The following is a 225939-nucleotide window of genomic DNA, read 5'->3' on the forward strand; positions in this document are numbered from 1 at the left end:
GTGGCCGCACGTTCGTCGTCACGGGCGCCAACAGCGGTCTGGGGGAGGTGGCGGCGCGGGCACTCGGGCAGGCGGGGGCGCACGTCGTCCTGGCCTGTCGCAATACCCACAAGGGAGAGGTGGTCGCGCGGTCGATCGGTGACAACGCCGAGGTGCGCCGTCTCGATCTCTCCGATCTCGCCTCCGTGCGGGAGTTCGCGGCGGGCATCGATGCCGTCGACGTGCTGGTGAACAACGCCGGCGTGATGGCCGTGCCGCAGCGCACGACCGCCGACGGCTTCGAAATGCAGATCGGCACGAACCATCTCGGGCACTTCGCGTTGACCGGGCTGCTGCTCGGCAAGATCACCGATCGGGTCGCCACGATGTCGAGTGCGGTGCATCAGGCGGGAACGATCCACCTCGACGACCTCAACTGGGAACACCGCAAATACAACCGCTGGAGCGCATACGGGCAGTCGAAGCTCGCGAATCTGCTGTTCACGTACGAATTGCAGCGCAGGCTCGCCGCAGCGAAATCACCCGTCAAGGCGGTCGCCGCGCATCCGGGGTACGCCTCGACCAATCTGCAGGCGCACACCGAGTCCGTGCAGGACAAACTGTTGGCGGTCGGTAACCGGATCTTCGCGCAGTCCGCGGAGATGGGGGCGCTGCCGATGCTGTACGCCGCGACCGCTCCCGACGTGATCGGCGGAAGTTACATCGGGCCGGACGGACTGTTCGAGCAGCGCGGCCATCCGAAAGTGGTGGGCTCCAACAAGAAGTCGCGGGACGAGCAGACCGCCGGTGCGCTGTGGTCCCTGTCGGAGAACCTGACGGGCGTCGAGTACAAGTTCGGGTGACCCGACGCCCGCGCAGGTGTCAGTCTTCGGTGACCTCGAGGGTGACGTCGATGTTGCCGCGGGTGGCGTTGGAATACGGGCACACCTGGTGCGCCTTCTCGGTCAGCTCGAGCGCTTCCGCGCGGGGCAGGTGGGGCAGGGAGACCTCGAGGGTGACGGCGAGCCCGAATCCGCCGCCGTCCGTGGAGCCGATGCCGACGCGGGCACCGACGGCCGAGTCGGCGACGTTCGCCTTCGCCTGACGGCCGACCAACTGGAGTGCGGAGTGGAAGCAGGCGGCGTATCCGGCGGCGAACAGCTGCTCGGGGTTGGTGCCGTCGCCGGACCCACCCATCTCGGTGGGGATGGCCAGGTTCACGTCGAGCCGGCCGTCCGACGTGCGCGCGTGGCCGTTGCGGCCTTCTCCGGTGGCGAGGGCTTCGGCGGTGTACACGATCTTCATGGTTACTTCTCTCCTGTACGGGTGGGGAAACTGTGGAGCGATTCGGTGAGCCTCGACAGGGTGTCGCGGAGGGCGACGAGTTCGTCGACGTCCATTCCCGTCGAGTGGGCGAGCTGCGCGGGAATGTCCTCCGCTGCGGCGCGGAGACCGGCACCCTTCTCGGTGAGGTGGATCCCGACACGGCGCTCGTCGGCCGACGAGCGGCGGCGTTCGACCAGGCCCAGGGCGTCGAGGCGCTTGAGCAGTGGCGACAGCGTGCCGGTGTCGAGGTCCAGGGCATCGCAGATCTCACGCACTCCGCGGCCGTCCTGTTCCCAGAGCACCAGCAGCACGAGGTACTGCGGGTAGGTCACTCCCAGCGAGTCGAGCATCGACCGGTATCTCGCCGTCATGGCCCGCGATGCCGAGTACAAGGCAAAGCACACCTGGCGGTCGAGGGCGAGGTTGTCGGTCACCACCAAATAGTTGCACACAACTAGGTTGTGCACAACCATAATGGCCGGAGTGGTGACTGGGCATACACTGTTCGCCAGTGACACGGGGTGCTGCCCGGCGAGAGCCGGGCGGCTGAGAACACACCCGTCGAACCTGAACTGGGTAATGCCGGCGAAGGGATGTCGCGGAGACGGCCGTACGCGCCGCTCCGAATATCTCGTCGCCGACCGAACGGAAGGTGACAGCATGCAGCTCGACAAGCAGATCGTCCTGGTGACCGGTGGTGGACGGGGCCTCGGCGCCGCCCTCGTGCGGTCGTTCGCGGAGCAGAACGCGCGGGTGATCGTGAACTACCGCAACAGCCGGGAGGCGGCCGAGGAGCTCGCCGCTTCCCTTGGCGCGGACCGTACGGTCGCGCTCCGGGCCGACGTCACGGATGCCGGACAGGTCGCCGCGCTGTTCGCCGCGGCCGAGGCGCACTTCGGCTCACCGGTGACCACGGTGATCAACAACGCGCTCGCCGACTTCTCCTTCAACGGCGACGCACGCGACAGGGCGGACGTCATCACGTGGGATGCGTTCGACGCGCAGTTGCGCGGCAGCGTGAAGGCGACCCTGCACACCACGCAGGCCGCACTGCCGGGCATGCGTTCGCTCGGGTTCGGCCGGATCGTGAACATCGGGACCAACCTGTTCCAGAACCCCGTCGTCCCGTACCACGACTACACGGCCGCCAAGGCCGCGGCGCTGTCGCTGACCCGTACCCTCGCCGCCGACCTCGGTCCCGACGGCATCACCGTCAACATGGTCTCGGGCGGGCTGCTCCGCACCACCGACGCGAGTGCCGCCACTCCCGACGAGGTGTTCGACCTCATCGCTTCGAGCACGCCGCTGCAGCGGGTCACCACCCCGGAAGAGTTCGCCGACGCGGTGCTGTTCTTCGCGTCCCCGTGGTCGCGCGCGGTGACCGGCCAGAACCTCGTCGTCGACGGCGGACTGGTCAAGGACTGACATGAGCGACACGAGGCAACTGCACTTCAACGCCTTCCTCTACAGCTGCGGCCACCACGGCGCCGCGTGGCGGCATCCCGCCTCGCAGGTGGAGCGTCTCTGCGACATCACCTACTACGAGGAACTGGCGCAGACCGCGGAGCGGGGCTGCCTCGACGCGGTGTTCTTCGCCGACGGACATTCGGTGCGCGACCCCGCGACCGGGGGCATGTGGTTCCTCGAACCGCTCACCGCGCTGTCCGCGATGGCGCGGGCCACCGAGCGGGTCGGGCTGGTGACGACGGTGTCCACGACGTTCTACACCCCGTTCCACGCCGCCAGGATGCTGGCGTCGCTCGACCACATCAGCGGCGGCCGCGCCGGCTGGAACGTGGTGACGTCGATGTTCGACGCCGAGGCGCGCAATCACGGACTCGAGGAGATGCCGCCACACGACGAGCGCTATTCGCGTGCCGCGGAATTCGTCGATGTGGCACTCGCGCTGTGGGATTCGTGGGAGCCCGACGCGCTGGTGCTCGACCGGGAGGGCGCCTTCGCGGATCCGGCGAAGGTGCGTCCGGTCGAACATCGGGGCAAGCATTTCCTGGTGGACGGCCCGCTGACCGTGCCGCACTCTCCGCAGGGACGTCCGGTGCTGTTCCAGGCGGGCGCATCCGATCAGGGTCGCGACCTGGCCGCCCGGTGCGCCGAGGGCATCTACGCCGTCGCCTACGACCTCCCGGCCGCTCAGAACTACTACGCCGACGTGAAACGCCGCATCCGCGTGGCGGGCCGTGACGCGGATGCGGTGACGGTGATGCCCGGCCTCGTGACCTACGTGGGCTCGACCACCGAGGAAGCGCACCGCAAGAAGGCGGAACTCGACGCGCTCCTCCCGGTCGAGCAGTCGCTGGCGCAGCTGTCGATGTTCGTCCAGCAGGACTGCAGCGCCTGGGAATTGGACGCACCCGTTCCCGCGCTGGCGCCGCTGTCGGAGTTCACCGGACCGCAGGGTCGATACGACACGATCCTGCGAATCATCGAGAAGGACCGTCCCACCGTCCAGTCGCTGCTCGGCACGTTGGCGGCAGGCGGCGGGCACTGCACCATGATCGGCACCCCGGAGTCGATCGCCGACGAGATCGAGATGTGGTTCCGCCACGACGGGGCCGACGGGTTCAATCTGATGCCGCCGCTCTACCCCAGCAGCCTCGACGAGTTCGTCGACGAGGTGATCCCGGTCCTGCAGAAGCGGGGGCTGTTCCGCGCGCAGTATGAGACAGCGACCCTGCGTGACCATCTCCGGGGTCAGCGATAGTTGCCACCACAAAGAACACAACCTTCTCTACGTACGCAACAGTGACTGTGAGCGCCCTTCTCCCCGACACTTGCTGTAATCGCGATCACATCGCGACTCGAGTTCGGACGAGGAGTGGCAATGCTGGTAGCACTCGGCTTTCTGATGGTGGCCGTGTTCATGTTCTTGATCATGTCCAAACGGGCCACTCCCGTGGTCGGGTTGATCGCCGTCCCGGTCGCATTCGGTATCGCGGCCGGGGCGGGTCTCGGCATCGGCGACATGATCACCGACGGGATCAAGTCGCTGGCGCCGACCGCCGCGCTGCTGTTCTTCGCGATCATCTTCTTCGGGATCATGATCGACGTCGGCCTGTTCGATCCGCTGGTGAAACTGATCCTCCGGCTCGTCCGCAACGACCCGATGCGACTCGTCGTCGGCACCGCGGTGCTCGCGATGGTGGTGTCGCTGGACGGTGACGGGTCGACGACGTTCATCATCGTGACGTCTGCGCTGCTGCCGCTGTACATGAAGCTGAAGGTCAGCCCCGTGGTGCTCACGGTGGTCGCCGGCCTGGCGAACGGCGCGATGAACATCGTTCCCTGGGGCGGACCGACGGTCCGGGCCGCCTCGGCGCTGGGCATCTCGCCGTCCGACGTGTTCGTCCCGATGATCCCCTCACTGGTGGTCGGACTGGTCGTCGTGCTGCTGTTCGCCATCCAGCTCGGTTACAGCGAACGCCGTCGCATCGGCACGCTCGAACTCACCGACGAGCGCCTCCTCGTCTCCGCCGGCTCCAGCCTCCGCCGGGCCGCGACCGGCTCCGGCGGCAACGGCGACGCACCCCGCACCGGTAGCGGTTCCGGCGACGCCGGCTCGGACGGCGGCGAAGGATTCGTCGACGGTCTCGACCCCGAGCGGCCCACGCTGCGACCGAAGCTGTTGTGGTTCAACGCGCTCGTGACGGTGTCGCTGCTCGTCGTGCTCGTGATGGACGTCCTGCCGATTCCGGTGCTGTTCATGGTGGCCGCCGCCATCGCGCTGACGGTGAACTTCCCGCGGGTCAAGGAACAGCAGGAAGCGATCACCCGGCACTCGTCGAGCATCGTCTCGGTGGTCGCGATGGTGTTCGCCGCAGCCGTTCTCACCGGCGTGTTCCAGGGCACCGGAATGGTCGAGGCCATGGCGCAATGGCTGCTGGAGATCATTCCGTCCGCACTCGGACCGCACCTGGCCGTCATCACCGGCATCCTGAGCCTGCCGTTCACGTTCTTCATGAGCAACGACGCCTTCTACTTCGGCGTGATGCCCGTGCTCGCCGAGACGGCGTCCACGTACGGCATCGAGCCGGTCGAGATGGCCCGCGCCTCCATCACCGGCCAGACGTTTCACATGCAGAGCCCCCTCGTTCCGGCCATCCTCCTGCTCGTGACCCTCGCGGGTGTTCCGCTGGCGGACCATCACAAGAAGGTGCTGTGGCGCGCGGCGGTGGTGTCGCTGTCGATGCTGGTGATCGGTGTGGTCCTGGGGCAGATCCCCTGGTGACCTAGTCGTCTGTGTTCGTGTCGGTGTCGGTGGCGGGTCCCTCCGGGGTCGCGCCACCTTCGTCGCTCCAGTCGGCGCCCGAACCCTTGTCGTCCTCGGCGGGATCGGACATCACGTCCTTGTCGGCGCCCGAGGCCCCGCTGTCGGTGCTCGTGGTCTTCGGTCCGGAAGCGTCCTTCGGTGTCATCTCCCGCGAGTACCCGGAATGTGGGGCGTTCCAATCCGAAACCCGGTCAGGGATTGGCAGGTGAACGATACTTCGACGTAGTGTTCCCCGGGTTATCGACGATGAAGGAGTGGAACTGTGGCGCGCAAAGTTGTTGTCGAACGCATCGACGACATCGACGGGACTCCGATCAAGAACGGTAAGGGGGAGACCATTCCGTTCTCGGTCGACGGCGTCGACTACGAGATCGATCTGAAGCTCAAGAACGCCAAGGAATTCCACAAGACTCTCGACTACTACATCGAGCACGCAACGCGAGTCGGGGGACGGAAGCGCCGATCGACTCCCGCGGTGGTTCCGTCGCAGGGACGTCAGAAGGCGAAGGAAATCCGGGAATGGGCCACTGCGGAGGGCTACGAGTTGTCGGCGCGGGGTCGTATCCCTGCCCAGATCGAGGAGGCGTACAACGCGGCGCACTGAGTCGCCGGGTTGGGTAACTGCGTCGCCGGTAGCCGAGTTCGCGGTGAGTCGACTCCGGTCAATATCGTCGTGCTGCGTGAAACGACATCGAATTCATGGGTACGCGCGCGACCGGCCTGCCCGGGGCGGGCGCGTGGATTACGGTGTCGTCGCCCGCGTAGATTCCTGCGTGGCCGCCCCCGTAGAACAGGACGACGTCCCCGGGTTGCAGGTTGCGCACGTCCACGGCCGTTCCGTGTTCGAGTTGCTCGTAGGTGGTACGCGGAACGGATACTCCCGCCTGCCGGTACGCCCACTGGACGAGGCCGGAGCTGTCGAAGGCGTAGTGGTCGCCGGCCCCGAGTGTGCAGGGGATCCCGATTCTGGTGACGGCGGCGTGGAGCGCATCGCGTCCCGGCCGCACCGGGTCGGCGCGGAACGTCTGGACCAGCTGATATCCGTGGCTTCCGGTGTGGGGGTTCATGCCGTCGGTACTCCAGTGCGCTCGGTGGGGGTCGCGTCGTCGGCGCGGTCTGGATACAGCGTGGTCCGTGCGCGGCCCGGGCACACCGGCCGAATGACCCGGATACGTGCCTGTCTTCCGTTCTTCCGACACCGGATTCGACGACTGACCAGGGAATCATTCGATCTGGTCGGTTTGGTACTCGCGAGTACCGCGCGCTCCTCGTAACGTCGCACGGGTAATGATTCTGCAAAGGGGAGTGGTCCGCTACGTCCTGTGGGCTGGGGTGAAGGAAGGCGGACGATGAGAATCCGACAAACGGTCAACTGCGCATTCGGAGTCGCACGTCTGGCGTTCGATGCGGGAGCAGCCCTCCTGTCCGTTGCCGTGGCGGTGCCGATCGCCTTCGCCGCGGGCGAGGCGCGATCGATGGCACACACGGCGCGTGGCGACATCGCCCCCGCCCCCGGACCGTCGGACGCGGAGCATGTGCACGACCTGGGGACCGTCGTCGAACTGACGTAGTCGCTACGGCCGCGGTGACGTCGATCGTTCACGGCGATGTGTTATCCAGTTCGAATGAGTGCGTCACCGAGCGACCCGCCCGTGGGAGCGACCCTGTCCGCGATCCGTGCCCTTTCGCAGTCACTCGCACCGAGTGAACGCCGCGTCGCCGAGGTGTGCGTCGCGCGTCCCGGCGACGTCGCGTGGTGGTCGGCCGCCGACGTGGCCGAGCACGCCGGGACGTCGACAGCCACCGTGATCCGGGCCTGCCAGAATCTCGGATTCAAGGGATTCCAGCACCTGCGGATGCTGCTGCTGAGGGATCTCGGCGCCGCCGACACCGCGTCGGTGGGGACACCGGCCGCCGAAGACAATGGCGCCGGACTGGTCCGGGCGGTCTTCTCCGAACTGGCGACGGATCTCGCCGGCGCCCTGGCTCCCCTCGACGAAGACTCGTTCGAGCGGGCGGTGACGGCGCTGGCGGAGGCGGAACGGGTGCTGGTGGTCGGTAACGGAGCATCGGGTCCGTCGGCGGCCGCCCTTGCGGTGCGGTTCATTCTCAACGGCCGGCACGCCGAGGCACCGACCGATGCCGTCATTCAGCAGTTGACAGCGGGCCGCCTGACCTCCCGTGACGTGTGCCTCGCCGTGAGCGACAGTGGGTTGAACTCGATCACGCTGCGGCCGGTCGAGGCCGCGCGGGCGGCGGGAGCCACGGTTATCGGCGTCACCAGTTACGCCCGGTCGACTCTCGTGGAGAAATCCGATATCGGACTGGTCATCGGTGGGGGTACCGGTCCGTGGGGCGGCCTGGGCGCCTCGGCGACGGTGGTGCAGATCGCGTTCCTCATCGGCCTGCAGATCGCCGTCAGCCGAGCGCGGGGTGGCGCGGCCGAGGCTGCGGCGGAGACGTTCAAACAGATTGTGCCCCTGATTCATCCATGACGCCGATCCATCCGTGAGCACGTCGGGCAACAGCAGTTGCGCGAAGCATCACCGATGATTGGATCTCCATTCGCTCACCATTAACCTGAGCCTGGCTAACTACCGATGTAACGAAATTTCCCATCTCGTCGAGACTGGGTAACGTCATTTCATCGGGAGAGGCCAATGGGCAGGATTCGGATCGAGAATCTGAGTCGAAAGTTCGCAGATTTCACCGCAGTCGACAACATCGACCTCGATATCCAGGACGGCGACTTCCTGGTCCTCCTCGGGCCCAGCGGCTGCGGAAAGACCACGCTGCTGAGGATGCTCGCGGGACTCCTCGAGCCGACCAGCGGACGAATCCTGCTCGACGACGCCGACATCACCACCGCGCCCGCGCGGCGCCGGGACGTCGCGATGGTCTTCCAGAGTTACGCGCTGTACCCGCACCTCAGCGTCGCGAAGAACCTCGGATTTCCGTTGCGCGTGAAGAAGATGCGCAAATCGGAGGCAGCCGAGCGTGTCCAGGCCGTCGCGCAGCAACTCGACATCGCGCACCTCCTCGGCCGGAAGCCGAAGGAACTGTCCGGTGGCCAGCGGCAACGCGTCGCGGTCGGGCGCGCGATCGTGCGCAATCCGAAGGCCTTCCTGATGGACGAGCCGCTCTCCAACCTCGACGCCAAGCTCCGGACCGCGACGCGCCGTGAACTCACCGAACTCCATCGCCGACTTGGCGCCACGTTCGTGTACGTCACCCACGACCAGGTCGAGGCGATGACGATGGCGACCCGGATCGCGCTGCTGAACAACGGCGCCGTCGAACAGGTCGGCACACCCGAGGACGTCTACGACCGGCCCGCGTCGGTGTTCGTCGCCGGTTTCCTCGGCAGTCCCGCCATGAATCTGCTCGACGCGCGGGTCCGCACCGTGAAGGGCACGGTCGTCGCGACAGCGGAGGGCGTGACCGCGCCGCTGTGGCCGGGACAGACCGACGGCCGCGACATCGTCCTGGGCATCCGGCCGGAACACCTGAAGGTCGCCGACCCGGACGAGCAGGCGGGAGTCCGGCTGTCGGTGGACGTGACGTCCGTCGAGAACCTCGGCAGCGAGCAGGTCGCCTACTGCGATGTCGGCGGCGCCACGCTGTGCGTCCGAGCGCCCCGTCCGATCGCGTTGCACGCCCACCGATCCGCCGTGCTCACCGCGGATCCCGCCCATCTGCATCTCTTCGACCGCGCGACCGGGCGCCGCCTGGAATGGGTGGACGTTCCCGCACTCGCCGACCTCGACCCCTCGATTCATTCCGAAACACTTTCCGCAACAGGAGCAGCGTGATGCGTAGAACCACCACAATCCGTGCCGTGCTGACCGCGGTCGTCGCCGCCGCGACGCTAGCAGGCTGCGCCACGGGCGGCGCCGCCCCCGGGGCCGCGGGCAGCGGCCAACCGGTGCCCGAACTCGACCCGAACCAGCAGGTCGACATCGTCTTCGAGTCGTACAACCTCCAGCAGGCGGGACTGTGGTCGGATACGGTCAACGGGCTCGTCGCCGATTTCGAGGCCGAGCACCCGAACATCCACGTGAAGGCGCAACCCCCGCAGGGGAGCACGACGACCGGCTCCGGAACCGCGAGCAGCGTGCAGACGCAGATGCTCGCCGGATCGCCCCCCGATGTGGCCCAATTAACTTTCGACACACTCGATTTCGCCGTCAACGAGCTCGGCGCCCAGTCGCTCGACAAGCTCGTCGGCGCCGAGGCCGTGGACGCGACGTTCGGCGGCGAGCATCCGTTCCATCCGCGGGCCGCGACGCTCGGCGACTGGAACGGTGAAACGTACGGCATTCCGTACGTGTTCTCCACCCCCACCCTGTTCTACAACGCGACCGCACTCGCGAAGGCCGGGCTCCCGGCCGACGCGGACCTGTCGTCCTGGCCGAAGGTGGCGGCCGCCGCCAAGGCGGTGACCGCGGCGACGGGCAAACCGGCGCTGTCGGTGTCGTGCTCGGTGAAGGGCGGAAACTGGTGCATGCAGGCGCTGTTCCGGTCGGCAGGCGGCGACGTGCTGTCGCAGGACCGCAAGACCATCGAGTTCGGTGAGCCCGAAGCGGTGTCGGCCGTGACCACGTTGCGGCAGATGTACGACGACGGCGTGCTCGCCAATCTCGACTCGACCACCCAGTACGAGAGTTTCGCGAAGGGTGACGTGGCGATCCAGTTGCAGACCTCGGCCCTGCAGGGAATGTTCATGAAGTCGGCCGCGACCGGCGGCTGGGACCTGCGTGCCGCACCGATGCCCGCCTTCGAGGGTCACGACGCCGTGCCCACCAACTCCGGTTCGGCGCTGTTCACGTTCTCGCAGGATCCGGCGAAGCAACGCGCGTCGTGGGAGTTCATCAAGTTCATGACGAGCGATCACGCGTATACCGAGATCTCCAGCAAGATCGGCTACCTGCCGCTGCGTCCGTCGCTCACCCAGGACCCGGCGGCGCTGAAGGACTGGGCCGACAACAACCCGCTCCTGGCGCCCAACCTCGGTCAGCTCGACAAGCTCGAACCCTGGAAGTCGTACCCCGGCAACAGCTACGTGCAGGCCGACGACATCCTCGAGCAGGCCGTGGAGGACTCGGTCTACTACGGCAAGGAACCTGCGGCAACCATGCAGGCGGCGCAGCAGCGCGTGCAGGAACTCATCCAGTAACCGTTATTCGAACAGAACGAGACACCGACACATGACCAGCACTCTGCCGGCGCCGACACATCATCGACGCCTGAATCTCGCCGGTACCTACAATTTCCGCGATCTCGGTGGATTCTCCACGGACGCGGGGACCACCAAGTGGAACAAGCTGTTCAGGTCGGACGCCCTGCACCGGCTCGACCAGCCGGCCCGGGACCTCCTGCGCGAGCGGAAACTCGCCCTCGTCATCGACCTCCGTGAACAGCAGGAACTCGACGACAACCCGACCGCCCTCGACGGCGTCGGCCATCGGGTGGAGCACCTGCCGGTGTACGAGGGGGAGATCGACCTCGACGGTGCGAACTTCGACCTCGCGGTCGTCTACCGCGAGATGGTTCAGAGCTACGGGCATCGCCTGACCCGCGCGGTCCGTGCCATCGCCCGCTCGGGCGACGACCCTACCGTGGTGCACTGCACCGCAGGCAAGGATCGCACCGGCCTGGTCGTCGCGCTGACGCTCGCGGCCGTCGGTGTCGATCAGCGCGACATCGTCGCCGACTACGCGATGTCCGAGGTTCTGCTCGCCGGGGACTGGGCGCGCGCCATGGCCGAGAAGATGCGCGCCCGTGGCCTTCCCGACGGCGTCGACGTCGACCATCTGGTCGGCGCCAGCCCGGCCGTCCTGATGCGCGCGACCCTCGACTCGATCACCACCGCACACCACAGCGTGCGCGGGTACCTGCACGCTCACGGCATGACCGACGGCGAATTCGACGACCTGCGTAGCGCACTCGTCGCGTGACATCCACTTACACAGGAGAAACCGACATGTCCCCATACGGCGAACCGGATCACTACATTCTGCACGTCAGCGACACCCACTTCGTCACCGACGGCGACCTGCTGTACGACGCCGTCGACAGTGACGCCAACCTCACGCGGCTGTTCGACCGGCTCGCGAAGGCGGGCCGGCGGCCCGAGGCCATCGTGTTCACCGGAGACCTCGCCGACAAGGGCGAGCCCGAGGCCTACGTCCGTCTGCGCCGGATCGTCGAACCGGCCGCCGAGCGCCTCGGCGCGAAGGTGATCTGGGTGATGGGCAACCACGACGCCCGGCCGGCCTTCCGGAGCGGTCTGCTCGACGGCGAGCCCACCCAGGACTCGGTCGACGCGGTCGTCGACGTCAACGGTTTGCGGATCATCGTGCTGGACAGCACGGTTCCGGGATTCCATCACGGTCTGATCAGCGACGAGCAACTCGACTGGCTGACCGGCGTCCTGGCCGAACCCGCACCGCACGGCACCCTGCTCGCCCTGCACCACCCGCCGGTGCCGGGTCTGCTCGACGCCATGGATTCGGTGGAACTGAAGGAGCAGCATCGGCTCGAGGAGGTGCTGGCGGGCACCGATGTTCGCGGAATCCTCGCGGGCCATCTGCACTTCTCCACGACGTGCACGTTCGCGGGCATCCCGGTGTCGGTCGCGTCGGCCACCTGCTACACGCAGGATCTGCTCGTCGACGCGGGCAGCATCCGTGGCCAGGACGGCGCCCAGGGTTTCAACATGGTGCACGTCTACCGCGACCGCGTGCTGCACACGGTGGTCCCGCTCGACGTGTCCCCGGTGGTGTACGAGATGACGGCGGACGAGCTCCGGCAGTCGATCGAACAGCTCACGGCGCCCGGCGTCTGATGTTCGTCGAAGTTCCGCCCACGACGTCCACCGGAAGTGCCGACACGGCGAAGCGTCCGGCACGGGTCGTGCAGATCAAACGCGCACGGGTCGTGCAGATGAAGCGCAGCATCGCGCCGTACCTCTATCTCCTGCCTGCGGTCGTCCTGCTCGTCGTGTGGATCTACAAACCGCTGGGGGAGACCGTCGGGCTGTCGTTCTACCGGTGGAACATGGTGCCCACCAGCCCGAAAGTGCCGGTGGGAATGGACAACTACGTCCGGGTGCTGGCGCTGCCCGAACTCCACCAGGCGCTGCGGAACACGATCCTGTACGTCCTCGCGTTCATGGTGTTCTCGCTGCTGCTGCCGATGGTCGTCGCGTTGCTGTCGAATCGGGTCGCCGGTCGCTGGAAGACCCTCTACCAGGCGTTGATCTTCGTTCCGTTTCTCATCACCCCGGTGGCGGGCAGTGCGATCTGGCGCTGGTTGTTCAATCCCGAGGGCGGCACGATTCCCCGGGCGGCCGCGACCCTCGGGTTCGAACTGGGCAACGTGTTCCGGGAACCCGGCCTGGCGATGCTCGGGGTCGTGCTGATCGTCGGATGGCAGATGCTCGGGTTCGGCGTGCTCGTCGTCTCCGCCGGACTGGCCGGGATCAACCCCGATTACGCGTCGGCTGCGGCACTCGACGGCGCTTCGCAGTCGACCATCACCCGCAGGATCACGCTGCCGCTGCTGTCACCGACACTGGTGTTCCTCGGGCTCATGACGATCCTGCTGGGCGCGCAATGGGCGTACCCGATCATCGACATCGTCACCCAGGGCGGCCCGAGCGGCGCCTCCACCAACATCTACTACCTGCTGTACGAGTTCGGATTCCAGAACTTCGATGCCGGACTGTCGGCTGCGGCCGGGACCCTGTTCTTCCTGGGCTTCGGGCTGATCGCCGTCGTGTTCGTCCGCGTGTCGGACCGACTGAGCTTCTACGACAACTAGGACACCCCATGGCATTTGCACTCGTCGAGGCGCCGGCCCGCGCGGCCGCCGCAGTCCCGGACCGCGATCCCGGCGACGCCCCGGTCGCCACCCGGTCCGCCGGCCGGGTGGCGACCGGACACGTGGTACTCGCCGCGGTCACCGTGTTCAGCATCTTCCCGGTGTATTGGATGTTCGCGACCGCGTTCCGCCGTCCCGAGGATTCGCTGTCCGTCAGCCCGGTTCCGTCCCCGTTCAGCCTCGACAACTTCCGCTACGTGTGGGAGACCATCCCGATGGCGTCGATGCTGGTGAACACGTTCGTCATGGCGGCGGCGATGTCGGTCAGCCAGCTTCTCGTCGCGATCCTCGCCGCCTACGCGTTCGCGCGGTGGACCTTCTTCGGGAAGCAGGTGCTGTTCCTGCTGTTCGTCGGATCGTGGCTGGTGCCGTTCCAGGTCACGATGATTCCGAACTACCTCCTCATCTCACAGTTGGGACTGCTCAATACCGTTGCCGGGATCGTGATCCCGAACCTGTGTTCGGCGTTCGGCGTCCTGCTCATGCGCCAGCACATGGAGGCGTTTCCGCGAGAGTTGTTGGACGCGTCGCAGATCGACGGCCAGAACTCGTGGTCGACGTTGTGGAAGGTGGTGCTGCCCAACATGCGGCCTGCCCTCGCGGCACTGGGAATCATGCTGTTCATCTCGGCGTGGAACGAGTACCTGTGGCCGTCGCTGATCATGCGGCAGTCGAACGCGGTCGTCCAGATCGGAATCCGCGGATTCCTCGGTGCGGAGGGCAACAACTGGGGCGCCGTGATGGCGGCGTCCGGCCTCGCCTGCCTGCCCATCTTCCTGATCTACCTGTTCCTCCAGCGCTACGTGCGCGATGCATTCGTCCGGTCGGGTCTCAAATAGATTCCGCCCATGCCACATTCGAAGGAGTTCCGATGAAGATCGTGCAAATCAGCGACACACACCTCTCCGCACGCGGGGGGCGCACCCAGGACAATTTCGCGCACATCGTCGACTACGTGAACGGTCACGTCCGTCCCGATCTGATCGTGCATTCCGGCGACATCGTCATCATCCATCCCGACGACGCCGACGACCGTGCACACGCCCGCGAACTGATGCGGCGATTCGACGCCCCCGTGCTCGTCGTGCCCGGCAACCACGATGTCGGGGAACCGGGGGCGGCGCCGTGGAAGGGAATCGGCGTCAGCGAGGAGCGGGTCGCGGCATTCGAAGCGGTGTGGGGACCCGATCACTGGCGGCGCGACGTCGACGGGTGGACCGTGCTCGGCCTGAACAGCGAACTGTTCGGGTCGGGACTCGACCGGGAGGCCGCGCAGTGGCGGTGGATCGAACGGTCCGTGGCCGACTCGAGCGGCCGTCCGGTGATCGTGTTCCTCCACAAGCCGATCTGGAGCGCGCTGGACGAGCCGGTCGGTCACGCCGTCGACATCGGCGAGTCCCGGACGCGACTACTCGCTCTGCTCGATCAGGTGTCCCTCGCGGCCGTGGGCAGCGGGCACCTGCACTGCTACCGCCAGACGCTGCGGGGTGAGGCCGTCGAGGTCTGGGCGCCGGCCACCGGGTTCGTCGGGGACGTCGACGACACCGTGCCGGGGACGCTGCCGCAACTCGGGATCGTCGAGTACCACTGCGAGGACAACCGGGTCCGGGCGTTCTACCGGTCCGTGCCGGGGCTCGACGACGTCACCGCCACGTCCGTGACCGAGGTGACCGAGGCGATCGCCGCCCTCGACGCCGGCGCGGTGAGCTGAGGGCGCACCGCCTCGCGAGAACGGCGGGGAGCGAACGGCGGGTAATGGAACACTGAGCCGGGTGAGTACGTCGTTGGCGAATCCCGGTGTCGGGCTGGCTGTGCTGTGCACGGTCATGGTCGTGTGCGCAGCGGTGATCTACGGGGTCACCCATCTCGGCAGCCCGCTCGTGGTGCCGAGTGCCGCGATTCGGGGTGCCGTCCAACTCGCGGCGGTGTCGCTGATCCTGGCCGCCGCGCTCGCACACCCGTGGTCGTCGATCCTCGTGCTGGTCGTCATGTTCGCGGCGGCAGTGGCGACGTCGGCCCTGCGTGCGCGGGCCGGGTGGTCCGCCGGGTGGCTGGCCCTGTCGCTCGCGGCGGGAGTGGGGATCGTGCTGCCGATGATGCTGCTCAGCGGAGTGGTTCCGCTCGAAGGGGTGGCCCTCGTTCCGATCGGCGGCATCGTGCTCGGAGGCGCGATGACCGCGACATCGCTCGCCGCGAAACGCGGACTCGATGCGGTCGAACAGCGGTGGGGTGAGGTGGAGGCGGGGTTGAGCCTCGGACTCTCCGTGCGCGACGCCCGCATGGAGGTGGTGCGGTCCGCTTCCTCGGATGCGTTGCTGCCCGGGCTCGATCAGACCCGGACCGTCGGGCTGGTCACCTTGCCGGGTGCGTTCGTCGGGGTGCTGCTCGCGAGCGGGTCCGCGGTCCAGGCCGGCGCCGTCCAGATCCTCGTCCTCGTCGGGCTGCTGCTGGCGCAGACGTGCGCGGTGGCGGTGACCGTCGAACTGGTGGCACGGGAAGCCGTCCACCGTCCGCGGCACCACGCCGCGCGCACATGACGGACCGGGTCACCCGATCCGCCGGGCGCCCGGTCTGGTCCGAACGCCGGTCGGTCCCGTGGTCGATCGCGCATACTGGGCGGTGATCGGTCCCCTGACGAGGCGGTGTCGAGTGGTGCATCCCGAGGTATTAGTGGTCGGAGCGGGTCCCGTCGGTCTGACGGCGGCGATCGAACTACGCAGACGGGGTGTCGCGTGCCGCATCATCGATCCACTGCTCGAGCCACCGCAGTACGCGAAGGCGGTGGGGATCCAGCCCCGCACCCTCGAGGTGTTCGAGAGCATGGGTGTGCTGCGGAACATCCTGGACGCGTCGATCGAGATGCTCGGTCAGATCGTCTACATCAACGGCGACGAGGTGGCCCGACTGGAATTGTCGCTACCGGCGGACGTCCCGTTCGAGTTCCTCGGGCTGCCCCAGTACGAGACCGAACGCATCCTCACGGAGTATCTGGCCACGTTCGGCACCACGATCGAACGCGGAACGAGGCTGACGGCGTTCGACCAGGACGACGACGGCGTCGTCGCCACGGTCACCGGTGCCGACGGCGACGAAACCGTCCGAACCCAGTATCTTTTCGGCTGCGACGGCGCGCACAGCGTGGTCCGGAAGGGCCTCGGCCTGACGTTCGAGGGTGGTGCGTTCACCGAGCAGTACATGCTCGGCGACGTCGAGGTCGACTGGTCGGTGCCCCGCGGCTGGGGAATCCGGTCGATGCATCAGACGGACGGCGAGACCGACGATCTGCTCGTGTGCATTCCGCTGCCCGGGCACCGCCGGTACCGGATGTCGATGCTGGTGCCCGACGACCTCGCCGGGACCGGCACCCCGGCGGGCGACAAGATCGCGCACGGGTTCGAGGCGGGGCCGAAGCCCGAGCTCAGCCACATCCAGGCCGTGATCGACCGACTGTCGCCCCAGCCCACGCGGGCGTCGAGTCTCCGCTGGTCGTCCGTCTTCCGGATCAGCCACCGCATCGTCGATTCGTACGGGCGCGGTCGGGTGTTCGTCGCGGGCGACGCCGCGCACATCCATCCGCCGACCGGCGCGCAGGGAATGAACACCGGAATCCAGGACGCCCACAACCTGGCGTGGAAGGTCGCGCTCGCAGTGTCCGGTGCCGCGGCCCCCGATCTGCTGGACAGCTACGACGCCGAACGGCGGCCCGTCGGGGAGGAGGTGGTGGGACGCACCGTGCGGAGCGCCCGGGACGGGATCGGGGCGGGATCGTCGGACCCCGATCACGTGATCCGACGCGAGGCGCAACTCCTCATCAGCTACGCGGACAGTCCGATCGTCGCCGAACCGGAGTCGACTGCGGCACTCGCGCCCGGCAGCCGGGCACCGGACGCCCGCGGGCTGACCCGGGCGGCGGTCGCGTTCCCGGTCCGGCTGTTCACGCTCCTCGCGGGACGGAACCACACGCTGCTGCTGTACGCCGACGACTCCGTCGATGCGCTGGGGCTGGAACTGCTCGAGGCCGCGGCGACGTCGGTGGACGAGGCTACCGGTGGACGCGTCGACACGTACCTCGTCGCCTCGCGCGCCGCCGAGGTCGGGGAAACGGTGCTTCCCCTCGTCCGGGACCGCGACGGCGAGTTCGCAGACGCGTACGGCGCCGAAGGCACCGGTGCGTTCGTCGTCCGCCCCGACGGTTACCTGGGGTTCCGTCAGAACCCGGTCGCCGTCGACGGGCTCAGGGAGTACCTGAAGTCGACGTTCCGCTGATCTCGGCGGCCGGTGGGAGCCCGCGCCGGATGTCACCCGGTGCGGGCTTGCCGATCGGTGCCCCGGCACGGGTGGCCGAATCCAGCAGCCAGGGCACGCTCGTGACCATCACGCCGGAGGTGAACAGCAACCGTCCTTTGAGGCGCAGCGCATTCTGGTTGTGCAGCAGGTGTTCCCACCAGCGACCCACCACGTACTCGGGAATGAAGATGGTGACGACGCCGTCCGGGCTCCGCTTCCGGACCGACTTCACGTACCCGAGGATGGGCCGGGTGACTTCGCGGTACGGTGATTCGAGGACCTTCAGCGGCACCGGAACCTCATACTTCTCCCACTCCCGCTGCAGCTGTGCGGTATCGGCGCCCAGCACGGTGACGGCCTCGAGTGTGGTCGGATTGGTGGCGCGGGCATAGGCCAGGGCCCGGGCGGTGGGCTTGTTGAGCACCGACACCAGCACGACGGTGTGCACCTGGGAGGGGAGGGTGAAGCTGTCCTCGTCGACGACGAGGAGCGCCGCGATCCGGTCGTAGTGCCGCCGCACCCCGCGCATCAGGAAGAACAGGATCGGCATCGCGATGACCACCAGGTAGGCGCCCTCGGTGAACTTCGTGATCGTGACGATGATCAGGACGGTTCCGGTGAGGACGGCGCCGGTGCCGTTCAGCGCCCGCCGTGCCCGGATCCTGCGGCGTTCCCCGCCGTCGGATTCGGTTGCCAGCACCCGGTTCCAGTGCCGGACCATCCCCGCCTGGCTGAGGGTGAACGACGTGAACACTCCGAGGATGTACAGCTGGATCAGATGGGTGACGGACGCGTGGAACAGCACGATCAACCCGCCGGCTGTCACGGCGAGGAGCACGATGCCGTTGCTGAACGCCAGCCGGTCGCCGCGCGTGTTGAGCTGCACGGGGAGGTAACGGTCGCGGCCGAGCACCGAGGCGAGCAGCGGAAAACCGTTGTAGGCGGTGTTCGCGGCGAGCACGAGGATCAGCACGGTCGCGGCCTGGACGTAGAAGAAGCCGATGTTGGTGGTGCCGCCGAATACGGCCGCCGCGATCTGGGCGATCACGGTGCGCTGCGGGTCGGTCCGGCAGTCCCCGGCGAATCCGATCAGATCGCACGTCTGTACCGCGACGTGCACCTTGGTGAGGATCGCGAGGGCCGTGATGCCCGCGAACATCACGATCGCCGTCACCGCCATCGCCATGAGCGTCCGCGCGGCATTGGCGCTCTTGGGTTTACGGAACGCCGGCACCCCGTTGGAGATCGCCTCGACCCCCGTCAGCGCCGTACATCCGGACGAGAACGCACGCAGTGCGAAGAACACGAGAGCCAGCCCGGTCAGCCCGGACAGTTCCGGTTCGATGGTGTACCCGGCACTTTCGGCGACGGGGGTCGATCCGGCCGCGACGCGCACGAACCCCGTCACTATCAGGATCATCACACCGGCGATGAACCCGTACGTCGGGAACGCGAACGCCGTCCCCGATTCACGGATCCCGCGCAGGTTCATCACCGTCAGCAGCACCACGAACGCCACGGCCAGCGCTACCCGGTGCGTGTTCAGTGCGGGCACCGCGGAGATGAGATTGTCGACGCCGGCCGACACCGACACGGCCACCGTCATCACGTAATCGATGAGCAGCGCCGACGCCACCGTCAGGCCGGCGGACGGACCGAGATTCTTGGACGCCACCTCGTACGAGCCGCCCCCGCTGGGGTAGGCGTACACCACTTGCCGGTACGAGAGGGCGACCACGGCGAGAAGCACGACCACCCCGACCGCCAGATACGGCGTGAGGTAGAGATACGCGAAACCGCCCAGGGACAGGATCAGCAGGATCTCCTGCGTCGCATACGCCACGGACGACAGCGGGTCGGACGCGAAGATCGGCAGCGCCAGGCGCTTGGTCAGCAACTGCTCTCCGAGGTCGTCACTGCGCAGCGGGCGCCCCAGAGCCAGCCGCCGGACCGCCCGCACGAGAGCCACCACACATTCAGCGTAGAACCGCGGCGGGGCGGCGGCGGGGCTTTCGGTGCCCGGCCGCATTTCGTTATCCGCCCCGAATCGGTGATGTCAGGGTTGTGGGTGGTCTCAGTCCTCGGGCTTCCGTGCGACCCATGCCGCGATCTGGGCCCGAGACGAGAATCCGAGTTTCGCGAGAACGTGCTCGACGTGGCCCTGCGCGGTGCGCTGGGAGATCACGAGTCGGGCGGCGATCGCCTTGTTGGTGAGACCCTGCGCGACGAGGCCGGCGACCTGGCGTTCCCGCTTGGTCAGCGCCGTCGAGGGATCGGTACGCGAGGGCCCCGCGGGTGGATGTTCGCCGAGTGCAAACGCGGCGGCGGCGCCGAAACCCAGTGCCTCGCCTTCGCGGGAGGCCGCGGCGAATGCCCGGGGACCGAGTGAGCGGCGCGTGACGCGCTCGCAGTCCTTGTGAGAGTCGGTCAGGTCCGGGATCTGCACGACGGAGGTACCCACTTTTCGCCGGAGCACCTCGGCGGCTGCCATCAGGACGGCGGCGCGGTGAAAATGGTTCTCGCGGGCCGAGATCCAGGCGAGGATTTCGAGGCACCAGGTCGCTCCGAACGGGTCGTCGACCGCACGGGCCAGCTCGAGACCCTTTCGCAGCAGTTGCACTGCGCGGTCACGGTCACCCTCTCGCCACATCACCAGCCCGAGGGTCAGGGACGAGCGCCCCAGATACACGGATTCACCACGTGATTCGGTCGTCCGGATCGCCTCTTCGAGACAGGCGGTGGCGTCCTCGGTGTGCCCGAGTATCTCGTGCGCCAATCCGAGCGCATGCAAGGCCGTGACGTAGGCAAGGAGGTTGCCCGAGCCGCGCAATACCTCGAGGGCCTCGGTAAACAGGCCTACGGCGCGCTGCGGGTTGCCGCTGTGCAGGGCGTGCGCTGCGTCCGCGTGACGCATGAGTGCGCGATCGAGTGCATTTCCCCGGTTCTCGGCGAGCACTCGCCCTTCATCGTTCAGTGCAGCAGCCCGGTCCAGGTCTTCGTTTCGGCTGGCGAGGAGACTGGCCGAATACAGTCCCTTGACCCGGAGTGCGGTGTCCTGTCGGTCGTCGGACTCCAGCGCCCGGTCGAGCCGGCGGCGTCCCTCGCGGAGCAGCCCGCGGGAGAGCCAGAACGGAAACAGAGCGGTGGCGGTCTCCAGACCCGCCTCGGCCGAGTCGGCGGCCGCAGACAGGCCGAAATCCATCGCTTCGCGCAGATTGGGTTGCTCACGCTCGAGTCGGGTGAGCCAGGTGACCTGCCGGTAACCGATCCATTCGGACTCGGCCGCGAGGGCCAGTTGCCGGTACCAGTTGTGATGTCGCCGCCGGAGGTCCAAGGCGGTACCGGCCTGTTCGAGCTTGTCCCGGCCGTAGTCGCGCAGCGTTTCGAGCATTCGGAAACGCACCATCGCCCCCGATTCCTCGCGAATGAGGATCGACTTGTCCACCAGCGACGAGATGAGGTCGAGGCGACCGGCTGGTTCGGCGTCGTACAGGCACACGTTCTCGGCTGCGTCGAGTTCGAAGCTGCCGGCGAAGACGGACAGCCGGGCCCACAGTTGCTGCTCGGCCGGAAGGCACAGCTCGTAACTCCAGTCGATGCTCCACCGCAACGTCTGCTGACGGGTCGGCGCACGGCGGTTCCCACGGGTCAGCAGCTCGTACCGATCGGTCAACCGCTGCAGGATCTGTTCCGGCGACATCGCGCGCAGTCTCGCCGCCGCCAATTCGATGGCCAGGGGCAGACCGTCCAACCGGATGCAGATCCGGGCCACGGTGGCGGCGTTGCCCTCGGTGACCTCGAAGCCGGGCACCGTCGTGGCGGCCCGTTCGGTGAACAACGTCACCGCGTCGTAACTGGGGAGGCCTTTCAGCGTCGGTTCCTCGTCGGATTCCGGAACTGTCAGGGGGCGCACTCGGAGGGCGGCTTCCCCTGCGACGTCCAGGGTTTCGCGACTCGTTGCCAGAATCCGCAGGCCGGGACAGGCACGCAGGAGTGCCTCCGTCAGGTCTGCCGCCGCATCCACCACCTGTTCACAGTTGTCGAGCACCAACAGCATGTCCCGCGTCTGCAGAAACTCCACCAGGGTCTGCAGAGATCTCGGTGAGCGCTGCCGCAGCCCCAGCCCGGCCGCCACGACTTCGCCCAGCAAGGATCCGTCGCGCAGCTCACCCAGTTCGACCAGCCGAACTCCGTCGGCGAAGACACGACGGATGCTGATCGCCACCCGGAGCGCCAACCGGGTCTTGCCGACACCGCCGATTCCGGTCAAGGTGACCAGCCGTGACGCCGAGAGCATCTTCTTGGTCTCGGCGAGCTCTTTCCGCCTGCCGACGAAGCTCGTCAGGTCCAGGGGGAGGGCCCCGTCGGTACGGGACCCCGGGGGCGACGAGGGCCCGGACTCATCGGTGGGTGATCGCTCTGTCGGGTGCCGTGGTTCGCGCTCCGCGTCGGAGTCCGAGCGCAGCGCCATCTCGTCGACCGGGACACCGCGGCGAAGCTGGATCTCCCGCAGGGCCTCGCCCAGCATTGCCGCGGACGGGCGTCCCCGCGAGTCTCGCGACATCGCCTGCTCCACCACGGCTGCGATGTCGGCTTCGATTCCGGATTCACGCAGGTCCGGGACCGGTTGCGTGGTGATCCGCACGAATTGGGCCACCACCTGTTCACCGCTGTGGCGTTCGAATGCCGCATGTCCGGTCAGCGCGGCGAACAGCGTCGCCCCGAGTCCGTACACGTCCGAGGCCGGACTGGGCGGGTCTCCACCGAGGACCTCCGGGGCGATGAACGCGGGCGATCCGGTGAACGTTCCGGCGGCGGTCTGGAAACCGCCCGTGATGTGTGCGATGCCGAAGTCCGTCAGCGCCGGTTCGCCGTAGTCGGTGAGCAGGATGTTGCCGGGTGTGACATCGCGGTGCACGATCCCGAACCGGTGCGCCGTCTCGAGTGCGCCGGCCATCTTCACCCCCAGCCGCAGCGCCTCCGTCGCCGTGAGCGGACCGTGCCGTCGAATCCGCGCATCCAGGGAATCCCGAGGGTGATACGGCATGACCAGGAAGGGACGCTCGCTCTCGGTGAGGCCGACCGCGAGCACACTCACGACGTTCGGGTGCCCGGTCAGCCGGCCCATCGCCCGCTGCTCCCGAAGGAATCGGGCCCGGTTCTCCTCGTCGAGGTCGCCGAGGAGAACCTTCACGGCCACCGTACGGTCCAGAGCGGACTGGGTGCAGCGGTACACCACCCCGAAGCCTCCGCGCCCGATCTCCCGGGCGTCATCGAACCCGGCCGCGCGCAGTTCGTCCGTCGTCGCGGTGTCGGTACCTCGTTGTGTGCGGTTCGGATCGCCGTCGGTCGCCAACGCGCTATCCGTCCCTGTGCCGCCCGGGAACCCCTGGTGTCATCCGCCTACCTCTCGACGACGCCTTCCCAGACTATCGCCGGTCCGGAGGTGTGCGCAGGCCCGCGCATCGACCGGCATTGCACGTCATCCGCGACCTCACTCCACTCTGATCCTGTTGTCACTCTCGCTTCGTCTGCGCCACAATGCCATCCGGTCGAGTGTTCGGTCGCGCAGGGCCAGGGTGTGGAAGACGACCGCGCACATGTGGGCGGTGAAGGCGGCGAACAGCAGGTAGGCGAGAGCGGTGTGGGACTGTCGGAGCAGGGCGTACAGGACGGGATCGTGGGGGGCGATCCCGGGGAGGTGTAGCCACCCGTAGGGGGCGATCGGATATCCGCCTGCCGACAGCATGGCCCATCCGGTGAGCGGCTGGATCAGCAGCAGTGCGTAGAGCAGGTATTCCGACGCCGTCGCCACGCGACGTTCGAGCGGTCGCATGGTGACGGGGAACGGCGGCGGCGTGTGGCGGAGCCGGTTCCCGATCCGGATGACGACGAGGACGAGGACCGCGAAGCCGAGCGGCATGTGCACGGTCCGCAACAGATGGTAGGCGTCGAGTGAGGCCACCATGGCGACGCCGAGGAACAGTTGGGCGATGACCATCACCGCCATGCCCCAGTGCAGCAACCGTGAGGTGAGCGCGAACCGCGCAGGGGTGGTCGGGTCAGCGTTCATCGGGCACCTCCGCCGCGTCGACGGCACTGGGCTGTTTTGCTTCGCCGGATCGGCGGGTGAAGGATTCGGTGTATACCGCCGACCGCGCGCTGAGCAGTGGGTCATCGCATGGCGCAATGCCTTCGGGGAGGACGAGTGGGTCGAACGTGATGTCTCGGGCGGTGCCCGGGCCTTCCGTCTGGAGTGCGTCGAGGGTCAGGGTGCCGACGTCGAGAGTGTCCCGGCTCTCCGGCCACGGGGTGGTGGCGTCGTCGGTGGGGTCTTCCGGCTGCCCGATCGTGAGCAGCATCCGCCAGTGCAGCGGGCCCGACGCGATCGTGTCGGCGAGCGCGTCGAAGAGATAGTTCGGAGCCGCCGCGGGTTCGGAGCGCCGGATGGTCTGCAGGGGCAGTAGTTTCCATCGCACCGCGACCACCGCTCCGGCGGCGTCGGTGCAGTGGAAAGCGTTGAGGCCGTGAAACGTACTGTCCTCGAACCCCGCGGTGTGGGGGTGCCGGCGAATGACCTCCATCGCCGCGGCGGTCTCCGGGTGGCGGGCGAGGAACGCGCTCATCCTGTCCGGGTCGGGTTTGCCGGTGGCGGGGTCCTTGTTCGAGGCGAGCAGTCGTTCGTAGAAGCCGTCGGGTGTCCGGTCGGGGAACACCGGGATGTCGACCATGGCGGTGCGCCACTGTTCGCCCTTCGGCAGGTCGAACAGCAATCCCAGGCCGCGGACGGTGTCGCTCGCGTCGGCGCCGTGTGGCAGTCCGCCGGACAGGGAGAACCGGCCGGTGACGGGAACCCGGCCGGGCCGGAAGACACTCGCCGTGGAGATCGCCGACCCTGCCCCGTTCGCCGTGAAGTATCCGGTGGCGGCAATTCCCTTCGCGTGGTTGCGCCGGAACCCGTCGTGACGGCCGTACACGTCCTCGAAACCGTCCGTGAAGCGGGAGGGTGTCAGGGTGTCGGAGGTCAGCGCGCCGCCGGCGCCGAGGAACCCGGCGACGTCCACCGCGGCGATCGCGCCGACCGCGGCGAGACCGAGCAGGACGCTGCGGCGACCGAGTGCCGACCGCTGTGCGTCGTCACCCATGGGCGGTGTCGACCTTCACCACGTGCCAGGTGCCCTTGACGCCGTCGCCGCTGGTCTGACCGGGCGCGGTGTCCTTCGCGAACCGGTACAGGGGGTGACCGGCATAGGTCGCCTGCTCGGCGCCGTCCGGCCGCGTCGTGGTGCCCACACTGCCGGGGAGCGGGACGCCTGCGGAGGGCGTCCCCAGCGCCGGAGGCCAGATGTCGGCGCACGGCCCGGTGCATCCGATGGTGGTGGGGGTGTCTTCGTCGAAGAGATACAGGGTGAAACCGTCTCCGTCGGTGAGCACCGTGCCGATCGGGGTCTCGCGGACGGCCAGCTCGTAGTCGGCCGCGGATGCCTCCCCGGTGGGCTGGGGTGCTTCCGTCGGTGCTCCCGAATGGGTTCCGCACCCCGTCATCAGCATGATCGCGGTACCGGCGCCCGCCACCGCAAGGATCGCTTTCGTCGTCATCTTCGGAGATCTCCGTCCGTTGTTCGTTTGTGCGTGCCGGCCGTGACCGGTCGGCACAGGGAAGTACGAGGCGTCGGTGCTTCGCGTTCACCCGCGGCAGCGGTTCCCGCATCGGGGCCGGTGACAGAATCGGCGGTGAACGCGGCGGCGCTCCCGTCCGTATTCCCCGGTAGCGTCGGGCGGTCGACGCTGTGACCGGCGTGTGAGGAGGTGAGGTCGTGCGGCTACGCATGGCGCGCAGAGGTGCGGAGAAGTCCGCGGGCGACTTGGACGACGACTCGGTGCTGCGGGCCGCGTACGACGACCACGGCGGGGAACTGTTCGCCCTCGCCTACCGCTCACTCGGTGACCGGGGCCGCGCCGAAGAAGCGGTGCAGGAGACGTTTCTCCGTGCCTGGCGAGGCGCCGACCGGTACGACCCGGAGCGATCCACACTGCGCACCTGGTTGTACGCGATCTGCCGCAATGTGGTGATCGACGCGTCCCGGGCCCGGGCGTCCCGGCCGCAGGTGGTCGGCTCCGAGCTACCGGACCTCCCCGTCGACGAACGGCCCCTCGAACAACTCCTGGTGGGGTTGCAGGTGGAGGAGGCGCTCCAGCGGCTGTCCGAGCAGCACCGCGTGGTACTCGTCGAGGTTCACCTTCGCGACCGGTCCACCGCCGAGGTGGCGGCGCAACTCGGGGTCCCGGTGGGCACGGTGCGCAGCCGCGTGTACTACGGGCTCAAGGCACTCGGTCTCGTACTGGAAGAAATGGGGTGGCACCATGACCAGTGATCGCTGCCAGCGGATGCGCACCTTGCTGGGGATGTATGTGCTCGGGCGGCTCGGCGACACGGAGACCGCGGCGCTGCTCGCCCACCTGGACGGGTGCCGCGCCTGCCGCGCCGAGCTGAGGGAGCTGACCCCGGTGGCCGCGGCGCTGGGCCAGGCCGACCCGGATCGTCTCGGCGAACCGGCGCCCACACCGCCGCCGACGTTGCCCGACACGATCTTCGCGGGCATCGACCGCGAGCGCGGCCGGCGGCGCTACCGCCGGGTCGCAGCCCTGGCCGGGGCCGCAGTGGTCGCCCTCGGGCTACTCACCGGAGGGTTCTTCCTCCGGGGCCTCGTCCCGGCCGGCAATCCCGGGCAGCAGGTGTCGTTCACCGTCAATTCCGCCGGGGTGGTGGCCTCCGCCGAGGTCGAGAACCGCGCGTGGGGAACGGGAATCAGCCTCGACGTCACCGGGCTCCCGCAGGGGGAGCGGTACAACGTCTGGTTGCAGCGACCCGACGGCAGTCGCATGAACGCGGGAAGTTTCATCGCAGGTGGAGACCGGAAGATGTCGATGCAACTCGCGGTGGGGCTCCCGATGTCGGACGCGACGATGCTCGGTGTCAGCGCTCCCGGCGACGACCGCCCGCTCCTCGCGGCGAACCTGCCGACGTGAGGGTCCGGGACTCGAGTCCCGGACCCTCACGGTCGAGTAGAAGCAGGATCGGCCTACGCGTACGCCCGCCGGCGGGTGGCGCCGGGCGCTCGTGTGCGCTGCTGTTCGAGGACGGCGGCTCGCGCCTCGTCGTCGGTGGCGAGGTCGACGATCGCCGCGGCCAGGGCGTAAGCCCCGTCGACGAGGGCGTCGTCGGCGGCCGGCGAGGCGGCGTCCGCCGCGAATGCCGCCGTGTGCGGCGCGGCCGTGGACCCCATCACCCCGATCATCGGGTGGATCGACGGGACCGCCTGGGACACGTTGCCCATGTCGGTCGATCCGCCGCCGAGTGCGGTGCCGCCCCGGGGTGGCATCACCCGGCCCCGATGCTCGAGCGCGGCGTCGAAGCGGTCGGCGAGGAACGGGTGCTGGACGAGGGGTTCGTAGATCGGGTCCACCGGGGTGACCGCGTACGTGCAGCCGGTGGCCGTGGCGGCGCCGTCGACGCAGGCGAGCACCTTCTTCTTCAGGTCGGCGGTCTCCGCGAGGTCGAACGATCGCACCTCCGCCTCCACGACCGCCGACGCCGGGATGATGTTCGAGACGTCGCCGCCGGACAGGGTGACGGCGCTGACGCGCACGGTGTCGGGCAGATGCTGCCGCAGCAGTCCCACCGACACTTGCATCACCGTCGCCGCGTCGCCCGCATTGATTCCGACGGTCGGTGCGGCCGCCGCGTGCGATGCCCGTCCGGTGAACTCGACCCGGAACCGGTCGCGGGACTGCGACGTGCTGCCCGCGGTGGGCACGACCACGCCGGGGCCGGGGTGGACCATCAACGACACCGTCGCGTCCTCCCAGGCGCCCGCCTCGAGCATGTGGGCCTTGCCCGCGCCCTTCTCCTCGGCGGGGGTTCCGAGCAGCTTGACCCGGATGCCGAGTTCGTCCGCCACTCGGGACAGCGCGATCGCCGCCCCGGCGCCGGCGGTCGCGATGATGTTGTGACCGCACGCGTGTCCGATGCCGGGGAGTGCGTCGTACTCGGCGCACACCACGACCGTCAGCTCACCGCTGCCGTACACCGCCTCGAGGGCGGTGTCCTGGCCCCAGACGCCCACCGTCACCGCGAACCCGGCGTCGCGGAGCAGGTCGGCGACGAGCGCCGCCGAGCGGTGTTCCTCGAACGCGAGTTCCGGGTGGGCGTGCAGATCGTGGCTCGTGGCGACGAGCCGGTCACGCCACTCGAGGACGGTGTCCTCGACGCGTCGCTTCAGCTCCTCCGCTGCCCAGAGCGGGCCGCCGGGGACGTCGATGTCGCCGGTCGATGCAATGTCGGTCATGAACTTTCCTTTTCTCCAGGGGTTGTGAACTAGGCTTCGGCGGCCACAGCCGGGACGGTGGGTGTCTCACGGTCGGCGGCCGGGCCGCGGGTCACCACCGCGAGGCCGGCGACGGCGAGCGAGAGGATCCCGCAGATCACCCACACCGCTTGGTATCCCGCCTCACTCGTGATCACCGACCCGCCGTCGAGCGTCGCCGTGAATCCGGACATCACGGCGGAGAAGCTGGCCCCGGCGATGGCGCCGGCCACCGTGCGGGCACTGTTGTAGAGGCCCGACGCGATGCCGACCGAGTCCCGCGGCGCCCGCGCCACCACCACGTTGGGCAGGGCGGCGATGATGATGCCGTTGCCGAGGCCCGACACCACGAGCCACGCGAGCACGCTGACGGTGTCCGAGTGCAGCACGGTCAGCAGGGCGTAACCCAGTGCCGCGGTGAGGGCGCCGACGATGACGGCCGTGACGTCGCCGACCCGCGCGCCGAGCCGCGGTCCGACGAACGTGCCTGCGAAGGCCGCGATCGACGCGAACACGAGGACCAGCCCGATCATCGAAGACGTCAGGCCGAGCCCGAATCCGGCCGCCGCCGGGTCGGTGCCGACGAAGAGGGCGATCGGGGTCTGGCTGCCGAACAGCTGGGCGCCGAACAGGGCCGCGAGCAGGATCGGCAGGCCGACACCCGCGCGGCCGGAGAGCATCGCGAAATCGACCAGCGGCGAGGCCACCCGCCGCTCGACCACCACCCAGAGGGCGAGCAGCGCAGCGCCGAGCAGGAGCCCGCCCAGCACCGGCCCCGACGACCACCCGAACCGGTTGCCCGTGCTGATCGCGAACAACGCGAACGCCAAACCCGCACCGAGGAGGATCGCGCCGGCCCAGTCGAGGCGTCCGGTGGTCCGGGCCGTCGTCTCCGGCACGAAGAAGATCACCACTACCAGCGCGAGCGCCATGAGCGCCGCCGGAACGAGAAGTAGCACAGTCAGAGTCAGGAACGACGCGAGGATCCCGGACAGGACGACGCCAACGCTCGCGCCGAGGGTGAGCCCGCCGACGAGCAATCCGATCGCCTTCCCCGACTGCTCCCCGGCGCGTTCACGCACGATCGCGAATTCGAGCGGGAGAAACGCCGCGAGTGCGCCGGTGATCGCCCGGCCCAGGATGAAGACGCCGAACGTGGGGGCCAGCGCCGACACGACGCTGCCGACCGTGACCATCGCCGTCGCGACGACGAGCATCCTCTTGTGCCCGTACCGGTCGCCCATCTTGGCGAGCACCGGCACCAGGACCGCGGTCGCGAGCAGGTAACTCGTCTGCACCCAGTTCAGGTCGGCGGGGCCGACGGAGTACTTCTCGCCGATCGCGGAGAGTACCGGGTTGAACCAGGCCTGAAGGAAACCGCTGGACAGTTCCATGGCGAAGAGGAATCCGACGAAACCGGCCGCGGCGCCGAGGCGCCGGTCGGGACCGGACCCGGTGGGAATGGGGGATCGGAGTGCTCCCATGTATGACCTCCAAGGTGGCGGGTCGCCGGAAGGGGCGACATGACAATATGAGCGAAACGACCGAATCGATGCGTCCGAGTGTTGGGTGAGTGAGTTTCTGCGCTGTAAATGCGCAGATTCTGTACCTGAGGAGCCACTGTTATGCAGGAAAAGACGCCCACAGAGGACGAACTTCGGCTTATTCACGCTCTGCAGGTGTGGCCGCGGGCCCCGTGGTCGCAACTCGGCCCGATCCTCGACGCCGACCCGGTCACCCTCGCGCGGCGATGGTCCGGACTGACCGAGCGAGGGATGGCCTGGGTGACGGCGCAGCCGCCGATGTTCGAGACGGCTCGCGGCGCGATCGTCGAGGTCGAGTGCGTCGCGGGGTCGATCGACGCCGTGATCGCCGAGATGTCCCAGGACAGTGAGTGCATGTCCATCGACGTCGCCTCGGGCGGGCGCGACCTGATCCTCACCGTCGGCTGTCAGAACCCGACCGCGTTCAACCGGTATGTCGTGTCCCGGATTCCGGGCATCCCCGACGTCCGCACCGTCCGCACGCACCCGATCGTCACCGCGATCTCCGGGGCCTCCCAGTGGCGTCTGCGTGCCCTCGACGCCGAGGAGGCGAACGCGATCGACGCGGCCCGGCACCGCGACGCCGCCCGGCTCTCCGCGATGTTCGCTCGTCCGCCCGTCGCCGAGCGCGACATCGTCTCCATCCTGTCCCACGACGGTCGCTCGACCACGCGGACGGTCGCGGAGGCGCTGGGTACGTCCACCCGGCGTGCGCGCGAACGTCTCGGCGCGACACTCGCTTCCGGAGCGCTGGAACTCCGCACGGACATGCCGCGCTGGGCCTCGGGATATCCGGTCTGCGCGTGGTACTTCCTGCGCGTGCCCGCCGCCCAGATGGTCCGGGTCGGCGCCAACCTCAGCGGGCTGCCCGCAGTCCGGACGGTGTTGTCGGTGGCCGGGCCCGCCAACCTGCTCGTCTCCGTATGGCTCCGCGAGCTGTCCGACGTCGAGGGCCTCGAGGCCGTCGTCGAGCAGAAGCTGCCCGCGGTCAGCATCCTCGACCGGTGCCTCGTCCTCGGCGTCCGCAAACGCATGGGCCGCGTGTTCGACGAGGACGAACTGCCGATGCAGATCGTGCCGTGGTAGGCGCTCCGCCCGAAACGGTGCCCTTGAATTCTACTTAGCGATCGCTATACTCCGACTATCGAGACGGCCGGGAGGTCGTGACCCGCAGGAGTGCGCATGAAAGTAGTTCTACCGCTGTCTTCGCCGACGGGTGCGCTCGCCGACGTCGCGGACATGGCACGAGAGGCCGAGGCGAGCGGATTCGACGGCGTCTCGTTCAGTGAGGTCGTCTCGGATCCCATCCTGCATCTGACGATTGCGGCAGGGGTGACTACGCGCGTCGACCTGCTGACCAACATCGTCGTGGCCTTCGCCCGGACGCCGATGACCCTCGCGGTGCAGGGCCGCGCCCTGCAGGACTACAGCGGCGGCCGGCTGTCGCTCGGCCTCGGCAGCCAGATCAAGCCGCACATCGAGAAGCGGTTCTCGATGCCGTGGAGCGCACCCGCCCCGCGGATGGCCGAGTTCGTCTCCGCGATGCGAGCCATCTGGGAGTCGTGGGCCACCGGTGAGAAGCTGGACTTCCGTGGCGACTTCTACACGCACACTCTGATGACCCCCATGTTCACGCCGCCGACCGAACAGCCGGCGCCGGAAGTGCTTCTCGCCGCCGTCGGCGAGAAGATGACCGAGACCGCGGGCCGCGTCGCCGACGGAATCCTGTTGCATCCCTTCACCACCGACCGCTATGTGCGCGAGGTGACGCTCCCCGCCCTGGCGCGCGGGCGTCGTGCACCGGGGGCGCCGGAGGGCGACCCCGAGATCATCGCGTCCGGATTCCTCGTCACCGGGCACACGGACGAGGAACTGGCTACTTCGAAGACAGCGGTACGACGGCAGATCGCGTTCTACGGTTCGACACCCGCTTACCGGCCGGTCCTCGATCTGCACGGCCTGGGCGATCTCGGCGACGAACTCAACCGGCTGTCGAAGACGTCGGACGACAACAAGTGGGCCACCATGGGCACTCTCATCGACGACGAGATTCTCGGGCTCTTCGCGGTCGAGGGCGCCCCCGCCGAGGCGGCGAAGGCGCTCTACGACCGCTCCGGTGACGTCGCGACCCGCTACACCATCAACAACGTCGGCGTCCGCACCCCGGAACTGCAACGCGAGGTCGCGAAGTTTCTGCAGGCCAATCGTCCCCACATCGAAGGAGCGTCCTCGTGAACGTGTACGACGCGGTGCGGTCACGGCGCTCTGTTCGCCAGTTCACCCATCGACCAGTGGACCGCGCCGTCCTCGAACGCGTCCTCGACGCCGCGACCCGTGCACCTTCCGGCGGCAACGTGCAGCCGTGGCACACCTACGTCGTCTCGGGCGCCTCGCGGGATCGGCTCGTCGAGAAGGTGGCTGCGCGCCTCGCCGCCGGCGATGCCGGCGACGTCCCGCAGTACCCGATCTATCCCGAGGGCCTGAAGTCGCCGTATCGCGAACGGCGCTTCGCGGCCGGTGAGCAACTCTATGCGGCACTCGGGATTGCGCGCGAAGACCGCGGGGCGCGCCGAAACCGGTTCTCCCGCAATTGGGAGTTCTTCGGAGCACCCGTGGGGCTGTTCTGCTACGTCGACCGCGACATGGGCTCGGCGCAGTGGGCCGACCTCGGGATGTACCTGCAGACGATCATGCTGCTGCTGCGTGCCGAGGGGTTGGCATCCTGCGCTCAGGAGGCATGGTCGGTGTACCACGAGACCGTCGACGAGACCGTTCAGCCGTCCGATGGGTTGATGTTGTTCTGCGGCATGGCCATCGGCTACGCCGATACTGATGCGGCCGACTCGGGTCTGATCATCGACCGCGCACCGCTGGCTGAGACAGTGCGCTTCCTCGACTGAATCCCAGCGTGGAACAAGCGCGTATCGGAGCGCTGTTACGGCAGCTGGAACTCTCGGCGACGAACTCACCACCGCAGACCGCGAGTTGGTGATCGAGGCGCTCGCCGATCCGGTGGTGCGCCGCTTGATGACCGTCCCCGGAGTCGATGCGGTGGTCGGCCTGTCGGTGGTTGCCGCTGTCGGTGATTTCGTGCGGTTCGCCTCGGCCGAGAAATTGGTGGCCTACCTCGGTCTGCATCCGAAGATCCGGCAGTCCGGAAATCAGCCCGCCAGTCACGGTCACATCACCAAGTCCGGTCGTGCGCAGACCCGCGGCATGCTGGTCGACGCGGCGTGGGTTGCCTCCCGCGCCCCGGGACCGTTGCGGGCGTTCTCCAAGCGCATCAAAGCACGGCGAGGACGGTCAGCCCTGACCGCGGCTCCGGGCCGCCACGCCGCTGCTCCGAACTGACTGCGGATAAGGCGTAATGAACTGTCCTGCTGAATGAGGTGGAGACTTGACGATTACATCGGTCGAACAGATGACCCATCGGATCTCGGGTAGAGGCTCGGTGGATCTGGGCCGGGCCCGCCCATCGTTCCGGATCACCCAGAGCCCCTGCATAATTACCGATACGTGCCGGTCCCCATCCGGGCACCGACATCAGCGTCGCGAATGGGCTGGCCGGGATCAGTTCCGCGATTCGTGCTGTCGCTCCGGTAATCTGTGTTTCCAAGTCGGTCAACAGGATCCGATCCCTGGCGATCACCTGTCGCGCCAGCGCTGCATGGGGAGTCGGTAAGGCATCGGCGGCGGCTGCGACCAGACGCTCCGCGCGTGGGTGTTCGAGCCGCAATCCGTGGTCGGCGGCGAAAGCGATCAACCCTTTGGTCCCGAGTTTTGTCAGATGCGTCGGATCGGTGAATTCGGCGATGACCAGAGGGCCGATCCCGGTGCCGAACAGGTCCGAGATGACGGTGCCGACTCCGGGGAATGCGCGGTCGAGTTGGGTGGTCAGCTGGATCATCGTGGCGGTGTGCGTCAGGACGCGGCGGGACCGGTGGGCGGACCAGGCACTGAGCTCGGCGCACACGGCGCTGCGACTGATCACCGGGATGCCCTGTCCTGCCAGCAGCAGTTCGGTGAGGGCGTCGAGGTCGATCGCGTCGGTCTTCACCCGGCGCCGACACAGTAAGCCGACAGCAGAACCAGCCGGCTTGCGCCGGCGTCGCGCATGGCGGTGCTGATCAGCGGCAGTAGGCCACGGCGTGGTGACCGCGGTCGATCGCCTGGTCGATGATATGGAGTCCGGTGCCACCGGTGGCACCGATCAGTACCAGTTTCATCAGGAGTGTTCCTCTCGGTTGCGTCGCTGGGCTTCGCGCAGCAAGAACGGGTCGTGGGAGTTGACGAGCACCAGGTCCGGTTCGGCCGCGGTCCACAGTTCGGTGAGTCGTTGATGGTTGGCTTGCACGGTGGCCCAGTCGTGGGCGATGACGCGTTCCATCGCGAGCAGCGCCCTGGGTGCTGTGGTGGTGCCGTCGATCTGCCCGTGGTGGTAGAAGGAGTCGCCGACGTGGAGGATCCACCTGTCGCCCGTGTCGACGGCGACCGCTGCGTGGCCGCGGCTGTGTCCGGGCAGGTTGATCAGGACGATGCCGGGGGCGATCTCGGCGAGTTCCCTGGCGCCGGGGAAACCGCGCCACGTTTCCGACTCGGACGGGGTGTGCTCGACGAGTAGGGGGTTGTGGTCTCGCTCGCCGGGTAGGTACCGCTGCTGCTCCGTCAGGCCGCGGGGGTGCAGCGCGGCGAACGCTTCGGCGGCGGTCAAATGAATACGTGCCCAGGGGAAGTCGGCCAGGCCACCGACGTGATCGGCGTCGAAGTGGGTGAGCACCACATGCCGCACGTCCTCGGGTTCGAATCCGAGGCGCAGGATCTGGCGGATGGCGGTCTCGTCGGGATCGTAGGCGGGCCGGACGTAGAACCGTGCGGGGCCGAACCGCTTCGCCCGGTCGTGAAGATCGCGCAGACCGAGGCCGGAGTCGACCAGCACGAGCCCGGCGTCGGTTTCCAGAAGCAGCACATGACACACCAGGCCGTCCGGCGTTGCGGGCGGTCTCATGGTGCCGCAGTTGAGGTGGTGAATCCGCATCAGCGGGCCGCGAGCATTGCGGGGTCGATGACCTGCACCGGGTGGGTGCCGTCCCAGTTCCTCGCGGCGAGCTCGACGTAGTCGAAGAGCTGCGCCTTGGCGCCGCCGAGGTCCGAGATCTCGATGCAGGTGCCGGGGTGGTGCTCGGTCTTCAGGTAGGCGAACCGCCCGGTGGGGCCGCCGAGTTGTCCTTCCTGGCCGACTGTGAATCCGGCGGCGAGCGCCCGGTCGTACAGGTCCTGGTAGTCGGTGGACCAGTAGGCGAAATGCTGCAGGCCTTCGTGGCCGGCGTCGAGGAAGTCCCGGTACATCGACGGTTCGTCGTTGACGGGGGTGATGATCTCGATCTGCATGGTGCCGCTGTTGGCGACCGCGACGTCCATCGCCATCCCGGAGGGCTTGCCGTTGTACGTGAAGTTCTCGGGTTGCACGTTGCGCAGCAGGAACCAGGGCCCGATGCCGCACTTGACGAAACCGTCGATGGAGGCGTCGATGTCGCGGACGACGTATCCGAGCTGGGTGATGCTGCCGAAGAAGTTGGCGATCGGTGCCCGGTGGGCGGGCTCGTCGGCGGGTCCGTCTGCGAAGGAGAGCAGGATCTTGCCGAGCGCCTCGTTGGAGCGCAGTCGGTCGGCGGCGTCGATCGCCCGGTCGAACGGGAAGATCTTGTCGATGCGGGGGCGGATCTTGCCGTCGGCGAGTGCGGGGAGGACGGCCGCGTGCAGTGCTCCGCAGACGTCGCCGAGTTCGTCGGGGGTGCGCACGCTGAACGTGGTGCCGATCAGCCGCTGTCGCCGGAACGCCAATTGGTCGAGGTCGAGGCTGGTTCCGGGTCCGGCGAGGCGGCCGATGTTGACGATGGCACCGCCGACCCGGGTAGCGGCGGGTAGGTGGGAGAAGAGGTCACCGCCGATGTGGTCGAGGGTGACGTCGGCACCGCGGCCGTCTGTCGCCGCGAGTACGGCGGTGGCCAGGTCCTCGGTGGAGGTGTCGACCGTGACGTCGGCGCCGGCCTCGATCATGGCCGGCCGCTTGTCCGCGCTGGTGGTGGTCGCGACGACGGTAGCCGCGCCGAGTGCTTTGGCCAGCGCGATCGCGACCAGTCCGATGGACGTCGTGCCACCGACGATCAGGACGCTGTCGCCGGAGGTGAATCCGGCTTGGGCGAGCGCATCGTTCTCGGTGGCCAACGCCACGGGCAGGGTGGCGGCTTCCTCGAAGGACAGGCCGTCGGGCATCGGCAGGACCATGCGTGGGTCGCACAGCGCGTAGTCGGCGAACGCGCCCATGGTCACGCCCATGACCCGGGTGCCGACCGGGAAGTGCGGCGCCAGTGGGCTCGAGGTCTCGACGACACCGGCGAACTCCATGCCGGCCGGGTAGACGTCGCCGGTCTTCAGGTTCGGGCTGTAGGTGCCCTCGAGCATGTAGAGGTCGGCACGGTTGAGGGCCGCGGCCATGACCCGTACGCGCAGGGCGCCGAGTTTCATGGCAGGTATTTCGGTGTCGTCCTTGGCAACCCAGTCCGGTCCGAGGCCGCCGATGAGTGCGCGCATGATGAATCTCCTTGTCGGACGAGGGTCAGTGGGACAGGTCGGGGGCGGTGGTGTCGAGCAGGCGTGGGTCGGGTTCGTCGCCCGCCATGGCCAGCAACCCGACGACGGCGCGGCCGAGCGTGAGCAGGTCGCGCGGATTCTTCTTGTCGAGGCTGCCGAGCAATTGCGAGAGGATCGTGAGTTGGTCGAAGTAGATTCGTTCGGTGACGAGGTTCTCGTTCTCGTCGAAGACGAAGTAGGCGGTCATCCGGGTGCGATGCCGGCCGCCGGTCGGCGGGATCTTGCCGAGCGGGCCGAGATGAGTTCCCATGAGCCAGAATTCGACGATCACCGCATCCGCGCTGTGGCGCAGGGCGATGATCTCGTGGTCCTGGTCGGGGAATGCGACCCGGGTGTCGCTGTAGTACCCGCGTACGGGGCCGTCGCCGTCGTGGACGGTCATGCTCGCGATGAGTTCGTAATGCGGGTGCGGGAAGGTGTCGAGTACGTCGTCCCAGTCCTGGCGGACTTCGTCGTGAAAGTGGTCGAGCACGAGCTTCTCCCGTGCACGAAGGACGTCTTCGGTGGGGATGGTGTGGCGCGACATCGCGGCCTCCTCGGGGTGTGGCGCTCAGGACTGATGGGTGATGGCGTGGTGGCTGAAGGTGGGCTTGGTGCCGGGGTTGGTCCACATCGGGGTCAGCTCGCTGGACGGGAAGAACTGCAGGAAGCGGGAATCGGTCTGGCTGCGGTCGACGATCGACTTCTCCAGGACGATGGAGTTGTACTGGTCGGCCGTGGTCTCGATCGTGTTGGCGTTCAGCACGACTTCCTGCTGCCACGAGGACGACCACCGGGCCAGACCCGGCAGCGCGGAGTGCTCGGGCGTGAGGCACTCGGCCGCAATGACGTTTTCACTGCTCACCCAGATCCCGGTCGAGGTGTTGAGCGCCAGGCTCTGGTTCCCGAAGACGTGCCCGGGTGTCTTGATCATCGCGACCCCGGGGCCCAGCACCACCGAGCCGTCGATCGGCAGGAACGCCTCCGGGGGCACGTCGCGGTAGGTCTCGGCCTGGTACCAGGGAGTCTGCAGGGGGTGCAGGTCCGACATTGCGGACAGCTCGTCCCGCTGCACGATCACCTTCGCGTTCGGGAAGGTCGGGGCCGGCTGCTCGCCGAGATCGGGCTGGTACGTCGTCGTCCCCACCCAGCGTCGCAGATCCTGGGTGTGCAGATGATCGAAGACGATGTAGTCGACCTCGTCCGGCGTGATCCGCAGTCGTGCGAGGTGGTCGAGCACCGTGCCGTGCTCGATCACCATTCGCTTGGCGATGGGCGCCGGCGTGCGCCGGGTGAGTTCGGCGAAGTACGGCGTATTGCGGCCGAGTCCCACGTCGCTCGGTTCGAAGAGCAGCACCCGCGGGCGGCCGTCGCTTTCGTTCCACCGGATCACCAGCATCCGGTTGGTGATGGAAAGGAACGGTGCGATCGCCCGCGATGCCCGGAACAGTCCGAATCGCGTCGGGTAGGGCAGGGTGACCAGGTCGCAGGTGTCGACGCGCCGCGGCACTCCCGTGCCGGCGAACTCGCGGCGGAAGTCCGCGCCGCGCGTCCGTAGGTCGCGTAGCCGGGCTCCGGGTCCGCCCTCGATCGTGCGATCGAGCACCTCGACAGCATCTCCGACACCGGTCAGGTCGACGAGGTCGTCGGTACTCCATTGCAACACCATGATGGTTCCTCTCGCTCCAAAAACCCATGCTGTGGGTTTCATCCATTTACCCACGACGTGGATTTAAAAGTCAAGGGATGCGAGGATGGAGTTCATGAGCCCAGCGATACGACCGGAGACTCGCCGCGGCCGGCCGCCGGCCGGTCAATCGACCCTGTCTCGGCAGGCGATCCTCGAGGCCGCGATGGCGGTCGTCGACGACCAGGGCGTCGAGGCGGTCAGCATGCGCACGGTGGCGCGGGTGCTCGGGGTCGATCCCAAGAGTCTCTACAACCACGTCGAGAACAAGGATGCGCTGCTCGACGGCCTGGCCGAGTTGGTTCTGTCCCGCATGGTGATTCCGGATGCGAGCGGAGATCTGCGCAAAGACGTCACCGCCATGGCCCGTGCGTTCCGCAGCGCTGCTCTCGCCGAGCACCCGCGCGCGGCGAGGCTCGTGCTGACGCGTCCGGTGGAATCACTCATCACGCTCAACCCGTTGGAGGTGGCGCTCGCCGCGTTTCTGCGGGCAGGGGCATCGCCCGAGGTTGCCGTGCACTGCCTTCGTACCGTGCTCGCGTTCATCACGGGCACGCTGCTGCGCGAGGCGGAAGCGGCGTTCACTCTCGCGCTGGGCGATCCGGGTAGGGCTACGGAGCGACAGCAAGCACTCGAGGAGGTCGAACTGCCGAGCGTGCGTGCCGCGGCGTCGCACCTCGCCGTCTGCGACCACGAGCAGGAGTTCGACTTCGGTCTCGGACTCCTCATCGATGCCTTCGACAGTCGACTCGCGCCTCCTGTGACCGCACTCACATCTGAGGGCGACGGGAATTGATCGGAGGGTTGGCACGTTAGTTGAGTCAATAACGCTCAACTAGTAGGAGGCTGAGGAATGCCAGCATTCTTCGGGCCGGAGGGCCCAGGTCGCATCGACATCAGTCGGCTCATGAGTCGCTCCACCCAGGAGCTCATGGCGGCTGCTGCACGTTTCGCCGCGGGTCGCGGCGATTCGGACCTCGATGCACTCCACGTCCTGCGTGTCATGGCAGAACACGACCCCGTCAAAACCCTGATGCAACGCGCAGGCGCCGACCCGTCGGCCGTCTCCGACGCCGTCGAATTGCGTCTCCCGCAGAGCCGGGACACGTCCGGGTTCGCGGCACCCGCGCTGAGCGGTGCGCTCAAGACCGCGCTGCTCGAGGCACACCAACTGGCACGCGCCCTCGGTTCCACCTACATCGACCCGGAGCATCTGTTCCTGGCGCTGGCCGCCGATCAGGATCATGCCGGCGGACGCCTGCTCGCCTCGGAGGGCATCACCCCCGAGCGTCTGCAGACCGCCGTGCAGGGCGGAACGGTCGAGGAGTCCGCGGACTCCGACACCCCCACGCTCGACAAATACGGCTTCGACCTCACCGAACGCGCACGCGGCGGCGGAGTCGATCCGGTGATCGGGCGTGCCGGCGAGATCGAGCAGACCATCGAGATACTGTCGCGCCGCACCAAGAACAACCCCGTCCTCGTCGGTGAGGCCGGCGTCGGCAAGACGGCGATCGTCGAGGGCCTCGCCCAGCGCATCGTCGACGGCGACGTTCCCGACCGCCTGATGGGCAAGCGGATCGTCCAGCTCGACCTGCCGAGCATGGTGTCGGGCACCCGGTACCGCGGCGACTTCGAGGAACGCCTGAACAACGCGATCGACGAGATCTCCGCGCACAAGGACGAGCTGATCGTCTTCATCGACGAGGTGCACTCCATCGCCGGTGCCGGAGCGGGAGCGGACGGCGCCATGGACGCGGGCAACATCCTCAAGCCGAAACTCGCCCGCGGTGAGCTGCACATCGTGGGCGCCACCACGCTCGACGAATACCGCAAGCACATCGAGAAGGATCCGGCGCTCGAACGCCGCTTCCAGCCGGTGACCGTCGCGGAGCCGAGTGTCCCGGATGCGGTGGCGATCCTGTCCGGTCTGCGTGACCGGTACGAGGAGCACCACGGTGTCCGCTACACCGACGAGGCGATCTCCGCTGCCGTCGAACTGTCGGCCCGCTACATCGGCGACCGCTTCCTGCCGGACAAGGCGATCGACCTGATCGATCAGGCCGGCGCCCGGTTGCGGCTGCGGATGCCGAGCGTCGACGTCGAGGCACTGCGGGCGACACTCGCGGAACTCGAGGAGTCCAAGGAGCGGGCCGTCGCGGACGAGGAATACGAGAAGGCGTCGTCGCTGCGCGACCAGATCGTGGGCGTCCAGACCCGGATCGACGGCAAGGCGGACGCGTCCGATTCCGCACCCGAGGTGACCGCCGAGCACATCGCCGAGGTCGTGTCGCGGGCCACCGGCATCCCGGCCAGCCGGATGACCGAGGAGGAGAAGGAACGACTCCGCCGACTCGAGGACGAACTGCACCGTCGCGTCGTCGGTCAGGACGACGCCGTGCGGGCCATCGCCCGGGCGGTGCGCCGCAGCCGCACCGGCATGAACGATCCGGACCGTCCCGTGGGCAGCTTCCTGTTCCTCGGACCGACCGGCGTCGGGAAGACCGAGCTGGCGAAGGCGCTGGCCGCCACGCTGTTCGGTGACGAGAACAAGATGCTGCGGCTCGACATGAGCGAGTTCGGGGAACGGCACACCGTCAGCCGGCTCGTCGGTGCCCCTCCCGGCTACGTCGGATACGGGGAGGCGGGACAGCTCACCGAGCAGGTCCGCCGTAACCCGTATTCGGTGATCCTCCTCGACGAGATCGAGAAGGCGCACCCCGACGTGTTCAACACGCTGCTGCAGGTGCTCGACGACGGCCGGCTCACCGACGGCCAGGGCCGGACGGTGGACTTCAAGAACACGGTCCTGATCATGACCAGCAACCTGGGATCCGACATCATCTCCAGCAAGTCGGGTGCGCTCGGCTTCAGCACCGGTGACGCGGAGGCTTCGGAGAAGCCGCTGCGGGACCGGGTGATGGGCCGGCTGCGCGAGTCGATGCGTCCGGAGTTCCTGAACCGCATCGACGAGATCGTGATCTTCCGCAAGCTCGACACCGATCAGCTGCACCGGATCACCGACCTGCTGCTGGACGACAGCCGGAAGCGACTGCAGTCCAAGGGCATCGAGATCTCGTTCAGCGACGCCGCGGTCGACTGGATCGCCGAGCACGGGCACCAGCCCGAGTTCGGGGCGCGCCCGCTGCGCCGGTCGATCCAGCGGGCCGTCGACGATCGGATCGCCGATCTGCTGCTCGACGACGTCCTCGTCGAGGGTGGCAGTGTCGCGGTCGGAGTGTCCGACGACGAGTTGGATCTCGTCGTCGGCTGACACCCCAGGTGAGTGGCAAAGTGTGCTCCTGCACGCTTTGCCACTCACCTGTCTGGGTAGGCCCCTTACCCGCCCTCGCCGTTCCGGATCAGCACCCGGTGATGAGCTGTGCGCCGTGCACCGTCACCTGTGCGGTGTGCGGGGCTGCACTGTGAACCGGGTGTGTGCCCGGGGTGCGCTGCCCTCCGCGCAGGAGAAGTGGCCGGATTACCGCCGACCGCGGTGCGTGCTCGCCTCCGGAACGGGTACCGACTACCCAGCGGACGTCAGTCGAGCAATTCGACGTCCCAATTCTCCTTCTGCACTTGTAAATCGATCTCCCGGATCTGCCGGGCGAGCTCGTCGGCCCGCCGTCGCAGATCCCGGACGGGCAACGCCGCGACGAAGACGAGTTCGGAGCGGAGCTGGCGGCCGTAGCGGTCCTGCTCGCGGCCCGACGCGGCATCCGCGGCGGCGGAGACGACCCGGTGCCGGACCCGCAGCATGTCCCGGCGGGCCAGCGCGTCGGTGATGCTCGCATCGCCCAGGGGTGCAGCGGTATTCGTCCGATTGATCCTCCGGATGAGGACCTCCATGCGGTCCAGGACCTCCTCGAGTTCGAGGAGTAGCGACGCCGCGTCCTCCGCCGGCGACTCGCCTTCCTGATGCCGCGCATTCGTGAGGATGCGCGACTTCAGGTGCTCCACCCGGCGCGTCAGATCGCCGCGCTCGGCCAGGGCCTCAGCCAATTTCATGGGAATCTCCTTTCTCGAAGTCGTTGTCGGGCATCGTAAATGGCGGAGATGGATTGCGGCACCGCGGAGGTGCGGTGTGAAGCGCGTCGAACGCGCGGGTGAATTCCCCGAACCGTCGTGTCGGAGAGAGATCTCGGTGGGCGCTCATGCGCCTTTCGTCGAGTCGAATTCGAGCATCTTCAATAACTACCACATCCCGGCTCCTGTGGCGACGGTAATTTCACCCCAGGTGAGTGCCGATGTGTGTTCCACCGCCCGTTGGCACTCACGTGCTGGTGGGGGCGACTATCGTCGGGGGTATGCGAGCGGACGACGGCGAATTGACTTCCAAGCACCAACCGTTGCTGGTGCTGAGCAAGATCACGGAGATCCTCGACGCCTTCAGCCTGGCGCGGCCGTCGATGACCCTCGGTGAGATCCACCAGGCCACGGGTCTGCCGACGTCGACGGTCCAGCGGCTGGTCAGCAACCTGGTGGCGCAGGAGTTCCTCGACCGCTCCGGCGACCAGATCCGGATCGGCGTGAAGATGGCGTTCTGGGCTGCGACGGCGACGAAGGGACTCGACGTGCTGGCGGTCGTCAGCCCGGTGCTGAAGGAGATCAGGGACGCCACCGGCGAGACCGCCAGCTTCTTCCGGGTCGAGCAGGGCTACCGCGTGTGCGTGGCGATCGCGGAGACCGAGCACGCCCTGCGGCGGAACATGTACGTCGGGAAGATCGTCCCCCTGCCCGCCGGCTCGGCGGGCCGGGTGCTGCTCGCCTGGAACCCCGACCTCACCGAACAGGTGCTCGCCGGCCCGATCGAGCCGATGACGGAAGGCACCGTCACCGACACCGACGTGCTGCGTGAGCTGATCCACCAGGCCAAGGCCGACGGGTACGCCATCACCGCGGGGGAGCGCGAGGACAGCGCGTCGGGATTGGCGGCGCCGGTGTTCGATTCGTCCGCCGATGTGCTCGGCGCGTTGGCGATCAGCGGCCCGACCCTCCGCATGCCGCGCGAGCAGTGCGAGAAGTGGGTGGATCTGCTCGTCGGCAGCGCCGAACAGGTCACCCGGACGCTCGGCGGCCGCTACCCGTCATGACCTCCACGCCTCCGGGTTGACCGGATGCGGTGGGATCCGGTTCTGCGCCATGGCCACAGCGTTCTCGGCGCACAGTCGCGACATCTCGGACCGCACGGCGACGGTGGCGCTGCCGACGTGGGGGAGCAGGACGGTGTTGGGCAGTTCCGCGAGCCCGGGCGCGAGCGCGGGCTCGTCCTCGTAGACGTCCAGTCCGGCGCCGGCGATCTCCCCGGATTTCAGGGCGTCGACGAGGGCGGCTTCGTCGACGACGGGACCGCGTGCCGTGTTGACGAGGATCGCGGTCGGCTTCATCGCCCGCATCACGTCCGCGTCCACCAGGTGCCGGGTCTGCTCGTTCAGCGGAACGTGCAGGGACAGATAGTCACTGGTGGTGACGAGAGTGTCCCAGTCGGTGTGGGTGACGCGTCCGGCGAACTCGCCGAGTTCGTCGTCCGGCACCGGCCGGTCGCCGGGAGGGCGGGGGCAGAACTGCACCTGCATTCCGAACGCGAGCGCCCGTCTCGCGGTGGCACGCGCGATCCGCCCGAAACCGGCGAGCCCGAGGGTACGTCCCGAGATGTCCTGGCCGAGGAGCAGGTTCGGCTCCCAGCCGGTGAACTGTCCGGACCGGACGAACGCGTCGGCCTCCACCGCCCGGCGGCCGGTGGCGAGGACCAGCAGCATCGCGACGTCGGCGGTGGCGTCGGTGAGCACGCCGGGGGTGTTGCCGACCAGGATCGACTGGGCGGTGGCCGCGTCGACGTCGACGTTGTTGAATCCGACCGCGTAGTTGGAGATGCCGCGGATCTTCGCGGCGGCCAGGAGGTCGGCGTCGAAGGTGTCGCGCAGCTGGGAGACGACCACGTCATAGTCCCCGGACACGCACGCGTCCCGGAGCTGCGCGGCGTCGGGCAACTCGTCGGGGACGTGGACGCTGCCCGCCGCCCGCAGCAGTGTGAGACCGGGTTCGGGGATCGGGGTGGTGACGTAGAACCGGGCGTCGCTCATCGGCCACCGCCGATGACCCACTCGAACGCGGCGGCGTTCGAGCGTGCGCCCTGGGCGGCCTTGGACCGGTTGGCCTCGCCGAGTTCGGCGAGCGTCTTCTCGGACAGTTCGACGAGCGACCCGAACACGGTGGGGGTCAGCCAGTCGGGGCGGGTGGCGAACAAGAGGTCCTCGCTGGCGGTGTTGCCGCTGGCACCGGGCGCGAACGGGCACCCGCCGAGTCCGCCGAGGGCGCCGTCGACGGTCATCGCGCCTGCCGCGACCGCGGCAAGGCTGTTCGCGACTCCCAGTCCCCAGGTGTCGTGCCCGTGGTAGACGATGCCGCGCTGCGGGGTTTCCAGCCGGACCCGGGAGACGAGCGAGTACACCTCGGCGGGGACGGCCTGGCCGAGGGTGTCGCAGACGACGACGTCGACGGCGCCGTGAGCGCGCGGATCGTTGGCGATGTCGATGACCCGCTGTTCCGGGACCCGGCCCTCGAACGGGCAGGTGAACGACGTCGCGATGCACAGCTGGATGCTGCCGCCGACGTCCCGCGCGAGTTCGATCGCCGCGGGCATCGCGGCGAGACTGTCCTCGGTGGAACGGCCGATGTTCGCCTGGTTGTGCGAATCGGACGCGGAGAAGCAGTACTGGAAATGCCGGGCGCCGGCGGCGGCGGCCTTCTCCACGTGCCGGGGCGTCGCCACCCACACCCAGCAGCGATCGAGTTCCTCCGGTGTCAGCTCCGAGATCACCTCGACGGTGTTCGCCATCGGCGGGACCAGGTCCGGGCGGGCCATCGACCCGACCTCGAGAGCGGGCACACCGAGTTCGAGGAGCCTGCGGGCGATCTCGAGCTTCCGGGCGGTGGGCAGCATCTTGCCCGTCAGCTGCAGTCCGTCGCGCAACGTGACGTCGCGGAGCAGGGTGCGTGATTCGAAGGTCTGCGTCATGAGGTGCCACCTACTGTGTTGTCGACGATAAAATCGATCTGTTCCGGGGTCTTGCCGAGCACTGTCTCGAGGACCTCCCGGGTGTGCTCACCGAGGTCCGGTCCGACGTTGCGGATGGGCAGCGACTGACCGCCGATCACCGGGACGATGCCGGGGAAGCCGACCTGCTTCGGTTCGGCCTCACCGGTGTCGACGGTGAACTGCTGAATCATGTTGCGGGCCGCGTACTGCTCGTCGCTGCAGATGTCGGCGGCCGTGTTGATCGGACCGGACGGCACCCCGGCGGTGTCGAGGATCTTCAGCGCCTCGTCGCGCGAATACTGAATCGTCCACTCGCCGATCGCCTGATCGAGTTCGTCGCGGCGCGCCCACCGTCCCGCATTGGTGGACAGGTCCGGGTCGGCGCCGAGGTCGGGACGGCCGATGGTCTCCATGTAGCGCTGGAAGATGGCGTCACCGTTGCCGGCGATGATGATGCTGTTGCCGTCGCTGCAGATGTACGCGTTCGACGGGGCGATGCCCTCCATCCGGCCGCCGACGCGTTCGCGTTTGACGCCGTACGCGAGGTAGTCGGGGATCAGCGACTCCATCATCGACAGGATCGATTCGTTGAGCGCGACGTCGATGATCCGATGCGGCAGCGACGGACCCTGCGTTCCGGCGACCTTCGAGGCCTCCCGCTGGAACAGGGCCATCACCGCCCCGAACGCCGCGTACAGGCCGGCGATCGAATCGCCGATCGACACCCCCACCCGCACCGGGGGCCGGTCCGGGTCGCCGACAAGTTCACGGAAACCGCCGGCGGCCTCGGCGACCGCGGCGAACCCCGGTCGCTGCGACATCGGCCCGGTCTGCCCGAACGCGGAAATGCGGGTGATCACCAGGTCCGGATTGGCCGCGTTGAGCGCGTCCGGTCCGATGCCCCACTTCTCCAGGGTGCCGGGCCGGAAGTTCTCCAGCAGGATGTCGCATTCGGCGGCGAGGTCCAGGACCAGTTGCCGGCCCTCCTCCGTCCGCAGGTCCAGCACGATCGACTTCTTGTTCCGGTTGATCGTCCGGTACAGCATCGACGTGTCGCCGGAGTAGAGCCGCCAGTTGCGCAGTTCGTCGCCGGTCTTCGGGCGTTCCACCTTGATGACCTCGGCGCCGAAGTCGGCGAGCATCCGGCCCGCCGTCGGGGCGGCGATGTAGTTGCCGAGTTCGAGAACCCGCACTCCGTCGAGTGGCCGAATGGTGTTGTCGGAGAACATGGTGATCCTTAACTGATAGTGACGCTCAGAGAACGAGGCTCATGGGCAGGACGAGCAGTATGGCGACGACCGATGCCACTGATACTCCCACCGAACACGTCTTCAGCGTGCCGCGTGTGGTCTGACCCATCAAGGATTGCAGCAGCCAGAACGTGTTGCTGGTGACGTGCACCGCGAACAGGGAACCGGCGCCGGCCGCGAGGGCGATGAGGACGGGGTCGAGGCCGAGGGTCGGCGCGATGGGTGCGAGGACGCCTGCCGCGGTTATGGCGGAGATGGTCACGGAACCGACGGCGACGTGCAGGACGGCGGCGATCACCCAGACCATCAGCAGCGGAGCCGCGTGATTGGCGGTGAAGTACTGACCGAGGATGTCGCCGAGTCCGGCGGCGGCGATGGTCGCGGCGAGCGACCCGCCCACCCCGGTCAGGATGAGGATCTGGCCGCTCTCGCTGAACCCGCTGGCGATCGCCTTCTGAACGCGATGCTGCCCGACGGTGATCCGCCCGACGAAACTGGTGCCGATCAGACCGATCAACAGCGCGATCAGCGGCTCCGACACGAACGAGACGACCGGGTTGCTGATGTCGGCGATGTCCAGGATCGCGCCGGTGGCGATCAGCAGGAGCGAGACGAGCAGGGGAGCGAGGAGCAGGATCAGGGGGCGGTCGTGCTGCGTCCGCTCGGCGGTGACGGCCTCGGTGCGCTGCGCCTGGGCGACGCCCCCGCCGGCGTCGGGTCGCGGGGCCGTGCCGCCGCTACCGCCGTCGGTCCAGGTCTCTTCCTCGTCGTCGACGACCGTCTGGTGGAAGTGCTCCTCGTCCTTCTCCGGGTTCCACCAACCGCGGGTGAACAGGAACGACATGATCGCCACCGAGATCGCGACGGTCGGGATCACCAGGATCAATCCGCAGATCAGCATCTTGCCGAGGGGCACACCGAGGAGTCCGGCGAGGGCGAGCGCGCCGACGCCGGGAACCATGAGCACGATGCCGCACTCCAGACCGATGGCCAGCGCGGTGGCCATGCGGGCGGTGCCGACCCGGCCGACCTTCGGTGCGAGGTTGCGGGCGAGCGGCGCAGAGATCACCAGCAGGACGTCGAGGAAGATCGATTGCAGCAGCGTCGCGATCGTCAGCGACAGCGCATAGGGCATCCGTTTCGGCCCGAACACGTGCAGCAACGTCCCGACCAGGCGCTGGATCGCGCCCATTTCCTTCAGCATGGCGCCCATCAGGACGCCGAAGGCGATCAGCAGTCCCACTTCGGCCATGATGTCGCCGAAACCGGTGCTGATGACCTTCACCGTCTCGGCCGTGCCGAGACCTGTCGTAAGTCCGAGATACGCGGAGCCGACGACCAGCGACACCACCGGGTTGAACTTGAAACGCACGATCAACAGCACCACCGCCGCTACGGCGATCGCAGTGTTGATCAGGATTCCTACATCTGACATGTGCGCGTCCTTACGAGGAGGCGGGGCAGTGACTGGTGTCACAGGTACACCCATATTATGAGCACACACTCACGATATAAGCAATGGGGCCTTCGGCCCTGTGCGCCTTTTTGGTAGCTGGAACAACCAAAAAGGCGCACGGGCGCGAAGCGCCTACAGCCAGCCGTTGGACTCCGCGAGGCGGACGGCCTCGGCGCGGGTGCTGGCACCGGTCTTGCCGATCGCCGAGGAGAGGTGATTGCGCACCGTGCCCGCGGACAGGAACAGCGCCGCGGCGATCGACGCGACGGGAGCGCCGTCGCGTGCCGCGCGCAGGACGTCGGTTTCGCGGTCGGTGAGCGGGGACTCCCCGCTGACGAGGCTGTCGGCGGCCAGGGTGGGATCGACGACGCGCAGTCCGGCATGGACGCGGCGGACGGCGTCGGCCAACTGCCGGGCCGGGGTGTCCTTCACGACGAACCCCGACGCCCCCGCCTGCAGGGCCTTGCGGAGGTAGCCGGGACGACCGAACGTCGTCACGATCAGGACCCGGGTCTGCGGCAGCTCGGCGCGCAGGGCCGCGGCCGCGGCGATCCCGTCCAGCCCGGGCATCTCGACGTCGAGGAGCGCGACGTCGGGGGAGTGCTCGCGGGCCGCCGCGACCACCTCGTCGCCGCGCCCGACCTCGGCGACGACGGTGAGGTCCGCCTCCAGGTCGAGCAGGGCGGCGAGGGCGCCGCGGACGAGGGCCTGGTCGTCGGCGAGGAGCAGCCGGATCGTCACGAAACCTCTTCTCTCACTACCTGCAACGAGAATCCGCCCGGCTGTGGATGTGTGATGACGACCCGTGCTCCGGCTGCGGCCGCACGCTCGCGCAGACCGACCAATCCGTTGCCGTGCGCGGATTCGTCACAGCCCGAGCCGTCGTCGACGATGGCGACCTCGTGCGCGGCGACCGTCACCGTGCAGTGGGTCGCCCCGCTGTGCCGGACCACGTTGGTGACGCCTTCGCGCACCGTCCACGCGAACAACTCGCGGAGGCCGGTTGGCACCGACTCGGTGCTGTTGGGCAGGTCGGCCTCGATCCCCGCGGACCGCAATGCCTCCGCGGCCCTGGCGATCTCCATCGGGAGGGACAGCCCCCGGATTCCCTGGACCGCCTGCCGGACGTCGGCGAGTGCGTCGCGGGAAAGCCGTTCCAGGTCGGCCACTTCCGTGCGGGCGCGGTCGAGGTCGAGGTCGAGGAGGCGGCCCACGAGTTCGGCCTTGACGGTGATGACGGTGAGGGAGTGCCCGAGGATGTCGTGGAGGTCCCGGGCCATCCGGGTGCGTTCCTCCTGCACCGCGAGCCGTTCGCTCTCCTCCCGCTCCCGGACCAGTTCGATGTTGCGGTTGATCAGCTTGGTCACCCCGAACATCGCGAATGCCGCCGCGCACACCCCCAGCGACAGTCCGGTCCCCGACCCCCAGTCCATGGCCGACGAGATCACCTCGACCAGGGCCGCGACACTCAGCGCGGTGAGTCCGCCGAGCCACGCGGGCAGCAGGATGATGGCTGACACCGCGAGGAACACGGCGGCCGACAAACCCGAGGGCCCGACGGACACCACCATGACGGCCGCGAGTGCGAACAGGGCCACCATGATCGGGATCGCCTGGTTCAGTGGTGGCCGAAACTCGTTGTGCGCCCGACGGGTATGCGACCACCGGAACATCCCGAGGTACGTGATCGCGAACGCGAGGGTGGCGATCATCGCGATCCAGCCCCGGAGGTGATCGCGGTCGGCCCAGCCGTCGAGGAACGGCTGGACGAGAAACACCGTCCACGCGGCGGCGAACAGGAAACCGAAACGGCCCCATCGCCTGGTGACGACGGGACCGTCGGGGGTGCTCACGGAGGTCACGATACCGCCGTCACACCCGCTCGGTGTCGCGCTGGAACCGCCACGCCGCGCCGCCGACGAAGATCACCAGCCACACCGCGACGTTGACCGGCCACGTCCACTGCATCGCATCGCCGGTGAGCGGTGCATGCACCAACTGGCTGAGCCCGTAGGTCGGCATGAACTGCGCGATCGACGCCCACACCGAACCGTCCTGCAGCGGCATGAACAGGCCGCCCGCGAAGCCGAGCACAGCGAGTCCCGGGCCGAGGATCTGCATGACGTTCTCGCTCGGCAGCAGATAACCCATGAAGAGGCCGAAGGCGGCGAACACCGCGGAGCCCAGCCACGTGATCAGGGCCGTCGCGAACCACAGCGAAGTGTCCATGTGGACGGACGTGAACGCGCCCACGGTGTAGACGACGCCGACCGCGAGGAGCCCGAGCATCATCGCGACGAGCACCTTGACGAGGATGTAGACCCCGGGAGCCAGCGGGGTGAGTCGCAGTTGCCGGCTCCACCCCGACGCCCGCTCCACCGACACCATCGCGCCGCCGCTCGTCGTGGCGATCATCGCGCCGTACAGCGCCATGCTGATCATCACGTACGCCGACACGTTCCCGTTGCCCGCGCTCTCGCCCGCGTAGTCGGGGTTGAGACCGAAGATGAGGAAGAAGGCGACGGGCATCACCAAAGTGATGATCATCGTGCGCCGATTACGCAGCAGGCGGCGGACTTCCAGTCCGAGGAGGGTCGGATTCAGGCCCCCGAGTGGCGGGACGCGGCGGCTCGCGGCGAGGGTGGTCATCGGTTCTGTCCTTCCGGATCGGTGTCGTCGGACGTGAGCGCGATGAAGGCGTCCTCGAGGCCCCGGGAGACGATCTCGAGGTCGCAGGCGGGGGTCTGTGTGAGTAGGTGACGCGCGACGGCATCCGTGTCCCGGGAGTGGACGAGCACGCTGTCGCCGCGCACTTCGATGCTGTCGGCGCCGGGGATCGCGAACAGCTGTTCCTTGTCGGCGCCGGGGAAGTGGGCGCGGACCGTGCGCCCGGCGGCGAGCGCCTTCACCTCGGCGGCGGTGCCGTCGGCCACCACTCTTCCCTTGCGTACCAGCACGATCCGGTCGGCGTACGCGTCGGCCTCCTCGAGGTAGTGCGTCGCGAACACCACCGTCCGCCCGCTGGCGTCGGCGCGGATCGCGGACCAGAAGTCGCGCCTGCCCTCGACGTCCATGCCCGTCGTCGGCTCGTCGAGGATCAGCAGTTCGGGGTCGGACAGCAGCGCCATCGCGAACCGCAGACGTTGTTGCTGCCCGCCGGAACACTTGCCCACCAATCGTTTTCCGAGATCCGCGATGCCGGCCCGGGTGAGGACCTCGTCGACCGGCCGCGTGTCGGCGAACAGGCTCGCGGTGAGCCGGACGGTCTCCTCGACCGTCAACTCCTTCAGCAGACCGCCGGTCTGCATGACGGCGGAGACGAGGCCCTTCGCGATCGCGGTGCGCGGGTCGGTGCCGAACACCGCCACCTCGCCGGACGTGGGCCGGGACAATCCGAGGACCATGTCGATCGTGCTGGTCTTCCCGGCGCCGTTGGGGCCGAGGAAGGCGACGATCTCACCGGGCCGGATCTCGAGGTCCAGCCCCCGGACGGCGTGGACGTCACCGAAGCGCTTGTGGACGCCCCGCAGGCTCACGGCCGGAGCCGACGACGCGGCGGCCTTCGCGGAGGTGCGGAGTTCTGTCGATGTCATGCATTCAGCGTGCGATCCGGACGGCCGCCGGCCCCCACACGTCCGTCACGACCTCACCGTGACAAATGTCAGGGGCGGGGGGTAGGTGTGGCGCCGATCGGGGGCAGCCGTTATGGTGGGCGCCATGCAGCGCGCATATTTCTGGTTTAGCAGGCCGGCCCCGGGTGGGCCGGTCGGCGTAACCTTGCGCTGACTTCTTCCACCCCAGAGCCGGATTACAGACCGGCTCGCGGGAATCGTCACAGTCTTCGAGGGCCGGCCTGAGAACAGGAACCCGAACCCATGACTGCAACTCTCGACACCACCAGCACTGATCGGCTGGACGACCAGCGCACCGTGAGCATCAGCCCACTGGTCGCCCCGTCCACGGTCCGTGCCGAGCATGCCCCCGACGACGTCGCGTCCGCGACCGTGCGTTCGGGCCGCGCCGACACGGTGAACGTGCTGAACGGCGACGACGACCGCCTGCTCGTCGTCGTCGGCCCCTGCTCGGTGCACGATCCGGCCGCCGCCATGGACTACGCCCGCCGCCTGGCCGCGAAGGCCGAGGAACTGCGCGACGACCTGCACATCGTCATGCGCGTCTACTTCGAGAAGCCGCGCACCACGCTCGGCTGGAAGGGCCTGCTCAACGACCCCCACCTGGACGGCACGTTCGACATCGACACCGGGATCCGCATGGGCCGCAAGCTGCTGCTGGACGTGTCGTCGCTCGGACTTCCGGTCGGGTGCGAATTCCTCGACCCGATCATGCCGCAGTACATCGCGGACCTGGTCACCTACGGCGCGATCGGTGCGCGCACCGCCGCCAGCCAGGTGCACCGGCAGCTGTGCAGCGCCCTGTCGATGCCCGTCGGAATCAAGAACTCGACCGAGGGCGACGTGCAGGTCGCGGTCGACGGCACCCGCGCCGCGGCGGCGAGCCACGTCTTCCCCGGCACCGATCTCGACGGTCAGGCGGCCCTGATCCGCACCCTCGGCAACCCCGACTGCCACGTCATCCTGCGCGGCGGCAGCGACGGACCCAATTACGACGCCGAGACGGTGGCCGACACCATTGCCCGGCTGCGCAAGGCCGGCCTGCCGGAGCGGGTCGTCATCGACGCCAGCCACGGCAACAGCAGCAAGAACCACGAGAAGCAGGTCGACGTTCTCGAGGACATCGCGACCCGGCTGGAGGTCGGCGAGAAGGGGATCGTCGGGGTGATGGTGGAGAGCTTCATCGAGGCCGGCCGCCAGGACCTCACGCTGGGGAAGGCCGAGGACCTCACGTACGGTCAGTCCATCACCGACGCGTGCATCGACTGGAACACGACGGCGGCGCAGCTGGACCGCCTGTCCCAGGCGGTGGCGACCCGGCGCGGGTGATCACCGCACGCCTCTCGTCCGGAACTGGACGCTGATCCGCGGTCCGAGCGGGCGGGTGCTCTTCGGTACGCAATGCTCCCAGGTGCGCTGGCAGGAACCCCCCATCACCAGCAGGTCGCCGTGGCCGAGCGAGTACCGGATCGAGTGCCCGCCGCCGCGCGGACGCAGCAGCAGCGGTCGCGCAGTGCCGAGCGAGAGGATGGCGACCATCGTGTCTTCGGTGCGGCTCCGGCCCGTGTCGTCGCCGTGCCAGGCGACGCTGTCGGAGCCGTCGCGGTAGAAGCACAATCCCGACGTCGCGAAGTCTTCGCCCAACTCCGACCGGTAATGCCTGCTCAGGGCGGCGCGGGCGGAGGCGAGGAGCGGGTCCGGGAGCGGTTCGCCCTCGGGGTAGAACCGGACGAGCCGCGGCACGTCCACCACTCGGTCGTACATCTGGCGCCGCTCCGCCTGCCACGGCACTGTCTCCGCGAGAGTCGTGAACAGCTCGTCCGACCCGGTCAGCCATCCCGAACGCACATCCACCCACGCTCCCGCCGTCAGCGTCCGACGCTGCACCGTCCGTCCGAGCTCGCCCAACTCGACACCGCCCGACGCGTCGTCGAACAGCGAGGCCTGGAGCGCGTACCGCGCATCCGCGGAAGTCATGCCGCCATGCTACCCGATGATCGAACGTATGTTCCCACTGTCGCTGCGTCTGCCGGGAATGCCGCGGCAGCTATCGCCGCACGGCGGGTTCGCGCTCGTCGCCGGTGTCGATGGTGGTCTTCTGCCGGCTGGGCCACCAGAAGGCGCGACCTTCGAGAGCCGACAGGCTCGGCACCAGCATGGGTGCCATCGCGAAGGCGGCGATCGCGACGCCGACCGCGACTCCGAAGCCGAGTTCGGCGAGGTTCGCAAGACCGGTGAGGGTCAGGGATGCGAACGTCAGGGCCAGGATCAGCCCGGCGGCCGCGACGGTGGGGGCGTCGTTGGAGACGGCGATCCGTGCCGCGTCGCGCGAGGAGTAACCGTTGCGGAATTCTTCCCGCAACCGGGAGGCGAGCAGGATGTTGTAGTCGGTGCCGATCGCGACGACGAAGAGGTACAGCACGATGGGGATCGAGAAGTCGATTCCCGGGTATCCGAGGCCGTGCAGGAACAGCAGCACCACCGCCCCGAGCGTGGCGACGAACGTCAGCGCGACGCAGATCAGCAGATTGACCGGAGCCAGCACCGCGAGCAGCAGCAGTGCGAGGATCAGCGCGATCGCGACCGCCGCGACGGGGAACACGAGACGCGTATCCTTCGCGAGTTGCGCGCGGACGTCGACGAAGGTGGACGTCTGCCCTCCCACAACAACTTCCGCGCCCGGGACCGCGCCGTGGGCGGCGTCGCGGACCGGGCCCTCCACCAGGTCGAGAGCCGAGTTGTCGTAGGGGTCGTCGGCGAGGATCACGCTGACGAGCGCGGCCGTGCCGTTCTGGCTGGGTCGCGGCGGGGCCACCGAGGACACCCCCGGCACCTGTGACAGGGCGGTGACGAGCGGGGCGAGCGTTGCGGGATCGAGCGGTCCGGGGGCCACGACGTACACCTGGGTCGGGCTGAGCGCACCCGCGGGGAAGGACTGTCCGAGGGTGTCGAACGCCTGCTGCGACGGGGTGTCGGAGGGCAGTTCACCGAGGGTGTTGTAGGTCGATTTGTACCCGGACGCGAACGAGGCCAACGCGAGCAGGACGACGCCGATCGCGAGGGCGAAGACCGCGGGGCGGCGGCCGATCGCGGTGCCGATCGATGCGAACGGGGTGTGCGGGCTGTCGTGTCCCGGACCGAGCGGCCAGAACAGATGCCGGCCGAGGACGGTGAACACGGCGGGGATCAGCGTCAACGCCGTCACGAGCATGACGGCGACGGCGACGATGAGACCGGGGGCGAGGGTGGTGAGCGAACCGAGTTTCGCCAGGAGCAGTGCGGCGAACGCGACGATGACCGTGAGCGCCGACGACGCGACGACCCGTCCGACGACGTCGGTGGAGAAGACGAGTGCTTCCCGATGGGTGTCGGCGGTGGAACCCGCCGCGGCCTGCTGCCGGAGACGCTCGCGGTAGCGGAACAGCAGGAAGACGATGTAGTCGGTGCCGACACCGAAGAGGACGACGACGAGGATCGACTGCAGCGACGTGCTGACCTCGAAATCGAACAGATCGGCGAGCACGGCGGTCAGCCCGGTGACCACCGACAGCACCACGCCGATGACGACCACCGGTAGGACCGCGATGACGGGACTGCGGAAGATCAGGCCGAGGAGGGTCAGGATGACGATGACCGTGGCGATCGTGATGACCTTGTCCGCGTTGTCGTATGCGGCGGTTGTGTCGACCTGAATGGCGGCGTTCCCCGTCAGTCCGCTGACGAGGCCGGTGCCGTTCAGTTGTTGCCTGGCCTGGTCGCGGACGACCGGGACGGCGTCGTTGACCTGGTCGTCGCCGGGTTGTCCGGCGAACACGACCTGCAGTGCGGCGGCCTTCCCGTCGGTGGACAGCGACGTCGGCGAGCCCTGCACACTCACCACTCCGGGAATCGCCGAATTCTGCAGTGAGGTAGCGAGATTCAACGCCGTCTGCTGATCGGTGGGCGACAGCGCGGCGCCGTCGGCGCGAACCACCACCAGGCTTCCGGTGGCGCCGGACAGACTGGGGAAGTACTGGTTGCCGACTGCCTGCGCCTCGGAGGACTCGAATGAACTGGGCAGGAACCTCTGCTGGTTTCCGGTGGTGTAGTCGTCGAGGCTGGGGGAGAACAGAATGACGGCGACGGCGGCAACCACCCAGGCCGCGATGATCTGCCAGGGGTGCGCGACGACCGTGCGGGCGATGTAGGCAAACATCATTCCCCGTTCCGGGAGATGAGGGGTTCGGCCGGCGCCCGTGGCCGGGCGGTCGAACCGTGCCCAGTCATCGTCGCATGCAGCGTGCCGCGAAGGCTACGGGTTTCGTGGCATCGGCAGACCGCGGCCCCGTTCCCGAATCAAGGAGCGGGGCCGCGGTATGTCGTGGTGCTCGCTACCGCACCGGGGTGAAATCGCGGCTCCCGAGGTAGCCGGGACGCGGCGCGGGCGCCGAGAACGGTTCGTCCAGTGTGTTCTCGATGCTGTTGAACACGATGAAGAGATTGGACCGCGCGAACGGAGTGATGTTGCCGTTCGAACCGTGCATGCAGTTGGAATCGAAGACGGTGGCGGAACCGGCCGGTCCCGTCATCGTGTCGATGCCGTACTCGTTGGCCATCCGGGTGAGCGTCGACTGATCGGGCGAACCCGTCGGTGGCACGTAGCTGACCAGTGACTCCTTGTGGTAGTCGGCCGGCGTCTCGCCTGCGCACGAGACGTACGCGCGGTGGGATCCGGGCATGATCATCAGCCCGCCGTTGTGCCCGTAGTTCTCGGTGAGCGCGATCGAGATGCTCGCGGCCCGGGGCGCGGGCATGCCGTCCTCGGCGTGCCACGTCTCGAAGTCGGAGTGCCAGTAGAACGGTCCGCCGGTGAAACCGGGCTTGAAGTTGAGCCGCGACTGGTGGACGTAGACGTCCGACCCGAGGATCTGCCGGGCGATGCCCACCACCTCGGGACGGCGGATGATCTCGTCGACGATGCCGCTGAGTCGGTGGACGTCGAACACCGAACGGACGGCGCCGTCGCCGTTCTCCCGCACCACGCGGTCGTCGCCGCGCAACGTGTCGGTCTCGGCGAGGCGGGTCATCTCGTCGACCAGGTTGAACACGTCGCGTGGTGGGATGATCGCGTCGGCGGAGTGGTACCCGCGTGCGTCGTAGTCGGCAATCTGATTCGCGGTGAGCGGACCGGACCGGGTATCACCCCGTTTCGGGTCGAACCAGGTGACCGGATCCTGGCGGACGGTCATCGTGCACTCGTTGCGGTCCCGCGTGGGGTAGTTGTCGGCTACTGCCAAACGCATAACTCGTGTTTCACCCTTTCGGATTGGACAACGCTTTACTCTTCCGACGTTCCCACTGGTCGTCGACGAATGCAACCCGGACGCAGGTCCACCGAGGCCGGACTGGACCGTGACGGCGAGTCGCCGTGGTGGGATCGTCACGGACATGATCGATTCGACGGCGGTACTCGGGGTGGCGGCGATCGCGCTCGGAATGGTTCTCACTCCGGGACCCAATATGGTGTATCTGGTCTCGCGCAGCATCACTCAGGGCCGGACTGCCGGTCTGGTCTCGCTCGGCGGGGTCGCCGCCGGGTTCCTGTGCTATCTCGCGGCTGCGGCACTGGGTATTTCGGCGGTGTTCACCGCCGTCCCGCAGGCGTACACCGCGCTGAAGGTGGCCGGCGCGTGCTATCTGGGCTGGCTGGCGTGGCAGGCGCTGCGCCCCGGTGGGAGCGCGCCGTTCGCGCCTACCCGCACCCTGCCCCGGGATTCGTCGGCCCGGCTGTTCCTGATGGGCTTCACGACGAACCTGCTCAACCCGAAGATCGCGGTGATGTACCTGGCCCTGATACCGCAATTCGTTCACCCCGGCGCCGGTCCCGTCTGGTCGCAGAGCCTGCTGCTCGGCGGCATCCAGATCGCCGTCGCGCTCACGGTGAACGCGCTGATCGTCTGTGTTGCAGGAACTGTCGCGTCTGTCCTGTCGGGCCGTCCGGTGTGGATCCGCGCCCAGAAGGTCGTGATGGGAAGTGTCCTCGGCGGGCTCGCCGTCCACCTGGCACTCGACCGGACACGCCCGGCGGTGGTCTGAATCATGCACACCTGGGCGCGGTTCGCGGGTACGGTCGGAGGCAACGACGACGAAGGGGCGGGCAATGGCCGGGACCATGCGGGCGGAACGATTTCATGCGGTCACCAAAACCATTGCTGTCGAGGATGTTCCGATTCCGGAGCCGGGTCCGGGTGAAGTGCTCGTCAAGGTGGAGTTCTGCGGCATCTGCCATTCCGATCTGAGTCTGATCGACGGCACGTTTCCCGCGCTGCTGCCCGAGGTGACCCAGGGGCACGAGGCCTCGGGGACCATCGCGAAACTCGGTGCCGGAGTGACCGGTTGGTCCGAGGGCGACCGGGTGGTGCCGTCGGCGGGCAGGCCCTGTCTCGCGTGCCGCAACTGCCGCCGCGGCGACCTCACCAACTGCCTGCACATCCAGCTCATGGCATTCGCCTACGACGGCGCGTGGGCCGAGTACACGGTGGCGCAGGCCGGGGGACTGACCCGCATCCCCGACAACGTGCCGTTCGAGCAGGCGGCCATCCTCGCCGACGCGGTGTCGACGCCGTTCGGTGCGGTCGTGCGCACCGGCAAGGTCGTGGTCGGGGAGACCGTCGGAGTGTGGGGCGTGGGCGGAGTCGGCACCCACATCGTGCAGCTGGCGCGTCTGGTGGGGGCCGTTCCGGTGATCGCGTTCGACGTCAATCCCGCTGTGCGCGAACGCGCCCTCGAACTCGGCGCCGACTACTCCTTCGACTCCCGGGAGGAGAACCTGAAGGAGAAGGTCGCGGAGGCGACCGGCGGCCGGATGCTGGACGTCGCGTTCGACGCCGCCGGACTGAAGGTGACGTTCGAGCAGGCGCTCGACTTCCTGACCGTGGGTGGCCGTCTCGTCGCGGTCGGGTTGAGCGCGCAGGAGGCGTCGGTGGGCACGACAGCGCAGTTCGGGCTGTCGCAGAAGCAGGTGCTCGGCCATCTGGGGTACAAGAATGTCGACATCGAGACCCTCGCCGAACTGGTGTCCCGCGGCCGCCTCGACCTGTCCCGTTCGATCAGCGAGATCGTGCCGCTCGAGGAGGTGGCGACGGGCATCGAGAAGCTCGCGAATCACGAGGGGAGTCCCATCCGGATCCTGGTCAGGCCCTGAAGCGGTCGGCAGGGCTCACGGATTCGACCGCTCCGGACCTGTCGGTATCCCGCTGTACCGTCGGCGCATGGGATATGAATTTCACGTCACCGTGGACTCGGAGAACCCGCATACCCTGGCCCGATGGTGGGCGCAGACACTCGGCTGGGAGGTGGAACCCAGCGACGAGGAGTTCATCCGGGGCCTCGTCCGGGCCGGCCACGCGCAGGAATCGGACACCATGGAGTTCGAGGGTGTCCTGGTCTGGCGGGAGGGTGCGGCCATCCGCGATCCGGAACACTCGGAGCGTCCCCGCGTGCTGTTTCAGCGGGTTCCCGAATCGAAGACGGTGAAGAATCGACTTCATCTGGACCTCCGGGTGGGAGACGGGCGCGACGAGGTCGCCGAGAAGCTGGAGCAATCCGGCGCCACCGTGCTCCACCGGGGTCGCCAGGGTCCGAGTGAGTGGATCACGATGGCCGATCCGGAGGGCAACGAGTTCTGCGTCAGCTGACGCAGCACACCCCGGACACGGAACACTCACCGATACGCGCTGGGTGTGCTTCCGGTCCAGCGTTTGAAGGCGCGACGGAAGGCGCTGGGCTCGGAGAACCCGAGCCGCGCCGACAGATCCTCCACGGATTCTCCGCGCCGGAGACCGGCGACGGCGGCGTCGCGGAGCACTTCCTCCCGCAACTGGTTGAGCGACGTCCCGTCCTGCCGGAGCAGGCGGCGAAGGTGGGGGACGCTGATCGACAGCATCTCCGCGATGTCCTCGGCGGTCGAGGTGCGGCCCTTCTTGCCGTGTTCGAGAACCCGGCGTACCTGCGCCGACGCCGTGCTGTCGTAGTCGCGTTCCGACATCAGCAGCGTCGGGGACTCCCGCAGGTAGTCCTCGAGGGTCTCCTCGGTCTGGATGATGGGGGCCCGCATCACCGCGTTGTCGAATTCGATTGCGGGGATGTCGGAATCGAATGTCACGGGAACACCGAAGATGTGATCGTAATTTTCGGCGAGCTGCGGCAGCGGAGCCGGATACGGCAGTTCCACCGCCAGCAACCGGACCCTCTTGCCCACGAGCCAGGCCGCGAACCGGTGAAGCAGTATCAGCAGGAAGTCGGTGATGACGCGCACCGACTCGACCGACGCCGGCCCGTCCTCGGTCGCCGGCGCCGCCGAGCCCGGGCGGATGTCGATGGTCATCCGGGTTCCGCCGTTGACGCCGGGACCGATGTGCAGTGGCGGCAGGGACGGCAGTGCGCGGAGGATGTCGGCCATCCGCTCGAGGGCCGCGGACAGATCCGCGGTGTGGATCAGGGCGAGGCACACGAGCCGAAAAGTGCCGCGCGGGACGGGGGCCGGACCGAGTCCGAACAATTCGTCGCCCGTGATCTGCCAGACCGCCTGGGTGAATGCGGTGACCTGCGTCGGCGTCAGCCGGGCCAGCGGGTCTTCGAGCGATGCCGTCGTGATTCCTGCCGCGGACAGCGCGGGGGAGAGGTCGGCCCCGCTGTGCGCCGACAGTTCGAGCGACCGCCGCACGAAGTCGGCGGGGATGGTGCGGGCAGTCACGATCCGGGTTTTCCCAGTGTCCGGAGCCGCCGTGCGGCCTCCTCGAGCACGGCATCCTGTTTGCAGAACGCGAAGCGCACCATCGGATTCCAGGGTTCCGGATGGTCGGTGAACACGCTGACCGGCACCGCGGCGACACCGATGCGCGCCGGGAGATTGCGGCAGAACTCGATGCCGTCCCGCTCGCCGATCGTGGTGATGTCAGCGCACAGGTAGTACGTGCCGCCGCCCGAATGGACGTCCAGGCCGGCCGCGACGAGCGCGTCGTACAGCACGTCCCGCTTCGTCTGCAGACTGTCCCGCAACTGCGTCACCCACCGCTGCTCGTGGGTCAGCGCGTGTGCGATCGCCGGCTGGAACGGGCCGCCGCCGACGAAGGACATGTACTGCTTCGCGGTTCGCACCGCGTCGATCAGTTCGGCCGGACCGCACGCCCAGCCGATCTTCCACCCGGTGACGTTGAACGTCTTGGCGGCGCTCGACACCGAGACGGTCCGCTCGTACATTCCCGGCAGGGTGGCCAGGGCGGTGTGCGTCCGGCCGTCGAAGACCAGGTGCTCGTACACCTCGTCGCTGAGCACCAGCAGGTCGTGCTCGCAGGCCAGTTCCGCGACGGCGGCGATCTCGTCGGGGGTGAACACGGTGCCCGTCGGGTTGTGCGGGGTGTTGATCACCAGCATCCGGGTCTTCGGTGTGATCGCGGCCCGCAGCGCGTCGAGGTCGACGACGAACGCCGCACCGGACCGGGCGAGCGGCACGCTGCGCCGCACCGCGCCCGCCAGCGCGACCGACGCCGCGTACGAGTCGTAGTACGGCTCGATCAGCACCACTTCCTCGCCCGGTTCGACGAGACCCAGAATCGCCGCGCTGATGGCCTCGGTGGCGCCGACGGTGACCAGCACCTCCGAATCGGGGTCGTGGTCGAGCCCGTACCGGGCCAGCCGGTCGGCCGCGACCGCGTGGCGGAGCACGGGCATGCCGGGGCCGGGAGGGTACTGGTTGAGCCCGTCCGCGATGGCCTGCCGCGCGGTGTCGAGCATCGACGCCGGACCGTCGGTGTCGGGGAACCCCTGGCCGAGGTTGATGGCGTCGTTGCTCACGGCGAGTGCGGTCATCTCGGCGAAGATGGTGGACGCGAACGGCTGCAAGCGCTCGACGGTGCGGTTGCGCGGCGTTGCGGGCATTACTGCAGCGTAGTCGGTGTGACACCGACGGTTGCACAGGGCCGTGTCACGTTCGGCGGGGCTGTCTCGTCTTCTCGGTAGACGGCGCGCACAGGGCGCCCGGTGACGATGGAGGACGCAATGCCCCGCATTCCCGCAGTGGCCCCGGCCGACGCGAGCCCGCTGGTCAAGGTCGCGTACAAGTTCGCTGCCCACAAGTTCGACGAGGTGCCCGAGCCGTTCGCCGTGCTCGCCCATCACCGCAAGCTGTTCGTCGCGTCCGCCCGCCACGAGCTGGCGGTGCAGAAGGCGTCGACCGTACTTCCCGCCAACGTCCGGGAGATCGCCGTCTACCGCGTGGCGTGGACGGTCGGCTGCTCGTGGTGCGTGGACTTCGGAACGATGCTCCAACGCCTCGACGGTCTGGACGTGGAGCGGCTCCGGCACATCGCCGACTACGCCGAGTTCCCGGCGTACAGCGACGACGAGCGCGCGGCCATCGCGTACGCGGACGCGATGACGACGACGCCCACCACCGTCACCGACGAACAGGTGGCGGATCTGGAGCGCCGCTTCGGCCGCGCCGGGGTGGTCGAACTGTCCTATCAGATCGGCATCGAGAACATGCGGGCACGGATGTACTCGGCGCTGGGCATCACGGAGCAGGGATTCGGCACCGATTCGTGCCGGGTGCCGTGGGCCGACGACACCGCGGTCACGGAGGACCGTCCGGGAGCCTGATCCCGGTGAACTTCTCCGGATTGGCGATGTCGTACGCCGCGTAGACGAGACCGTCCCGGACGGTGAACCCACCCACTCGCGGCGGCGAACTGCGGTGGGCTTCGTCGCCGGTGTACCCCGCGGTGAAGACGCCGAGCTGGCCGTTGACGAGAACCGGCTGGATGGTGGTGAAGATGTCCGGTCCGTATCGCTGCAGGAGGCCGAGGAAGAATCGCGCGAACTTGTCTGCACCCCGGACGACGTTGACGGCGGTGCTGGTGGTGCCGTTCGCGTCGCCGATGACCACGGCCTCCGGATGCAGTGCCGCGACCACCGCGTCGAGATCGCCCGCGGCCAGTGCCTCGAGCAGTCGCTGCACGGCGAGGGCATGCTCCTCGTCGGGCACGGCGGGTGTGGTTGCGGCGGCGGCCTTGCGGGCTCTCGACGCGAGTTGACGCGCTGCCGGCGTGGTGATCCCGAGAATGTCCGCGACCTCGTCGAACGGCACCTCGAATCCGTCGTGCAGCACGAACGCGACCCGCTGCTGCGGGGTGAGCGTGTCGAGCACGATCAGCGCCGCGAGGCGGTTGTCCTCCTCCCGGACAACCGCTTCCAGTGGATCCGGTTCGGCCGACGGCGACAGACTGGTGACGATCGGTTCCGGAAGCCATTGGCCGACATACTGTTCCCGTCGCACCGCGGCCGAACGCAACCGGTCGAGGCAGATCCGCCCGACCACCGTCGTGAGCCACGGGCCGAGGTCGCGAATGTCGGTGGCACCGGCGTCGTCGAGTCGCAGCCACGACTCCTGGACGGCGTCCTCCGCGTCGCTGACGCTTCCCGTCAGGCGATAGGCCACGGAGAGCAGATGCCGCCGGTGGGACTCGAATTCGTCTACCAACGTCGCAGTGGGCATGCCGATATCCTACGTGCGGTCCAGACATAAAATCCGCGGTGCGCGTAACCGTTGACCCTGGTGGCGGGTCGGGACGTATGGTGTGGCGACCACACCACCTCCAGGGAGTCTGCCATGTTCCAGTGTTCCAGCTGTCGTAGCTGACCTGGCTTTTTCGCACCCCTTTTTCCGCACGTTCCGTCCACCTCGCCCGGCGATCGCCGCACGCGGGCGGAAGTGCGCGTCGCACGACCCGCCGCACCGTCGTCCGCGGGCATCACACACTAGGAAGACCTTCGATGATTCGTCCACGTCTCGCGCGGACTCTGGCAGCCGCCGTCGCCCTGCTCACCTTCACCAGTCTCGCCGCCGCCTGCTCCGGTTCCGAGGCCACCACGACCGCCGACGGCAAGACGGTACTCCGCTACGAGGGCAGCACCGGTCAGGTCTCCTTCCCGGAACTCGCGGCCGATCTCGGCTACTACCAGAAGGTCGAGTTGAACTGGATCGGCGACACCACCAGTGGGCCGCAGAGCATTCAGAACGCCGCCACCGGTCAGACGGACTTCGGTGGAGCGTTCAACGGCGCGGTGCTGAAGCTGGCCGCGGCCGACTCGCCGATCACCTCGGTCATCGGGTACTACGGCTCCGACAAGGAGACGTTCAACGGGTACTACGTCCTCGACGGAAGCCCGATCACGTCCGCCCGCGACCTGATCGGCAAGAAGGTCGGGATGAACACGCTGGGTGCGCACCACGAATTCCTCGTGCGTGAGTGGCTGGCGCGGGAGGGCCTGACCCCGGACGAGATCAAGCAGGTGGAGCTGGTCGTCGTGCCGCCGGTGAACACCGAGCAGGCGCTGCGGCAGGGACAGATCGACGTCGGAACCCTCGGAAGTGTGTTCCGGGACAAGGCCGTCGAACGGGGCGGCATTCGCCCGCTGTTCACCGACGAATCCATCTTCGGGTCCTTCACCTACGGTTCGCTGCTGTTCCGCGACGACTTCATCGCGAAGAACAAGGACGCCGTCGCCGACTTCGTGCAGGGCACCGCGCGGGCCATCCGGTGGACCCAGACGACCCCGCGGGACGAGGTGATCGCGAAGTTCAAGGACATCATCACCCGTCGCGGCCGCAACGAGACCACGGATCTCGTCGACTACTGGAAGTCGCCGGGCGTCGCCGGCCCCGGTGGCGTAATCACCGACAAGGAGATCCAGACGTGGATCGACTGGCTCGTCCGCAACGGCGAACTCGAGGACGGCAAGCTCACGCCCGCCGACGTCTACACCAACGAATACAACCCGTACGCCAACGGCACGTACCCCGCCGACAGCGGTCCCGACGGCCAGGCACTGGCCGCCAAGTGAACTCCGCTCCGTACCCCGGCGAGAAGAAAGTGATGTCGATGTCCCACTCCCGGTTCCGGCGCGGCGCCCTGCGCGCACTCGCCGCCACCGCAGCACTGTTCACCGTGGCCTCGGGAGTGGCGGGCTGCGGCGGCTCGTCGGATACCGCCACCACCGAGGACGGAAAGACGGTCCTGCGCTACCAGGGGTGGGCCGGCGACGTCGGATTCCACGAACTCGCCGAGGACCTGGGGTACTACGACAAGATCAAGCTCGAATGGGTCGGCGACACCACCAGCGGCCCGCAGGACATCCAGTCCGCGGCCACCGGTGACATCGAGTTCGGCTCGGCCTTCAACGGGGCCGTCGTCAAGCTCAACGCCGCGGGGGCACCGATCACGTCGGTGCTGAGTTCCTACGGCGCGGACGCCGGCGAGTACACGGGGTATTTCGTGCTCGATGGCAGTCCCATTCGCTCGGCGCGGGACCTGATCGGCAAGAAGGTCGGGATGAACACGCTCGGCGCGCACCACGAGTTCCTGGTCCGGGAGTGGCTGGCCCAGCAGGGGCTGACCCAGGACGAGATCAAGCAGGTGGAGCTGACCGTCGTGCCTCCGGTGAACAACGAGACCGCCCTGCGGGAAGGGCAGATCGACGTGGCCGCCATCAACGGCATCTTCCGCGAGACCGCGCAGGAGCGCGGGGGCATCCGGCCCCTGTTCACGGACCGGGACCTGTTCGGTGCGTTCAGCTACGGCACCTACGTCGTGCGGGACGACTTCCTCGCGAAGAACAAGGGCGCCGTCGCGGACTTCGTGCAGGGCACCGCGCGGGCCATCCGGTGGACCCAGGTGACGCCGCGCGAGGAGGTGGTCGCACGGCTGAAGAGCATCATCGGCAAGCGCGGCCGCAACGAGAGCGACGACGCCATCGACTACTGGCGCAGCTCCGGAATTCCCGTCGCCGGAGCCGTGATCCAGGAGAAGGAGCTGCAGACGTGGATCGACTGGCTTGTCCGGAACGGTGAGCTCGACGAGGGCAAGTTGACCGCAACCGACCTCTACACCAACGAATTCAACCCGTACGCCAACGGCACGTTCCAGCCCGAGAGCGGGCCCGACGGAGAAGTACTGGAAGGACAGAAATGAGCACCATCGCTCCGAACCCCGACCGGGTTCAGACGCCCAAGCTCCGCCTCGAACACGTCACCAAACAGTTCGACGTGCGCGGGTCGAAGGACAAGTTCACCGCGATCGAAGACATCGACATCGATCTCGCGGACGGTGAGTTCCTCGTCCTCGTCGGGCCGAGTGGGTGCGGAAAGTCCACGCTGCTCGACCTCCTCGGTGGGCTCAGCACGCCCACGTCGGGCCGGATCCTGCTCGACGGAAAGCCGGTCACCGGGCCGGGTCTGGACCGCGGAATCGTCTTCCAGCAGTACGCCCTCCTGCCGTGGCGCACGGCCCGGCACAACATCGAGTTCGGGCTCGAGGCCAAGGGGCTGCCCAAGAAGGAACGGCGCGAACTCGCCGAGCACTACCTCGAACTCGTCGGCCTGAAGGGGTTCGGCGACCGGTACCCGCACGAGCTGTCGGGCGGCATGAAGCAGCGCGTCGCGATCGCCCGCAGCCTGGCGTTCGACCCCGAAGTGCTGCTGATGGACGAGCCGTTCGCCGCGCTCGACGCCCAGACCCGGGAGTCGCTGCAGGACGAACTGCTGCGCATCTGGAAGGCCACCGGCAAGACCATTCTGTTCATCACCCACGGCATCGACGAGGCCATCTACCTCGGGCAACGGGTCGCGGTCCTGACGTCGCGGCCGGGCCGGGTGAAGACGTTCGTGGACATCGACATCGACCGCTCGGGTGAGGACGTCCGGTCCAACGAGCAGTTCCGGCACTACCGACACCGCATCTGGACGCTGCTGCACGGCGAAGTGGAGCGTGCGCAGGTGATCGAGAAGGAGGAAGCACATGTCTAGCGCACTCGCGGCACCGGAAGCTCCCGTCGCAACCGATCCGGCAGCGCCCCGGACGCCCGCTCCGGTCCCACCGGATCCGGGTGTCGGCCGGCGGGTCGGTGCGACCCTGGGGCCCATCGCCTGGCGCATCCTCAAGCCGTCCATCGCGATCGTCGTCTTCCTCGCGCTGTGGGAGATCGCACCCCGCGTCGGTCTCGTCGACGAGGTGTTTCTGCCCCCGTTCAGCACCGTCGTCGAAGCGTTCGCCGATCTGGTCGGCAGCGGTGAACTGTGGCAGCACGTGTCGGCGAGCCTCTCCCGCGCCCTGATCGGATTCTTCGTGGCGGTCGTGATCGCGATTCCGCTGGGCATCGCGATCGCGTGGTACCGGCCCGTCTCGGACTTCCTGAACCCGATCCTCGAACTGTTCCGCAACACAGCGGCGCTGGCGTTGCTTCCCGTCTTCATCCTCATTCTCGGCATCGGCGAGGAATCCAAGATCGCCCTCGTCATCTACGCGTGCACGTTCCCGATCCTGCTGAACACGATCTCCGGTGTCCGCACCGTCGACCCGCTGCTGATCAAGTCGGCCTCCTCACTCGGACTGTCGCCGGTGCGGCTGTTCCAGAAGGTCGTGCTGCCCGCGGCGGTCCCCACCATCTTCACCGGCATCCGGATGGCCGCGGCGTCGTCCATCCTCGTGCTGATCGCCGCCGAAATGGTCGGGGCGAAGGCCGGGCTCGGCTACCTGATCACCGCGTCCCAGTTCAACTTCCAGATCCCCAACATGTACGCGGGCATCGTCGCGATCTCGGTTCTCGGGCTGTCGCTGAACGCCGTCCTCGTCCTGATCGAACGCAGGCTGTCCCGCTGGCGGGTCTAGTCACTTACCGGGAAAGAAAACTCCACATGTCACAGAATTCCCAGTTCCACCTCAACGCCTTCCTCATGGGGGTGGGACATCACGAGGCGGCGTGGCGGCACCCCCGCACCGAAGCCCACCGCGTACTGGACGTCGCGCACTTCCAGGAACTCGGCCGGATCGCGGAGCGGGGCAAGCTCGATTCGGTGTTCTTCGCCGACGGCCTCGCCGTCGGACCGCGGATCGCGCACAACACCCAGTCGATCTTCGAACCCGTCACGCTGCTGTCGGCGATCGCCGTCGCCACCGAACGGGTGGGGCTGATCGCCACGGCGTCGACGAGCTACTCCGACCCGTACACCCTGGCGCGCAAGTTCACCTCGCTCGACCACATCAGTGGCGGCCGCGCGGGGTGGAACATCGTGACGTCGGCCGGCGCGGACGAGGCGGCCAACTTCGGCGTCGACGGCATCCCCGCGCACAGCGGACGGTACGAGCGCGCAGAGGAATTCGTGGACGTCACCCTCGCGTTGTGGGACAGCTGGGAAGACGGGGCGGTGGTGCTCGATGCGGAGACCGGCACCTTCGCCGACCCCGCGAAGGTCCACACGATCGACCACGACGGACCGCGGTTCCGGGTCAGGGGACCGCTCAACTCGCCGCGGTCCGCCCAGGGGCGGCCGCTGCTGGTGCAGGCCGGATCGTCCGAGAGCGGCAAGGAGTTCGCCGCACGCTACGCCGAGGCGGTCTTCACCGCGCAGCGCACCCTGCAGCAGGGGCAGGACTTCTACCGCGACCTCAAGGCGCGCGTCGTCAAGAACGGCCGCAACGCGAGTGAACTGAAGGTCCTGCCCGGCATCGTGCCGTTCATCGCGGACACGAAGGAGGAGGCGGAGGCACTCGAGCAGTCGTTCACCGACCTGATCTCGCCCGAGTACTCGCTGCGCCAGCTGTCCACGATGCTCGGCGTCGACCTCACGAAGCACTCCCTCGACGCGCCCCTGCCCCCGCTCCCGCCACTCGACGAGATCCAGGGCAACAAGAGCCGCTACCAACTGGTGAAGGATCTCGCGGCGGACGGCTCACTCACCGTGCGGCAACTGATCGGACTGCTCGGCGGCGGGCGCGGACACCGCACGTTCGCCGGAACTCCGGAACAGGTGGCGGACGAACTGCAGACGTGGTTCGAGCAGGGCGCGGCGGACGGATTCAACATCATGCCGCCGTACCTGCCGGGTGGCCTGGACGATTTCGTCGACCGTGTCGTCCCGATCCTGCAGCAGCGTGGACTGTTCCGCACCGACTACACCGCGACGACGCTTCGCGGCCACTACGGCCTCGAAGACGTCGGCAACCGGTTCGTGGACGCGGCCGACGAAGCGAGCGCATGAGCGGCGAGACCGGCCTGAAACCGCTCGTCACCACCGTCTTCGTTCCTGCCGCGATCTTCGGCATCGGCCAGGGCGCCGCCGCCCCGGTCATGGCGCTGACGGCCCGCGAACTCGGCGCGTCCGTGGCCGTGTCCGGGTTGATCGTCGCGGTCGTCGGGCTGGGCGCCGTCCTCGGTGACCTGCCCGCGGGCCGGATCGTCGCCAGGTTCGGGGAGCGGCGGTCCATCATCGGGGGCAGTACGGTCGGCGCGGTCGGGGTGCTGGTCTGCCTGCTCGCGCAGACACCGTGGATGCTGGGTGTGGGCGCACTGCTGACGGGGCTCGCCAACGCCGTGTGGGGGCTGGCCCGCCAGAGCTACCTGGCCGACGCCGTGCCGATCGGCTTGCGGGCCCGGGCGATGTCGTCGTTCGCGGCGATGTGGCGGCTCGGCTTCTTCGTGGGACCACTGCTCGGCGCCGCCGTGATCCTCGTGGTCGGTGCCCGCGGCGGGTTCCTGGTGCAGCTCGTCGGCGTCGTGCTGTCCGGATGGCTGATGTCGAGGGTCCCCGACCCGCCGCGCCGGAGCGCCACCGCGAGCCCGCACGCCACATTGCCGTCGATCCTGCGCCGGCACCGGAAGCTGCTGGCCACACTCGGCGGCGGTTCGCTGCTCATGGGTGCGGCCCGCGCGTCCCGGGAGGCGGTGCTGCCGCTGTGGGCGGCCCACCTCGGACTGGATGCCGCGCAGGTCAGCCTCGTCTTCGGCGCCGGCGCGGCCGTCGACCTGCTGTGCTCGTACCCCGCCGGACATTTCATGGACCGATACGGCCGCCGGTTCATCGCGGTGCCGTCGCTGCTGGTGATCGGCGTGTCGTATCTGGCGCTGCCCTTCTCCCACGACCTGCTGTCGATCGGTGTGGTCGCGGTGGTGATGGGCATCGGCAACGGGCTCGGCAACGGCGTCATCATGACGCTCGGCGCCGACATCGCCCCACCCGCGACCCGCGCCGAATTCCTCGCCGCGTGGCGGCTCACCCACGACACCGGTATGTTCGCGGGACCGTTCGGGGTCGGCGCGCTCGCCGCGGTCGTCCCGCTGGGGGCGGCCGTCGCCGCCGTCGGGGGAGCGGCGCTGCTCGGCGCCGCGATCCTGTTCCGGTTCATCCCGGTCTATTCGCCGTGGCCACCGGCCGCCACGCCGTCGCCGGATTCCCCACCGCTCGAAAAACAGGAAGCATAGGTACATTCGTTTCATGCGCTTCGGATTGTTCGTTCCTCAAGGTTGGCGTCTGGATCTCGTCGGAATCGATCCCGCGGATCAATGGTCGGTGATGCGCGACTTCGCGTTGCGCGCCGACCAGGGTTCCGCGTGGGATTCGCTGTGGGTCTACGACCACTTCCACACCGTTCCCGCACCGACGGAGGAGGCCACGCACGAGGCGTGGACCCTCATGTCCGCGTTCGCGGCCGTCACCTCGCGGGTGCGTCTCGGCCAGATGTGTACGGCGATGAGCTACCGCAACCCCGCCTATCTTGCAAAGGTCGCCGCCACCACCGACCTCATCTCCGGAGGCCGCGTCGACATGGGTATCGGCGGCGGCTGGTACGAGCACGAGTGGCGGGCGTACGGATACGGATTCCCCTCCGCCGGTACGCGTCTCGGGCGTCTCGACGAGGGTGTGCAGATCATGCGCCAGGCCTGGACCGACGGCACCGCCACCCTCGAAGGCAAGCACTACCAGGTCGACGGCGCCATCGTCCGGCCACTTCCGGTGCAGGACGGCGGAATTCCGCTGTGGATCGCCGGCGGCGGCGAGAAGGTGACACTGAAGATCGCGGCAAAGTACGCGCAGTACACCAACTTCGACGGTACCCCCGAGGGATTCGCGCTGAAATCCGAGATTCTGCGGAAACACTGCGACACCGTCGGCACCGACTTCGACGGCATCGTCCGCTCGGCCAACTACAACGTCGCGATCGGCACCACCGAGGCGGAGGTCGAGAAGCGGCTGCTCACCCTGAAGGAGCGGCTCACCCCGCACGTCGGCGCCGACGCCGCCGAGGGTGCACTCGGCGCATTCCGCGGAATGCCCGGAGTCGGAACGCCGGAACAGATCGTCGAGAAACTGTCGGCGCTGAAGGACCAGGGGATGTCCTACGGCATCTTCTACTTCCCCGAGGCCGCCTACGACACATCGGGCATCGAACTCTTCGAGAAGGAAGTCCTGCCCGCGCTGCAGTAATGGCCGGATGGCTCCGGGCATAGAGTGGCGGGCATGTTCGTCGTCACCCTCGCCGCCGACACCCTGTGGCTCAGTCCGCCGGTGGTCACCGACGTCGATGCGATCTGCGCGGCGTGCAGCGACCCGTCGATCGCCGAGTGGACGACGATGCCCGCCCCCTATGCCCGCTCGGACGCCGAGCAGTTCGTCCGGCACACGGTGCCGTCCGGTTGGGCCGACCGCAGTCCCACCTGGGCGCTGCGCGAACGCGAGAACGGACCCGTGCTCGGGATGATCGGCCTGATGTCACGCGACATGACGGCAGCCGAGATCGGGTACTGGCTCGCACCCGCCGCCCGCTCGCGGGGATTCATGACAACGGCGGTGAACCTGGTGTGCGATTTCGCATTCCGGCCGGACGGCATGGGACTCGAACGCATCGAATGGCGCGCCTTCGTCGGCAACGACGACTCCGCGGCAGTCGCCCGCAGGGTCGGTTTCCGCTTCGAAGGAGTCCAGCGCTCCGGGCTCGTGCAACGCGGCGTCCGGCGCGATTCGTGGACGGCCGCCCTTCTCGCCGGCGACCCACGGCAACCGGCCGACGGGTGGCCCGGCTAGCGGCCGGTCAGCGCAGGCTCTCCGGAAGGTCGTGCTCGGACACGGCAACCCGCTGGTCGGGGCTGGTGCGGATGTGCTCGGAGTCGGCGATCCGGTTCTCCAGGAAATCCCACTCGACCTGGTCGATGGCGGCCTCCGCGCGGGCGCGGACGTTCGCGTCGCGGGTGCCCCACGCGATCGGCATCGGACTGACCATCTCCCACGTGGCAGCGAGGCTGTGGGTGCTGCGGTCGTTGAGCAGGGCGACGGACGGCACCCGGTCGCCGACGTTCTGTTTCTGACCGGTGCGGATCGGGATGTTGCGGGTGACGAGCGCATACGACGCCCGGCCCGTGCCGGGCTTCGCGACGTCGATCAGCGACAGCAGCGTGATCGCGCGGGGGTGCACCTCCGAGACGACCGCCGGCACCAGGGGGCTCTTCGCGTACAGGTCCTCGATGCTGCCGACCTTCTTCGGCACCCAGAACGCCACCCACACCGACGTGAGCGCGGCGATCGCCACGACGACGCCGAGGATGATCGACCAGGGGTGGCCGAGCAGGATCAGACCGACCGCGGCCGCCGCGAACAGCAGCGCCACCACGATCGCCGACACCTGCAGGCGTCGCATGTCGGCGAACGTCTGGTTGACGGACTTCGCGTAGGGCCGGTCGACGGTGAACTCGAAATGTCGCACGGGCCCAGCTTAGAGCGTCGGTCCGGGTGCCCGGGCGGTCACCCGATGGGCGGGCCCAGCAGGTCGTCGGCGTCGGTGATCCGGTAGGCGTACCCCTGCTCGGCGAGGAAGCGCTGCCGGTGCGCGGCGTACTCGGCGTCGAGGGTGTCGCGCGCCACCACCGAGTAGAAGTGGGCCTGGCCGCCGTCGTGCTTGGGCCGCAGCAGGCGGCCCAGTCGTTGAGCCTCCTCCTGGCGGGAACCGAACGTGCCCGAAACCTGAACGGCGACAGATGCTTCCGGAAGGTCGATCGAAAAGTTCGCGACCTTGCTGACCACCAGGGTCTGGATTTCGCCCGCCCGGAAACGGTCGAACAGATCCTCCCGCTCCTTGTTCTTGGTCGACCCCTTGATGACCGGGGCGTTCAACGCCTCACCGAGTTCGTCGAGCTGATCGAGGTACGCGCCGATGATCAGCGTCGGTGCATCGGTGTGCCGCTCCAGGATCGACTTCACCACCGCGATCTTGGTGTGGGCGGTAGAACACAGCTTGTAGCGTTCGTCGGGTTCGGCGACGGCGTAGGCCATGCGTTCGGCGTCGGTCAGCGTCACCCGCACCTCGACGCAGTCGGCGGGGGCGATCCACCCCTGCGCCTCGATGTCCTTCCACGGAGCGTCGTACCGCTTGGGCCCGATCAGGGAGAACACGTCGCCCTCGCGGCCGTCCTCGCGCACCAGGGTGGCGGTGAGGCCGAGGCGCCGCCGGGACTGCAGGTCGGCGGTCATCCGGAACACCGGCGCGGGCAGCAGGTGCACCTCGTCGTAGATCACCAGACCCCAGTCGCGGGAATCGAACAGCTCGAGATGCTTGTACTCACCCTTGGTCCGCCGGGTGATCACCTGATACGTGGCGATCGTGACGGGACGGATCTCCTTGCGTTCGCCGGAGTACTCGCCGATCTCCTCCTCGGTGAGCGACGTGCGCGCGATCAGCTCACGCTTCCACTGCCTGCCGGCCACCGTGTTCGTCACCAGGATCAGCGTGGTGGCCTTCGCCTTGGCCATCGCCGCCGCGCCGACCATCGTCTTGCCGGCGCCGCAGGGCAGGACGACCACCCCCGACCCACCGGCCCAGAACGAGTCGGCCGCCATCTCCTGGTAGTCGCGCAGGTGCCAGTGGCCGTCCGCGGACCCCGGGGAGGTGCCGTCGAAATCCAGATCGATGGGGTGGGCCTCGCCGTCGACGTACCCGGCGAGATCCTCCGCCGGCCAGCCGACCTTCAGCAGCAGCTGCTTGAGTCTGCCTCGCTCACTCGGGTGGACGACCACCGTGTCGTCGTCGACGCGGGCCCCGAGCATCGGCGCGATCTTCTTGTGCCGGGTCACCTCGGTCAGCACCGCGCGGTCGAGGCTGACGAGTGTCAGACCGTGGGCGGGATTCTTCACCAGCTGCAGTCGCCCGTACCGGGCCATCGTGTCGACGATGTCGACCAGCAACGGCTGCGGCACTGCGTACCGGGAGAAGTTGACCAGCGCATCGACCACCTGCTCGGCGTCGTGTCCGGCGGCGCGCGCATTCCACAGGGCCAGTGGGGTGATCCGATACGTGTGGACGTGTTCGGGCGCGCGCTCCAGTTCCGCGAACGGCGCGATCGCCTGGCGGGCATCGTTCGCCCGCTCGTGATCGACCTCCAACAGCAGGGTCTTGTCGGATTGGACGATCAACGGTCCGTCGGTCACGGAAGCCTCCTCGAAAATGCGGTGCCGGATGTAGCCAGCCTGTCCATTGTCCTGATCCCAGCGGTGCCGCGCCACGTCGCCGTCCCCGAGCGGGTCCGATACCGGCACATCCGGGGCGGTCGAGGGCCTAAATTGAGGATCAGCCCGGATGGATCGATGCAGAGACGAGGCTCGCGATGACCCAGCCCCCCGAGGACCCCCGCCGTCCCGATCCGAACGTCCCCGGCGAGCCGCCGAACAACCCCCAGCAGCCGTATCCGCAGGGTCAGTATCCGCAACAGCCGTACTCGCAGGGGCAGTACGCTCAGCAACCCGGACAGTACCCGCCGGGCCAATACGGGCAGCAGGGTCAGTACGGGCAGCAGGGTCAGTACGGGCAGCCGGGCCAGCAGGGCCAGCAGGGCCAGTACGGGCAGTACCCGCCCGGCCAGAATCCGCCGCCGCCGAAGAAATCGCGCAAGGGCCTGTTCATCGCCCTGGGTGTCGCAGTCCTGGTGATCATCGCCGCCGTCGCCGCGTTCGGGGTGTTCGCCCTGAAAAGCGCGGACAAGAACACTCTCGACGTCGGCGACTGCCTGTTCTTCGAGTCCGCATCCACGACCGCCGCCGACACCTCCCACGAGAAGCGCGACTGCTCCGACGCCGAAGCCACGTACGAGGTGGCGCAGAAGAACGACGGCGACGTCCAGTGCGCGGAGGACTACTTCTCCTACACGCTCGTCGGCGACAACCAGGACGTCCAGACCACGCTCTGCCTCATCCCGAACATGATCGAGAACTCCTGCTACCTGCTCGAGGACGACGGCCGGATCCTGCCCTCGGACTGCACCGAGGCCCAGACCGTCAAGGTTCTCGAGCGCGCGGACGGGAAGAACGACGAATCCCTCTGCAACGAATTCGACACCGCATTCCCCATCGCCTTCTCCGAACCCGAACGCACCTATTGCATCGAGGTCAACCTGGGTGGCTAGCACCCGTGAGTACTTATTAACCGCGGGACGTTAAGAAGTACTCACAGGGGGATGTTCCGCCACACAGAAGAGATTGCCCTCCGGGTCGGCCAGCGTCGTCCACTGCACGTGGGGGTGCTCGTCCAGAACGTCCCATCGATGCGTGGCACCGAGAGTGAGGAGCCGCTCGACCTCGCGTTGCCGTGAACCCCACGGAACGGTGAGGTCCAGGTGCATGGCTTGACGGTCGGGGCGGGCGCCGGTGAGCGGCTGGAAGAACATCGCGAACCCGGTCGGGTCGGCCGGTGGCAGGTAGACGCTGTCGCCGCCCGGCAGCGGCGTGGCACCGGTGACACCGGCCCAGAACGCCGCGAGCGCGGCAGGGTCCTCGGCCTCGAGGTTGACGGCTCCCAGGGTGATCCGGTGACTGTTCATCTCGGCGATGTTAGTGCCACCCCCGACCCCCGGGGGCAGCGCGACCGGTCGAACATCCCGCTCAGGCGCCGATCGACGCCTTCATCATCGGGAGCATCGCCCACAGCTGGTCCTGCCAGTAGCCCCAGCTGTGGGTTCCCGTCGCCGGAAAGTCGTAGTGCGCGGGGATTCCGAGGGTGTCGAGCCGCACCTGGAAGGCGCGGTTCTGGGCCAGCGCGATGGCCTCGAGCCCCATGCCGGTGCCGGTGTTGAACACGTCGATGGCGTTCTGCGGCTGATCGTGCGGGCCGGGGAGGCCACTGCCCGCGGAGACCCACATCGGCAGCCCACGCATGAGCGGCGCCGCGACGAACGGGTCGTTGCGCAGCCAGGCCGGATCCCACGGCGGTCCCCACATGCAGTCGGCGTTGTAGCCGCCGGCGTCGAGCATCGCCAACCGGATCGCCTCGCGCATGCCCGGAGCCGACAGGTTCAGGTACCCGGACATCGACCCGGCGAACGTGAACTGGTCGCGGTGGTAGGCGGCGAGGATCAGGGCCGCGTTGCCGCCCATCGAGAGTCCGGCGATGGCGTTGCTGGTGCGGCTGATGCCGTAATTGTTCGCGAGGAAGTCCGGCAGGTTCTGGGTGAGGAACGACTCCCACTTGTAGGTGTACGGCTGACCATTGGTGTTACTGGGCGCGTACCAGTCGGTGTAGAAGCTGGACTGCCCGCCGACCGGCTCGACGACGGTGATCCCGTGATCGGACAGCCACGCGGCGTTGGTCTCGTGTTCCCACCCGCTGACGTCGTCGGTCGCGCGGAGGCCGTCGAGCAGATAGAGCGCCTTGTTGCTCCCGTTGTTCGCAAGCCACATGCGCACCTTGATCTGCCCGACCCCGCCGGGTGCATCGACCCAGTGCTCGCGCAGGCGGCTGTACGGGTCCGCGGACGCCGTTCCGCCGCCGACGAGGACGAACGCCAGCGGCAGAAGCACCACGGCGACCATCAGCCGGACGACGCCTCGCAACCAGCCATGTGACCGCTTCGATGCTGTGACACCCATGGTTCTGCCTCCTGGTAAGTCGTCCCCGGCCAGGTACATACCAGCATCACGGTATTGGTCGCCCCGAAATTCCTGGGCGTTTGCGCGGAATCGTTATCTGAGCCGTGAGTACTTGTTAACCGCCCGCGGTTGACAAGTACTCACGGGCTCAGTTGACGCGGGCGACGGACGTGATGCGGTGGAGGGTGAACCGCCGGACCGCGCCGCTCGCCGGGTCGAACGCGTCGAGCTGGCCGCCGCCGACGCTGACGGGATCGACGATGCGGTGCGACGCCACACCCTGCGCGTCGACATAACCGATGGTCACGCTCGTGCGTTCCCGCGCCGCGGCGTTGAGCAGGGCGATGGTCGCGGCGCTGCTGGCCCGCGACCCGTCGGACCGGATGCCGCCCGAACCGCGGGCCGACGCCGCCAGATCGCCGGCCCGGAGGGTCCGGACGACGGCGTCGAGTTGGGCGTCCGTGGCGACGGCGGGGATGCGGGCAGGGGCTTTGCGCCGGCTCACGACCCGTGCGCCACGGGGACGCAGGTCGACGAGGGCACCGGACGAATCCTCACCCGCGGGCGCGAAACCGGCGGTCCGCAATTCGTTCAATACTTCCCGCAGCGGCGCCTGCGACACCGCGACCGTCGGCGCCAGGGCGCGCAGAGCCAGCGAGGCGGCCACCGGCGACGCCAGGACCTCCGCCAGCAGCGTCGGATCCTCGCACCGGACGAACGACGCGGCGACCCCGGCGCGGAGCCGCCCGTGCCGCCTCGCGACGTCGTCGATCAGATACGACAGCGACTGCGGAACGGGTGTGCGCGACCGGGTGGCGAACAGGCTGTGCAGTTCCGCTGCCGTCATGCCGACGTCGAGGGCGCGCCGGATGCTGTCCTCGCTGATCCGGTACATCGATGCCGCCCCGGCGGATTCGATGTCCGCGACGAGCACGATCTGTTCGAGCAGTTCGGGGGTGAGGGGTCCGGGTGCGACGACGGTGAGGTCGGCCTGCACGAGGACGTGGTCGACGGGTTCGGGCAGCGACGCGTGCATCTCGGCCTCGGCGTCACCGCCGTGGAGTAGCGCCCGGCCGGGGGAGCTGAGGGCGCCGCGGGCGACGAGTCCGAGCGTCGCCGCCTCGTCGAGGGTCCGCTCGACCGCATGGACCCGAAGCCGGGCGCCCCAGCGGGGGCGTCGCCAGGCCAGCAGGCGGCTGACCTCCGCGGGGTCGGCAGAGTGTCCTGCGCCCAGTTCCGCCAGGAGTCCGAGGATCGCCTGCCGGTCACGCGGCGCCGATGGCGCGCGGACCTCCTCGGACAGTGCGGCCACCGGTTTGTCGTTGGCATCGCGCATGCCGATGAACCACGCCATCCGCGGGAGTTCCAGCCACGCCGCGGCCAGCACGTGCCACCGCCGGGCGACGGAGGCGGTCAGCCAGTTGTCGACCGCGGTGGTCGGCGCCCAGTAGTTCTCGCCGCTGTCCGCAGTCGGCACGGGGTCCGGGGTGCCGCTCGCGATCAGTCCCGCGGCCGACAGCAGTTCGACGAGCAGGCTCAGCCGGTTCTCGTCGACGCCGGACATCTTGGCGATCCGCCGCAGTTCCCGGACGCCGAGTCCGCCCGCCCGCAGCGCGGGAGCCGGGACCTCGCCGAGGGCCTTGACGACGTCCTCGCAGTGGCGCACCAGTTCGAGCGCCTCGCCCGCCGCTGCGGCGTTGATGTCGGCGGGTTTGTGTTTGCGTGCCGTCACGGCCGGTGGGGACAGCGACGTGGGGTCGAAGACGGCCTCCCCGCGCAGGGCCTGCCGCACCTGGTACGGCAATTCGACGGTCTCGTCGTCGATCCAGCGCAGCAGGCCGGCGGCGAGGAGTCGCTGGACGGGACGGTCGGGTGACGTTCCCGGCGCGGCGTCCCGGGTCCGGCCGATGGAACTGGACTTCGACAGCGTCTCGAGGATGTCCCGCTCGACGGTCGGCAGACCATCCAGTGCGGCGACGATCGCGGACTCGTCGAGGGTCTCGACGGGTTCGGCGCCACGCCCGACTCGCCACGGAATGGTGGCGGTCACGGCAGGGACGATACGCAGCGATGTCTTGCCACCCCAGACCAGGGCCACGGACCGCAGGCCGTCGAGAGTGGCGTCGACCGCCTTCTTCGTCGCCCGCGACCCCACCGCGTCCTGGAGGGCGGCCCGGGGAACCGCGACCTCGTCGGCGCGTTCGAGGGCCAGGAGTTCGAGGATGCCGAAGTCCAGGGACGTGAGGTTGTCGGCTGCGCGGGCCACCGACGCCCGCTGTTCGGCGCGGCCGGCGAGTACGACGATCGTGGCCGGCGGCGGGACCGCCAGATCGGGGCGCCTGCGCAGCAGATCCGTCAGTTCGGCGTCGCTGCGCGCGGCCAGCCAGTCCGCGAGGGTCGCGGCGCCACGGGGGGAGGCTGCGGTGCCGTTGGTGCTCGCGGTGGTGTCGTCGGTGTCGGTCATCGACTATCAGATTAGAGACCTGGGCTGTACGTCGCCGAACGCTCCTGTCAAAATGGCACCGTGGCTAACAATTCGAAGAAGCAGTACGTGGATCCAGGGTGGCCCGAAACCGCCGACGGAGATCACGCCGTGACCGAACTGTCGTCGACCCGCGCGGGCGGTCTCTCCCCGTTCGGCGAGGACACCGAGTTCCCGCTGCCCGCGGAGTCGTTGCCGTACGCGCATCCGCACACGGTGATCAACCGCTGACCCAGCGACAGAAGAGGGGCCCTGCACCGGATCGGTGCAGGGCCCCTCTTCTGTGAGGTGTGGGGGATCAGTGCGGGAGCAGTCCCTTGTTGGCGTCGATGAGCTGCAGGATCTGGGGATCGATCGCGATGCCCTGAGCCTTGGCGGCCTCGATCGCGCTGTCGACGACACCGGCGTACTGCGAGGTGCCGTTGGTGCTGGGGACGCCGCCCGTGAGGTCGGGGAGTGCCGGCGCCGCGGGGGTCTCGGGCACGACGGCGGGCGCGGTGCGCTGGGTGGGGGCGCTGCTCAGGCCGAGGCTCGAGGAGCAGGAGGGCCATGCGCCCCAGCCCTGGGAGTCGAGGACCTTCTCGGCGACGACGATCTGCTGTTCACGCGTGGCCTGGTTGGCGGTGGCCGCGTACTGGGTTCCACCGTGTGCGTTCCAGGTGCTCGGGGAGAACTGGAGTCCACCCTGGAAGCCGTTTCCGGTGTTGATGCCCCAGTTTCCGCCGGACTCGCACTGCGCGAGGCGGTCCCAGTCGGAGTCGGGTGCCGCGTTCGCGGTGCCCGAGAAGGCTACGCCGGCGACGCCCATGATGGCGCCGGTGACGGCGACCTTGGCGACGGTGCGGCCGGTGGTGGTGGGCTTGCGATGGCGTCCGCTCATAGTTGTCGAGATCCTCTCCACACGCGCCTGCGAGGTCAGCTGTCGGGTTCGGGCTGAGAGGTCGCCCGGCCTCGCCTCTCCTGGCTGGAGAGGGTCTGGCTTCACCCCAAGGTCCGAGTGCGCGAGGCGCGTTCGGACCGGTGTCCTTCCGGGAACTTGCGTTCCCTGGAGGACTTTTGGGTCCCCCGTCCTCGTCCCTGGAATGCTTCGTCGGGACTCCGGTACCCGCGGGACGAGGCTTGGCGCGGCGGGCCGGATGTGGCCGATGTTTCCTCGACCGGTGACGACGGTAACGGTCGGAGGCCGCAGTGTCACCATTTGATAACGCGGTGTGTCTTCGCCCGTTGCGGGGCCTCATTGAACGCGCAGAGACTCTTCCCAGCTAGCGGGGACGAGACACGCGTATCGCCGAGCTGTTGCCCTTCCGTTACCCGACCGTTATGTGAGGAAGCTCACAGCGTTACGGAGCGTCGACGATGTCCTTGCCGAGGGGCATGAGCGAGATGGGAATCATCTTGAGATTCGCGACCGCGAGCGGGATCCCGATGATCGTGATCGCCATGGCGATCGCGGTGACGACGTGCCCGATCGCGAGCCACAGACCTGCGATGATGAACCAGATCACGTTGCCGATCAGCGAGGCGACACCGGCCGTCGGCTTGTCGACCACCGTCTTCCCGAACGGCCACAGCGCGTAGACGCCCACCCGGAACGACGCGATGCCGAACGGGATCGTGATGATCAGGATGCAGCAGAGGATTCCGGCGACGAAGTACCCCAGCGCCAGCCACAGACCGCCGAAGATCAGCCAGATGATGTTGAGCAGGATTCTCATAATCGTCCCCTCGGTGGTCGGGAATGCATCGGTGGTCGGGTGGGTCAGCGGGAGCGTCTGCCCTGCCGCAGCGCCGCGCCGATTCCGAGGAGGAATCCGATCGGGCACGCCAGGGCGATGAGATAGAGAACGAGGCCGGGTCGGGAATCGGAGAGCACCGGGGTCAGGAAGATCGCCACGATCGCGACGAAACCGATCGCGAAGAGGGCGAGTGCGACGCGGAGGAGTCCGTCTCGCCCCCGGGGGGTGTGAGGAGTGCTCGAAGGAGTCGATTCGTGGGCCACACCAGCAACGATAGTGCCTGGAAACCCGGATGCTGGAGGGGGTCGCTCCAAGGTAGACTGTGGGCACTGCGCGTCCCGCACCAGAGGTGGGGCGCGCTGTTTTGCATACCAAGTGCAACCAACTGCACTCCAAGTGATGAGCGGGTGAACGCGGTGCCGACCGGCAAGGTGAAATGGTACGACGTCGAAAAGGGCTTCGGCTTTCTGTCGCAGGAGGAGGGGGAGGACGTCTATGTGCGTTCGTCCGCTCTTCCCGAGGGCGTCGAGGGCCTCAAGGCCGGTCAGCGCGTCGAGTTCGGCATGGCCGCCGGTCGGCGCGGACCGCAGGCTCTGAGCCTGAAGGTGCTCGACCCGGCGCCGTCGCTGCGCCAGAACGGTGCCCGCAAGGAGCCGTCGGCAAAGAAGCACACGCCGGACGAACTCCACGGCATGGTCGAGGACATGATCACGCTGCTCGAGGCGAAGGTCCAGCCCGACCTGCGCAAGGGTAAGTACCCGGACCGTAAGACGGCTCAGCGCATCTCCGAGGTGGTCCGCGCGGTCGCGCGCGAACTCGACAGCTGATTCGACAGCCGACGACGAGGGCCCCCGCGCACTGAACTGCTGCGGGGGCCCTTTCGTGTGGGCTGCTGCCGGCTCAGGCGGTCTTGATCGACCAGGCGGCCCGCGCCTGCGTGAGCCCCTGCTCGTCGACGACCGCGGACGGCAGCTGGATCTCGATGCCGGCCAGCTGGAGGTCCTCCGACGACGGCACCGTCACGGCGCGGGTCTCACCGGCGCGGTGAGCCTGCTGCTGCACGACGACCTGGCCCGACGCGTCCTGGTACACGACGAGCATGCGCCACGGTGCGTCGACGATCTCCTGCGGCAACGACAGCTGCAGGGGGGAGCCGGGGGGCACGTCGAGTTCCGCGATCTCGCCGGTTGAGCAGTCCTCGAGGTACAGGTTGCAGTACGCCAGCGGGGGGACCTGCTGGGTCCGGTCGTGCGCGAACGCGGTGATCTCGGGCAGGCGGGGCGAGGAGTTGCGGACGAGCGTGTACAGGACGCCGACGAAGGCCACCAGGACCACCATCAGGCCCACCACGATCAGTGCCAGGATCTTCTTGGTTCGCGCCTGCATTCTCACTTACGTCACATTTCCTGTCGATCGGTCGACCCGGTGGGTCGAGTGGTGCTCGGTCACTTCTTGTTCGGCGAGGTCGGGGCGTTTGCCGCCGAGTCCGGGCAGGAGGGTGCTGCCGCGGTACGTGAGCACGGTCTGGGCGAGCCCGATGGTCATGACGGCGGAGACCACGGAGAACCCGATCCAGTATTCGGTGGGCAGCAGTACGCCCAGCGCGCCGCCCACGACCCAGCTCAGCTGCAGAACCGTCTCGGATCTGCCGAATCCGGACGCGATGGACTCCTCGGGGAGGTCGTGCTGCAGCGACGCGTCCAGCGACACCTTGGCCAGGGCGCTGGCGGCGGACGCGACGAGGGTGGCCAGGGCGGCGGTGAGGAGATTGTCGGTGATCGCGGCGAGGACGGCGATGATCCACACGGCACCCGTGCAGCGCAGCACGATGAGGGCGGGGCGGCCGAGTTTGATCCGGGCTCCGGCGGCGTTGCCCGCGAAGTTGCCGATGCCGGCGGCGGCGCCGACCAGCCCGAGCATCGCGGCCTGCACCAGCGGCTCGTGGTCGGTCCTCGATTTCGCGACGAACGCGATGTACAGCGTGAGGAATCCGGTGAGCACGCGGATGGTGCTGTTGCCCCACAATCCGGTGATGACCGCGCGGCCCAGCGGCTGCCGTCGTTTACCGGTCTTCGCGGTGGCAGGCGCTTCGGGCTGCATCACCCGGGTACGGCCGATGACCTCGGTGGGGTGCTCGTCGCCGTGATAGGTGAGCGTTGCGGGGACCTCGCCCTCGGTGACTTCGACCCACGACGGGATCCGCATGCTGAGGTAGGCGCCGAGGGCGGTGATGACGGCCGCCAGCCACAGCGCTCCGACGGATCCGGTGGCCATGGCGAGACCACCCGCGAGGGCGCCGGCACCGATGGTTCCGCCGAGGAGTCCGAACACGGTGAGGCGGGAGTTGACGCGCACGAGGTCGATCTCCGGTGGCAGCACCCGTGGCGTGACCGCACTCTTGAGCACCGAGAACGACTTGCTGAGCACCATCATCCCGAGCGCCGCCGGATACAGCACCCAGCTGTCGAAGTTGAAGACGAGGACGATCGCCAGGATGGTCCGGAGTCCGAACGACGTGGCCAGCGCGACCCGGCGGCCGTGCTGGAGGCGATCGAGCATCGGACCGATCAGCGGTGCGATGACGGCGAACGGGGCGATGGTGATCAGCAGGTACAGCGCGACCTTCGTCTTGTCCTCGCCCGTCGCCGCCGAGAAGAACAGGGTGTTCGCCAGCGCGACGGCGATGGCCGCGTCGGTCGCGTTGTTGGCCATCACGGCGTAGGTGAGCGCGGTCAGCCCCGACTTGTCGGCACCGTCCGCCTTGGCCGCGCGGTGGAACGTCGCGATGCCCTTGTTGGTGAGTTCCCGGCTGCGCATCGCCGCCACCCGGGTGACGGTGAGCTTGCGGGGCATCGGCGGTGCCTTGGGGGCGTCCGCCCGCTCCTCGTCGGAGCGGGGACGCTGCCCGCCGCCGACGGGGTGGAGGGGAGGGAGCGGCGTGCGCCGACCTCCCGAGCGGGCTGCCGGCGGATATTTGTCGTAGCCCGGATGGACGGGGGGCCCGGAATTCTCGTCGGGAGCCCGACCGCCGTCAGGCTCGTGGGGTTCGCGCGGTCCGGTCACTCCCTAATTCTGTCCTAGTCGGGAGACATGCGACCACAGCAACCCCGGCCAATGCTGGTCACATCGGCCTGTCAGGAAACGAACCGCACCTCGAACATGCGCGGCCAGTACTTTCCGGTGACGAGGAAGCGGTCGGTCCCCGGGATCTGAGCGATCCCGTTGAGGACGTCGACCGCCCGCGGGCCGGGCGGGAGCGCATCGCGAAGCGCCGAGGCGTCGATCTGCGCGGTGACCCGGCCGTCCGCGGGATCGATGCGGACGAGGGAATCGGTGGTCCAGACGTTCGCGTAGATCGCGCCGTCGTCCGCGCACTCGAGTTCGTTGAGGCGGGTCACCGGATTTCCGTCCCGGACCGCCTGCACGGTGCGGCGGGATTCGAACGTGACCGGGTCGCGGAACGTGAGCGTGGGGGAGCCGTCGCTCGTGACTAGGGCACCGGGCAACGCGCAGATTCCCCAGCCCTCGCCGTCGAACGGAACTCGCCGCTGTTCGGTGAGGGTCGCGCGATCCCGGGCGACGGCCACGCCGTCACGCCACGTGAGCTGCCAGACGGTGTCGCCGCTCACCGTGATGCCCTCCCCGAACAGGGGTGGCGGTAGCTCGGCCCGGGCGCGGACGACGCCGCCGGTGAGGTCGGTGGCCTGCACCCAGGATTCGCCGGACCGGCCGGTGCTCTCGAGCAACTCGGCGCCGTCGATTTCGAGCCCCTGGGTGAACGCATTCGGGTCGTGGTCGAGGGTCCGGAGTATCTCCACGTGAAGGTCCGCGCCCGACGCGCCCGCCGCCGCCGGACTCTGCGGGGAGCAACCGGCGACCGCCCAGGCCACCGCGAGCAGGGCTGGGAGAAGGTGTCTCCGGCCGGTCATCGGACCAGCATGACAGCCCAGGTGGGCAAGCACTTGCGGTGGTGCGGCAAACTGGTGGTGTGAGTGTTGCTTCTTCCGACGAGCGCGCAGTGGCGCGTCCCGTACTGACCGACGCCGTCGAGCTCGCCCGAACTGCACTGGTCGAACTGCAGGAAGGGGGAGTCGGCGACTATCTGGGCGTCACGTCCGAGGACGCGTGCGCCGCGACTCACCGTTTCGTTGCGGACCTTCCGGGCTACCGCGGCTGGCAGTGGGCGGTGGTGGTGGCCGCCGATCCCGAATCGGACCGTGCCACCGTCAGCGAACTCGCCCTCCTGCCGGGACCCGACGCGCTGGTCGCCCCCGACTGGATTCCGTGGGATCAGCGCATTCGCCCCGGCGACCTGTCCGCGGGCGATCTGCTGGCCCCGCCTGCCGGTGATCCCCGCCTCGTTCCTGGTTACGTGGCGACCGGCGACCCCGAGATCGACGAGGTCGCCCTCGAACTCGGGCTGGGGCGCAAGCAGGCGATGAGTCTCGAAGGTCGCGTGGATGCGGCCCAGCGCTGGCACGACGGCGATTACGGTCCCGACTCCGAGATGGCCAAGGCTGCGCCGTCGACGTGCGGGTTGTGCGGCTTCTACCTACCGCTCGCCGGCTCACTGCACGCGTCGTTCGGTGTGTGCGGCAACGAGATGGCCGCCGACGGGCACGTGGTCGATGCCACCTACGGGTGCGGGGCCCACTCCGACACGCTGTTGCCGTCGGGAGCCGGTTCGCCGCAATTCGACGCGTACGACGACGGTGCCGTCGAGATGGTCGAGATGGCCGAGAAGGCTCGGGTCGAGAGTGACACCCCGGCAGAGCCTCAGGCCGATGCTGCTGTCGAGGCCACTGCGGCCGAGGAATCCGCATCGACCAGCTAGCCGATCCGTTCGGCACCGCCGCGCTGAGGGAATCGACTCTCCTCGCGTGGCGCACGTCCCCGACGCGTCTGCGCGAGGATGCCGCGGCCGAATCGGACCTGGCCCGCGCCGGCTACCGCGACCGGCTCCTCACCGAACTGGCGCAGAACGCCGCCGACGCCGCCGCCCGCGCCGAGGTGCCCGGCGAGCTGTCCGTGCATCTCGACGGACGTGTTCTGCGCGTGGCCAACACGGGTACGCCGCTGGACGAGCCGGGGGTCCAGGCGCTGGTCGCGTTGCGGGCGTCGAACAAGTCCGGCACGACCGTCGGCCGCTACGGCGTCGGATTCACGGCGGTGCTGTCGGTGGCCGACGAGATCGAACTGCGGTCGACGTCCGGTTCGGTGTTGTTCTCCGCCGAGCGCACCAGGACCGCGCTGCAGGACCTCGACGGCGCCGACCCCGGCGGGGGTGTGCCGGTCCTCCGGTTGGCGTGGCCCACCGAGAACCGTCCCGTCGCGGGCGCCGCTTCTGAAGTCGTGCTGACGCTGCGCGAGGACATCGACGCCGAATCGCTGCTGGCCTACATGGCCCGCGAGGCTCCCGACCTGTTGCTCGAACTGCCGGCGCTCGTCTCGATCACCGTGGGCGACAAGCAGTTCCGCCGCCGCGAACGACCGCTCGATTCCGGGGCGACCGAGGTCGCGATCGGCGAGGACCGCTGGTGGCAGTACGAGTCCGGCCGGGCCCGCTGGCTCGTTCCGGTCCGCGACGGCGTCGTCGCCCCGGTCAGCGAGGACGTGCTGCGGGCCCCGACACGGTCGGACGAGGAGCTGTCGATCCCCGCGATCCTGGTCGCGGACGTCGCCATGCAGCCCGACCGCAGACGCATCCTGCCCGGCGCGTCGATCGCCGAGCCGGCGACCGGTTACGCCGGCTTCGTGGCCACACTGCCGCCCGACCAGCGGCTGTCGCTGGTCCCCGTCCCCGCCTTCGCCCGCAGCGAGGTGGACTCCGCGTTGCGCGACCATCTCGTCGCCGAACTCCGGGAGCAGCCCTGGCTGCCGACCGTCGACGGCAAGGACAGGGCGCCCAACCGGGCGTCGGTGGTCCCCGGCCTCACCGACGAACTCGCCGAACTCCTCGCGGACATCGTCGACGGCCTCGTCGTCCCGGATCTGTCCGGTCCGCGCTGGGCGCCGGCGCTGGCGGCAGTCGACGCCCACCGCCTCGGTCTGGCCCGCCTCACCGAACTTCTCACCGGCACCGACCGCGACCCGTCCTGGTGGCGGCGCCTGTACGCGGCGCTCGAGCCCCTGGCCGTGGACGCCCTCGCAGCCGAGGAGCTGGCGTCGATCCCGGTTCCGCTGTCCGACGGGCGCACGGTCACCGGTCCGCGAACGGTGTTGCTGGGCCACGACATCGACGGTGTGCTCGGGGTCGACTGGACGCGGCTCGTCCACCCGGACGCGACGCATCCCCTGTTGTCGAGGCTCGGCGCGAAGACCGCCACGGCGGTCGACCTCCTGTCCGACCCGGCGCTGCGCGCCGAGATCGAGGACCTCGACCCCGACGACGCCGCGGCCGCCGAGGAACTGTCGACCGCGGTGCTCGCCCTCGCCGGGCGCGCCGACCCCGGCACCCTGCCGTCCTGGCTCGGGCAGCTGCCGCTCCCGGACGTCGACGGGGAGTTGCGCGGCGCGGACGAATTGCTGTTGCCCGGTGCGCCTCTCGCCGGCGTCCTGGTGGACGACTCGCCGTTCGCGAGCGTCGACGCGTCGTTCGCCGAGCGGGTGGGGGAGGACGCCCTCCGGGCCGTGGGCGTCGGCTGGGGCTTCACCGTGCTGCGCGCCGAACTTCCCACCGGCCCCGATCACGACCTCGACGACGAAGACCTCTGGTGGGACACGCTCGACGACGATCCCGAGGAGATCGGGGCAGTGCGCGACCTGGACCTCGTCGACGAGGAACGCTGGGCCGAGGCGCTGACCATGCTCGCGCGGGACCCGGCCACGCGTCCGCTGCTTGCCGACCGCGCCGGGTACACCGCCTGGTGGCTGCGCCACAACGCCGAGCTCGACGGTCAGGTGCTGGGTCTGCTCCGCGACCCCGAGGACGAGACGTTCGCCGGACTGCTCGACCCGGTCGACCACCCGGATTCCTCCGCGTTCGCCGCCGCACTGGCGCCGGCGACGGTCGACTCGCCCGAACTCGCCCAGCTGCTGCTGGACCGACTGGCCGACCCCGAGCGCCACCCGACGTCTGCGGTGATCGCGCGGGCCCACAGCCTGCTCGCCGCCGCCGCGCACCTCCTCGACCTCGAGGAAATCCACCTGCCCGACTACGTGCGCGGTCTCACCGGCGCCCTCGTCGACCCCGGCGACGCCCTGGTGCTGGACGCCCCGTGGCTCGCCGCCGCCGCGCCCCGCGACCGTCTGGTGGTCGGGGACCTGCGCACCGCCGCCGCGCTCGCCGATCTGCTGGACGTCGCCGTCGCCTCCACCGCCATCCGCGGTGCCGTGACCAGCACCGGCCGCGATTCCTCGTGGGATCGTGAACCCGCCGCCGTTCTCGCTTTCGCGACCCTCGGCCGGGAGCTGCCCCACGGACCCGTCGTCGTCCATCACCGGCTCACGGTGAAACTGACCGGGGGCGTGGACAGCGAGATCGCCGTCCCGTGGTGGGTGGACGACACCGGGGCCACCCACTGCTCCGAGTCGTGGGCCGACGGCACGTGGGGCGCCGGTGTCGATTGACCAGAGCATCCTCGACAGTGCGGTCGACGACCGCACACCGTGGCTGATCGACGTCGTCACGGTCATCACGAACAGCGGGGGAACGGTCGCGGCCTGGATCGTGTCGATCGTCCTGACGATCACCCTGCTGCTGCAGGGCAGCCGCCGCGAGGCCGTGCTGGTGGCCGGTGCGATGCTGTCGGGACTGGCCGTGATGACGACGCTCAAGCACCTGTTCGAGAGGCAGCGGCCCCCGCTCCCGGATCGGCTCGTCGAGATCTCGTCGTTCTCGTTCCCGTCGGGGCACGCGATGATGACGGCGATCCTCGCGACCGTGCTCGTCGCCGTGACCCTGCGGATCGTGCTGGTACGGCGCCCGCGGATCGCGATGCTCGTCCTGCTGATCCTGTACACACTGGCGGTCGGGCTCTCCCGCGTCTACCTCGCCGCGCACTGGATGACCGACGTCCTCGCCGGGTGGGCATTCGGCTTCCTGTGGGCGGCCTTCTGGATCCTGCTGACCCGCACCCTGCCCCGCCGCGCCAGGACCTCGAGCTAGAGCAGTCCCTGCTGCGTCATTAGAGCAGTCCCTGCTGTGCCACTAGAGCAGTCCCTGCTGTGCCCCGCGACTGCCGCGCCGCGCCGCCCGGCGCTGCGCCGCGAACAATGCGTAGCCGAGGAATCCGACGACGACCCCCGCTATACACGTCGGCAGCGCATCCGACCACCGGTCGCCCGTGACGATCACCACGACCATCGCGACCGCCCACGCGAGGGTTCCCAGTATCAGCGCAGGTCGCGGGTCGGCCAGGCGCTGGGTGAGCGGGGGACGGTCTGCGGCGGGGTTCACCAAACGAACGCTACCCTCGCCGCGGTGCCCTAATCTCCAAGGGCGACGCGCGAACGATGGCGATGGGGATTGAGAACTATGGGTGCTCCGAAACTGCTCGACAACTATTTCAAGATCACCGAGCGTGGTTCGACGGTAGGCACGGAGATCCGCGGCGGCGTCGTGACCTTCGTCGCGATGGCGTACATCGTGGTCCTCAACCCGCTGATCCTCGGCAGTTTCTCCGCCGAAGACGCCGTCGCGAAGACCGACGTCCTCGGCAACATCCTCCCCGTCAACGAGGTGGCCGCCGTCACCGCCCTGGTGGCCGGGCTGATGAGCATCGTGTTCGGCATCGTCGCCAACTACCCGTTCGCGATCGCGGCGGGCCTCGGAATCAACAGCCTCCTCGCCGTCACGATCGCCCCGCAGGTCACCTGGCCCGAGGCGATGGGCCTCGTCGTGATCGACGGCATCATCATCGTCGTGTTGGCGCTCACCGGTTTCCGGACGGCCGTCTTCAATGCCATTCCGGCCGAGCTCAAATCCGCCATCGCCGCCGGTATCGGCATGTTCATCGCGTTCATCGGCCTCGTCGACGCCGGTTTCGTGCGGCGCATCCCGGACGCCGCGGGCACCACGGTCCCCGTGGGTCTGGGCATCAACGGATCGATCTCCTCGTGGCCGACCGTGACGTTCGTGTTCGGCGTGCTGCTGATGGGTGTCCTGGTGGTGCGCAAGGTGCGCGGCGGACTGCTGATCGGCATCGTCGTCACCACCGTGCTGGCCGCGATCATCGAGGCCGTCGCCGGGGTGGGGCCGTCGCTGGGGGTGAACCCGCACGGATGGAACCTCAGCGTCCCCACAGCTCCCGATGTGCTGGTGGAACTTCCGGACCTCAGCCTCGTCGGCGACGTCAGCATCTTCGGGGCCTTCACCCGCATCGGCGTACTCGCGGCCAGCCTGCTGGTGTTCACGCTCGTGCTCGCCAACTTCTTCGACGCCATGGGCACGATGACCGGACTCGGCAAGGAGGCCGGACTCACCGACGAGGACGGCAACCTGCCCAACGTCGGACGCGCACTCGTCGTCGAGGGCACCGGTGCCATCGTCGGTGGCGGGGCGTCGGCGTCGTCCAACACCGTCTTCGTGGAATCCGCCTCGGGTATCGCCGAAGGGGCCCGCACCGGACTCGCGAATGTGGTGACGGGACTGCTGTTCCTGGCCGCGATGTTCCTGACCCCGCTGTACTCGGTGGTGCCGATCGAAGCGGCCGCACCGGCCCTCGTCGTGGTGGGCGCGATGATGATCGGCCAGGTCCGCGACATCGACTTCACCCGGTTCTCGATCGCACTGCCTGCGTTCCTCACGATCGCCGTCATGCCGTTCACGTACTCCATCGCCAACGGCATCGGCGTCGGATTCGTGTCGTGGGTCGTGCTCAATGCTGCGAGCGGTGGTATCAAGAAGATTCACCCGTTGATGTGGGTGGTCGCGATCCTGTTCGTGGCCTACTTCGCGGTCGAACCGATCACCGACGCGGTAACGTAAACGGCGGCCGATCGGTCCCGTATTGTCATTCTCGTGACCACGGATACGCGAGCACTCGCCAGCGACCTCTCCCTGGCTGTCGTGCGCCTCACGCGTCACCTGCGTGGGCGCCGCGTCGACGCCCAGGTATCGCTGACCCAGCTGTCGGCACTGGCCACCCTCGCCCGCGACGGCGCCATGACGCCGGGCAATCTCGCGGCTCGTGAGAAGGTCCAGCCGCCGTCGATGACCCGGGTCATCGCCTCGCTGGTCGAACTCGGGCTGGTCGAGCGGGCGCCGCATCCCACCGACGGCAGGCAGATCATCGTCACACTCTCCGACGCCGGTCACGCGCTGATCGCCGACGAGACCCACGCCCGCGAGGCGTGGATGAACGAGCGGCTGTCCGGGCTCGACGAGTCCGAGCTGAAGACGCTCCGCGACGCGGTCGGGATCATCACCGCCATCGTCGCCGACTCGGAGTAGTCCCGGCGCAGCCCGAGGGCAGCTCCCCAGTAGTGCAACGGCATTCGGCTGCCCGGCCATCGGTGCCCGCGCCGTAGCGGAGGAAACTCCCTGTCGGAGAACGTGATCGGCTTCCCAACCGATCGTGCCGTAGGCGCACGCGCAGGGCCGGTCGGTGCCGGACCGGGACCGGGAGCAAGATGGAAGGGTGCCGCCCGAATCCGAGACCCCCGCCTCAGCTCAGCCGAAGACCGGCATGTTCGTCGCTCTCCGCACCCGGAACTACCGGTTGTGGGCGTCGGGGCAGATCGTCTCCCTCGTCGGAACGTGGATGCAGCGGGTGGCGCAGGACTGGCTCGTCCTGACGTTGTCGAACGGCAACGCTCTCGCGGTCGGGATCGTGATGGCCCTGCAGTTCGGCCCGACCCTGTTCCTGTCCGTGTGGGGCGGCGTCCTCGCCGACCGGTACGACAAGCGGCGCATCCTCATCGCGACGCAGGTGTCGATGGCGTTGTGTGCGCTGGTCCTCGGCCTGCTCGACGTCGGCGGACTGGTCGCCCTGTGGCACGTCTACCTCATCGCGTTCGTGATGGGCTGCGCGTCCGCGATCGACGCGCCGGCGCGGCAGTCGTTCACCATCGAGATGGTCGGCAAGGACTCGCTGCCCAATGCGATCGCCTTGAACTCCATGACGTTCAACACGGCACGGATCATCGGCCCGGCGATCTCCGGTGTGCTCATCACCCTCATCGGCACGGGTTGGGTGTTCCTGCTCAACGTGGGGACGTTCACCGGGGTGCTGATCGCCCTGCTGATGATGAACGCCCGCGAATTGTTCACCGCACCCCAGGCGGAACGCGGGAAGGGGCAGGTCCGGGAGGGTTTCCGGTACGTGTGGGGCCGGGCCGATCTCCGGGTGCTGATGGTGGCGATCTTCATGGTGTCGACGTTCGGACTGAACTTCCCGATCAGTCTCGCCGTTCTCGCCCGCAACACGTTCGAGCGCGGCGCGGACGCCTACGGACTGCTGTCGACGACCCTCGCCGTCGGCACTCTCGCCGGCGCCACGATCGCCGCGAAACGCAGGACGCCACCGCGTCTGCGCACGTTCCTCGGGGCGGCGGCCGGGTTCGGCGCCTTCGAGGTCCTGGTCGGCCTGATGCCGACCTACGTTCTCGTGGCGATCATGCTCGTCCCCACCGGTGCACTCACCCTGACATTCACCACTGCGGCGATGAACATCCTGCAGATGTCGGTGCCGTCCGAGATGCGCGGCCGGGTGATGGGCATCTACATGCTCTGCTTCCTCGGCGGCACCCCGCTGGGCAGTCCCGTTCTGGGATGGCTGGCCGACGTCCTCGACCCCCGCGCGCCGCTCGTGATCGGCGGCGCGATCTCCCTGATCAGCGGCATCGGCGCAGCCCTGTACCTGATGCGGCACCAGCGGGTGCGGCTGAAGGTGCGCAGACCGGACGCCGGCCGCTACCTCCCGGTGTTCGAACTGCACAACGTCGACCCGCGCCCGGTGGTGGTGTGCGACGCCACCGAGCAGGCGGTGGAGGCGAGCCGCGACCCGCGGTCCTGACGGGTGCCGACAGCTCAGGCGCCGACGGCCTCCGCGACGGCCCGCCGGGTCAGCACTCTCGCGAGGTGGCTGCGGTATTCGGCGTCGGCGTGTCCGTCGGTGACCGGGTCGGTGCCCTCGGCGGCGTGTTCGGCCGCCGCCCGGATCAGCTCCGGGTCCGCGGCGTTGCCGACGAGCGCATCCTCGACACCGCGGGCGCGCACGGGCACCGACCCCATGTTGGTCAGCGCAACCCGGGCCTGCCGGATCGTGCCGCCGTCGACCTGGATCGTCGCGGCGACGCCCACGATCGACCACGCCTCCGCGACGGTATTGAACTTCTCGTACCTGGCCTCCCAGCCGGTGTGCTTCGGGATGCGCACGTCCACGAGGATCTCGTCCGGTTGCAGCGCGGTGGTGTAGTAGCCCTCGAAGAAGTCGGCGACCGGAATGCTCCGTCTGCCCGCGGTGCCCACCGCGGTCAGGGTGGCGTCGAGTGCCAGCGCCGGGGCGCACAGGTCACCCGCCGGATCGGCATGCGCCAGCGCACCCCCCAGCGTGCCGCGGTGCCGGATCTGCGGATCGGCGACGGTGCGGGTGGCCTCGACGAGCAGCAGCGCGTGCTCGTGGACGAGCGGGTTGCGGATCACGTCGTAATACGTGGTCATCGCGCCGATCACGATGCTGTCCCCGTCTTCGCGCACGCCGCGCAACTCGCCGATCCGGCCCAGGTCGACGAGGGCGCTCGGCGACGACAGCCGGAGCCGCAGGACCGGTAGCAGACTCTGCCCGCCCGCGAGGATCTTGGCGTCCTCGCCGGCCTCGGCGAGCGCGGCCACTGCCTGGTCGACGGAGGTCGGGGCGACGTAATCGAAGGTCGGTGGAATCATCGGGCGCCTCCCTGGGCGGTGTGGACGGCACGCCAGACCCGCATCGGCGTCAGGGGCATCTCGATGTCCCGCACCCCGAATTGGCGGACGGCGTCGAGGACGGCGTTGACCACGGCCGGGGTGGACGCGATCGTTCCCGCCTCGCCGACGCCCTTGACGCCGAGCGGATTACCGGTGGCGGGGGTCTCGGTGCGGCCGGTGGTGAACGACGGCAGATCCGCCGCCGACGGCACCTGGTATTCGGCGAAGGAACCCGACAGCAGGGTGCCGGACTCGTCGTACACCGCCTCCTCGAACAGGGCCTGCGCGATGCCCTGGGCGAGTCCGCCGTGCACCTGTCCCTCCACGATCAGCGGGTTGACCACGTGCCCGATGTCGTCGACGCACACGTACGAGCGGATGCGGACCTTGCCGGTCTCGGTGTCGACCTCCGCGGCGCAGAGATGGGTGCCGTGCGGGAACGAGAAGTTCTCCGGGTCGTACGTGGCCTCGGAGTCCAGGTTGGGCTCCACACCGTCGGGCAGGTCGTGCGCGGCGAACACGGCGAGCGCGACGTCGGCGATGCCGACCGCCTTCTCGGTGCCCTTCACCCGGAACCGGCCCGCGGTGAACTCGAGGTCGTCCTCGGCGCACTCCATCAGGTGCGCCGCGATCGGCCGGGCCTTCGCGATCACCTTCTCGGCGGCCTTCACCACCGCGATCGCCCCGACCGCCAGCGACCGCGAACCGTAGGTGTCCATGCCGCGCGGCGAGGCCTGGGTGTCGCCGTGCAGCACCTCGACGTCCTCGAACGGAACCCCCAGCTGATCGGCGACCACCTGACTCCACGCGGTCTCGTGACCCTGACCGTGCGCGGAGGAACCGGTGACCACCTCGACCTTGCCGGTGGGCAGCATCCGGATCGCCGCGTGTTCCCACCCGCCGGCCCCGTAGGCCAGGGCGCCGAGGGTCCGCGACGGGGCGAGGCCGCACATCTCGGTGAACGTGGACACCCCGATGCCCAGTTGCACCGGGTCGTTCCGCTCGCGGCGCTCGGACTGTTCGCGTCGGAGGCCGTCGTAGTCGAACAGTTCCCGCGCCCGCGCGGTGGCGGCCTCGTAGTTGCCGGAGTCGTACGTCAGGCCCGCCACGGTGTCGAAGGGGAACTCCTCGTGGGTGATCCAGTTCCTCGCCCGCAGTTCCAGCGGATCCAGGGACAGCTCGGTCGCGAGTTCGTCCATCATCCGTTCGATGGCGAACGTGGCCTCCGGTCTGCCCGCGCCGCGGTAGGCGTCGGTCGGCACCTTGGTGGTGAACACGTTGGTGCACGAGAAGTGATACGCCGGGAACTTGTAGATCCCGTTGAACATGAACGCGCCCAAGATCGGGACTCCGGGGGTGACCAGCCGCAGGTACGCGCCCATGTCGGCGAGCAGTTCCACCTTCATCCCGGTCACGGTGCCGTCCCGGCGGGCGGCCAGGGTCAGTTTCTGGATCTGGTCGCGCCCGTGGTGGGCCGCCAGCATCGTCTCGCTGCGGGACTCGGTGTATTTCACGGGCTTGCCGAGGCGCCGCGCCACGAGCAGCGCGATCACTTCCTCCGGCGTCACCTGCAGTTTGCCGCCGAAACCGCCGCCGACGTCCGGCGCGATGACGCGCAGTTTGTGCTCGGGGATGCCGAGCGTCATCGCCAGCATCAGCCGCAGGATGTGGGGAATCTGGGTGGCCGACCACACGGTGATCTGCGCGCCGGTCGGGTCGACGACCACCGAGCGCGGTTCCATGAACGCCGGGATGAGCCGCTGCTGCCGGAACGTGCGCTCGACGAGCACCTCGGCGTCGCGGATGGCCTGCTCGACGTCGCCACCCGACCCGGCCTCCGCGGAATCGAACGTCCAGGTGGCGCTGACGTTCGTCCCGAGATCCGGGTGCACGAGGTCGGCGCCGTCGGCGGCCGCGGCGGCGAGGTCCAGGACCACCGGCAGTTCGTCGTAGTCGACGTCGATCGCCTCGAGCGCGTCGTGCGCCTCGTACGCGCTGCGCGCCACGACGACCGCGACGGCCTCGCCGGCGAAATTCACCCCGTCGACCGCAAGGGATGGTGCCGGCGGCGACTTCATGTCGGGTGTGATCGGCCACGCACACGGCAGGCTGCCCTGCTCGTCGGCGAGATCCGCACCGGTGAGGACGGCGACGACGCCCGGCATCTCGCGCGCCGCTGCGGTGTCGACTCCGGTGATGCGGGCGTGCGCGAACGGGCTGCGCAGGATCGCCAGGTGCTGCATTCCGGGCAGCACCAGGTTGTCGGTCCAGCGGGTGCGACCCGTGACCAGGTGCTCATCTTCCTTGCGGGTGCGGGCCTTGCCGATCTCCGGTTCGGCGGTGGCGGTCATCGCGCACCTCCCGGCGCGGTGTCGGACTTCGCTGCCTCCGCCGTCGTGGATTCCGTGGCCCCGCCGCCGCGCAACCGCTGCGCCGCATCCTGGACCGCGCTGACGATGTTCTGGTACCCGGTGCAGCGGCACAGGTTGCCTTCCAAACCCAGCCGCACCGCCCGCTCGTCCGGGTCGGGCTCCTCTGCCAGCAGATCCAGCGTCTGCATGATCATGCCGGGAGTGCAGTAGCCGCACTGCAGCGCGTGGTTGTCGCGGAAGGCCTGCTGCACGGGGTGCAGCGTCCCGTTCCGGGACAGGCCCTCGACGGTGAGGACGTCGCCGCCGTCGGCCTGCACGGCGAGCACCGAGCAGGATTTCACGCTGTGACCGTTCAGATGGACGGTGCAGGCCCCGCAGTTTCCGGTGTCGCAGCCGATGACGGTGCCGACCTTGCCGAGCCGGTCCCGAAGATAGTGGACGAGGAGCAGTCGCGGCTCCACGTCGTCCGTGTATGCCGTTCCGTCGACGGTGACAGTGATGCGCATCGCGCCTCCCAAACAGGGCCTCGGGTGATACGTCCTACTCTGCGCCGACGGAGGGCGGACAGCACCCGAAATGGGGGAACCGTTTCCTTTTCGATCACGCCCGGCGCACGAGTTCGAGCAGTTCCTCCAGCGTCGCGAGACTGTGACCGGCGAGCAGGCGATCGGTGTGCGGCAGGGCGGCCGCGATACCGGATTGGACCGGCTCGTAGCCGTCCGCCCCGGCGTGCGGGTTCACCCACAGCACGGTGCGGGCGAGCCGCCGCAGCTGAGCCATCTGCTCCGCGAGCAGGGTCGGGTCGCCGCGCTCCCAGCCGTCGGAGAAGATCACCACGACGGCCCCCCGGGCCACCCCGCGCCGCCCCCAGCGGTCCAGGAACGCGCGCAGCGTCTCGCCGAGTCGGGTGCCGCCCGCCCAGTCGGGCACGGCCCGGCTCGCGGCGGCCAGTGCCACTTCCGGGTCGCGGACCCGCAGTGCCCGCGAGACCCGGGTCATCCGGGTGCCCAGCGTGAACACCTCCGTCCCCGCGGGATTGCCGCGGGCGACGACGTGCGCGAACCGCAGCAACGCGTCGGCGTAGGGGCTCATCGAACCGGACACGTCGATCAGCAGCACCACCCGGCGGGGCCGGGTGGCCTTGCGGTGCCGGCTCGGCCGCACCGTCTCGCCGCCCGCGGCGAGCATGTGCCGCACCGTGCGCCGCGGGTCGACGACGCCCCGCCGGGCCGGGCGCATCCGGATCGCCGGCCGGGACGGGGGCCGGGGACGCAGGGCCGCGATCAGTTCGGCGAGGTGCGCGCGCTCGGCCGCGGTCAGTTCCGCGATGTCGCGGTGGCGCAGCACCTCGGTGTCGTCCGCCGCGACCCTCAACTGCGGCCCACCGCCCTCGGCGTCGCCGCCGTCGGACGTGGTCAGCGCGGCGATCCGGGCGCGGCGCGGGAGTTCACCCGACCGTGGGGTGCGCGCCGGGACGTCGCCGCCGAACCAGCCCGCGAACGCCGAGTCGTACCGCGGGATGTCGTCGGGACCGCGGCAGAGCGTCGCCCGACCCGCCCAGTACACCTGCCCGGGATCGCCCACGTCGACCTGCCGCAGCGCCCGGGCGTACGCCGCGACGGCGTCCGATGCGACGGGCAGTCCGGCCGCGGCGAGGGCGTGTGCGAACCCGGCGACCCCCACCAGCGGGTCGCCGGGATCCGGCGGTGTGGACACGGGCGTCACCCCGCCAGGAGCCGGTCCAGTCCGGCGCGGGCCACCCGTTCGAGGTCCTCCCGGTACTTGAGCACCGCGCCGAGTGTCGCCGCGGCGGTCTCCGCGTCGAGCACGTCCCGGTCGAGTTCGCGCAGTGCCCGCGCCCAGTCCAGCGCCTCGGCGACACCTGGCGGCTTGAGCAGTTCCATCTCGCGCAGGGAGTGGACGGCGCGGGCGACCTGACCGGCGAGGTCGGGTCCGATGCCGGGGATGCGGCGGCGGAGGATCGCGACCTCCCGCGTCAGGTCGGGGTGCTCGAGCCAGTGGTAGAGGCAGCGGCGTTTGAGGGCGTCGTGCACCTCGCGGGTGCGGTTGGAGGTGAGCACCACCAGCGGTGGCGTCGCGGCCCGCACCTCGCCCAGTTCGGGAATGGTGACGGCGTTCTCGTCGAGCACCTGCAGCAGGAAGGCCTCGAACTCGTCGTCGGCCCGGTCGATCTCGTCGACGAGCAGTACACACGGCGCTTCGGTCAGCGCGCGCAGCAGGGGCCGTGCCAGCAGGAACCGCTCGGTGTACAGCGAGCGTTCGACGGTGTCGACCTCCAGCCCGCCGTCGCTCGCGGCCTCCAGTGTCCGCAGGTGCAGCAGTTGCCTCGGGAAGTCCCAGTCGTAGAGAGCCTGCGCGGCGTCGATTCCCTCATGACATTGCAGGCGGATCAGCGGCAGCCCGAACGCCTCCGCCAACGCTGTCGCCAGCGACGTCTTACCGGTGCCGGGTTCGCCCTCACAGAACAGCGGACGTCCCATCCGCACGGCCAGGAACGCGGCCATCGCGACGCCGTCGTCGGCGAGGTAGCCGGTGGCGTCGAGTGCCTGCGCCAGTTCCGCGGGCGAACCGACCGTCGGCGTGGAATCACTCACGCCGCGAGCCTAGGTGAGTGTCGCCGCCCGGGTACGCGACTCGGGTCAACGGCCCGGCTCCACCCTGCCGCGGTCCTCGATCAACCGCCGGAACATCGCGGTGGCGCCGAACCGCAGCGCCAGCCGTTCGACAAGTCCCGGCGCAATCTGCGCCAGCGCGAGCACCGGGCGGATCGGCGCTCCGCTCTCGACGATCTCGGGCCGATCACGCCGGATCGACCGGATCACGGCGGCGGCGACCTTCTCCGGGCTGGTCTCGCCGGTGATCCGGCCGGACCTGACACCCCGCTCCGTCATCCGCTGATACATGCCGTCGCCGGCGACGAATCCGGGGCACACGACGGAGAAGCCGACCGGCGAGCCTGCGTATTCGGCGCGCAGCGACTCGGTGAGACCGATCAGGCCGGCCTTCGTCGCGGCGTACGGCGCGCAGTACGCCGGTCCGATCTTTCCTGCCAGCGACGAGATGAACACCACGTGACCGCGGCCGCGGTCGAGCATCCCGGGCAGCACTCGCCGGGTGAGAAGCATTGGGGCGGTGAGGTTCACGTCGACCATGGCGGTGAGCTCGCCGGGGTCGAGCCGGGTGAACGCCGAGACGTTCTCCACCCCGGCATTGTTCACGAGCAGGTCGAGGGGGCCGACCGCCGCCTCCGCGCGCGCGATCAGCGACTCGGCCTGACCGGGGTCGGTCAGATCACCGGGCACGGCCTCCGCGCGCACCCCGAGCGCGCGCAGTTCCCCCACGACGTCCGCGAGCCGGTCGGCACGCCGACCGGACGCCGCGACGCCGACGCCTTCGTGGGCGAGAGCGAGGGCGAGGACACGCCCGAGTCCGCCCGAGGCACCCGTCACCAGGGCCGTGCGCCCCCGCAGCTGCTTCACGACTTCGAGCTTTCGCGCTCCGTCCGGGGGAGTCAACAGCGACCAGACCTGCCACCTTCTGCCGCTGTGACGTCGCGCATACGGCACGATGGACCAGTGGTTCACGTCATCGACATAACAGATCCGGCCGACAGCAGGCTGGACGACTTCCGCGATCTCAACTCCTCGGATCGGCGTCCCGACCTTCCCGAGGGCAAGGGGCTGGTGATCGCGGAGGGTGTGCTGGTGGCGCAGCGACTGCTGGCGTCGCGGTTCGACCCGATCGCGCTGCTCGGCGTAGACCGGCGGCTGGAGGAACTCGCCGACGATCTCGCGGGCGTGGACGTGCCGTTCTACCGGACCACGGCCGACGTCATGGCCGAGGTCGTCGGGTTCCACCTCAACCGGGGCGTGCTCGCGGCGGCGCGGCGGCCCGAGCCCCTCGAACTGTCCGACGTGCTGGATCGGGCCCGGACGGTCGCGGTGCTCGAGGGCGTCAACGATCACGAGAACCTGGGCTCGATGTTCCGCAACGCCGCGGGGCTCGGCGTCGACGCCGTGGTGTTCGGCAAGGGGTGCGCCGACCCGCTGTACCGCCGGGCGGTCCGGGTGTCGATGGGCCACGTCCTCCGGGTGCCGTTCGCGCACGTGACGAAGTGGCCGCACGATCTGGATGCGTTGCGGGAGCGCGGTTTCCAGCTCATCTCGTTGACACCGAATCCCGAGGCGACGACCCTGGCCGAGGCGATGACGGGGGAGAAGGTGGCCCTGCTGCTCGGTGCCGAGGGTCCCGGCCTCACCGAACATGCCATGCGGGCCACGGACGTTCGTGCGCGCATCCCGATGGCACCCGGAACGGATTCGCTCAACGTCGCGACGGCGGCGGCGATGGCGTTCTACGAGCGCGTCCGAACGGGCCGGTGAGAATGCTGCACCCTCATTCCCCGTATCCGCCGCCGACGGCGACGCCGTGGTTCACCGGACTTCTCGTCGCGGGTTTCGCCGCAGTGCTGGTGGCCGTCGCGGTGATGGCCTTCGGTTCGCAGCTCGGCCGGATCAACGCGGTGCTCGCGGTGTTCCTCGAACTCGTGGTGGTGGCCGGGGTGGCCCCGTCGGCGTGGCGACTGCGCCGGACGCCGGTGTGGCGGTGGCTGGTGTACGGCGCCGCGGCGGGGGTGCTCACCGGGTGGATCGCGCTGCTCGCCGGCGCCGCGTAACCCCGGACGGACCGGTCAGAATCCGAAATAGCGACGGAGCGATCCGCCTTTCCGTGCGGCGGCCGGTGGCGGTGCGGGAGTGGGACCGGGCTCGGGGGCGGGCCGTTCCGATTCGGGCGGTTCCTCGACCTCCCGGACCTCACCGGGCGGGTGGACGGTGAATCCGACGACGGTGAGCGTCTTCGGATCGAGCTCGGCGCTCGCCGGCGCACCGGTATAGCGGAATCCGAGCCACTCGCGGTTGGCGCCCTCCGCGAACTGCTGCGGGTGGAACGGCAGCGACTGCGGATCGGGCAGGATCCCCGGCGGGTACTGCAGCGGAAAGTCGCCCGCCCAATACGGCCGCTCCCACACCAGGGGGATGCCGAGATCCTCGTGGATGTGGACCGGCGTCGCGCTGAACGACCGCGTCAGGTGCCCGTCCTCCCACATCGCGAACGCACCCCACGCGAGGTCGGGTTTGGACGCCACGTAGTACGTCTTCGCGAATTCGGTGGGCCGGACCCGTGTTTCGGGCAGGCTCGACGGCCGGGGAACGGCCAGGTCGGGGCCGCACACGACGGTGACACCGGGGTAGGACCCGATGTGGACGGTCCCGGCCGCGTCGACCGCGACGGCCTCGGCCAGCGGAATCGGGCCCGTCGGGGTGGCCACCAGATCGGGATGGAGACGGGAGGCGAGTGCCTGCGCGGCGGCGAGGTCAGGCTCGGGAACGACGCGCAGAACTGCTGCGGGGTCGGGGACATCGACGTACCAGATCGTTGATACCTTGGCCCCCACGGTCATCCCTCTCTCCCGGCGTCTTCCTGAAAGAGTACGACCCGTCCGGGTTTTCGGCCTGCCGACCGCGCAGACGATCAGCGTCCGCTGCTGCGGACCCCGAGCAGGACGTCGTCCCAGGAGGGGAGTGCGGGTTTGCCGCGCTTGTCCTTGTTGTTCGTCTGGTGCGGTGCGACCTTGGGGGCGGCGGGCTCCTCGGGTGGCGCGGGCTCGTTCCCGGGCTCCTCGATGACGTCGGCCTCGACGACGACCTCCGGCTCGATCGACGGCACTTCCACCTCGGCGGGGAACTCGGCGAGCTCGAGCTGCTCCGGCTCGTCCGGCGCCACCGGCGCCAATCCGCGAAGCGGGCGGCCGAAGTCGGGGTCGATCAGGTCGAAGGCGGTGTCGTCGAGCGCAACGATGGTGCCGCCGTGCGCGTCCGGCTGGTACCGCCAGTGCGCCGCGTTGGTGGTCCGTCCGGCCTGCCACTGCAGCTGGGCGACCCAGTGATTGTCTTCGTCGCGCCACGCGTCCCACGTGGCGTCGTCGATGTTGTGTCCCCGGGCGCGGAACGCCTGCGTCACGATCTCGGCGAGAGTGGGGACGGCGGGGCCGTTGTCGCGAACGGGGTGTCCGCCCTGCGCCATCTCGGCCGCACGGGAACGCTCGAGCAGAACCGGATAGGCGAATCGCTCCACCTTCGCCAGGGGGATGCCTGCCTCGTCGGCGACCTGTTCGACGGAGGCACCGGCACGGATGCGGGCCTGGATTTCGCGGGGCCTGAGCTGACTGTCCATTTCGATCTCAATCTGGCCGAGTCGAGCGATGTCCCCGCGGGATGCGGCGCGGAGTTTGTCATCGGCGGGAAGCCGGAATTTTTCGCCGGTACTGGCATCAGCGCACACGACGTGCGATCCATCGGGCTCGAGACCGATCACTCGAAGCTCTCGCACGTTTGACCTCCTTATCGCGCCGGCTCGCGACTTTGCACCTGGGCAACTGTAATTCATTCGTGACGGCCCGCGCAGCAGGACACGCGCGGGCAAATCCCGTCCCGGCGTCGCGCCCGCGTTACGCTTCGACGTTTCGCGACCGGCCTCGCGGACCCCGCCGCGGCGCGCATACTGATCGACACAGCCCGGGAACGGGGCGCCGGAACAGAAGTGGACAAAGTCGATGAGCCAGAGCGATATCGACGACGTGGACCTCGCCCACCTGCGGCGAGCCATCGAACTCGCCGACGAGACGGGCGACGCGGGCAACAGGCCGTTCGGTGCGGTGGCCGTCGGCGCCGACGGCCACGTGATCAGCGAGGGCGCCAACTCCGTCGCGACGTCCGCCGACGTCACGGAGCACGCGGAACTCGACGCGATCACCACCGCCTGCGGTGAAGGCAGAACGGACGATCTCGTCGGTGCCACCATGTACGCCAGCGGCGAGCCGTGCCCGATGTGCAGCGCGGCCATGGTGTGGGCCGGGATCACCCGGGTGGTCTACGCGGCGTCGTCCGCGGACTTCTCCCGGATACTCGCCGACGGGCCACGGTTCACGCTCGGTTGCAGCGACGTGCTCGACTCGGCGAGCGTCGACGTCGAGGTGAGCGGACCGCATCTCGGCGACGAGGCGCTCGCACCGTTCCACCGATTCCTCGACACGGACTGACCCGAAACGCCGTCAGCCCCAGGCACCGCGGTGCCTGGGGCTGACGCATGTGTAGTGCCGCGTCTCAGCCGAGCTGCGAGACGACCCAGTCGATGCTCTTCGTGAGCTGGGAGACGTCCTCGGGGTCGATGGCCGGGAACATGCCGACGCGCAGCTGGTTGCGGCCCAGCTTGCGGTACGGCTCCGTGTCGACGACGCCGTTGGTACGCAGGATCTTCGCCACCTGGGCGGCGTCGATCTTGTCGTCGAAATCGATGGTGCCGACCACCTGCGAACGGTGGGCGGGGTCGGTGACGAACGGCGTGGCGTACTCGCTCGCCTCGGCCCACTGGTACAGGCGCGACGACGAATCGGCGGTGCGTGACGTGGCCCAGTCCAGGCCGCCCTTGCCGTTCAGCCACTCGATCTGGTTGGCGAGCAGCAGCAGCGTCGCGACTGCGGGGGTGTTGTACGTCTGGTCCTTGGAGCTGTTGTCGACGGCGATGGGCAGCGACAGGAAGTCGGGGGTCCAGCGCCCCGAGTCCTTGATCTCCGCGACGCGCTCGAGGGCCTTGGGGCTCATCAGCGCGATCCACAGGCCACCGTCGGCGGCGAAGCACTTCTGCGGGGCGAAGTAGTACACGTCCGCGTCGGCGACGTTCACCGGCAGGCCGCCGGCGCCGGAGGTGGCGTCGATGGCGATGAGCGCGTTCTCCGAGCCCGCGGGACGCGAGACGGGGATCGCCACACCCGTGGACGTCTCGTTGTGCGCCCAGCCGATGAGGTCGACGGACGGATCCGAGACCGGCTCGGGAGCACTGCCCGGGTCGGCGGAGACGACGATCGGGTCGCCGATGAACGGGTTGTTCTTGGCGACCGACGCGAACTTCGAGCTGAACTCACCGTTCGTGAGGTGCAGCGACTTCTCCCGGATCAGGCCGAAGGCTGCAGCGTCCCAGAACGCGGTGGTGCCACCGTTGCCGAGCACCACCTCGTAGCCCTCGGGCAGGGAGAACAGATCGGCGAGGCCGGACCGCACGCTGGCGACGACGTCCTTGACGGGCTTCTGGCGGTGGCTGGTGCCGAACACCGAGGCGCCCACCTCGACCAGCGACTGAAGCTGCTCGGGACGCACCTTGGAGGGTCCGCAGCCGAACCGTCCGTCGGCGGGCAGGAGGTCTGCGGGGATGATCGGTGTGGAGGTCATCGCTACTTTCTGTTCCTTACTGATTCTGGCGGGGGGAGACGGTCAGCTGGTGTGGGCGATCTGGTCCCAGCCCTCGACGGACTCGGGGGTGCGGGGTGCGGGTCCGGTGTAGATGGCGGCGGGGCGGACGAGTTTGCCGAGGCGTTTTTGTTCGAGGATGTGGGCGCACCAGCCTGCGGTGCGGCCGCAGGTGAACATGGCGGGCATCATGTGGGCGGGGACCTCGGCGAAGTCGAGGATGACCGCGGCCCAGAATTCGACGTTGGTTTCGATGGCCCGGTCGGGGCGGCGTTCGCGCAGTTCGGCGAGGGCGGCCTGTTCGAGGGCGGCGGCCGCCTCGTAGCGGGGGGCGTTCAGGCGTTTGGCGGTGGCGCGGAGCACCCGGGCGCGGGGGTCTTCGGCGCGGTAGACGCGGTGCCCGAAGCCCATCAGCTTTTCCTTGCGGTCGAGGATGCCCTTGACCAGGGTGCGGGCGTCGCCGGATTTTTCGGTGTCCTCGATCATCGGCAGGACGCGGGCGGGGGCGCCGCCGTGCAGGGGGCCGGACATCGCGCCGATGGCGCCGGAGAGGGAGGCGGCGACGTCGGCGCCGGTGGAGGCGATGACGCGGGCGGTGAAGGTGGAGGCGTTCATGCCGTGTTCGGCGGCGGAGACCCAGTAGGCGTCGATGGCGGCGACGTGGGCGGGGTCGGGGTCGCCTTTCCAGCGGACCATGAATCGTTCGGTGACGGTTTTGGCTTCGTCGATGCGTGTTTGGGGGACGGCGGGCTGGTAGATGCCGCGGGCGGATTGGGCGACGTAGGACAGGGCCATGACGGAGGCGCGGGCGAGTTGTTCGCGGGCGGTGTCGTCGTCGATGTCGAGGAGGGGTTGGTATCCCCAGATGGGGGCGAGCATGGCGAGGCCGGCTTGGACGTCGACGCGGACGTCGCCGGTGTGTACGGGGAGGGGGAACGGTTCGGCCGGGGGGAGTCCGGGGCCGAAGCGGCCGTCGACGAGCAGGGCCCAGACGTTGCCGAAGGTGACGTGCTGGGAGACGAGTTCTTCGATGTCGACGCCGCGGTAGCGCAGGGCGCCGCCGTCCTTGTCGGGTTCGGCGATGTCGCTGGTGAACGCGACCACGCCTTCCAGTCCGCTGACGAAATCGTCCGGTATTGCAGCGCTAGCTGACATAGCTCGTGGACTCTCCTCGTTCGAGTGCCCCCGGTCAGAGCGGCACTGCCTCGGCGTTCGACAATTGCGCTGAGCGTGCGTGCGGGATGGGCAGGCACCGTCGTCCGCGCAATCGACTTCCCGTCCCCGGGCATCGCACGAACACGGCTGCAATGCGAGGGAACGGGCTCGGTCCCCAAAACTTTAGCCGGTGTCACCGGAGAGTTGATCAGTGCATACCCGGGAGTAGCGTTCTCGCCTGTGTCTCCAGATGCAGAACGGCCGAAACCGGTGAACAAGGACCTCGCGGCGATGCGTGTCGGTTACGGACAACAGGGCGCCGACGGACGCTACGACGATGCGGATCTGGACGCCGACCAGCTGAGCGACGGCTGGCTTCCCCTGATGCGCCGCTGGCTCGAGGAGGCCGTCGAGGCCGGGGTTCCCGAACCGAACGCGATGACGCTCGGAACCGTCGACGAGCACGGCCATCCGTGCACCCGAACCGTCCTGTGCAAGGGGCTGAGCGGCGACGGAGTGCTGTTCTTCACCAACTACGACTCGGACAAGGGCCGCCAACTCGACGCGGTGCCCTACGCGTCGGTGACGTTCACCTGGGTGCCCGTCGCCCGGCAGATCACCGTCCGCGGTCCGGTCGAACGGGTGAGCGCCGACGTCACGGACGAGTACTGGCACAGCAGGCCCCGCGGATCCCGGCTGGGGGCGTGGGCGTCCGAACAGTCGCGGCCGATCGCGTCGCGGTCCGAACTGGACGCCGCACTGCTGCACACGGCGGAGCGTTTCCCCGTCGACGTCGACATCCCGGTCCGGCCGGACTGGGGCGGAATCCTGATCCGGCCCGAGTCCGTGGAGTTCTGGCAGGGCCGCGCCAACCGCATGCACAACCGCATCCGGACGTCGCGGTCCGGCGACAGCTGGACCGTCGCGCGACTGCAGCCGTGACGGCCCGGGAATAGTAAGTATGGGAAACGAGCTAAGGGAAGAATGACCGACACCGTCACCGAGAGTAAGAGGAAGCGGAGGCTGCTCGCCGACACCACGCCGCTGCAGAACCGGGACTACCGCCGCCTGTGGGCGGCCGGGATCGTGACGGTGATCGGCGGTCAGCTCAGTATCGTCGCCGTACCCCAGCAGGTGTACGAGATCACCCGAAGCTCGGCGTACGTGGGGCTGACCGGTGTCTTCGCGCTGGTGCCGCTGATCGTGTTCGGGCTGTGGGGCGGCGCCCTCGCCGATGTCATGGACCGGCGGAGGCTGCTGACGATCACGACCGTCGGGCTCGGAGTGACGTCGGTGCTGTTCTGGGTGCAGGCGGCGCTCGGCCTGGACAACGTGTGGCTGGTCCTCGGACTGCTGGCGTTGCAGCAGGCGTTCTTCGCGGTCAACCAGCCCACCCGCAGTGCGATCATCCCGCGGCTCATCCCGGCGGAACAGCTGGCCGCCGCGAACTCGCTGAACATGACGGTGATGCAGTTCGGCGCCATCGCCGGACCGCTGCTCGCCGGGGTCATGATTCCGACGGTCGGGTTGTCGACGCTGTATCTCGTCGACTCGATCGCCCTGCTGGCCACACTGTGGGCGGTGCTCCGGCTGCCCGCCATTCCGCCGACGGGGGAGTCGCGACGGGCCGGGCTGCGCGAGGTGTTCGACGGGTTCGCCTACCTCGCGACGCAGAAGGTGCTGCTGGCGTCGTTCGTCGTCGACATCATCGCCATGGTGTTCGGCATGCCGCGGGCGTTGTTCCCGCAGATCGCCCACGACACGTTCGGCGACCCGGCGACGGGTGGTGTCGCGCTGGGACTGCTGTTCGCGGCGATGTCCTTCGGTGCCGTCGCCGGCGGAGTGTTCTCCGGCTGGCTGCCGAGGGTCCGGCGCCAGGGCCTCGCCGTGATCGTGTGCATCGCGCTGTGGGGTCTCGCGATGGTGGGCTTCGGAGTGGCCGTCGGGATGGCGTCACCCGGCGACAGTCCGGTCCTGTTGTGGATCGCTCTCGCGTTCCTCGCGTTCGGTGGGGCCGTCGACATGGTGTCCGCCGCGTTCCGCAGCACCATGCTCCAGCAGGTCGCCACGGACGAGATGCGCGGCCGGCTCCAGGGTGTGTTCATCGTCGTCGTGGCCGGGGGTCCGCGGATCGGCGACGTCGTGCACGGCGCGGCCGCGGCAGCGGTCGGGACGAGCGTTGCCGCGGCGGGCGGCGGCGTCCTCGTCGTCGTCGGTGTGGTGATCGCCGCCCTCGTGTTCCCGGCCCTGGTGCGGTACAAGGTCGCACGCTAGGTTCCTGTGCGCCATCACGTATTTCGCGCAGATCTCGGGCACACTGAAATGCATGGGTGAATCGCAGTCGTCGAAGACGGACAGGCCTGCAACGGCTGGATTCGAAATCCGGGGCGGCGGCTACCGTGCCGGTATCGCCGCCACCGGTGCCGGCCTGCGGCTGCTCGAACGGGACGGTCCGGACGGGCCGATCGCGCTCACCGAGACGTGGGACATCGGCACCCGGCCACCGCTGTCGGCCGGGTTGATCCTCGCGCCGTGGCCCAACCGGATCCGCGACGGCCAGTTCGTCTTCGACGGCATCGACCATCAACTCGAGATCACGGAACCGTCGTTCGGCAATGCGAGCCACGGATTCGTCCGCCGCCGGGACTGGCGTGTCGTAAATCACGCCGACGACCGCATCGAGTTGACGATCGACGTCGGCCTCCACAAGGGCTGGCCGTACCCGCTGCGGCTCACCGTCGACTACGTCCTCGGCGACGACGGCCTGACCGTGACACATACCGCCACCAACACCGGAGCCATTCCGGCGCCGTTCGGCATGGGGTTCCATTCGTACGTCCGCGCCGGTGACGTTCCCCTCGACGAATGCACGCTGCGGCTGTCCGCGGGCACTCGACTGCCCCTCGACGAGCGCATGCTGCCGCGCGGGGGTTCGCAGCCCGTGGCGGGCACCGAGTACGACTTCACCAGCCCGCGCGTGCTGGCCGGCGTGGCTCTCGACACCCCGTTCAGTGCGCTGGACGTCGACGTGGACGGCAGGTCGCGGCACGAATTGCGTGCGCCGGACGGCACCGGGACGGTCCTGTGGGCGGCCCGTGAGTTCGGCTGGTTGCAGGCGTTCGTCGCGGATCCCGACGCCGGCAAGTCGTACCCGGGCCGCGGGCGGGCTCTGGCGCTCGAACCGATGACGTGCCCACCGGACGCGTTCAACTCCGGAATCGATCAGTTGGTGCTCGCTCCGGGACAGCAGTGGACCGGGGTGTGGGGCATGTCCGCGTTGGGGTCGTAGCGGTTCAATTTTCGAGCATCGGGTGCCCACAGGGTGAGACGGTGTAACACCGGGCGCGGTCCGATCGATACGTCCGGCGGGGGTTCTTCTGTCGCGCCGAACGCGTTCTGTGCCACCCTCTGTACTTCGCTCGTCGCTTCGGACTTCGAGCGGCGCGGACTCCGCCCTCTCCGGCATCGGTGCAGGTAACGCGGCCAGTCCAGTCTCGGGCAACTGGCCCTCACCGTTTGCCCTCCCGCGCTGTGCGGGCAAATCGGACACTCCCGGACGCCTCTCGGCGAGCCTTCCGCATGGTCGCCGCGGATCCGTCGGAGGAGCCGGATCATGGGCTCTCAGCGGACCCGCCTTCGGCATGCGGGCCAGAGTGGGACTAGTTTCTACCCTGAATGAAGTTGTTACTCATTGGTTTGAGCTTGAGAGGGATGCTTCGTGCCTGACAATGACACAAAGCCCACGCTTACCTACCCTGGTGGTGAGCACACGATGTCCATTGCCAGGGCAACCGAGGGCAATGACGGTATCGAACTGGGCAAGCTGCTCGCCAGCACCGGGTACACCACCCTGGACCCGGGTTTCGTCAATACCGCCTCCACCAGCTCCGCGATCACCTATATCGACGGTGAGAAGGGGATTCTCCGCTACCGCGGATACCCGATCGAGCAGCTGGCCGAGCAGTCGACCTTCATCGAGGTCAGCTACCTGCTGATCTACGGTGAGCTGCCCACCGCGGCGCAGCTGGAGTCGTTCACCGACCGGATCCGGCGCCACACCCTGCTGCACGAAGACCTCAAGCGGTTCTTCGACGGCTTCCCGCGCAACGCGCACCCGATGCCGGTCCTGTCCAGCGCCGTCAACGCGCTGTCCGCGTACTACCAGGACTCCCTGGACCCGGCCGACCCGGAACAGGTCGAACTGTCGACGATCCGCCTTCTCGCGAAGCTGCCGACCATCGCGGCCTACGCGTACAAGAAGTCCGTCGGACAGCCGTTCCTGTACCCGGACAACTCCCTGAACCTCGTCGAGAACTTCCTCCGGATGACGTTCGGCTTCCCCGCGGAGCCGTACGAGATCGATCCCGAGATCGCCAAGGCGCTCGACATGCTGCTGATCCTGCACGCCGATCACGAGCAGAACTGCTCGACGTCGACGGTCCGGCTGGTCGGCTCCTCCGACGCCAACCTGTTCACCTCGATTTCCGGTGGCATCAACGCACTCTGGGGTCCGCTGCACGGCGGCGCCAACCAGGCGGTGCTGGAGATGCTCGACGAGATCAAGGCCAGCGGCAGCAACGCAGGCGATTTCGTCCGCAAGGTCAAGAACAAGGAAGACGGCGTGAAGCTCATGGGCTTCGGGCACCGCGTCTACCGCAACTACGACCCGCGCGCGGCGATCGTCAAGCAGACGGCGCACACCATCCTCGACAAGCTCGGCGGCGACGACGAACTGCTCGACATCGCGATGGCCCTCGAAGAGGCGGCGCTGACCGACGACTACTTCGTCGAGCGGAAGCTGTACCCGAACGTCGACTTCTACACGGGTCTGATCTACCGCGCGATGGGCTTCCCCACGCGCATGTTCACCGTTCTGTTCGCCATGGGCCGCTTGCCCGGGTGGATTGCACACTGGCGTGAGATGCACGAAGATCCCGCTACGAAGATCGGCCGTCCGCGCCAGATCTACACCGGTTACACCGAGCGTGACTACAAGGACGTCACAGGCCGCTGATTGCGGATGCCTGTGCCGAACCAGAGAAGCCCTCACCGAGGAGGACACATGACCAAGCCCGAGATCGAGTTCCAAGACGGACCCGCCCCGACCGACCTGGTCATCAAGGACGTGGTGGTCGGAGACGGCGCCGAGGCCGTTCCCGGGGGCACCGTCGAGGTGCACTACGTCGGCGTCGAGTTCGAGTCCGGCGAGGAGTTCGACTCCTCCTGGAACCGCGGCGAGTCCATCCAGTTCCCGCTGCGCGGCCTCATCAAGGGCTGGCAGGACGGCATCCCCGGCATGAAGGTCGGCGGACGTCGTCAGCTCACCATCCCGCCGGAGCTGGCCTACGGCCCGGCCGGCGCCGGACATCAGCTGTCCGGCAAGACGCTGGTCTTCATGATCGACCTGCTCGACGTGAAGGAATAGCCTCCGCGGCACGAACAGCCCCGCCTCACCTCACCGTGACGCGGGGCTTTCTGCTGCCTGCGGCCGGTGGGTGGTGTCGGTGTGCAGTTCGACGACGAGCCGTGCGCCACCGAGCGGGCTGACGTCGAAGTGTGCGCTGCCGTTGTGCAGCGCGGCCTGCTGGGCGACCAGTGCGAGCCCCAGACCCGATCCGCTCTTGGTCGCGTTGGAGCCACGGTGGAACCGCTCGAACACGGCGGACCGTTCGGCTTCGGGTACGCCGGAGCCGTTGTCGTCGACGATGACGGTGGTGATGCCGTCGGCGGCTCGGAGCGTGATCGTCACCGCGGTGGCGCCGCCGTGCCGGACCGCGTTCTTGATGGCGTTGTCCAGGGTCAGGCGCAGTCCACCGGGCATGCCGCGCACCGTCACCGGGGTTGCGTCGACGGTCACCTGCAGGCCGGGATTGTGACGCATCGCCTCCTCCGCGGCGAGGTCACTGATGTCGACGAGATCGCAGTCCACGAAATCCTTGTCCGTGGACAGCTCACCGCGGGCAAGGCGCTCGAGGTCGGACAACGTCGATTCCACGCGGCCCTGCGCGCGGACGACGTCGCGCAGGATCTCGTCCCGCTGCGGCGGCGTCAATTCGTGTGTGGTGAGGACCTCGAGGTCGGTGCGCATCGCGGTGAGCGGCGTGCGGAGTTCGTGCGCCGACACGGCGGCGAAGTCGCGTGCGGTGGCGAGTGCGGCGGTCGTCGCGTCCTGCGCCTCGGCGACGTCGCGCAGCATCGACTCCGCGGCGGAGGCTAGTTCGTCCGCCTCCCGGACACCGGACGAGGTGGGTGTCAGCTTCGGTTCGCGGCGCACGATGCGGCCCGTGAGGTCGACGAGGGGACGGACGGCCCGGCCGCCGAACAGCCAGCCGAGCCCGCTGGCCGCGGCGACGGCGAGGACACCCACGAGCGCCACCTGCCGTTGCTGCTCCGACGTCACGTCCTGCGCTTCGGCGTACGGCACGGCCAGGGAGATCCGGGTGCCGAGAAGGGGGACCGTCGCGGTGTACGCCCGGTACCGCGTGTCTCCGACCTCGACGGTTTCCGTGCCCGGGTCCAGTTCCGGAAGCTGGGTGGGCGTGCTGACGAGGACGGTGTCGCCGTCGGCGGACCGGATGGTGATGGCGAATGCGCCCTTGTCGCCGAGGGCCCCGAGGAACAGTCCGGCGGTGGCCGCGTTGGGCACGAGCACATCCGACGCCGTCTCCAGTCGCCGGTCGAGTTGCGACAGGTTGTTGCGGGTGATCGCCAGCGACACGAGGATGCCGAGGGCCACGACGATGATCGTCGCCCCCAGCGCGGTCGCGGCCGCCACGCGGGTCCGGAGTGAGAAAGATCGCTTCACGACGATTCCCGGAGCACGAAGCCGACTCCGCGGACCGTGTGCAGGATGCGGGGCCTGCCCTCGACCTCGAACTTGCGTCGCAGGTAGCCGACGAAGACGTCCACCACGTTGGTGTCGGCGACGAAGTCGTACCCCCACACCAGTTCGAGGAGGCGCTCGCGGCTGAGGACGATCCCGACGTTGCGGGCGAGGACTTCGAGGAGTTCGAATTCCCGTTTGGTCAGCGTGACCTCGTCTCCCGCCATGAACACCCGGCGTGCCGCCACGCGGATCTCGAGGTCCCCGATGCGGATCGGTGGGGTCGCGGGGGAATCCGCCTGTGTCGCGGTGGTCGTGCCGTGCCGCCGCAGCATGGCCCGGATCCGCGCGATCAACTCGGCGAGGACGAACGGCTTGACCAGGTAGTCGTCGGCGCCCGACTCCAGGCCGGAGATGCGGTCGTCGACGGTGTCGCGGGCGCTGAGTACGCAGATCGGGATGTCGTTGCTCATCGCGCGGAGCGCGGTCACGACTCCGGTGCCGTCGATGACCGGCATGTTCATGTCGAGCACCATCGCGTCCGGCCGCTGCTCACTGACCACCCGGAGTGCGTCGGCGCCGTCGACGGCCGTGAGGACGATGAAGCCGGACAGGCGCAGGCCGCGTTCGAGAGAGGTCCGCACGTCCTCGTCGTCGTCGACCACGAGGACACTGGCTGAGTCGGAGACGGTCACCTCTGCATTGTGCCGTGGGCACGACCCTCGGGCGTGCGGATGGCAGTTGTCGGAGCGTGTCTCGTCCGTACACTCGGGGTCGATGTTTTCTTCACTGCAGGCATTCGAATTGACCGAAACCAACCGTGACTGGCTGATTCACCGGCCGGTGGAGATCGCGATCTACGTCGTCCTGGCCCTCGTGCTGCGCTTCGCGCTGCACCGGATGATCGACCGGACGACGCGGCCGCGGGAGCCGTCGGACAAACCGGCGATGCTCCGTCCGCTGCGGGAACGTGCTCCCCGCGGCGTCAAGGACGCGATGGTGGGTGAGCGCCGCGCGCAACGCGCCCGGACGATCGGGTCGGTGCTCAAATCGACGGTGTCGATCGTGGTGCTCATCTGGGTGGTGCTCCAGGTTCTCGCCGTCCTCGGCGTCAACGTCGCCCCGTTCATCGCGTCCGCCGGTGTGATCGGTGTCGCACTCGGGTTCGGTGCGCAGAACCTCGTCCGGGACTTCCTGTCAGGCATCTTCATGCTCCTCGAGGATCAGTACGGGGTGGGCGACGTCGTCGACCTCGGCGAGGCCGTGGGAACGGTCGAGACGGTGGGTCTGCGGGTCACGACGATCCGCGACGTCAACGGCACCCTCTGGTACTGCCGCAACGGGGAGATCGTCCGGGTCGGCAACATGAGCCAGGGTTACGCGGTCGCGGTGGTCGACCTGCCGATCGCGCACGCCGCCAACGTGCAGCGGGCGTGCGAGGTGGCGCTCGAGGCCGTCACCGAGGCGGCCGAGGGCGACGGGATCGCCGCGGACGTGCTCGAACCCCCGGAACTCCTCGGCGTCAATTCGGTGACCGCGGAATCGGTGACATTGCGGATCACCGCACGCACCAAGCCCGGCCGGCAGTGGGCGGTGCAGCGGACGTTCGCCCGCGCGGCGCTGTCGGCGTTCGAGCACTACGACATCGACGCGCCGTACCTGTCGGTGCTGTCGTCTGCTCGCTCCAGCAACTGATCGGCCCGCGCTTCGATACCGTGGCAGGCATGGACACTGCACTCGTCTGGTTTCGGCGCGACCTCCGGCTCGGCGACCTGCCGACACTTCACACCGTCGCCGAGTCGGGGGCGCGTGCACTGGGACTGTTCGTCCTCGACGACCGGTTGCTGAAGACCTCGGGCGGCGCCCGCCGGGACTTCCTGTTCCGCAGCCTCGCCGCACTCGAAGACCAACTCGACGGCCGGTTGCTGGTGGTGAAGGGCGATCCCGTCGACGTGGTCCCGAGGGTCGCGAACAAGGTGTCGGCCGGCGAGGTGCACGTGAGTGCCGACTACGGACCGTACGGTCGCGAGCGGGACGACGCTGTCGCCGAACACGTCGAACTCGTGACCACCGGGTCGCCCTATGCCGTGGCGCCCGGCCGGGTGACCAAGACGGACGGGGAGCCGTACCGCGTGTTCACCCCGTATTTCCGGCAGTGGCTCGAACACGGGTGGCGTGCACCGATCGACACCGGCCCGGACACCGTGGAGTGGGTGGATCCGGACGACGTGAAGACGCGGCGGGTGAAGATCCCGGAACCCGAATCCGACGGGAACGCCGCGGGCGAGGCGGCGGCGCTCGAGCGGTGGGCGGAGTTCTGCGAGGACGACCTCGCCGGGTACGAGGATGCGCGGGACCGTCCCGGTCTCGACGCGACCAGCCGGATGTCGGTGTACCTCAAGTACGGCAACATTCATCCGCGGACGATGCTCCGCGACCTCGCGCGCCGCCGCAGCAAGAGCGCCGATCAGTACCGGCGTCAGCTCGCGTGGCGGGACTTCTACGCCGACATCCTCTTCCAGCGGCCCGACAGTGCCCGCGGCAACTACGATCGGCGTTTCGACCACATTCGCTACGACAGTGGAGCGGACGCCGAGGAGGCGTTCACCGCGTGGTGCGAGGGCCGGACGGGGTTCCCGATCGTCGACGCCGGGATGCGACAGCTGAAAGCCGAAGCCTGGATGCACAATCGGGTGCGGATGATCGTCGCGTCGTTCTTCGTCAAGGATCTGCACCTGCCGTGGTGGCGGGGCGCCCGATATTTCATGAATCAGCTGGTGGACGGCGATCTGGCGAACAACCAGCATGGGTGGCAGTGGACCGCGGGATCGGGAACGGACGCGTCGCCGTACTTCCGGGTGTTCAACCCCACGACGCAGGGGGAGAAGTTCGACCCCGACGGCGAATACGTCCGCCGGTGGGTCCCCGAATTGCGTGGCATCTCGGGGAAGGCCGTCCACGCTCTGAAAGACGGCCGCCCCGAAGACTATCCACCGCCGATCGTCGATCACGCCCACGAACGGCAGGAGGCCCTCGCTCGGTACGGCGAGATCAAGGCCCCGTGAGTACTTGTTAACCGTGGGCGGTTAAGAAGTACTCACGGGTGCACGGCGCACGAGGGCGGCCGCGGCGAGGACGATGACGAGTCCGGCGTAGATCCGGGTGGTGTCGACGAGTCCGACCTTCCCGACGAGGTATCCGGCGACCAGTGCGGGGACGCTGTTGGCGAGGTAGGCGATCACGTAGATGCTCGACAGGAGTCCCGCGCGTTGGTGCGGTTCGGCGAGCGGCATGACGGTGCGGATGGTGCCCTGGAAGCCGGCGCCGAATCCGATGCCTGCCACCGCGGTTCCGGTGAGAATCCACACGGCCGAGGATGTTTCGGCGCCGATCAGTGTGATGGCGACCCCGGCGACGAGGGCGGCCGCTCCGACGAACAGAGTGCGCCGCGCCGCGACGTTGCGCAGCAGGAACACGGCGACTGCGCCCGTCCCGGTGAGCGTCGCGACCATGATGGCGCCGATCAGCGACGTGTGCACGTCGAGCGCGTTGCGTGCGAGCGAAGGTCCGAGCGACAGGTAGAATCCGCCCAGTGCCCACACGGCGATCAGGCACGGTCCCGTGACGACGAGCATTCTGCGCGCGGTCGACGGGACCGCGAGCGCCGGCCGCATCGACGCCAGTGCGCCCTTCTGCCGGACCGCCGTCTCGGGTGCGGCCCAGATGCCGAGGATCTCGATGACGAACAGCGCGAGGAGAACCAGGAACACGGTGCTGGTGGGCCGGGGCAGGTGTTCGCTGATCAGGCTCGATCCGATGGCGCCCAGTGCGAGACCGGCGGTGGGCGCGATGCTGTTGACGGTGGCGCCGCGTCCCGGTGTGCGTTCGAGGTCGAGGAGGGTGGATCCGAGCGCACTGATGGCGGCGCCGGTCGCGAAACCCTGCACCACCCGGGCGAGCAGCAGTAATCCGATGCCGTCGGCCGTCGCGAACATGATCATCGAGACCGCTTCGAACACGAGCGCCGTGATCAGCACGGGACGTCGGCCGACGTAGTCGGACAGCGACCCGACGGTCAGCAGTGCCAGCAGCAGGCTCAGGGCGTAGATGCCGAAGACCAGCGTCGACTGCAGCGACGAGAAGCCCCAGTTCGACTGGTACACCTCGTACAGCGGCGTGGGGGCGGCGGACGCGCCGAGCAGGGTGGCGATCACGACCGCGACGAGTGCGAAGGCGGCGCCGCGGCGCAGAGCGGGTCGGGACGTCGGTGGTGCTTCGGGTGCAAGGATCGGCATGGGCGTACTCCCGGAGAACGTTAAAGCAAAAGGTTTGCGTTAACGCACGCTACGCCGCGGTCCTTATTAATGCAACATCTTTGCGTTAGCATGGGGTCATGAGTCCGGCTCCAGGTCCACGCCCCGGGGGGCGCAGCGCCCGCATTCAGCAGGCGGTGCACGCGTCCACGCGCAAACTTCTCGAGGAGCGCGACCGAGCGGAGATCACCGTCCCGATGATCGCGGCCGATGCCGGGGTCACCCCGTCGACCATCTACCGGCGCTGGGGCGACATCACCGAGGTGTTCGCGGACGTGGCGATCGAGCGACTGCGCCCCGATGCACCACCGCGCGAAACCGGCAGTGTGCGAGGCGACCTCGTCGCCTGGGCGCAGGAGTACCTCGAGGAGATGTCCTCGCCGGTGGGGCGGGCGTCACTGCGCGACGTCGTGATGAGCGGAGACGCCAATCCGCTCAAGTGCGCGACGTTCTGCCGCACCCAGATCGAGACGATCGTCGGACGCGGGGAATCGGTCGGCTCGGATGTTCCGGGCGCGGTCGAGCACGTGATCGACCACGTGGTGGCGCCGATCATCTACCGCATCCTGTTCGACCTCGATCCACTCGAAGCGGACCGCGTCGAGGTGCTGGTGGATCAGGCACTCGACGCGGCAGTCCGGGTCTGAGCGGTCAGCCGCCCAGCTGCTTCTTCAGTGCATCGAGGACGGCGACGTCCTCGATGGTGGAGGGCACGGTGTACTGCTCGTGGTCGGCGATCTGCCGCATCGTCTTGCGCAGGATCTTGCCGGAGCGGGTCTTCGGCAGCGCCTGCACGACCGTCACGTCGCGGAACGTGGCGACGGCGCCGATCTGCTCGCGCACCATCGCGACGAGTTCGGTGCGGAGCGTGTCGGGGTCGATGTCGACCCCGGCCTTGAGCACCACGTACCCGCTGGGCCGCTGGCCCTTGAGTTCGTCCTTGATCCCGACCACCGCGCATTCGGCCACCGCGGGGTGCCCGGCGACCACGGCCTCCATGCTGCCCGTCGAAAGCCGATGTCCGGCAACGTTGATGACGTCGTCGCTGCGACCGAGGACGTACACGTACCCGTCCTCGTCGATGTAGCCGGAGTCGCCGGTCAGGTAGTAGCCGTCGAACGTGGCGAGGTACGACCGCACGTACCGCTCCGGGTCGCGCCACAGCCCGGCCAGGGTTCCCGGGGGCAGCGGCAGCCCGATCACGATGTTGCCCTCGGCTCCGGCGGGAACCGGGTGCCCAGCACCGTCCACGACCTCGACCCGGTACCCGGGTACCGGGACGGTGGGGGAGCCGGCCTTCAGCGGCATGGGGTCGAGCCCGCGCAGGTTGGAACAGATCGCCCAGCCGGTCTCGGTCTGCCACCAGTGATCGACGACGGGACGGCCGAGGACGCGGGTGGCCCACGCATACGTGTCGGGGTCGAGGCGCTCCCCGGCGGCGAACAGTGTCTTCAGTGAGGAGATGTCGTACTTGGCGATCTCCTTCGCGTCGGGGTCGGCCTTGCGGACGGCCCGGATCGCGGTCGGCGCGGTGAACAGCGCCGACACCCCGTGGTCGGAGATGACGCGCCAGAAAGCCCCCGCGTCCGGCGTCCCCACCGGTTTGCCCTCGTAGAGCACGGACGTGGCACCGGCCAGCAGCGGCCCGTACACGATGTACGAGTGCCCGACCACCCAGCCCACGTCGGACGCGGTCCACCACACGTCGCCCGGGCCGATGTCGTAGATGTTGCGCATCGACCACGTGAGCGCGACGGCGTGCCCGCCGTTGTCGCGGATCACGCCCTTCGGCTTCCCCGTGGTTCCGGACGTGTAGAGGATGTACAGCGGATCCGTCGCGGCCACCGGAACCGGCACCGCGGGTGCCGCATCCGCCATCAGCGCGTCCCAGTCGAACCACGCGGTCGCGCCGCCCTGGTAGTCGGCGGCTGCACCCGGCACCTGCTCGCGGTCCTTCGCGATCACCGTGTGCGGAGGATTGCTCGACAGTTCCAGCGCCTTCGCGACCATCGGCAGGTAGTCGACGGTGCGCCCCGGCTCGAGGCCGCCCGACGCCGTCACCAGCACCACAGGTCCGGCGTCGTCGATGCGGGTGGCGAGTTCTTTCGCGGCGAACCCGCCGAACACCACCGAGTGCACGGCGCCGATGCGGGCGCACGCGAGCATCGCGATGGCGGCTTCGGGAATCATCGGCATGTAGACGATCACCCGGTCGCCGGCCACCACGCCCTGATCCTTCAGGACGCCGGCGAACCGGGCGACCTCGTCGAGCAGTTCGGCGTACGTGTAGGTGCGGGACGCGTCCGGAGCCATCGCGGAGTCGTAGATCAGGGCCGCCCGGTTCCCGTTGCCGTCCCGCACGTGACGGTCCAGAGCGTTGAAACACGTGTTCAGCGATGCATCCGGAAACCAGCGGTACATCGGGGCGGCGGAATCGTCGAGCGCCCGCGTCGGCGGCTTCTCCCAGTCCACGGCCTCGGCCGCGGCGAGCCAGAACTCCTCGGGACGCTCGGCGCTCTCGCGGTAGACCTCCGCGTAACTGTGACCGGCGTGCTCTGTCGCGGAGCTCATCGATGTCCGTCCTCTCGTCGTCCTGTGACCCGAAACACCCTATGTGACGGCGGTGTCCGGCGACACCGTCCGGACGGCCGGGGCGCAGGCCTGCGCCGGACGGCGGGTTTTCGTCGCCCGGCGGAGGTGCGGTGAGCCTGTCAGACGCCGAGGGAGCCGGCGATCATGGGCCAGGAGTTGTGCAGGTCGTCCTGCCAGTAACCCCAGGAATGGGTGCCGGTGGGCCGGAAGTCGTAGGTGGCGGGGATGCCCAGGGCGTTCAGCCTGTCGGCGAGTGCATGTGTGCACTGATTGGTGCCCGCCTCGATGATGCCGCCGATGATCACCTGGTTGGCCAGGGTCCCCACGTCCCCGTTGATGTCCGGGCCGTTGAGGTTCTCGTGGACGCCGGGCAGCCCGGTGGCATTGCTGATGTACAGGTCGATGCCGCGCAGCTTCTCGGCATTGACGACGGGGTCGTTGGCCACCCAGTCCGGATCGTCGGGCGGTCCCCACATGTTCTCGACATCTCCGCCGCGGAAGCTGACGACGAACGTGACGTAGTCCCGGCCCGGTTGGGTGCTCGTCTGAGCGCATCCACTGAACGCGCCGACCGCGCGATACAGCGAGGGGGCGGACTCGGCGAGGCTCAGCACGGACGTGCCCGACATCGACAGGCCCGCGATGGCGTTCGCGCCGTTCGTTCCGAGTGTGGCGTCGACGATCGGGGGAAGTTCCTCGGTGAGGAACGTGGTCCACTCGTTCACGCCGAGGACGGGATCGGGCTTCTGCCAGTCGGTGTAGTAGCTGTACGCGCCGCCGACGGGAGTGACGACGTTGACGTTCTTGTCGGCGAAGAAGGAGACCACGTCCGTCCGGGCCTGCCAGGTTGCCGAGTCCTCGCCACCACCGGCACCGTTGAGGAGGTACAGCGTCGGCCGCGGCGCGCTCGGATCTGCCGGGGTGATCACCTCGAGGAGAATCACCTTGTCCATCGCGGCGGAGTAGACGTACATGTTCAGCCGGCGGTCGTCGATCTTCTCGATGTGGTCGAGAGCGGATCCGTCCGCCGACGCAGGATTGTCGGCCGGAAGGGTTCGCCACGGGTGTGCCGATGCTGCGGCCACCGGACCGAACACGGCGGACGCCGCAACAACGGCGACCGCCAGCAATGCCCGACAGAATCCGATTGCCGGGTGCCCCCGACGGTGTCCGATTGCCGGGTGCCCCCGACGGCGTCCGATCGCGCTCATAGCCGCTCCTCGTGCTTGACTGCGGTGCCCGACAACCGTCCGTGATACTCGAAACATTCCCCGTTCACGGTAACCGGCAAACATTCCCCGGTGCGGCTGAACGGACACCGGACTTCGCCGCGGCGCCGGACCTATCGTGGAATCATGACGCTGCTCGCCGAAGACCTGCTGTTGCTGCTGCTCGACGACGCCTCGGGGAAACCGGTCGTCGACGGAGCCCGGATGTCGCGCGTTCTCGCCGGCGCGGTCCTGCTGGAACTGGCGCTCGGTGACGTCGTCACCCCCGCCGAACCCGGCGAGGACGTGAAGAAGGGGCGTCTCGTCGTCCGGGACGGAGCGAGGCCGCAGGATTCGCTCCTCACGCGGGCCGTCGACCTCATCGGAACGGCCAAGCCGATGAAGCCGGAGACAGCAATCGAGAAACTCGCCAAGAACCTGCGCGACGACGTCTCGAAGCGCATCGTCGACGCGGGCTGGGTCCGTGAGGAGCGGGGCAAGGTGCTCGGAATCTTCCCCACGACGCGGTGGCCCGAGGTCGACGGCAGCCACGAACGCGCGCTGCGGTCGGAGCTGAGCGCCGCACTCCTCGACGGGGTCGGTCCCACTCCGCGCACCGCCGCACTCGTCTCGCTCCTGTCCGCTGTCGATGCGGCCCCGAAACTGTTCCCGGACGCCGATCGCCGTGCCGTGAAGAAGCGGGCGAAGGAGATCGCCGAAGGCGACTGGGCCGGCAAGGCCGTGCGCAAATCCGTCGAGGCGGTCAACGCCGCCATCATCGTCGCCGCCACCGTGCCCGTCATCGTGGCGGGGAGTGGGTAGGCGGCACTCGAACTTCGCGGTGTCGCGTGGTCTTGTGGAACACAAGGGATTTCGCTACTGTAGAACACATGTTCGATACGGGGGTATTCGATCGGGGGATTCGCGAGACGCTCTGTTGTCTCGTCGACGCGGAATCCGACGTGGGTCTGGTCGAGTTGATGACCGACCTGCATCGCAATGAATCGGTGGTGGCCGAACGGAAGCTGGCGGTGATCGCGGAGCTGTTCGTGCGGCGCACCGCCGAGATCGAGTCCGACGGGGCATGGACATCGACCGCGCACGAAGTGGTCGAGGCCGAGATCGGTGCCGCACTCACCATGGGGCGAGCGGCGGCAGGCCGGCTGATCGGCCTGGGCATGTCGCTGAGCACCCGGTTGCCTGCGACCCGCGAGGCCATGGCGCGCGGCGACCTCGACATGTTCCGAGTTCGCCTGATCGAAGACGCGACGGCAAACGTAACCGACGACTGCATCGGCGAGGTGGAGTATCAACTCCTCGAACAGGTTCTGGCGTCACAACGCTCCGGTGGAACCGGATTGACCGGCCGCAAGCTGACGAACGCCGCCAACCGCATCATCGCGAGGCTCGATCCGGCAGGGGTGCGGGCCAAGCGGGAGCGAGCTCAGGCCGACCGGTTCGTCGGGGTCGGTGCGGCCGAGGACGGCATGAGCCGCATCCTCGGATCCGTCCCCGCCGCGCAGGGCCGGGCATTCGACGCACGGTTGCGCGAACTGGCGAACACCGTGTGCCCGAAAGATCTTCGAACCTACGAGCAGCGACGGGCCGACGGACTGTCCGCACTCGTCGACGGTGCCGGGTACGTGAAATGCGAATGCGGGCACGTCGATTGCGCTCAGGACTCGCGCATCGTGTCCACGGCGCGCAAGCCGCTCGTGCACCTGATCATGCTCGACTCCACGCTCGCGGGCAACGATGAGCCGGGCTACCTCGACGGCTACGGAATCGTCGACGCCGCGCACGCGCGCGAGATCGCAGCCGACGCAGACATCGAACCGGTACGGCCACCGAGCGTCACCGCGGCGACCACGTACCGCCCCGGGGCCGTTCTCGACACCTGGCTGCGGGTGCCGGCCGGCGGATGCGAGTGGTTGCACTGCGATGTCGGGGCCTGGAACACGGACGTCGATCATCATCGGCCGTTCGACCATTCCGATCCCGCCGCCGGAGGTCCGACGGTGGCGGGGAACCTGACCGCCTACTGCCGAAACCATCACAGGCTCATACATTCCGGGCACTGGCAGGTGGACACCGAGGGCGGAATCGGATTGGTAGCGCCCACCGGGCACCGATACCGCCCGCGGTCGTCGGGCCTTCTGGGTGGCGGACGAGACGGTGTTGCTGGAGGTGACCACCTCGCCGACCGGGGAGGATGCCGCCGCACCCGCGAGCAGAACACGGCTGCGCGAATCCGGGCCGAGCGGCGCCGACGGCAGGCGCACCTGGATGTAGTGCGGCACGGGACGCGCGGTGCCCGCCCACCCGGTGCCCGCCCACGCCAGGCACACGCACCCGAGACCGGCGCTACCGAGACCTGCGCACCCGACGAACCCGCGCCGTTCTGACCGGCGGTGTCCGGGCCCACCGCCTGTGCGTCGGAAAGGGTTACCGTGGAAGGTAGGTGGTTAGCAAGAGTAAAGAATTGTCAATGTGATCGCTACGGTTCGGACTCGAGCCCGCCGCCTCGCAACTGACCATGCGCCGAAGTAGCAGCGCCAGCGACAGCCGGAGGAACAGAATGTGCGGAATCGCCGGATGGATCTCGTTCGAACGCGACCTACGCGTCGAACAGTCCACCGTGGATGCCATGGCCGAGACGATGAACTGCCGGGGGCCGGATGATCGCGGCACGTGGGTCGTCGAACACGCCGCGCTCGGGCATCGACGGCTCGCGATCATCGACCTGCCGGGCGGGCATCAACCGATGAGCGTGGAGACACCGGGCGGGACCGTGTCGATGGTCTACTCCGGTGAGGTGTACAACTTCGGTGAACTGCGCGAGGAGTTGTACGGGCGCGGTCACCGGTTCGTCACGGACTCCGATACCGAGGTGGTGCTCCACGGATATCTGGAGTGGGGAGAGGCCGTCGCCGAGCGGCTCAACGGCATGTACGCGTTCGCGATCTGGGATGCGCGCGCCGACACACTCGTGATGATCCGCGACCGGATGGGGATCAAGCCGTTCTACTACTACGAGACACGGGACGGTGTGCTGTTCGGGTCGGAACCCAAAGCGATCCTTGCCAATCCGATCGCGGAGCCGACGGTCACGATGGACGGGATCCGGGAATTGTTCGCGTTCGTGAAGACACCGGGACACGCGGTGTGGGACGGCATGCGCGAGGTGGAACCGGGCACGGTGGTCACCGTCTCGCGCACCGGACTGCGGACGCACCGGTACTGGACGCTGCAGACCCGACCGCACACCGACGACCGGGACACGTCCGTCGCGCACGTCCGCGAACTCCTCGACGACATCGTGCGCAGGCAACTGGTCGCCGACGTGCCGCGCTGTACCCTGCTGTCCGGTGGGCTCGACTCCTCCGCGATGACCGGTATCGCCGCCGAGCAGCTCGCCGAGGCAGGCGAGACGGTCCGCACCTTCGCAGTCGACTTCGTCGGCCAGACCGAACATTTCGTCGCCGACGAACTGCGCGGCACCCCCGACACGCCGTACGTGCACGACGTGGCCCGAAGGTCGGGGACCTCGCATCAGGACATCGTCCTCGACTCCGACGCGCTGGCCGATCCCGCCGTGCGGGCGAAGGTCATCCGGGCGCGCGACATCCCCATGGGCCTCGGCGACATGGATGCGTCGCTGTACCTCCTGTTCAAGGCGATCCGGCAGCACTCGACGGTGGCGCTGTCCGGGGAGTCGGCTGACGAGGTGTTCGGCGGGTACAAGCAGTTCTTCGACCCGAAGGCGCAGCAGGCGAACACCTTCCCGTGGCTCGTACAGTTCGCCGAACACTTCGGCGACGAGAGCAACATCTTCACGCCCGAGGTCACGGCCGGCCTGAACATGGATGCGTACGTGCAGGACTCGTACGACACGGCGGTGTCCGGGATCGAGCGGTTGGACGGTGAATCCGACTTCGAATGGCGGATGCGGAAGATCTGTTACCTGCATCTGACGCGTTTCGTCCGGGTCCTGCTCGATCGCAAGGACCGCGCGAGCATGGCCGTCGGGCTCGAGGTGCGGGTGCCGTTCTGCGATCACCGTTTGGTCGAGTATGTCTACAACACACCGTGGTCGCTGAAGACGTTCGACGGCAAGGAGAAGTCGCTGCTGCGAGCCGCGACCAGGGACGTGTTGCCGCAGTCGGTGATCGATCGGGTGAAGTCGCCGTACCCGTCCACCCAGGACCCCAAGTACGCGGTGGCGTTGCAGCAGCACGGAAAGGAACTGCTCAGCGACCCCTCACATCCGGTGTTCGGCCTGGTCAGTGCCGACTGGTTGTCGCGGGCGGTGTCCGTCGACACCCCACAGATCACTCAGGTGTCGCGCCGCGGACTCGAGCGCACCCTCGACCTGGCGTTGTGGCTGGACATGTACAAGCCGACGATCAAGTTGTCCTAGCCCAGGCCGAGGTTCCGGTAGCGGGCGAGTCGGGCTGCGAAGCGCTCGCTCTCGGGGACCCCGGTCAGGGCGCGCAGTTCCCGGGAGATGGCCTCGCCGACCCGCTTGGAGAAGTCGACGGCCTCGTCGGCAGCGTCCGGGTGCTCGGGGATGATGGCGTCGATGACGCCGTCCCGCAGCAGGTCGAGCGAACGGATGCCCTGGGCGGCCGCCATCTCCGGCGCGTGGGTGGTGTCGCGGTGGACGATCGCGCTGGCACCTTCGGGAGGAAGCGGGGCCAGCCACCCGTTCTGTGCGGCGAGCACGCGGTCGGCGGGGAGGAAGGCGAGCGCCCCACCGCCCGTGCCCTGGCCGAGCAGGACGGACACGGTCGGCGTCTTCAGCGTCACCAGGTCGGAGATGCAGCGGGCGATCTCGGGGGCCAGACCGCGTTCCTCCGCTTCCTTCGACAGCGCGGCACCGAGGGTGTCGATCACGAGGACGAGGGGGATCTGCAATTCCTCGGCCAACCGCATGCCTCGGCGCGCCTCACGAAGAGCGGCGGGGCCCATCGTGTTCAGCGCGGATTGGCCGGCGCGGTCCTGCCCCAGCAGCACGCACGGTGCGCCCCGGAAACGGGCCAGCGACAGCAGCACCGTCCCCTCGGTCTCGCCCTGGCCGGTGCCGCTGAGCGGAACCTGTTCGGTGGCGGCGTGCCGCAGCAGGTGGCGGATACCGGGCCGGTCGGCGCGCCGTGACAGCATCACCGACTGCCACGCGGGCACGTCGGGGATGTCGGCGACCGGAACCGGCTCGCTGACGGGGGCGGCCGTCGGCGGGTCGATCAGCACCCGCAACGCACGATGAACGAGCCGGCGCAGGCGAGTGACGGGAACGACGCCGTCGATGACGCCGTTGCGGTACAGGTTCTCGGACGTCTGCACGCCGTCGGGGAACTTCTCGCCGTACAGCGCCTCGTAGACGCGGGGTCCGAGGAACCCGACGAGGGCGCCGGGCTCGGCGACCGTGATGTGCCCGAGCGACCCCCAGGACGCGAACACACCGCCGGTGGTCGGGTTGCGCAGATACACCAGGTAGGGGAGGTGGGCGGCCTTGTGGGTGGCGACGGCCGCCGCGATCTTCACCATCTGCACGAATGCGACGGTGCCCTCCTGCATGCGCGTGCCGCCCGACGTGGGCGAGGCGAGCAGCGGCAGACCCTCACGGGTGGCGCGTTCGATGGCGGAGACGATCCGTTCGGCGGCGGCCACGCCGATCGAGCCGGCGAGGAACGCGAACTCGCAGGCGATCACCGCGACGGGGCGACCGCGGACGGTGCCGACACCGGTGATCACCGATTCGTCGACGCCCGACTTCGCGGCGGCTTTCTGGAGGTCGGCGCGGTACTTCTCGTTGGGCCGTGCGTCGACGGGTGTCGTGTCCCAGGAGGCGAAGCTGCCTGCGTCCAGTACCAGCTCGAGCACGTCGTGGGCGGAGATCTTGGCGGCCATGGCCCTGAGAGTAGCGGTCGCCCTGCGTGGAACCCGGCGAAAAACGCCGGTACGGCGGCCCCGGTGTCTAGAGTCAGGTGAGTTGACGCAGGCCGGGTACGAGAACGACGACAGATTCCCCGAGTGGAGCAGTCATATGGACCTCAACACCATCACCGATGTCCTTCGGCGACCACCGGACCGGCCGGGTTCGGTGTGGCGGGACGGCGACGCGTGGCTGGCCGGTGGAACGTGGTTGTTCTCCGAGCAGCAACCGCACCTTCGCCGGCTCGTCGATCTCACGACGCTCGGCTGGGACACCCTGGTGCCGAGCGAATCGGGTCTGGAAATCGGCGCGACGTGCACGATCCGTGAGTTGTATGCGTTTGCGCCGCCGGACGACTGGATCGCGGGACCGCTGTTCGCGACGAGTTGTGAGGCGTTCCTGGCCTCGTTCAAGGTGTGGAATTCTGCGACGGTGGGCGGCAACATCTGCATGTCGCTGCCGGCGGGCCCGATGATCACGATGACGGTCGCGCTCGAGGCGACGTACACGCTGTGGGCCGCGGACGGGTCGGAGCGCACCGTCGACGCCGCCGACTTCGTCACGGGCAACCACGAGAACGTGCTCGCACCGGGTGAGGTCCTGCGGCGCATCGACATCCCGGCCGGCGCCCTGCACAAGCGTCACACGCACCGCCGCTTCACTCTGACGCATCTGGGGCGTTCGACGCTGTTCATGATCGGCACCCAGACACCCGGCACCGGCGACCTGCTGCTCACGATCACGGCGGGCACCACACGACCGATCCGTCTGGCGTTCGACGCCGCAGCCGACGCGGACACAGTGCAGCACAGGATCGATGCGATACCCGCAAACCACTGGTTCGACGACCCCAACGGCGCACCCGGCCACCGGCGTCACCTGGCGAAGCATTACGCCGAGGAGATCCGGTCCGAACTCGCGGCGGGAGACCGGCGATGACGTACACCGTGAACGGCAGGACGTTCGACGAGGAGCCGAATCCCGGTCAGTGCCTGCGTACGTTCGTTCGGTCGCTGGGCCATCACGGTGTCAAGAAGGGATGCGACGCAGGAGATTGCGGAGCGTGCACGGTGTGGCTCGACGGCGACCCCGTGCACAGTTGCATCACGCCCGCGTTCCGTGCCGAGGGGCGGGAGGTGACCACCATCGAGGGTCTCGGGTCGCCGGACGACCTGCATCCGGTGCAGCGGCAGTTCCGGGACGCCCCCGGGTTCCAGTGCGGCTTCTGCACCGCGGGGATGATCATGACGTCGGCGACGTTCACCGACGCGCAGAAGCAGGACCTGCCGCGCGCGCTGAAAGGCAATCTGTGCCGGTGCACCGGCTATCGGGCGATCGAGGACGCGGTGAACGGTGTCGCCGCGATCGAGGTCGCCGAACCGGGCCGGGCCGTCGGCACCAGCGTCGGGGCACCCGCGGCCACCGACGTCGTCACCGGCCGCGCCCGATTCACGATGGACACGGAGATCGAGGGCCTGCTGCACATGAAGGTGCTGCATTCGCCGCACGCGCACGCGCGCATCGTCTCGATCGACAAGACCGCGGCCCTCGCCGTACCCGGAGTGCATCGCGTGTACACGTGGGAGGACGTGCCGCGGAAGCTGTTCACGACCGCGATCCACACCGATCACCTCGTCGACCCCGACGACACGTACATCCTCGACGACACGGTGCGCTTCGCCGGACAGCGGGTGGTCGCGGTGGTGGCGGACTCGATCGGCGCCGCGGAGGAGGGCTGCCGAAAGGTGGTCGTCGAGTACGACGTGCTGCCCGCGGTGTTCGACCCGGAGGAGGCGATGGCCGAGGGCGCACCGCAACTGCACGGTTCGGACGACCCGTTCGTTCGCGACCCGGTGCGCAACATCCTGCTCGAGCTGCACGGTGAAGTGGGGGACATCGACGCCGGTTTCGCCGAGGCCGACGTGATCCACGAGGGCACGTACTTCACGCCGCGTGTGCAGCATGCGCATCTCGAGACGCACGGGTCGATCGCCTGGATGGAGGACGGCCGCCTGCACGTGCGCACGAGTTCGCAGTCGCCGTCGATCGCGAAGGTCAAGCTGGCTCACCTGTTCGACCTGCGTCCCGACCAGCTGCGGGTGTTCTGCGAGCGGGTCGGGGGCGCGTTCGGCGGCAAGCAGGAGGTGATCTCGGAAGACCTGGTCGCGCTCGCCATCCTCGACCTGGGCCGGCCGGTCAGCCTCGAGTTCACCCGGGAAGAAGAGTTCACAACCGCGTCGCCGCGGCACCCGATGAAGCTGACGATCAAGCTCGGCGCCCGGGCCGACGGCACGCTCACGGCGTTCCAGGTGCGCAACGTGTCGAACACGGGCGCGTACGGCAACCACGGCGGCGAGACGTTGTTCGCGGCGGGGGCCGCGATCTCGACGTACCGGTGCCTCAACAAGAAGTTCGACGCGTACTCGGTGTACACGAACACCGTGCCCAGCGGGGCGCTGCGCGGGTACGGCATGACGCAGCCCGCGTTCGCGGTGGAGTCCGCCATCCACGAACTGGCAGTCGCGCTCGGCATCGACCCCGTCGAGTTGCGGCGCCGCAACATCGTCCGCCCCGGCGACTCACTCGTGGCGATCGAGGACGGGCCCGACGACGTCCTGTTCACCGAGGACGGGCTCGGGCAGTGCATCGACCTCGTGGACGCCGCATTGGGACGGACCGGGAACGGGCAGGTGCTGGGCGAGGATTGGCTCGTCGGAGTGGGCACCGCGTGTGGGCTTCACGAGACCGCACCCCCGACCGAGCACATCTCGGAGGCATGGGCGACGCTCGGCGACGACGGCGTGTACGAACTCGCCGTCGGCACCGTCGAATTCGGTGAGGGGACGTCGACGGCGCACGTGCAGATCGCGGCAACCCAGCTCGGCACCACGCCGTCGCGGGTGCGTCTCGTGCAGTCCGACACCGACCGCACGGGTTTCGACACGGGGGCGTTCGCCAGTGCGGGCCTCTTCGTCGCGGGCAACGCGGTGTCGCAGGCGTCGGGAGCGCTGCGCACCCGCCTCCTGGCGTTCGCCGCCGCGCACACCGGGGCCGACGTCGCGTCCTGCTCGATGGACGACGACGGGGTGCTCTGCGACGGCACACGCGTGCCGTTGACCGAACTCCTCGACGCCGCCCGCCCCCGCGGCATCCGATTCACCGTGGCGCGCAAGGCGTACGGGTCGCCGCGCAGCGTCGTCTCCAACGCCCATGGTTTCCGTATCGCCGTCCACCGGGTGACGGGCGAGATCCGCATTCTGTACAGCGTCCAGGCCACGGACGCCGGGGTGATCATCAACCCGGCGCAGGTGCGCGGCCAGATCGAGGGAGGCGTCGCCCAGGGCATCGGATTCGTGCTGACCGAGAACTTCCACGTCGACGAGAACGGTGTGATGACCAACCCCAACCTGCGGAACTACCGCATCCCCACCTTTGCCGACATTCCCCGGACCGAAGTGCTGCTGGTCGATTCGTCGGACTCCGTCGGGCCGATGCGGGCAAAGGGTATGGCGGAGTGTTGCATCAACCCGGTGGCACCTGCGCTGGCCAACGCGCTGGCGAATGCGACGGGTGTGCGTTTCCGCGAGTTGCCGCTCACCCCCGAGCGGATCTACAGCCGAATCGGTGAGAACCGATCGGTTCCGACGACCTGAGCCGGGAGGAGAGGGCGATGGACACCGAGCAACCCATCGAGAAGTCCACCGGCAATGCCGCGACGGTCATCATCGGGCAGAAGGTGCGCGCCGGTCACGAGAAGGCCTTCGAGGCCTGGCAGCGGGACATGAACACGGCCGCGTCCCACTACCCGGGTTTCCTCGGCGCCGAGATCGCCGCACCCACCGCCGTGCAACCCGACTGGGTGGTGGTCTACCGCTTCGACTCCGTCGCCCACGTCCAGGCGTGGATCAACAGCGCCACCCGGCAGGACCGGCTGGACGCGGGTCGGCAGTACTTCGACGGTCCGGCCACCCAGCAGGTCGTCAGCGGAGGCACGCGCGAGTCGGATCCGCTCGTGACGGTCGTCGTGACGCATCGGGTCGATCCGCAACACGTCGACGATTTCCTCGCCTGGCAGGACCGACTGCGACTGGAGGAGAGCACGTTCCACGGTTTCCGGGGCAGCGAACTGTTCCGCCCGATCGAGGGGGTTCAGGACGAGTGGACCGCGCTGTACCGCTACGACAACGCGGCCGATCTCGACGCATGGCTCACGTCGGACAAGCGCCGGGACCTTCTCGCCGAGGGGGAGAAGTTCCACGACTTCGAATTGCGCACCATCGACAACTCGTTCGGAAGCTGGTTCGCGTTCGACCGGAACGGCAACGAGGCGCCGCCACCGTCCGAGACCAAGACCTCGATCGCGGTGTGGGTGGGCCTCTATCCGACCGTCGTGATCCTCACCCTCGTTCTGTCGCCGCTGAAGATGCCCCTGTGGCTCGGTCTGCTCGTCGGAAATCTGCTGTCCAGCTTCATCATGAGCTTCGTGACGATGCCGTATTACGTGAACCGATTGTTGGGGCGGTGGCTGCGTCCGCCGCACGACGTTCCGGAATCGACAACGAACCGTCGCGGGCTCGCGGTCGTCGCCGGGGCTATGGTGTTCTGGGTCGTCGTGTTCTATCTGGTGACCGCCCAGTTCTGGACCCTGCCCTGACGCCGAGAGAAAACGGGTACCCATGTCAGCCTCGGAAATCCGGGTGAGTCGCACGATCGATGCGGCCGCGAGCGCGGTCTGGTATGTCCTTACCGATCTGGACAACGCGGAGTCGGTGCTGAGCGGCGTGGAGAAGGTCGAGCGGCTGGACTCGACGCGCTACGAGGTCGGCACGCGGTGGCGTGAGACCCGAGTGCTGTTCGGCAAGTCGTCGTCCGAGGAGATGTGGGTCGCGGAGATCGATCCGGAGAAGCGCACCGTGGTGAAGGCGTCGTCCCGCGGCGCCGATTACACGACGGTCTTCACCCTGACGCCTGTCGGCGACAGCACCACCCTGACGTTTCACTTCTCGGCGGAAGCATCCGGCATGGGTGCTTTTTCGCGTTTCCTGATGAAGGTGTTCGGCTCGTTCGCGCTGAAGGCCACCACCAAGATGATCCGGCAGGATCTCGACGACATCGCCACCGCCGCCGAGAAGCGGACCGCCTGACACTGCACCTACCGGCCGCCGAGGGGAACGGGCCCCGTGCTTGCGTGAAGTGGGGGGAGCGTGCCCAGCGGCAGCGGCGCCACGGTCGTGGACTTCGGGTCCGGGCGGCCGAGCCCGAACCTGCGGACCTCGGTGCCGCCTGTGCCCGCGCCGCTGACCAAGATGTCCGCACCGGTGGTGGTGCTGGTCGTGGCGACCTGCACGCCGATGCCGGGAGGGCCGCCTGCGAACGGCGCGAACGACGCGATCTGGGCGAAGGTGACGTTGCCGTCGGAGTGATGGTTCGGGCCCTCGAGATACATGCCCGGTTCACCGTCGAGGCGTGACCCGCTCGACCACGCCCGCACCGTGCCGTCGCCGCCGAGCATGCCGGTGACGATGCTCTTCGCGCCGCCTTCGGCGCCGGCCACCCATCCCGTCGACAGGGACACACCGTCGTGGTAGCTCTCGTCGTACGCCAGGAACTCGGAGGTCAACCGCGGCCCGCCGGTATGGCGGCCGTGCTCGTCCGCGGTGCCGTTCGATTCGGCCGCGGCGGTGGGCTCGAACAGGTCGTAGCGGAATGTCTTCACCCGGGCCGATTCCCCCGGACCCGGTGCGGTGACGATGCTCGCCCGGCCCGAGGCGGCGTCGACCATCCCGGTCGCGACCGTGACTCCGGATTGCGACCCAGGGTAGGGGGTGAAGGTCGAGAAGGTCTCGGGTGCCGCGCCATTGTCCGTGGGCAGGGTGGACGAGAACACCTTCACCTGCGATTCGGTGCCGGGGCCCGTGCCGACGATGATGTTGTCGGCCAGCGCGTTTCCGTCGATGTCCGCGCCCGCGACGGTCACGCCCCCGCGGAAACCGGCGTCGAACGGTGCGAACCGGGTCAGCTCCGAGGTGAACGGGCCGGAGCCGACGTCGTTGCCGTCATACGCGACCACCTCCGGTGCCGCACCCGCGCCGGTCCCGGCGACGAGGTCGAGAATCATGTCGCCGTTCACATCCGCCATCGCCACCGTCGGTGCGCCCTCGAAGGCCGGGAACGGCGTGACGGCGGCGATCACCTTGTCGCCGTTGCCGTCGTGGACCTGCACGGTCGCGGGGGTGCCCGGGGTTCCCGGCACCGCCACCGCGTACGTTGACACCTCGGGAATCACGTTGACGGTGGCCATCAGTCCGTTGTCCTCATGGTTGAGGCGGTGGCAGTGGATCACGAAAGTGCCGGTGTATTCGGTGAATTTGGTGCGCAACTTCACCGATGCGGGCTCCAGCGCGTTCTCGTTCGCGTCCGTGACGGGTGCGGGCACGTTGACGTTGTCCTCGCCCCACGGTTGCACCCCGGTCCGGGTGCCCGCGATCGGATCGACGATTTCCATCACCTGGAAGTCGTTGACGTGGATGTGCATCGGATGCTCGTCGTTGTTGAGATTCGTGATCGTCCATTCCTCGACCGAATTGAGGCGGGGCTGGATCAACGGGATGTTCGGGTAGGTGTTGTCGTCGAATTCGTAGGTGAAGGCCTTCGGGTCGCTGTTGCTCGCCTTCTCGTTGCCGAAACCCCCGGTGACCGTCAGTGTGCGCGACACGTCGGGTGCCATCACCGACGTGTCCACGAACGACGTGTAGGCGTCGAGGTTCTGGCCGGGTTCGAACGGCGTGGTCTGCCCGTCACCGCTCCCGGGCGTGACGTGGAGGAGGGTCTGGGTGGGGAATGTGAAGAACCCGTCGGCGTAGCTGATGACCGACGGGTCGACGGTCACCGTGCCGAGTTCGGCGGGCGACCGATCGGTGCCGTTGTTGGTGTAGAGCACTCCGGGATTGGTGACCGGTTTCGCCCCTTCCAGCGGCGGCATGTCGAGTATCAGATCGCCGGTCTCCGGCATGGTCACCGCGATCGCGTACCGTGACCCCGGCGGGACGACGAGCCGGGTGCCGTCGCCGCCGACGGGCAACTGCACCTGCGCGTAGGGATTGCCGTCCTGGCCGACGACGGAGAACGCCGGATGACGGCCCGTTGCGGTCTCGGTGAGCCGGAGCGGCATGTAGGCGAAGTCGCTGATGTTCGCCAGCACCCAGATCTCCGTCTGACCCGGCTTCAGGCTCAGGTCCGGCTGGAACTGCCCGTTGACGGTGTACTGCACGTCGCGTTCGCGGTCGGGCAGCGACGGATCCGCCGGAATGTTCGTCGAATCACTGGTGAAGCTCTGCAGATTGCCCGGGACGAACTGGTTCTGCCCGCGGTGGTTGGCCGGGGACAGCGGTCCGGCGTACCAGTTGGTGACGTACCGGGAGCCCTCCGTCGTCTCGGAGAAGTTCACCGGGGCGAGGCTCGGCGAGTACGTTCCGTCGGCGAGCTGCGTCCCCTCCGGCGGCGTCAGCGTGGACACGAACTGTGGCCAGTTGGGGTCGTTCAGCCGGTGGCCGTTGCCTCGACGGTCGAAGACGAAGTTGTACTGCAGCGCCATGTCCCGGATGGGAATGTCGTTCTGCGTCACCAGGGGAAGGTTGCCGTCGGGCCGCCCGATCTCGAGCAGTCCCGCGAGCCCCGCGTACGTCTGTTGCGCGGTCAGCGTGTGGCGGTGGCTGTGATACCAGTACATGCCGTTCGGCATGTCCTTCGGCACCGCGTAGTCGTAGACGTTGCCCATCCCGGCGGGGATGTCGAGGAGGACGTTGTCGGCGTTGCCGTCCGGGCTCACGTGCAACCCGTGCGTGTGCAGGTTCAGCGGCGCCGACGCGAGGGCGGGCGGATAGACGGGCACCTCACCGCCGGCCGGAGTGAACGCGGGGTCGTAGAAGTCCTCGATCGTCAGGTTCTGCAGATCGTTGTCGTAGTGGATGATCAGGCGCTCACCCGGGTCGACCCGCAACGTCGGCGCCGGGTAGACGTCGTGACCGGTTTTCGAGCCGTCCGAACTCGTTCCCTGCACTAACTCGTATCCGAAGAGCAGGAAATCGGACACCGGTTGCGACGCGGTGTCGAGATCGACCGTGCCCTGATGGGCAGACAACCGCACCTCGAGCACCCCGTTCTCGCTCGACAGCTTGACCGGCTCCCGGTAGGCGGCGGGGGTGCCGGGGTCGTGGCCGCCCGACGGCGCCGACTCGTCGGACGTGCATGCCGTGAGCATCGACGTCATGGCCGTGACCACGGCGACAGCGAGGGCGACGACCGGTTTCCTGCGACGGACGACCATGGTGTTCCCCGTTCCGAAACGGCAGCTGAGCAGCATCGATCGACGACTCGAAGACTACCCGGGGAACTTGCGCGGGCGCCGGGAATTCACTACCTGCCGAGCGCTTCCTTCCACGACACGACCTTGCCGATACGCAGGATCGACCGCTGGTAGATCTTCGCGGCCAGCACGCTGAGCGCGGCGGTGACGGCCAGCATCAGGGCGATGGTCACGACCACCTGCATCGGGGACGCCACACCGGCGGCGATGCGCAGCGGCATCAGAATCGCGGAGAACGGCGGAATCCAGCTGAGGACGTTGCTCAGGGTGCCGTCCGGGTTGCTCACCGAGGAGAAGGCGCTGAAGAACATGATGACGATCAGGACCATCAGCGGCGACGCGGTGGCGTTGACGTCCTCCTGGCGCGACACCATCGACCCGGCCGCCGCGTAGAGGACGGCGAAGAACGCGAATCCGAGCACGAACCAGCCGAGCGTACCGATCAGCACGCCGAGCGCCGTCCCGGTGACGGTGAGCAGGCCCGTCGCGAGGCCGGCGGCGACACCGACCACACCGTAGGCGGCCAACTGGACGAGACCCACCGCGCCGATGCCGATCACCTTGCCCCACAGGAGCTGTAGCGGGCGCAGGGTCGACAGGAGCAGTTCGACGACGCGGCTCGACTTCTCCTCGACGACACCCATGGCCACATACATGCCGAACATCATGATCTGCATGTACAGCAGCACGACGACGGCGATGGAGAGGGCCACGCGCTGACCCTTCTCGGGATCGGGCGGATCGAGTGCGTCGACGGTGACGACGGCCCGGCCCGTCGCCTCGGCCAGTTGTGCGGGGTCCATTCCCTGCGCGGCGAGGGCGCCGGCCTGGGCCTGCCGCACCACCGCGGCATCGATCACGGTGCGAAGCCCGGATCCGAGGTCGGATTCGGTGACGGCCGTGACGGATCCGTCGGCGCCGGGAACGAGGGCGACGTCGAGGTCTCCGTCGCCGACCTGGTCCCGCGCTGCCTGTTCGTCCGGGACGGGGCGGACGTCGACCGGTGTCCCGGCCGCATCGCCGGTGGCGACGAGGGCCGGGGCGAGGGCCTGGTCGCCGACGAGTCCGACGGTCGCGCGGTCGTCGTCGCCGCCCGAAAACAGCGAGTACGCGACGATGCCGCCTACGATGGCGAGCAGGATGACGACATTGCTGATGACGAAACTCTTCTTCGTCACCTGGGTGAGGAATTCGCGGCGGGCCACGAGGCCGATCGCGCGGGCGGGACTCAGTGGGGCACTCATGCCGTGACCACCTCTCGGAACAGATCGGTGAGGGTGGGCCGGTGCAGCGAGAACTCGTGCACCGGACCCGTCTTCAGTGCGGTGTGGAGGATCAGCTGGTCGTCCACGCCGGCGTCGAGCGACAGCAGGGTACGGCCGTCGAGGTGACTGACGGTGGTGACGCCCTCGAGGTGGTGGGCCCAGCCGACCGGGGCCTCCGGTGCGTGGACTTCCAGACGGGCGTTGCCGCCGCCTCGCAACTCGTCGACGGTGCCGGCCGCCCGCATCCTGCCGTGGCTGATGATGCCCACCCGGTGGCACAGCCGCTGCACGAGGTCGAGCTGATGGCTCGAGAAGATCACCGGCACTCCGGTGTTCGCCTTCTCCACCAGCACGTCGCTCATGACGTCGACGGCGACCGGGTCCAGTCCGGAGAACGGTTCGTCGAGTACGAGCACCGCGGGATCGTGGACGAGCGCGGCGGCCAGCTGGACGCGTTGCTGATTGCCGAGCGAGAGTGCGTCGACGGTGTCGCCGACCCGGTCCGCGATGCCGAGGCGTTCGGTCCAGCGGGTCACGGCGTCCCGGGCGGCGGAGCGGGAGATGCCGTGCAACTCGGCGAGGTATTCGAGTTGCTTGCCCACCTTCATCTTCGGGTACAGTCCGCGTTCCTCCGGCATGTATCCGATGGTGCGCCGCACGTCCAGGTCCACCGGCTTGCCGCCGAGCCGGACCTCGCCGGAATCCGCGGACAGAACTCCCAGCGCGATGCGCATGGTGGTGGTCTTGCCGGCGCCGTTGCTGCCGACGAAACCGAAGATCTCACCGGGGCGGACCTCGAAGGACAGATCGTCGAGTGCGACGACGTCGCCGTACCGTTTGGAGATGCCGTCGATCGTGAGGGTGTGAGACATGGGTCCTTCCCGTTCTGGAGTGGGATGTTCCTACGGAGCGATGTCGTCGGGCTCGGGGTCGGGTTGGGTCCAGCCGAGGATCATGGCGGGCGTGCAGCCGCCGATGATCAGCGTGGTGAGGACCAGCAGCCCCCCGGCGTAGGGAACGCTCTCGGAGCCGACACCGACAGCGCCGACGAAGATGAGATACGCGGCGGGGACGAAGGTGAGTGACTGTGTGACCGTCAGGCCGATCGACCGGGCACTGTTGCGCTGCTGGATCTCCCACTCGTCCAGCACGGCCCGCGGCGCGTCGCCCTGCCTGCTCGACACGATCTGGAGGATCGTCCACAGCGGGAGGAAGAACAGGCACGCGGGCAACCAGAGGAGCGGCCCGACGACCATGTCGAAGTGGCAGACGATACCGACGGCGATCATGAACACGAACGTGAGCGCGAGGGCGACCACCAGGATCCGTCGACGGCCACGCGACCGCCACGCCGGCAGCCAGGTTTGGTAGCGGCTTTCGTTCCGGAGGAATCTGCGCGTCCGGAAGCCCTGGTACCGCTCGATCAGATTGGTCTCAGGCATGGGAACTCTCCCCGCTTCCTGTCGTGGACGGCGGTCGGTGGGTGCGGTACAACTCGGTGGACAGGGGCCCGAACTCGGTGCGGGAGAAGATGGCCTCCACCGGCAGTTCGAACACCCACGAGATACGGAACGCCAGGTCGAGGCTGGGGTAGTGGTCGCCCCGCTCGAGCGCGCCGACGGTCTGAGGATTGACGTCGATGAGTCCCGCCAACTGAGCCCGGCTCATCCCGCGCTCGGCACGAAGCACGCCGATCCGGTTGTAGATGGGGAGCGAGTCCCCGCGCCGTACTGGGCTCATGCAACAAAGTGTTGTGAAAACCCAACAGTTTGTCAACCGTGTACAACGGTTGCGAGCGCCTCCCGGAGTGGGAGAGCAGGATGACGGCCGAAGGTTGACCATGGGAAATTGAGTGGCAGAGTGGAGGCGATTCGCGCCGGACGGCAGGAAAGGCCAGGATTACTACGTGACGTACACCATCGCAGAGCCCTGTGTCGACGTTCTGGACAAGGCATGCATCGAAGAATGCCCTGTCGACTGCATTTACGAAGGGGGTCGGATGCTCTATATCCACCCCGACGAATGCGTCGATTGCGGTGCCTGTGAGCCGGTCTGCCCTGTCGAGGCGATCTTCTACGAAGACGACGTCCCGGATCAGTGGGTCGAGTACACCAAGGCGAACGCCGACTTCTTCGACGACCTGGGATCACCGGGCGGCGCGTCGAAGCAGGGGAAGGTCGACTACGACCCGCCGTTCGTCAAGGCACTGCCGCCCATGGCCGAAGGCGACTGACCCACTCCCCGGAACCGGCTACTCCTCCGACAGCCGGCCGCCGTCCATCCGCCACCGGCGTGTGCTGCGCGTCGAGTCCAGCATCCGCCGGTCGTGGGTGACGAGCAGCAGCGTGCCGTCGAAGTTCTCCATCGCCTGCTCGAGCTGTTCGATCGCCGGGAGGTCCAGGTGGTTGGTGGGCTCGTCGAGCACCAGCAGATTGACGCCCCTCGCCTGCAGCAGGGCGAGTGCGGCGCGGGTGCGCTCGCCCGGCGACAGTGACGCCGCCGGACGCAGCACGTGGTGTCCCTTGAGCCCGAACTTCGCGAGCAGGGTGCGCACGTCGGCGTCCGGCCAGTCCGGGACCTGCGCCGCGAACGCGTCGGCCACCTTCTCGGCGCCCTCGAACAGACCGCGGGCCTGATCGATCTCCCCGACGGCCACGCCGGAACCGAGCGTCGCGGTGCCCGCGTCGAGGGCGAGTTTGCCGAGCAGCACCTTCAGCAGGGTGGTCTTACCCGAACCGTTGGCGCCGGTGACGATGATCCGGTCGCCCCAGTCGACCTGAGTGGTGACCGGGCCGAACGTGAACTCGCGGTCCCCGCCCCACGCCACGGTGGCACCGTTCGCTGTCGCCACGACCGACCCGCTGCGCGGGGCGGCGGCGATCTCCATCCGTAGTTCCCACTCCTTGCGCGGCTCCTCGACCACCTCGAGCCGCTCGATCCGGCGCTGCGTCTGGCGGGCCTTCGCGGCCTGCTTCTCCGTGGACTCGGTGCGCAGACCCTTGCCGATCTTGTCGTTGTCCTTCGCCTTGCGGCGGGCGTTGCGGACGCCGTGCTCCATCCAGTTCCGTTGCATCTGCGCGCGGTCCTCGAGGTCCGAGCGGGTCCCTGCGTACTCCTCGTACGCCTCCCGCGCATGCCGGCGCGCGATCTCCCGTTCGGCGAGGTACGAGTCGTAGCTGCCGTCGTAGACCGCGATCTGCTGCTGCGCGAGATCGAGCTCCACGATGCTGGTTACGGTGCGCGCCAGGAACTCTCGATCGTGACTCACCACCACCATGGCCGCGCGACTCTCGGCGACGAACCGCTCGAGCTGCTCGAGGCCCACCAGGTCGAGGTCGTTGGTCGGCTCGTCGAGCAGCAGCACGTCGTAGCGGGACAGCAGCAGCGACGCCAGCCCGGCGCGCGCGGCCTGCCCACCGGACAGCGACGTCATGTGCGCGTCCAGCGGCACCCCGAGCCCGAGTTCGCTCACGACCTTCTCCGCGCGCTCGGCGAGGTCGGCGCCGCCCAGCGCCAGCCAGCGTTCCAGTGCGGGGGAGTAGAGGTCGTCGTCGGACTCGCCGAGGGTCTCGGCGGCGGCGTTCATGCTGTGCTCGGCCTCGGTGACCCCGGTCCTGCGGCCGAGGAAGTCGAGGACGGTCTCGCCGGCGATCCGGTCGGGTTCCTGGGCGAGGTAGCCGACGGCGGCATCGGGCGGGCTCAGCACGACACTGCCCTCGACGTCGGCCGACCCGATCCCGGCGAGGGTGGTCAGCAGCGTCGACTTGCCGGCGCCGTTCGCCCCCACCAGGCCGGTCACGTCGCCGGGAGCGACCGTCAGGTCGAGGCCGGAGAACAGGGTGCGCTCACCGCGCGAAGCCGACAGTCCGCTGATGCGCAGTGTTGCAGTCACCCGGCGATTATCCCCCCACCTGTGAGTACTTATTAACCGCGGGCGGTTAACAAGTACTCACGGGCGGGTCAGCGCTTGATCAGGCGGAACCAGCGCGGGTCGGCTTTCTTCAGCGGGCCCGGCATGCCGGTGGTGTCGGCGTCGACGTCCGAGACGAGTTTCCACTTCTCGAACGTCCGCTCCACGTCGGAGCGGGAGACACCCCGCGGGATGGGTCCGCGATGACCGGGCCCGAATGCGAACATCAGCAGGGTGGCGTGCGGTTCGCTCACGGTCGTGACGTTGTCGGCGTACGCGGCCCGGTCGTGGTCGTTGAGCCCGTGGTAGCACCCGACGTCGAGGATCAGGTGGTACCCGCGGCCGACGGCGTGCTCGAGGTCGGTGGCGTCCGCATGCATGAACCGGGCGTCGACGCCGGCCTTCCGCGCCTTCGACCGCGCCTTGTCGAGCGCCAGCTGGACGGTGTCGATTCCGGTCACCTCCCAGCCGCGCCGCGCCATCTCGATGGCGTGGTCGCCGGTGCCGCATCCGACGTCGAGGACCTTTCCCGGTGGGATGTCGAAGGGATCGAGCAGCGTCTCGATCTGGCTTCCGAAGATGCGTCCCGCTTTCACCCAGGGCGTGATCTTGAACCGATAGGCCAATGTGTATCCGAGGCCCATGTCCGCCCCTTCCACCGGGCGCCTCACCACCTGAACGCCGATGCCGTCGGATTACCCGGTTGCTGCCGAACAACACGCGAAAGTCCACATTCTGAGACGGCGGGGAACATCTCCCCGGATCGACCGGTTGCACAGTCCCATGGGTTTCAACAATGCACTGAGTCCTGTACCAACGGTCACGCTCAACGACGGGAACAGCATTCCTGCCCTCGGCTTCGGCGTGTGGCAGGTGCCGGACGACGAGAGCCACGCCGCGGTCGCCGAGGCTCTGAAGGCCGGGTACCGCAGCATCGACACCGCCAAGATCTACGAGAACGAGGTCGGGGTGGGCCGCGCGCTCGCCGACTCCGGCATCGCCCGTGACGAACTGTTCGTCACCACCAAACTGTGGAACGACGACCAGGGTTACGACTCCACCCTGCGCGCGTTCGACGACAGCCTGAACCGGCTCGGCCTCGACTACGTCGACCTGTACCTCATCCACTGGCCGGTGCCGTCCGCGGACCGGTACGTGGACACGTTCAAGGCTTTCCAGAAGATCAAGGCCGACGGTCGTGCCCGCTCGATCGGCGTCTCCAACTTCACCCCGGAGACCCTCGACCGGCTGATCGCCGAGACGGGTGAGGTACCCGCGATCAACCAGGTGGAGCTGCACCCGCGGTTCAACCGGGCAGACCTGCGTGCCTTCCACACCGGCAAGGGCATCGCGACCGAGGCGTGGAGCCCGCTGGGACAGGGTACCGTCCTCGAGGACGAGTCGATCGCGAAAATCGCTGCAGCGCACGGGAAGACGACCGCCCAGGTGATCATCCGCTGGCACCTGCAGATCGGCAACGTGGTCATCCCCAAGTCGGTGACGCCGGAACGCATCGCCGCCAACTTCGACGTCTTCGACTTCGAGCTGACCCCCGACGAGATCAACACGGTCGGCTCCCTCACCCGCGCGGACGGGCGAATCGGTCCCGACCCGGACACGTTCGGCGCCTAAAGTGTGAAATCCGCGAAATCGAAGCCCGGGGTCACGACGCAACTGACGAGTGTCGGTTCGTCGCCCTCGGGCTTCGCGCGCTGCCAGTGTCGCGGCGGGACAAGCAGTTGCGGCTGCTGGCCCGCCGCGACGTCTGCGCCGAGGAGAAGCGGTTCGGGATCGCCGGGACGTTCGCCGTCGCCGCCGAGTTCGAGCCGCAGGGGGCTGCCCCGGTGGTACAGCCACATTTCGGCGCTGCGCACGCTGTGCCATTCGGACTGCTGCCCGGGCATCAGCAGGAACAGGATGGCGGTGCCTGCCGCTCGCGGTCCCGGGTAGTCGTCGGGCAGGCTCGCCGCGGGGATCGTCACGTCGCTGCGCCACGTTTCGCGGTACCAGCCGCCCTCGGGGTGCGGCGCGAGGTCGAGGGTGCGGGCCCACTCCGGTAATTCGGTCATGTCAGCCATTGTGCAGTCCGGTGCCGCGTCGGGGGGTGCGGTCGGACCACCCCTGGGGTGTCTTATCTCGGGGCGTCGCAGCCGCGAGAGTCGTAGGTGATCACAGGGCGGAGGCACGAACTCTCGCCCACACCAGCGACAATCAGGAGAAACCATGCTCGGAATCATGCTCGGACTCGGCGGAGCCGCACTCGGACTCGGCCTCGGTGTCATGGCCCTCGGGGTCGGACTCCTTCTCAGTGACGCGACGATCAAGCACGATGTCGACGAACTCTCGGACTGACTCCGTGTGGGTCGATACTCGGCGGGGGCGGGCACGGGCGCGAACAGCCGCCCGTGCCCGCCACCCGTTGGCGTGGCTTCAGTCGTCCCTCACGCGGAGGCGAGGGATCGCGTCGCAGGCGCCCCCGACGAGTGCGGGCGAGGTGCTCGAGCGTCTCGCCGACATGCCGCTCAGCGTCTGGACCTACGGTTTCGACCACGACTCGGTGCGGCACCTGGGCCCGATGTCGCAGGATTTCGCGACCGCGTTCGGTCTCGGTTCCACCGACCGCCGCATGGCGATGGTGGACGCGAACGGGGTGTGCATGGCGAGCATCCAGGCCCTGTACCGGCGGGTCATCGCGCTCGAAGCGGAAGTCGAGCGCCTGCGGGCGTAGCGTCCGCGTCGGCTGCCGCACCGCGGCGTCCCGGCCGCCACCAATTGGCGTCGCCCAGCAGATACATCGTCGAGGGAACCAGCACCATCCGCACGATCGTCGCGTCGATGAAGACGGCGGTCGCGAGTCCGACGCCCATCATCTTCACGGTCACGTCCCCGTCGAGCGCGAATCCGGCGAACACCGCGACCATGATCGCCGCCGCGCTGGTGATCACCCGCCCGGTCGACGCCAGACCTTCGACGACGCTGCGGTGCGAGTCGCCCGTGTCGAGCCAGCGCTCGCGGACCCGGGAAAGCAGGAACACCTCGTAGTCCATCGACAGTCCGAACAGGATGGTGAACATCAGGATCGGCACCCAGCTGGACACGGGAAGTGCGTGCGGAAGTCCGAGTAGCTCCGCGCCCCAACCCCATTGGAACACCATCACCATCACACCGTAGGCGGCCGCGACGGACAGCAGGTTCATGACGGCCGCCTTCACCGCGACCACCGGCGCACGGAACACGAAGGTGAGCAGCACCACCGACAGTGCGACGACGAACGCGATCACCAGCCACAGCCGTTCGGCGAGGCGCGCGGAGATGTCGGCGAACGACGTGGTCAGTCCGGTGACGTGGACGCCGTCGGCGGCGTCCGACCGGATTCGTTCGAGCAGTTCGGTGCTGCGGGGGTCGCTCGGGCCGGTGGTCGGCTGCACCTCGATCAGCGCGGCCGTCGCGTCGGAGTTCATCAGGGCGGGCGAGACCGACGCCACTCCGGGTTCGGCTGCGAGATCACGCGCGATGGCCGGAAGCTCTGCTGCCGGAACCCTGTTCAGGTCGACCGCCACCATCAGGGGCCCGTTGGCGCCGGGTCCGAACTCGGCGTCGATCAGGTCGTAGGCCTGCCGGATCGTGTTGGCGGCCGGCGCGCTGCCGGCGTCCTGCGGCCACGTCCGCATGCCCAGAACCGGTGCGGCCAGGAGCAGCAGCACCCCGAGCGCCGTCAGGGCCCACAGCCACGGCCGGTGACTCACCCGGATCGCCCACCGCTCGGTCAGGGGCGACGTGGTGCGACGGTCGGCCCGGGCACGGGACCGCGTGCCGAGCACCCGCCGGCCCGCGAGCCCGCACAGTGCGGGCACCAGCGTCACCGACGTGAGCATCACGATTCCGACCATCGCGAACGTGGCATACCCGAACGATGTGTACATCGGCAGCCCGGACAGTCGCAGTCCGAACAGGGACACGAGGACGGTGGTGCCGGCGAAGACGACGGACGCCCCGGCGGTGGAGTTGGCGGCCGCGACGGCGTCCCGGACCGGCATCCCGGACCGCAGTCCCTCGGTGTAGCGGGTGACGAGCAGCAGCGCGTAGTCGATTCCGACGCCGATCCCGACCATCGTCGCGATGGTCGGGGCGATGGTGCTGATGGTGGTGAACCCGGCCATGATCGTGATGAGCCCGGACCCGATGCCGACGCCGACGAGCGCGACCGCCAGGGGCAGTCCCGCGGCCACCACGGAACCGAACGCGAACACGAGGATGACCAGCGCCAGGATCATTCCCACCGCCTCGGCGGTCCCCGACGGCGTGGAGATGTTCTCCGGGACCTGCCCGCCGAGTTCCACCTCCAGGCCCTGTGCACGGGTGTCGGCCACCGCGGCGTCGAGGGCGTCGACGCCTTCGCTGCCGTGGAAGTCGGTCACCGGAATGCGGTAGTTGAGGCTGATCACGGCGGTGTCGGAATCCTGGGACAGGCGGGGCGGCGACACGGAACTCACCCCGGTCACCTCTCCCAGCCTGCTGCCGAGACCGGCCAGGACCGCGGGGTCGAGCGGTCCGTCCTCGGAGTGAACGACCACCCGGGCGTCGGCCCCCGACATTTCCGGGAACCGGTCGCTCAGCAGGTTCGTCCCCTGCTGCGACGGGAGACCGGGCACGTTGTAGTCGTCGTGATTGGTGCCACCGAATGCCGATGCGGCGGCGAACACCAGGACGAGCAGCGTCGCCCACGTGGCGATCACCCGCCAGGGATGAGTGGCGGCAGCCGCGCCGAGGCGCGCGAGCAGGGAACTCATGAGAGGGCCTCCGGAGAGCAGGTGTGTTCTGTCGCCTCCGACTGTGCGCGCGGCGGCTAGTGGTCCACTTGGAACTCGCTTGGGTAGGAGGTCACCCGGGTGCGGGCGGCCGTCACCCAGGCCGGGCAGCCGCAGCGCTGCGCCAGCGCGAGTGCGGCGGAGTAATGCGTGCGCGCGTCGTCGGGGCGCCGGAGGAGCACCGCGAGGTCGCCGAGGACGGTGTCGACGGGGCCCACGGCGAACGCTCCCGTGTCGCCCCCGCCGATCTGTCCGCTGTACGGGCGCAACTCCGCGTACACCGCCGCCGCCTCGTCCCGCTCACCCAGACCCGCGACCACGATGCCGCGCAGCGACATCATCAGCGAATGGAAGAAGTCGCGGCGGACCGGACGGTGGTGGCGGCGCGAATCCCGGGCCTGATCCGGTTTGCCGTTGGCGAGCAGGGCGAGAGCGTACAGATCGACGATCACGTCGGCCGCGGCGCTGTCGATGGTCGCGATCACCGGCTCGAGCTCGCCGACCCGTCCCTCGGTGAGCCGCAGCGTGAACATCGCCAGCGCGAAGACGCCGTCCGCGTCGAGACCCGCACGGGTCATCAGTTCGTGCCCCCGCACGTAGTGCTGTTCGGCCACGCCCAGATCCCCGGTGAGGTGCGCGACCATCGCACGGCTCATCTGCCGGGTGGCCTGCGCCTGCTGGAACTGGTACCGGTCCGCCAGCTCCGACTGGATGCTCATGTGGTGCTCGATCGCCCCGATGTCGCCGATCCCCGACGCGATCTCGGCCAGCAGATGATGGCCCAGCATGGTGAACACGGGGAGTTGCGTCTCGTCACCGATCCGGAGCAGTTCGTCGCCGATCACGTGGTCGCCGACCGTGCTGGTCGCCGATCCCGTTCCGGCGTGGAGTGCGCAGAGCGCCAGCCCGAGCAGCACCGGATCGTCCAGGTCCCGGGCGAGCGCTTCCGCCTCCCGGACCGCGGAATCGGTGCGCTCGTGGTCCTCCGCCCCGATCTCGTGCACGAGTGTCACCAGCAGCCGGCACCGCATCGCCGGCTCCAGGTCGTTGCCTCGCAGCAGCGTCTCGATCTGCTCCACGACGGCCGCGTCCACTTCGCCGTACCGCCGGTTGATCCACGGCGTCGGGGTGTCGACGAACGCGAGCGCCCGGATCGCGAGATCGGTGCGCCCGGCCTCCCGGGCGAGTGCGAGGGCGCGGTTCCGGGAGCGGGACCCGTCCCGTGCGCTGCCGGCGGCCAGTTGTGCGCGGCTCAGCTCGGTGAGGAGTTCGACCCGCTCGTCCACCGATGCGGCCGCCTCCGGGGGCAGCCGGTCCGCCGCGCGCAGGGCGTGATCGAGGAAGCCGATCTCCGCATCGTGGGCGTAGCGGTCGGCCGCCTGGGCCGCGGCCGCGACGTTGTGGTCGAGGGCCTGCCGTGCGGTGGCCGCGGACAGCGCCTCGGTGAAATGGTGGGCCAGTGCCGCGACGTCGTGCGGTCGCAGTTCCTCGAGCGCTGTCCCGACCCGGGCGTGCCAGCGGCTCCGGCGGAGCCGGGTGAGATCGGAGTACAGGGTGTCGCGGACGAGGGCGTGCGTGAATCGGACCGTCCCGGCACGCGGTTCGCCGAGCAACCCGGCGATCACCCCGGATTCCAGCGCGTCGAAGACGGTGTCCTCGTCGACTTCGGCTGCGCGGGTGAGGATGTCGATGTCGGATTCGCGGCCCACGACCGCGGCGAGCCGCAGGACCGAGACGGCGAGTTCGGGGAGACGGGCGATCCGCCTGCGCAGGACGTCCCGGACTCCCTCGGGCACCTCCGACGTGGCCACCAGTTCGCCCTCGCTCTCCAGGAGCCGGGCGCTCTCCTGTAGATAGAACGGGTTGCCGCCGGTCCGGTCGGCGAGGGCACGGAGGGTGCCGGGGTCGGGGTCGCGACCCGACACCTGCCGGATCAGCTCCGCCGAATCCTCGGGTCCGAGGCCGTTCAGGCGGATCCGCGTCGGTTGCAGCGACGCGAGATCGGCGAAACAGTTCTCCAGCCTGGCGTCCACCTCGTCCGGGCGGAACGCGAGGAGCAGCAGGATCGGCGACCTCTGCTGTGCCAGCCGCACGAGGATCGACAGGGTTTCCTCGTCGGCGCGGTGGACGTCGTCGAGGACGACGGCGAGGGGGCCGTGCTCGCGGACGGTCCCGAGGTAGTCGGCGACGGCCCGGTGCAGCAGGAACCGCCCGCTCGGTGCGTCCGCGCGCGCCGCGGGCGAACGGTCGTCGGAGAGCAGCGGTGCGAGCGCGGCCGTCCCGGCACCGGGGTCGACCGTCTCGCGCAGGGCCCGCAGGATCTCCACCCACGCCCAGGCGGGCGGGGCGCCGTCCACTTCGGGGCAGCGGCCCACCGCCACCTGCCAGCCGGCGGCGTCCAGTGTCCGGCGGAATCGGCGCAGAAGTGACGACTTCCCGGATCCGGCATCGCCTCCCAGGAGGACGACGGGGGTTCCCGGTGCGGTCATCAGCGCGGTCAGGGTCGCCAATTCCTCGGTGCGGCCGAGGAACCGCGGGCCCGGGGTGGTGTCGGCGGGCCCGGCCGCGGGTGCCGGAACGGGGGCCGGTGGGACGGTTCCGGTGAGGATCCGGCGTTCGAGTTCGGTCAGACCCGGACCGGGGTCGAGCCCGAGTTCGCTCGCCAATCGGTCGCGGGCCTCGCGCAGCGCGGCCAGGGCGTCGGCCTGCCGCCCGCCGCGGTGCAAGGCGAGCGCCAGCAACCGCCACCCCTCTTCCCGGAGGGGGTGCTCCCGGGTGAGGGCCTGTGCGTCGAGCACGGCGCCGGCCGCGTCGCCGGACGCGAGGGCGGCCGCGACCAGGCGTTCGCGGGCCACCACCCGCACTTCCTCGAGCCGGGCGATCTCGGCGAGCGCCCACGGTTCACCGGCCACCTCGGCGTACGCCGGTCCGCGCCACAGGCTCAGCGCCCGCTCCAGATCGGCGCGCGCCGTCTCGGCGCCGGCCGACCGGATCAGGCTCTCGAACTCCCACGCGTCGACGCCGGACGTCGGCAGTGTGAGCGCATACCCGGGGGCCCGGCTCACCAGGAACGTGGAGTCCGCCCGCGGAGCCCGGTGCGGTTCGAGGGCGCGCCGCAGGTTCGAAATGTATGCCTGAAGTGCGCCGACGGCCCGCGGTGGGGGAGCGCCGTGCCAGAGGTCGTCGACGAGCCGATCCACGGACACCACCTCGCCGCGCGCAACGAGCAGACGTGCGAGCACGGCCCGCTGGCGGGGGCCGCCGAGGTCCACCGCCCCCGCGTCGTCCTCCGCCGCGAGCGTTCCGAGTACCCGAATCCGCAGCATCGTCCCGCAAGCGTAAGCACTAGTGGGTTCCAAGTGCGCTCCAAGACGCCGAAGTGACCCTGTGTGCATGACAACACCCACTGCTCACCCGACCCGCCCCGACACCCGCGAGATGGTGGTGGTCCACAACTGCTTCCGCCGGCAGTTCGCCGCGCTGCCCGCACTCGTGCGCCGTGTTCCTCCCGGTGACACCGCCCGCGCCGCAGTGGTGGTGACGTACTTCGGCGAACTCGCCACCGCCCTGCACCACCACCACACCAGCGAGGACGACCTGCTGTGGCCGAAGCTGCTCGACCGCGCCCCCACCGACGCCGCTCTGGTGCTGCGGATGGAGGAGCAGCACGAGCGCATCGCGGAACTGCTGTCCCGGGCGCAGTCCCAGGGCGCCGCGTTCACGGCGTCGGCCGTGGACGGTGAACCGCTGGCGAAGACGCTGACCGCCCTGTCCGCGGCGCTCGACGAGCACCTCGGCGAGGAGGAGCAGCGCATCCTTCCGATGGCGGAACAGGCCATGACGCTCGCGGAATGGCAGGAGATGGGCGATCGCGGCCGGGCCTCCATTCCGAAGGACCGGCTGCTGGTGTTCCTCGGCTTCATCCTGCACGGCGCGACACCCGACGAGCGGCGGATGTTCTTGTCGGAGATGCCCTTTGCCGCCAGGGTGGCGTGGACCGTCCTGGGCCGGCGGGCGTTCCGCAAGGACTACCGGCGCATCTACGGCACCGAACCGGCCGCCTTCTGACGCCGGATCACCCTGCGCCGCAACCTGCCCCGGTTGGTCCGCTCCCAGAGGCTCGGCGGTGTGCGTTCGGGATCCATCAGTTCGTTCTCCGCCAGCGGACTGTCCTCGTCCTCGACGGTGTCCGGATCGAACTTCTCGAGCGTCCGGCCGCCGCCCCGCAGGGCCTCGACGGTGCGCAGCAGCGAGGAGGTCTCGGCGAGAGTGCCGTCGAACTGTTCGGCCGGGACGCCGAGGTGCTCGCACACGAGCTGGCGGCGGATGCCGAGGATCGTCCGTCGCAGCTCGTCGCCGTTCTCCGTGTCCGCGGTGACCTCGACCGCCAGGTCGCATTCCGTGTCGAACCCCATCGAGCGGTTGTTGAGGTTAGACGAGCCCACACGCAGCAACCGGTCGTCCATCACCAGCACCTTGGCGTGGACGTAGATCGGGTCACCACCCGCAGTGACCGGGTAGTACACGCCGAGCCGGTTCCCGGTGTCGGCCTTCCACAGCAGATGCAGCAACCGGCGGCGCGCGCCGTCCATCGCCTTCTGCTCGAGCCAGCCGTCGGCGTTGCGCGGCAGCACCAGGACGATCTCCGGACCGTCCGGCTCGCGTAGTCGCGCGGCGATCGCCTCGGCGAGGGTGCGCGACGCCAGGTACTGACTCTCGATGTACAGCGACCGCTCGGCGCCGGCGATCGCCGCCAGATACAAGGCCTCGATCTCCCGGACCTCGTCGCGATCGGCGAGTTCCGGCAGCGTGCGGGCGACGCCCACGTCGACGGAGCGCATCGTCGGCTCCAGTCCCTCCGGCCACGGCGTCGTGCGTGCGAGGTCGTCGACCGGCCCGAGTTCCTGCCCCGTGGCCGCCTTCCACCGGGCGCAGGCGAGTTCGCCGATGGCCTTCGCCGCCTCCCCGTCGACGGCGGTGGTCGCGTCGTGCCACGGCCCGTACCGGTTGCCGTTCGGCTGGGTGCGGTAGTGGTTGTCGTCCCGGTGCTCCGGGGTGTCCCACCGGTCGACGGTCATGTCGATGCCGCCGCAGAAGGCGAGCGCGTCGTCGATGACGACGATCTTCTGGTGGTGAGCCGAACCGACCGGGTGGGCGCCGTCGAGTTCGAAGTGCAGGCGGCGGTCGGTGACCCAGTTGACGACGAAGATCGGCGTCATGCCGCGTCCGATCGCGGCGAACGCGCCGATGTTCCACTTGAGGAGGTAGATCTCCAGATCCGGCCGTTCCCGTGTCAGCCAGGACAGGAACTTGCCGAGCCGGTTGGGGCCGTCGAGCGTCTTCTCCTGCGGTTCGAACTTGATCCTCGTGTCGAAGTCCCAGCCGATCAGGATGATGCGTTTGCGGGCCTGCAGCATCGCGGACTTGGCGTGGCGGAAGTAGTCGGCGGCGTCGACGATGCACGCGAGCCGGTCGGCGTGGGCAACCTGCCAGCAAGTGTCGCCGGGGGTCAGGATCGGGCTCTCGTCACTCATGTCTGTTCTGTTCTCCCGGTCTCGTACGTCCCACTTCCCCGCGAGTGGACGATTCACAGTACTGCGCCACCTCCGCCCAGCTACCGTTGAGTGGTGCGGAGGTGGTGGCGCATCCTGGCATTGCTCGCACTGGTCAGTGTGCTCTGGGCACCTCCTGTCGGTGCGGACCCCCTGCGGTCCGGACCCGGCCCGGGCGCCGTCGTCGACTCGTCCGGGTTGCCTCCGGAGCTGTGGCTGCGCGGCACCGGCAGCGCGTACCGGATGACCTACCTCACGACCGACCGGCACGGCATCACCCCGTGCACCGGGATGCTGTTCGTGCCGCCCGGCGCCCCACCTCCCGGCGGCTGGCCCGTCATCGCGTGGGCGCACGGAACGGTCGGGAACTCCGACGCCGATGCCCCCTCCGTCACGGGGGTCGACCCGCAATCCTCGGACTACGTGAGCAGCTGGCTGCAACTCGGGTACGCCGTGGCGGCCACCGACTACGTGGGACTGGGCACCCCCGGGGTGCCGCCGTATCTGGACGGGAAGGTCGCCGGACGCAGTGTAGTCGACTCCGTGCGCGCGGCCAGGGCGATCGACGCCGACCTGTCCGCCACGTGGATGACGGTCGGCCTGTCCGAGGGCGGGCAGGCCGCGGTGTTCGCGGCGCACGTCGCCACCACGTACGCGCCGGAACTCGACTACCGCGGGGCCGTCGCGAACGGGGTGCCGTCGAACATCGAGACGGTGGCGAACTGGAGCGGGCCGTTGTTCCCGCCCCAGGGCCTCGCCGGTCTCACCGTGTACATGTCGTACCTGATCGCCGGGGTGCGGGACGCCTATCCGCAACTGGACGTCGACAGCTACCTCACCCCGGTCGGCCGGCAGTTCGCGGACGCGGCTCCGGAAGTGCCGTTCCGGCAGTTCGCGGACATGACTCGCAACGTGTCGGTGGCGCAGATGCTGTCGCGGCCGCTCGACGTGCCTGCGGTGCAGGACGCGTTACGCGAGTACCTCGAGGTCCCGGTCGCGGGATACGACCGTCCGTTGCTGCTGGTGCAGGGGATCACGGACGCGTCGGTGCCGATCCCGCTGACGGAGAAGCTCGTGTCCGAGATGCGGAGTGCGGGAACGAATCTCGACTACCGGGTGTACTCGGGTGGGCATGTCGGCAGCATGTACCAGGCCGGTCCCGACCAGGCCGCGTTCATCGCCGGGCTGATCCGGTAGCGGGCGCCGATCCGGCAGGCAGCCCCAGGTGGCGGGTGAGTTCACGGGCCGCGGCCTGCCCGGCCCGGTTCGCGCCGATCGTCGACGACGACGGGCCGTAACCCACCAGGTGAATGCGCGGATCCGCGGCTACCTGGGTGGCGAGGCGTCCCGTCATCGTGATCCCGCCGCCCGGCCCACGCAGGCGCAGCGGGGCGAGGTGATCGAGGGAGCTACGAAAACCCGTGCACCACAAGATCACATCGACCTTCAGTTCGCGGCCGTCGGCCCAGCGGACGCCGTCTGCGGTGATCTCGCTGAACATCGGCTGCCGGGCCAGTGCGCCGCGTTCGCGGGCGGCGCGGATCGCGGGCGTCACGGGAAGTCCCGTCACCGACACCACCGAGCCCGGCGGCAGCCCGCGCCGAACCCGGTCCTCGACGAGGGCGACTGCGGCGCGGCCGATCTCGGGTGTGAACGGTTCGTCGCGGAATTCGGGTTCGCGCCGCGTCACCCACGTGGTGGTGGTGACGCGGGAGATCTCGTCCAGCAATTGGACCGCCGAGATGCCGCCGCCGACGACGAGGACGTGCTGTCCCGCGAAGTCCTGCGCCGAGGAGTAGTCCCTGGTGTGCACCTGGCGGCCGGTGAACGATTCGGCGCCGGGGTACCGCGGAATGAACGGGCGCTCCCAGGTGCCCGTCGCGTTGATCAGGCCGCGTGCCGTCACGACGCCGCGATCGGTCTCGATCCGCAGACGCTCACCGCGTGCGCACACCACCCGGGTGTGCACGGGACGGTGCACCGGCAGTTCGAACTGTTTCTCGTACGTCGCGAAGTACTGGGGGACCGCCGTCGCCGCGTGCACCAGCGCGGCCGCGGGATCACCCGGATCGACGCCGACCGTCTCGGCGAACCCGAGTCCGGGCAGGTCGTGGACACCGTTGACGGTGCTCAGCGTCAGTGACGGCCACCGGAACTGCCACGCGCCGCCGGGACCCGGCGCGTGATCGAGCACCACGAAACCGGACTCCGGTTCCACCCCCAGCCGGCGCAGATAATAGGCAGCGGACAGTCCCGCCTGCCCCGCGCCGATCACGGCCACGTCCACATCACTGTCCACAGCACTGCTCATGTCTGTCCTCACCTCCACCCTCACAACCGCCGGAGAGCCTCGTGTGTTCCGGCGGATTCGACTGTGGTTGGCTGACGGACGTCCAGTCGGGTGGGCAGGGGAGAATTGGGACGTGCACGGCAATCACGAAGAAAGCGAGTGGACATGATCGGGACGAGTCGTGACGGCGACGTCTTCACCCTCGAACTGCAACGCCCCGACCGTCGCAATGCGCTCAACACCGAGATCTGTGAACTTCTGCGGGAGGAGACGGAGAAATCCGTCACCGACGGTGCCCGGGTGATCGTCCTCACAGGGCAGGGCAGCGCGTTCTGCGCGGGTGCCGACCTGTCGGGTGACGTGTACGCCGACGGGTTCACCGACACGCTGCTCGAGATGCTGCACACCATCGACTCGGTGCCCGTCCCCGTCATCGCCGCGATCAACGGTCCCGCGATCGGTGCGGGCAGCCAGCTGGCCCTCGCCGCGGATCTGCGGGTCGTCGCACCCGAGGCCCGGTTCGCCATCCCGGCCGCGAAGCTCGGGATCTCCGTGGACCGGTGGACGGTGCACCGGCTGGCCGCCCTGATCGGCGGCGGACCGGCACGCACCATCCTGCTCGGCGCCGAGGAGGTCGGGGCCGAGCAGGCGCTGGCGCACGGCCTCGCCAACAAGCGCGGCGACCTCGCCGTCGCGCAGCAGTGGGCACACTCGATCGCCCGCCTGGCCCCGCTGTCGCTGCAACACCTCAAGATGGTGCTGAACGACGACGGCACCCAGAGCCCGCCGCCGCCCGAGCAGCTCGCGGCCCTGCACGCCGCGTGGAAGAGCTACGACGCGCAGGAGGCCCGCGCCGCCCGCGCCGAGAAGCGTCCGCCGGTGTTCCGGGGTCAGTAGCCGGCGCGCCGCACCTTTCCCGCACGCGTGGTTACAGTTGTCGGGGTGAAAGCGAAGAGTGCTGTGACGACTGTTCTGGCCACCGCCGCCCTCGGGTGGCTGACGCGCGCCGCGTGGGGGCTCCCGGCGCAGATAGGCGCGTCGCGTGCCAAGGTCCGGCCGTACGCCGCGAACTCGCCGCGGTACCGCAACCGTCAGTTCCACAACACCGATCCGGGCAGCACGATCATGCCCGGCACGGAGACCGGCATTTTCAAGGCGCTGATCACGCGCGGCTCGGCGGGACGCCCGCGCAGGCCGATCCCGATCGCGACGCCCCTCGCGCCCGTGGAGGCCGCCGACGCGGCGGTCACCTGGTACGGCCATGCGAGTGTGCTCGTCGAGGTCGACGGATACCGTGTGCTGGCCGACCCGGTGTGGAGCCGCCGGGTGTCGCCGTCGGCGGTCCTCGGCCCGTCCCGCATGCATCCGACGCCCGTGCCGCTGGCCGACCTGCCCGTTCTGGATGCGATCGTCATCTCGCACGATCACTACGACCACCTCGACAAGGCCACCGTGCAGCAACTCGCCGCCACGCAGAAGGCGCCGTTCGTCGTTCCGGTCGGCCTCGGAGCGCACCTGCGTCAGTGGCGAGTGCCGGAGGAGCGGATCGTGGAACTCGACTGGGACGAGTCGACCACCCTCGGCGGGCTCACGCTCACGTGCACCGAGGCCAGGCACTTCTCCGGCCGCGGGCTGGTGCGGAACACGACGCAGTGGGCGTCGTGGGTGCTCGCCGGGCCGAACCGGAAGGTATTCTTCGGCGGCGACAGCGGGTACACACCCAGGTTCGCCGACCTGGGCCGCCGGTACGGACCGTTCGATCTCACGCTCCTGCCCGTCGGCGCCTACGACCCGCGGTGGGCCGACATCCACATGAACCCCGAAGAGGCGGTGCAGACCCACACCGACCTGAACGGCGGCGACGCCACCCGCGGGCTGCTGGTGCCGGTGCACTGGGCCACGTTCAATCTCGCGTTCCACACGTGGTCGGAGCCGATCGTCCGGCTGCTCGCGGCCGTGGAGGAGACGGACACCCCGGTGGCCGTGCCGATGCCCGGCCAGCGGGTCGACGCGCTGAAGCCGGCAGCCCAGACGCCGTGGTGGACCGCACTGGGCTGAGTCCGGCGCGCATGCTCTCGGAGCCGACCGTCGTTGCGTAGCCTTGGACCATGGCATACGACGAAACCGGCACCGACAGCGTTGCAGTCGTCGCGGTGGAAGGCTTGACGGCCGCCCAGGTGGCGGAGCGGGTGGCGGCCGGCAAGACCAACGACGTTCCCGACCGGGCCAGCCGATCGGTGCGCGACATCGTGCGCGCGAACGTGTTCACCCGGATCAACGCGATCCTCGGTGTGCTCCTGCTCATCGTGCTGGCCACAGGTTCGATCATCGACGGCATGTTCGGCCTCCTCATCATCGCCAACAGCGGGATCGGCATCATCCAGGAGGTGCGGGCCAAGCGGACCCTCGACAAGCTCGCGATCGTCAGCCAGACCAAACCCGTGGTGCGGCGCGACGGGGTGGCCGTCGCGATGGCTCCGCGGGAAGTCGTGCTCGACGACATCATCGAACTCGGTGCGGGCGACCAGATCGTCGTCGACGGTGTGGTGGTGGAGGCGGCGTCCCTCGACGTCGACGAGTCCCTCCTCACCGGTGAGGCCGACCCGGTGCACAAGGACATCGGTCAGCAGGTGCTGTCGGGAAGTTTCGTCGCGTCCGGCAGCGGCTGCTACCGCGCCACGAAGGTCGGAAGCGACGCCTACGCCGCCAAACTCGCGGACGAGGCCAGCAAGTTCACGCTGGTGCACTCCGAGTTGCGCAGCGGAATCGACAAGATCCTGAAATTCATCACGTATCTGATGATTCCGGCGGGACTGCTCATCATCTACAACCAGCTGTTCTCCAGCGGACAGTCGATTCGACCGGCGCTCAACGGGATGGTTGCCGCGCTCGTGCCGATGGTGCCGGAGGGCCTGGTGCTGATGACGTCGATCGCGTTCGCGGTCGGCGTGGTCCGGCTCGGTCAGCGGCAGTGTCTCGTGCAGGAGTTGCCCGCGATCGAAGGTCTCGCCCGCGTCGACGTGGTGTGCGCCGACAAGACTGGAACGCTCACAGAGAACGGCATGCGGCTATCCGAACTGCGCTGCGCCGATTCCGCCGACACCGAACCGTCGCGTGCGGCGCTCGCTGCGATGGCCGCGTCCGATCCGCGGCCGAACGCCAGCGTCCTCGCGATCAAGGAGGCACTTCCCGACGATCCCGGGTGGGGTGAGGCCACCGCGGGGGCGCCGTTCTCCTCGGCGAAGAAGTGGAGCGGACAGTCCTACGGGGCCCGCGGCAACTGGGTTCTCGGCGCACCGGACGTCCTGCTCGACCCCGGCAGCGACATGGCCCGGCAGGCCGAGGACGTGGGGTCGTCGGGGTTGCGGGTGCTGCTGCTCGGCAGTTGCGACGTCCCGGTCGACCACCCGGCGGCGCCGGGCGTGATCACCCCGCGGGCACTGGTGATCCTGGAGCAGCGGGTGCGTCCCGACGCCCGCGGCACCCTCGAGTACTTCGCGAGCCAGAACGTCACCGTGAAGGTGATCTCGGGAGACAACGCCGTGTCGGTGGGTGCGGTGGCCGGGTCGCTCGGACTGCCCGGCGGCGACCGGCCCGTCGACGCCCGCGAACTGCCCGCCGACCGCGACGCGCTCGCCGACACCCTCGAGACGTCCACCACGTTCGGGCGGGTGCGCCCCGATCAGAAGCGGGAGATGGTGGGGGCCCTGCAGTCTCGCGGTCACACCGTCGCGATGACCGGGGACGGGGTCAATGACGTCCTGGCCCTCAAGGACGCCGACATCGGGGTGTCGATGGGGTCCGGTAGTCCCGCCACCCGGGCGGTCGCGCAGATCGTGTTGCTGGACAACAAGTTCGCCACCCTGCCCTACGTGGTCGCCGAGGGCCGCCGGGTGATCGGCAACATCGAACGCGTCTCGAACCTGTTCCTCACCAAGACCGTGTACTCGGTGTTGCTGGCGTTCCTCATCGGCATTACCGGTGTGCTGTCGCAGATCTTCCACTTCGAGCCGGTGCCGTATCCGTTCCTGCCGCGGCACGTGACGATCGCCGCCTGGTTCACCATCGGCATTCCCGCGTTCATCCTGTCGCTGGCACCGAACAACGAGCGGGCCCGCTCCGGTTTCGTGCCCCGGGTGATGCGCCTCGCGGTCCCGTCCGGTGTGATCATCGGTGTCACGACGTTCGTGTCGTACCTTCTCGTCTACGCGGGCCCGGATCAGACGGAGACACAGAAGATTCAGGCGGGCACGTCCGCGCTGATCACCCTCATCATGATCGCGCTGTGGGTGCTGGCGGTGGTGGCGCGACCGTACGTGTGGTGGAAGCTGGTGCTGATCTTCGGATCCGTCGCGGGATACCTCATCCTGTTCGCGTTGCCGTTCACCCGGGAGTTCTTCAAACTCGATCCGACGAACATCGGCGCCACCACGTCCGCGCTCGTGTGTGGGCTCGTGGGAGTGGTTCTCGTCGAAATCGCATGGTGGGTGACGGGACGTCTGCACGGTGAGCACCGCCGGTTGTTCGCGGCGCCGGAGGATCTTCCGGGCGTGCACTGACGCGACTACTGCTCGCGACGATCCGAACGGTTGGCGTCGCCGAGTCGATGCTGTGAGACTGGGTGTACGGCGAGTGATCGAACTCGCTCGGACAGTGCATGCGCATGCACCGGAGGAGGAAGCACGATGAGTTTCGTCGACACACTGAAGGGCCTGCTGGGCAAGGGGAAGGAAGCCGCCTCGCAGAACGCGGACAAGGTTCACGGCGCCATCGACAAGGCCGCCGATGTCGCCGACAGCAAGACCGGCGGCAAGTACAGCGACAAGATCGACAAGGCCGCCGACGCGGCGAAGAAGGCTGTTCCTCCGAAGGAGTGAAGACTTCTCACACAGACACTGTGGGCCCCGGTTTCCGGACCGGGGCTCACGCGTGTCTTCGGAGTTGACCCGCGCACCGCGGGCGGGCGCGGCAGAATCGGTGTCGTGAACGGCGTCCTGGTGCTCCTCGTCATCATCGCGGCCATCGCCGTGACGAGTTTCGCGAAGCGCCGCGATCTGCAGGCCCCGCTGGTCCTCGTCACCATCGGGTCGGTGGCGTCGTTCATTCCCGGGATGCCGCGGCTCGAACTGGACCCGGAGGCCATTCTCGGTGTGGTGCTGCCGCCGTTGCTGTACTCCGCGGCGCTGAAGTTCTCGGTGGCCACGTTCCGGCGCCACCTCGCGCCGATCCTGCGGCTCGGGATCTTCACCGTCCTCGCGACCGCGGTCGGGGTGGCCTTCTTCGCCAATTGGCTGGTCCCCGAATTCACGCTCGGCGCGGCACTGGTCCTCGGCGCCGTGGTCGCGCCGACCGACGCGGTCAGTGCCGTCGCCGTCGGCCGCAGGCTCGGTCTGCCGAACCGGGTGATCGCCATCCTCACCGGCGAAGGACTCGTCAACGACGCGACCGCGCTGACCCTGTTCACCGTCGCCGTGTCCGCCGTCGTCGGGGCGAGGATCCCGGTCCCCCCGGTGGTGTTCTTCGGCTACGAGGTGGTCGGCGGGGTGCTGATCGGACTGGTGCTCGCGAAGATCGTCGAGTGGGTGCGCCACCGCATGTACGACTCCCCGCTGGAAACGGTGCTGGGGCTGATGCTCCCGTTCGCCGCGTACCTCGCGGCCGAGGAGGTGCACGCATCCGGTGTGCTGTCCGTCGTCGCGGCGGGGTTCCTGATGGGGCACAAGGCGACCGACGCGTCCGTCGCCACCCGCATCCAGGAGCGGTCGCTGTGGGAAAGCGTCGACCTCCTGCTCGAGATGTTCGTGTTCGCGTACATGGGACTGCAACTGAAGTTCGTCATCGACGACGTCCGCGACCAGGGCCTGCCCGTGCATCACGTCTTCTTCTACGGATTCGCGGTTCTCGGTGTGGTGATGGCGATCCGGCCGGCGTGGATTCTGCTGCACTGGCTCCGCCGCCGGGTCGGGCTGGTGATCAGGACGCCGGGCGGCTCGGTGGAACTGCGGTGGCGGGAGAGCGTCGTCGTGTCGTGGGCGGGCATGCGCGGGGTGGTCACGCTCGCCGCGGCGTCCGGTGTGCCCGTGGTGATCGCCAGCGGGCAGCCGTTTCCCGGCCGCGAGGTGATCCAGGCGATCGCGTTCGTCGTGGCCGTCGGCACGCTGCTGATTCAGGGCGCCACCATGCCGTTGCTGATCCGCATGCTCGACCTGGCGGATCCCGGCGAACGCGAACGGGAAGAGGAGCAGGTCAAGCTGGCGCGCGCGATCTCGCGCGACGCCGGTGAGCGGGCGCTGGCCGACTTCGCCGAGCACCCACCGGCGGAAATCGGCCGAGCCGACCTGACCGACATCCTCGAGCGGGTGCGGCGGTCGATGCGGGCCCGGCTCCAGGCCGAGGAGGCGGAGGACGCCGCGGAGAAGCAGCGGGCCGGCGCACTGTTCGACCACTACCGGCGCGCGGCCCTGCGTGCGCAGCGGGAGGCGATCATCGCCGCCCGCGACGCGGGCACCCTCGACGACGAAGTGATGCGTAGCGTGTTGGAAAGCCTCGATGTGGAGGAGGCCGCGGCCGAGGAACGGGTGCGGAGACGGCGCGAATGAGGTGCGAGATGAATGTGCGTCCGGTGCGCGTCGCCGTGGTTGCGCTCGCCGGTGTCCTGGCACTGACCGCCTGCACCACCGACGAGGCGTCCCCGAGTCCGTCGCCCACCACGTCGGTGGCCGCTCCCTCCACCTCGCCGGCATCCCAGGCTCCGACGGGCGACCAGCGAGGTGCCCTGATCAGCCAGGCACCGGTCCCCGACATCGACGAGGCCGTCACCGCGCTCGGGGCGTCGGCCACCCGGGTCGTCTACCGGTCGACGTCAGGTGTCGACGGAGGCGGCGCGGACGTGGTCGGCACCGTCTTCACGCCCGCGGGTCCGGCACCGGACGGCGGCCGGCCGGTCGTGACGGTCGGGCACGGCACCACCGGCGTCACCGACGAGTGCGCACCGTCGTCCTCGCCGACGCTGCTGGGCACGACGAACCTCGTCCGGCCGCTGCTGCAGCGGGGCTACGTCGTGACCGTCACCGACTACCAAGGACTCGGCACCGACGGCCCGCATCCCTACCTCGAACCGGATACGGCGGCCTACGACCTGATCGACGCGGTCCGGGCCGCCCGCAACGTGGTGCCGGACGCCTCGGCCCGCTGGGCGGCGATCGGGATCTCGCAGGGCGGTCAGGCGTCGTGGTCGGCCGCCGAGCACGCCGGCGACTACGGTGACGGCCTCGACTTCGTCGGCGCGGCCAACCTGTCGCCCGCCGCCGACCTGTCGGGGATCTTCGTCGACGGCACCGTCGATCCGCTGTCGTTGCCGCAGAAGATGTTCCTGCCCTATCTCCTCGAAGGGCTCGAGGTGATGCACCCCGAGCTGAATCCGGACGACTACATGAGCGGTGCACTGGCCGCCACCCCCGACGTCACGCTGTCGTGCGTCGCCGCGAAACTCCCCGAGAAGTGGACGGTGGCAACCCAACTCACCCCGGCCGACACCGGACCGCGGACGCCGGCCGACGCCGAGCGCATGCGCGGATGGCTCGAGGACATCGCCCTGCCGAAGACGCGCGCCGGTGGCCCGATGCTGGTCGTGGTGGGGGAGCGGGACAACCTCATTCTGCCGCAATGGACTTCGCAGGCGGTCGACCACGCGTGCGCGCTCGGCGACGTCGTCGAATTCGAATCGAACCCCGAGGAGGGGCACGCCGACGGACGTTCCGTGCCCGGGGCGGTGCAGTGGATCGCCGACCGCTTCGCCGGCGTCCCCGCGCCGGACACGTGTGCCGACGGAGGAACGCCGTGACGAGAGCCGATCTCGCACGGCTGAGGGCACTGTGCCTCGCGTTGCCGGAGGCGACGGAGCGGGTCAGCCACGGCGAACCGGCGTGGTTCGTCCGCAAGGCGCCGCAGTTCGCGACACTCGCCGACCGTCACCACGACGACCGGGTGTCGTTCTGGGCGGCGGCTCCGACGGGGGCGCAGCAGGATTGGGTGCAGCGTGATCCCGGCAGGTTCTTCGTCCCACCGTACGTCGGGGGCCGCGGCTGGATCGGCGTGTATCTCGACGTCCCGCAGGACTGGAACGACGTCGCCGACATCGTCGAGGACGCCTACCGCACCGTCGCGCCGAAGACCCTGATCGCTCGACTGGACACCGGCGAATGACCGGGACCGTCCTCGCCGTGGTGGTGTTGCTCGTCCTCGTGCCCGTCGTCGCGTTCACCGCCGTCTGGCTGCGGGCCCGGCGTGAGCTGACGACCCCCACCGAACGTGCCGTCCACTCCACGCTGCACACCGCGTCGCTGGCGGCGCGGCCGCTGCGGAAGGGCCTCGACGAGACGTCGGCGGCGGAAGCCGCCCCGCACCTGCGTCAGCTGACCGGGGCGCAGGCACTGGCGGTCTTCGCCGCGTCCGGTGACCTGCTCGCCTGGAGCGGGCCGCACGAGGCCATGACCGAACAACTCCGCGACGCGGCCACCCGCGCGGTCGACGGAGAACGCCGGGTCCTCGTCGCCTACGGCGGCCTCGTCCGGAACGCGGGCGACGGCGCGGTGCGGGCATTGATCGCCCAGCCGCTGCTCATCGAGGCCACCGGCGTGGTCGGGGTGCTCGGCATCGTCACCACGGAAGACCCCGGCCCGGGCATGCTCGGCGCCGTCACCGAAGTCGCCCGGTACGCGTGCAGTCAGATCGAACTCGCCGACCTCGACGCGTCCCGCGCCCGCCTCGACCGCGCCGAGGTCCGGGCGTTGCGCGCGCAGATCAGCCCTCACTTCATCTACAACGCGCTGAACACTGTCGCGTCGTTCGTCCGCACCGATCCCGACCGCGCCCGCGAACTGGTGCTCGAGTTCGCCGACTTCACGCGGTACTCGTTCCGGTCGGCGGGGGAGTTCACCCTGCTGGCCGACGAACTACGCAACATCGACCGGTACCTCACCCTCGAACGCGCCCGGTTCGGCGACGCCCTCGCCGTGAAATTGCAGGTGGCGCCCGAGGTGCTCAACGTGGTCCTGCCGTTCCTCGCGCTGCAACCGCTGGTCGAGAACGCGGTGCGGCACGGCATCGCCGCCAAACCGGACGGCGGCACCGTCAGCATCGTCGCCGCCGACGAGGGCACCGACTGTGTGATCAGCGTCGAGGACGACGGGGTCGGCATGGACCCCGAACTGCTGCGGTCGGGGTCGCTGGACGCGGTGGCCGAATCCTCGGGGGTCAAGGAGGCGGCGCACGTCGGGCTCGCCAACGTCGACGACCGGCTGCGCGCCGCGTTCGGCAACGACTACGGCCTCGTCGTCGAGACCGCGCCCGGCGCGGGAACGAAGGTGAGCATGCGCGTCCCCAAGTTCCGGCGGGGGATCTCGGCGTGAACGTGAGCGGTCCGTGCGACGATTGCTGGCGTTGTGAACCACACTGACGCCATGGCCCCCAGCTCGTCCGGCACGGACGCGCCCCTCACAGTGCTGGCCGTCGACGACGAGAAACCCGCCCTCGACGAGCTGGCGTTCCTGCTGCGCGCCCAGGACGCGGTCGGGGACATCCGGACCGCGGGCGATGCCACCACGGCGCTGCGCATCCTCCGGGACGGCGACGTCGACGCCGTCTTCCTCGACATCAACATGCCCGGACTGGACGGTCTGGAACTGGCCGGGATCCTCGCGAACTTCGCGTCGCCGCCGCAGGTGGTGTTCGTGACCGCCCACGACGACCGGGCGGTCGCCGCCTTCGACCTCGGTGCCGTCGACTATCTGCTCAAGCCCCTGCGCGAGGAGCGTCTCGCGGAGTCCGTCCGCCGCATCGTCGAGCGCCGCAGCCGGCGCAGCGGGACCACCGAACCGGCGGCGCAGGCCGACGAGGTGATCCCCGTCGAACTGGGCGGCATCACCACACTCGTCCACCGTTCGTCCGTCGAGTGGGTCGAAGCGGACGGCGACTACGCGCGGTTGCACACCGCGGACGGATCCCACCTCGTCCGCATCCCCATCTCGGCGCTGGAGACCCGCTGGGCGGACGCCGGATTCCTGCGGGTCCACCGCTCGTACCTCGTCGCGTTGCCGCGCGTGACCGGAATCCGGACCGTCGGCACCGGGCTCGTCGTGTGCCTGCGCGCGCACGGCGACCACCCGCCGGTCGAACTGCCGGTCAGCCGCAGGCACACCCGGATGCTCAAGGACCGGCTGGTGCGGGCGCCGAAACAATCGTGGACCGCGCGATGAGTTCGCCCGAGCGCGGACCGCAGCGGGAACGCGTCGTCCTCGCCCAGCGCCGCGGGGCGCGCATCGTCCGCACCCGGGTCGAGGTGCAGGAGCAGACCGCGGTCGGGGACGCGATGATCCGGGGGCTCGTGCGCACCCAACTCGTGCTGGCGGTCCGGCTCGCGCTCCTCGCGGCGTGCCTGCTGTGCGCGGTGCCGGTGGTGATGTTCCTGTTCCCGGCGCTGTCGAACGTGTCGGTGCTGGGGATCCGGCTGCCGTGGGTCGTGCTCGGGGTGCTCGTGTACCCGGTGCTGCTCACCACCGGCTGGATCTACGTGCGCCAGGCGGAGCGCAACGAGCAGGAATTCGCGGACCTGGTGGACGACTGAGCGTCCCGTGACCACCGACCAACCCATACCCTGGCTGACCGTGGCCGGTCTCGTGGCGGCCGCGGTCGCGACGGTGGCGATCGGCATCTACGGAGTGCGATTGGCGCGCACCACCTCCGACTTCCTCGTCGCGTCCCGCAGCGTCGGCCCCCGGTGGAACGCCGCCGCGATCTCCGGCGAGTACCTCTCGGCCGCATCCTTTCTCGGGGTCGCCGGCCTCATCGCGAAATACGGCGCCGACGCCCTCTGGTATCCGATCGGATTCACGGCCGGGTACCTCGGTCTGCTGCTCTTCGTCGCGGCGCCACTGCGGCGGTCCGGCGCGTACACGGTGCCCGACTTCGCCGAGTTCCGGCTCGGCTCCCGCCGGATCCGCACCCTTGCCATGCTCGTCGTCGCCGTCGTCTGCGCGCTGTACCTCGTCCCGCAACTCCAGGGGGCCGGGCTCACTCTGAACATTCTTCTGGGCGTGCCGAGTTGGGTCGGGGCCGTCGTCGTCGGAATCATCGTGATCGCCAACGTCGTCGGCGGCGGCATGCGGTCGATCACGTTCGTGCAGGCCTTCCAGTACTGGCTCAAACTCACCGCGGTCGCGATCCCGGCGCTGGTGCTGTCGGTGTACTTCTTCGCCGACCAGCACGAACTCGGGTCGGCCGCGCCGCCCACCGTGAGCGAGCAGACCACCGTCGACATCACCACCGACGTCGTCGTCCAGGTGTCCGCGCCGGTCACGGTCGGCGGGTCGGGGACGATCGACGGCGTCGAGGCGACCGGTGACGTCCGGCTCGAACCGGGTGAGCACCACCTCGGCGAGGGCACCACGATGACCCTCGAGGCGGGCGTCCCCGTGCCCGTGGTCGCGGGCGCACCCGCCGACAACGCCGACTGGATCGCCCCCGGCTGGGGATTCGGCGGCGAACACCCCATGTACCAGGTGTATTCACTGATCCTCGCCACGTTCCTCGGCACGCTCGGGCTGCCGCACGTGCTGGTCCGTTTCTACACGAACCCCGACGGTCGGGCCGCCCGGCTGACGTCGCTGGCCGTGGTCGGGTTGCTCGGGGTGTTCTACCTGTTTCCCACACTGCTCGGGGTGTTCGCGCGGTTGTACGTGCCGCAACTGCTCATCACCGGCACGTCCGACGCCGCGGTCCTGCTGCTGCCCGGCTCCGTGATCTCCGGGTGGGCCGGGCAACTCCTCGCCGCACTGGTCGCGTCCGGGGCCATCGCCGCGTTCCTGTCCACGTCGTCGGGCCTGCTCGTCAGTATCGCCGGCGTGCTCAGCACCGACGTCCTGCGCGGGCGGATCCGGGACTTCCGGATCGCCGCCGTCCTGGCCGGGGCGGTGCCGCTGGTGCTGTCGCTGGCGGTGACGTCGCTGGATCTGTCGCGGACCGTGGGGCTGGTGTTCGCGGTCGCGGCGTCGACGCTGTGCCCACTGCTCGTGCTCGGGATCTGGTGGCGTGGCCTGACCGCCGCCGGGGCGGGTGCCGGGATGGTCGCGGGCGGGCTCGTCGCCGGCTGCGCCGCCGGTGTGTCGGTGTTCGGCGGGTTCACCGTCGACGTCTGGAACGGCTGGCCCGCCGCGATGGTCGCGTACCCGGCCGCCGTCAGCGTTCCGCTGGCCTTCGCCACGATGGTGCTGGTCAGCAAAGCAACGCGCAGGCAGGTCCCTGCCGATGTCGGCCGCATCTTTACCCGCATGCACGCCCCCGAACGCCTCGGCGTCGGCTCCGACCGCGAGAGGGAGCTCCGCTCCCCGTGAGCCTTTTTGGTAGCTCCCGCAACCAGAAAGGCGCACGGGGCGGAGCCGCTTGTCGCGGTCGGGTGACCGTTCGGCGCACAGTCCGGCAGCTCGCCGTGTGACTGACGCCACAGGCTATTTCTGTGATTCAACTCTCACTAACGTCGGCACCCAGATCACTCACACGCGACCAAGGAGTCTGCAGTGACCACAGCCGACCTCAGTGAGGGCGCACCGCAGAAGCGGTGCACCCCTGATGCGCAAGCCTTCGTAGACATGCAGGCGAGCCCGGAGTTCCAGGAGTTGCGACACCGCCTGCGTAGCTTCGTCTTCCCGATGACGGCGTTCTTCCTCGCCTGGTACGCGGCATACGTGCTGCTGGCCACGTACGCGCCCGAGTTCATGGCCACCAAGGTGATCGGCAACATCAACCTGGGAATCATCCTCGGTCTCGGCCAGTTCGTGACCACGTTCGTGATCACCGCGCTGTACGTCAAGTTCGCGAACCGGGAACTCGACCCCCGCGCCGCCGCCATCCGTGAAGAGCTGGAAGGACCCGTCAAGTGATCACCACGCTCGCGGCCGGCACCGACGTCGGCAACCCGCTCCTCAACATCGCCATCTTCGTGGCGTTCGTCGTGATCACCATGACCATCGTGATCCGGGCGAGCCGTACCACCAAGAAGGCCTCCGACTTCTACACCGGCGGCGGCCAGTTCTCCGGTCCGCAGAACGGTTTCGCCATCGCGGGCGACTACCTGTCGGCCGCCTCGTTCCTCGGTATCGCCGGTGCCATCGCGGTGTACGGGTACGACGGCTTCCTGTACTCGGTCGGCTTCCTCGTCGCCTGGCTGGTGGCTCTGCTGCTGGTCGCGGAACTGTTGCGCAACACCGGCCGGTTCACGATGGCGGACGTACTGAGCTTCCGGCTGAAGCAGCGCCCCGTGCGGATGGCCGCGGCGCTGTCCACGCTCGTGGTCTCGCTGTTCTACCTCCTCGCGCAGATGGCCGGTGCCGGCGGACTCGTCGCCCTCCTGCTGAACATCGACGGCAAGGTCGGCCAGGGCATCGTCGTCGCGGTCGTGGGTGTGCTGATGATCGTGTACGTGCTGATCGGCGGCATGAAGGGCACCACCTACGTGCAGATGGTCAAGGCGGTCCTGCTCGTGGCCGGTGCGGGCATCATGTTCTTCCTCGTGCTGTTCGCGGTGCGCGGCAACTTCTCCCAGCTGCTCGCCGACGCCCAGGCGACGGTCAGCGGTTCCGCGAACGAGGCGATCGCCAGTCGCGACATCCTCGCCCCCGGCGCCAAGTACGGCATCAGCTCGATGAGCAAGCTCGACTTCATCTCGCTCGGAATCGCTCTGGTCCTCGGCACCGCGGGTCTGCCGCACGTGCTGATGCGCTTCTACACCGTCCCCACCGCCAAGGAGGCTCGCCGCTCGGTCACCTGGGCGATCGGACTGATCGGCGCGTTCTACCTGTTCACCCTGGTGCTCGGCTACGGTGCGGCGAAGATGGTCGGCCCCGACGTCATCCTCGCGGCGCCCGGTAAGGAGAACGCGGCGGCGCCGCTGCTCGCGTTCGAACTGGGCGGCACCATCTTCCTCGCGATCATCTCCGCGGTCGCGTTCGCGACCATCCTCGCGGTGGTGGCGGGGCTCGCGATCACGGCGTCCGCGTCGTTCGCCCACGACATCTACGCCAGCGTCATCAAGCGCGGACACGCATCGGAGGAGTCCCAGGTGCGGGTCTCGCGGATCACGGTGGTCGTGATCGGTCTCGTGTCGATCGTCCTCGGGATCCTCGCGATGGGCCAGAACATCGCCTTCCTGGTGGCGCTCGCCTTCGCCGTGGCCGCATCGGCCAACCTGCCGACGCTGCTGTACTCGTTGTTCTGGAAGAAGTTCAACACCACCGGCGCGCTGTTCAGCATCTACGGCGGCCTGATCAGCTGCCTGCTGCTGATCGTGTTCTCCCCGGCCGTGTCCGGCAAGGCATCGTCGATGTTCCCGAACGCCGACTTCGACCTCTTCCCGCTCGCCAACCCGGGCATCGTCTCCATCCCGCTGGCGTTCGTGCTCGGCATCGTCGGCACCTACATCGGCCGGCGCAAGGCGGAGGACCCCGCCAAGCAGGCCGAGATGGAGGTCCGGTCGCTCACCGGTGTCGGTGTGGAGAAGGCCGTCTCGCACTAGTGCTGCGCTCGTGAGTACTTGTCAACCGCCCGCGGTTGACTAGTACTCACGGCCGTAGGCTGCAGGGATGGCGAAACTCACGGTCAAGACCGATGTTCCCCTCAGCCCCCAGGACACCTGGGAGAAGGCCTCGAATCTGCGGGACTTCGACAAGTGGTTCGTCGTCCACGACGGCTGGCGCGGCGAGCTCCCCGAGACCCTCACGGCGGGTACCGAAATCAGTTCCGTGGTCACGGTCAAGGGGCTCCGCAACCGCGTGAAGTGGACGATCAAGGAGTACGACGCCCCGAACCGCATCGTGCTCAAAGGTGACGGCAAGGGTGGCGTGAAGCTCGGACTGGTGCTCGACGTCAAGGCGAAGGGCGACGCCTCCGAGGTCGCGTTCACCATCGAACTCGGTGGCGCGCCCCTGTTCGGGCCCATCGGCTCCGGCGTCGCGAAGGCGCTGAAGGGCGATATCGAGAAATCGCTGCAGACGTTCGTCGAGCTGTACGCCTGATCAGTCGAGGACGTGCGCGCCGCCGGTGTCGGTGATCCACTCGGCGGCAAGCGCGTCCAGCGTCCCGTCGGCGTAGAGGGAGTCGACGGCGGCGGAGACGCACGCGGTGAGCGGGCTGTTCTTCTCCAGCACGAGGCCGAAGAATTCGGTGACGGCGTTGGGGCGCGGGAATTGGCCGACGAGGACGCTGTCCTTCACCTCGTTGGCGGTGATCTGGAATCCGGTCGGGATGTCCACCACCAACGCGTCGATGGCGCCGGCGGCCAGCGCGGCCTTGGCGTCGTCGGTGGTGGTGAAACTGACCGGCGCCTGGCGGGGCTGCACGGTCTGGGTGATGGCGTCGAAACTCGTGGAACCCACCTGCGCCCCGAGACGGAACGGCGCGAGGTCGGCGAGCGATTTGGCCCGCGCGGCGGGAGAATTCTTCAGCGCCAACACCGACTGCGTGACAGCGTAGTACGGCGAGCTGAAGTCGACCGTCTCGCGCCGGGTGTCGACGATCGTGAACTGGTCGATGGCGAAATCGAAGTCCTTCGGACCGGCCGCCAGCGCATCGTTGAACGCGACGGTCTCGAACTGCACCTGATCCGGACCGTATCCGAGCTTCTCGACCACCTCACGGGCCACGGCGCCCTCGTAGCCCTTGCCGTTGGACGGGTCGCCGTCGACGAACCACGGTTGGTACGACGGACTGTCGGTCGCGATGGTGAACACGCCGTCCCGGGCGGTGACGCCGCTGCCCGGGGCGCAGTCGCCGACCGCGCGGGTGGACGGAAGTTTGGTGAACGCTTCGGGAATCGTCGACGCGTCGGCCTGGGTTTCGACGTCCGACGCCGAGTCGGTTGTGCAGGATGCGGCGAGCAGCGTCAGCGCGGCGGATAGGGCGGCGAGAGCTGTCCTTCGTCGGCGGGGCACCCCGTCATCTTGCCTGCCGGGGTGCGATACGGCCACCGAAGGGGCCGCGCGGCGCACAATATGTATGTATTGGCGGAGGGAGGTTCGCGTGCCGACTGCGGGTGCTCGTCAGGTGACGATCGACGGACATCGCCTGTCCCTGACCAATCTCGGCAAGGTCCTCTACCCGGAATCGGGCACGACGAAGGGCGAGGTGATCGACTATTACACGCGTATCGCGGCCGCCATGCTCCCGCACGTCGTCGACCGTCCGGCCACCCGTAAACGCTGGCCCAACGGCGTCGACAGTGAACCGTTCTTCGAGAAGAACCTCGCGGCGTCCGCGCCGGCCTGGCTGGAGCGGCGCGCGCTCGAACATTCGGATCGGTCCGTGCACTATCCGCTCCTGAACTCCGTCGCGGCGCTCGCCTGGGCGGGGCAGCAGGCGGCCCTCGAACTGCACGTGCCGCAGTGGCGATTCGACCACGCGCACCGGGGACCGGCCACCCGCATCGTCTTCGACCTCGACCCCGGACCGGGTATCGGGTTGGCCGAATGCGCGGAGGTGGCCCGCGCGGTGCGGGACCTCGTCGCGAACCTCGGCTGGACGGCGTACCCGGTCACCAGCGGCAGCAAGGGCATTCACCTGTACGTTCCACTCGACCGGAAGCTGGCCGGCTCCGGCGCGTCGACCGTCGCGAAACAAGTGGCGACCGGACTGGAGAAGCTGCGCCCCGAACTCGTCACCGCCACCATGGCGAAGTCGGTGCGCGCGGGCAAGGTCTTCGTCGACTGGAGCCAGAACAATCCGTCCAAGACCACCATCGCCCCGTACTCGCTGCGGGGACGGGCCCAGCCGTATGTCGCGGCGCCGCGCAGCTGGGACGAACTCGACGATCCCGACCTGCGTCAGCTGCGGTTCGAGGAAGTGCTCGAGCGGTGGGAGTCGGACGGCGACCTCCTCGACGGGCTGGATCCGCCGATCGAGAACGACCCGGCCCTCGCCGAGTACCGGCGCAAGCGCGACCCGGGGCGGACACCCGAGCCGATGCCGGACACGGTGCGGCCGGGGGAGGGCAACAGCTTCGTCATCCAGGAACATCACGCCCGGCGCCTCCACTACGACCTGCGTCTCGAACGCGACGGAGTGCTCGCGTCGTGGGCGGTGCCGAAGAACGTGCCGACGACGACGGGGGAGAACCGGCTGGCCGTGCACACCGAGGACCACCCGCTCGAGTATCTGACCTTCTCGGGATCCATCCCCAAGGGTGAGTACGGCGGCGGGGAGATGACCATCTGGGACACGGGCACGTACGACACCGAGAAGTGGCGGGACGACGAGGTGATCGTCCGGTTGCACGGCGAGCAGGTGGACGGCCGGTTCGCGTTGATCCGCACCAAGGGCGATCAGTGGCTGATGCATCTGATGAAGGACCAGACCCCCGGCGGATCGGGGTCGCCGGAGTTGCCGCGCGGACTGTCACCGATGCTCGCCAGTCCCGGCACTCTCGACGGGCTGGATGCCGACGAATGGGCGTTCGAAGGCAAATGGGACGGCATCAGGGTGATCGCCGAGATCGGCGGCGGGCAGCTGAAGCTGACCAGCCGGGCCGGCAACGACAAGACCGGCGACTACGCGCAATTGGGTTGGCTCGCCGAGTCTCTCGGGGACCACGAGGTGGTGCTGGACGGCGAGGTGGTCGCGTTCGACGAGCGCGGTGTCCCCAACTTCGGCCTGCTGCAGCAGGGCAACGAACCGCACTTCCTCGCGTTCGACGTGCTGTATCTCGACGGGGTCTCGTTGCTGCGCAAGAAGTACACCGACCGGCGACGCGTCCTCGAGGCGCTGGCCGCCACAGTGGACGACCTGGTGGTCCCCCCGCTACTGGACGGGTCCGCGCAGGAGGCTCTGGACGAGAGCCGCGGCCGGGGGTGGGAGGGCGTGGTGGCCAAGCGCCGCGAATCCGTCTACCTGCCGGGCAAGCGCGGGTCGAGCTGGATCAAGGTGAAGAACTGGCGCACCCAGGAGGCCGTGATCGGCGGGTGGCGCCGCGGTCAGGGCGGGCGGTCGAGCGGAATCGGATCGGTGCTCCTCGGTGTTCCCGAGGACGGCGGATTGCACTACATCGGACGCGTCGGAACCGGCTTCACCGAACGGGATCTGCAGGAACTCGCGTCCACCCTGAGCCCGCTCGAAACCGACACCACCCCCTTCGTCGACGACCTTCCGACCGCCGACCGCAAGGGTGCCGTGTGGGTCACTCCCACGCTGGTGGCGGAGGTGCGGTTCATGGATTGGACCGGTTCGAGAAGACTGCGGCACCCCAGTTGGCGCGGGCTGCGGGACGACAAGACACCAGCAGAAGTCGAGGTGGAGCAACCGTCATGACCGGTATCCGATTTCAATCGACCCCGGAGAACGAGATTCCCGTCTGCGTGCCGGTCGACGCCGTGCTGGCCCACACCGAGTCGCTCGTGCTGTGGCTGACCGACGTCCACGTGTACAGCTGCGGGGTCGAATTCACGATTCAGGCGCGCAGACCGGAGTCGACGGTCCTGCTGGACATGTTCGGCTTCGGCAAACCCGGTTCCCCACAGAGCAGCGGGCCGTTCCTGTTCGGCGTGGAGTACGCGGACGGCAGCGTGTTCACCAACCTTCCGGGTGCCCGGATGACCGATGGGCTGCACGGCGGAGCGGGCCGCGGTGGGCCCATCACCGGCGACAAGACGTATTTCCTGCAGCCGCTCCCTCCTCCGAAACGGTGGTCGATGATCACGGCGTGGCCGTACTTCGGGGTGCCGGAGTCTCGGATGGACCTCGACTCCGCCGTGTTCGCCGACGCCGCCGAGCGGGTGGAGACACTGTGGCCGGAACCGGCGCACGCGCTCGTCGAGGCGCCGGACGGTGCGCAGCAGCCGCCGCTGGAATTACCGCCAGGCGGCTGGTTCGAATGGGCCCACCGACGCAGTGTCGAATGAACCGGGCGGGTGGGGTGTGGGGACGTGCAGGGACGGGGGCGTGAAGATCTTCATGGGGGCGGGCGTCGCGTCCGGGGCCTGGTGTTTCTCGGAGACTCCGACGTCGGAACTCGGCGGCGCCGTGCCCGCGGCGACAGCGATCCCGGCCGCACCGACGACGGAGACGGCGAACGCGGCGCCGGCACCGATCGCGATGCGGGTCTTGGTGTGCGACATGACGTGATCTACCTTCGGTGGGTTCGGTCGATCCGGCTGGGCTGACAAGACAACCTTGCGCCGGATACAGCCCCTTCGACAGGCACCCCAGGGTGCACATCACCCACCCGCCGGAGGTCGAGGGCAAACCTGCACAGAATCTTCACAGGCTCCGACCAGGATCCGCACGTGCGCCCAATACAGTCGGGGAATGAGCCAGAAACGAGTGCTCGTCGTCGACGACGAGGCGACCATCTGCGACGCGGTGGCGGCGCGGTTGCGTGCCGAAGGTTTCGACGTCGTGATGGCGTCGGACGGTCCGGCCGCTGTCTCGGAGTGCGAGGCCTCGTCGCCTGACGTCCTGGTTCTCGACGTGATGCTGCCGGGATTCGACGGTCTGGAGGTCTGCCGGCGGGTCCAGGCGGTGCGTCCGGTGCCGGTGCTCACGGCACACGCCTCGGGTCGACGCCCTCGCCCCGAGGCCCGGACGCCCGGTTGCCCGGTGGGAGTGGGCGTTTCCGCTCGCGCTGCTGGATCTGCTGTTCCTGGGGTTCGTCATCGTGCAGCTGACGGTGTTGTTCGGTGGCAACACCCATGTGCTGACCACGGCAGACCTCACATACGCCGAGTACGCGCGGCAGGGTTTCTGGCAGTTGCTCACCGTGACCGCGCTGACGTTGGTGGTGATCGCTGTCGCGGTCCGGAAGGCGGCGCGCGTCGACGCAGCGGACCGCATCCTCGTGCGGGTGCTGGTCGGCCTGCTCTGCGTGTTGTCGCTCGTCGTCGTGGCGTCGGCGATCCATCGAATGTCGTTGTACGAGAGCCAGTACGGGTACACCCGGTTGCGCCTGACGGTGATGGTGACGGAATTGTGGCTGGGGATCGTGTTCGTGCTGTTGATCGCCGCCGGGGTGCGGTTGTCGGGGTGGTGGTTGCCGCGCGCCGTCCTGGCCTCCGCGGTCGGTGGGGTGCTGATTCTCGCCGCGATCGATCCGGACGCGTATGTGGCCCGGAAGAATGTCGAGCGGTTCGCTGAAACCGGTCGGATCGATGTGAGTTACCTCGGTTCGTTGTCCGTCGACGCCGTCCCCGCCCTCGATCGCCTGCCCGAGCCGGAACGGTCGTGCGCATTGCACCGCCTCGATCGGCAGGTCGAGGACGGGTCGGCGTGGTACGAGTACAACGCCGCCCGTGATCGCGCGCGGGAGGTCCTGACCGCGCATCCCGTCGGCTCCTGTGATCAGGTTGCGCGCAGCAACCCCTAGAACGGTGGTGGTTCTCCGGGTGAGTGCCGGACGTCCGGCTGTGGCGACCTCTTCCTGCGCCGTGGTCTTCGGTGGAGTTCGATGAGGTAATCGAGGTCGTGTTCGGCGTGGGAGCGTTGGGACATGAGTTCGATGCCGCGAATCCGATTGGTGCCGTGGGTGAGTGTGAGTGCGGCGCCCTCGGGTTCGGTGGCAATGATCTCGCCGCGGGGTGTGGTCCATTCGAGAAGGCCGGCGCCGGTGTGTCGGTAGGTCCACGTTCCGTCCGTCTTGAGCCGGTGATGGCGGCGGCACAGGCAGGCGAGATTCGATTCGACAGTGAGGCCGCCTTTTTCGGGCTGTTCGTGGTCGAAGGGGATGATGTGGTCGAGGTCGCAGTTGCGGGCGGGGACCTGGCAGTTGGGGAAACGGCACAGACCGTCGCGGGCGCGTACGAGGCGGGCCAGTGCGGCTCCGGGGGTGTAGGTCGTGGCCGCGCTGTCGGCGGTGGCTGCGATCCAGGCCGGGGGGATACCGGGCCGGCTGGACACGGCACCGACCCCGAGGACTGATCCACCGTTCTCGGCGGTCAGGGTGTGGACGCGCTGGAAGACGCCGTCGGCGGCCAGTGCGCGGGCGGTGTCGGCGTCGATGGGACCGTAGCCGTCGAGGTGGGCGGGGGCGTCGTCGAGACCGAGCAGCGTTCCGGCGTTGATGACGACCTGGATGAGGGGTGCCCTGCGGGTGGCGGGCCGTCCGCTGCGAGTGTGGCAGTGTTCGCTGCGGCAGCGGCAGACGAGTGCGCCGGTGCCGTCGGCCAGCGCGGTGAGTGCATCGGCGCGGCGCTGGGCCAGCGTGCGTGGGTCCATGCTGCAGACGTCGTGGATGGACATCTCGCGCAGGCGCATGCCGATGGTGTGGGCGTCGGCGGCGGGAAGATTTCCGTCGAGGTAGGACATGCCGTTGTCGGCGGGGCGGACGCGGACGTCGCGGTCGGCTGCCGCGAGTTTCGCACGGTGGGGGAGACTGTCCGGGTCGTGTCGGGCGACGAGTCGGCGGCAGCGTGCCCGCAGTTTCGAGGGCGGCAGCGGGCGACCGTCGAGGATCGCGGCTTCGAGGATGTCGAGTTTGTCGTCGCTGGCACCGTCGAGCATGGCGGCGATGACCCGGGTCTGGTCGAGATCGATGTGCCCCGCGGCGAATGCGTCGTGGGTGCCGTGCAGGCGGTGGCGTAGCTCGAGACCGAGTTCGATCCAGGCGGTGGCGGTGGTTTCGTTCATGCCGAGAGCGACGGACAGTTCGACGGAGGCGTGCCTGCCGGAGTGGGCGGGGTTGATGCCGCGGCGTTCGTCTTCGTCCGAGCACAGGTCGTAGAAGTCGGTGAGCGCCATGACCTGTGCGTACTGCGTGCGCGCGAGCACGGCCTTGTGCGCACGCAGGTCTTCGAGCGCGACGATACCCGGTGGTGTCGCGTCTAACTGGCTCTGCGTCAACATCATTCGCCCCCCGTTCATCCAGCCCCCGCTGAACGTCCTTCGATGCTACCGCTACCCACCGACAAGAAACCGGCTCACTCGTCTCGGGCGGTTCTCTGTGATGGTCGTGAGGCGACCGCGCGATCGCGGTCCGCTTTTCCGCGATTCTGTCGGCGGGGATGAATACGCTTCGATTCCCACTCGACGAAGGCGGCACCGATGGATGACTTCATCTACGACGAAGAAATGTACTGATTGCCATCGCCCTGACCTGGCGCTCGGCTGCGCATACGGATGGAATTGGTATCTGGCGTCGATCCCCTTCACTCGGCTCGCTCGGGCCCGGGTTCGTGATTCTCACGTACATGAAGGAATGGCGAAGAGCGTAGACCGCATTCAAGGCACTCGAGGTGCCGGCAGCGTTGACAACCTTTCTCGATGCCGTCGAGGAGGAAGGTGGCGCAGCAGGAAGACCCGATGGTGGCGGCGTCTACGTTGAAAGGGTTCGTTAGTTCCGCCCAGCGTCGAACCGCAGTAAAATAACGACTGGTTCCGATGGTTGTCGCGTCGAACGCGCCAGATGTGCGGGAGTTCGAGAACTTCCTGCCCGCAGACTTCGTGTGAAGCCTGCGCCCATGCACATTCCGCAATCGAGCGACAACCAAAGGCAACCAGATGAGAAAACATCGCAAATCCACGGAACGACGAGGTTGGATCAATAAGGCCACGCAGTACGCCAAATTGATATCGGCACTAGTGGGAACGAGCGTCGCGTTGATACACCTACTCGACGTGTTTAGAAGCGCTGGGGTCGGGGGCTAGCCGAGCTAGCTCAACCAATTCGCTCGTGCGGGGCGTCCACGGTGTGGGCGCCCCATTCTGTTATCGGACTTTCCGAGAGCGGGGCGGGCTCGGCGCCGTTCGTGCGTCGCCTCGCGGTGAGTCGAAGTGCCCTCGGCAGGATTCGAACCTGCGACCTACCCTTTAGGAGAGGGTTGCTCTATCCCCTGAGCTACGAAGGCGCGGCATGCGCTGGGCGCACACCGAGGTGAGTGTAGCGGGAGTGGTGGTGCTCCCGCGATGGGGAGGGCATGGTTGTCGCAGATGTTCTGGTGGTGACGACGGAACGGGAGACGCATATGTCCGAGATCGACTTGACCGACCTCGCTGCACGGCACGACGGTTCGCTGAATTTGCACGGCTATCTGGCGAGGCCGTCGGGTGCGGGTCCGTGGCCGGGGGTGGTGATGGTGCACGAGGCGTTCGGGTTGGACGATGTGATGCGCCGGCAGGCCGACAGGCTGGCGGAATCGGGGTTTTTGACGGTGGCGCCGGATTTGTTCAGTGCGGGCGGCGCGCGCCGATGCCTGGTGTCGACGATGCGGGCGATGCTGTCGGGTAGGGGCCGGGCGTACGGGGACATCGAGGCCGCGCGTCAGTGGTTGGCCGGTTCGCCGGACTGCACCGGGAAGATCGGCGTGATCGGGTTCTGCATGGGCGGCGGGTTCGCGCTGATGACGTTGCGCACGGGGTTCGACGCGGCGGCCCCGAACTACGGGGTTCTGCCGCGTGACCTGGATGCGGCGGTGGCGGGTGCGTGCCCGGTGGTGGCCAGTTACGGCGGGAAGGACTTCGCCCTGCGGAACTCGGCAGCCAAGTTGGAGTCGGCACTGACCCGGGCCGGTGTGGTCCACGATGTGAAGGAGTATCCGACGGCCGGCCATACGTTCCTGAACGACGAACTGGCCGGACCGAAGGTGATGCGTCCCCTGATGAAGGTCACGGGGATGGTGCCCGATCCGGAAGCCGCCGCCGATGCGTGGACGAGGATCGACGGTTTCTTCGGAGAGCACCTCGGTTGATCAGTGGATGAACTGGCGGGCGCCGGCGGTGGCGTGCCGGTAGTCGAGTCCGCATGCCCGGACCACCTGGCCGAGGCTGAGGTATCCCTCGACGCTCGTGGCCTTGGCGAATTTCCCGTCGGCGCGCACCGCGACGGTGACGCTGGACGCGACGGAGTCGACCCGGGCGAGTTCGTACTCGTCGACGCCGTCGGCGGCCTGAGCCACGCAGGTGACAGCGCCCTGGGCGTATGCGATCTCGATCAGGTCGTCGATCATGTGCAGGCTCCTCGCCTCGAAGTGACGGACTGAGGTTAGCCTTAGCTACTCGGTTTCTGTCAAGCCCCTCGTCCCCGCATTTCCTCCTCGACGGTGGTCCACGGGCCGTCCCGGCGTAACGTGACCCACGCTTTCGGACGGTGACGGCAAGGACTGAGAAGGGTTGCAGGTGTTCCATGGCTGACCGAACTTCCTCGACGGGCTCGATCGGATCGGGACCGGGTGACGGCTCGGGGACGGCGGGGGAGCCGCATCTCTCCCGGCAGCTCGCCAACCGGCACATCCAGCTGATCGCGATCGGCGGCGCAATCGGAACGGGCCTCTTCATGGGGTCGGGGAAGACGATTTCGCTCGCCGGGCCGTCCGTCATCTTCGTCTACATGATCATCGGCTTCATGCTGTTCTTCGTCATGCGGGCGATGGGCGAGCTGCTGCTGTCGAATCTGCACTACAAGTCGTTCTCCGACTTCACGGCCGATCTGCTCGGCCCCTGGGCCGGGTTCTTCACGGGGTGGACGTATTGGTTCTGCTGGATCGTCACCGGCATCGCCGACATCATCGCGATCTCGGGATACGTGCGGTACTGGTGGCCCGACCTCCAGTTGTGGATCCCGGCGCTCGTGGCCATCGCGGCGCTGCTGTTGCTGAACCTGCCGACCGTGCGGGCGTTCGGTGAGACCGAGTTCTGGTTCGCGCTGATCAAGATCATCGCCATCCTCAGCCTCATCGTCGTCGGACTCGTCATGGTGTTCACCCACTTCACCTCGCCCAACGGGGCGGAGGCCGGGTTCGACAACCTGTGGAACGACGGCGGCATGTTCCCGACCGGCGCGATGGGCTTCGTCGCCGGCTTCCAGATCGCGGTGTTCGCGTTCGTGGGAATCGAGCTCGTCGGCACCACGGCGGCCGAGGCGAAGGACCCGGAGAAGAACCTGCCGAAGGCGATCAACTCCATCCCGGTCCGCATCCTGCTGTTCTATGTTGTGTCGCTGATCGTGATCATCTCGGTCACGCCGTGGCGCGAGGTCGTGCCCGGCGAGAGCCCGTTCACCGCGATGTTCACCCTGGCCGGTCTGGGGATCGCGGCGGGCGTCATCCAGTTCGTGGTGCTGACGTCGGCGGCGTCCTCGGCGAACTCGGGGATCTACTCGACGTCCCGGATGGTTTACGGCCTCGCGCAGGAGGGCGACGCCCCGGCCCGGTTCGGCAGGCTCAGTTCCCGCAAGGTCCCGGCCAACGCGCTGATGTTCTCCTGCGCCTTCCTGCTGTCGGCGATCGCGCTGCTTTTCTCCGGCGACTCGGTGATCGAGGCCTTCACGACTGTGACGACGATCTCGTCGGTGCTGTTCATGTTCGTGTGGACGATGATCCTGGCCAGCTACATCGTGTACCGGAAGCGTCGCCCCGAACTACACGAGGCCTCGAAGTTCAAGATGCCCGGTGGTGTGGTGATGTGCTGGGTCGTCCTGGCCTTCTTCGTATTCCTGATCTGGGCCCTGATTCAGGAAGACGACACCCTCGAGGCGCTCCTCGTCACCCCGGTATGGTTCATCGTGCTCGGGATCGCGTGGGCGGTGATTCGCCGGCGTGCCCCGCACCGCGCGCGGTATGCCGCGTTCAAGGCCGAACTCGAGGAACGCCAAAGATAAACGTTCGGTAACGGTGGCGCGGACCTATATCGTTTTGTTACATTCTTCGCCAGACAGAGGAGCCTGCCCCGGATGGGGAGAGCTGCAATCCGACGACTGACGAGGTATCAACTGTGGGTTCCCACCATCGGGCGAACGGGTCTTCCGTTCGCTTCGAGATCGATCCGGCCGCGGCGCGTGGACGCCATCGCAATCAGCAGACCGGAGCGGGTGTGGGCATCAAGGCCGCCACAGTTGCGGCCGCCACCGGTGCCATCGTGGTCGGTGCGGCGCAACTCGGCGCCGGAAACGCAGCTGCCGCGCCTGTCGACTCCCACGAGACGAGCGGCGCGCAGACCCTGCCGGGTCTGCCGTTCGAGATCCCGGCCGGTGTTCTTCCCGCGGGTGTCGATCTGCCCGCAGACCTCGGCGCCGCGGCCCAGAACCTCGGCGGCCCCGACCTGGGCGCGCAGGCGCAGCAGTGGCTCAACTCCGTCAACCCGGTCAAGCCGCACACGGTGCAGCCGGTGTCGGGCAAGCTGACCTCCGACTTCGGTTCCCGCTGGGGAGCGCACCACGGCGGCATCGACATCGCCGCACCGATCGGCACCTCGGTGCTCGCCGCCGCTGACGGCCAGGTCATCGACGCCGGTCCCGCGTCCGGCTTCGGACTGTGGGTGCGACTGCTGCACGACGACGGAACCGTCACGATCTACGGACACGTCAACGACTACACCGTGAGCGTCGGACAGCGCGTCACCGCCGGGCAGGAAATTGCGCACGTCGGTAACCGCGGCCAGTCCACCGGACCGCACCTGCACTTCGAGGTGCACGACGCGAACGGCAACAAGATCGATCCCGCACGCTGGCTGCAGGAGCGCGGCGTGTCCGTCACCTGGGGCAACGCGGGCGCGAACGCGTAAGGGCCTATTCCGGCTCGAGATCGTCGTCGTTGCGGAACACGAGTGGTCCGCTGTCGAGGGCGATCGCCCAGCGTCGTGACACGGCCCAGTCGCGGCCGTAGGAATCGTTGCTGATGTCCTGGACGCCGGCGAAATCGTCGACGATCACGCCGGCCTCCAGGGGCCATTTCTTCTCGGCCAGTTCGTGATCGGCCGAATGCCGGGTTTTCACCCGCGTGCCCACGGAGAACTCTGGTTTCTTCTTGGAGTCGGTGTCAGGTGTCATCTCGGTCCTTCCGCTCGCCAGCGTCTGGTTCGAGGTTAGTCCGCCATCCCGCATTCGCGCGGGCCGAACGGATATGCTCCCCCGTGAGCGCAGTTCGACGCGCAGTTGGGGAGTGGTATGGGTCGCGAAGTGACGTCTCGGACATTCACCCGAGCAGACCGGCGCCTGTTCCGGCAGAAGGTGCTGCTGTGCGCCGACGCGCTCGAGCGGATGCTTCGGGAGGGTGCGTTCGCCGACGACGTCGACCCGCCGCGGCCGATGCTGGGGATGGAGATCGAGTTCAACCTCGTCCACGCCGACATGACGCCCGCGATGTCGAATCTCGCTGTACTCGAGTCGATCGACGACGACGCCGTGTTCCAGACCGAGCTCGGCCAGTTCAACGTCGAGATGAACGTCCGGCCGGGTCCGCTCGTCGGCGAGGGCACGTTCGAGCTCGAACGCACACTGCGGGCGTCGCTGCACGTCGCCGACGCTCGGATCCACGGGCAGGACGCGCAGCTGGTGATGATCGGCATGCTGCCGACGCTGCAGCTCGAGCACCTCGGTTACGAGTGGATCACCGCGAATCCCCGCTACGAGCAGCTCAACGAACAGATCTTCGCCGCTCGCGGTGAGGACATCGAACTCGACCTCGAGGGTGTGCCGCTTTCGGGCCGGCTCGCCGAACAGCTGAGGGTGGACGCCAACTCGGTGCTCCCGGAGGCCGCGTGCACTTCCCTCCAGTTGCACCTGCGGGTCGCGCCGGACGAGTTCGCCGCCCACTGGAACGCCGCGCAGTGCCTGGCGGGCGCCCAGGTGGCGCTCGCGGCGAACTCGCCGTTCATGGCAGGCAAGGCGTTGTGGCACGAATCCCGCATCCCGATCTTCGAGCAGGCCACCGACACGCGTCCGCTGGAGCTGAAGAACCAGGGTGTGCGGCCGCGCGTGTGGTTCGGCGAGCGGTGGATCACCTCGGTGTTCGACCTGTTCGAGGAGAATTCCCGGTACTTCCCGGCGCTGCTACCCGAGATGTCCGACGTCGACCCGTCGGCGGAACTCGACGCCGGACGGGTGCCCGACCTCAGCGAACTGCAGATGCACAACGGCACCATCTACCGGTGGAACCGGCCGGTCTACGACAGCGACGACGGAAAGCCGCACTTGCGGATCGAGAACCGCGTGCTGCCGGCGGGCCCGACCGTCCTCGACACGATGGCGAACGCCGCGTTCTACTACGGTGCGTTGCGCGGGCTCGTCGAGGCGGAGCAGCCGGTGTGGTCGCAGATGTCGTTCAACGCCGCCGAGGAGAACCTGCACGCCGGCGCGAAGTACGGCATGGACGCCGAACTGTACTGGCCCGGTGTCGGGTTCGCGGGCGCCGGCGAGCTCGTCCTGCGGCGGCTGCTGCCGATCGCAGACGAGGGTCTCGCCGCCTTCGGACTGTCCGCGAAGGCCCGCGACCGCTACCTCAGCGTCATCGAGGGCCGGTGCCTCACCCGGCAGACCGGGGCATCGTGGCAGCGTGCGCAGGTGATCCGGCACGAGGACGCCGGTCTGGGCCGCCCGGAGGCCCTGGCCGCCATGCTGCGTCAGTACGTCGAGAACATGCGCGAGGGGAGCCCCGTTCACACCTGGCCGGTGTGAACGGGTGCGGCCGCCCTCACACTCCGGCGGCCGACCAGCTGTCGGGACCGAAGACCTCGTAGTGAATGTTCTCGGCGGGCACGTCCTTCGCGAGCAGCGCCTCGCGCATGCCGAGCATGAACGGCAGCGGCCCGCACAGGTAGGCCTGGGTGCCGGGCGCGATCGTCACCTCGCCCAGGTCGGCTCGTCCCTCCCGGAGGCTGCCCTCGGGCCTGCGGGCGCCCAGGTCCTCGTACCAGCGATGCATCACCGCGAACGGCAGGCGCTCCACGAGTTCCGTCAGCTCCGCGCGGTGCGCGTGGCTGCTGGCGGAGCGATCGGCGTGGAGCACCGAGATCGGCCGGCCGTCCTCCGTGTCGGCGAGGTGGCTGAGCATCCCGATCATCGGCGTGCACCCGATGCCCGCGGAGACGAGGAGCAGCGGCGCGTCGTCGTCCTGCAGGACGAGATCACCGAACGGTGTCGAGACCTCCACGATGTCCTCTTCGAACACGTTGTGGTACAGGAAATTCGACACCTCGCCCGTTCGTTTCACGGAGATCCGCCAGTCGCCGCCGGACGGTGCCGACGACAGACTGTACTGGCGGATCTGGCGCGCACCGTCCGGCAGGCGAACCGCGACGGAGAGATACTGTCCCGGCGCGAAGGTGGGAAGAGGAGTGCCGTCCACCGAGGTGAGGACGAACGAGACGGTGTCCGCGGACTCGTGCCTGCGCTCGCGAACCCGCACGTTCCGCCACACGTCTCCGGCCGCCACACCCGCCGAGGCGTACAGGCCGGCCTCCATCGAGATCAGCGTCTCGGCCATCAGCCAGTACACCTCGTCCCACGCCGCCGCGACCTCGGGAGTGACGGCGTCACCGAGGACCTCGACGATGGCCGCGAACAGGTGCGTGTGCACGATCGCGTACTGCGAGGGCTCGATTCCCAGTGAGGCGTGCTTGTTCGCGATCCGTGACAGGATCAGGTCGACGCGCGCCTGATCGGGCTCGAGTTGGAGGGCTGCGAACGCGGCGATCGCCCCGGCCAGCGCCTTCTGTTGTTCGCCCTGCTTCTGGTTGCCCCGATTGAACAGGTCGCGCTCGAGTTCGGGGTGCGCGTCGAACATCTTGCGGTAGAAGAGCGTCGTGATGTCCGAGATCGCGGCGCCGACCACGGGCAGGGTGGCGCGGATGACGTCCGTCGAGGTGGGCGAAAGCATGTCAGTCTCCGATCGTTCGAGAAATCTGGGAAGTGGTGGCGGCTACCCGGGGGAGGGCGAGTAGCACGGTTCCGGTGGGGGTCCGGGTGAGATCTTCGATGGTGAGGGCGTCCAGTGAGTCGAAGAATGCGTCCTGCGCGCGCCGGAGCGCCGACCGCAACAGGCAGTTCGACCGCAGCGGGCAGGGGTGTGCGCCGTCGCATTCGACGACCTCCGCATCGCCTTCGAGCCGTCGCGCGAGCCAGCCGACGGACGCGGTGCGCCCGAGTTCGGTGATGGCCAGCCCGCCGGCGCGTCCCCGTCGTGCGTCGACGATGCCCATCTCACCCAGCCGGGTGATCACCTTGGCGGCGTGCGTGTACGACACGGAGAGTTCCTCGGCGATCGCCCTGCTGCCCGGCCGTTCACCGTCCCCGGCGACGGCCAGTCGCATGACGACCCGCAGCCCCAGGTCGGTGAACTGTGTGAGTTGCATGACCCGAACGTACTTTAATTCTCATCTGGAATACCAAATTTGTGACCGACGTCGCTCGACGAAAATGCTCTCGAAAAGCTCAGTGGCCCAGCCCAATTCGACTTGGGTGCACTGCCCCACCCTTTCATCATCGCCGAATCCGGCCGCCACGGCTACGGTCGGAGAGCCCGATTCGGTGGGGACTAAAGTCCCGGATCGAAAGGCGAAGGGCGGCAGACGCGAATCGGACACCGGGGATAGTGTGAAGCCATGAGCACACGGGACCGCAACAGTGTCGTCGTCGGTGTCGACGGATCGGACAGCTCGAAGTCCGCGGTACGGGTGGCGGCCGACCTGGCCACCGAACGCAGCCTGAACCTGAAGATCATCCACGCCCTCGACTTTGCGCCGTACGGGTTCGGCGGCCCCTACATGGATTCGGGCGGCGTGTACGAATGGGTCGAAGCGAGCGGCAAGGCGATCCTCGCCGAGGCACAGGAAGAGGCGTACGCGGTCAATCCCATCATCGACGTGTACACCGAACTGTCGATCGGGAGCAGTGCGCAGTGGCTCGTCGACCTGTCCGAGAACGCCCGGATCGTGGTGGTCGGGGCGTCCGGGTCCGGTGCCGCGGCTACCGCCCTGCTCGGGAACACGGCGATCAACGTCACCAGCCACGCACACTGCCCTGTCGTCGTGGTCCGGGGGGACGCCCACGAGGGCGGGCCCGTCGTCGTCGGTGTCGACGGCAGCCCCACCAGCGAGCGGGCGATCTCGGTGGCCTTCCAGGAAGCGTCGCTGCGGAACGCGCCGTTGGTGGCCGTGCACGTCTGGAGCGACCTCGGGCCGACGGCGTTCGAGGACCCACGGGCCGTGGCCCTGGTCCCGCAGGGTGTCGAGGAGGACGAACACGCCGTCCTCGCCGAGAGCCTCGCCGGCTGGCAGGAGAAATACCCGGACGTGCAGGTCACCCGCGAGGTGTACATCGACAACCCGCGGGCGCGGCTGCTGGAGTGGTCGAAGAAGGCGCAACTGCTGGTGGTGGGCAGTCGGGGCCGCGGCGGTTTCAAGGGAATGCTGCTCGGGTCGACCAGCAACAGCCTGGTCGGCGGTGCGCACTGCCCGGTGGTCGTCGTGAGGCCTGCACGCCCCTGACGCGGTTGCCCGCAGTAGTGTTCTGGACTGAAGAAGAACAGGTTGCAGGAACGCCAGGATTGGGGAACGACGTGCGCATAGGTATGGGCTTGAACTACAGCGGCGGTTTCGCCGAGACGGTGGACGAAGTCGCCGACCTGGAGAAAGCCGGACTCGACATCGCGTTCGTGCCCGAGGCCTACTCGTTCGACGCGGTCAGCCAGATCGGCTACCTCGCCGCCAAGACCACGACGCTCGAACTCGCGTCCGGCATCTTCCAGATCTACACCCGCACGCCGAGCCTGACGGCCATGACGGCAGCCGGCCTCGACTTCGTGTCGAACGGCCGCTTCGTGATGGGCCTCGGCGCGTCCGGACCCCAGGTGATCGAGGGCTTTCACGGCGTCAAGTACGACGCACCCCTCGGGCGTACCCGCGAGGTCGTCGAGATCTGCCGCAAGGTGTGGCGCCGCGAGAAGGTCGAATTCCAGGGCAAGTACTACCAGGTTCCGCTGCCCGCGGAGAAGGGCACCGGGCTGGGCAAGCCGCTGAAGATCATCAACCACCCTGTGCGTGATCGCATCCCGATCGTCATCGCCTCGCTCGGGCCCAAGAACGTAGAGATGACGGCCGAGATCGCCGAGGGCTGGGAACCGATCTTCTATTACCCGGAGAAGGCCGCCGGCGTGTGGGGCGAGCCCCTAGCAAAAGGCAAGGCGAAGCGCGACCCCAGCCTCGGCGAGCTGCAGGTCTTCGCCTCGCCGGCGCTCGCCATCGGCGACGACGTCGAGCACATGCTCGACTGGGTGCGCCCCGGTCTCGCGCTGTACATCGGTGGCATGGGCGCGAAGGGCAAGAACTTCTACAACGACCTCGCGGTCCGGTACGGCTACGAGAAGGAAGCCGAGACCATCCAGGACCTCTACCTGTCGGGCAAGAAGGACGAGGCCGCCGCCGCGGTGCCGGACGAACTGGTGCGGGCCGTGTCCCTGATCGGTCCGGAGAGCTACGTCGCGGAACGGGTGGCCGCGTTCGCCGAATCCGGGGTCACCACCCTCACCGTCACACCGCTCGCCGCGGATCGCGCGGGTCGCGTCGCGTTGGTCGAGAAGCTCCGCAAGATCTGCGGGTAACTCCGCGAACCCCCGCAATACCCAGCCGGAAGAACCAGGAAAGGTGACCATGACCGGAATCAAGCCGATCGTTGTGGGTGTCGACGGATCGGAGTCGGCCTCCGCCGCCGTGGCGTGGGCCGCCCGCGCCGCCGCCGCACTGTCGCTCCCGCTGCACATCGTGACGGTGGTGCACATTCCTTCCTTCTATTACACCGAGCCGTATCTCGCCGAGAGCTTCAAGGAAGAACTCGAGAACACGGCGACGGCCCGGCTGGGCAGTGCTCGGGTGCACGCCACGCAGACGGTGGACGAGCCGCTCGACATCACCACCGAGCAGTTCGAGGGCAAAGTGAGCCAGACTCTCATCGAGCATTCCGCGAACGCGCACATGGTCGTCCTCGGTTCGCGCGGGCACGGTGAGTTCACCGGCCTGCTCGTCGGTTCCACCACGTCCGCGGTCGCCGCGCACGGTCATTGCCCACTCGTGGTCGTGCGGGGGAGGACCCTGGACGGACAGCCGCCGACCGAGGGGCCGATCGTGGTCGGCGTCGACGGTTCGGAGAGCAGCGAGGCGGCGCTGGAAGGGGCGTTCGAGCAGGCCGCCGCCCGCGGGGCCGGCCTGGTCGCGGTCAACGTGTGGAGCGATGTCAGCGTGCAGCCGTCGCTCGGCGCCACCCCGGAAGACCCGCTGTGGAGCAGCATTCAGACCGGTGAAGAGGTGGTGCTGTCGGAGCGTCTCGCCGGGTACCAGGAGCGGTATCCCGACGTGTCGGTCGAACGCGTCGTCGCGCGCGACCGTCCGGTGCGCGTGCTCAGCGAATTCGCGGAGAAGGCGCAGCTGATCGTCGTGGGCAGCCGCGGACGGGGTGGCTTCAAGGGAATGTTGCTGGGCTCCACCAGCAATGCGCTGCTCCACACCGCGGACTGCCCGGTGATGATCGTCCGGCCGGAGAGCTAGCACCCCCGATCCCCCCGGAATGGATGTGCCCGCCGGATTCAGCCTTGGCGCGGCTCCCCGGCAGGAAGTGGTGCACACGACGAACGGCCTTGTGGCCGCGATGTTCGACCGCTTCCTGAAGGGGGCGCCCGCGCCGGCGATCGACGGCGCCGCGTCGCGGTACCCGCTCGCCGTCGAGCTTCGTTAGAGCGCCACGACGCGTTCGCCGCGGCGGGCTTCGCGGGCGAGCGCCCGGTCCCGGGACTCCTCGAAACGAGCGGCCTTGACGTCCAGGCCGTGCACGAAGTCTGCCAGTTCGTCGCGGTACCGTTCACCTTCGGGTCCGAAATCGTTACGTTCGAACATGTTCCACTTCCGCAACACCGGCAGGACGACGTCGTCGAGATGCTGGCGCAGATCGTAGATGCCGCCCTTCGCGATCAGCACGGCGTTGCGCCGGAAGTTGTGCATCCCGGCGCCGGGCATCTGGAAGTTGGTCAGCACCTTGTGGATCGCGGCGATCGCCTGATCGGGTGCGACGTCCAGGGCGGCGCCGACGATGTTGCGGTAGAACATCATGTGCAGGTTCTCGTCGGCCGCCACCCGGGCGAGCATGCGGTCCGCGATCGGATCACCGCAGGCCTTGCCCGTATTCCGGTGCGACACCCGGGTGGCGAGTTCCTGGAACGTCACATACGACACCGAATCGAGCATCGACCCGCCGCCGGGATCGAAACCCTGTGTCATGTGCTCCATTCGAGCGTGCTCGAGCGCCACCGGGTCGACCCCCCGTGTCACGACCAGATAGTCCCGCATCACGATCGAATGCTTGTTCTCCTCCGCGGTCCAGCGGCCCACCCAGGTGCCCCAGGCGCCGTCGAGCGAGAAGTGCTGGGCGATCTCCCGGTGATAGGACGGCAGATTGTCCTCGGTCAGCAGGTTGGTGATCATCGCCGCCCTGGCGGTGTCGCTGAGCTGCGACTGCTCCGGATCCCAGTCCTCGCCGCCCAGCGCGGCGAAGTTGCGGCCGTCGTCCCACGGCACGTAGTCGTGGGGATGCCAGTCCTTGGCCATGGCGAGGTGCCGGTTGACGTTGTCCTCGGCGACGTCCTCGAGTTCGTGCAGCAGTTCGCGGTCCGTGAGTACGCGGCTCACAAGGGCACTCCGTTTCTGTTCTGTCAGTATCCGATTCGCAGGATCAGTTGTGGATGGCCGGGCAGGTTCAGTCGCCGCGCGAGCCGCTGCGCCGAGTCGTCGACGCGCAGCGGGTGGGAGAGGATGGACGCGCCGAGCCGGGCGTCGACGGCAGTCAGCCACGCTCGCTCGACGGCGATTCCGGTACGGACCAGGTCGATCGACTCCTGCGTGTCCGACGCGAACACGAGGACGGTCTCGCCCTCGATGGCCGCGGCGAGGCGCGCCGAATCGGGGACGCCGCGGGTGACCACGGTATGGATGGTGTCGACCGACTCGTGACCGCCGTGCGGAAGCCAGTGCGACGTCCATGGAAAGAGGTCGCGCTGGTAACGCGTATCGTGCCGCACGAGGTCCGCCGAGTAGAGGAGCACATCGGCGAGCGCGTTTGCCTCGTCCGGGGCGAGCAGCCGAGCGCGGACTCCCGTCATCTCCGCCGCGGAGACGATGTCGGCGACAGTGGCCGCGGGGACGGGGATGTCGGCGAACGCCTCCCGGTGACTGCGACGGCGGGCGATGGCGGAGAAGAGGCTCAGATCGGTGCTCGACGGGGACGTCGTGCCCACCGCCCGCACGGTCGCGACGAGTTCGGGCCGACGCGGATCGGGCAGCAGATCCGTCTCGATCTGCCTGCCGAGTGCCCGCAACGCGAGCTCCACGTTTGCGACACCGGCGCCGCAGGAGATCACGCGGTCGGCGCGCGGCGTGTCCGTGAACCCGCGGCGTTCGGTGATCTCCGCATGCGTGCCGTCGAGTCGCAGATCCCACGGCTGCGTGTCGTGGACCGACGGAGCCGAGACGATGGCGCGGGAGACCACCTCGATGTCACTGAGCGACCAGCTGTTCATCGCGACCTCCAGTTGTGGTGTCCGGGTGATCCCCGCACGCTCAGCATTCCGCGCATCGCGCCGGCCGCGCTGGGGTCGAAGGTCCCGAATGCGTGGGGAGAGGTCCCTGGTGGGCCCGCTACCCTTCGCCGGGCGCGGTACGGTTCGAGGAGAGACTGTGGAGGTGCACAACATGACCACGCGGGTATTCCTGGTCGACGACCACGAGATCGTGCGAAGAGGCTTGGTCGATCTACTCGGCAGCGTGCCCGACCTCGAGGTGGTCGGGGAGGCTGCGTCCGTGGGCGAGGCAATGGCGCGGATCCCGGGCAGCGGCGCCGACGTCGCGGTCCTCGACGTCCGGTTGCCCGACGGCAACGGTGTCGAGCTGTGCCGGGACCTGCGCGCCGCCCTGCCCGACCTGCGGTGCCTGATGCTCACGTCGTACTCCGACGACGAAGCGCTGTTCGACGCCATCATGGCCGGCGCGTCCGGATTCGTCCTCAAACAGATCCTCGGCACCGACCTGGTCGCGGCCGTGCGGACCGTGGGGGAGGGCGGTTCGCTGCTCGACAGCCGGGCCACGTCGGCGCTGATGAACCGGATCAGGACCGCGCGCAGGGACGACCCGCTGGCCGAACTGTCCGAGCAGGAACGCGCGGTGTTCGACCTGATCGGTGAGGGGCTCACCAACCGGGAGATCGCCGAGCGGCTCTTCCTCGCCGAGAAGACCATCAAGAACTATGTGTCCCGGCTGTTGTCCAAGCTGGGGATGCAACGACGCACCCAGGCGGCGGTGCTGGCCACCGAACTACGCAACCAGCGCTGAATTCGCCGTCACGTCAACGGGACCCGCCAGCTCACCACGGTTCCGACGTCGACCGCGTCGACGGTGCAGGTGCCGCCGCACTGCTCGGCGCGCCGGTCGAGGTTGTCGAGTCCGCTGCGCCGGGCGCCGTCGGCGATCCCGATGCCGTCGTCCGCGACCGTCACCGTCAGGTCGTCGTCGGCGGCCACCGAGATGTCGATGGTGGTGGCCCGCGCGTGCCGCAGCGCGTTGCTCAGGGCTTCCCGCAGTACGGCTTCCGCGTGCGGATGGATGCGGGCGGGCACGAGAGTGTCGATGGCGCCGGAGAACTGGACGTTGGGCGCGATCGGCGACTGGGAGGTGAGGTCGCCGATCACGTCCAGGAGGCGCCGGCGCAGGCTGGTCGCCGACGCGACTCCGGTGGCCTGCAGGTCGAAGATGGTGGTGCGGATCTCACGGACCGTGCGATCGAGTTGCTCGACCGCGGTGGCCACGATGGAGCGCACGCCGTCCGGGACGTCCCCGACCGCATGCGTGCTCTGCAGACTCATGCCGGTCGCGAACAACCGCTGAATGACGTTGTCGTGCAGGTCGCGGGCGATCCGGTCGCGATCGGCGAGCACCGACAGCAGACGTTGCTTGCTCTGCTGATCGGAAAATTCCACCGCGACGGCCGCCAGGTCGGCGACCGACTCGAGCCGGGCGACCTCGTCGGGATCCCACGGGGCATTGCCGCGCCCCGTGACGACCAGGGCCCCGCCGACTCCCGACGCCGTCGACAGCGGCAGCACCGCGGCGCGGCCCGCGTCGGCGGAGAACGGGGCGAGGCCGTCGAGGCCGGTCAGCAGGGCGGGAGTGCGGGAGTGCAGGACCTCGGCGAGCGGCTCGGTGCGGATGGCTTTCCGGAATTCGTTACGCAGCGGTCGCACTGTCGTGTCTGCGCCCACCACCGCGCCTTCGCCGAGCGTGACGACGATGGAAACCTCGTCACCGCTGGACAGTTCGCGCACCTGATCGGCGAGCGTGTGCAGTGTCTCGTCGAGTGAACCGCCGACCATCAGCCGGGAGGTGATCGATGCGACGGCCGTCAGCCACCGCTCCCGGGTCCGTGATTCCTCGAACAGGCGGGCGTTCTCCACCGCCACACCGGCCGACGTCGCGAGCGCACGCAGGATCACCTCGTCCTCGTCGGTGAACTCGGGCCCGCTGAGTTTCTCGGTGAGGTAGATGCTTCCGAACACTTTGTCCCGCATCATGATCGGCATGCCCAGGAAGCTCTTCATCGGCGGATGGTTGGGCGGGAAGCCGATCGACGCCGGGTGGTCGGCCAGGTTGGCGAGGCGCACCGGCCGGGGGTCGTGGATCAGCAGTCCCAGCAGGCCGCGGCCTTCGGGCAGGTGTCCCATCTGCGCGCGCTCGTCCGGTGTGATGCCCTCGTAGACGAACTCCGACAGGCCCCCGTCGGGCGCATGGACACCGAGGGCGCCGTAGCGGGCGTCGAGCAGGGAGGTGGCCGAGTTGACGATGCGTTGCAAGGTGGAATCCAACTCGAGGCCGGACCCGACGACGAGGACGGCCTCGAACAGGCGCTGCAGGCTGCGGCGGGTGGGCACCACATCGGCGAGCCCCTCCCGGAATTCGCTGAACCTCGCGCCGTGCCCACCGTCCGATCCCATGCCTGCAGCATAGGTCCGCAGGGGGCGTAACGCTGCGAAGCGCGGCGTCGATAAGGGCTCGAGTGTTTACTCAGTCGAACTAATGCTCACCCATTCATCTGACGAGGGAGAAGAAGAATGAATCGACGGCACTTCGGACGACGGGTCGCGGCAGGTCTGACCGCAGCAGTGGCAGCGACGATGATGTTCACCGGTGTCGTGTCGGCTCAGCCCGCGGATTCAGCCCTCGCCGTCGACCCGGCGACCGCGATCGCGAAGCTGCAGACCGTGGCCGCCGGCAACCCCGAGGCCGAGGCGGCCCTCGAGCGGCTCGCCGCGTCACCGACCGATACGGCCGCGACGAACATCGCCCTGCCGGGGCAGATCTTCCAGGTCCCGGCGTACTCCGACACCGGGCAGGGTGGGCCCGTCCTCGGACAACTGTACGGCGCCGGCGTCGCGACCAACATGAGCAACCAGTTCCGCTTCGGATTCTTCGGCGGACCGGGCGTCATCGCGAACGACCAGACCGGCGCCGAACTCGACGTCGTCTACTACAGCTTCGCCACCGGCGCCAGCGGCATCGTGAAGCTGGACCAGAACAACGTCGCGGTTCCCACGGTCGTCTCCACGGCGCCGGTCGCCGGACTCGGCAGCGGACTGGTCGTGGCGGCCGTGTATGGCTCGCTGAACCACCAGGTGGGGACGAACGTCGTCAAGAGCACCATCTGGTGGCCGACGCTCGGCACCGTGCTCGCCTGACCGTTCGAGAACGTCACGTGGCAGGTTCGGCTCCCGGCTGGGCCTGCCACCACTGCGTCCAGCGCTCCTCGAGTTCGGCCCACTCCTCGTCGTCCAGGTCGTACACGGTGAGCAGGATCTGCGCACCGCCGTTCGGCCGGGCCGAGTTGACGGGCTGCTCGCCGAACTGCAGCAGTCCCGGGCCGAGGTCGTCCACGCTCACCGCGGTCTGGTGTTCGCTGACGGAACACACCACCCCGCGGAGCAGGTCGCCCGTCCGGCAGACCTCGCTGAAGTGGTCGCCGACCCTCATGCCCTCCAGCCGATCGAGCCCGAGCAGGTGCCGCGCCGAATCGCCCTCCGCGACCGGACCTTCCAGGAACAGTGTGCGACGCTCCGCGAGTCCGTGCCGCTCGATGCCGAACTTGAGGGACTGCAGGAACGTGGTCCAGCCCTCGGTGATGTCGTCGTACCAGTCGTCCACGGCGGGGTCCCCGGTGCGTGGTGGCCGGGTTATCCGCACCACGGTGGTGCCCTCGTGCTCGTGCAGACTGAACCGATCGGCCTTGTCGAGGGCGAGCACGAAGTGGCGGGCGTCCTCGGTGACGTCGTCGAAGTAGATCTGACGGATCTCGTCGGCCAGGCCGTCGTAGTCCCAGCCGTGCCAGCGCCGGAGCAATTCCGGGTCGCGCAGTGCCGGCCACACCACCGACGGGGCCGCCGCGATGGACACCTCGAGCACGGGTTGAGATTCGGTCATCTGTTCTCCTGCGTCTCCACTGCTGTGCGTGCCGGCGTCGACGATACCGGCGAGCGGTGGACGGCTCGCGGCATCCGCGAACCGGTCGTCACATGGCGACGGTGAGCAGGAACGCGACGTCTTCGATCGCCTCGACGCTGTGCCGATCGCTCGGCAGGACCAGCAGGTCGCCAGTGGAGCCCTTCCACGAATCCTCGCCGGACACGAGGTTCAACTTGCCGCTCAGAATGAAGAGGGTGGCCTCGCCCGGGCTCTCGTGCTCGGCCATCTTCTGACCCGCGGCCAGGGCGACGACGGTCTGTCGGAGGCTGCGCCGATGGCCGCCGTACACGGTCTGCGAACTGCGGCCGCTGGACGTCCCGCCTGCCAACTTCAGTTGCTGACGGGCAAGGGCGGTCAGTGACTTCTTGTCCATGAGGGAAGTATGAACCACTGCGCGCGTCGTCACCCGTCGAATGGGGTAACGGTGCGGTGGCGAAGGGGCGAACGGTGACGTCCCCCGAAGCCGGATGCTGCCGATCTCAGGCCCTCGTGTAGGTGATCCACCGGTACCGCGTGCCGTTCTTCGCGGACGTGAGCCACTCGCCGGTGTCCCCCGCACGCCAGGAGTCGTCGATCGCGGGCGCCCACGCGTCCCCCTCGACCGCGACGTCGATCTCGGTGACCGACAGTCTCGTCGCGAACGGCATTGCCGCCGTGTAGATCTGGGCGCCGCCGATGACGCATACGTCCTCGGCGGTGAGTGCGAGCGCGGATTCGATCCCGTCGGCGTATTCGGCCCCCGGCTCGGCCCAGCCGGCCTGGCGGCTGATCACGATGTTGCGGCGCCCGGGCAGGGGCCGGAACCGCGGGGGCAGTGAATCCCACGTCCGGCGGCCCATGAGCACCGGGTGTCCGTCCGTGACCCGCTTGAAGTACGCCATGTCCTCGGGGACGTGCCACGGGATGGTGTTGTCGCGACCGATGACGCCGTCGACACCCTGGGCCCATACCAGCGTGACCTGCCGGGAAGCCACTAGACGGCCACCGGAGCCTTGATGGCGGGATGATGGCGGTAGTCGACGATCTCCACGTCGTCGAACGTGTAGTCGAAGATCGAGTCCCGCTTGTTCAGCTTCAACGAGGGATACGGCAACGGTTCCCGGCTCAGCTGCTCGGTGACCTGGTCGACGTGGTTGTCGTAGATGTGGCAGTCGCCGCCGGTCCAGATGAAGTCGCCCGGTTCCAGCCCGGTCTGCTGCGCCACCATGTGGGTGAGGAGCGCGTAGCTCGCGACGTTGAACGGCACCCCCAGGAACAGGTCGGCGCTGCGCTGGTACAGCTGGCACGACAGCTTGCCGTCCGCGACGTAGAACTGGAAGAACGCGTGGCACGGCGCCAGCGCCATCTGCGGGATGTCGCTCACATTCCATGCCGACACGATGATGCGACGTGAGTCCGGGTTCGACTTCAGCGTCTCGATCGTCTGGGTGATCTGGTCGATGTGCTCGCCCGACGGGGTCGGCCAGCTGCGCCACTGCACGCCGTAGACGGGGCCCAGCTCACCGTCCGCGTCCGCCCACTCGTCCCAGATCGTGACGCCGTTGTCCTGGAGCCACTTCACGTTGGAGTCACCGCGCAGGAACCACAGCAGTTCGTAGACGATGGACTTGAGGTGCACCTTTTTCGTGGTGATCAGCGGAAACCCGTCCGCGAGGTTCCAACGCATCTGGTGCCCGAAGACGCTCTTCGTGCCGGTGCCGGTGCGGTCGGCCTTCGGGGTGCCCGTGTCCATGACGAGTCGGAGCAGGTCTTCGTACGGGGTCGGCACAGTCACGCCGCCCAGTTTAGGCGGCTCCGCCGCCCGTGCGCCTTTCCGGTAGCTGGAGCAACCAGAAAGGCGCACGAGCGCTAGCCTCCCCACATGCGTGAACTCTTCGTGATCGGCATCGGCGCCGGCGACCCCGACCAGGTGACGGTGCAAGCGATCAAGGCGATGAACAAGGCCGATGTGTTCTTCGTCATCGGCAAGGGCGACGAGAAGCAGGACCTCGTCGATCTCCGCACGACCATCCTCGACGAGCACGTCCCCGGCCCGCGGCGGGTGGTGGAGATCGTCGATCCGCCCCGCGACCGCACGCCGTCCGACTACGAGGGCGTCGTGGACGACTGGCACGAGCGCCGGGCGGCCCTGTTCGAGGCCGAGTTCGCGTCCGAGCCGGGGGTCGGGGCGATCCTCGTGTGGGGCGACCCGTCGCTGTACGACAGCACGCTGCGGATCGTCGAGCGGGTGCTCGGCCGCGGGAACGTGTCGTTCGACTACTCGGTGATCCCGGGCGTGACCAGCGTGCAGTCGCTGGCCGCGCAGCATCGGATAGTGCTCAACCGGATCGGTGAACCCGTGCACGTCACGACGGGCAGGCGGTTGGCCGAGGGACTGCCGGACGGTGTCGACAACGCGGTCGTCATGCTCGACGCACACTGCACGTTCACCCAGGTCCCCGGCGACGACGTCCAGATCTGGTGGGGCGCCTACCTCGGCACACCCGACGAGGTGCTGATCTCCGGCCGCCTGCGCGACGTCGAGGACGAGATCCAGCGGGTGCGGGCCGAACTGCGCGAGCGCAAGGGCTGGATCATGGACACCTACCTCCTCCGCAGGTGAGTGGGAAAGTGTGGAGGAGCGCACTTTCCCACTCACGTGCCGTTAGCCTGGGAACATGCCCGAGCTGCCCGAGGTGGAGGCGTTAGCCGAGTTCCTGCGTGAACATGCCGTGGGAGCGGTCGTCGGCCGTGTGGACGTGGCGGCCCTGAGTGTCCTGAAGACCTTCGACCCCCCGATCACGGCGCTGCAGGGTCGCGACGTGACCGGTGCGGCCCGGTTCGGCAAGCACCTCGCACTCGACTGCTCCGGGTTGTGGCTCGTCACCCACCTGTCGCGTGGGGGTTGGTTGCGCTGGACCGACAACCCGTCGGCGGCGCCGCCGAAACCCGGGAAGGGCCCGCTGGCTCTACGGGTGCACTTCTTCACTCCAGAGGGCGCGACTCCGGCGTTCGACCTGACCGAGGCAGGCACCAAGAAGCGGCTCGCGGTGTGGGTGGTGCACGACCCGCAGGAGGTGGAGGGGATAACCCGGCTCGGACCCGACGCCCTCGCCGTCACCGAACCCGAGTTCGCCGCGCTGCTGTCCACCACGTCGGCGCGGATCAAGAATGCGCTCGTCGACCAGTCGCTGCTCGCGGGGGTGGGCAACGCCTACTCCGACGAAATCCTGCACACCGCAAAGATTTCGCCGTTCGCCACGTCCCGCACCCTCGCCGAAGATCAGGTGCACGTGCTGTACGACTCGATGCGCTCCGTGCTGACCGACGCCGTCCAGCGATCGCTCGGCCAGGACGCCGCGCGGCTGAAGGGGGAGAAGCGATCCGGGATGCGCGTCCACGCCCGGACCGGCCTGCCGTGCCCGGTGTGCGGCGACACCGTCCGGGAAGTGTCGTTCGCGGAGAAGTCCTTTCAGTACTGCGCGACGTGCCAGACCGGAGGCAAGGTGCTCGCCGACCGCCGGATGTCGCGGCTGCTGAAGTAGGCGCCGCGCCCGCATATAGTTGTGACCATGCGTGAACAGGCACCCGGACGGTTCGGTACTCCTCTGACGGACGGCGCGACCCGCGTCATGCTGCTCGGATCGGGTGAGCTGGGCAAAGAAGTGATCATCGCCCTGCAAAGGCTGGGGGTCGAGGTCATCGCCGTCGACCGCTACGACAACGCGCCGGGCCACCAGGTGGCGCATCGTGCGCACACGATCGACATGAGCGACCCGGATGCGCTTCTGCGCCTCGTCGAGGCGGAGCGGCCGCATTTCGTGGTCCCCGAGATCGAGGCCATCGCGACCGACGCACTGGCGACGGTCGAGGAACGCGGCACCGCGGTGGTCATTCCCACCGCGCGGGCGACGCAGCTGACCATGAACCGGGAGGGCATCAGGCGCCTCGCGGCGGAGGAACTGGGACTGCCGACGTCGCCGTACGACTTCGCCGAATCGCTCGAGGAGGTGCGGGCGGCCACCGAACGCATCGGCTTTCCGTGCGTGATCAAACCGGTGATGTCGTCGTCCGGGAAGGGGCAGTCGACGGTGCGCGGCGCCGACGACGTCGGCAAGGCCTGGGACTACGCGCTCGCGGGCGGCCGCATCAACCACGGCCGTGTCATCGTGGAAGGCTTCGTCGACTTCGACTACGAGATCACGCAACTCACCGTCCGCGCGATCGGGGCCGACGGCGAGGTGGGCACCTTCTTCTGCGAACCCATCGGGCACCTGCAGGATTCGGGTGATTACGTGGAGTCGTGGCAGCCGCAGCCGATGAGCGACACGGCGCTCGCCCGGTCGCGGGAGGTGGCCGAGAAGGTGACGTCGGCGCTCGGCGGCCGCGGGATCTTCGGTGTCGAATTGTTCGTGAAGGGCGACGACGTGTACTTCTCCGAAGTCAGCCCGCGCCCCCACGACACCGGCCTGGTCACCCTTCGGACACAACGACTCTCGGAGTTCGAGCTGCACGCCCGCGCCATCCTCGGGCTGCCGGTCGACACCACCCTCACCACGCCCGGCGCGTCCGCGGTGATCTACGGCGGCCTCGACGCCACCGGTATCGGCTTCGAGGGCGTAGCCGAGGCGATGGCCGTCCCCGAGACGGACCTGCGGCTGTTCGGCAAACCGGAGAGCTTCGTGCGCAGGCGGATGGGCGTCGCTGTGTCCACCGGACCGGACGTGGAGACCGCGGGGAGCCGCGCGCGGGATGCGGCGTCCCGCGTCACGCCGATCGCGTGAGTCCGGGCGCAGAAGTCCTCGTCGGCCTGGTCATCGTCGTCGGGCTCGTCGGAATCGTCATCCCGATCCTGCCCGGCACGATCCTCATCTTCGCCGCAATCCTGTTGTGGGCCATCATGACCGGTGGTGCGACCGCATGGGCGGTGTTCGCGGTGGCCACGGTCTTCCTCGTCGTCAGCGGTGTCGTCAAATACACCTGGCCGGGCAAGCGGATGCGCACCGCGGGGGTGCCCAGCACGTCGCTGATCGTCGGCGGACTGCTCGGGATCGTCGGGTTCTTCGTCGTTCCCGTGGTCGGGTTGTTCCTCGGTTTCGTCGCGGGAACGTATGTGGCCGAGATCTATCGGTTGCGCGCACACGACCGGGCGTGGGCGTCGACGTGGCACGCCTGCAAGGCCGTCGGGCTGTCGATGCTCATCGAACTGCTGGGGGCGTTGATTGCGTCCGGGGTGTGGCTGGCCGCCGTGGTCGCGACGTAGGTCGCCTGAAATCATCGTCGAGGGGTATCCAGAAGCGCCCTCCACCTGCGATGATGAAATGCGGATGTTGATCTTCCCGGCTAGCGGAGGAATACGCCGTGAACAAGAAGACGACCTGGATTCTGGCGCCCGTCGCTGTCGTGGCCCTCTCCCTGAGCGGCTGCGGCGACAACTCGTCCGACTCGGCGGCGACGAGTGCGACCAGCGCCGAGAGTACGACGAGCGCCGCGAGTACGAGCAGCGGCGCAGCGGCGCCGGCGTCGAACATGATGGAGAAGATTCCGTCACCCTTCGTGATGACCCCGCAGATGGAGCCGACCTACGTCGGTACGGTCGACGGAACGGATGCATACGTCGCGCTGGCCAGGTCGGGGAACGACATGGTCGCGTTCCTGTGCGACGGCGACCAGATGTGGACGTGGATGACCGGAACCATGGAAGGGGACACGGCGACGATGTCGTCGCCCGACGGAGCGACACTCACCGCGACGATGAGCGACGGCACGGTAACGGGGCAGGTCAGCGCGCCGGGCATGCCCGACAAGGCGTTCACGGCGCAGCCCGCCGCAGCGGAGGAAGGCCTGTTCCGCGCCACTACCAACCACGACGGCGCCGACTACACGCTCGGCTGGATCATGACCGCCAACGGCGTCCGGGGTCTCGAACGGCAGGCCAACGGATCGTCCACCGGTGCCATCGCCGTCGACCGGAACGGCGACGACATGGACGATCGGCAGCGCGAGCGGCGGCAGGAACGCCGGGACCAGCTGGACTGCGACCAGATGAACAACTACAACAATTGGCTGGCGTCGCAACCGCAGACGCCGCCGGTGGTCGAGATGGCGTCGATGAACTCCGCGCAGATGGAGGGCTGCTGACCGGACTGGGGGTGCTAACAGGGTCCCGCAGGCGTGTCGCAGCGGTACCACGTGCGTGCGTTGCCGCCCATGACGGCGTCGAAGTCGTCACCCACCGCGTCCGCGACGATGTCGATGTCGCTGTCCTGGAACACTCTTCGAGAACGGCTGCCCGGTAGGTCGGTGCCGAACATCAGTGCCTCCGGATTGACGGCATGGATCTTGCGCAGTACGTCGCCGACATTCTCGATGGTGGTCCGCCCGAACCCGGTGGCCTTCACCCGGACGCCCCGGTCGACGAGGTCGAGCAGGTAGGGCAGGCCCCGCGTCGACATCCCGAGGTGGTCGATGCACACGGCGGGCAGCTTGGCGAACACCGGTTCGAGCGACAGCAGCAGGGTGGCGTCCACGTAGAACTCGGCGTGCCAGCCGGCCAGCTCGTACGCTCGCAGGGCCTGCTTGGTGAGGAGTTTGACGTCGGTCGCGCTGCGCCGAAGGTTGAACCGGACGGCCCGGACCCCGGCGCGGTCGAGTTCGAGGATGCTGTCGTCGGTGGCGTCGGGCTCCATCTGGGTCACGCCCACCCAGCTGGGGCCGAGCTCGTCGAGCGCCGCCTTCAGATAGTTCTGATCGGTGCCCTGATACGAGGCCGTGACGACGGCGCCGCCGTCCACCCCGAAGCCTTCCGTGCGTGACCGGTAGTCGGCGATGGTGAAGGGTTCCGGGAGGTAGCCGTGGTTCTCGACCACCGGGAACCGGGGATCGATGATGTGAACGTGGGCGTCAAACACGACTTATATCCTGCCTTGTCCAGGTGAATCCGGCGGCGATCGGCTATCACTTCGGCACCGAGGACGCGCTGTCGGCGCACCTGGTCCGAGACGACGGAAGGGAACCTCCCCGCAGGAGGTTCCCTTCGCGCCGACTCGGAAGATCAGGCCTTGTCAGGCTCGCTGGCCTTGAGCATGTCTTCGCGCTCGACGACCTTGATCCGCTCACGGCCCTCGGGCTCGCCCAGGCTGCGCTCGTGCGCGTCGAGGCGGTACCAGCCCTGCCAGGTGGTGTACGGAACCTGCTTGCCTTCGAGGAAGTCGATGATCGCGTCCTCACTCGGGTTGGCGGGCTCGGCGAAGCGGGGCCGGTCCTCGAGCAGGTTCGCGACGGTCTCGTTGGCGTCGCCCTTGGTGTGGCCGATCAGGCCGACCGGGCCGCGCTTGATCCAGCCGGTGACGTACGTGGCCGGCATGAACCGGTCGTTGCCCTCGGCGGTGTCGTCGGAGATGACGCGTCCGGCCTCGTTGGGGACGGTGCCGGCCTGCTCGTCGAACGGGAGCTTGGCGATGTTCTGCGACAGGTAACCCACGGCGCGGTACACGGCCTGGACGTCCCAGTCGTTGAACTTGCCGGTGCCCTTGACGTTGCCGGTGCCGTCGAGCTGGGTGCGCTCGGTGCGCAGTCCGACGACCTTGCCGTCTTCGCCGAGCACCTCGGTGGGCGATTCGAAGAAGTGCAGGAACAGCTTGTGCGGGCGGTTGCCGACGTCGCGGATGGCCCAGTCCTGCAGGGTGTTGGCGACCATGTCGACCTGCTTGGAGTTGCGGCGCGCCTGCTCGGAGCCCTCGTCGTAATCGATGTCCTCGGGATCGACGATGACCTCGATGGTCGGGGAGTGGTCGAGTTCACGCAGTTCCAGGGGAGTGAACTTGGCTTGCGCGGGACCGCGGCGTCCGAACACGTGGACCTCGACGGCCTTGTTGGCCTTGAGTCCCTCGTAGACGTTGGCGGGGATCTCCGTCGGCAGCAGTTCGTCGCCGGTCTTGGCGAGAACGCGGGCGATGTCGAGGGCGACGTTGCCGACACCGAGGACGGCGACCTTCTCGGCCTCGAGCGGCCAGCTGCGCGGGACGTCGGGGTGGCCGTCGTACCAGGACACGAAGTCGGCGGCGCCGTAGCTGCCGTCGAGTTCGATGCCCGGGATGTTGAGGGCGCGGTCGGCGTTGGCGCCGGTGGAGAAGATCACCGCGTCGTAGAAGTTGTGCAGGTCTTCGAGGGTGATGTCGCTGCCGTAGTCGATGTTGCCCAGCAGGCGCACCGACGGCTTGTCGAGCACCTTGTGCAGGGCGGTGATGATGCCCTTGATGCGCGGGTGGTCCGGGGCGACGCCATACCGGATCAGACCGAAGGGGGCAGGCATCCGCTCGAAGAGGTCGATGCTGATCCCGCCGTCAGACGCGGCATCGGATTTCATGAGAGCGTCGGCTGCGTAGATACCGGCGGGGCCGGCACCCACGATCGCAACGCGCAACGGACGTGTCTGATCAGTCATCTGGAGCGAACTACCTTCTGATGGGCGGACAACGAAACCTCAGCTTAAATTAAGCCCAGCCTAATCGGGTGGCCGAGGTGCAGCAGACAGGGCAGGGCCCATTCTCGGGACTCACGCCTGTAGAGGGTAGTCGCCTTCGCGTTGGGGGGTCACAAACACGATTTGTAGGGGCTGCTCTATACACTCGTGACCACGCCGAGATCGAAGGGAAGTCATGTCCGGTTCGAGCGAATCGCCTCAGCGCGACGCGGGAGGCGCGGAAGATCCGGTGGATCCCCGGCGCGTCACGGCGGTGCCGTTCATCGCCGCCGTCACCATCATCGTCGTCATCCTGGTCGCCATCGTCGTGTCCAGCCTGCTCTCGCCCGCCGACGAGAACGTCACGGAGGCCGACCGCATCAACCGCACGGTGGCCGACTTCATCCAGGCCCACAACCACGACGACCCCGATCTGCAGAAGACGCTGGTCTGTTCCACCTGGTCCGACGACCGGTCGGTGCTCCGGGACCGGGACGGCGAGGTCGCGCTGAAGGCGGTCGAGTCGTCCGAGGTCAACGGCGACCGGGCCCGGGCGGAGGTCCGGGTCAGTGCCGACGACGGCAAGGGCGAGACGACGGATACATGGCAATTGACGCGGGACGGCGACAAATGGGTCGTCTGCAACTGACCGTTGCCCGGAAGGGCGCACTAAAGAGGGTTGTGAAAAGCTGACATGGTGAGTTACGCAGGCGACATAACGCCGGAGCATGCCTGGGAGCTGCTCCGCGAGAATCCCGACGCGGTGCTGGTGGACGTGCGGACGGACGCCGAGTGGAAATACGTCGGAGTCCCCGACACATCCTCGCTCGGGCGGAAGACCATATTGATCGAATGGGTCAGCTACCCGACGGGCACTCGTAACGACAACTTCGTGGACCAGCTGAAGGAGGCCGGGATCGCGGGCGGCGAGGACGCCCCGGTGATCTTCCTGTGTCGATCCGGGCAGCGGTCCATCGGTGCGGCGGAAGCCGCGACAGCGGCGGGCATCGGCCCGTCGTACAACGTGCTCGACGGTTTCGAAGGCGGCCTGGACGCCGAAGGTCATCGTGGGGCGGTCGGCTGGCGGGCGCTGGGCCTGCCGTGGAGGCAGTGGTGAGTGCAATTCCCCAAGGCGGCGCGTTTCAGAAGGCGCTGCCCGACGACATCGGCCAGGGCACGATCAGCGTGCGCGGAGGAACCCTGCGTTCCGGCTTCGAGGAGACGTCCGAAGCGATCTTCCTGAACTCCGGTTTCGTGTTCGAGAGCGCGGGAGCGGCCGAGGCGTCGTTCACCGGCGACATCGACCACTTCGTCTACTCCCGGTACGGCAACCCCACCGTGAAGATGTTCGAGGAGCGGCTGCGCCTGATCGAGGGCGCGGAAGCATGCTTCGGCACCGCCAGCGGAATGTCGGCCGTGTTCACGGCACTCGGCGCGCTGCTGAAGGCGGGCGACCGGCTGGTCGCGGCACGCAGCCTGTTCGGCTCCTGCTTCGTGGTGTGCAACGAGATCCTGCCCCGCTGGGGCGTGGAGACGGTGTTCGTCGACGGTGAAGACCTCGACCAGTGGGAAAAGGCGCTGTCCGAGCCGACCACCGCGGTGTTCTTCGAGACGCCGTCCAACCCGATGCAGACGCTCGTCGACGTGCCCCGGGTGGCGGAACTCGCGCACGCCGCCGGCGCAAAGGTCGTGCTGGACAACGTGTTCGCGACCCCACTGCTGCAGCACAGCCTGGAGTTGGGCGCCGACATCGTTGTCTACTCCGGCACCAAGCACATCGACGGCCAGGGCCGCGTGCTCGGCGGGGCGATCCTCGGGCTGAAGCACTACATCGAGGGTCCCGTCCAGAACCTCATGCGCCACACCGGCCCCGCACTCAGCCCGTTCAACGCGTGGACGCTCCTCAAGGGGCTCGAGACGATGCCCATCCGGGTGCGGCACTCCGTCGGCTCCGCCCTCGAGATCGCCCAGTTCCTGGAGGGGCACTCCGCCGTCGACTGGGTCAAGTACCCGTACCTCGAATCGCACCCCCAGTACGACCTCGCCAAGCGGCAGATGAGCGGCGGCGGCACCGTCGTCACCTTCGCGCTCAATGCGTCCGAGGGCGAAGCGAAGAAGCGGGCATTCGAACTCCTCGACGCCCTCCGGCTCGTCAACATTTCCAACAACCTCGGCGATTCCAAGTCGCTCATCACCCACCCCGCCACCACCACCCACCGGGCGATGGGCCCGGAAGGTCGTGCGGCAGTGGGCATCACCGACGGTGTCGTCCGGCTCTCCGTGGGCCTCGAAGACACCGCCGACCTGCTGACCGACCTGGAGCAGGCGCTGGCGTAGGCGCCTCCGGCGCCCGTGCGCCTTTCTGGTTGTTCCCGCAACCACAAAGGCGCACGAGCGCGAAGCGCCTACAGGTCGAGACTCGTGGTCGGCGCGAGCGCGTCGAGGCGCGCCGCGGTGGTCCCGTCCTGTTCGTCGTAGCGGTGCGCGCACTCGACGAGAGTCGTCGACATCTCGGCGAGGGTACGCTGCAACGATTCCCGTCGGCTCTCCAGCGAGGTTGCGAACAGGCCGAACGCGATATTGGCGGCCTCCGGCCAGGCCGCGCCGACATCGGTGAGGGCCGCTTCGGTGGCAGACAACCGGGAGGACGCCTCGTCGAACAGGGCGTCGAGCTGACCGGCCGCTGCGCGCAGTGCCGCCGCGTCGACGTGGGTGGAACCGCTCATTTTCGATCCTTCGTGTCGGTCGAGACGAGATCGGACTCCCGCGGATGCGATTGATCCGTTAGGGTACGGGCATTATGCATCCTGGGGGGGATCGTGAATCTGAGGGACATTGCCCGGTGGGACGTCGGAGCGCTGCAGGCCGTGCAACGGTCGCTGTCCGAGCGACTGGCCACGATCGGCTTCGTGCAGGACCGTCTCGCCGACATCGGCCGGTTGCCGACGTGGCAGGACGACGCCGCCGACGCCGCGCGTCGGCGGTTCCGGATCGCCGCAGATGATCTGACCGGCGAGGCCGCGGCGATCGCCGTCGTCGAGAGGTTGGCCCGTGAGTTGGTCGACGCGGTCACGCATCTGAAGGCCGAACTCGACTGCCTCCGAGACACGGCGGCCGCCCACGGAATGGTCTTGTCCGACAGCGGGGACGTCGCCGGTCAGCCCGTCGACGGCTCGGCGGTGGCGCTGCGTGAAGAAGTCCGCGCCGCCGCCCGGGCGCTGATACTCCAGACGGAGGACCTCGTCGCCGACGCGGCCGCTGCCCTGACACGGGCCGCGGACGGCGAACTCGACCCCGGCGCGGCGGGCCCGGCCGGTCCCGAACTGTCCGCCCCGGCGCCGCCGCCGGACGGCTCCCCACCGGACAACCGCGCGTACTGGGAGGCCCTGCCCCCGTCCCAGCGCCGCGAAGTGATCGATCGGCATCCCGAGTGGGTCGGCAACCGTGACGGCATCCCCTCGGCAGTACGGCACGAAGCGAACGTGAGCCGGTTCGACGACGAGCGGTCGCGCTGGGAGGCCGAGCGCGACCGGCTCCGGGACAGGTTGGGCCACAACATGTTCGGAGGAGCGTTCACCGACGACGACGCGGCCCTGTGGTACACCGAGCAGAAGTTGCGGGATCTGGACGACCTCGAGCGGCTCGTGCGCGATCACCCGGACGGACGGCTGATGCTCCTCGACCTGCAGTCGGGTGAGCGGACGATGGCCGCGTTCGCGCTCGGCGACCCGGACACCGCCGACCACATCTCGGTCACCACTCCGGGCATCGACACGACGATGGCGTCACTGCGCGGGATGACCGACGAGGCACAGGCCCTGAAGGCCGAGACCGAACGGCAGTTGGACCTGGCCGGCCACACGGGCGACACGGTGTCCACGATTGCGTGGCTGGGGTATCAGCCGCCGACCACCATCGGTCCGGGCAATTACGACGTGCCGTTCCTCGACCAGAATCTCGGCCGCGGATGGCTCCTCGACTCCTGGCAGTCCGACCGCGCGACCGCGGGCGCCCCGAAACTCGCATCCTTCTACGAGGGCCTCGACGTCGCCTCGCAGAAGCCCGACCCGCACATCACCGCGCTCGGTCATTCGTACGGTTCGTACACCCAGGGCCTCGCGTTGCAGGATCCGGGCCCGGGACAACCCGTCGACGACGCCGTGTTCTACGGCTCGCCCGGGTTCCACGCGAACGACGAATCGGACCTCGGGCTGGCTCGAGGCCACGGATTCGTGATGCGCGCGCACGACGACCCCATCAGCATGGTCGACGGGTTCGGCCGGCTCGGACCCGATCCCGTGCAGACCGACCTCGAACAACTGTCGGTGCGTGAGGCGACGACACCCGACGGAGTGCGGCGGGAAGACGCCAACGGGCACAGCGAATATCCGCGGTCCAGCGGCGACGGCACCATGCGGACGTCCGGGTACAACATGGCCGTGATCGTGGCGGGTCTGCCGGACCTGGCGGTCCGGTGACGGTCCGGGGCGGATGGACAGCGAAGACGGTCGCCGTGATCGGCGCGGCGATCCTGACGAGCGGATGTGGTGGCGTGACCGACAACCCGTACAACTTCGGCGACGACGAGATCGCGGCGGCGGCCGAGAGCCTGAGCGTCCGGCCCTCGCTCGCGGCCACCGAGCGGCAGGTCACCGACGCGGTAGTCCGGATCGGCGAGGCCGCCGCCGCGATTGCCCCCGGCACGCAATGGCGGTGGCACCGGGAACGCAGCCAGGGCGGGGGATGCCCGGGACCGTACGCGTACACGGACGGGCTCTCCGTCACCACGCAGGCGTTGCTGTCCGACCTCCCGATCGGCGACACCGAATGGCCGGCGGTGCTGGCCGCGGCACGTGCGATCGCCGCCGAGGCCGGAATGAGCCGACTCCACGTTCACGTCGACCGGCCCGGACACCACGACGTCACGTTGTCCAGCGACGACGGGAACCGGATCACCTTAGGGACATCCGAGGCGGCGTCGATCCGGGGCATCACCGGCTGCCGCCGGTCGTGAGTACTTGTTAACGTCCGGCGGTTAAGAAGTACTCACGGGCGGCGAAGCCGCAAAGGGATCCGACGTGCGGCCGACGAGATCGGCGACGGATTTGAGGACCGCGGTGGGGCGGTAGGGGAACAGTTCCACCGAATCGCGCGTCGAGATGCCGGTGAGTACGAGGATGGTCTGCAACCCGGCCTCGAGGCCGCAGACGATGTCGGTGTCCATGCGGTCGCCGATCATCAGCGTGTTCGCGGAGTGCGCGCCGATGGCGCGGAGCGCCGAGCGCATCATGAGCGCGTTCGGCTTGCCCACGTAGTACGGGTCGCGACCGGTGGCCCGGCTGATCAGTGCCGCAACGGATCCCGTGGCCGGAAGCGAACCCTCCCGTGAGGGTCCGGTGGGGTCGGGGTTGGTGGCGATGAAGCGAGCGCCCCTCTCCACCAGACGAATTGCGGTGGTGATGGCCTCGAACGAGTAGGTGCGGGTCTCGCCCAGAACCACGTAGTCGGGGTCGTTCTCGGTGAGGACGTACCCGATGTCGTGCAACGCGGTGGTGAGCCCCGATTCGCCCACGACGTACGCGCTGCCGCCCGGACGCTGGTTCGCGAGGAATGTCGCGGTGGCCAGCGCAGAAGTCCAGATCGATTCCTCGGGAATGTCCAGGCCGGTGCGGAGAAGTCGGGCGCGGAGATCGCGTGGCGTCCGGATCGAATTGTTGGTCAGGACGATGAAGGGGGTGCCGGATTCGCGGAGTTCGGCCAGGAACAGGTCGGCTCCGGGAACCAGGTGCTCTTCGTGGACGAGGACGCCGTCCATGTCCATCAGGTATGTCCAGCCCGGGTGCTCTACTTCGTTGCTCACCGACCCAGTATGAGGGAGCGGGAGGAGGCATGCGCGACTATGCGAGCAGCCGGAACAGTCCGATGAGGCCGACGACGACGATGGTTCCCCGTAGCGCGGTCGGCGACAGCCGGCGACCGTAACGGGCGCCGAGGACACCGCCGAGCAGCGAGCCGACCGCGATGAGGCCGGCGGCCGCCCAGCTGATCCGGTCGAAGGCCACGAGCGTGTACGCGGTCGCGGCCACGACGTTGACGATCAGCGACAGCAGGTTCTTCGCGCCGTTCATCCGCTGCAGGCTCTCGGGCAGGATCGCGCCCATCACCCCCATCAGGAGGATGCCCTGCGCGGCGGTGAAGTATCCGCCGTACACGCCCACGGCGAACGTGCCCGCAGTGAGCAGGCCGAGGCGCGTCGCGCTCAGGCCCGCCTCGTGGCTGCCCCGCTGCTTGGCCCACGCCTGGATCCTCGGTTGCAGCACCACCAGGATCAGGGCGAGGATCAGCAGCACCGGGACGACGAGTTCGAACACCGTCTCGGGTAGATGCAGCAGCAACCACGAGCCGAGAATTGCACCGGTCAGCGACGCCGGGATCTGCCATCGCAGCCGCGGTCCCTGCCCGGCCAGCTCTCGCCGGTATCCCCACGTGCCGGACACGCCGCCGGCCACCAGACCGATGGCGTTCGACATCGTCGCCGTCACCGGGGGGAACCCGAAGGCGACCAGGGTGGGGAAGGTGATGAGCGTGCCGCTGCCGACGATGGCGTTGATCGCGCCGGCGCCGACACCGGCTACCAGGATTGCGATGACTTCGAGTGGTGTCACCGAGGCGACGTTACAAGGGCCCGCGGCGGCCGGGCAGCCGGGTCGCACGACCGCGGCGATGCACCGCTCCGCGGCTGATTCAACCGCAATCCCCGGCAGATGTCAGCACTTCTGCGCACGGTGATTCTTGGTTCCTCCGAAACCATTTCCCCTGTGTTGCAGGGGAATACCTCGTGTTGACGGCGTGCGGGAAGGCGGCTAGTGTTCGCTTCAACCATCCAGAGCGACCGAGAGACCTGGCTCGTTGACGTCGCAGCAACCCTTCCGAATCTTTCGGGTGCGGGTGCTACCGCCGGGATCGATGGAAGGCAGCACATGAACTACCTCGCGCGCCCAGCATGGCGCAGACGGCACATCGACCTGTGCCGGACCACTTCCTGCCACTGTTGACGATCTCTCGCACCACGCTCACCAGGCGCGACGCCCGGTGAGCATCTGACGCGCGCCCGCAGAAGGCGGTAGACGCGCGCCTCGACTCGTCCCGCTCCAGGTGAAAGGCCGCCTCAGTGATGTCTGTTCCAAGTGGTGAGCGAACGTGAGCGCCCCCGTCCGGGCGCGATCGGCCGCACCCCTCGATTCCGCACCCTCCGGCGACGGTGACCGGCCCGAGGACGCGGCACTGGAAGTCGCGCGGAGGTGGCATCCGTGGCGGTGGGTCGTCAGCGTCGTCGTCCTGGTGCTGCTCGCGCAGTTCGTCCACGGTCTCGCCACCAACCCGGGGTGGGACTGGGCGACGTTCGCCAAGTACTTCACCGCCGGTTCCGTGCTGCAGGCGCTGTGGATGACGGTGAAGCTGACGCTGTGGGGGACGGTCCTCGGGTTCGCGCTCGGTGTGGTGCTGGCGGTCAGCCGCCTGTCGCACAACCCGGTACTGCAGGTGATCGCCTGGGTGTACATCTGGGCGTTCCGGTCGATCCCGCTGATCGTGCAGTTGCTGTTCTGGTTCAACATCACGTACCTGTATCAGACTCTGTCGCTGGGCATTCCGTTCGGACCCGGCTTCTTCACGTTCGAGGTCAACGGCGTCATCAGCGGCTTCACCGCCGCCGTTATCGGACTGGCCCTGCATCAGGCCGCGTATTCCGCCGAGATCATCCGCTCCGGCATCATCTCGGTGGACCACGGGCAGATCGAGGCGGCGCAATCGTTGGGCATACCCCGCCGGCGCCAGTTCTTCAAGATCGTTCTGCCCCAGGCCATGCGTGGCATCCTCCCGAACGCCGCGAACGAGGTGATCAGCCTGTTCAAGGGCACCTCGATCGTGTCGACGATGGCGATCGCCGAACTGTTCTACCAGGTACAGGTGATCTTCGGTAGGAACGGCCGCGTCGTGCCACTGCTGATGGTCGCGACGATCTGGTACATCATCCTGACCACGCTGTTGTCGATCGGCCAGTACTACGTCGAGCGGCACTATGCACGCGGATCGGCTCGGGCACTGCCACCGACCCCGTGGCAGAAGGTCACCCGGAAGTTCGCCGAGATCCGCGATGCCGGTGTCTCCGTACCGAGAGGTGCCACGAAATGACGGTCGACGCCCAGCCGGCGGAGTTCGCCGTGGAGGTGCGCGGAGTGCACAAGTCCTTCGGTGCACTCGACGTCCTGCAGGGCGTGGACCTGCTGGTCCGGAAGGGAGAGGTGACGGTGATCCTGGGCCCGTCGGGCTCCGGCAAGTCCACGCTGCTGCGCACCCTGAATCACCTGGAGAAGGTCGACCGGGGCACCATTCGCATCGACGGTGACCTGATCGGGTACCGGCGCAAGGGCGGCAAACTGCACGAACTGCGTGAGCGCGAGATCCTGAAGCAGCGGTCCCGGATCGGATTCGTGTTCCAGAACTTCAACCTGTTCCCGCATCTCACGGTGCTGGAGAACGTGATCGAGGCGCCGGTGTCGGCGCAGGGCCGTGACCGGGCCGCGGTCGAGGTGGAGGCGAAGGCACTCCTGGAGCGGGTCGGGGTGGGCGACAAGGCCCACGAGTACCCGCGACAACTGTCCGGCGGACAGCAGCAGCGGGTGGCGATCGCCCGGGCTCTCGCGCTGCGTCCGGCGGTGATCCTGTTCGACGAGCCCACCTCCGCGCTCGACCCCGAACTGGTCGGCGAGGTGCTGGCCGTCATCAAGCAACTGGCACGCGACGGCGCCACCCTCGTCATCGTCACCCACGAGGTGGGCTTCGCCCGCGAGGTCGCCGACACCGCCGTGTTCATGGACGCCGGCGTCGTCGTGGAACAGGGCCCGCCCGCACAGGTCATCGACAACCCGCAGCACGACCGCACCACGGCATTCCTCTCCCGAGTTCTCTGATTCACCACACCTGTTCCCCACACGATCGGTGTGGATCCCCGAAAGGCACACATGTCCACCGCACGGTTCCGTACGAAGATCCTGGCCTCGACCCTCACCACCGTCGCGCTGCTCGCCGCCGCGTGCGGGGGCGGCGACGTCGAGGACGAGGGATCGGGGCCGACCTCGGCCGCCGGCTACAACCTCACCGCCGACCAGAATCGCATCACCACCGACGAGGTCGACTCGATCGCCGCGAAGGTTCCCCAGCAGATCCGCGACCGCGGGACGCTCGTCGTGACGGGCAGCGCCGGTTCGGCCCCGCCCCTGCGGTTCTACGCCGACGACGACAAGACGCTCATCGGCACGGAGACCGACTTCGCGTACCTGATCGGTGACGTCCTCGGATTGAAGGTCGATCTGCAGGCCGCCGACTGGGCGCAGAACTTCGTCCGGATCGACTCGGGGGAGGCCGACGCCTTCATCTCCAACGTCACCGTTACGGAGGAGCGGAAGGAGAAGTACGACTTCTCGACGTACCGCCTCGACACGGTCGCGTTCGAGACGAAGAAGGGCAGCGGCATCCAGATCAAGGAGCCCAAGGACGTCGCGGGCCTGAAGATCGCGGTCTCCTCCGGCACCAATCAGGAAGCACTGCTGGTGAAGTGGAGCGAGCAGAACGTCGCGGCGGGGCTCGAACCCACCGACATCACCTACTACCAGAACACCACCGACTACTACCTGCCTCTCGCGTCGGGCCGGATCGACGCGTACTTCGGCCCCAACCCGTCCTCGTCGTTCCACGTCGCGCAGGCCGGGGAGACCGAGATCGCCGGAACCTTCTCCGGTGCGGGCGATGCGCTCCAGGGTGAGATCGCCGTGCTCACGAAGAAGGACAACGGGCTGATCACCGCCGTCAACGAGGCCATCAACCACATCATCGAGAACGGCACGTACGCACAGGTTCTCGATCGCTGGAACATCGCGAACGAGGCGGTCGACACGTCGATCGTCAACCCGCCCGGTCTTCCCAAGACCAGCTGACAGGAGGAACAGTGACCGAGAGGACCGACTCCGTGCAGGCCGTGTTCGTCGACCAGACGGATCCACTGGCCGCGCCGCTGCTCGACGAACTGGCGATCGAATACAGCACCCGGTACGGGCGCACCCGCGACGAGATCTACGAGGACCTCACCACCTATCCGGCGGAGGAGTTCGCCGCGCCGGGCGGCGCACTGCTCGTGCTCGTCGAGAACGGGACGCCGCTGGCGGGCGGGGCGTTTCGCCGGTACGACGAGAACACCGCCGAGCTCAAACGGATCTGGACCTCGTCGGCGCACCGCCGCCGGGGCCTCGGACGGATCGTGCTGCGTGAACTCGAGGCCGCGATCGTCCGCGCCGGCTACGCCCGCATCTTCCTCACCACGGGGCCGCGGCAGCCCGAGGCGGTGGGCCTGTACCTGGCCGCGGGATACACGGCGCTGTTCGACCGCTCCCTCCCGCCGCAGGACGTCGGAATCCACGGATTCGAGAAGGTCCTGCCCACCGCCACCGCTCTGCCCTCCGGCTGGGCCGCAAAGGAGTACGAGTCCGTATGAAGTTTCTGCTGATGAGCCTGATCACTCACCAACCGGATCCGGTGACCGGGGAGAAGATCGGCACCGCGGCCCGGCTGCGAGAGGTCGTGGAGTCGGCCGTCCTCGCCGAGCAACTGGGGTACGACGGGTTCGCGGTGGGGGAGCGTCACGAACATCCCTTCCTGTCCTCGTCGCCGCCCGTGGTGCTCAGCGCGATCGCGGCGCGTACCGACACGCTCCAGTTGTGGACCGCGGTGACCACGCTGAGTCTGCTCGACCCGGTCCGTGCGTTCGAGGACTACTCGACGCTGGACAACCTGTCGGGCGGCCGACTGCAACTCATCATCGGCAAGGGGAACGGAACGGCGCAGGCGGAGCTGTTCCACGTCACCCCGGAGAATCAGTGGGATCGCAATCGCGAAGGCTACGAACTGTTCCGGCAGTTGTGGGAGAGCGAGGACGTGACGTGGGAGGGCACGTTCCGGCCGTCTCTCGACCACGCGGTCGCGCTACCGCGCCCGTTGCAGCCGCGGATCCGGATCTGGCACGGCAGCGCGACGAGCACGGAATCGGTAGATCTCGCTGCCCGCTACGGTGATCCGATCTTCTCGGCCAACGTCACCTACCCCATCGATTCGTACGCCGAGCTGGTCCGGCACTACCGCGAACGGTGGGCGCACTACGGTCACGAACCCGCCGACGCCCTCGTCGGTGCCGGAACCGCCGGGTTCTACGTCACACCGAACTCGCAGGACGCGCTCGACCTGTGGCGGCCGATCCACGCCGCCCGCCTCGACTTCGCCCGCAGGGCAGGACTTCCGGTGGTGTTCGAGACGGTCGAGGACTTCGTGGAACGCAGTTCGGCACTGATCGGCAGCCCGCAGCAGGTGATCGACAAGGTGCAGCGCTACCACGAGCAGTTCGGCCACGAGGTGATCCACCTGAGCGCCGACCGTGTCGGCACCGACAAGCAGCACCGCGAAAGCCTCGAGCTGTTCCAGGCCGAGGTGGCCCCCGCGTTGCGCGCGGCCATTCCGAGCCGCCCTCTCGCGGCGCACACCGTGGAGGGACACGCATGAGCCTCTTTCTGGGTATCGAACTCGACGGCGAAGGCGCCCATCCCGAAGCGTGGCGGCGAGCCGGTCATTCACCCGACCGGTTGTTGACCGGGCACACCGTGGCGGACCGGGTCGCGGCGGCCGAGAACGCCGGATTCACGTTCGCCACGTTCGACGACTCGCTTCTGCCGCCCGGCGCCGACGGGGGACCCGTGGGCCGGATCGACGCGGTGAACCGCGCGGCGTTCGTCGCCGCGACCACGAGCACGATCGGCCTGGTACCGGTGGTCGGCACGACGTACGCCGAGCCGTTCCACACGTCCTCCCAGCTCGCGACACTCGACTACGCATCGCGCGGTCGCGGCGGCTGGATCGCCTCCCGCGACACCGACCCCCGGGTCGCGGACGCACTGGGACGATCTGCAGTCACCGCACCCGCCGACCTCGCCCGGGAGGAGCGGGACGCGATCACGGTGGTCCGGAACCTGTGGGACTCCTGGGAAGACGACGCGGTGATCCGCGACTACGCGACCGGTCGTTTCGTCGACCGAGACCGACTGCACTACGTCGACTTCCGGGGCGACACGTACTCGGTGAAGGGCCCGGCCATCGTGCCGCGACCGCCGCAGGGGCAACTGGTGGTGTTCGGACTCGACGGCCGGACCGATCCGTCCCAGGTCGACGTGGTGCTGGTGTCCGGGGCTACACCCGGTGACATCGCCGACGCCGCCGCACGGGCGAAGGACCGCGGGGCGGCGCTCGTGTTCGCCGAACTCGACGTGGCACTCGGCGCCACCACGCCCGCCCCGCCGTGCGGGCGGCTGTCGTTCGCGGGCGAGGCCTCCGGGCTGGTGGAACTGCTGCGCGCACTGGATGCGCACGTCGACGGTGTGCGACTGCATCCCGCTGTCGTCGACGAGGATCTTCCGGTGCTGGCGCGGTACGTGATCCCGGCACTTCTGCGCGCCGGTGCCGCCCACCGTCCCGTTCCCGGTGCGACCCTGCGCGGCACGCTCGGCCTCGACCGTCCCGTCAACCGCTTCCGGGCGGAGCGCCTCGAAGACTCCTCTCGCTGAAAGGTTGTGGAGACCATGACCGACAATTCGTACGCCAGACCCGGCGCCCAGGTGCATTTCGGTGTCTTCTTCCAGGGTGTCAACCACACCACCATCTGGTCGGACCCGTCGAGCGGTTCGCAGATCGACTTCGAGACGTTCCGTCGGGTCGCCCTGACCGCCGAGCGGGGCCTGTTCGACGCCTTCTTCCTCGGTGAGGGCCTGCGCCTGCGGGAACAGGGCGGCAAGATCCTCGATCTCGACATCGTCGGCCGCCCGGACGCGATCACCCAACTCGCGGCGCTTGCCGGCATCACCCGGCACATCGGGTTGGTGGCCACCCAGAACACCACCTACAACGAGCCTGCCGACCTCGCCCGGCGGCTGTCCGGGCTGGACCTGCTGTCCGGTGGCCGGGCCGGCTGGAACGCCGTCACCACGGACAATGCCTGGACCGGCGAGAACTTCCGCCGCGGCGGCTTCCTCGACCACTTGGACCGGTACGAGAGGGCCGGCCAGTTCCTCGACACCGCTCGCGCGATCTGGGATGCGTGGGCCGACGACGCGGTCGCGACGAGCACCGACGCGCCGACGTGGGTGGCCCCGGACGGAGTGCAGCAGGTGACGCGCCGGACGTCGCAATTCGACGTCGCGATCACCCCGACCCTGCCGCGCAGTGCCCAGGGCCACCCCGTCATCTTCCAGGCCGGCGACTCCCCGGCGGGCCGCGACTTCGCGGCCGGCCGCGCCGAGGTGATCTTCTCCCGGCACGGAACTCATTTCGACGACGCGCTCGCCTTCGCCGAGGACATCCGGGCGAGACTGCGCCGTGCCGGACGCCCCGAGGACGACGTGAAGATTCTGCCGGGCACGCAGATCGTGCTCGCGGAGACGGCATCCGAGGTCGAGGAGAAGGTCCGCTGGGTCCTCGAAGGCCAGTACACCGGCCAGACGGCTCTGTCGCTGGTCGGGCAGGTGTGGGGTCGCGACCTGTCCGATCGGGACCCCGACGGTCCACTGCCCGAATTCGATCCGGTCCCAGCACCGATCTCCGTCACCCGCGGGGCGGCGCGAGACGGGAAGGATCCGCTCGCCATCGCGCGGGAATGGCGTGCCCTGGCCGAGGCGCAGAACCTGTCGCTGCGCCAGGTCGCGATCGCCACCACCCAGCGTTCCGGTTTCGCCGGCACACCCGATCAGGTCGCCGACGAACTCACCCGCTGGGTGCGCAGCGGAGCGACGGACGGCTTCAATATTTCGCCGTACCTGGTGCCCACCGGACTCGACGACATCGTCGACCTGCTGGTACCCGAATTGCAGGAGCGTGGTTCGTACCGAACGGAATACGAAGGTTCGACCCTGCGCGAGCACCTCGGTCTCCGGCCCCCGCTGTCGCGGCGGGAGCTTCCACCCCGGCAGGCCACCGGGTAGCCGGGGCCCGTGTGGCGCGGCGACCGACGATCTCTTACACTCGGTAACGACCATCCAGAGCGACCGAGAGACCTGGCTCGTTGACGTCGCAGCAACCCCCCGTCCTGCGGGTGCGGGTGCTACCGCCGGGATCGATGGAGGAACCATGTTGACCGAAGGCTTCGTGAGCGCCTGGGGGCGCCTGCACGTCGATCTCTGCCGGCTGTCCACCTCCATCTGTTTCAGCTGACCCGCCACCCCGCCACCTCGGGGTTCCGGTTCGTCACACCGCATCCGCCTCGGATCCGGTGCCTTTCACCTTCCTGTGCGCGTGAGCGCTGCCCCTACGACGGGCAGCGCGCACGGCACTTCTTCGAGATCACGGAGTTCTCGGTGCCCTCAGTACCTTTGTCCTCGTCCTCCCGCGGCGGTGCCCGCATCGCCGCGGGAATCGGCGCCGCCGCCGTGCTGGCCACGGCGCTCACCGCGTGCGGTGGCGGTTCCGGCAGTTCCACCGCGGCGGATGCGGGACCGCCGCAGCCCGGCGGCACCCTCCGCTACGGCCTGTCCCAGGCACCCACGTGCGCAGACCCCGCACAGTCGGGCACGAACCAGACGATCTACGTGGCTCGTCAGGTGGTGGACTCGCTCACCGATCAGGACCCGGAGACGGGCGAACTGAAGCCGTGGCTGGCCGAGAGCTGGGACACCGACGCCGACGCGTCCTCCTTCACGTTCCACCTGAAGGACGGAGTGACGTTCAGCGACGGAACACCTTTCACCGCGGACTCGGTGAAGAAGAACCTCGACGCCGTCGTCAACACCCTCACCGGGGCCAAGGCCGCACTGGCCGCCAGCTATCTCACCGGGTACACCGGCACCACCGTCGTCGACCCGCTGACCGCGCAGGTCGACTTCGCCGCACCCAACGCGCAGTTCCTGCAGGCGTCGTCCACCCCGCAGCTCGGCATCCTGTCCGACAGTTCCGTCGCGAAGTCCGCCGAAGAGCGTTGCACCGGCGACATCTCGGGTACCGGACCGTTCACATACGCCGACTACCAGCAGGACAAATCCGTCACCCTGGCCAAGCGTGCCGGATACGACTGGGGCTCCGACGTGTTCGGCCACGACGGCGAGGCCTACCTGGACACCATCGAGTTCAGCGTCGTCCCCGAATCCGGTGTCCGCACGGGCAGCCTGTCCTCGGGACAGCTGGACGCGATCAGCGACGCGTTGCCGCAGGACGCCCCGCAGATCGAGGGCGCGGGCGGACGGGTGCTCACCACGTCGAATCCCGGGACCCCGTTCGGCTTCCAGCCCAACGTGACCCGCGGACCGCTCGTCGACCCCGTCGTCCGCAGCGCGCTGGTCCCGGCGATCAACCGGCAGGAACTGGTCGACACCGTGCTCGGCCCCAATTTCAAGCCCGCCACCGGCACGCTGGCGAGCCGCACCCCGGGATACGTCGCCCTGCCGGACGTGACGTACGACCCGGAAAAGGCGAAATCGATTCTGGATCAGGCCGGCTGGATGCCCGGCGCCGACGGCATCCGCGAGAAGGGTGGCCAGAAGCTCGGTTTCCCGGTTCTGTTCAGTTCGGTGTTCGCCGGCAACCAGGCCATCCTCGAACTGGTGCAGCAGCAGCTGAAGGAGGTGGGCGTCGATCTGCAACTGGACCTCGTGTCCACCCCGGAAGCCACCGCCCGCCAGAATTCGAAGGACTTCGACGCCACCTACTACAACAGCACTCGCGCCGACGGTGACATCCTGCGCACCCAGTTCGGTCTCGAGGGTCGCAACCTGAACAGCCGGAACGCGATTCCCGCGCTCGACGACGTGCTGGCGAAGCAGCTGGCCACCACCGACACCGCCGAGCGGAGCGCACTCCTCGCCGACGCCCAGCAGCAGGTGCTGGGCAACGGTCTGTGGATCCCGACGGTGGAGCTGTCGCAGGCGATCGGCGCGGGCCCGACCGTGCAGAACCTGAAGTTCGAGGCCTCGGCCCGGCTCCAGTTCTTCGACACCTGGATCAGCGGACGCTGAGCCATGATTCGCTACCTCGGACTCCGGGTTCTGCAGGCGGTCGCCGTGCTGTGGGCGACGTTCACCGTGTCGTTCGCCGTGCTGTTCCTGCTGCCGTCCGACCCGGTGAGCATCGCCGTCGACTCGGCGTCCACAGGAACCACGGTCGACGCGGCCGCCGTCGCGGAACTGCAGGCGCGGTACGGCCTGGACCAGCCGGTGTGGGTGCAGTACTGGAACTCGCTGAGCCATGCCGTGCGCGGCGACTTCGGGTACTCCATCGCCACCGGGCAATCGGTGACCGAGGCGATCGGGAACGCGCTGCCCAGCACGCTCGCGCTGGCCTTCGCGGCGCTCGTCCTCGCCGTGGCGTTCGGGACGTCCGTCGCGTTCCTCGCCACCTACACAGGCATCCGGTGGCTGCGAAACCTGCTGTTCTCGCTGCCGCCGCTCGGTGTCGCGGTGCCGACGTTCTGGGTGGGTCTGATTCTGCTGCAGCTGTTCTCGTTCCGGCTGAAGGCCTTCCCAGCGTTCGGAGACCAGGGGGTCGCCGCTCTGGTGCTCCCCGCGGTGACGCTGGCATTGCCGACCGGCGCGGTGATCGCCCAGGTGCTCGCGGCGAGTCTGCAGACCACGTGGCGGCAGCCGTTCATCGAGGCCGCGCGGGCGAAGGGCGCGTCGCGCCGGCGAATCCAGACGCGGCACGCGCTGCGGCTGTCGAGCATTCCCGCCTTCACCATCGCCGGTGTGCTCGTGGGCAATCTGCTGGCCGGATCGGTCGTCGTGGAGACGGTGTTCTCGCGGGCCGGCGTCGGGCGGCTCACACAGACGTCGGTGATGGCGCAGGACATACCCGTGGTCCAGGGGATCGTGGTGCTGAGTTCCCTCGTCTACGTCCTCGTCAATCTCGCGGTCGATCTGCTCTACCCGCTGATCGATCCCCGGATCGTCGAGGGCAGGCGAAGCCGCCACGCCGCCGACGACCGCGCTGATCTGGAGGAGAAGGTTCATGTCTGACATCCTCACCCGGGAACTCCTCGACGAGGCCGAGGGTTTCGACCCCGCCCCGCAACAACCTCCGCCCCCGATCACGCCGGGGACACACCGTCGCGCACTCGGCGTGCCTGCATGGCTGCGGCACACTGTCGTGCCGGTCGTCGCGGCGGCCGTGCTCCTGCTCGCCGTCGGATTCGCGGTGGCGCCGTCGGTGTTCGCGAGCGGTGACCCGTTGGTCGGGGTACCCGCCCGGAAACTGCAGGCGCCCAGCGCCGCACACTGGTTCGGCACCGACAACATCGGACGCGACGTGTACACCCGAGTCGTCCACGGAGCCGGATTGTCCCTGACCGCAACGCTGCTGGCAGTGGGAATCGCATTGGCCGTCGGTTCGCTGATCGGTCTGCTGTCCGGCGCGGTCGGCGGCGCGCTGGACGCCGTGCTCATGCGAATCGTCGACGTCCTCCTGTCGATCCCCGCGCTGCTGCTCTCGCTCGCGCTGGTGACGGCGCTGGGGTTCGGCACGGTCAACGTGGCCGTCGCCGTCGGAGTGTCGCTGATCGCGAACTTCGCCCGGGTAATGCGGTCGGAGGTGCTGCGCGTCCGCAGGTCGCTGTACGTCGAGGCGGCGTTCGCGTCGGGCGTCCGCTGGCACACGGTCCTGCGTCGGCACGTGCTGCGCAACTCGTACGCGCCCGTCGTGGCGCTCGCCGCCGTCGAGTTCGGCATGGCGGTGCTCGCCGTGTCGTCGCTGAGCTTCCTCGGGTTCGGCGCGGTGCCGCCCACCCCGGAGTGGGGCTCGCTGATCTCGGAGGGCAGGAACTACCTCGCCACCGCGTGGTGGATGACGACCCTTCCCGGGGTCGTGATCGTGGCCGTCGTGCTATCGGCGCACCGGCTCGGACATGCACTCGAACGGAGGGAAGTGCGATGAGCGCGAACGACATCCCGCTGCTGCAGGTCTCCGGACTCCGGGTGGCGTACGGCAGTGTGAGCGATCCCGTCGTGGCCGTGAACGGCGTCGACCTGACGGTCGGCCGGGGCGAGGTAGTGGCGGTGGTCGGCGAGTCCGGCTCCGGGAAATCCACCACGGCGCATGCGATCCTCGGACTGCTCGGCGGCAACGGCCGCACCGTCGGCGGCACCGTCACGTTCGACGGCGAACGCCTCGACACGCAGTCCGAGCGCGCGCTGGGCCGGATCCGCGGCGCCCGAATCGGCCTCGTCCCACAGGACCCGACGACCTCCCTCAACCCCGTCCAGCGGGTCGGGGCGCAGGTGGCGGAGGTACTGCGGATCCACGGACTCGCCGACCGGCGGACCGCCGAACTCGAGGCGGTGCGCATCCTCGCCGAGGCCGGGATCGACAACCCGGACGTGCGGGCGCGGCAGTACCCACAGGACCTGTCGGGCGGGCAACGGCAGCGTGTCCTGATCGGGATCGCGCTGGCGTGCAGCCCCGAACTCGTGATCGCGGACGAGCCGACCAGCGCGCTCGACGTCACCGTCCAGCGCCGGATTCTGGATCACCTCGACGCACGGATCGCCGAATCCGGCACCGCGGTCCTGCTGATCACCCACGACCTGGGCGTCGCCGCGGACCGGGCCGACCGGATCGTGGTGATGAGCCAGGGGGAGGTGGTGGAGTCGGGGCCCGCCCGCGAGATCCTCGAGAACCCGCAGCACGAGTACACCCGCACCCTGCTGGCCGCCGCACCCAGCCTCTCCGTGGAGCGGGGACCCCGGCTCGACGACCACGACGGCGGAGTCGCCCCCGACGTCCTGCTGCGCGTGAGCGGGGTGTCCCGGACATTCCGGATCGACCGGCGCACGGCCATCGACGCCGTGCGGGACGTGTCGTTCGACGTCCCGCGGGGACGCACCCTGTCGCTGGTCGGGGAATCCGGGTCGGGGAAGTCCACGGTGGCGCGGATCGCCATCCGGCTGGAGACCGCCACCGCGGGACGCGTCGAGTTCGACGGCCGGGACGTCACCACCCTGCGTGGCGGCGCGCTGCGTGCCCTGCGCAGGCGGGTGCAGATCGTGTACCAGAACCCGTACGCCTCGCTCGACCCGAAACTGGCCGTCTCGGACATCGTGGCGGAACCCCTCGGTGCGTTCGGTGTCGGAACCAGGACCGAACGAGCGGCGCGGGTAGCCGAACTGCTCGACCAGGTCGCGCTGCCCCGCACCTTCCTGGGCCGCAGGCCCGCCGAACTGTCCGGTGGGCAACGTCAGCGAGTCGCCATCGCCCGGGCGCTGGCCCTGCATCCCGAACTCGTGGTGCTCGACGAACCGGTGTCGGCCCTGGACGTCTCGGTGCAGGCGCAGATCCTGGGTCTGCTCGACGATCTGCAGCGGGACCTCGGCCTGAGCTATCTCTTCATCTCGCACGACCTCGCCGTGGTCCGGCAGATCAGCGACACGGTCGCGGTGATGCGTTCCGGTCAGATCGTCGAATTCGGTACCGCGGCAGAAATTTTCGACAAACCCCGCCACGACTACACCCGGCAGTTGCTCGACGCGATCCCGGGACGATCCGTCGTGCGCCCCCGTTCCCCGCAGCCGAAGGAATCGATTCATGCCTGAGCCACGCTCCCCACTCGTCGCCGTCGATCTGTACGGCACGGGAATTCATCCGCAGTCCTGGCGGCGCCCGGACTCGCGCGCCGAGGACCTCTTCACCGCCGGATACTGGACCGGGCTGCTCGGGCAGGCCGACGCGGCCGGGGTGGATCTCGCGTTCCTCGGCGATTCCTTCGCGATCGCGACGACGGGGCACGCCGAGCAGCGCGGGCACCTGGACGCGGTGGCGATCGCGGCACGCGCCGTCGCCGCCACCGACCGCATCGGCCTGGTTCCCACGGTGACCGTCACCCACACCGAACCGTTCCACGTCTCGAAGGCGATCGCGAGCCTCGACCACGCATCACGGGGGCGCGCGGGGTGGCAGGTGGACGTGTCGGCCGGACAGGCGCAGGCGAATCTGTTCGGACGCAAGGATGCTCAGGACGTCGACAGCCTGTGGGAGGAGGCGGCCGATGCGATCGAGGTGGTGAGCCTGCTGTGGGACAGCTGGGAGGACGACGCCGAGATCCGCGACGCGGCGACCGGACGCTTCATCGACCGGGACAAGCTGCACTACATCGATTTCGAGGGCACCCACTTCACGGTGAAGGGCCCCTCGATCACACCGCGGTCGCCGCAGGGGCAGTCGCTGATCGTGATCGAAGCCCGGGAGGAGCACTCCACCCGGGTCGCTGCCGCACGTGCCGACGTGATCCGCATCGGCGCCCCCGGGGTCGAGGCCGCACGTCAGCGGGCAGTGCAGGTACGCACGGCTGCCGCGAAGGCCGGCCGTGACCCCGGGTCGATCCGGGTGCTGCTCGACGTCGAGGTGGTGATCGCCGAATCCGCCGACGCCGCCGACCACGACCTCGCACAACTGGAGAACTGGTCCGGCACCCGGTACGAGCCGCAGTCGCTTCTCCACCGCGGCGACGCCGCCGGGCTGGCCCGGTTGATCACCGACGTGGTGGCCACCGGGGACGTCGACGGCGTCACGCTCCGGCCGCTGGCGCTGGCCTCCGGACTCGAAGCGATCACCGCGCACGTCCTGCCCCTGCTGCGGTCGGACGCCCCGGTGCCTGGTCGGGGAATCCTCCGGGAACGGCTCGGCCTCTCCCGTCCCGTCAACCACTTCGCCGGACAGGACTGACCTCATGAGCAACCAGCGCAAGCAGATTCACCTCGCCGCGCACTTCCCCGGAGTCAACAACACCACCGTGTGGAGCGACCCCGCGTCGAAGAGTCAGATCGACTTCGACTCCTTCGTGCACCTCGCGGAGACCGCGGAACGCGGACTGTTCGACTTCTTCTTCCTCGCCGAGGGCCTGCGACTGCGGGAGCACCGGGGCCGGATCCACGACCTCGACGTCGTCGGCCGCCCCGACACGCTGACGGTGCTCGGCGCACTCGCCGGCGTCACCACGCACCTCGGTCTGGCCGGGACCATCAACACGACGTTCAACGAACCGTACGAGCTGGCACGGCATTTCGCCTCGCTCGACCACCTGTCCGACGGCCGGGCCGCGTGGAACATGGTCACGTCCTCGGACGCGTTCACGGGCGAGAACTTCCGGCGCGGGGGATACCTCGACAAGGCCGACCGCTACGTCCGCGCCGGCGAACTGATCGACGGCGCCCGCAAGTTCTGGGACAGCTGGGACCCGGATGCCCTGCAGATCGACCGCGTCCGGGGAGTGTTCGCCCCGGACAACGCGATCGGCGACGTCACCCATTCCGGTTTCCAGTTCGACATCCGGGGACGATTTACGATTCCGCGGAGCCCCCAGGGGCACCCGGTGCTGCTGCAGGCGGGTGACTCCGACGAGGGCCGCGAATTCGGGGCCGCCCGGGCGGACGCGATCTTCACCATCCACGGATCGCTCGAGGACGGCCGGAAGTTCTACACCGACGTCAAGGGCAGGCTGGCGAAGTACCGACGCAGCCACGACGACCTCAAGGTGCTGCCCGCCGCGACATTCGTGCTGGGCGACTCGGCGGCCGACGCGGCCGAACGCGCCGACCACATCCGGCACCAGCAGGTGGGTCCGCAGACCGCGATCGCGTTCCTCGAACAGGTGTGGGGACGTGACCTTTCCGCGTACGACCCGGACGGTCCGCTGCCGGACGTCGAACCGGCGGAAGACTCGACCATCACCCGCGGCCGGGTCCGGCACGCGAAGGACCCCCGCGAGATCGCCGACCAGTGGCGAGCCCGGGCGGAGGCCGAGAAGCTCAGCATCCGCGAACTGATCATCGCCGTCACCACCCGCCAGCAGTTCGTCGGCACCGCCACCCAGGTCGCGGAGGAGATCGACCGCTACGTGCAGGCGGACGCGTGCGACGGCTTCATCCTGGTGCCGCACCTCACCCCGGCCGGGTTGGACGAATTCGTCGAGAAAGTGGTCCCGGAGTTGCAGAACCGCGGCAGTTTCCGCACCGAGTACTCGGGCACGACCCTGCGCAGCCACCTCGGACTGCGCCACCCCCATCAGCAGACAGAAGGAGTTCGGGCATCATGACCGCAGTCACCGACACCACGACATTCGAGCAGGACTGGCAGGATTGGCATTCGGCCCGCGAAGACGCGTTCCGCGACCCGCTCGGCTGGCTGAGCCTCACGGCCCTGCACTGGCTCGTCGAGACCGACACGACGTTCCCCGACCTGCCCGGAAAATGGCGGGCCGACGCGGACGGGGTGGTGATCACCGCCGACGCCGGTCTCGAGGTCGACGGCGAGACGGTCGACGGCACCGCGGCCCTCGCACCCCTGGAAGGCGCGCCCGGTCTGCTCGTGCGGCACGGGAACCGCAACATCGAGGTGATCCGGAGAACCGGCGACGTCGCGCTGCGGATCCACGACCCCGAGGCCGGCACCCTCGCCGCGTTCACCGGCATCCCGGCGTTCCCCGCCGCGCAGCGGTGGTCCGTTCCCGGAACGTTCACGCCGTTCCCGCAGACCCGGGTCGTGACGACGGGCGCCGTCGTCGAAGGGCTCGAGCACCATCACACCGCGGTGGGGACGCTCGCATTCGAGCACGACGGTGGCGCACACGAACTCGTCGCGTTCGCCGGCAAGGACGGTGGGTTGCAGGTCCTGTTCACCGATGCCACCAGCGGCGTGAGCACCTACCCCGCGGCGCGGTCGCTGGCCGTCGCCGTCCCCGCCGCCGACGGCCGGGTTGTCCTCGATTTCAACCGGGCGTCCAATCTGCCGTGCGCGTTCACCGACTACGCCACGTGCCCGGTGGCGCCCGCGGAGAACAGGCTGACGCTCGCGGTCGAGGCCGGCGAGAAGAACCCGCGGTAGACATGGCCGAGAAGCAGGTCGTGCTCGGTGCGTCGATCGCCGCCGGCCGGACGGACGCCGCGGCATCGGTGCATGCCGCACGCACCGCCGAGCGGGGACGGTTCGACTTCGTCGTCGCCGACGGCGTCACCGAACCGAACGCGCTGGCCGCGTACACCGACAGGGTGGGGCTCGCGGCCACCCTGGGCACGACCTCCACCGAACCGTACGACGTGGCCCGCCGGCTCGGCTCGCTCGATCATCTGTCCGGCGGCCGGGCGGCGTGGAACGTCGTGACGGCCGCGGACGAGCGGGCGCCGGAGTTCGTCGACATCGCGCGCACCCTGTGGGATTCCTGGGCCGAGGGCGTCGTGACCGTCGACCGGGACGCGGGACGATTCGTCTCCGATCCCACCGCGGGCGCCTTCTATCACCGGGGGCGGGACTTCCGCATCGGCGGACGGTTCACCGTGCCGAGGAGTCCGCAGGCGCAGCCCGTGGTGATCGTCTCGGGCGACGGCCCGGCCGAGCGGGATCTCGCCGCCCGCCACGGCGACGTCGTCATCGCCCCACTCGCCACGTTCGAGGAGGGCCGCGCGTTCCGCGCCGACCTCCGGCGCCGCACCGTCGCCGCCGGCCGGCCTGCCGGGGCGGTGACGGTTCTCGCCGCCACGACGTTCGCAGGACCCGCGGCCTCCGTCGCGGACCGGATCGTGCGATGGGTCCACGGGGAGGCGGCGGACGGATTCGTGCTCGACTCCCAAGCCACCCCTGCCGGGCTCGACGAGTTCGTCGACACGGTGGTGCCGCTGCTCCAGGACCGTGGCATTCTCCGCACCGACTACACCACCCCCACGTTGCGGCGGCACCTCGGACTCGGTGCCCCGCTCAGCCACCGCGCCGTCCATCCCCGCTCTCTTCAGAAAGTGCCCTCATGACCACTCCGCTGTCCGTCCTCGATCTGTCGCCCGTCAGCGAGGGGGCCACCGCACGCCAGGCGCTGCGGAACACCGTCGACCTCGCCCAGCACGCCGAAAGGTGGGGTTACAAGCGGTACTGGGTCGCCGAGCACCACTTCGTGGGCGTCGCCGGCTCCTCACCGGCCGTGCTCGCCGGGATCCTGGCCGCGGCGACGAGCACACTCCGGATCGGCGCCGCCGCGGTGCAGCTGGGGCACACCACCGCCGCGGCCGTGGTCGAGGCGTTCGGCACCGTCGACGCGCTGTACCCGGGGCGCCTGGATCTCGGGCTCGGACGGTCGGGTCAGCGCCGCGCCGAGGCGCTGAAAGCGGTTGCGGAGCGCAACAACCAACCGGCGCCGCCCCGCCGGGAGACCGAGATCCGGGACGGCGTCGTCATCCCGGCACCGTTCGACCCGTCCGGCCTGCTGCTGTCTCCGCGGCTCACCGCGGCGCAGTCCGTGCTGCAGCAGCCGGGCGCGCTGTCACCGGCGTTCGACGCACAGGTCGACGACATCCTCGCGCTGCTCGACGGCACCTACCGCACTCCGGACGGAATCGAACTCCACGCGAGCCCCGGTGAGGGCGCGGACCTCGAGGTGTGGGTGTTCGGCAGCAGTGCGGGACCGAGCGCCGAACTCGCCGGCAGGCTGGGGCTGCCGTTCGGGGCGAACTACCACGTCAGCCCGTCGACGACGATCGAAGCGGTCGAGGCCTACCGGGCCGCGTTCCGGCCGTCGGCGAACCTGCAGCGGCCGTACGTCGTGGTCTCCGCCGACGCCGTCGTCGCGGAGGACGATGCGACCGCGCAGGAGCTGGCGTCGACGTTCGGGCACTGGACGCACAGCATCCGCAGCGGGCACGGTGCGATCCCGTACCCGGACCCCGCGCACACCGCACCGCTCGGGGAAACCGAACGCGCCGCGGTCGAGGATCGGCTGATCACTCAGTTCGTGGGGGCACCCGCTACCGTCGCCCACCGACTCGACAGCCTGCGAAGGCTCACCGACGCCGACGAACTGGTGATCACCAGCGTCACCCACGATCACGCCGACCGCCTGCGCTCGTACGAGTTGCTGGCCGCGGAGTGGGGACTGCCCCGCCTGCTCGCCGCCTGAGATCGCGATGATTGAACGCTGGTCCAATTGGGAATCCCACGCCCATGGACACAGCAAATGCCCCTGTGCCCGAGTCCCGTGACGCGCTGGTCGAGCAGCTCCGGCAGTACCTGAGCTCGATCACCTCGACGGAACTCGGTCCCGACGACGACTACTTCACCCTGGGATTGGTGAGTTCGTTGCGGGCCCTGGAGATCGTCACGTACATCGAGGGCTCTCACGGCGTCGTGGTCGAGGTGGAAGACCTCGACCTCGACAACTTCCGCACCGCAAACCGGGTTGCGGGGTTCATACGGAGGAAGCGGGGCGAGCAGCTTCGTGCGACGGACGGGGCGTCGCCGTGATCGGGATCGACACGCTCGTCGCCTCCGCCGAGACCGACGCCGGCAGCTGGGACGAGACCGGACTGCCGGTCGACGTCATCGGGGCCGCCGCACGGGCCGGGGTCCTCGGCCTCGACCGGACGAAGGACTGCCGCGGCCTCGGCCTGACCGCAGCCGAACTCGGCTCGGTCGCAGAGAGACTCGGGGCGGTCTGCACGTCGCTGCGGTCGCTGCTGACCGTGCAGGGGATGGTGGGCGCCGCCGTCGATCGGTGGGGCACCGCCGAGCAGCGGGCACAGTGGGTGCCTGCCCTGGCGACCGGCGAACTCCTCGCCGGATTCGCCGCCACCGAAACCGGCGCCGGCAGCGACCTCTCCTCTGTGAGTACCGCTTTCGAGGCGCACGGCTCCGACCACCGGGTCTCCGGCCGGAAGCTGTGGGTCACGTTCGGTGAGGTGGCGGACGTGCTGCTGGTCCTCGGCCGATCGCAGGCCGGACTGACGACCGCGCTCGTCGACACCGACGCACCCGGGGTCAGCGTCGAACCGGTCCACGGGCAGCTGGGCATGCGGGGCTCCCGGGTCGCGCACATCGCGTTCGACGACGTGCTCGTCCCCGCCGACCACCTGATCGCACCGCCGGGATTCGGACTGTCCCACGTGGTCGGCACGGCCCTGGACCACGGCCGGTACACCATCGCGTGGGGGTGCGCCGGGATGACGCGGGCGTGCCTCGCCGACGCCGTCGCGCACGCCTCGACCCGGGTGCAGGGCAGCACCGTGCTGTCCGAGCACGACTCGGTTCGCGCGATCCTCGGTCGCAGCTGG

General features: G+C 68.6%; 218 protein-coding genes, 1 tRNA gene, 2 pseudogenes and 4 riboswitches (2 of these 225 running past the window's edge). Of the genes and pseudogenes, 129 read left to right on the plus strand and 92 right to left on the minus strand.

Annotation, left to right across the window (positions count from 1 at the left end):
• A protein-coding gene (locus tag ACFTWF_RS05740; protein WP_378460305.1) for an oxidoreductase crosses the window boundary here: on the plus strand, positions 1-842 show its 3' portion. Its footprint begins 37 nt before the window's first position; 842 of the gene's 879 nt are visible here — the last part of the coding sequence; its start codon lies beyond the left edge, outside the window; the stop codon is at positions 840-842.
• A gap of 19 nt (positions 843-861) precedes the next feature.
• Here the strand turns inward: ACFTWF_RS05740 and ACFTWF_RS05745 are convergent, their stop codons facing one another.
• Both ACFTWF_RS05745 and ACFTWF_RS05750 read right to left on the minus strand, forming a co-directional pair.
• On the minus strand, positions 862-1284 hold the full coding sequence (locus tag ACFTWF_RS05745) for an organic hydroperoxide resistance protein (RefSeq protein WP_378460306.1): 423 nt from the start codon (positions 1282-1284) through the stop codon (positions 862-864).
• Between the two features lie 2 nt (positions 1285-1286).
• On the minus strand, positions 1287-1739 hold the full coding sequence (locus tag ACFTWF_RS05750; RefSeq protein WP_378460307.1) for a MarR family winged helix-turn-helix transcriptional regulator: 453 nt from the start codon (positions 1737-1739) through the stop codon (positions 1287-1289).
• 73 nt (positions 1740-1812) lie between these two features.
• Positions 1813-1916, plus strand: a riboswitch (TPP riboswitch).
• A 49-nt stretch (positions 1917-1965) separates the two neighbouring features.
• Between ACFTWF_RS05750 and ACFTWF_RS05755 the strand changes: the two genes are divergently transcribed.
• The 3 genes from ACFTWF_RS05755 to ACFTWF_RS05765 all read left to right on the plus strand — a co-directional run bounded on the left by ACFTWF_RS05755 (position 1966) and on the right by ACFTWF_RS05765 (position 5551).
• A complete protein-coding gene (locus ACFTWF_RS05755; RefSeq protein ID WP_378460308.1) occupies positions 1966-2730 on the plus strand; it encodes a 3-oxoacyl-ACP reductase in 765 nt (254 codons plus the stop codon).
• Between the two features lies 1 nt (position 2731).
• On the plus strand, positions 2732-4027 hold the full coding sequence (locus tag ACFTWF_RS05760; protein ID WP_378460309.1) for an LLM class flavin-dependent oxidoreductase: 1296 nt from the start codon (positions 2732-2734) through the stop codon (positions 4025-4027).
• Positions 4028-4147: 120 nt separating this feature from the next.
• Positions 4148-5551 carry a CitMHS family transporter gene (locus ACFTWF_RS05765; protein WP_378460310.1) on the plus strand — a complete coding sequence of 468 codons (1404 nt, stop codon included), beginning with the start codon at positions 4148-4150 and terminating at the stop codon, positions 5549-5551.
• Between the two features lies 1 nt (position 5552).
• On the opposite strand, the gene ACFTWF_RS05770 is transcribed toward ACFTWF_RS05765, so the two are convergent.
• Complete coding sequence (locus tag ACFTWF_RS05770; protein WP_378460311.1) at positions 5553-5738, minus strand: hypothetical protein; 186 nt, start codon at positions 5736-5738, stop codon at positions 5553-5555.
• Between the two features lie 117 nt (positions 5739-5855).
• On the opposite strand from ACFTWF_RS05770, the gene ACFTWF_RS05775 reads away from it, so the two are divergent.
• Complete coding sequence (locus ACFTWF_RS05775; RefSeq protein ID WP_378460312.1) at positions 5856-6197, plus strand: Lsr2 family protein; 342 nt, start codon at positions 5856-5858, stop codon at positions 6195-6197.
• A gap of 58 nt (positions 6198-6255) precedes the next feature.
• Here the strand turns inward: ACFTWF_RS05775 and ACFTWF_RS05780 are convergent, their stop codons facing one another.
• The gene (locus tag ACFTWF_RS05780; RefSeq protein WP_378460313.1) at positions 6256-6660 is read right to left on the minus strand and encodes a C40 family peptidase; all 405 of its coding nucleotides are present in this window, start codon (positions 6658-6660) and stop codon (positions 6256-6258) included.
• Positions 6661-6942: 282 nt separating this feature from the next.
• On the opposite strand from ACFTWF_RS05780, the gene ACFTWF_RS05785 reads away from it, so the two are divergent.
• The 11 genes from ACFTWF_RS05785 (at position 6943) to ACFTWF_RS05835 (ending at position 17743) form a co-directional block, all read left to right on the plus strand.
• Positions 6943-7164 (plus strand): hypothetical protein, encoded by a 222-nt coding sequence (locus ACFTWF_RS05785; protein ID WP_378460314.1) that lies wholly within the window; start codon positions 6943-6945, stop codon positions 7162-7164.
• A 54-nt stretch (positions 7165-7218) separates the two neighbouring features.
• The gene (locus ACFTWF_RS05790) at positions 7219-8088 is read left to right on the plus strand and encodes a MurR/RpiR family transcriptional regulator (RefSeq protein ID WP_378460315.1); all 870 of its coding nucleotides are present in this window, start codon (positions 7219-7221) and stop codon (positions 8086-8088) included.
• A gap of 165 nt (positions 8089-8253) precedes the next feature.
• Positions 8254-9405 (plus strand): ABC transporter ATP-binding protein, encoded by a 1152-nt coding sequence (locus ACFTWF_RS05795; RefSeq protein ID WP_378460316.1) that lies wholly within the window; start codon positions 8254-8256, stop codon positions 9403-9405.
• Positions 9405-10769: an extracellular solute-binding protein gene (locus tag ACFTWF_RS05800; protein ID WP_378460317.1), complete on the plus strand. Its 1365-nt coding sequence runs from the start codon at positions 9405-9407 to the stop codon at positions 10767-10769. The genes ACFTWF_RS05795 and ACFTWF_RS05800 overlap by 1 nt, the downstream gene beginning before the upstream one ends.
• A gap of 31 nt (positions 10770-10800) precedes the next feature.
• Positions 10801-11550, plus strand: coding sequence for a tyrosine-protein phosphatase (locus tag ACFTWF_RS05805; protein ID WP_378460318.1), 750 nt, complete (start codon positions 10801-10803; stop codon positions 11548-11550).
• A 26-nt stretch (positions 11551-11576) separates the two neighbouring features.
• Positions 11577-12440, plus strand: a complete 864-nt coding sequence (locus ACFTWF_RS05810) for a phosphodiesterase (RefSeq protein WP_378460319.1) — start codon at positions 11577-11579, stop codon at positions 12438-12440.
• On the plus strand, positions 12440-13417 hold the full coding sequence (locus tag ACFTWF_RS05815) for a carbohydrate ABC transporter permease (protein ID WP_378460320.1): 978 nt from the start codon (positions 12440-12442) through the stop codon (positions 13415-13417). Before ACFTWF_RS05810 ends, ACFTWF_RS05815 begins: the two co-directional genes overlap by 1 nt.
• Positions 13418-13425: 8 nt before the next feature.
• The gene (locus tag ACFTWF_RS05820) at positions 13426-14316 is read left to right on the plus strand and encodes a carbohydrate ABC transporter permease (RefSeq protein WP_378460321.1); all 891 of its coding nucleotides are present in this window, start codon (positions 13426-13428) and stop codon (positions 14314-14316) included.
• Between the two features lie 32 nt (positions 14317-14348).
• On the plus strand, positions 14349-15188 hold the full coding sequence (locus tag ACFTWF_RS05825) for a metallophosphoesterase family protein (protein ID WP_378460322.1): 840 nt from the start codon (positions 14349-14351) through the stop codon (positions 15186-15188).
• 61 nt (positions 15189-15249) lie between these two features.
• Positions 15250-16014 (plus strand): ABC transporter permease, encoded by a 765-nt coding sequence (locus ACFTWF_RS05830; protein ID WP_378460323.1) that lies wholly within the window; start codon positions 15250-15252, stop codon positions 16012-16014.
• 112 nt (positions 16015-16126) lie between these two features.
• Complete coding sequence (locus ACFTWF_RS05835) at positions 16127-17743, plus strand: FAD-dependent monooxygenase (RefSeq protein WP_378460324.1); 1617 nt, start codon at positions 16127-16129, stop codon at positions 17741-17743.
• Here ACFTWF_RS05835 and ACFTWF_RS05840 read toward each other — a convergent pair.
• The 5 genes from ACFTWF_RS05840 to ACFTWF_RS05860 all read right to left on the minus strand — a co-directional run bounded on the left by ACFTWF_RS05840 (position 17712) and on the right by ACFTWF_RS05860 (position 25363).
• A complete protein-coding gene (locus ACFTWF_RS05840; protein ID WP_378460325.1) occupies positions 17712-19793 on the minus strand; it encodes an APC family permease in 2082 nt (693 codons plus the stop codon). The genes ACFTWF_RS05835 and ACFTWF_RS05840 overlap by 32 nt on opposite strands.
• Positions 19794-19838: 45 nt before the next feature.
• Positions 19839-23120: a protein kinase gene (locus ACFTWF_RS05845; RefSeq protein ID WP_378460326.1), complete on the minus strand. Its 3282-nt coding sequence runs from the start codon at positions 23118-23120 to the stop codon at positions 19839-19841.
• Between the two features lie 138 nt (positions 23121-23258).
• On the minus strand, positions 23259-23837 hold the full coding sequence (locus tag ACFTWF_RS05850) for a cytochrome b (RefSeq protein ID WP_378460327.1): 579 nt from the start codon (positions 23835-23837) through the stop codon (positions 23259-23261).
• Complete coding sequence (locus ACFTWF_RS05855; protein WP_378460328.1) at positions 23827-24909, minus strand: catalase family peroxidase; 1083 nt, start codon at positions 24907-24909, stop codon at positions 23827-23829. Before ACFTWF_RS05855 ends, ACFTWF_RS05850 begins: the two co-directional genes overlap by 11 nt.
• A complete protein-coding gene (locus ACFTWF_RS05860) occupies positions 24902-25363 on the minus strand; it encodes a hypothetical protein (RefSeq protein WP_378460329.1) in 462 nt (153 codons plus the stop codon). Before ACFTWF_RS05860 ends, ACFTWF_RS05855 begins: the two co-directional genes overlap by 8 nt.
• Before the next feature lie 230 nt (positions 25364-25593).
• Here ACFTWF_RS05860 and ACFTWF_RS05865 point away from each other — a divergent pair, with 230 nt between their 5' ends.
• Positions 25594-26139 carry a sigma-70 family RNA polymerase sigma factor gene (locus ACFTWF_RS05865; protein WP_378460330.1) on the plus strand — a complete coding sequence of 182 codons (546 nt, stop codon included), beginning with the start codon at positions 25594-25596 and terminating at the stop codon, positions 26137-26139.
• Positions 26129-26794, plus strand: coding sequence for an anti-sigma factor family protein (locus ACFTWF_RS05870; protein ID WP_378460331.1), 666 nt, complete (start codon positions 26129-26131; stop codon positions 26792-26794). Before ACFTWF_RS05865 ends, ACFTWF_RS05870 begins: the two co-directional genes overlap by 11 nt.
• A gap of 53 nt (positions 26795-26847) precedes the next feature.
• Here ACFTWF_RS05870 and ACFTWF_RS05875 read toward each other — a convergent pair whose 3' ends face one another.
• Both ACFTWF_RS05875 and ACFTWF_RS05880 read right to left on the minus strand, forming a co-directional pair.
• The gene (locus ACFTWF_RS05875; protein ID WP_378460332.1) at positions 26848-28113 is read right to left on the minus strand and encodes an amidohydrolase; all 1266 of its coding nucleotides are present in this window, start codon (positions 28111-28113) and stop codon (positions 26848-26850) included.
• Positions 28114-28142: 29 nt separating this feature from the next.
• The gene (locus tag ACFTWF_RS05880) at positions 28143-29615 is read right to left on the minus strand and encodes an MFS transporter (protein WP_378460333.1); all 1473 of its coding nucleotides are present in this window, start codon (positions 29613-29615) and stop codon (positions 28143-28145) included.
• A gap of 141 nt (positions 29616-29756) precedes the next feature.
• Between ACFTWF_RS05880 and ACFTWF_RS05885 the strand changes: the two genes are divergently transcribed.
• The 4 genes from ACFTWF_RS05885 to ACFTWF_RS05900 all read left to right on the plus strand — a co-directional run bounded on the left by ACFTWF_RS05885 (position 29757) and on the right by ACFTWF_RS05900 (position 33026).
• On the plus strand, positions 29757-30761 hold the full coding sequence (locus tag ACFTWF_RS05885) for an Lrp/AsnC family transcriptional regulator (RefSeq protein ID WP_378460334.1): 1005 nt from the start codon (positions 29757-29759) through the stop codon (positions 30759-30761).
• Positions 30762-30857: 96 nt separating this feature from the next.
• The gene (locus ACFTWF_RS05890) at positions 30858-31910 is read left to right on the plus strand and encodes a TIGR03617 family F420-dependent LLM class oxidoreductase (protein ID WP_378460335.1); all 1053 of its coding nucleotides are present in this window, start codon (positions 30858-30860) and stop codon (positions 31908-31910) included.
• On the plus strand, positions 31907-32575 hold the full coding sequence (locus ACFTWF_RS05895; protein WP_378460336.1) for a nitroreductase: 669 nt from the start codon (positions 31907-31909) through the stop codon (positions 32573-32575). Before ACFTWF_RS05890 ends, ACFTWF_RS05895 begins: the two co-directional genes overlap by 4 nt.
• 88 nt (positions 32576-32663) lie before the next feature.
• Positions 32664-33026, plus strand: coding sequence for a transposase (locus ACFTWF_RS05900; protein WP_378460337.1), 363 nt, complete (start codon positions 32664-32666; stop codon positions 33024-33026).
• On the opposite strand, the gene ACFTWF_RS05905 is transcribed toward ACFTWF_RS05900, so the two are convergent.
• The 5 genes from ACFTWF_RS05905 to ACFTWF_RS05925 form a co-directional block, all read right to left on the minus strand.
• Positions 32959-33732 carry a hypothetical protein gene (locus tag ACFTWF_RS05905; RefSeq protein WP_378460338.1) on the minus strand — a complete coding sequence of 258 codons (774 nt, stop codon included), beginning with the start codon at positions 33730-33732 and terminating at the stop codon, positions 32959-32961. The two genes, ACFTWF_RS05900 and ACFTWF_RS05905, sit on opposite strands and share 68 nt — an antisense overlap.
• 168 nt (positions 33733-33900) lie before the next feature.
• Positions 33901-34710: an MBL fold metallo-hydrolase gene (locus ACFTWF_RS05910; protein ID WP_378460339.1), complete on the minus strand. Its 810-nt coding sequence runs from the start codon at positions 34708-34710 to the stop codon at positions 33901-33903.
• The gene (locus ACFTWF_RS05915; protein WP_378460340.1) at positions 34710-36266 is read right to left on the minus strand and encodes a zinc-binding dehydrogenase; all 1557 of its coding nucleotides are present in this window, start codon (positions 36264-36266) and stop codon (positions 34710-34712) included. Before ACFTWF_RS05915 ends, ACFTWF_RS05910 begins: the two co-directional genes overlap by 1 nt.
• 25 nt (positions 36267-36291) lie before the next feature.
• Positions 36292-36852 (minus strand): ester cyclase, encoded by a 561-nt coding sequence (locus ACFTWF_RS05920; protein ID WP_378460341.1) that lies wholly within the window; start codon positions 36850-36852, stop codon positions 36292-36294.
• Between the two features lie 24 nt (positions 36853-36876).
• Positions 36877-37974, minus strand: coding sequence for a hypothetical protein (locus ACFTWF_RS05925; protein WP_378460342.1), 1098 nt, complete (start codon positions 37972-37974; stop codon positions 36877-36879).
• A gap of 94 nt (positions 37975-38068) precedes the next feature.
• Here ACFTWF_RS05925 and ACFTWF_RS05930 point away from each other — a divergent pair, with 94 nt between their 5' ends.
• Both ACFTWF_RS05930 and ACFTWF_RS05935 read left to right on the plus strand, forming a co-directional pair.
• Positions 38069-38788, plus strand: a complete 720-nt coding sequence (locus ACFTWF_RS05930) for a TetR/AcrR family transcriptional regulator C-terminal domain-containing protein (RefSeq protein WP_378460343.1) — start codon at positions 38069-38071, stop codon at positions 38786-38788.
• Between the two features lie 57 nt (positions 38789-38845).
• A complete protein-coding gene (locus ACFTWF_RS05935) occupies positions 38846-41266 on the plus strand; it encodes an ATP-dependent Clp protease ATP-binding subunit (protein WP_378460344.1) in 2421 nt (806 codons plus the stop codon).
• A gap of 266 nt (positions 41267-41532) precedes the next feature.
• Here ACFTWF_RS05935 and ACFTWF_RS05940 read toward each other — a convergent pair whose 3' ends face one another.
• Positions 41533-42000 (minus strand): DIP1984 family protein, encoded by a 468-nt coding sequence (locus ACFTWF_RS05940; protein WP_378460345.1) that lies wholly within the window; start codon positions 41998-42000, stop codon positions 41533-41535.
• Between the two features lie 299 nt (positions 42001-42299).
• Here ACFTWF_RS05940 and ACFTWF_RS05945 point away from each other — a divergent pair, with 299 nt between their 5' ends.
• Entirely contained in the window at positions 42300-43085 is a 786-nt protein-coding gene (locus ACFTWF_RS05945) for an IclR family transcriptional regulator (protein ID WP_185725553.1), read from the plus strand.
• Here ACFTWF_RS05945 and ACFTWF_RS05950 read toward each other — a convergent pair.
• The 8 genes from ACFTWF_RS05950 to ACFTWF_RS05985 all read right to left on the minus strand — a co-directional run bounded on the left by ACFTWF_RS05950 (position 43080) and on the right by ACFTWF_RS05985 (position 51330).
• The gene (locus ACFTWF_RS05950) at positions 43080-44075 is read right to left on the minus strand and encodes a 2-hydroxyacid dehydrogenase (RefSeq protein ID WP_378460346.1); all 996 of its coding nucleotides are present in this window, start codon (positions 44073-44075) and stop codon (positions 43080-43082) included. The two genes, ACFTWF_RS05945 and ACFTWF_RS05950, sit on opposite strands and share 6 nt — an antisense overlap.
• Positions 44072-45010 (minus strand): hydroxymethylglutaryl-CoA lyase, encoded by a 939-nt coding sequence (locus ACFTWF_RS05955; protein ID WP_378460347.1) that lies wholly within the window; start codon positions 45008-45010, stop codon positions 44072-44074. The genes ACFTWF_RS05950 and ACFTWF_RS05955 overlap by 4 nt, the downstream gene beginning before the upstream one ends.
• Complete coding sequence (locus ACFTWF_RS05960) at positions 45007-46260, minus strand: CaiB/BaiF CoA transferase family protein (protein WP_378460348.1); 1254 nt, start codon at positions 46258-46260, stop codon at positions 45007-45009. Before ACFTWF_RS05960 ends, ACFTWF_RS05955 begins: the two co-directional genes overlap by 4 nt.
• A gap of 25 nt (positions 46261-46285) precedes the next feature.
• Entirely contained in the window at positions 46286-47716 is a 1431-nt protein-coding gene (locus tag ACFTWF_RS05965) for a GntP family permease (protein ID WP_378460349.1), read from the minus strand.
• A gap of 153 nt (positions 47717-47869) precedes the next feature.
• Entirely contained in the window at positions 47870-48478 is a 609-nt protein-coding gene (locus ACFTWF_RS05970; RefSeq protein ID WP_378460350.1) for a response regulator, read from the minus strand.
• A complete protein-coding gene (locus ACFTWF_RS05975; protein WP_378460351.1) occupies positions 48475-49590 on the minus strand; it encodes a sensor histidine kinase in 1116 nt (371 codons plus the stop codon). Before ACFTWF_RS05975 ends, ACFTWF_RS05970 begins: the two co-directional genes overlap by 4 nt.
• Before the next feature lie 19 nt (positions 49591-49609).
• Positions 49610-50386: an ABC transporter permease gene (locus tag ACFTWF_RS05980; protein ID WP_378460352.1), complete on the minus strand. Its 777-nt coding sequence runs from the start codon at positions 50384-50386 to the stop codon at positions 49610-49612.
• A complete protein-coding gene (locus tag ACFTWF_RS05985) occupies positions 50383-51330 on the minus strand; it encodes an ABC transporter ATP-binding protein (RefSeq protein ID WP_378460353.1) in 948 nt (315 codons plus the stop codon). The genes ACFTWF_RS05980 and ACFTWF_RS05985 overlap by 4 nt, the downstream gene beginning before the upstream one ends.
• A gap of 282 nt (positions 51331-51612) precedes the next feature.
• Between ACFTWF_RS05985 and ACFTWF_RS05990 the strand changes: the two genes are divergently transcribed.
• A complete protein-coding gene (locus tag ACFTWF_RS05990) occupies positions 51613-52698 on the plus strand; it encodes a 3-deoxy-7-phosphoheptulonate synthase (RefSeq protein WP_378460354.1) in 1086 nt (361 codons plus the stop codon).
• Here the strand turns inward: ACFTWF_RS05990 and ACFTWF_RS05995 are convergent, their stop codons facing one another.
• The 3 genes from ACFTWF_RS05995 to thpD form a co-directional block, all read right to left on the minus strand.
• Positions 52699-53346 (minus strand): alpha-ketoglutarate-dependent dioxygenase AlkB, encoded by a 648-nt coding sequence (locus ACFTWF_RS05995; RefSeq protein ID WP_378460355.1) that lies wholly within the window; start codon positions 53344-53346, stop codon positions 52699-52701.
• A 70-nt stretch (positions 53347-53416) separates the two neighbouring features.
• Positions 53417-55567: an MMPL family transporter gene (locus tag ACFTWF_RS06000; RefSeq protein ID WP_378460356.1), complete on the minus strand. Its 2151-nt coding sequence runs from the start codon at positions 55565-55567 to the stop codon at positions 53417-53419.
• Between the two features lie 172 nt (positions 55568-55739).
• Complete coding sequence (gene thpD / locus ACFTWF_RS06005) at positions 55740-56651, minus strand: ectoine hydroxylase (protein WP_378460357.1); 912 nt, start codon at positions 56649-56651, stop codon at positions 55740-55742.
• 145 nt (positions 56652-56796) lie between these two features.
• On the opposite strand from thpD, the gene ACFTWF_RS06010 reads away from it, so the two are divergent.
• The 3 genes from ACFTWF_RS06010 (at position 56797) to ACFTWF_RS06020 (ending at position 59045) form a co-directional block, all read left to right on the plus strand.
• Entirely contained in the window at positions 56797-57444 is a 648-nt protein-coding gene (locus ACFTWF_RS06010; protein WP_378460358.1) for a LysE family translocator, read from the plus strand.
• A gap of 64 nt (positions 57445-57508) precedes the next feature.
• The gene (locus ACFTWF_RS06015; RefSeq protein WP_378460359.1) at positions 57509-58552 is read left to right on the plus strand and encodes a zinc-binding dehydrogenase; all 1044 of its coding nucleotides are present in this window, start codon (positions 57509-57511) and stop codon (positions 58550-58552) included.
• Positions 58553-58619: 67 nt separating this feature from the next.
• Positions 58620-59045, plus strand: a complete 426-nt coding sequence (locus ACFTWF_RS06020) for a VOC family protein (RefSeq protein ID WP_378460360.1) — start codon at positions 58620-58622, stop codon at positions 59043-59045.
• Positions 59046-59071: 26 nt separating this feature from the next.
• Here ACFTWF_RS06020 and ACFTWF_RS06025 read toward each other — a convergent pair whose 3' ends face one another.
• Positions 59072-60103: an AraC family transcriptional regulator gene (locus tag ACFTWF_RS06025; RefSeq protein WP_378460361.1), complete on the minus strand. Its 1032-nt coding sequence runs from the start codon at positions 60101-60103 to the stop codon at positions 59072-59074.
• Positions 60100-61287, minus strand: a complete 1188-nt coding sequence (locus ACFTWF_RS06030; protein ID WP_378460362.1) for a pyridoxal phosphate-dependent aminotransferase — start codon at positions 61285-61287, stop codon at positions 60100-60102. Before ACFTWF_RS06030 ends, ACFTWF_RS06025 begins: the two co-directional genes overlap by 4 nt.
• Positions 61288-61407: 120 nt before the next feature.
• Between ACFTWF_RS06030 and ACFTWF_RS06035 the strand changes: the two genes are divergently transcribed.
• A complete protein-coding gene (locus ACFTWF_RS06035; protein WP_378460363.1) occupies positions 61408-62007 on the plus strand; it encodes a carboxymuconolactone decarboxylase family protein in 600 nt (199 codons plus the stop codon).
• Here the strand turns inward: ACFTWF_RS06035 and ACFTWF_RS06040 are convergent.
• Complete coding sequence (locus ACFTWF_RS06040; protein ID WP_378460364.1) at positions 61982-62902, minus strand: sigma-70 family RNA polymerase sigma factor; 921 nt, start codon at positions 62900-62902, stop codon at positions 61982-61984. The two genes, ACFTWF_RS06035 and ACFTWF_RS06040, sit on opposite strands and share 26 nt — an antisense overlap.
• 278 nt (positions 62903-63180) lie before the next feature.
• Here ACFTWF_RS06040 and ACFTWF_RS06045 point away from each other — a divergent pair, with 278 nt between their 5' ends.
• From ACFTWF_RS06045 to ACFTWF_RS06080, 8 genes are read left to right on the plus strand one after another with little or no spacing between them, the layout of a single operon-like run.
• Positions 63181-64251 carry an ABC transporter substrate-binding protein gene (locus tag ACFTWF_RS06045; RefSeq protein WP_378460365.1) on the plus strand — a complete coding sequence of 357 codons (1071 nt, stop codon included), beginning with the start codon at positions 63181-63183 and terminating at the stop codon, positions 64249-64251.
• Positions 64252-64289: 38 nt separating this feature from the next.
• On the plus strand, positions 64290-65378 hold the full coding sequence (locus tag ACFTWF_RS06050) for an ABC transporter substrate-binding protein (protein ID WP_378460563.1): 1089 nt from the start codon (positions 64290-64292) through the stop codon (positions 65376-65378).
• A complete protein-coding gene (locus tag ACFTWF_RS06055; protein WP_073362836.1) occupies positions 65375-66211 on the plus strand; it encodes an ABC transporter ATP-binding protein in 837 nt (278 codons plus the stop codon). The genes ACFTWF_RS06050 and ACFTWF_RS06055 overlap by 4 nt, the downstream gene beginning before the upstream one ends.
• Complete coding sequence (locus tag ACFTWF_RS06060) at positions 66204-67073, plus strand: ABC transporter permease (protein ID WP_378460366.1); 870 nt, start codon at positions 66204-66206, stop codon at positions 67071-67073. Before ACFTWF_RS06055 ends, ACFTWF_RS06060 begins: the two co-directional genes overlap by 8 nt.
• 26 nt (positions 67074-67099) lie before the next feature.
• Positions 67100-68443, plus strand: coding sequence for an LLM class flavin-dependent oxidoreductase (locus tag ACFTWF_RS06065; protein ID WP_378460367.1), 1344 nt, complete (start codon positions 67100-67102; stop codon positions 68441-68443).
• Entirely contained in the window at positions 68440-69663 is a 1224-nt protein-coding gene (locus ACFTWF_RS06070; protein ID WP_378460368.1) for an MFS transporter, read from the plus strand. The genes ACFTWF_RS06065 and ACFTWF_RS06070 overlap by 4 nt, the downstream gene beginning before the upstream one ends.
• Before the next feature lie 13 nt (positions 69664-69676).
• Positions 69677-70666 (plus strand): LLM class F420-dependent oxidoreductase, encoded by a 990-nt coding sequence (locus ACFTWF_RS06075; protein ID WP_378460369.1) that lies wholly within the window; start codon positions 69677-69679, stop codon positions 70664-70666.
• Between the two features lie 33 nt (positions 70667-70699).
• Complete coding sequence (locus tag ACFTWF_RS06080; RefSeq protein ID WP_378460370.1) at positions 70700-71263, plus strand: GNAT family N-acetyltransferase; 564 nt, start codon at positions 70700-70702, stop codon at positions 71261-71263.
• 7 nt (positions 71264-71270) lie between these two features.
• On the opposite strand, the gene ACFTWF_RS06085 is transcribed toward ACFTWF_RS06080, so the two are convergent.
• The gene (locus tag ACFTWF_RS06085; RefSeq protein ID WP_378460371.1) at positions 71271-71939 is read right to left on the minus strand and encodes a DUF3239 domain-containing protein; all 669 of its coding nucleotides are present in this window, start codon (positions 71937-71939) and stop codon (positions 71271-71273) included.
• 38 nt (positions 71940-71977) lie between these two features.
• A complete protein-coding gene (locus tag ACFTWF_RS06090) occupies positions 71978-73657 on the minus strand; it encodes a DNA repair helicase XPB (protein WP_378460372.1) in 1680 nt (559 codons plus the stop codon).
• A 176-nt stretch (positions 73658-73833) separates the two neighbouring features.
• On the opposite strand from ACFTWF_RS06090, the gene ACFTWF_RS06095 reads away from it, so the two are divergent.
• On the plus strand, positions 73834-74628 hold the full coding sequence (locus tag ACFTWF_RS06095) for a hypothetical protein (protein WP_378460373.1): 795 nt from the start codon (positions 73834-73836) through the stop codon (positions 74626-74628).
• Between the two features lie 30 nt (positions 74629-74658).
• Here the strand turns inward: ACFTWF_RS06095 and ACFTWF_RS06100 are convergent, their stop codons facing one another.
• From ACFTWF_RS06100 to ACFTWF_RS06110, 3 genes are all read right to left on the minus strand, one after another.
• Positions 74659-75042, minus strand: a complete 384-nt coding sequence (locus ACFTWF_RS06100; RefSeq protein WP_378460374.1) for a VOC family protein — start codon at positions 75040-75042, stop codon at positions 74659-74661.
• A 61-nt stretch (positions 75043-75103) separates the two neighbouring features.
• Positions 75104-76087 carry an alpha/beta hydrolase gene (locus ACFTWF_RS06105; protein ID WP_378460375.1) on the minus strand — a complete coding sequence of 328 codons (984 nt, stop codon included), beginning with the start codon at positions 76085-76087 and terminating at the stop codon, positions 75104-75106.
• A 148-nt stretch (positions 76088-76235) separates the two neighbouring features.
• Positions 76236-78551 (minus strand): helicase-associated domain-containing protein, encoded by a 2316-nt coding sequence (locus ACFTWF_RS06110; protein ID WP_378460376.1) that lies wholly within the window; start codon positions 78549-78551, stop codon positions 76236-76238.
• A gap of 60 nt (positions 78552-78611) precedes the next feature.
• Between ACFTWF_RS06110 and ACFTWF_RS06115 the strand changes: the two genes are divergently transcribed.
• The gene (locus tag ACFTWF_RS06115) at positions 78612-78800 is read left to right on the plus strand and encodes a hypothetical protein (protein ID WP_015888783.1); all 189 of its coding nucleotides are present in this window, start codon (positions 78612-78614) and stop codon (positions 78798-78800) included.
• 67 nt (positions 78801-78867) lie between these two features.
• Here ACFTWF_RS06115 and ACFTWF_RS06120 read toward each other — a convergent pair whose 3' ends face one another.
• The 3 genes from ACFTWF_RS06120 to ACFTWF_RS06130 form a co-directional block, all read right to left on the minus strand.
• Complete coding sequence (locus tag ACFTWF_RS06120; protein ID WP_378460377.1) at positions 78868-79449, minus strand: transglycosylase family protein; 582 nt, start codon at positions 79447-79449, stop codon at positions 78868-78870.
• Positions 79450-79457: 8 nt separating this feature from the next.
• A riboswitch (cyclic di-AMP (ydaO/yuaA leader) is annotated at positions 79458-79672 on the minus strand.
• A gap of 237 nt (positions 79673-79909) precedes the next feature.
• On the minus strand, positions 79910-80284 hold the full coding sequence (locus ACFTWF_RS06125) for a YccF domain-containing protein (protein ID WP_185725519.1): 375 nt from the start codon (positions 80282-80284) through the stop codon (positions 79910-79912).
• A gap of 44 nt (positions 80285-80328) precedes the next feature.
• Positions 80329-80568, minus strand: coding sequence for a hypothetical protein (locus ACFTWF_RS06130; protein ID WP_185725518.1), 240 nt, complete (start codon positions 80566-80568; stop codon positions 80329-80331).
• A 153-nt stretch (positions 80569-80721) separates the two neighbouring features.
• Between ACFTWF_RS06130 and ACFTWF_RS06135 the strand changes: the two genes are divergently transcribed.
• Positions 80722-81132 (plus strand): cold-shock protein, encoded by a 411-nt coding sequence (locus ACFTWF_RS06135; RefSeq protein WP_087557839.1) that lies wholly within the window; start codon positions 80722-80724, stop codon positions 81130-81132.
• Between the two features lie 73 nt (positions 81133-81205).
• Here ACFTWF_RS06135 and ACFTWF_RS06140 read toward each other — a convergent pair whose 3' ends face one another.
• The 3 genes from ACFTWF_RS06140 to ACFTWF_RS06150 all read right to left on the minus strand — a co-directional run bounded on the left by ACFTWF_RS06140 (position 81206) and on the right by ACFTWF_RS06150 (position 84234).
• Complete coding sequence (locus tag ACFTWF_RS06140) at positions 81206-81691, minus strand: DUF2771 domain-containing protein (protein ID WP_378460378.1); 486 nt, start codon at positions 81689-81691, stop codon at positions 81206-81208.
• Positions 81692-81697: 6 nt separating this feature from the next.
• Positions 81698-83368 carry an MFS transporter gene (locus tag ACFTWF_RS06145; RefSeq protein ID WP_378460379.1) on the minus strand — a complete coding sequence of 557 codons (1671 nt, stop codon included), beginning with the start codon at positions 83366-83368 and terminating at the stop codon, positions 81698-81700.
• Between the two features lie 71 nt (positions 83369-83439).
• Positions 83440-84234 carry a glutaminyl-peptide cyclotransferase gene (locus ACFTWF_RS06150; protein ID WP_378460380.1) on the minus strand — a complete coding sequence of 265 codons (795 nt, stop codon included), beginning with the start codon at positions 84232-84234 and terminating at the stop codon, positions 83440-83442.
• Between the two features lie 38 nt (positions 84235-84272).
• On the opposite strand from ACFTWF_RS06150, the gene ACFTWF_RS06155 reads away from it, so the two are divergent.
• Positions 84273-85139, plus strand: a complete 867-nt coding sequence (locus ACFTWF_RS06155; RefSeq protein ID WP_378460381.1) for a DUF3027 domain-containing protein — start codon at positions 84273-84275, stop codon at positions 85137-85139.
• Here ACFTWF_RS06155 and ACFTWF_RS06160 read toward each other — a convergent pair.
• Positions 85136-85339, minus strand: coding sequence for a hypothetical protein (locus tag ACFTWF_RS06160; protein ID WP_378460382.1), 204 nt, complete (start codon positions 85337-85339; stop codon positions 85136-85138). The two genes, ACFTWF_RS06155 and ACFTWF_RS06160, sit on opposite strands and share 4 nt — an antisense overlap.
• Here ACFTWF_RS06160 and ACFTWF_RS06165 point away from each other — a divergent pair.
• Positions 85316-87874 (plus strand): ATP-binding protein, encoded by a 2559-nt coding sequence (locus ACFTWF_RS06165; protein WP_378460383.1) that lies wholly within the window; start codon positions 85316-85318, stop codon positions 87872-87874. The two genes, ACFTWF_RS06160 and ACFTWF_RS06165, sit on opposite strands and share 24 nt — an antisense overlap.
• Positions 87864-88412, plus strand: coding sequence for a phosphatase PAP2 family protein (locus tag ACFTWF_RS06170; protein WP_378460384.1), 549 nt, complete (start codon positions 87864-87866; stop codon positions 88410-88412). Before ACFTWF_RS06165 ends, ACFTWF_RS06170 begins: the two co-directional genes overlap by 11 nt.
• Before the next feature lie 42 nt (positions 88413-88454).
• Here the strand turns inward: ACFTWF_RS06170 and ACFTWF_RS06175 are convergent, their stop codons facing one another.
• Positions 88455-88703, minus strand: a complete 249-nt coding sequence (locus ACFTWF_RS06175; protein ID WP_378460385.1) for a DUF2530 domain-containing protein — start codon at positions 88701-88703, stop codon at positions 88455-88457.
• 78 nt (positions 88704-88781) lie between these two features.
• Between ACFTWF_RS06175 and ACFTWF_RS06180 the strand changes: the two genes are divergently transcribed.
• The 3 genes from ACFTWF_RS06180 (at position 88782) to ACFTWF_RS06190 (ending at position 92262) form a co-directional block, all read left to right on the plus strand.
• Complete coding sequence (locus ACFTWF_RS06180) at positions 88782-90233, plus strand: NCS2 family permease (RefSeq protein ID WP_185725510.1); 1452 nt, start codon at positions 88782-88784, stop codon at positions 90231-90233.
• A 33-nt stretch (positions 90234-90266) separates the two neighbouring features.
• Positions 90267-90698, plus strand: a complete 432-nt coding sequence (locus ACFTWF_RS06185) for a MarR family winged helix-turn-helix transcriptional regulator (protein WP_378460386.1) — start codon at positions 90267-90269, stop codon at positions 90696-90698.
• 235 nt (positions 90699-90933) lie between these two features.
• Positions 90934-92262 carry an MFS transporter gene (locus ACFTWF_RS06190; protein ID WP_378460564.1) on the plus strand — a complete coding sequence of 443 codons (1329 nt, stop codon included), beginning with the start codon at positions 90934-90936 and terminating at the stop codon, positions 92260-92262.
• A 14-nt stretch (positions 92263-92276) separates the two neighbouring features.
• Here the strand turns inward: ACFTWF_RS06190 and ACFTWF_RS06195 are convergent, their stop codons facing one another.
• From ACFTWF_RS06195 to ACFTWF_RS06220, 6 genes are all read right to left on the minus strand, one after another.
• Complete coding sequence (locus ACFTWF_RS06195) at positions 92277-93131, minus strand: FAD binding domain-containing protein (RefSeq protein WP_378460387.1); 855 nt, start codon at positions 93129-93131, stop codon at positions 92277-92279.
• On the minus strand, positions 93128-95503 hold the full coding sequence (locus tag ACFTWF_RS06200; RefSeq protein WP_378460388.1) for a xanthine dehydrogenase family protein molybdopterin-binding subunit: 2376 nt from the start codon (positions 95501-95503) through the stop codon (positions 93128-93130). The genes ACFTWF_RS06195 and ACFTWF_RS06200 overlap by 4 nt, the downstream gene beginning before the upstream one ends.
• Entirely contained in the window at positions 95500-96030 is a 531-nt protein-coding gene (locus ACFTWF_RS06205; RefSeq protein WP_378460389.1) for a (2Fe-2S)-binding protein, read from the minus strand. Before ACFTWF_RS06205 ends, ACFTWF_RS06200 begins: the two co-directional genes overlap by 4 nt.
• 94 nt (positions 96031-96124) lie before the next feature.
• The gene (locus tag ACFTWF_RS06210) at positions 96125-97240 is read right to left on the minus strand and encodes a VWA domain-containing protein (RefSeq protein ID WP_378460390.1); all 1116 of its coding nucleotides are present in this window, start codon (positions 97238-97240) and stop codon (positions 96125-96127) included.
• A 5-nt stretch (positions 97241-97245) separates the two neighbouring features.
• The gene (locus ACFTWF_RS06215) at positions 97246-98139 is read right to left on the minus strand and encodes an AAA family ATPase (RefSeq protein ID WP_378460391.1); all 894 of its coding nucleotides are present in this window, start codon (positions 98137-98139) and stop codon (positions 97246-97248) included.
• A gap of 45 nt (positions 98140-98184) precedes the next feature.
• Positions 98185-99024, minus strand: a complete 840-nt coding sequence (locus ACFTWF_RS06220; RefSeq protein WP_378460392.1) for an SDR family NAD(P)-dependent oxidoreductase — start codon at positions 99022-99024, stop codon at positions 98185-98187.
• A gap of 96 nt (positions 99025-99120) precedes the next feature.
• On the opposite strand from ACFTWF_RS06220, the gene ACFTWF_RS06225 reads away from it, so the two are divergent.
• Together ACFTWF_RS06225 and ACFTWF_RS06230 are read left to right on the plus strand one after the other, a co-directional pair.
• Positions 99121-99927, plus strand: coding sequence for a TrmH family RNA methyltransferase (locus tag ACFTWF_RS06225; protein WP_378460393.1), 807 nt, complete (start codon positions 99121-99123; stop codon positions 99925-99927).
• 2 nt (positions 99928-99929) lie between these two features.
• Positions 99930-100220, plus strand: coding sequence for a DUF2537 domain-containing protein (locus tag ACFTWF_RS06230; RefSeq protein ID WP_378460394.1), 291 nt, complete (start codon positions 99930-99932; stop codon positions 100218-100220).
• A 15-nt stretch (positions 100221-100235) separates the two neighbouring features.
• Here the strand turns inward: ACFTWF_RS06230 and ACFTWF_RS06235 are convergent, their stop codons facing one another.
• On the minus strand, positions 100236-101006 hold the full coding sequence (locus tag ACFTWF_RS06235; RefSeq protein WP_378460395.1) for a DUF6928 family protein: 771 nt from the start codon (positions 101004-101006) through the stop codon (positions 100236-100238).
• 71 nt (positions 101007-101077) lie between these two features.
• Positions 101078-101935, minus strand: a complete 858-nt coding sequence (gene sepH, locus ACFTWF_RS06240) for a septation protein SepH (protein ID WP_378460396.1) — start codon at positions 101933-101935, stop codon at positions 101078-101080.
• Positions 101936-102158: 223 nt separating this feature from the next.
• Here sepH and ACFTWF_RS06245 point away from each other — a divergent pair, with 223 nt between their 5' ends.
• Positions 102159-102644 carry a nucleoside deaminase gene (locus tag ACFTWF_RS06245; protein WP_185725498.1) on the plus strand — a complete coding sequence of 162 codons (486 nt, stop codon included), beginning with the start codon at positions 102159-102161 and terminating at the stop codon, positions 102642-102644.
• A 64-nt stretch (positions 102645-102708) separates the two neighbouring features.
• On the opposite strand, the gene serC is transcribed toward ACFTWF_RS06245, so the two are convergent.
• Both serC and ACFTWF_RS06255 read right to left on the minus strand, forming a co-directional pair.
• On the minus strand, positions 102709-103830 hold the full coding sequence (gene serC / locus ACFTWF_RS06250; RefSeq protein WP_378460397.1) for a phosphoserine transaminase: 1122 nt from the start codon (positions 103828-103830) through the stop codon (positions 102709-102711).
• Between the two features lie 42 nt (positions 103831-103872).
• Positions 103873-105003, minus strand: coding sequence for a citrate synthase 2 (locus ACFTWF_RS06255; RefSeq protein WP_378460398.1), 1131 nt, complete (start codon positions 105001-105003; stop codon positions 103873-103875).
• Between the two features lie 270 nt (positions 105004-105273).
• Here ACFTWF_RS06255 and pdxH point away from each other — a divergent pair, with 270 nt between their 5' ends.
• From pdxH to ACFTWF_RS06280, 5 genes are all read left to right on the plus strand, one after another.
• The gene (gene pdxH, locus ACFTWF_RS06260) at positions 105274-105945 is read left to right on the plus strand and encodes a pyridoxamine 5'-phosphate oxidase (RefSeq protein ID WP_378460399.1); all 672 of its coding nucleotides are present in this window, start codon (positions 105274-105276) and stop codon (positions 105943-105945) included.
• Positions 105946-105987: 42 nt separating this feature from the next.
• A complete protein-coding gene (locus tag ACFTWF_RS06265) occupies positions 105988-107277 on the plus strand; it encodes an MFS transporter (RefSeq protein WP_378460400.1) in 1290 nt (429 codons plus the stop codon).
• 52 nt (positions 107278-107329) lie between these two features.
• Entirely contained in the window at positions 107330-108292 is a 963-nt protein-coding gene (locus ACFTWF_RS06270) for an aldose 1-epimerase family protein (protein WP_378460401.1), read from the plus strand.
• A gap of 429 nt (positions 108293-108721) precedes the next feature.
• On the plus strand, positions 108722-110017 hold the full coding sequence (locus ACFTWF_RS06275) for a citrate synthase (protein WP_015888812.1): 1296 nt from the start codon (positions 108722-108724) through the stop codon (positions 110015-110017).
• A gap of 48 nt (positions 110018-110065) precedes the next feature.
• Positions 110066-110428, plus strand: coding sequence for an FKBP-type peptidyl-prolyl cis-trans isomerase (locus ACFTWF_RS06280; RefSeq protein WP_185725492.1), 363 nt, complete (start codon positions 110066-110068; stop codon positions 110426-110428).
• Between the two features lie 30 nt (positions 110429-110458).
• On the opposite strand, the gene ACFTWF_RS06285 is transcribed toward ACFTWF_RS06280, so the two are convergent.
• Together ACFTWF_RS06285 and ACFTWF_RS06290 are read right to left on the minus strand one after the other, a co-directional pair.
• Entirely contained in the window at positions 110459-111808 is a 1350-nt protein-coding gene (locus ACFTWF_RS06285) for a sensor histidine kinase (RefSeq protein ID WP_378460402.1), read from the minus strand.
• Positions 111805-112521 (minus strand): response regulator transcription factor, encoded by a 717-nt coding sequence (locus ACFTWF_RS06290; protein WP_378460403.1) that lies wholly within the window; start codon positions 112519-112521, stop codon positions 111805-111807. Before ACFTWF_RS06290 ends, ACFTWF_RS06285 begins: the two co-directional genes overlap by 4 nt.
• An 82-nt stretch (positions 112522-112603) precedes the next feature.
• Between ACFTWF_RS06290 and ACFTWF_RS06295 the strand changes: the two genes are divergently transcribed.
• Both ACFTWF_RS06295 and ACFTWF_RS06300 read left to right on the plus strand, forming a co-directional pair.
• Complete coding sequence (locus tag ACFTWF_RS06295) at positions 112604-113521, plus strand: mechanosensitive ion channel family protein (RefSeq protein ID WP_378460404.1); 918 nt, start codon at positions 112604-112606, stop codon at positions 113519-113521.
• Positions 113522-113550: 29 nt separating this feature from the next.
• A complete protein-coding gene (locus ACFTWF_RS06300; RefSeq protein WP_378460405.1) occupies positions 113551-114891 on the plus strand; it encodes a cryptochrome/photolyase family protein in 1341 nt (446 codons plus the stop codon).
• 21 nt (positions 114892-114912) lie between these two features.
• Here the strand turns inward: ACFTWF_RS06300 and ACFTWF_RS06305 are convergent, their stop codons facing one another.
• On the minus strand, positions 114913-116121 hold the full coding sequence (locus ACFTWF_RS06305; protein WP_378460406.1) for an MFS transporter: 1209 nt from the start codon (positions 116119-116121) through the stop codon (positions 114913-114915).
• 98 nt (positions 116122-116219) lie between these two features.
• Between ACFTWF_RS06305 and ACFTWF_RS06310 the strand changes: the two genes are divergently transcribed.
• Entirely contained in the window at positions 116220-116786 is a 567-nt protein-coding gene (locus ACFTWF_RS06310; protein ID WP_378460407.1) for a TetR/AcrR family transcriptional regulator, read from the plus strand.
• A 4-nt stretch (positions 116787-116790) separates the two neighbouring features.
• Here ACFTWF_RS06310 and ACFTWF_RS06315 read toward each other — a convergent pair whose 3' ends face one another.
• Positions 116791-118710 carry a propionyl-CoA synthetase gene (locus ACFTWF_RS06315; protein WP_378460408.1) on the minus strand — a complete coding sequence of 640 codons (1920 nt, stop codon included), beginning with the start codon at positions 118708-118710 and terminating at the stop codon, positions 116791-116793.
• Positions 118711-118850: 140 nt separating this feature from the next.
• Positions 118851-119942 (minus strand): alpha/beta hydrolase, encoded by a 1092-nt coding sequence (locus ACFTWF_RS06320; protein WP_378460409.1) that lies wholly within the window; start codon positions 119940-119942, stop codon positions 118851-118853.
• 144 nt (positions 119943-120086) lie between these two features.
• Here ACFTWF_RS06320 and ACFTWF_RS06325 point away from each other — a divergent pair, with 144 nt between their 5' ends.
• The 3 genes from ACFTWF_RS06325 to asnB all read left to right on the plus strand — a co-directional run bounded on the left by ACFTWF_RS06325 (position 120087) and on the right by asnB (position 124359).
• Positions 120087-120761 (plus strand): GPP34 family phosphoprotein, encoded by a 675-nt coding sequence (locus ACFTWF_RS06325; RefSeq protein WP_378460410.1) that lies wholly within the window; start codon positions 120087-120089, stop codon positions 120759-120761.
• Between the two features lie 68 nt (positions 120762-120829).
• On the plus strand, positions 120830-122344 hold the full coding sequence (locus ACFTWF_RS06330; protein ID WP_378460411.1) for a DUF222 domain-containing protein: 1515 nt from the start codon (positions 120830-120832) through the stop codon (positions 122342-122344).
• Between the two features lie 173 nt (positions 122345-122517).
• Positions 122518-124359 carry an asparagine synthase (glutamine-hydrolyzing) gene (gene asnB / locus ACFTWF_RS06335; RefSeq protein WP_378460412.1) on the plus strand — a complete coding sequence of 614 codons (1842 nt, stop codon included), beginning with the start codon at positions 122518-122520 and terminating at the stop codon, positions 124357-124359.
• On the opposite strand, the gene ACFTWF_RS06340 is transcribed toward asnB, so the two are convergent.
• A complete protein-coding gene (locus tag ACFTWF_RS06340) occupies positions 124356-125849 on the minus strand; it encodes a carboxyl transferase domain-containing protein (RefSeq protein ID WP_378460413.1) in 1494 nt (497 codons plus the stop codon). The two genes, asnB and ACFTWF_RS06340, sit on opposite strands and share 4 nt — an antisense overlap.
• 136 nt (positions 125850-125985) lie before the next feature.
• Between ACFTWF_RS06340 and ACFTWF_RS06345 the strand changes: the two genes are divergently transcribed.
• From ACFTWF_RS06345 to ACFTWF_RS06360, 4 genes are read left to right on the plus strand one after another with little or no spacing between them, the layout of a single operon-like run.
• Positions 125986-126813 carry an FAD binding domain-containing protein gene (locus ACFTWF_RS06345; RefSeq protein WP_378460414.1) on the plus strand — a complete coding sequence of 276 codons (828 nt, stop codon included), beginning with the start codon at positions 125986-125988 and terminating at the stop codon, positions 126811-126813.
• The gene (locus tag ACFTWF_RS06350; RefSeq protein ID WP_378460415.1) at positions 126810-129527 is read left to right on the plus strand and encodes a molybdopterin-dependent oxidoreductase; all 2718 of its coding nucleotides are present in this window, start codon (positions 126810-126812) and stop codon (positions 129525-129527) included. The genes ACFTWF_RS06345 and ACFTWF_RS06350 overlap by 4 nt, the downstream gene beginning before the upstream one ends.
• A 17-nt stretch (positions 129528-129544) precedes the next feature.
• A complete protein-coding gene (locus ACFTWF_RS06355) occupies positions 129545-130528 on the plus strand; it encodes an antibiotic biosynthesis monooxygenase (RefSeq protein ID WP_378460416.1) in 984 nt (327 codons plus the stop codon).
• Positions 130529-130550: 22 nt separating this feature from the next.
• Positions 130551-131018, plus strand: coding sequence for an SRPBCC family protein (locus ACFTWF_RS06360; RefSeq protein WP_378460417.1), 468 nt, complete (start codon positions 130551-130553; stop codon positions 131016-131018).
• 8 nt (positions 131019-131026) lie between these two features.
• Here ACFTWF_RS06360 and ACFTWF_RS06365 read toward each other — a convergent pair whose 3' ends face one another.
• The 5 genes from ACFTWF_RS06365 to ACFTWF_RS06385 form a co-directional block, all read right to left on the minus strand.
• Positions 131027-134200, minus strand: coding sequence for a multicopper oxidase family protein (locus ACFTWF_RS06365; RefSeq protein ID WP_378460418.1), 3174 nt, complete (start codon positions 134198-134200; stop codon positions 131027-131029).
• Between the two features lie 89 nt (positions 134201-134289).
• A complete protein-coding gene (locus ACFTWF_RS06370) occupies positions 134290-135483 on the minus strand; it encodes an ABC transporter permease (RefSeq protein WP_378460419.1) in 1194 nt (397 codons plus the stop codon).
• Positions 135480-136376 (minus strand): ABC transporter ATP-binding protein, encoded by an 897-nt coding sequence (locus tag ACFTWF_RS06375; RefSeq protein ID WP_378460420.1) that lies wholly within the window; start codon positions 136374-136376, stop codon positions 135480-135482. The genes ACFTWF_RS06370 and ACFTWF_RS06375 overlap by 4 nt, the downstream gene beginning before the upstream one ends.
• Before the next feature lie 30 nt (positions 136377-136406).
• Positions 136407-136946, minus strand: a complete 540-nt coding sequence (locus ACFTWF_RS06380; protein WP_378460421.1) for a hypothetical protein — start codon at positions 136944-136946, stop codon at positions 136407-136409.
• On the minus strand, positions 136939-137244 hold the full coding sequence (locus ACFTWF_RS06385; RefSeq protein ID WP_087556888.1) for a helix-turn-helix transcriptional regulator: 306 nt from the start codon (positions 137242-137244) through the stop codon (positions 136939-136941). The genes ACFTWF_RS06380 and ACFTWF_RS06385 overlap by 8 nt, the downstream gene beginning before the upstream one ends.
• Before the next feature lie 166 nt (positions 137245-137410).
• Here ACFTWF_RS06385 and fdxA point away from each other — a divergent pair, with 166 nt between their 5' ends.
• Positions 137411-137737, plus strand: a complete 327-nt coding sequence (gene fdxA, locus ACFTWF_RS06390) for a ferredoxin (RefSeq protein ID WP_378460422.1) — start codon at positions 137411-137413, stop codon at positions 137735-137737.
• Positions 137738-137755: 18 nt separating this feature from the next.
• Here fdxA and ACFTWF_RS06395 read toward each other — a convergent pair whose 3' ends face one another.
• On the minus strand, positions 137756-139396 hold the full coding sequence (locus ACFTWF_RS06395; RefSeq protein ID WP_378460423.1) for an ABC-F family ATP-binding cassette domain-containing protein: 1641 nt from the start codon (positions 139394-139396) through the stop codon (positions 137756-137758).
• A gap of 68 nt (positions 139397-139464) precedes the next feature.
• Positions 139465-140058, minus strand: coding sequence for a class I SAM-dependent methyltransferase (locus tag ACFTWF_RS06400; RefSeq protein WP_378460424.1), 594 nt, complete (start codon positions 140056-140058; stop codon positions 139465-139467).
• A 139-nt stretch (positions 140059-140197) separates the two neighbouring features.
• Here ACFTWF_RS06400 and ACFTWF_RS06405 point away from each other — a divergent pair, with 139 nt between their 5' ends.
• Complete coding sequence (locus ACFTWF_RS06405; RefSeq protein ID WP_378460425.1) at positions 140198-141046, plus strand: aldo/keto reductase; 849 nt, start codon at positions 140198-140200, stop codon at positions 141044-141046.
• Here the strand turns inward: ACFTWF_RS06405 and ACFTWF_RS06410 are convergent.
• Complete coding sequence (locus tag ACFTWF_RS06410) at positions 141043-141483, minus strand: cupin domain-containing protein (RefSeq protein ID WP_378460565.1); 441 nt, start codon at positions 141481-141483, stop codon at positions 141043-141045. The genes ACFTWF_RS06405 and ACFTWF_RS06410 overlap by 4 nt on opposite strands.
• Positions 141484-141637: 154 nt before the next feature.
• Between ACFTWF_RS06410 and ACFTWF_RS06415 the strand changes: the two genes are divergently transcribed.
• Both ACFTWF_RS06415 and ACFTWF_RS06420 read left to right on the plus strand, forming a co-directional pair.
• On the plus strand, positions 141638-141766 hold the full coding sequence (locus ACFTWF_RS06415; protein ID WP_282555430.1) for a hypothetical protein: 129 nt from the start codon (positions 141638-141640) through the stop codon (positions 141764-141766).
• A gap of 142 nt (positions 141767-141908) precedes the next feature.
• Positions 141909-142142 (plus strand): hypothetical protein, encoded by a 234-nt coding sequence (locus ACFTWF_RS06420; protein ID WP_378460426.1) that lies wholly within the window; start codon positions 141909-141911, stop codon positions 142140-142142.
• Here the strand turns inward: ACFTWF_RS06420 and ACFTWF_RS06425 are convergent.
• Positions 142102-144204 (minus strand): MMPL family transporter, encoded by a 2103-nt coding sequence (locus ACFTWF_RS06425; RefSeq protein WP_378460427.1) that lies wholly within the window; start codon positions 144202-144204, stop codon positions 142102-142104. The genes ACFTWF_RS06420 and ACFTWF_RS06425 overlap by 41 nt on opposite strands.
• Positions 144205-144260: 56 nt before the next feature.
• On the minus strand, positions 144261-147548 hold the full coding sequence (locus tag ACFTWF_RS06430) for a BTAD domain-containing putative transcriptional regulator (protein ID WP_378460428.1): 3288 nt from the start codon (positions 147546-147548) through the stop codon (positions 144261-144263).
• A gap of 67 nt (positions 147549-147615) precedes the next feature.
• On the opposite strand from ACFTWF_RS06430, the gene ACFTWF_RS06435 reads away from it, so the two are divergent.
• Positions 147616-148290, plus strand: coding sequence for a hemerythrin domain-containing protein (locus ACFTWF_RS06435; protein ID WP_378460429.1), 675 nt, complete (start codon positions 147616-147618; stop codon positions 148288-148290).
• On the opposite strand, the gene ACFTWF_RS06440 is transcribed toward ACFTWF_RS06435, so the two are convergent.
• Positions 148263-149756: a phospholipase D-like domain-containing protein gene (locus tag ACFTWF_RS06440; protein ID WP_378460430.1), complete on the minus strand. Its 1494-nt coding sequence runs from the start codon at positions 149754-149756 to the stop codon at positions 148263-148265. The genes ACFTWF_RS06435 and ACFTWF_RS06440 overlap by 28 nt on opposite strands.
• Before the next feature lie 93 nt (positions 149757-149849).
• Here ACFTWF_RS06440 and ACFTWF_RS06445 point away from each other — a divergent pair, with 93 nt between their 5' ends.
• Complete coding sequence (locus ACFTWF_RS06445; RefSeq protein WP_378460566.1) at positions 149850-150971, plus strand: lipase family protein; 1122 nt, start codon at positions 149850-149852, stop codon at positions 150969-150971.
• On the opposite strand, the gene ACFTWF_RS06450 is transcribed toward ACFTWF_RS06445, so the two are convergent.
• A complete protein-coding gene (locus tag ACFTWF_RS06450; RefSeq protein ID WP_378460431.1) occupies positions 150949-152085 on the minus strand; it encodes an NAD(P)-binding domain-containing protein in 1137 nt (378 codons plus the stop codon). The two genes, ACFTWF_RS06445 and ACFTWF_RS06450, sit on opposite strands and share 23 nt — an antisense overlap.
• Before the next feature lie 144 nt (positions 152086-152229).
• Between ACFTWF_RS06450 and ACFTWF_RS06455 the strand changes: the two genes are divergently transcribed.
• The 14 genes from ACFTWF_RS06455 to ACFTWF_RS06520 all read left to right on the plus strand — a co-directional run bounded on the left by ACFTWF_RS06455 (position 152230) and on the right by ACFTWF_RS06520 (position 167129).
• Positions 152230-152961, plus strand: a complete 732-nt coding sequence (locus tag ACFTWF_RS06455) for an enoyl-CoA hydratase (RefSeq protein ID WP_378460432.1) — start codon at positions 152230-152232, stop codon at positions 152959-152961.
• Positions 152962-153006: 45 nt separating this feature from the next.
• Positions 153007-154122 (plus strand): MBL fold metallo-hydrolase, encoded by a 1116-nt coding sequence (locus ACFTWF_RS06460; protein ID WP_378460433.1) that lies wholly within the window; start codon positions 153007-153009, stop codon positions 154120-154122.
• A gap of 50 nt (positions 154123-154172) precedes the next feature.
• On the plus strand, positions 154173-156623 hold the full coding sequence (locus ACFTWF_RS06465) for an HAD-IC family P-type ATPase (RefSeq protein ID WP_378460434.1): 2451 nt from the start codon (positions 154173-154175) through the stop codon (positions 156621-156623).
• Positions 156624-156749: 126 nt separating this feature from the next.
• Positions 156750-156941, plus strand: a complete 192-nt coding sequence (locus ACFTWF_RS06470) for an antitoxin (protein WP_015888853.1) — start codon at positions 156750-156752, stop codon at positions 156939-156941.
• A gap of 105 nt (positions 156942-157046) precedes the next feature.
• Positions 157047-158663: a Na+/H+ antiporter gene (locus ACFTWF_RS06475; RefSeq protein ID WP_378460435.1), complete on the plus strand. Its 1617-nt coding sequence runs from the start codon at positions 157047-157049 to the stop codon at positions 158661-158663.
• A gap of 8 nt (positions 158664-158671) precedes the next feature.
• Positions 158672-159907 carry a lipase family protein gene (locus tag ACFTWF_RS06480; RefSeq protein ID WP_378460436.1) on the plus strand — a complete coding sequence of 412 codons (1236 nt, stop codon included), beginning with the start codon at positions 158672-158674 and terminating at the stop codon, positions 159905-159907.
• Entirely contained in the window at positions 159904-160269 is a 366-nt protein-coding gene (locus tag ACFTWF_RS06485) for an MmcQ/YjbR family DNA-binding protein (RefSeq protein WP_378460437.1), read from the plus strand. Before ACFTWF_RS06480 ends, ACFTWF_RS06485 begins: the two co-directional genes overlap by 4 nt.
• Positions 160266-161474: a histidine kinase gene (locus ACFTWF_RS06490; protein ID WP_378460438.1), complete on the plus strand. Its 1209-nt coding sequence runs from the start codon at positions 160266-160268 to the stop codon at positions 161472-161474. The genes ACFTWF_RS06485 and ACFTWF_RS06490 overlap by 4 nt, the downstream gene beginning before the upstream one ends.
• A 33-nt stretch (positions 161475-161507) precedes the next feature.
• Positions 161508-162320 (plus strand): LytR/AlgR family response regulator transcription factor, encoded by an 813-nt coding sequence (locus tag ACFTWF_RS06495; RefSeq protein WP_378460439.1) that lies wholly within the window; start codon positions 161508-161510, stop codon positions 162318-162320.
• On the plus strand, positions 162317-162688 hold the full coding sequence (locus ACFTWF_RS06500) for a hypothetical protein (protein ID WP_378460440.1): 372 nt from the start codon (positions 162317-162319) through the stop codon (positions 162686-162688). Before ACFTWF_RS06495 ends, ACFTWF_RS06500 begins: the two co-directional genes overlap by 4 nt.
• A gap of 7 nt (positions 162689-162695) precedes the next feature.
• Complete coding sequence (locus ACFTWF_RS06505; RefSeq protein WP_378460441.1) at positions 162696-164453, plus strand: cation acetate symporter; 1758 nt, start codon at positions 162696-162698, stop codon at positions 164451-164453.
• 183 nt (positions 164454-164636) lie between these two features.
• Positions 164637-164999 (plus strand): DUF485 domain-containing protein, encoded by a 363-nt coding sequence (locus ACFTWF_RS06510; protein ID WP_378460442.1) that lies wholly within the window; start codon positions 164637-164639, stop codon positions 164997-164999.
• A complete protein-coding gene (locus tag ACFTWF_RS06515) occupies positions 164996-166630 on the plus strand; it encodes a cation acetate symporter (RefSeq protein WP_378460443.1) in 1635 nt (544 codons plus the stop codon). Before ACFTWF_RS06510 ends, ACFTWF_RS06515 begins: the two co-directional genes overlap by 4 nt.
• Before the next feature lie 67 nt (positions 166631-166697).
• The gene (locus ACFTWF_RS06520) at positions 166698-167129 is read left to right on the plus strand and encodes an SRPBCC family protein (protein WP_378460444.1); all 432 of its coding nucleotides are present in this window, start codon (positions 166698-166700) and stop codon (positions 167127-167129) included.
• On the opposite strand, the gene ACFTWF_RS06525 is transcribed toward ACFTWF_RS06520, so the two are convergent.
• Positions 167130-168044, minus strand: coding sequence for a transporter substrate-binding domain-containing protein (locus ACFTWF_RS06525; protein WP_378460445.1), 915 nt, complete (start codon positions 168042-168044; stop codon positions 167130-167132).
• A gap of 64 nt (positions 168045-168108) precedes the next feature.
• On the opposite strand from ACFTWF_RS06525, the gene ACFTWF_RS06530 reads away from it, so the two are divergent.
• Together ACFTWF_RS06530 and ACFTWF_RS06535 are read left to right on the plus strand one after the other, a co-directional pair.
• Complete coding sequence (locus ACFTWF_RS06530; protein ID WP_378460446.1) at positions 168109-170412, plus strand: ATP-dependent DNA ligase; 2304 nt, start codon at positions 168109-168111, stop codon at positions 170410-170412.
• Positions 170409-171002, plus strand: coding sequence for a hypothetical protein (locus ACFTWF_RS06535; protein ID WP_378460447.1), 594 nt, complete (start codon positions 170409-170411; stop codon positions 171000-171002). The genes ACFTWF_RS06530 and ACFTWF_RS06535 overlap by 4 nt, the downstream gene beginning before the upstream one ends.
• On the opposite strand, the gene ACFTWF_RS06540 is transcribed toward ACFTWF_RS06535, so the two are convergent.
• Positions 170952-171218, minus strand: a complete 267-nt coding sequence (locus tag ACFTWF_RS06540; RefSeq protein ID WP_378460448.1) for a hypothetical protein — start codon at positions 171216-171218, stop codon at positions 170952-170954. The genes ACFTWF_RS06535 and ACFTWF_RS06540 overlap by 51 nt on opposite strands.
• 190 nt (positions 171219-171408) lie before the next feature.
• Between ACFTWF_RS06540 and ACFTWF_RS06545 the strand changes: the two are divergent.
• A pseudogene (locus tag ACFTWF_RS06545) lies at positions 171409-171720 on the plus strand (response regulator); the annotation flags it as partial.
• Positions 171644-172462 (plus strand): annotated as a pseudogene (locus ACFTWF_RS06550) (DUF4173 domain-containing protein); the annotation flags it as partial. The pseudogenes ACFTWF_RS06545 and ACFTWF_RS06550, both read left to right, overlap by 77 nt.
• Here the strand turns inward: ACFTWF_RS06550 and ACFTWF_RS06555 are convergent.
• Positions 172459-173940 (minus strand): DUF222 domain-containing protein, encoded by a 1482-nt coding sequence (locus ACFTWF_RS06555; RefSeq protein ID WP_378460449.1) that lies wholly within the window; start codon positions 173938-173940, stop codon positions 172459-172461. The pseudogene ACFTWF_RS06550 and the gene ACFTWF_RS06555 overlap by 4 nt on opposite strands.
• Before the next feature lie 925 nt (positions 173941-174865).
• A tRNA-Arg gene (locus tag ACFTWF_RS06560) sits at positions 174866-174938 on the minus strand.
• Between the two features lie 69 nt (positions 174939-175007).
• Here ACFTWF_RS06560 and ACFTWF_RS06565 point away from each other — a divergent pair.
• Positions 175008-175778, plus strand: coding sequence for a dienelactone hydrolase family protein (locus ACFTWF_RS06565; protein ID WP_378460450.1), 771 nt, complete (start codon positions 175008-175010; stop codon positions 175776-175778).
• On the opposite strand, the gene ACFTWF_RS06570 is transcribed toward ACFTWF_RS06565, so the two are convergent.
• Positions 175779-176036 carry a hypothetical protein gene (locus ACFTWF_RS06570; protein WP_378460451.1) on the minus strand — a complete coding sequence of 86 codons (258 nt, stop codon included), beginning with the start codon at positions 176034-176036 and terminating at the stop codon, positions 175779-175781.
• A 176-nt stretch (positions 176037-176212) separates the two neighbouring features.
• Between ACFTWF_RS06570 and cycA the strand changes: the two genes are divergently transcribed.
• On the plus strand, positions 176213-177685 hold the full coding sequence (gene cycA / locus ACFTWF_RS06575) for a D-serine/D-alanine/glycine transporter (protein WP_378460452.1): 1473 nt from the start codon (positions 176213-176215) through the stop codon (positions 177683-177685).
• A gap of 113 nt (positions 177686-177798) precedes the next feature.
• Complete coding sequence (locus ACFTWF_RS06580; RefSeq protein WP_185725429.1) at positions 177799-178587, plus strand: M23 family metallopeptidase; 789 nt, start codon at positions 177799-177801, stop codon at positions 178585-178587.
• Positions 178588-178591: 4 nt separating this feature from the next.
• On the opposite strand, the gene ACFTWF_RS06585 is transcribed toward ACFTWF_RS06580, so the two are convergent.
• The gene (locus ACFTWF_RS06585) at positions 178592-178852 is read right to left on the minus strand and encodes a hypothetical protein (RefSeq protein WP_005251602.1); all 261 of its coding nucleotides are present in this window, start codon (positions 178850-178852) and stop codon (positions 178592-178594) included.
• A gap of 117 nt (positions 178853-178969) precedes the next feature.
• Here ACFTWF_RS06585 and ACFTWF_RS06590 point away from each other — a divergent pair, with 117 nt between their 5' ends.
• Positions 178970-180478, plus strand: a complete 1509-nt coding sequence (locus tag ACFTWF_RS06590) for a glutamate-cysteine ligase family protein (RefSeq protein WP_378460453.1) — start codon at positions 178970-178972, stop codon at positions 180476-180478.
• Positions 180479-180494: 16 nt separating this feature from the next.
• On the opposite strand, the gene ACFTWF_RS06595 is transcribed toward ACFTWF_RS06590, so the two are convergent.
• Together ACFTWF_RS06595 and ACFTWF_RS06600 are read right to left on the minus strand one after the other, a co-directional pair.
• Complete coding sequence (locus ACFTWF_RS06595) at positions 180495-181679, minus strand: globin domain-containing protein (RefSeq protein ID WP_378460454.1); 1185 nt, start codon at positions 181677-181679, stop codon at positions 180495-180497.
• A gap of 1 nt (position 181680) precedes the next feature.
• Positions 181681-182154, minus strand: coding sequence for an RrF2 family transcriptional regulator (locus tag ACFTWF_RS06600; RefSeq protein WP_378460455.1), 474 nt, complete (start codon positions 182152-182154; stop codon positions 181681-181683).
• A 249-nt stretch (positions 182155-182403) separates the two neighbouring features.
• Between ACFTWF_RS06600 and ACFTWF_RS06605 the strand changes: the two genes are divergently transcribed.
• From ACFTWF_RS06605 to ACFTWF_RS06620, 4 genes are all read left to right on the plus strand, one after another.
• The gene (locus ACFTWF_RS06605; RefSeq protein WP_378460456.1) at positions 182404-183288 is read left to right on the plus strand and encodes a universal stress protein; all 885 of its coding nucleotides are present in this window, start codon (positions 182404-182406) and stop codon (positions 183286-183288) included.
• A gap of 71 nt (positions 183289-183359) precedes the next feature.
• Positions 183360-184400, plus strand: coding sequence for an LLM class F420-dependent oxidoreductase (locus tag ACFTWF_RS06610; RefSeq protein WP_378460457.1), 1041 nt, complete (start codon positions 183360-183362; stop codon positions 184398-184400).
• Positions 184401-184449: 49 nt separating this feature from the next.
• On the plus strand, positions 184450-185340 hold the full coding sequence (locus ACFTWF_RS06615) for a universal stress protein (protein WP_378460458.1): 891 nt from the start codon (positions 184450-184452) through the stop codon (positions 185338-185340).
• A 19-nt stretch (positions 185341-185359) separates the two neighbouring features.
• Complete coding sequence (locus tag ACFTWF_RS06620; RefSeq protein WP_378460459.1) at positions 185360-185527, plus strand: hypothetical protein; 168 nt, start codon at positions 185360-185362, stop codon at positions 185525-185527.
• Here ACFTWF_RS06620 and ACFTWF_RS06625 read toward each other — a convergent pair.
• Entirely contained in the window at positions 185524-186474 is a 951-nt protein-coding gene (locus tag ACFTWF_RS06625) for an acyl-ACP desaturase (protein WP_378460460.1), read from the minus strand. The two genes, ACFTWF_RS06620 and ACFTWF_RS06625, sit on opposite strands and share 4 nt — an antisense overlap.
• A gap of 23 nt (positions 186475-186497) precedes the next feature.
• Positions 186498-187361: a nitroreductase family protein gene (locus ACFTWF_RS06630; protein ID WP_378460461.1), complete on the minus strand. Its 864-nt coding sequence runs from the start codon at positions 187359-187361 to the stop codon at positions 186498-186500.
• A 172-nt stretch (positions 187362-187533) separates the two neighbouring features.
• Here ACFTWF_RS06630 and ACFTWF_RS06635 point away from each other — a divergent pair, with 172 nt between their 5' ends.
• Complete coding sequence (locus ACFTWF_RS06635) at positions 187534-188169, plus strand: response regulator (RefSeq protein WP_378460462.1); 636 nt, start codon at positions 187534-187536, stop codon at positions 188167-188169.
• Positions 188170-188177: 8 nt separating this feature from the next.
• Here the strand turns inward: ACFTWF_RS06635 and ACFTWF_RS06640 are convergent, their stop codons facing one another.
• On the minus strand, positions 188178-189824 hold the full coding sequence (locus tag ACFTWF_RS06640; protein WP_378460463.1) for a GAF domain-containing sensor histidine kinase: 1647 nt from the start codon (positions 189822-189824) through the stop codon (positions 188178-188180).
• A gap of 117 nt (positions 189825-189941) precedes the next feature.
• Here ACFTWF_RS06640 and ACFTWF_RS06645 point away from each other — a divergent pair, with 117 nt between their 5' ends.
• Positions 189942-190565: a Tat pathway signal protein gene (locus ACFTWF_RS06645; RefSeq protein ID WP_378460464.1), complete on the plus strand. Its 624-nt coding sequence runs from the start codon at positions 189942-189944 to the stop codon at positions 190563-190565.
• A 13-nt stretch (positions 190566-190578) separates the two neighbouring features.
• Here the strand turns inward: ACFTWF_RS06645 and ACFTWF_RS06650 are convergent, their stop codons facing one another.
• The 4 genes from ACFTWF_RS06650 to ACFTWF_RS06665 form a co-directional block, all read right to left on the minus strand.
• Positions 190579-191304: an SRPBCC domain-containing protein gene (locus ACFTWF_RS06650; RefSeq protein ID WP_378460465.1), complete on the minus strand. Its 726-nt coding sequence runs from the start codon at positions 191302-191304 to the stop codon at positions 190579-190581.
• Between the two features lie 88 nt (positions 191305-191392).
• Positions 191393-191719: a cupin domain-containing protein gene (locus ACFTWF_RS06655; RefSeq protein WP_378460466.1), complete on the minus strand. Its 327-nt coding sequence runs from the start codon at positions 191717-191719 to the stop codon at positions 191393-191395.
• A gap of 106 nt (positions 191720-191825) precedes the next feature.
• Entirely contained in the window at positions 191826-192320 is a 495-nt protein-coding gene (locus ACFTWF_RS06660) for a dihydrofolate reductase (protein WP_378460467.1), read from the minus strand.
• On the minus strand, positions 192320-193120 hold the full coding sequence (locus ACFTWF_RS06665; protein ID WP_378460468.1) for a thymidylate synthase: 801 nt from the start codon (positions 193118-193120) through the stop codon (positions 192320-192322). Before ACFTWF_RS06665 ends, ACFTWF_RS06660 begins: the two co-directional genes overlap by 1 nt.
• Positions 193121-193207: 87 nt before the next feature.
• Here ACFTWF_RS06665 and cobF point away from each other — a divergent pair, with 87 nt between their 5' ends.
• The 5 genes from cobF to ACFTWF_RS06690 all read left to right on the plus strand — a co-directional run bounded on the left by cobF (position 193208) and on the right by ACFTWF_RS06690 (position 197466).
• Positions 193208-193948: a precorrin-6A synthase (deacetylating) gene (gene cobF / locus ACFTWF_RS06670; protein ID WP_378460469.1), complete on the plus strand. Its 741-nt coding sequence runs from the start codon at positions 193208-193210 to the stop codon at positions 193946-193948.
• 55 nt (positions 193949-194003) lie between these two features.
• The gene (locus tag ACFTWF_RS06675; RefSeq protein ID WP_378460470.1) at positions 194004-194870 is read left to right on the plus strand and encodes an Fpg/Nei family DNA glycosylase; all 867 of its coding nucleotides are present in this window, start codon (positions 194004-194006) and stop codon (positions 194868-194870) included.
• A 27-nt stretch (positions 194871-194897) separates the two neighbouring features.
• Complete coding sequence (purT, locus tag ACFTWF_RS06680; RefSeq protein ID WP_378460471.1) at positions 194898-196109, plus strand: formate-dependent phosphoribosylglycinamide formyltransferase; 1212 nt, start codon at positions 194898-194900, stop codon at positions 196107-196109.
• A complete protein-coding gene (locus ACFTWF_RS06685; protein ID WP_378460472.1) occupies positions 196106-196588 on the plus strand; it encodes a DUF456 domain-containing protein in 483 nt (160 codons plus the stop codon). The genes purT and ACFTWF_RS06685 overlap by 4 nt, the downstream gene beginning before the upstream one ends.
• A 98-nt stretch (positions 196589-196686) precedes the next feature.
• Positions 196687-197466 carry a hypothetical protein gene (locus ACFTWF_RS06690; protein ID WP_378460473.1) on the plus strand — a complete coding sequence of 260 codons (780 nt, stop codon included), beginning with the start codon at positions 196687-196689 and terminating at the stop codon, positions 197464-197466.
• A 14-nt stretch (positions 197467-197480) separates the two neighbouring features.
• Here the strand turns inward: ACFTWF_RS06690 and ACFTWF_RS06695 are convergent, their stop codons facing one another.
• Both ACFTWF_RS06695 and ACFTWF_RS06700 read right to left on the minus strand, forming a co-directional pair.
• Positions 197481-198236, minus strand: a complete 756-nt coding sequence (locus ACFTWF_RS06695) for an amidohydrolase family protein (protein ID WP_378460474.1) — start codon at positions 198234-198236, stop codon at positions 197481-197483.
• Between the two features lie 143 nt (positions 198237-198379).
• Positions 198380-199771 (minus strand): FAD-dependent oxidoreductase, encoded by a 1392-nt coding sequence (locus tag ACFTWF_RS06700; RefSeq protein ID WP_185725408.1) that lies wholly within the window; start codon positions 199769-199771, stop codon positions 198380-198382.
• A 214-nt stretch (positions 199772-199985) separates the two neighbouring features.
• Here ACFTWF_RS06700 and ACFTWF_RS06705 point away from each other — a divergent pair, with 214 nt between their 5' ends.
• From ACFTWF_RS06705 to ACFTWF_RS06715, 3 genes are read left to right on the plus strand one after another with little or no spacing between them, the layout of a single operon-like run.
• Complete coding sequence (locus ACFTWF_RS06705; RefSeq protein ID WP_378460475.1) at positions 199986-200438, plus strand: hypothetical protein; 453 nt, start codon at positions 199986-199988, stop codon at positions 200436-200438.
• A gap of 48 nt (positions 200439-200486) precedes the next feature.
• The gene (locus tag ACFTWF_RS06710; RefSeq protein WP_378460567.1) at positions 200487-200906 is read left to right on the plus strand and encodes a rhodanese-like domain-containing protein; all 420 of its coding nucleotides are present in this window, start codon (positions 200487-200489) and stop codon (positions 200904-200906) included.
• Positions 200903-202126 (plus strand): O-succinylhomoserine sulfhydrylase, encoded by a 1224-nt coding sequence (locus ACFTWF_RS06715; RefSeq protein WP_378460476.1) that lies wholly within the window; start codon positions 200903-200905, stop codon positions 202124-202126. Before ACFTWF_RS06710 ends, ACFTWF_RS06715 begins: the two co-directional genes overlap by 4 nt.
• Before the next feature lie 68 nt (positions 202127-202194).
• On the opposite strand, the gene ACFTWF_RS06720 is transcribed toward ACFTWF_RS06715, so the two are convergent.
• Positions 202195-202515 (minus strand): type VII secretion target, encoded by a 321-nt coding sequence (locus tag ACFTWF_RS06720; RefSeq protein WP_378460477.1) that lies wholly within the window; start codon positions 202513-202515, stop codon positions 202195-202197.
• Between the two features lie 93 nt (positions 202516-202608).
• Between ACFTWF_RS06720 and ACFTWF_RS06725 the strand changes: the two genes are divergently transcribed.
• Together ACFTWF_RS06725 and ACFTWF_RS06730 are read left to right on the plus strand one after the other, a co-directional pair.
• Positions 202609-204267 carry an alpha/beta hydrolase gene (locus tag ACFTWF_RS06725; protein WP_378460478.1) on the plus strand — a complete coding sequence of 553 codons (1659 nt, stop codon included), beginning with the start codon at positions 202609-202611 and terminating at the stop codon, positions 204265-204267.
• Positions 204264-204803 (plus strand): LppA family lipoprotein, encoded by a 540-nt coding sequence (locus ACFTWF_RS06730; RefSeq protein ID WP_378460479.1) that lies wholly within the window; start codon positions 204264-204266, stop codon positions 204801-204803. Before ACFTWF_RS06725 ends, ACFTWF_RS06730 begins: the two co-directional genes overlap by 4 nt.
• 21 nt (positions 204804-204824) lie before the next feature.
• On the opposite strand, the gene ACFTWF_RS06735 is transcribed toward ACFTWF_RS06730, so the two are convergent.
• Positions 204825-205610, minus strand: coding sequence for an HAD-IIA family hydrolase (locus tag ACFTWF_RS06735; RefSeq protein WP_185729798.1), 786 nt, complete (start codon positions 205608-205610; stop codon positions 204825-204827).
• 76 nt (positions 205611-205686) lie between these two features.
• On the minus strand, positions 205687-206454 hold the full coding sequence (locus tag ACFTWF_RS06740; RefSeq protein ID WP_378460480.1) for a sulfite exporter TauE/SafE family protein: 768 nt from the start codon (positions 206452-206454) through the stop codon (positions 205687-205689).
• A gap of 211 nt (positions 206455-206665) precedes the next feature.
• Positions 206666-206762: riboswitch (SAM riboswitch) on the plus strand.
• A gap of 7 nt (positions 206763-206769) precedes the next feature.
• On the opposite strand from ACFTWF_RS06740, the gene ACFTWF_RS06745 reads away from it, so the two are divergent.
• The 20 genes from ACFTWF_RS06745 to ACFTWF_RS06840 all read left to right on the plus strand — a co-directional run.
• Positions 206770-206844 (plus strand): putative leader peptide, encoded by a 75-nt coding sequence (locus ACFTWF_RS06745; RefSeq protein WP_368681154.1) that lies wholly within the window; start codon positions 206770-206772, stop codon positions 206842-206844.
• Between the two features lie 229 nt (positions 206845-207073).
• Positions 207074-207982: an amino acid ABC transporter permease gene (locus tag ACFTWF_RS06750; RefSeq protein ID WP_378460568.1), complete on the plus strand. Its 909-nt coding sequence runs from the start codon at positions 207074-207076 to the stop codon at positions 207980-207982.
• Complete coding sequence (locus ACFTWF_RS06755) at positions 207979-208761, plus strand: amino acid ABC transporter ATP-binding protein (protein WP_378460481.1); 783 nt, start codon at positions 207979-207981, stop codon at positions 208759-208761. The genes ACFTWF_RS06750 and ACFTWF_RS06755 overlap by 4 nt, the downstream gene beginning before the upstream one ends.
• Positions 208762-208812: 51 nt before the next feature.
• Positions 208813-209784: an ABC transporter substrate-binding protein gene (locus ACFTWF_RS06760; protein ID WP_378460482.1), complete on the plus strand. Its 972-nt coding sequence runs from the start codon at positions 208813-208815 to the stop codon at positions 209782-209784.
• An 11-nt stretch (positions 209785-209795) separates the two neighbouring features.
• The gene (locus ACFTWF_RS06765; protein ID WP_378460483.1) at positions 209796-210338 is read left to right on the plus strand and encodes a GNAT family N-acetyltransferase; all 543 of its coding nucleotides are present in this window, start codon (positions 209796-209798) and stop codon (positions 210336-210338) included.
• Positions 210335-211396 carry an LLM class flavin-dependent oxidoreductase gene (locus ACFTWF_RS06770; RefSeq protein WP_378460484.1) on the plus strand — a complete coding sequence of 354 codons (1062 nt, stop codon included), beginning with the start codon at positions 210335-210337 and terminating at the stop codon, positions 211394-211396. The genes ACFTWF_RS06765 and ACFTWF_RS06770 overlap by 4 nt, the downstream gene beginning before the upstream one ends.
• Entirely contained in the window at positions 211393-212451 is a 1059-nt protein-coding gene (locus tag ACFTWF_RS06775) for an LLM class flavin-dependent oxidoreductase (protein ID WP_378460485.1), read from the plus strand. The genes ACFTWF_RS06770 and ACFTWF_RS06775 overlap by 4 nt, the downstream gene beginning before the upstream one ends.
• 15 nt (positions 212452-212466) lie before the next feature.
• Positions 212467-213861: an NtaA/DmoA family FMN-dependent monooxygenase gene (locus ACFTWF_RS06780; protein ID WP_378460486.1), complete on the plus strand. Its 1395-nt coding sequence runs from the start codon at positions 212467-212469 to the stop codon at positions 213859-213861.
• A gap of 47 nt (positions 213862-213908) precedes the next feature.
• Positions 213909-214002, plus strand: a riboswitch (SAM riboswitch).
• Between the two features lie 4 nt (positions 214003-214006).
• Positions 214007-214090 (plus strand): putative leader peptide, encoded by an 84-nt coding sequence (locus ACFTWF_RS06785; protein ID WP_378460569.1) that lies wholly within the window; start codon positions 214007-214009, stop codon positions 214088-214090.
• 143 nt (positions 214091-214233) lie between these two features.
• Positions 214234-215883 (plus strand): ABC transporter substrate-binding protein, encoded by a 1650-nt coding sequence (locus ACFTWF_RS06790; protein ID WP_378460487.1) that lies wholly within the window; start codon positions 214234-214236, stop codon positions 215881-215883.
• Between the two features lie 3 nt (positions 215884-215886).
• Positions 215887-216879, plus strand: coding sequence for an ABC transporter permease (locus ACFTWF_RS06795; RefSeq protein WP_378460488.1), 993 nt, complete (start codon positions 215887-215889; stop codon positions 216877-216879).
• Entirely contained in the window at positions 216872-217792 is a 921-nt protein-coding gene (locus tag ACFTWF_RS06800; protein WP_378460489.1) for an ABC transporter permease, read from the plus strand. Before ACFTWF_RS06795 ends, ACFTWF_RS06800 begins: the two co-directional genes overlap by 8 nt.
• Positions 217789-219447, plus strand: a complete 1659-nt coding sequence (locus ACFTWF_RS06805) for a dipeptide ABC transporter ATP-binding protein (protein ID WP_378460490.1) — start codon at positions 217789-217791, stop codon at positions 219445-219447. The genes ACFTWF_RS06800 and ACFTWF_RS06805 overlap by 4 nt, the downstream gene beginning before the upstream one ends.
• Positions 219440-220576, plus strand: a complete 1137-nt coding sequence (locus ACFTWF_RS06810) for an LLM class flavin-dependent oxidoreductase (RefSeq protein ID WP_378460491.1) — start codon at positions 219440-219442, stop codon at positions 220574-220576. Before ACFTWF_RS06805 ends, ACFTWF_RS06810 begins: the two co-directional genes overlap by 8 nt.
• Positions 220577-220580: 4 nt before the next feature.
• On the plus strand, positions 220581-221945 hold the full coding sequence (locus tag ACFTWF_RS06815; protein ID WP_378460492.1) for an NtaA/DmoA family FMN-dependent monooxygenase: 1365 nt from the start codon (positions 220581-220583) through the stop codon (positions 221943-221945).
• Positions 221942-222733 (plus strand): DUF1684 domain-containing protein, encoded by a 792-nt coding sequence (locus ACFTWF_RS06820; protein ID WP_378460493.1) that lies wholly within the window; start codon positions 221942-221944, stop codon positions 222731-222733. Before ACFTWF_RS06815 ends, ACFTWF_RS06820 begins: the two co-directional genes overlap by 4 nt.
• A gap of 2 nt (positions 222734-222735) precedes the next feature.
• Positions 222736-223650, plus strand: a complete 915-nt coding sequence (locus ACFTWF_RS06825) for an LLM class flavin-dependent oxidoreductase (RefSeq protein WP_378460494.1) — start codon at positions 222736-222738, stop codon at positions 223648-223650.
• Entirely contained in the window at positions 223647-224789 is a 1143-nt protein-coding gene (locus ACFTWF_RS06830) for an LLM class flavin-dependent oxidoreductase (protein WP_378460495.1), read from the plus strand. The genes ACFTWF_RS06825 and ACFTWF_RS06830 overlap by 4 nt, the downstream gene beginning before the upstream one ends.
• 44 nt (positions 224790-224833) lie before the next feature.
• Positions 224834-225133, plus strand: coding sequence for an acyl carrier protein (locus ACFTWF_RS06835; RefSeq protein ID WP_185725386.1), 300 nt, complete (start codon positions 224834-224836; stop codon positions 225131-225133).
• Positions 225130-225939: the 5' portion of an acyl-CoA dehydrogenase family protein gene (locus tag ACFTWF_RS06840; RefSeq protein ID WP_378460496.1), read on the plus strand. Its footprint extends 288 nt past the window's final position; the window shows 810 of its 1098 coding nt (coding positions 1-810); the start codon lies at positions 225130-225132; the stop codon falls past the right edge of the window. Before ACFTWF_RS06835 ends, ACFTWF_RS06840 begins: the two co-directional genes overlap by 4 nt.

Source organism: Rhodococcus sp. NPDC056960 (assembly GCF_042674125.1).
Classification (GTDB): domain Bacteria; phylum Actinomycetota; class Actinomycetes; order Mycobacteriales; family Mycobacteriaceae; genus Rhodococcus_F.

Coding starts and splice junctions, on each gene's coding strand:
- ACFTWF_RS05745 (WP_378460306.1), bottom strand. CDS start 1,284: ATGAAGATCGTGTACACCGCCGAAGCCCTCGCCACCGGAGAAGGCCGC.
- ACFTWF_RS06350 (WP_378460415.1), top strand. CDS start 126,810: ATGACGTACACCGTGAACGGCAGGACGTTCGACGAGGAGCCGAATCCC.
- ACFTWF_RS06110 (WP_378460376.1), bottom strand. CDS start 78,551: ATGACCGACACCGACGACACCACCGCGAGCACCAACGGCACCGCAGCC.
- ACFTWF_RS05855 (WP_378460328.1), bottom strand. CDS start 24,909: ATGGGTGACGACGCACAGCGGTCGGCACTCGGTCGCCGCAGCGTCCTG.
- ACFTWF_RS06470 (WP_015888853.1), top strand. CDS start 156,750: ATGAGTTTCGTCGACACACTGAAGGGCCTGCTGGGCAAGGGGAAGGAA.
- ACFTWF_RS05840 (WP_378460325.1), bottom strand. CDS start 19,793: ATGCGGCCGGGCACCGAAAGCCCCGCCGCCGCCCCGCCGCGGTTCTAC.
- ACFTWF_RS06190 (WP_378460564.1), top strand. CDS start 90,934: ATGTTCGTCGCTCTCCGCACCCGGAACTACCGGTTGTGGGCGTCGGGG.
- asnB (WP_378460412.1), top strand. CDS start 122,518: ATGTGCGGAATCGCCGGATGGATCTCGTTCGAACGCGACCTACGCGTC.
- ACFTWF_RS06310 (WP_378460407.1), top strand. CDS start 116,220: ATGAGTCCGGCTCCAGGTCCACGCCCCGGGGGGCGCAGCGCCCGCATT.
- ACFTWF_RS06345 (WP_378460414.1), top strand. CDS start 125,986: ATGGACCTCAACACCATCACCGATGTCCTTCGGCGACCACCGGACCGG.
- ACFTWF_RS05865 (WP_378460330.1), top strand. CDS start 25,594: ATGGCGCGCAGAGGTGCGGAGAAGTCCGCGGGCGACTTGGACGACGAC.
- ACFTWF_RS06065 (WP_378460367.1), top strand. CDS start 67,100: ATGTCACAGAATTCCCAGTTCCACCTCAACGCCTTCCTCATGGGGGTG.
- ACFTWF_RS06045 (WP_378460365.1), top strand. CDS start 63,181: ATGATTCGTCCACGTCTCGCGCGGACTCTGGCAGCCGCCGTCGCCCTG.
- purT (WP_378460471.1), top strand. CDS start 194,898: ATGCGTGAACAGGCACCCGGACGGTTCGGTACTCCTCTGACGGACGGC.
- ACFTWF_RS06160 (WP_378460382.1), bottom strand. CDS start 85,339: ATGCACGGACAGCTCGCCGGGCACCTCGGCGCGGGCGGCGGCGTCGGC.
- ACFTWF_RS05785 (WP_378460314.1), top strand. CDS start 6,943: ATGAGAATCCGACAAACGGTCAACTGCGCATTCGGAGTCGCACGTCTG.
- ACFTWF_RS05765 (WP_378460310.1), top strand. CDS start 4,148: ATGCTGGTAGCACTCGGCTTTCTGATGGTGGCCGTGTTCATGTTCTTG.
- ACFTWF_RS05770 (WP_378460311.1), bottom strand. CDS start 5,738: ATGACACCGAAGGACGCTTCCGGACCGAAGACCACGAGCACCGACAGC.
- ACFTWF_RS06565 (WP_378460450.1), top strand. CDS start 175,008: ATGGTTGTCGCAGATGTTCTGGTGGTGACGACGGAACGGGAGACGCAT.
- ACFTWF_RS06465 (WP_378460434.1), top strand. CDS start 154,173: ATGGCATACGACGAAACCGGCACCGACAGCGTTGCAGTCGTCGCGGTG.
- ACFTWF_RS05940 (WP_378460345.1), bottom strand. CDS start 42,000: ATGAAATTGGCTGAGGCCCTGGCCGAGCGCGGCGATCTGACGCGCCGG.
- ACFTWF_RS06480 (WP_378460436.1), top strand. CDS start 158,672: ATGAATGTGCGTCCGGTGCGCGTCGCCGTGGTTGCGCTCGCCGGTGTC.
- ACFTWF_RS06015 (WP_378460359.1), top strand. CDS start 57,509: ATGGCCGGGACCATGCGGGCGGAACGATTTCATGCGGTCACCAAAACC.
- ACFTWF_RS06530 (WP_378460446.1), top strand. CDS start 168,109: ATGTATTGGCGGAGGGAGGTTCGCGTGCCGACTGCGGGTGCTCGTCAG.
- ACFTWF_RS06245 (WP_185725498.1), top strand. CDS start 102,159: ATGAGCCAGAGCGATATCGACGACGTGGACCTCGCCCACCTGCGGCGA.
- ACFTWF_RS05805 (WP_378460318.1), top strand. CDS start 10,801: ATGACCAGCACTCTGCCGGCGCCGACACATCATCGACGCCTGAATCTC.
- ACFTWF_RS05985 (WP_378460353.1), bottom strand. CDS start 51,330: ATGACATCGACAGAACTCCGCACCTCCGCGAAGGCCGCCGCGTCGTCG.
- ACFTWF_RS06180 (WP_185725510.1), top strand. CDS start 88,782: ATGGGTGCTCCGAAACTGCTCGACAACTATTTCAAGATCACCGAGCGT.
- ACFTWF_RS06070 (WP_378460368.1), top strand. CDS start 68,440: ATGAGCGGCGAGACCGGCCTGAAACCGCTCGTCACCACCGTCTTCGTT.
- ACFTWF_RS06640 (WP_378460463.1), bottom strand. CDS start 189,824: ATGGGATCGGACGGTGGGCACGGCGCGAGGTTCAGCGAATTCCGGGAG.
- cobF (WP_378460469.1), top strand. CDS start 193,208: ATGCGTGAACTCTTCGTGATCGGCATCGGCGCCGGCGACCCCGACCAG.
- ACFTWF_RS06700 (WP_185725408.1), bottom strand. CDS start 199,771: ATGACTGATCAGACACGTCCGTTGCGCGTTGCGATCGTGGGTGCCGGC.
- ACFTWF_RS05820 (WP_378460321.1), top strand. CDS start 13,426: ATGGCATTTGCACTCGTCGAGGCGCCGGCCCGCGCGGCCGCCGCAGTC.
- ACFTWF_RS06265 (WP_378460400.1), top strand. CDS start 105,988: ATGACCGACACCGTCACCGAGAGTAAGAGGAAGCGGAGGCTGCTCGCC.
- ACFTWF_RS05990 (WP_378460354.1), top strand. CDS start 51,613: ATGACTGCAACTCTCGACACCACCAGCACTGATCGGCTGGACGACCAG.
- ACFTWF_RS06355 (WP_378460416.1), top strand. CDS start 129,545: ATGGACACCGAGCAACCCATCGAGAAGTCCACCGGCAATGCCGCGACG.
- ACFTWF_RS06605 (WP_378460456.1), top strand. CDS start 182,404: ATGAGCACACGGGACCGCAACAGTGTCGTCGTCGGTGTCGACGGATCG.
- ACFTWF_RS06195 (WP_378460387.1), bottom strand. CDS start 93,131: ATGATTCCACCGACCTTCGATTACGTCGCCCCGACCTCCGTCGACCAG.
- ACFTWF_RS06440 (WP_378460430.1), bottom strand. CDS start 149,756: ATGAGTGACGAGAGCCCGATCCTGACCCCCGGCGACACTTGCTGGCAG.
- ACFTWF_RS06300 (WP_378460405.1), top strand. CDS start 113,551: ATGGACACTGCACTCGTCTGGTTTCGGCGCGACCTCCGGCTCGGCGAC.
- ACFTWF_RS06755 (WP_378460481.1), top strand. CDS start 207,979: ATGACGGTCGACGCCCAGCCGGCGGAGTTCGCCGTGGAGGTGCGCGGA.
- ACFTWF_RS06430 (WP_378460428.1), bottom strand. CDS start 147,548: ATGCTGCGGATTCGGGTACTCGGAACGCTCGCGGCGGAGGACGACGCG.
- ACFTWF_RS05910 (WP_378460339.1), bottom strand. CDS start 34,710: ATGCGGATTCACCACCTCAACTGCGGCACCATGAGACCGCCCGCAACG.
- ACFTWF_RS06150 (WP_378460380.1), bottom strand. CDS start 84,234: ATGACCGGCCGGAGACACCTTCTCCCAGCCCTGCTCGCGGTGGCCTGG.
- ACFTWF_RS05790 (WP_378460315.1), top strand. CDS start 7,219: ATGAGTGCGTCACCGAGCGACCCGCCCGTGGGAGCGACCCTGTCCGCG.
- ACFTWF_RS05880 (WP_378460333.1), bottom strand. CDS start 29,615: ATGGGAGCACTCCGATCCCCCATTCCCACCGGGTCCGGTCCCGACCGG.
- ACFTWF_RS06645 (WP_378460464.1), top strand. CDS start 189,942: ATGAATCGACGGCACTTCGGACGACGGGTCGCGGCAGGTCTGACCGCA.
- ACFTWF_RS06360 (WP_378460417.1), top strand. CDS start 130,551: ATGTCAGCCTCGGAAATCCGGGTGAGTCGCACGATCGATGCGGCCGCG.
- ACFTWF_RS05915 (WP_378460340.1), bottom strand. CDS start 36,266: ATGCGCGCACTCATCGGCGGCCTCGGACCGGACTGGGTTGCCAAGGAC.
- ACFTWF_RS05870 (WP_378460331.1), top strand. CDS start 26,129: ATGACCAGTGATCGCTGCCAGCGGATGCGCACCTTGCTGGGGATGTAT.
- ACFTWF_RS06235 (WP_378460395.1), bottom strand. CDS start 101,006: ATGACCGTGGGGGCCAAGGTATCAACGATCTGGTACGTCGATGTCCCC.
- ACFTWF_RS05890 (WP_378460335.1), top strand. CDS start 30,858: ATGAAAGTAGTTCTACCGCTGTCTTCGCCGACGGGTGCGCTCGCCGAC.
- ACFTWF_RS06320 (WP_378460409.1), bottom strand. CDS start 119,942: ATGAGCGCGATCGGACGCCGTCGGGGGCACCCGGCAATCGGACACCGT.
- ACFTWF_RS06805 (WP_378460490.1), top strand. CDS start 217,789: ATGAGCGCGAACGACATCCCGCTGCTGCAGGTCTCCGGACTCCGGGTG.
- ACFTWF_RS06630 (WP_378460461.1), bottom strand. CDS start 187,361: ATGAACAGCTGGTCGCTCAGTGACATCGAGGTGGTCTCCCGCGCCATC.
- ACFTWF_RS06720 (WP_378460477.1), bottom strand. CDS start 202,515: ATGAGCGGTTCCACCCACGTCGACGCGGCGGCACTGCGCGCAGCGGCC.
- ACFTWF_RS06705 (WP_378460475.1), top strand. CDS start 199,986: ATGTCCGGTTCGAGCGAATCGCCTCAGCGCGACGCGGGAGGCGCGGAA.
- ACFTWF_RS06020 (WP_378460360.1), top strand. CDS start 58,620: ATGGGATATGAATTTCACGTCACCGTGGACTCGGAGAACCCGCATACC.
- ACFTWF_RS06140 (WP_378460378.1), bottom strand. CDS start 81,691: ATGCAGGCGCGAACCAAGAAGATCCTGGCACTGATCGTGGTGGGCCTG.
- ACFTWF_RS06555 (WP_378460449.1), bottom strand. CDS start 173,940: ATGATGTTGACGCAGAGCCAGTTAGACGCGACACCACCGGGTATCGTC.
- ACFTWF_RS05800 (WP_378460317.1), top strand. CDS start 9,405: ATGCGTAGAACCACCACAATCCGTGCCGTGCTGACCGCGGTCGTCGCC.
- ACFTWF_RS06035 (WP_378460363.1), top strand. CDS start 61,408: ATGCCCCGCATTCCCGCAGTGGCCCCGGCCGACGCGAGCCCGCTGGTC.
- ACFTWF_RS05810 (WP_378460319.1), top strand. CDS start 11,577: ATGTCCCCATACGGCGAACCGGATCACTACATTCTGCACGTCAGCGAC.
- ACFTWF_RS06055 (WP_073362836.1), top strand. CDS start 65,375: ATGAGCACCATCGCTCCGAACCCCGACCGGGTTCAGACGCCCAAGCTC.
- ACFTWF_RS06735 (WP_185729798.1), bottom strand. CDS start 205,610: ATGGACATGGACGGCGTCCTCGTCCACGAAGAGCACCTGGTTCCCGGA.
- ACFTWF_RS06050 (WP_378460563.1), top strand. CDS start 64,290: ATGTCCCACTCCCGGTTCCGGCGCGGCGCCCTGCGCGCACTCGCCGCC.
- ACFTWF_RS06040 (WP_378460364.1), bottom strand. CDS start 62,902: ATGCCCACTGCGACGTTGGTAGACGAATTCGAGTCCCACCGGCGGCAT.
- ACFTWF_RS06010 (WP_378460358.1), top strand. CDS start 56,797: ATGATCGATTCGACGGCGGTACTCGGGGTGGCGGCGATCGCGCTCGGA.
- ACFTWF_RS06815 (WP_378460492.1), top strand. CDS start 220,581: ATGAGCAACCAGCGCAAGCAGATTCACCTCGCCGCGCACTTCCCCGGA.
- ACFTWF_RS05930 (WP_378460343.1), top strand. CDS start 38,069: ATGAGCCCAGCGATACGACCGGAGACTCGCCGCGGCCGGCCGCCGGCC.
- ACFTWF_RS06205 (WP_378460389.1), bottom strand. CDS start 96,030: ATGCGCATCACTGTCACCGTCGACGGAACGGCATACACGGACGACGTG.
- ACFTWF_RS06295 (WP_378460404.1), top strand. CDS start 112,604: ATGTTTTCTTCACTGCAGGCATTCGAATTGACCGAAACCAACCGTGAC.
- ACFTWF_RS05955 (WP_378460347.1), bottom strand. CDS start 45,010: ATGACGCAGACCTTCGAATCACGCACCCTGCTCCGCGACGTCACGTTG.
- ACFTWF_RS06590 (WP_378460453.1), top strand. CDS start 178,970: ATGGGTCGCGAAGTGACGTCTCGGACATTCACCCGAGCAGACCGGCGC.
- ACFTWF_RS06415 (WP_282555430.1), top strand. CDS start 141,638: ATGCTCGGAATCATGCTCGGACTCGGCGGAGCCGCACTCGGACTCGGC.
- ACFTWF_RS06080 (WP_378460370.1), top strand. CDS start 70,700: ATGTTCGTCGTCACCCTCGCCGCCGACACCCTGTGGCTCAGTCCGCCG.
- ACFTWF_RS06425 (WP_378460427.1), bottom strand. CDS start 144,204: ATGAGTTCCCTGCTCGCGCGCCTCGGCGCGGCTGCCGCCACTCATCCC.
- ACFTWF_RS05795 (WP_378460316.1), top strand. CDS start 8,254: ATGGGCAGGATTCGGATCGAGAATCTGAGTCGAAAGTTCGCAGATTTC.
- ACFTWF_RS06785 (WP_378460569.1), top strand. CDS start 214,007: ATGTTGACCGAAGGCTTCGTGAGCGCCTGGGGGCGCCTGCACGTCGAT.
- ACFTWF_RS05980 (WP_378460352.1), bottom strand. CDS start 50,386: ATGACCACCCTCGCCGCGAGCCGCCGCGTCCCGCCACTCGGGGGCCTG.
- ACFTWF_RS06120 (WP_378460377.1), bottom strand. CDS start 79,449: ATGAGCGGACGCCATCGCAAGCCCACCACCACCGGCCGCACCGTCGCC.
- ACFTWF_RS06100 (WP_378460374.1), bottom strand. CDS start 75,042: ATGAACAGTCACCGGATCACCCTGGGAGCCGTCAACCTCGAGGCCGAG.
- ACFTWF_RS06490 (WP_378460438.1), top strand. CDS start 160,266: ATGACCGGGACCGTCCTCGCCGTGGTGGTGTTGCTCGTCCTCGTGCCC.
- ACFTWF_RS06455 (WP_378460432.1), top strand. CDS start 152,230: ATGATCGGGACGAGTCGTGACGGCGACGTCTTCACCCTCGAACTGCAA.
- ACFTWF_RS05815 (WP_378460320.1), top strand. CDS start 12,440: ATGTTCGTCGAAGTTCCGCCCACGACGTCCACCGGAAGTGCCGACACG.
- ACFTWF_RS06770 (WP_378460484.1), top strand. CDS start 210,335: ATGAAGTTTCTGCTGATGAGCCTGATCACTCACCAACCGGATCCGGTG.
- ACFTWF_RS06270 (WP_378460401.1), top strand. CDS start 107,330: ATGGGTGAATCGCAGTCGTCGAAGACGGACAGGCCTGCAACGGCTGGA.
- ACFTWF_RS06325 (WP_378460410.1), top strand. CDS start 120,087: ATGACGCTGCTCGCCGAAGACCTGCTGTTGCTGCTGCTCGACGACGCC.
- ACFTWF_RS06795 (WP_378460488.1), top strand. CDS start 215,887: ATGATTCGCTACCTCGGACTCCGGGTTCTGCAGGCGGTCGCCGTGCTG.
- ACFTWF_RS06585 (WP_005251602.1), bottom strand. CDS start 178,852: ATGACACCTGACACCGACTCCAAGAAGAAACCAGAGTTCTCCGTGGGC.
- ACFTWF_RS05935 (WP_378460344.1), top strand. CDS start 38,846: ATGCCAGCATTCTTCGGGCCGGAGGGCCCAGGTCGCATCGACATCAGT.
- ACFTWF_RS06255 (WP_378460398.1), bottom strand. CDS start 105,003: ATGTCAGCTAGCGCTGCAATACCGGACGATTTCGTCAGCGGACTGGAA.
- ACFTWF_RS06125 (WP_185725519.1), bottom strand. CDS start 80,284: ATGAGAATCCTGCTCAACATCATCTGGCTGATCTTCGGCGGTCTGTGG.
- ACFTWF_RS06400 (WP_378460424.1), bottom strand. CDS start 140,058: ATGGGCCTCGGATACACATTGGCCTATCGGTTCAAGATCACGCCCTGG.
- ACFTWF_RS05780 (WP_378460313.1), bottom strand. CDS start 6,660: ATGAACCCCCACACCGGAAGCCACGGATATCAGCTGGTCCAGACGTTC.
- ACFTWF_RS06620 (WP_378460459.1), top strand. CDS start 185,360: ATGGATGTGCCCGCCGGATTCAGCCTTGGCGCGGCTCCCCGGCAGGAA.
- ACFTWF_RS05885 (WP_378460334.1), top strand. CDS start 29,757: ATGCAGGAAAAGACGCCCACAGAGGACGAACTTCGGCTTATTCACGCT.
- ACFTWF_RS06520 (WP_378460444.1), top strand. CDS start 166,698: ATGGCGAAACTCACGGTCAAGACCGATGTTCCCCTCAGCCCCCAGGAC.
- ACFTWF_RS06330 (WP_378460411.1), top strand. CDS start 120,830: ATGTTCGATACGGGGGTATTCGATCGGGGGATTCGCGAGACGCTCTGT.
- ACFTWF_RS06230 (WP_378460394.1), top strand. CDS start 99,930: ATGCTGCACCCTCATTCCCCGTATCCGCCGCCGACGGCGACGCCGTGG.
- ACFTWF_RS06075 (WP_378460369.1), top strand. CDS start 69,677: ATGCGCTTCGGATTGTTCGTTCCTCAAGGTTGGCGTCTGGATCTCGTC.
- ACFTWF_RS06540 (WP_378460448.1), bottom strand. CDS start 171,218: ATGTCGCACACCAAGACCCGCATCGCGATCGGTGCCGGCGCCGCGTTC.
- ACFTWF_RS06780 (WP_378460486.1), top strand. CDS start 212,467: ATGACCGACAATTCGTACGCCAGACCCGGCGCCCAGGTGCATTTCGGT.
- ACFTWF_RS06825 (WP_378460494.1), top strand. CDS start 222,736: ATGGCCGAGAAGCAGGTCGTGCTCGGTGCGTCGATCGCCGCCGGCCGG.
- ACFTWF_RS05965 (WP_378460349.1), bottom strand. CDS start 47,716: ATGTCAGATGTAGGAATCCTGATCAACACTGCGATCGCCGTAGCGGCG.
- ACFTWF_RS06535 (WP_378460447.1), top strand. CDS start 170,409: ATGACCGGTATCCGATTTCAATCGACCCCGGAGAACGAGATTCCCGTC.
- ACFTWF_RS06635 (WP_378460462.1), top strand. CDS start 187,534: ATGACCACGCGGGTATTCCTGGTCGACGACCACGAGATCGTGCGAAGA.
- ACFTWF_RS05860 (WP_378460329.1), bottom strand. CDS start 25,363: ATGACGACGAAAGCGATCCTTGCGGTGGCGGGCGCCGGTACCGCGATC.
- ACFTWF_RS06800 (WP_378460489.1), top strand. CDS start 216,872: ATGTCTGACATCCTCACCCGGGAACTCCTCGACGAGGCCGAGGGTTTC.
- ACFTWF_RS06830 (WP_378460495.1), top strand. CDS start 223,647: ATGACCACTCCGCTGTCCGTCCTCGATCTGTCGCCCGTCAGCGAGGGG.
- cycA (WP_378460452.1), top strand. CDS start 176,213: ATGGCTGACCGAACTTCCTCGACGGGCTCGATCGGATCGGGACCGGGT.
- ACFTWF_RS06305 (WP_378460406.1), bottom strand. CDS start 116,121: ATGCCGATCCTTGCACCCGAAGCACCACCGACGTCCCGACCCGCTCTG.
- ACFTWF_RS06435 (WP_378460429.1), top strand. CDS start 147,616: ATGACAACACCCACTGCTCACCCGACCCGCCCCGACACCCGCGAGATG.
- ACFTWF_RS06675 (WP_378460470.1), top strand. CDS start 194,004: ATGCCCGAGCTGCCCGAGGTGGAGGCGTTAGCCGAGTTCCTGCGTGAA.
- ACFTWF_RS05920 (WP_378460341.1), bottom strand. CDS start 36,852: ATGTCGCGCCACACCATCCCCACCGAAGACGTCCTTCGTGCACGGGAG.
- ACFTWF_RS05925 (WP_378460342.1), bottom strand. CDS start 37,974: ATGGTGTTGCAATGGAGTACCGACGACCTCGTCGACCTGACCGGTGTC.
- ACFTWF_RS05960 (WP_378460348.1), bottom strand. CDS start 46,260: ATGTTCTCCGACAACACCATTCGGCCACTCGACGGAGTGCGGGTTCTC.
- ACFTWF_RS06200 (WP_378460388.1), bottom strand. CDS start 95,503: ATGACCGCCACCGCCGAACCGGAGATCGGCAAGGCCCGCACCCGCAAG.
- ACFTWF_RS06315 (WP_378460408.1), bottom strand. CDS start 118,710: ATGAGCTCCGCGACAGAGCACGCCGGTCACAGTTACGCGGAGGTCTAC.
- ACFTWF_RS06500 (WP_378460440.1), top strand. CDS start 162,317: ATGAGTTCGCCCGAGCGCGGACCGCAGCGGGAACGCGTCGTCCTCGCC.
- ACFTWF_RS06000 (WP_378460356.1), bottom strand. CDS start 55,567: ATGATGTTTGCCTACATCGCCCGCACGGTCGTCGCGCACCCCTGGCAG.
- ACFTWF_RS06595 (WP_378460454.1), bottom strand. CDS start 181,679: ATGCTTTCGCCCACCTCGACGGACGTCATCCGCGCCACCCTGCCCGTG.
- ACFTWF_RS06340 (WP_378460413.1), bottom strand. CDS start 125,849: ATGGCCGCCAAGATCTCCGCCCACGACGTGCTCGAGCTGGTACTGGAC.
- ACFTWF_RS06280 (WP_185725492.1), top strand. CDS start 110,066: ATGACCAAGCCCGAGATCGAGTTCCAAGACGGACCCGCCCCGACCGAC.
- ACFTWF_RS06600 (WP_378460455.1), bottom strand. CDS start 182,154: ATGCAACTCACACAGTTCACCGACCTGGGGCTGCGGGTCGTCATGCGA.
- ACFTWF_RS05945 (WP_185725553.1), top strand. CDS start 42,300: ATGCGAGCGGACGACGGCGAATTGACTTCCAAGCACCAACCGTTGCTG.
- ACFTWF_RS06760 (WP_378460482.1), top strand. CDS start 208,813: ATGTCCACCGCACGGTTCCGTACGAAGATCCTGGCCTCGACCCTCACC.
- ACFTWF_RS06030 (WP_378460362.1), bottom strand. CDS start 61,287: ATGCCCGCAACGCCGCGCAACCGCACCGTCGAGCGCTTGCAGCCGTTC.
- ACFTWF_RS06380 (WP_378460421.1), bottom strand. CDS start 136,946: ATGCCTGAGACCAATCTGATCGAGCGGTACCAGGGCTTCCGGACGCGC.
- ACFTWF_RS06370 (WP_378460419.1), bottom strand. CDS start 135,483: ATGAGTGCCCCACTGAGTCCCGCCCGCGCGATCGGCCTCGTGGCCCGC.
- ACFTWF_RS06615 (WP_378460458.1), top strand. CDS start 184,450: ATGACCGGAATCAAGCCGATCGTTGTGGGTGTCGACGGATCGGAGTCG.
- ACFTWF_RS06105 (WP_378460375.1), bottom strand. CDS start 76,087: ATGGGTGTCACAGCATCGAAGCGGTCACATGGCTGGTTGCGAGGCGTC.
- ACFTWF_RS06775 (WP_378460485.1), top strand. CDS start 211,393: ATGAGCCTCTTTCTGGGTATCGAACTCGACGGCGAAGGCGCCCATCCC.
- ACFTWF_RS06060 (WP_378460366.1), top strand. CDS start 66,204: ATGTCTAGCGCACTCGCGGCACCGGAAGCTCCCGTCGCAACCGATCCG.
- ACFTWF_RS06410 (WP_378460565.1), bottom strand. CDS start 141,483: ATGACCGAATTACCGGAGTGGGCCCGCACCCTCGACCTCGCGCCGCAC.
- ACFTWF_RS06385 (WP_087556888.1), bottom strand. CDS start 137,244: ATGAGCCCAGTACGGCGCGGGGACTCGCTCCCCATCTACAACCGGATC.
- ACFTWF_RS06405 (WP_378460425.1), top strand. CDS start 140,198: ATGGGTTTCAACAATGCACTGAGTCCTGTACCAACGGTCACGCTCAAC.
- ACFTWF_RS05875 (WP_378460332.1), bottom strand. CDS start 28,113: ATGACCGACATTGCATCGACCGGCGACATCGACGTCCCCGGCGGCCCG.
- ACFTWF_RS05825 (WP_378460322.1), top strand. CDS start 14,349: ATGAAGATCGTGCAAATCAGCGACACACACCTCTCCGCACGCGGGGGG.
- ACFTWF_RS06835 (WP_185725386.1), top strand. CDS start 224,834: ATGGACACAGCAAATGCCCCTGTGCCCGAGTCCCGTGACGCGCTGGTC.
- ACFTWF_RS06095 (WP_378460373.1), top strand. CDS start 73,834: ATGACCCAGCCCCCCGAGGACCCCCGCCGTCCCGATCCGAACGTCCCC.
- serC (WP_378460397.1), bottom strand. CDS start 103,830: ATGACCTCCACACCGATCATCCCCGCAGACCTCCTGCCCGCCGACGGA.
- ACFTWF_RS06365 (WP_378460418.1), bottom strand. CDS start 134,200: ATGGTCGTCCGTCGCAGGAAACCGGTCGTCGCCCTCGCTGTCGCCGTG.
- ACFTWF_RS06375 (WP_378460420.1), bottom strand. CDS start 136,376: ATGTCTCACACCCTCACGATCGACGGCATCTCCAAACGGTACGGCGAC.
- ACFTWF_RS06450 (WP_378460431.1), bottom strand. CDS start 152,085: ATGAGCAGTGCTGTGGACAGTGATGTGGACGTGGCCGTGATCGGCGCG.
- ACFTWF_RS05950 (WP_378460346.1), bottom strand. CDS start 44,075: ATGAGCGACGCCCGGTTCTACGTCACCACCCCGATCCCCGAACCCGGT.
- ACFTWF_RS06655 (WP_378460466.1), bottom strand. CDS start 191,719: ATGGACAAGAAGTCACTGACCGCCCTTGCCCGTCAGCAACTGAAGTTG.
- ACFTWF_RS05760 (WP_378460309.1), top strand. CDS start 2,732: ATGAGCGACACGAGGCAACTGCACTTCAACGCCTTCCTCTACAGCTGC.
- ACFTWF_RS06820 (WP_378460493.1), top strand. CDS start 221,942: ATGACCGCAGTCACCGACACCACGACATTCGAGCAGGACTGGCAGGAT.
- ACFTWF_RS05850 (WP_378460327.1), bottom strand. CDS start 23,837: ATGAACGCTGACCCGACCACCCCTGCGCGGTTCGCGCTCACCTCACGG.
- ACFTWF_RS06650 (WP_378460465.1), bottom strand. CDS start 191,304: ATGACCGAATCTCAACCCGTGCTCGAGGTGTCCATCGCGGCGGCCCCG.
- ACFTWF_RS05755 (WP_378460308.1), top strand. CDS start 1,966: ATGCAGCTCGACAAGCAGATCGTCCTGGTGACCGGTGGTGGACGGGGC.
- ACFTWF_RS05995 (WP_378460355.1), bottom strand. CDS start 53,346: ATGACTTCCGCGGATGCGCGGTACGCGCTCCAGGCCTCGCTGTTCGAC.
- ACFTWF_RS06810 (WP_378460491.1), top strand. CDS start 219,440: ATGCCTGAGCCACGCTCCCCACTCGTCGCCGTCGATCTGTACGGCACG.
- thpD (WP_378460357.1), bottom strand. CDS start 56,651: ATGCGTTTGGCAGTAGCCGACAACTACCCCACGCGGGACCGCAACGAG.
- ACFTWF_RS06570 (WP_378460451.1), bottom strand. CDS start 176,036: ATGATCGACGACCTGATCGAGATCGCATACGCCCAGGGCGCTGTCACC.